180 protein-coding genes, 5 tRNA genes, 3 rRNA genes, 20 pseudogenes and 1 riboswitch (2 of these 209 cut by a window edge) are annotated in these 230686 nt (G+C 72.7%); of the genes and pseudogenes, 147 read left to right on the top strand and 61 right to left on the bottom strand.

Features of this window, described 5'->3' with window-relative positions; all coding sequences use genetic code 11:
- The 7 genes from infB to ABEB13_RS15415 all read left to right on the top strand — a co-directional run.
- Positions 1-617: the 3' end of a translation initiation factor IF-2 gene (gene infB, locus ABEB13_RS15445; RefSeq protein WP_345705985.1), read on the top strand. 2503 nt of this gene lie to the left of the window's left edge; 617 of the gene's 3120 nt are visible here — the last part of the coding sequence; the start codon falls outside the window, past its left edge; its stop codon occupies positions 615-617.
- Between the two features lie 131 nt (positions 618-748).
- Positions 749-1045 carry a DUF503 domain-containing protein gene (locus ABEB13_RS15440; RefSeq protein WP_100890111.1) on the top strand — a complete coding sequence of 99 codons (297 nt, stop codon included), beginning with the start codon at positions 749-751 and terminating at the stop codon, positions 1043-1045.
- Between the two features lie 165 nt (positions 1046-1210).
- The gene (rbfA, locus tag ABEB13_RS15435; protein WP_100890112.1) at positions 1211-1657 is read left to right on the top strand and encodes a 30S ribosome-binding factor RbfA; all 447 of its coding nucleotides are present in this window, start codon (positions 1211-1213) and stop codon (positions 1655-1657) included.
- A 2-nt stretch (positions 1658-1659) separates the two neighbouring features.
- The gene (locus ABEB13_RS15430) at positions 1660-2742 is read left to right on the top strand and encodes a DHH family phosphoesterase (RefSeq protein WP_345705984.1); all 1083 of its coding nucleotides are present in this window, start codon (positions 1660-1662) and stop codon (positions 2740-2742) included.
- 88 nt (positions 2743-2830) lie between these two features.
- On the top strand, positions 2831-3736 hold the full coding sequence (gene truB, locus ABEB13_RS15425) for a tRNA pseudouridine(55) synthase TruB (RefSeq protein WP_345705983.1): 906 nt from the start codon (positions 2831-2833) through the stop codon (positions 3734-3736).
- A 225-nt stretch (positions 3737-3961) separates the two neighbouring features.
- Positions 3962-7330 carry a serine protease gene (locus ABEB13_RS15420; protein ID WP_345705982.1) on the top strand — a complete coding sequence of 1123 codons (3369 nt, stop codon included), beginning with the start codon at positions 3962-3964 and terminating at the stop codon, positions 7328-7330.
- Between the two features lie 127 nt (positions 7331-7457).
- Entirely contained in the window at positions 7458-8405 is a 948-nt protein-coding gene (locus ABEB13_RS15415) for a bifunctional riboflavin kinase/FAD synthetase (protein ID WP_345705981.1), read from the top strand.
- A gap of 88 nt (positions 8406-8493) precedes the next feature.
- Here ABEB13_RS15415 and ABEB13_RS15410 read toward each other — a convergent pair whose 3' ends face one another.
- The 3 genes from ABEB13_RS15410 to eccE all read right to left on the bottom strand — a co-directional run bounded on the left by ABEB13_RS15410 (position 8494) and on the right by eccE (position 12943).
- Positions 8494-10563 (bottom strand): nucleotide-binding protein, encoded by a 2070-nt coding sequence (locus ABEB13_RS15410; RefSeq protein ID WP_345705980.1) that lies wholly within the window; start codon positions 10561-10563, stop codon positions 8494-8496.
- Between the two features lie 236 nt (positions 10564-10799).
- On the bottom strand, positions 10800-11564 hold the full coding sequence (locus ABEB13_RS15405; protein ID WP_345705979.1) for a hypothetical protein: 765 nt from the start codon (positions 11562-11564) through the stop codon (positions 10800-10802).
- Complete coding sequence (gene eccE, locus ABEB13_RS15400) at positions 11564-12943, bottom strand: type VII secretion protein EccE (RefSeq protein ID WP_345705978.1); 1380 nt, start codon at positions 12941-12943, stop codon at positions 11564-11566. Before eccE ends, ABEB13_RS15405 begins: the two co-directional genes overlap by 1 nt.
- A 227-nt stretch (positions 12944-13170) precedes the next feature.
- Between eccE and ABEB13_RS15395 the strand changes: the two genes are divergently transcribed.
- From ABEB13_RS15395 to mycP, 4 genes are all read left to right on the top strand, one after another.
- On the top strand, positions 13171-14763 hold the full coding sequence (locus ABEB13_RS15395; protein ID WP_345705977.1) for a type VII secretion protein EccB: 1593 nt from the start codon (positions 13171-13173) through the stop codon (positions 14761-14763).
- Positions 14764-14942: 179 nt separating this feature from the next.
- The gene (locus ABEB13_RS15390; RefSeq protein WP_100890120.1) at positions 14943-15251 is read left to right on the top strand and encodes a WXG100 family type VII secretion target; all 309 of its coding nucleotides are present in this window, start codon (positions 14943-14945) and stop codon (positions 15249-15251) included.
- Positions 15252-15328: 77 nt separating this feature from the next.
- Complete coding sequence (locus tag ABEB13_RS15385; protein WP_100890121.1) at positions 15329-15625, top strand: WXG100 family type VII secretion target; 297 nt, start codon at positions 15329-15331, stop codon at positions 15623-15625.
- A gap of 113 nt (positions 15626-15738) precedes the next feature.
- On the top strand, positions 15739-17061 hold the full coding sequence (gene mycP / locus ABEB13_RS15380; protein ID WP_345705976.1) for a type VII secretion-associated serine protease mycosin: 1323 nt from the start codon (positions 15739-15741) through the stop codon (positions 17059-17061).
- A 76-nt stretch (positions 17062-17137) separates the two neighbouring features.
- Here the strand turns inward: mycP and ABEB13_RS15375 are convergent, their stop codons facing one another.
- Positions 17138-18541, bottom strand: coding sequence for an APC family permease (locus ABEB13_RS15375; protein ID WP_345705975.1), 1404 nt, complete (start codon positions 18539-18541; stop codon positions 17138-17140).
- Positions 18542-19008: 467 nt separating this feature from the next.
- A complete protein-coding gene (gene eccCa / locus ABEB13_RS15370; protein WP_345705974.1) occupies positions 19009-22956 on the bottom strand; it encodes a type VII secretion protein EccCa in 3948 nt (1315 codons plus the stop codon).
- 426 nt (positions 22957-23382) lie between these two features.
- On the opposite strand from eccCa, the gene eccD reads away from it, so the two are divergent.
- From eccD to ABEB13_RS15275, 20 genes and pseudogenes are all read left to right on the top strand, one after another.
- Positions 23383-24852: a type VII secretion integral membrane protein EccD gene (gene eccD / locus ABEB13_RS15365; protein WP_345705973.1), complete on the top strand. Its 1470-nt coding sequence runs from the start codon at positions 23383-23385 to the stop codon at positions 24850-24852.
- A 141-nt stretch (positions 24853-24993) separates the two neighbouring features.
- Positions 24994-25284: a 30S ribosomal protein S15 gene (gene rpsO / locus ABEB13_RS15360; RefSeq protein WP_030274764.1), complete on the top strand. Its 291-nt coding sequence runs from the start codon at positions 24994-24996 to the stop codon at positions 25282-25284.
- 395 nt (positions 25285-25679) lie between these two features.
- Positions 25680-27890, top strand: a complete 2211-nt coding sequence (locus ABEB13_RS15355; RefSeq protein ID WP_100890125.1) for a polyribonucleotide nucleotidyltransferase — start codon at positions 25680-25682, stop codon at positions 27888-27890.
- A gap of 78 nt (positions 27891-27968) precedes the next feature.
- Positions 27969-29339: a M16 family metallopeptidase gene (locus ABEB13_RS15350; protein ID WP_345709677.1), complete on the top strand. Its 1371-nt coding sequence runs from the start codon at positions 27969-27971 to the stop codon at positions 29337-29339.
- Positions 29336-30081 (top strand): annotated as a pseudogene (dapB, locus tag ABEB13_RS15345) (4-hydroxy-tetrahydrodipicolinate reductase). Before ABEB13_RS15350 ends, dapB begins: the two are co-directional and overlap by 4 nt.
- Positions 30082-30088: 7 nt before the next feature.
- Positions 30089-30550, top strand: coding sequence for a hypothetical protein (locus ABEB13_RS15340; protein WP_345705972.1), 462 nt, complete (start codon positions 30089-30091; stop codon positions 30548-30550).
- Positions 30547-31275 carry an FAD-dependent thymidylate synthase gene (gene thyX / locus ABEB13_RS15335; RefSeq protein ID WP_100890129.1) on the top strand — a complete coding sequence of 243 codons (729 nt, stop codon included), beginning with the start codon at positions 30547-30549 and terminating at the stop codon, positions 31273-31275. Before ABEB13_RS15340 ends, thyX begins: the two co-directional genes overlap by 4 nt.
- A 227-nt stretch (positions 31276-31502) precedes the next feature.
- The gene (dapA, locus tag ABEB13_RS15330) at positions 31503-32402 is read left to right on the top strand and encodes a 4-hydroxy-tetrahydrodipicolinate synthase (protein ID WP_345705970.1); all 900 of its coding nucleotides are present in this window, start codon (positions 31503-31505) and stop codon (positions 32400-32402) included.
- 163 nt (positions 32403-32565) lie between these two features.
- Positions 32566-34251: a ribonuclease J gene (locus tag ABEB13_RS15325; protein ID WP_345705969.1), complete on the top strand. Its 1686-nt coding sequence runs from the start codon at positions 32566-32568 to the stop codon at positions 34249-34251.
- A 463-nt stretch (positions 34252-34714) separates the two neighbouring features.
- Positions 34715-36236, top strand: a 16S ribosomal RNA gene (locus tag ABEB13_RS15320).
- Positions 36237-36515: 279 nt separating this feature from the next.
- Positions 36516-39621 (top strand): 23S ribosomal RNA (locus ABEB13_RS15315).
- Positions 39622-39710: 89 nt separating this feature from the next.
- Positions 39711-39826: ribosomal RNA gene (rrf, locus tag ABEB13_RS15310) — 5S ribosomal RNA — on the top strand.
- Together the 16S, 23S and 5S rRNA genes form the textbook arrangement of a ribosomal RNA operon.
- 122 nt (positions 39827-39948) lie before the next feature.
- Entirely contained in the window at positions 39949-40110 is a 162-nt protein-coding gene (locus tag ABEB13_RS40560; RefSeq protein WP_425559884.1) for a putative leader peptide, read from the top strand.
- Positions 40111-40341: 231 nt separating this feature from the next.
- Positions 40342-41391, top strand: coding sequence for an ABC transporter substrate-binding protein (locus ABEB13_RS15305; protein WP_345705968.1), 1050 nt, complete (start codon positions 40342-40344; stop codon positions 41389-41391).
- A gap of 3 nt (positions 41392-41394) precedes the next feature.
- Entirely contained in the window at positions 41395-42201 is an 807-nt protein-coding gene (locus ABEB13_RS15300) for an ABC transporter ATP-binding protein (RefSeq protein WP_345705967.1), read from the top strand.
- Entirely contained in the window at positions 42198-43139 is a 942-nt protein-coding gene (locus ABEB13_RS15295) for an ABC transporter permease (protein WP_345705966.1), read from the top strand. The genes ABEB13_RS15300 and ABEB13_RS15295 overlap by 4 nt, the downstream gene beginning before the upstream one ends.
- A 12-nt stretch (positions 43140-43151) precedes the next feature.
- Complete coding sequence (locus ABEB13_RS15290; protein ID WP_345705965.1) at positions 43152-43907, top strand: FAD-binding protein; 756 nt, start codon at positions 43152-43154, stop codon at positions 43905-43907.
- On the top strand, positions 43904-44083 hold the full coding sequence (locus tag ABEB13_RS15285; protein WP_465262242.1) for a hypothetical protein: 180 nt from the start codon (positions 43904-43906) through the stop codon (positions 44081-44083). The genes ABEB13_RS15290 and ABEB13_RS15285 overlap by 4 nt, the downstream gene beginning before the upstream one ends.
- Positions 44080-44448, top strand: a complete 369-nt coding sequence (locus ABEB13_RS15280; RefSeq protein WP_345705964.1) for a 4Fe-4S dicluster domain-containing protein — start codon at positions 44080-44082, stop codon at positions 44446-44448. Before ABEB13_RS15285 ends, ABEB13_RS15280 begins: the two co-directional genes overlap by 4 nt.
- Complete coding sequence (locus ABEB13_RS15275) at positions 44445-45332, top strand: TauD/TfdA dioxygenase family protein (RefSeq protein ID WP_345705963.1); 888 nt, start codon at positions 44445-44447, stop codon at positions 45330-45332. Before ABEB13_RS15280 ends, ABEB13_RS15275 begins: the two co-directional genes overlap by 4 nt.
- 67 nt (positions 45333-45399) lie before the next feature.
- On the opposite strand, the gene ABEB13_RS15270 is transcribed toward ABEB13_RS15275, so the two are convergent.
- The 4 genes from ABEB13_RS15270 to ABEB13_RS15255 all read right to left on the bottom strand — a co-directional run bounded on the left by ABEB13_RS15270 (position 45400) and on the right by ABEB13_RS15255 (position 49043).
- On the bottom strand, positions 45400-46236 hold the full coding sequence (locus ABEB13_RS15270; RefSeq protein ID WP_345705962.1) for a patatin-like phospholipase family protein: 837 nt from the start codon (positions 46234-46236) through the stop codon (positions 45400-45402).
- A gap of 213 nt (positions 46237-46449) precedes the next feature.
- On the bottom strand, positions 46450-47778 hold the full coding sequence (locus ABEB13_RS15265; RefSeq protein ID WP_345705961.1) for an LLM class flavin-dependent oxidoreductase: 1329 nt from the start codon (positions 47776-47778) through the stop codon (positions 46450-46452).
- Between the two features lie 135 nt (positions 47779-47913).
- Positions 47914-48264, bottom strand: a complete 351-nt coding sequence (locus ABEB13_RS15260) for a hypothetical protein (RefSeq protein ID WP_345705960.1) — start codon at positions 48262-48264, stop codon at positions 47914-47916.
- Positions 48234-49043 (bottom strand): ROK family protein, encoded by an 810-nt coding sequence (locus tag ABEB13_RS15255; RefSeq protein WP_345705959.1) that lies wholly within the window; start codon positions 49041-49043, stop codon positions 48234-48236. Before ABEB13_RS15255 ends, ABEB13_RS15260 begins: the two co-directional genes overlap by 31 nt.
- A 258-nt stretch (positions 49044-49301) precedes the next feature.
- On the opposite strand from ABEB13_RS15255, the pseudogene ABEB13_RS15250 reads away from it, so the two are divergent.
- The 4 genes and pseudogenes from ABEB13_RS15250 to ABEB13_RS15235 all read left to right on the top strand — a co-directional run.
- Positions 49302-51819: pseudogene (locus ABEB13_RS15250) on the top strand (ATP-binding protein); the annotation flags it as partial.
- 67 nt (positions 51820-51886) lie between these two features.
- Entirely contained in the window at positions 51887-52567 is a 681-nt protein-coding gene (locus tag ABEB13_RS15245; RefSeq protein ID WP_100890143.1) for a response regulator, read from the top strand.
- 105 nt (positions 52568-52672) lie between these two features.
- Positions 52673-53083 (top strand): OB-fold nucleic acid binding domain-containing protein, encoded by a 411-nt coding sequence (locus tag ABEB13_RS15240; RefSeq protein WP_345705958.1) that lies wholly within the window; start codon positions 52673-52675, stop codon positions 53081-53083.
- Entirely contained in the window at positions 53080-53814 is a 735-nt protein-coding gene (locus ABEB13_RS15235; protein WP_345705957.1) for a DUF3159 domain-containing protein, read from the top strand. The genes ABEB13_RS15240 and ABEB13_RS15235 overlap by 4 nt, the downstream gene beginning before the upstream one ends.
- Before the next feature lie 72 nt (positions 53815-53886).
- On the opposite strand, the gene ABEB13_RS15230 is transcribed toward ABEB13_RS15235, so the two are convergent.
- The gene (locus ABEB13_RS15230; RefSeq protein ID WP_100890145.1) at positions 53887-54558 is read right to left on the bottom strand and encodes a potassium channel family protein; all 672 of its coding nucleotides are present in this window, start codon (positions 54556-54558) and stop codon (positions 53887-53889) included.
- On the bottom strand, positions 54558-55226 hold the full coding sequence (locus ABEB13_RS15225; RefSeq protein WP_345705956.1) for a potassium channel family protein: 669 nt from the start codon (positions 55224-55226) through the stop codon (positions 54558-54560). The genes ABEB13_RS15230 and ABEB13_RS15225 overlap by 1 nt, the downstream gene beginning before the upstream one ends.
- A gap of 248 nt (positions 55227-55474) precedes the next feature.
- On the opposite strand from ABEB13_RS15225, the gene ABEB13_RS15220 reads away from it, so the two are divergent.
- The 8 genes from ABEB13_RS15220 (at position 55475) to ABEB13_RS15185 (ending at position 64218) form a co-directional block, all read left to right on the top strand.
- Positions 55475-57529, top strand: coding sequence for an APC family permease (locus ABEB13_RS15220; protein WP_345705955.1), 2055 nt, complete (start codon positions 55475-55477; stop codon positions 57527-57529).
- A 416-nt stretch (positions 57530-57945) separates the two neighbouring features.
- Entirely contained in the window at positions 57946-59265 is a 1320-nt protein-coding gene (locus ABEB13_RS15215; protein ID WP_345709675.1) for a class I SAM-dependent RNA methyltransferase, read from the top strand.
- A gap of 224 nt (positions 59266-59489) precedes the next feature.
- Positions 59490-59723 carry a toxin-antitoxin system HicB family antitoxin gene (locus ABEB13_RS15210; protein WP_100890148.1) on the top strand — a complete coding sequence of 78 codons (234 nt, stop codon included), beginning with the start codon at positions 59490-59492 and terminating at the stop codon, positions 59721-59723.
- 29 nt (positions 59724-59752) lie between these two features.
- On the top strand, positions 59753-60142 hold the full coding sequence (locus tag ABEB13_RS15205; protein WP_345705954.1) for a fic family toxin-antitoxin system, toxin component: 390 nt from the start codon (positions 59753-59755) through the stop codon (positions 60140-60142).
- A gap of 88 nt (positions 60143-60230) precedes the next feature.
- A complete protein-coding gene (locus tag ABEB13_RS15200) occupies positions 60231-61070 on the top strand; it encodes a putative RNA methyltransferase (protein ID WP_345705953.1) in 840 nt (279 codons plus the stop codon).
- 172 nt (positions 61071-61242) lie between these two features.
- Positions 61243-62691, top strand: coding sequence for an AAA family ATPase (locus ABEB13_RS15195; protein WP_345705952.1), 1449 nt, complete (start codon positions 61243-61245; stop codon positions 62689-62691).
- On the top strand, positions 62688-63086 hold the full coding sequence (locus tag ABEB13_RS15190) for a nucleotide pyrophosphohydrolase (protein WP_380231213.1): 399 nt from the start codon (positions 62688-62690) through the stop codon (positions 63084-63086). The genes ABEB13_RS15195 and ABEB13_RS15190 overlap by 4 nt, the downstream gene beginning before the upstream one ends.
- A 196-nt stretch (positions 63087-63282) precedes the next feature.
- Positions 63283-64218: a DUF6099 family protein gene (locus ABEB13_RS15185; RefSeq protein ID WP_345705951.1), complete on the top strand. Its 936-nt coding sequence runs from the start codon at positions 63283-63285 to the stop codon at positions 64216-64218.
- Here ABEB13_RS15185 and ABEB13_RS15180 read toward each other — a convergent pair.
- Both ABEB13_RS15180 and dapD read right to left on the bottom strand, forming a co-directional pair.
- Positions 64209-64427: a hypothetical protein gene (locus ABEB13_RS15180; protein WP_345705950.1), complete on the bottom strand. Its 219-nt coding sequence runs from the start codon at positions 64425-64427 to the stop codon at positions 64209-64211. The two genes, ABEB13_RS15185 and ABEB13_RS15180, sit on opposite strands and share 10 nt — an antisense overlap.
- A gap of 264 nt (positions 64428-64691) precedes the next feature.
- On the bottom strand, positions 64692-65681 hold the full coding sequence (gene dapD / locus ABEB13_RS15175; protein ID WP_345705949.1) for a 2,3,4,5-tetrahydropyridine-2,6-dicarboxylate N-succinyltransferase: 990 nt from the start codon (positions 65679-65681) through the stop codon (positions 64692-64694).
- 142 nt (positions 65682-65823) lie between these two features.
- On the opposite strand from dapD, the gene ABEB13_RS15170 reads away from it, so the two are divergent.
- From ABEB13_RS15170 to argF, 3 genes are all read left to right on the top strand, one after another.
- On the top strand, positions 65824-67461 hold the full coding sequence (locus tag ABEB13_RS15170; RefSeq protein ID WP_345705948.1) for a 3' terminal RNA ribose 2'-O-methyltransferase Hen1: 1638 nt from the start codon (positions 65824-65826) through the stop codon (positions 67459-67461).
- Entirely contained in the window at positions 67458-70091 is a 2634-nt protein-coding gene (locus ABEB13_RS15165) for a polynucleotide kinase-phosphatase (protein ID WP_345705947.1), read from the top strand. Before ABEB13_RS15170 ends, ABEB13_RS15165 begins: the two co-directional genes overlap by 4 nt.
- A gap of 212 nt (positions 70092-70303) precedes the next feature.
- Positions 70304-71305, top strand: a complete 1002-nt coding sequence (gene argF / locus ABEB13_RS15160) for an ornithine carbamoyltransferase (RefSeq protein WP_345705946.1) — start codon at positions 70304-70306, stop codon at positions 71303-71305.
- Between the two features lie 68 nt (positions 71306-71373).
- On the opposite strand, the gene ABEB13_RS15155 is transcribed toward argF, so the two are convergent.
- The 3 genes from ABEB13_RS15155 to ABEB13_RS15145 all read right to left on the bottom strand — a co-directional run bounded on the left by ABEB13_RS15155 (position 71374) and on the right by ABEB13_RS15145 (position 73058).
- Positions 71374-71910, bottom strand: coding sequence for a superoxide dismutase family protein (locus ABEB13_RS15155; RefSeq protein ID WP_345705945.1), 537 nt, complete (start codon positions 71908-71910; stop codon positions 71374-71376).
- Between the two features lie 168 nt (positions 71911-72078).
- Positions 72079-72516 carry a type II toxin-antitoxin system VapC family toxin gene (locus ABEB13_RS15150; RefSeq protein ID WP_345705944.1) on the bottom strand — a complete coding sequence of 146 codons (438 nt, stop codon included), beginning with the start codon at positions 72514-72516 and terminating at the stop codon, positions 72079-72081.
- 224 nt (positions 72517-72740) lie between these two features.
- Positions 72741-73058 carry a hypothetical protein gene (locus tag ABEB13_RS15145; RefSeq protein ID WP_345705943.1) on the bottom strand — a complete coding sequence of 106 codons (318 nt, stop codon included), beginning with the start codon at positions 73056-73058 and terminating at the stop codon, positions 72741-72743.
- A gap of 88 nt (positions 73059-73146) precedes the next feature.
- Here ABEB13_RS15145 and ABEB13_RS15140 point away from each other — a divergent pair, with 88 nt between their 5' ends.
- The 7 genes and pseudogenes from ABEB13_RS15140 to ABEB13_RS15115 all read left to right on the top strand — a co-directional run bounded on the left by ABEB13_RS15140 (position 73147) and on the right by ABEB13_RS15115 (position 83046).
- Complete coding sequence (locus tag ABEB13_RS15140; RefSeq protein ID WP_345705942.1) at positions 73147-74382, top strand: hypothetical protein; 1236 nt, start codon at positions 73147-73149, stop codon at positions 74380-74382.
- Positions 74383-74504: 122 nt separating this feature from the next.
- Positions 74505-77150, top strand: coding sequence for an aconitate hydratase AcnA (acnA, locus tag ABEB13_RS15135; protein WP_345705941.1), 2646 nt, complete (start codon positions 74505-74507; stop codon positions 77148-77150).
- 82 nt (positions 77151-77232) lie between these two features.
- Positions 77233-77757, top strand: a pseudogene (locus tag ABEB13_RS40555) (maleylpyruvate isomerase family mycothiol-dependent enzyme); the annotation flags it as partial.
- Positions 77758-78157: 400 nt separating this feature from the next.
- On the top strand, positions 78158-79303 hold the full coding sequence (locus tag ABEB13_RS15130) for a glycoside hydrolase family 18 protein (RefSeq protein ID WP_345705940.1): 1146 nt from the start codon (positions 78158-78160) through the stop codon (positions 79301-79303).
- 372 nt (positions 79304-79675) lie between these two features.
- Positions 79676-81085 (top strand): N-acetylglucosamine/diacetylchitobiose ABC transporter substrate-binding protein, encoded by a 1410-nt coding sequence (ngcE, locus tag ABEB13_RS15125; RefSeq protein ID WP_345705939.1) that lies wholly within the window; start codon positions 79676-79678, stop codon positions 81083-81085.
- Between the two features lie 75 nt (positions 81086-81160).
- Entirely contained in the window at positions 81161-82093 is a 933-nt protein-coding gene (locus ABEB13_RS15120) for a carbohydrate ABC transporter permease (protein WP_100890165.1), read from the top strand.
- A 14-nt stretch (positions 82094-82107) separates the two neighbouring features.
- Complete coding sequence (locus ABEB13_RS15115) at positions 82108-83046, top strand: carbohydrate ABC transporter permease (protein WP_100890166.1); 939 nt, start codon at positions 82108-82110, stop codon at positions 83044-83046.
- Between the two features lie 65 nt (positions 83047-83111).
- Here ABEB13_RS15115 and pepN read toward each other — a convergent pair whose 3' ends face one another.
- Entirely contained in the window at positions 83112-85673 is a 2562-nt protein-coding gene (pepN, locus tag ABEB13_RS15110; RefSeq protein ID WP_345705938.1) for an aminopeptidase N, read from the bottom strand.
- Positions 85674-85862: 189 nt separating this feature from the next.
- Here pepN and ABEB13_RS15105 point away from each other — a divergent pair, with 189 nt between their 5' ends.
- Positions 85863-86498, top strand: coding sequence for a mycothiol-dependent nitroreductase Rv2466c family protein (locus tag ABEB13_RS15105; RefSeq protein WP_100890168.1), 636 nt, complete (start codon positions 85863-85865; stop codon positions 86496-86498).
- 73 nt (positions 86499-86571) lie between these two features.
- Here ABEB13_RS15105 and ABEB13_RS15100 read toward each other — a convergent pair whose 3' ends face one another.
- Positions 86572-87975: an amino acid permease gene (locus ABEB13_RS15100; RefSeq protein WP_380231223.1), complete on the bottom strand. Its 1404-nt coding sequence runs from the start codon at positions 87973-87975 to the stop codon at positions 86572-86574.
- Positions 87976-88271: 296 nt separating this feature from the next.
- Here ABEB13_RS15100 and ABEB13_RS15095 point away from each other — a divergent pair, with 296 nt between their 5' ends.
- The 4 genes from ABEB13_RS15095 to ABEB13_RS15080 all read left to right on the top strand — a co-directional run bounded on the left by ABEB13_RS15095 (position 88272) and on the right by ABEB13_RS15080 (position 91561).
- Positions 88272-88871, top strand: a complete 600-nt coding sequence (locus tag ABEB13_RS15095) for a biotin transporter BioY (protein ID WP_345705937.1) — start codon at positions 88272-88274, stop codon at positions 88869-88871.
- A 100-nt stretch (positions 88872-88971) separates the two neighbouring features.
- On the top strand, positions 88972-89457 hold the full coding sequence (locus ABEB13_RS15090) for a ribose-5-phosphate isomerase (RefSeq protein WP_345705936.1): 486 nt from the start codon (positions 88972-88974) through the stop codon (positions 89455-89457).
- A gap of 243 nt (positions 89458-89700) precedes the next feature.
- Positions 89701-90918 carry a SpoIIE family protein phosphatase gene (locus ABEB13_RS15085; RefSeq protein WP_345705935.1) on the top strand — a complete coding sequence of 406 codons (1218 nt, stop codon included), beginning with the start codon at positions 89701-89703 and terminating at the stop codon, positions 90916-90918.
- A gap of 448 nt (positions 90919-91366) precedes the next feature.
- The gene (locus tag ABEB13_RS15080) at positions 91367-91561 is read left to right on the top strand and encodes a hypothetical protein (RefSeq protein ID WP_345705934.1); all 195 of its coding nucleotides are present in this window, start codon (positions 91367-91369) and stop codon (positions 91559-91561) included.
- A gap of 95 nt (positions 91562-91656) precedes the next feature.
- Here the strand turns inward: ABEB13_RS15080 and ABEB13_RS15075 are convergent, their stop codons facing one another.
- A complete protein-coding gene (locus ABEB13_RS15075) occupies positions 91657-92478 on the bottom strand; it encodes a DUF6348 family protein (RefSeq protein WP_345705933.1) in 822 nt (273 codons plus the stop codon).
- 473 nt (positions 92479-92951) lie between these two features.
- A riboswitch (cyclic di-AMP (ydaO/yuaA leader) is annotated at positions 92952-93115 on the top strand.
- A gap of 5 nt (positions 93116-93120) precedes the next feature.
- Here ABEB13_RS15075 and ABEB13_RS15070 point away from each other — a divergent pair.
- The 3 genes from ABEB13_RS15070 to ABEB13_RS15060 all read left to right on the top strand — a co-directional run bounded on the left by ABEB13_RS15070 (position 93121) and on the right by ABEB13_RS15060 (position 95158).
- Positions 93121-94041: a M23 family metallopeptidase gene (locus ABEB13_RS15070; RefSeq protein ID WP_345705932.1), complete on the top strand. Its 921-nt coding sequence runs from the start codon at positions 93121-93123 to the stop codon at positions 94039-94041.
- A 332-nt stretch (positions 94042-94373) separates the two neighbouring features.
- Positions 94374-94631 (top strand): hypothetical protein, encoded by a 258-nt coding sequence (locus tag ABEB13_RS15065; RefSeq protein WP_100890176.1) that lies wholly within the window; start codon positions 94374-94376, stop codon positions 94629-94631.
- Positions 94632-94735: 104 nt separating this feature from the next.
- Positions 94736-95158, top strand: coding sequence for a hypothetical protein (locus ABEB13_RS15060; RefSeq protein ID WP_345705931.1), 423 nt, complete (start codon positions 94736-94738; stop codon positions 95156-95158).
- Between the two features lie 46 nt (positions 95159-95204).
- On the opposite strand, the gene ABEB13_RS15055 is transcribed toward ABEB13_RS15060, so the two are convergent.
- A complete protein-coding gene (locus ABEB13_RS15055) occupies positions 95205-95696 on the bottom strand; it encodes a hypothetical protein (RefSeq protein WP_345705930.1) in 492 nt (163 codons plus the stop codon).
- Between the two features lie 219 nt (positions 95697-95915).
- Between ABEB13_RS15055 and ABEB13_RS15050 the strand changes: the two genes are divergently transcribed.
- A complete protein-coding gene (locus ABEB13_RS15050; RefSeq protein ID WP_345705929.1) occupies positions 95916-96323 on the top strand; it encodes a hypothetical protein in 408 nt (135 codons plus the stop codon).
- A 94-nt stretch (positions 96324-96417) separates the two neighbouring features.
- On the opposite strand, the gene ABEB13_RS15045 is transcribed toward ABEB13_RS15050, so the two are convergent.
- Positions 96418-96491, bottom strand: a tRNA-Gly gene (locus ABEB13_RS15045).
- Positions 96492-96667: 176 nt separating this feature from the next.
- On the opposite strand from ABEB13_RS15045, the gene ABEB13_RS15040 reads away from it, so the two are divergent.
- From ABEB13_RS15040 to clpX, 5 genes are all read left to right on the top strand, one after another.
- Positions 96668-96741: transfer RNA gene (locus ABEB13_RS15040), tRNA-Pro, on the top strand.
- Positions 96742-96997: 256 nt separating this feature from the next.
- Complete coding sequence (gene tig / locus ABEB13_RS15035) at positions 96998-98398, top strand: trigger factor (protein WP_157818840.1); 1401 nt, start codon at positions 96998-97000, stop codon at positions 98396-98398.
- Between the two features lie 304 nt (positions 98399-98702).
- A complete protein-coding gene (locus ABEB13_RS15030; protein WP_345709671.1) occupies positions 98703-99335 on the top strand; it encodes an ATP-dependent Clp protease proteolytic subunit in 633 nt (210 codons plus the stop codon).
- A 50-nt stretch (positions 99336-99385) separates the two neighbouring features.
- Positions 99386-100042 carry an ATP-dependent Clp protease proteolytic subunit gene (locus tag ABEB13_RS15025; RefSeq protein WP_345705928.1) on the top strand — a complete coding sequence of 219 codons (657 nt, stop codon included), beginning with the start codon at positions 99386-99388 and terminating at the stop codon, positions 100040-100042.
- 299 nt (positions 100043-100341) lie between these two features.
- Positions 100342-101631, top strand: a complete 1290-nt coding sequence (gene clpX, locus ABEB13_RS15020) for an ATP-dependent Clp protease ATP-binding subunit ClpX (RefSeq protein ID WP_100890181.1) — start codon at positions 100342-100344, stop codon at positions 101629-101631.
- 82 nt (positions 101632-101713) lie between these two features.
- Here the strand turns inward: clpX and ABEB13_RS15015 are convergent, their stop codons facing one another.
- The 4 genes from ABEB13_RS15015 to ABEB13_RS15000 all read right to left on the bottom strand — a co-directional run bounded on the left by ABEB13_RS15015 (position 101714) and on the right by ABEB13_RS15000 (position 103589).
- The gene (locus tag ABEB13_RS15015; protein ID WP_345705927.1) at positions 101714-101875 is read right to left on the bottom strand and encodes a hypothetical protein; all 162 of its coding nucleotides are present in this window, start codon (positions 101873-101875) and stop codon (positions 101714-101716) included.
- An 11-nt stretch (positions 101876-101886) separates the two neighbouring features.
- Entirely contained in the window at positions 101887-102555 is a 669-nt protein-coding gene (locus tag ABEB13_RS15010) for a hypothetical protein (RefSeq protein ID WP_345705926.1), read from the bottom strand.
- Between the two features lie 75 nt (positions 102556-102630).
- Positions 102631-103377 carry a hypothetical protein gene (locus tag ABEB13_RS15005; protein WP_345705925.1) on the bottom strand — a complete coding sequence of 249 codons (747 nt, stop codon included), beginning with the start codon at positions 103375-103377 and terminating at the stop codon, positions 102631-102633.
- Positions 103299-103589, bottom strand: coding sequence for a hypothetical protein (locus ABEB13_RS15000; RefSeq protein ID WP_345705924.1), 291 nt, complete (start codon positions 103587-103589; stop codon positions 103299-103301). Before ABEB13_RS15000 ends, ABEB13_RS15005 begins: the two co-directional genes overlap by 79 nt.
- Before the next feature lie 181 nt (positions 103590-103770).
- Between ABEB13_RS15000 and ABEB13_RS14995 the strand changes: the two genes are divergently transcribed.
- From ABEB13_RS14995 to rodA, 11 genes and pseudogenes are all read left to right on the top strand, one after another.
- The gene (locus tag ABEB13_RS14995) at positions 103771-106428 is read left to right on the top strand and encodes a valine--tRNA ligase (protein ID WP_345705923.1); all 2658 of its coding nucleotides are present in this window, start codon (positions 103771-103773) and stop codon (positions 106426-106428) included.
- 271 nt (positions 106429-106699) lie between these two features.
- Positions 106700-107206, top strand: a complete 507-nt coding sequence (locus tag ABEB13_RS14990; protein ID WP_345705922.1) for a hypothetical protein — start codon at positions 106700-106702, stop codon at positions 107204-107206.
- A gap of 114 nt (positions 107207-107320) precedes the next feature.
- Positions 107321-110101 (top strand): penicillin acylase family protein, encoded by a 2781-nt coding sequence (locus ABEB13_RS14985; RefSeq protein ID WP_345705921.1) that lies wholly within the window; start codon positions 107321-107323, stop codon positions 110099-110101.
- Between the two features lie 75 nt (positions 110102-110176).
- On the top strand, positions 110177-111574 hold the full coding sequence (folC, locus tag ABEB13_RS14980; protein WP_345705920.1) for a bifunctional tetrahydrofolate synthase/dihydrofolate synthase: 1398 nt from the start codon (positions 110177-110179) through the stop codon (positions 111572-111574).
- Positions 111575-111581: 7 nt separating this feature from the next.
- On the top strand, positions 111582-111920 hold the full coding sequence (locus tag ABEB13_RS14975; RefSeq protein WP_345705919.1) for a DUF4233 domain-containing protein: 339 nt from the start codon (positions 111582-111584) through the stop codon (positions 111918-111920).
- Between the two features lie 97 nt (positions 111921-112017).
- Positions 112018-112431 carry a nucleoside-diphosphate kinase gene (gene ndk / locus ABEB13_RS14970; protein WP_345705918.1) on the top strand — a complete coding sequence of 138 codons (414 nt, stop codon included), beginning with the start codon at positions 112018-112020 and terminating at the stop codon, positions 112429-112431.
- 319 nt (positions 112432-112750) lie between these two features.
- Positions 112751-113776 carry a rod shape-determining protein gene (locus ABEB13_RS14965; protein WP_100892858.1) on the top strand — a complete coding sequence of 342 codons (1026 nt, stop codon included), beginning with the start codon at positions 112751-112753 and terminating at the stop codon, positions 113774-113776.
- 59 nt (positions 113777-113835) lie between these two features.
- Positions 113836-114774, top strand: a pseudogene (gene mreC / locus ABEB13_RS14960) (rod shape-determining protein MreC); the annotation flags it as partial.
- Between the two features lies 1 nt (position 114775).
- The gene (gene mreD, locus ABEB13_RS14955; RefSeq protein WP_345705917.1) at positions 114776-115414 is read left to right on the top strand and encodes a rod shape-determining protein MreD; all 639 of its coding nucleotides are present in this window, start codon (positions 114776-114778) and stop codon (positions 115412-115414) included.
- Between the two features lie 55 nt (positions 115415-115469).
- Positions 115470-117710, top strand: coding sequence for a penicillin-binding protein 2 (gene mrdA, locus ABEB13_RS14950; protein WP_345705916.1), 2241 nt, complete (start codon positions 115470-115472; stop codon positions 117708-117710).
- Positions 117707-118906, top strand: coding sequence for a rod shape-determining protein RodA (gene rodA, locus ABEB13_RS14945; RefSeq protein ID WP_345705915.1), 1200 nt, complete (start codon positions 117707-117709; stop codon positions 118904-118906). The genes mrdA and rodA overlap by 4 nt, the downstream gene beginning before the upstream one ends.
- Before the next feature lie 47 nt (positions 118907-118953).
- Here the strand turns inward: rodA and ABEB13_RS14940 are convergent, their stop codons facing one another.
- Positions 118954-120264, bottom strand: a complete 1311-nt coding sequence (locus ABEB13_RS14940; protein ID WP_345705914.1) for a M14 family zinc carboxypeptidase — start codon at positions 120262-120264, stop codon at positions 118954-118956.
- Positions 120265-120551: 287 nt separating this feature from the next.
- Here ABEB13_RS14940 and ABEB13_RS14935 point away from each other — a divergent pair, with 287 nt between their 5' ends.
- From ABEB13_RS14935 to ABEB13_RS14875, 13 genes and pseudogenes are all read left to right on the top strand, one after another.
- On the top strand, positions 120552-122480 hold the full coding sequence (locus ABEB13_RS14935) for a TIGR03960 family B12-binding radical SAM protein (RefSeq protein WP_345705913.1): 1929 nt from the start codon (positions 120552-120554) through the stop codon (positions 122478-122480).
- A gap of 74 nt (positions 122481-122554) precedes the next feature.
- Positions 122555-123118 carry a hypothetical protein gene (locus ABEB13_RS14930; RefSeq protein WP_345705912.1) on the top strand — a complete coding sequence of 188 codons (564 nt, stop codon included), beginning with the start codon at positions 122555-122557 and terminating at the stop codon, positions 123116-123118.
- Entirely contained in the window at positions 123034-123654 is a 621-nt protein-coding gene (locus ABEB13_RS14925; protein WP_345705911.1) for a hypothetical protein, read from the top strand. The genes ABEB13_RS14930 and ABEB13_RS14925 overlap by 85 nt, the downstream gene beginning before the upstream one ends.
- A gap of 139 nt (positions 123655-123793) precedes the next feature.
- Positions 123794-124557: pseudogene (locus ABEB13_RS14920) on the top strand (TIGR03936 family radical SAM-associated protein).
- A 349-nt stretch (positions 124558-124906) separates the two neighbouring features.
- The gene (locus ABEB13_RS14915; protein WP_345705910.1) at positions 124907-128509 is read left to right on the top strand and encodes an Rne/Rng family ribonuclease; all 3603 of its coding nucleotides are present in this window, start codon (positions 124907-124909) and stop codon (positions 128507-128509) included.
- Between the two features lie 176 nt (positions 128510-128685).
- The gene (gene rplU, locus ABEB13_RS14910; protein WP_100890198.1) at positions 128686-129003 is read left to right on the top strand and encodes a 50S ribosomal protein L21; all 318 of its coding nucleotides are present in this window, start codon (positions 128686-128688) and stop codon (positions 129001-129003) included.
- Positions 129004-129015: 12 nt separating this feature from the next.
- Positions 129016-129273, top strand: a complete 258-nt coding sequence (gene rpmA, locus ABEB13_RS14905) for a 50S ribosomal protein L27 (RefSeq protein ID WP_345705909.1) — start codon at positions 129016-129018, stop codon at positions 129271-129273.
- Positions 129274-129382: 109 nt separating this feature from the next.
- A complete protein-coding gene (gene obgE, locus ABEB13_RS14900) occupies positions 129383-130861 on the top strand; it encodes a GTPase ObgE (RefSeq protein WP_345705908.1) in 1479 nt (492 codons plus the stop codon).
- A gap of 154 nt (positions 130862-131015) precedes the next feature.
- Positions 131016-132152, top strand: coding sequence for a glutamate 5-kinase (gene proB / locus ABEB13_RS14895; protein WP_345705907.1), 1137 nt, complete (start codon positions 131016-131018; stop codon positions 132150-132152).
- A gap of 75 nt (positions 132153-132227) precedes the next feature.
- A pseudogene (locus ABEB13_RS14890) lies at positions 132228-132718 on the top strand (hypothetical protein).
- A gap of 99 nt (positions 132719-132817) precedes the next feature.
- Positions 132818-134122 carry a glutamate-5-semialdehyde dehydrogenase gene (locus tag ABEB13_RS14885; protein ID WP_345705906.1) on the top strand — a complete coding sequence of 435 codons (1305 nt, stop codon included), beginning with the start codon at positions 132818-132820 and terminating at the stop codon, positions 134120-134122.
- 83 nt (positions 134123-134205) lie between these two features.
- Positions 134206-134799, top strand: coding sequence for an SCO2584 family spore wall biosynthesis protein (locus ABEB13_RS14880; protein ID WP_345705905.1), 594 nt, complete (start codon positions 134206-134208; stop codon positions 134797-134799).
- 89 nt (positions 134800-134888) lie between these two features.
- Positions 134889-135953, top strand: a complete 1065-nt coding sequence (locus ABEB13_RS14875; RefSeq protein ID WP_345705904.1) for an SCO2583 family membrane protein — start codon at positions 134889-134891, stop codon at positions 135951-135953.
- Between the two features lie 36 nt (positions 135954-135989).
- Here the strand turns inward: ABEB13_RS14875 and ABEB13_RS14870 are convergent, their stop codons facing one another.
- Positions 135990-137093 (bottom strand): M48 family metallopeptidase, encoded by a 1104-nt coding sequence (locus ABEB13_RS14870; RefSeq protein WP_345705903.1) that lies wholly within the window; start codon positions 137091-137093, stop codon positions 135990-135992.
- Between the two features lie 181 nt (positions 137094-137274).
- Between ABEB13_RS14870 and ABEB13_RS14865 the strand changes: the two genes are divergently transcribed.
- The 20 genes from ABEB13_RS14865 (at position 137275) to ABEB13_RS14770 (ending at position 156617) form a co-directional block, all read left to right on the top strand.
- Positions 137275-137421 (top strand): hypothetical protein, encoded by a 147-nt coding sequence (locus ABEB13_RS14865; protein WP_198524105.1) that lies wholly within the window; start codon positions 137275-137277, stop codon positions 137419-137421.
- Between the two features lie 152 nt (positions 137422-137573).
- Positions 137574-137720, top strand: coding sequence for a hypothetical protein (locus ABEB13_RS14860; protein WP_198524106.1), 147 nt, complete (start codon positions 137574-137576; stop codon positions 137718-137720).
- 109 nt (positions 137721-137829) lie between these two features.
- A complete protein-coding gene (gene nadD, locus ABEB13_RS14855; protein WP_100890208.1) occupies positions 137830-138456 on the top strand; it encodes a nicotinate-nucleotide adenylyltransferase in 627 nt (208 codons plus the stop codon).
- Positions 138457-138472: 16 nt separating this feature from the next.
- Entirely contained in the window at positions 138473-139561 is a 1089-nt protein-coding gene (locus ABEB13_RS14850; protein ID WP_345705902.1) for a hypothetical protein, read from the top strand.
- Between the two features lie 50 nt (positions 139562-139611).
- Positions 139612-140307 (top strand): LytR C-terminal domain-containing protein, encoded by a 696-nt coding sequence (locus ABEB13_RS14845; protein ID WP_345705901.1) that lies wholly within the window; start codon positions 139612-139614, stop codon positions 140305-140307.
- Between the two features lie 124 nt (positions 140308-140431).
- A complete protein-coding gene (rsfS, locus tag ABEB13_RS14840) occupies positions 140432-140869 on the top strand; it encodes a ribosome silencing factor (RefSeq protein WP_345705900.1) in 438 nt (145 codons plus the stop codon).
- A complete protein-coding gene (locus tag ABEB13_RS14835; protein WP_345709670.1) occupies positions 140866-141513 on the top strand; it encodes a histidine phosphatase family protein in 648 nt (215 codons plus the stop codon). The genes rsfS and ABEB13_RS14835 overlap by 4 nt, the downstream gene beginning before the upstream one ends.
- Before the next feature lie 111 nt (positions 141514-141624).
- Positions 141625-141697, top strand: a tRNA-Ala gene (locus ABEB13_RS14830).
- Positions 141698-141732: 35 nt separating this feature from the next.
- Positions 141733-141805, top strand: a tRNA-Ala gene (locus ABEB13_RS14825).
- A gap of 232 nt (positions 141806-142037) precedes the next feature.
- Entirely contained in the window at positions 142038-142988 is a 951-nt protein-coding gene (locus ABEB13_RS14820; RefSeq protein WP_345705899.1) for a hypothetical protein, read from the top strand.
- Between the two features lie 3 nt (positions 142989-142991).
- Positions 142992-144713, top strand: coding sequence for a M16 family metallopeptidase (locus tag ABEB13_RS14815; protein WP_345705898.1), 1722 nt, complete (start codon positions 142992-142994; stop codon positions 144711-144713).
- Between the two features lie 69 nt (positions 144714-144782).
- Positions 144783-144855: transfer RNA gene (locus tag ABEB13_RS14810), tRNA-Ala, on the top strand.
- 96 nt (positions 144856-144951) lie between these two features.
- Positions 144952-146298 carry an NsdA family TPR-like regulatory protein gene (locus ABEB13_RS14805; protein ID WP_345705897.1) on the top strand — a complete coding sequence of 449 codons (1347 nt, stop codon included), beginning with the start codon at positions 144952-144954 and terminating at the stop codon, positions 146296-146298.
- A 241-nt stretch (positions 146299-146539) separates the two neighbouring features.
- Positions 146540-149425 (top strand): leucine--tRNA ligase, encoded by a 2886-nt coding sequence (gene leuS / locus ABEB13_RS14800; protein WP_345705896.1) that lies wholly within the window; start codon positions 146540-146542, stop codon positions 149423-149425.
- A 76-nt stretch (positions 149426-149501) separates the two neighbouring features.
- Positions 149502-149840: a hypothetical protein gene (locus ABEB13_RS14795; RefSeq protein WP_345705895.1), complete on the top strand. Its 339-nt coding sequence runs from the start codon at positions 149502-149504 to the stop codon at positions 149838-149840.
- 37 nt (positions 149841-149877) lie between these two features.
- Complete coding sequence (locus ABEB13_RS14790; protein ID WP_345705894.1) at positions 149878-150126, top strand: hypothetical protein; 249 nt, start codon at positions 149878-149880, stop codon at positions 150124-150126.
- A gap of 462 nt (positions 150127-150588) precedes the next feature.
- Complete coding sequence (locus ABEB13_RS14785) at positions 150589-151407, top strand: hypothetical protein (RefSeq protein ID WP_345705893.1); 819 nt, start codon at positions 150589-150591, stop codon at positions 151405-151407.
- Positions 151408-151566: 159 nt separating this feature from the next.
- A complete protein-coding gene (locus ABEB13_RS14780; protein WP_345705892.1) occupies positions 151567-152412 on the top strand; it encodes a DegV family protein in 846 nt (281 codons plus the stop codon).
- Positions 152413-153113: 701 nt separating this feature from the next.
- Entirely contained in the window at positions 153114-153746 is a 633-nt protein-coding gene (locus ABEB13_RS14775; RefSeq protein WP_345705891.1) for a ComEA family DNA-binding protein, read from the top strand.
- 108 nt (positions 153747-153854) lie between these two features.
- Positions 153855-156617 (top strand): ComEC/Rec2 family competence protein, encoded by a 2763-nt coding sequence (locus tag ABEB13_RS14770; protein WP_345705890.1) that lies wholly within the window; start codon positions 153855-153857, stop codon positions 156615-156617.
- Positions 156618-156828: 211 nt separating this feature from the next.
- On the opposite strand, the pseudogene ABEB13_RS14765 reads toward ABEB13_RS14770, so the two are convergent.
- The 3 genes and pseudogenes from ABEB13_RS14765 to ABEB13_RS14755 all read right to left on the bottom strand — a co-directional run.
- Positions 156829-157203, bottom strand: a pseudogene (locus ABEB13_RS14765) (MmyB family transcriptional regulator); the annotation flags it as partial.
- Between the two features lie 144 nt (positions 157204-157347).
- Positions 157348-157404: pseudogene (locus ABEB13_RS14760) on the bottom strand (hypothetical protein); the annotation flags it as partial.
- Between the two features lie 319 nt (positions 157405-157723).
- Positions 157724-157987 (bottom strand): hypothetical protein, encoded by a 264-nt coding sequence (locus ABEB13_RS14755; RefSeq protein ID WP_345705889.1) that lies wholly within the window; start codon positions 157985-157987, stop codon positions 157724-157726.
- A gap of 118 nt (positions 157988-158105) precedes the next feature.
- Between ABEB13_RS14755 and holA the strand changes: the two are divergent.
- Positions 158106-159100 (top strand): annotated as a pseudogene (holA, locus tag ABEB13_RS14750) (DNA polymerase III subunit delta).
- 69 nt (positions 159101-159169) lie between these two features.
- Here the strand turns inward: holA and ABEB13_RS14745 are convergent.
- The 4 genes and pseudogenes from ABEB13_RS14745 to ABEB13_RS14730 all read right to left on the bottom strand — a co-directional run.
- Entirely contained in the window at positions 159170-159994 is an 825-nt protein-coding gene (locus ABEB13_RS14745) for a hypothetical protein (RefSeq protein WP_345705888.1), read from the bottom strand.
- Positions 159995-160405: 411 nt separating this feature from the next.
- Positions 160406-160666, bottom strand: a complete 261-nt coding sequence (gene rpsT / locus ABEB13_RS14740; RefSeq protein WP_100890302.1) for a 30S ribosomal protein S20 — start codon at positions 160664-160666, stop codon at positions 160406-160408.
- 236 nt (positions 160667-160902) lie between these two features.
- A complete protein-coding gene (locus ABEB13_RS14735; RefSeq protein ID WP_345710007.1) occupies positions 160903-161058 on the bottom strand; it encodes a hypothetical protein in 156 nt (51 codons plus the stop codon).
- A 14-nt stretch (positions 161059-161072) separates the two neighbouring features.
- Positions 161073-161228: pseudogene (locus ABEB13_RS14730) on the bottom strand (antibiotic biosynthesis monooxygenase family protein); the annotation flags it as partial.
- A 180-nt stretch (positions 161229-161408) separates the two neighbouring features.
- On the opposite strand from ABEB13_RS14730, the gene lepA reads away from it, so the two are divergent.
- The gene (gene lepA, locus ABEB13_RS14725) at positions 161409-163277 is read left to right on the top strand and encodes a translation elongation factor 4 (RefSeq protein WP_345705887.1); all 1869 of its coding nucleotides are present in this window, start codon (positions 161409-161411) and stop codon (positions 163275-163277) included.
- A 168-nt stretch (positions 163278-163445) separates the two neighbouring features.
- On the opposite strand, the gene ABEB13_RS14720 is transcribed toward lepA, so the two are convergent.
- The 5 genes and pseudogenes from ABEB13_RS14720 to ABEB13_RS14700 all read right to left on the bottom strand — a co-directional run bounded on the left by ABEB13_RS14720 (position 163446) and on the right by ABEB13_RS14700 (position 169887).
- A complete protein-coding gene (locus tag ABEB13_RS14720) occupies positions 163446-164531 on the bottom strand; it encodes an NAD(P)/FAD-dependent oxidoreductase (RefSeq protein ID WP_345705886.1) in 1086 nt (361 codons plus the stop codon).
- Between the two features lie 83 nt (positions 164532-164614).
- On the bottom strand, positions 164615-165508 hold the full coding sequence (sigJ, locus tag ABEB13_RS14715; RefSeq protein WP_345705885.1) for an RNA polymerase sigma factor SigJ: 894 nt from the start codon (positions 165506-165508) through the stop codon (positions 164615-164617).
- A gap of 28 nt (positions 165509-165536) precedes the next feature.
- Positions 165537-166070 (bottom strand): hypothetical protein, encoded by a 534-nt coding sequence (locus ABEB13_RS14710; protein WP_345705884.1) that lies wholly within the window; start codon positions 166068-166070, stop codon positions 165537-165539.
- A gap of 105 nt (positions 166071-166175) precedes the next feature.
- Positions 166176-168073: pseudogene (locus tag ABEB13_RS14705) on the bottom strand (ABC transporter ATP-binding protein).
- An 80-nt stretch (positions 168074-168153) separates the two neighbouring features.
- A complete protein-coding gene (locus tag ABEB13_RS14700; protein WP_345709669.1) occupies positions 168154-169887 on the bottom strand; it encodes an ABC transporter ATP-binding protein in 1734 nt (577 codons plus the stop codon).
- A 277-nt stretch (positions 169888-170164) separates the two neighbouring features.
- Between ABEB13_RS14700 and ABEB13_RS14695 the strand changes: the two genes are divergently transcribed.
- The 3 genes from ABEB13_RS14695 to ABEB13_RS14685 all read left to right on the top strand — a co-directional run bounded on the left by ABEB13_RS14695 (position 170165) and on the right by ABEB13_RS14685 (position 173993).
- On the top strand, positions 170165-172063 hold the full coding sequence (locus tag ABEB13_RS14695; protein WP_345705883.1) for an AMP-dependent synthetase/ligase: 1899 nt from the start codon (positions 170165-170167) through the stop codon (positions 172061-172063).
- Between the two features lie 67 nt (positions 172064-172130).
- On the top strand, positions 172131-173360 hold the full coding sequence (gene hemW, locus ABEB13_RS14690; protein WP_345705882.1) for a radical SAM family heme chaperone HemW: 1230 nt from the start codon (positions 172131-172133) through the stop codon (positions 173358-173360).
- A 132-nt stretch (positions 173361-173492) separates the two neighbouring features.
- Positions 173493-173993, top strand: a complete 501-nt coding sequence (locus ABEB13_RS14685; protein WP_345705881.1) for a Uma2 family endonuclease — start codon at positions 173493-173495, stop codon at positions 173991-173993.
- On the opposite strand, the gene ABEB13_RS14680 is transcribed toward ABEB13_RS14685, so the two are convergent.
- The 4 genes from ABEB13_RS14680 to htpX form a co-directional block, all read right to left on the bottom strand.
- On the bottom strand, positions 173965-174792 hold the full coding sequence (locus ABEB13_RS14680) for a DUF3097 domain-containing protein (RefSeq protein ID WP_345705880.1): 828 nt from the start codon (positions 174790-174792) through the stop codon (positions 173965-173967). The two genes, ABEB13_RS14685 and ABEB13_RS14680, sit on opposite strands and share 29 nt — an antisense overlap.
- Positions 174793-174856: 64 nt before the next feature.
- On the bottom strand, positions 174857-175606 hold the full coding sequence (locus ABEB13_RS14675) for a DUF2785 domain-containing protein (protein ID WP_345705879.1): 750 nt from the start codon (positions 175604-175606) through the stop codon (positions 174857-174859).
- Positions 175607-175636: 30 nt separating this feature from the next.
- On the bottom strand, positions 175637-176221 hold the full coding sequence (gene pspAB / locus ABEB13_RS14670) for a PspA-associated protein PspAB (protein WP_345705878.1): 585 nt from the start codon (positions 176219-176221) through the stop codon (positions 175637-175639).
- 23 nt (positions 176222-176244) lie between these two features.
- Positions 176245-177165, bottom strand: coding sequence for a zinc metalloprotease HtpX (htpX, locus tag ABEB13_RS14665; protein ID WP_345705877.1), 921 nt, complete (start codon positions 177163-177165; stop codon positions 176245-176247).
- A gap of 222 nt (positions 177166-177387) precedes the next feature.
- Here htpX and hrcA point away from each other — a divergent pair, with 222 nt between their 5' ends.
- The 16 genes and pseudogenes from hrcA (at position 177388) to era (ending at position 193015) form a co-directional block, all read left to right on the top strand.
- A complete protein-coding gene (hrcA, locus tag ABEB13_RS14660) occupies positions 177388-178476 on the top strand; it encodes a heat-inducible transcriptional repressor HrcA (RefSeq protein ID WP_345705876.1) in 1089 nt (362 codons plus the stop codon).
- 66 nt (positions 178477-178542) lie between these two features.
- Positions 178543-179682: a molecular chaperone DnaJ gene (gene dnaJ / locus ABEB13_RS14655; RefSeq protein WP_100890314.1), complete on the top strand. Its 1140-nt coding sequence runs from the start codon at positions 178543-178545 to the stop codon at positions 179680-179682.
- Between the two features lie 321 nt (positions 179683-180003).
- Complete coding sequence (locus tag ABEB13_RS14650) at positions 180004-180753, top strand: 16S rRNA (uracil(1498)-N(3))-methyltransferase (protein ID WP_345705875.1); 750 nt, start codon at positions 180004-180006, stop codon at positions 180751-180753.
- 133 nt (positions 180754-180886) lie between these two features.
- Positions 180887-184129, top strand: coding sequence for a S41 family peptidase (locus tag ABEB13_RS14645; RefSeq protein ID WP_345705874.1), 3243 nt, complete (start codon positions 180887-180889; stop codon positions 184127-184129).
- A gap of 370 nt (positions 184130-184499) precedes the next feature.
- Positions 184500-184862 carry an RDD family protein gene (locus ABEB13_RS14640; RefSeq protein WP_345705873.1) on the top strand — a complete coding sequence of 121 codons (363 nt, stop codon included), beginning with the start codon at positions 184500-184502 and terminating at the stop codon, positions 184860-184862.
- 45 nt (positions 184863-184907) lie between these two features.
- Positions 184908-185267, top strand: coding sequence for a histidine triad nucleotide-binding protein (locus ABEB13_RS14635; RefSeq protein ID WP_345705872.1), 360 nt, complete (start codon positions 184908-184910; stop codon positions 185265-185267).
- Entirely contained in the window at positions 185268-186188 is a 921-nt protein-coding gene (locus ABEB13_RS14630; RefSeq protein ID WP_345705871.1) for a ribonuclease Z, read from the top strand.
- A 193-nt stretch (positions 186189-186381) separates the two neighbouring features.
- A pseudogene (locus ABEB13_RS14625) lies at positions 186382-187487 on the top strand (PhoH family protein).
- Between the two features lie 14 nt (positions 187488-187501).
- Entirely contained in the window at positions 187502-187996 is a 495-nt protein-coding gene (gene ybeY, locus ABEB13_RS14620) for an rRNA maturation RNase YbeY (RefSeq protein WP_100890321.1), read from the top strand.
- A 12-nt stretch (positions 187997-188008) separates the two neighbouring features.
- Positions 188009-189334, top strand: a complete 1326-nt coding sequence (locus tag ABEB13_RS14615; protein ID WP_345705870.1) for a hemolysin family protein — start codon at positions 188009-188011, stop codon at positions 189332-189334.
- Between the two features lie 103 nt (positions 189335-189437).
- Positions 189438-189668, top strand: coding sequence for a hypothetical protein (locus ABEB13_RS14610; RefSeq protein ID WP_100890323.1), 231 nt, complete (start codon positions 189438-189440; stop codon positions 189666-189668).
- Positions 189669-189686: 18 nt separating this feature from the next.
- Positions 189687-190223 (top strand): DUF4383 domain-containing protein, encoded by a 537-nt coding sequence (locus ABEB13_RS14605; protein ID WP_345705869.1) that lies wholly within the window; start codon positions 189687-189689, stop codon positions 190221-190223.
- A gap of 122 nt (positions 190224-190345) precedes the next feature.
- Entirely contained in the window at positions 190346-191344 is a 999-nt protein-coding gene (locus ABEB13_RS14600) for an aldo/keto reductase (RefSeq protein WP_345705868.1), read from the top strand.
- Positions 191345-191371: 27 nt separating this feature from the next.
- Positions 191372-191724 (top strand): annotated as a pseudogene (locus ABEB13_RS14595) (cytidine deaminase).
- 159 nt (positions 191725-191883) lie between these two features.
- Positions 191884-192039: a hypothetical protein gene (locus ABEB13_RS14590; RefSeq protein WP_157818857.1), complete on the top strand. Its 156-nt coding sequence runs from the start codon at positions 191884-191886 to the stop codon at positions 192037-192039.
- Positions 192040-192085: 46 nt separating this feature from the next.
- Complete coding sequence (era, locus tag ABEB13_RS14585; RefSeq protein WP_345705867.1) at positions 192086-193015, top strand: GTPase Era; 930 nt, start codon at positions 192086-192088, stop codon at positions 193013-193015.
- 95 nt (positions 193016-193110) lie between these two features.
- On the opposite strand, the gene ABEB13_RS14580 is transcribed toward era, so the two are convergent.
- Positions 193111-193377: a protealysin inhibitor emfourin gene (locus ABEB13_RS14580; RefSeq protein ID WP_100890328.1), complete on the bottom strand. Its 267-nt coding sequence runs from the start codon at positions 193375-193377 to the stop codon at positions 193111-193113.
- A gap of 63 nt (positions 193378-193440) precedes the next feature.
- Positions 193441-194472: a M4 family metallopeptidase gene (locus ABEB13_RS14575; protein WP_345705866.1), complete on the bottom strand. Its 1032-nt coding sequence runs from the start codon at positions 194470-194472 to the stop codon at positions 193441-193443.
- Positions 194473-194781: 309 nt separating this feature from the next.
- On the opposite strand from ABEB13_RS14575, the pseudogene leuA reads away from it, so the two are divergent.
- The 4 genes and pseudogenes from leuA (at position 194782) to ABEB13_RS14555 (ending at position 199443) form a co-directional block, all read left to right on the top strand.
- Positions 194782-196562, top strand: a pseudogene (gene leuA / locus ABEB13_RS14570) (2-isopropylmalate synthase).
- A 270-nt stretch (positions 196563-196832) separates the two neighbouring features.
- Positions 196833-197510, top strand: coding sequence for a TerB family tellurite resistance protein (locus ABEB13_RS14565; protein WP_100890331.1), 678 nt, complete (start codon positions 196833-196835; stop codon positions 197508-197510).
- Between the two features lie 311 nt (positions 197511-197821).
- Positions 197822-198568: a DNA repair protein RecO gene (gene recO / locus ABEB13_RS14560; protein WP_345705865.1), complete on the top strand. Its 747-nt coding sequence runs from the start codon at positions 197822-197824 to the stop codon at positions 198566-198568.
- Between the two features lie 2 nt (positions 198569-198570).
- Entirely contained in the window at positions 198571-199443 is an 873-nt protein-coding gene (locus ABEB13_RS14555) for an isoprenyl transferase (RefSeq protein WP_345705864.1), read from the top strand.
- A gap of 93 nt (positions 199444-199536) precedes the next feature.
- Here ABEB13_RS14555 and ABEB13_RS14550 read toward each other — a convergent pair whose 3' ends face one another.
- The 4 genes from ABEB13_RS14550 to ABEB13_RS14535 form a co-directional block, all read right to left on the bottom strand.
- The gene (locus tag ABEB13_RS14550) at positions 199537-199947 is read right to left on the bottom strand and encodes a Fur family transcriptional regulator (protein WP_345705863.1); all 411 of its coding nucleotides are present in this window, start codon (positions 199945-199947) and stop codon (positions 199537-199539) included.
- A 35-nt stretch (positions 199948-199982) separates the two neighbouring features.
- Complete coding sequence (locus ABEB13_RS14545) at positions 199983-200951, bottom strand: metal ABC transporter permease (RefSeq protein WP_345705862.1); 969 nt, start codon at positions 200949-200951, stop codon at positions 199983-199985.
- On the bottom strand, positions 200948-201670 hold the full coding sequence (locus tag ABEB13_RS14540) for a metal ABC transporter ATP-binding protein (RefSeq protein ID WP_425559883.1): 723 nt from the start codon (positions 201668-201670) through the stop codon (positions 200948-200950). Before ABEB13_RS14540 ends, ABEB13_RS14545 begins: the two co-directional genes overlap by 4 nt.
- A gap of 178 nt (positions 201671-201848) precedes the next feature.
- Positions 201849-202880 carry a metal ABC transporter substrate-binding protein gene (locus ABEB13_RS14535; protein ID WP_345705861.1) on the bottom strand — a complete coding sequence of 344 codons (1032 nt, stop codon included), beginning with the start codon at positions 202878-202880 and terminating at the stop codon, positions 201849-201851.
- Between the two features lie 228 nt (positions 202881-203108).
- Between ABEB13_RS14535 and ABEB13_RS14530 the strand changes: the two genes are divergently transcribed.
- Positions 203109-204491 carry a glycine--tRNA ligase gene (locus ABEB13_RS14530; RefSeq protein ID WP_345705860.1) on the top strand — a complete coding sequence of 461 codons (1383 nt, stop codon included), beginning with the start codon at positions 203109-203111 and terminating at the stop codon, positions 204489-204491.
- Between the two features lie 149 nt (positions 204492-204640).
- On the opposite strand, the gene ABEB13_RS14525 is transcribed toward ABEB13_RS14530, so the two are convergent.
- Positions 204641-204835 carry a hypothetical protein gene (locus ABEB13_RS14525; protein WP_345705859.1) on the bottom strand — a complete coding sequence of 65 codons (195 nt, stop codon included), beginning with the start codon at positions 204833-204835 and terminating at the stop codon, positions 204641-204643.
- Positions 204836-205925: 1090 nt separating this feature from the next.
- Between ABEB13_RS14525 and ABEB13_RS14520 the strand changes: the two genes are divergently transcribed.
- On the top strand, positions 205926-206312 hold the full coding sequence (locus ABEB13_RS14520; RefSeq protein WP_345705858.1) for a hypothetical protein: 387 nt from the start codon (positions 205926-205928) through the stop codon (positions 206310-206312).
- Positions 206313-206490: 178 nt separating this feature from the next.
- Here ABEB13_RS14520 and ybiA read toward each other — a convergent pair whose 3' ends face one another.
- Together ybiA and ABEB13_RS14510 are read right to left on the bottom strand one after the other, a co-directional pair.
- Entirely contained in the window at positions 206491-207072 is a 582-nt protein-coding gene (ybiA, locus tag ABEB13_RS14515) for a riboflavin biosynthesis intermediates N-glycosidase (protein ID WP_345705857.1), read from the bottom strand.
- Positions 207073-207234: 162 nt separating this feature from the next.
- A pseudogene (locus ABEB13_RS14510) lies at positions 207235-208664 on the bottom strand (MFS transporter).
- A 102-nt stretch (positions 208665-208766) separates the two neighbouring features.
- On the opposite strand from ABEB13_RS14510, the gene ABEB13_RS14505 reads away from it, so the two are divergent.
- The 5 genes and pseudogenes from ABEB13_RS14505 to ABEB13_RS14485 all read left to right on the top strand — a co-directional run.
- The gene (locus ABEB13_RS14505) at positions 208767-209669 is read left to right on the top strand and encodes a helix-turn-helix transcriptional regulator (protein ID WP_345705856.1); all 903 of its coding nucleotides are present in this window, start codon (positions 208767-208769) and stop codon (positions 209667-209669) included.
- Positions 209670-209768: 99 nt separating this feature from the next.
- Positions 209769-210949: pseudogene (dusB, locus tag ABEB13_RS14500) on the top strand (tRNA dihydrouridine synthase DusB).
- A 565-nt stretch (positions 210950-211514) separates the two neighbouring features.
- A complete protein-coding gene (ppdK, locus tag ABEB13_RS14495; RefSeq protein WP_345705855.1) occupies positions 211515-214223 on the top strand; it encodes a pyruvate, phosphate dikinase in 2709 nt (902 codons plus the stop codon).
- A gap of 261 nt (positions 214224-214484) precedes the next feature.
- On the top strand, positions 214485-215021 hold the full coding sequence (locus tag ABEB13_RS14490; RefSeq protein WP_345705854.1) for a ribonuclease domain-containing protein: 537 nt from the start codon (positions 214485-214487) through the stop codon (positions 215019-215021).
- A 128-nt stretch (positions 215022-215149) separates the two neighbouring features.
- Positions 215150-216060 (top strand): annotated as a pseudogene (locus ABEB13_RS14485) (ADP-ribosylglycohydrolase family protein); the annotation flags it as partial.
- 408 nt (positions 216061-216468) lie between these two features.
- On the opposite strand, the gene ABEB13_RS14480 reads toward ABEB13_RS14485, so the two are convergent.
- Positions 216469-217083, bottom strand: a complete 615-nt coding sequence (locus ABEB13_RS14480; protein WP_345705853.1) for a TetR/AcrR family transcriptional regulator — start codon at positions 217081-217083, stop codon at positions 216469-216471.
- 37 nt (positions 217084-217120) lie between these two features.
- Between ABEB13_RS14480 and ABEB13_RS14475 the strand changes: the two genes are divergently transcribed.
- Entirely contained in the window at positions 217121-217447 is a 327-nt protein-coding gene (locus tag ABEB13_RS14475; protein ID WP_345705852.1) for a rhodanese-like domain-containing protein, read from the top strand.
- A gap of 122 nt (positions 217448-217569) precedes the next feature.
- Here ABEB13_RS14475 and ABEB13_RS14470 read toward each other — a convergent pair whose 3' ends face one another.
- Positions 217570-218289, bottom strand: a complete 720-nt coding sequence (locus tag ABEB13_RS14470; RefSeq protein ID WP_345705851.1) for a GNAT family N-acetyltransferase — start codon at positions 218287-218289, stop codon at positions 217570-217572.
- 701 nt (positions 218290-218990) lie between these two features.
- On the opposite strand from ABEB13_RS14470, the gene ABEB13_RS14465 reads away from it, so the two are divergent.
- Both ABEB13_RS14465 and ABEB13_RS14460 read left to right on the top strand, forming a co-directional pair.
- A complete protein-coding gene (locus tag ABEB13_RS14465) occupies positions 218991-219935 on the top strand; it encodes a PAC2 family protein (RefSeq protein WP_345705850.1) in 945 nt (314 codons plus the stop codon).
- 88 nt (positions 219936-220023) lie between these two features.
- The gene (locus ABEB13_RS14460; RefSeq protein ID WP_345705849.1) at positions 220024-221028 is read left to right on the top strand and encodes an SGNH/GDSL hydrolase family protein; all 1005 of its coding nucleotides are present in this window, start codon (positions 220024-220026) and stop codon (positions 221026-221028) included.
- Positions 221029-221140: 112 nt separating this feature from the next.
- On the opposite strand, the gene nirD is transcribed toward ABEB13_RS14460, so the two are convergent.
- From nirD to ABEB13_RS14435, 6 genes and pseudogenes are all read right to left on the bottom strand, one after another.
- Positions 221141-221500, bottom strand: a complete 360-nt coding sequence (gene nirD, locus ABEB13_RS14455) for a nitrite reductase small subunit NirD (RefSeq protein WP_345705848.1) — start codon at positions 221498-221500, stop codon at positions 221141-221143.
- Positions 221497-224101 (bottom strand): annotated as a pseudogene (gene nirB / locus ABEB13_RS14450) (nitrite reductase large subunit NirB). The gene nirD and the pseudogene nirB overlap by 4 nt, the downstream one beginning before the upstream one ends.
- 11 nt (positions 224102-224112) lie before the next feature.
- On the bottom strand, positions 224113-224994 hold the full coding sequence (locus ABEB13_RS14445; protein WP_425559882.1) for an NAD(P)/FAD-dependent oxidoreductase: 882 nt from the start codon (positions 224992-224994) through the stop codon (positions 224113-224115).
- Entirely contained in the window at positions 224958-225431 is a 474-nt protein-coding gene (locus ABEB13_RS40550; RefSeq protein ID WP_425559881.1) for an FAD-dependent oxidoreductase, read from the bottom strand. Before ABEB13_RS40550 ends, ABEB13_RS14445 begins: the two co-directional genes overlap by 37 nt.
- 104 nt (positions 225432-225535) lie before the next feature.
- Positions 225536-227302 carry an ABC transporter ATP-binding protein gene (locus ABEB13_RS14440; RefSeq protein WP_345705847.1) on the bottom strand — a complete coding sequence of 589 codons (1767 nt, stop codon included), beginning with the start codon at positions 227300-227302 and terminating at the stop codon, positions 225536-225538.
- A 120-nt stretch (positions 227303-227422) separates the two neighbouring features.
- Positions 227423-229502 (bottom strand): annotated as a pseudogene (locus ABEB13_RS14435) (molybdopterin oxidoreductase family protein).
- Positions 229503-229662: 160 nt separating this feature from the next.
- On the opposite strand from ABEB13_RS14435, the gene ABEB13_RS14430 reads away from it, so the two are divergent.
- Entirely contained in the window at positions 229663-230466 is an 804-nt protein-coding gene (locus ABEB13_RS14430; RefSeq protein WP_345705846.1) for a sirohydrochlorin chelatase, read from the top strand.
- Here ABEB13_RS14430 and ABEB13_RS14425 read toward each other — a convergent pair.
- Positions 230424-230686, bottom strand: a pseudogene (locus tag ABEB13_RS14425) (MFS transporter) (it continues 1122 nt past the right edge of the window). The gene ABEB13_RS14430 and the pseudogene ABEB13_RS14425 sit on opposite strands and share 43 nt — an antisense overlap.

The following is a 230686-nucleotide window of genomic DNA, read 5'->3' as shown; positions in this document are numbered from 1 at the left end:
TCGAGAAGCTCAACCTCATCATCAAGGGTGACGTCTCCGGTTCCGTCGAAGCCCTCGAGGACGCCCTCGTCAAGCTCGACGTGGGCGAGGAGGTCGAGCTCCGGATCCTGCACCGCGGTGTGGGTGCCATCACCGAGTCCGACGTGGACCTGGCGATGGGCTCGGACGCCATCATCATCGGCTTCAACGTGCGCGCCGAGGGGCGTGCCCGTACCGCGGCCGAGCGCGAAGGCGTCGACATCCGGTACTACTCGGTCATCTACCAGGCGATCGAGGAGATCGAGGCGGCGCTCAAGGGCCTGCTCAAGCCCGAGTACGAGGAGGTGCGCCTCGGCTCCGCGGAGATCCGCGAGGTCTTCCGCTCCTCCAAGTTCGGCAACATCGCCGGTGTCATCGTTCGCGAGGGCATCATCCGGCGCAACACCAAGGCTCGCCTGCTGCGCGACGGCCGACTGGTGGCGGAGAACCTCAACATCGAGGGCCTGCGCCGCTTCAAGGACGACGCGACCGAGGTCCGCGAGGGCTTCGAGGCCGGTGTGACCCTGGGCTCGTACAACGACATCAAGGTCGACGATGTCATCGAGACCTACGAGATGCGCGAGAAGCCGCGCGCGTAAGCGCCGGCTGCCGGGGCCGGTCGACGGGTTGCATAACCCGTCGACCGGCCCCGGTCTCGCTGTGTAGGGTCCTCGTACGTCCCTGAGCGGGATCTCTTCGAGGCCTCCAGGTCGGCTCTGACCTGTCACACATGTTCGTAGGAACACTCACCTTCGACCTCCTCCTCGGCGACGTCCACTCGCTGAAGGAGAAGCGTTCGATCGTGCGGCCCATCGTGGCCGAACTGCAGCGCAAGTACAGCGTGTGCGCTGCCGAAGTCGGGAACCAGGACCTCCACCGCAGGGCCGAGATCGGCTGCGCGGTGGTCGCCGGGGACGTCGCGTACGTCACCGAGATCCTGGACAGCTGTGAGCGGTTCGTCGCCGGCCGCCCCGAGGTGATGCTGCTCTCCGCACGGAGACGCCACCACAACGACGACGATGAGTGAGCAAGAGTGCGGCGACCGTGCTCCCGCAGGCCGGGAGTCGCCACCGTCACACCGATCAGGACCGAGAGCGCCCACAAGGCTGGGCGCGGGCAGGTACGTTGGGGCAGAGGCTCCGCCGGGTGCGCGACCGACCCGGGTACCGCGCCCATCGCACGAGGAGGCAACGTGACCGACACCGCAAGGGCGCGCAAGCTCGCCGACCGCATCCAGGTGGTCGTCGCCGAGACCCTGCAGCGCCGGATCAAGGACCCGCGTCTGGGGTACGTGACCATCACGGACGCCCGGGTCACCGGCGATCTGCGCGAGGCCACGGTCTTCTACACCGTCTACGGTGACGAGACCGAGCGGGAGGCCAGCGCTGCGGCGCTGGAGAGCGCCAAGGGCGTGCTCCGCTCCGAGGTCGGCCGGCAGACCGGGGTCCGGTTCACGCCGACCCTGACGTTCGTCGCGGACGCCCTGCCGGACAACGCCAAGAACATCGACGACCTGCTCGACAAGGCGCGGCTGTCCGACGCGGCCGTCCGCACCGCGGCGGCCGGCGCCACGTACGCCGGCGAGGCGGACCCGTACCGCACGCCCGGTTCGCACGACGACGCGGACGAGGACGAGTAGACATGACCGGCGAGCCGATGGCGGCCGGTACCGCGGGGGCGGGTTCCACCAGCACGGTGGCACCTGCCCTCGTGGCGCTTCCGGGCCCGCGCGCGGAGGCGTCCGGCCTGGAGCACGAGTGGCAGCGGGTGGTCCAGGCGATCGGACGGGCCACCAGCCTCGACCTGATCTGCCACATCAATCCCGACGGTGACGCGCTGGGCTCCGCCCTCGCGGCCGGCCTCGCGCTGCGCGGCCTCGGCCACGAGGTACGGGTCTCCTTCGGTGACGACCCGCAGATCATCCCCGAGTCGCTGTCCTTCCTGCCCGGTCAGGAGCTGATCGTGCCCGCCTCGGCCGTCCCCGACGTGCCGGAGATGGTGCTCTGCTTCGACGTGGCCTCGGAGAGCCGGCTCGGCCTGCTGCACGCCAAGGCGTTCGCCGCGCCCGTCCTGGTGGTCCTCGACCACCACGCGTCCAACCCGGGCTTCGGCACCCACCGCCTCATCGACCCGGGCGCGCCGGCCACCGCGGTGCTCGTCGACGAGCTGCTGCGCCGCCTCGGCGTCGGGCTCGACCAGGAGCTGGCCACCTGCCTGTACACCGGCGTCGCCACCGACACCGGCTCCTTCAAGTACGCCGCCACCACCCCGGCCACCCACGAGCTGGCCGGCCGGCTGCTGGCGACCGGCATCCGGCACGACCTGATCTCCCGCCAGCTCTGGGACACCGGCTCCTTCGGCTACCTGAAGGTGCTCGCCGCCGCCCTGGACCGGGCGGTGTACGAGCCCGCCGCGGCCGGCGGCCGGGGCCTGGTCTGGACGTGGGTGCCCTACCAGGACCTCGCCCTGTTCGGCGTCACCGTCGAGGAGATCGAGGGCCTGATCGACGTGCTGCGCCGCCCGGCCGAGGCAGAGGTCGCGCTGGTGCTCAAGCAGGACCCGGACGGCACCCTGCGCGGCTCCAGCCGCTCCAAGGGGGCCGTCGACGTCGCCGCGGCCTGCGGCGAGCTCGGCGGCGGCGGCCACGTGTACGCGGCCGGCTTCGCCGTGCGCGACGAGGTCGACGCCGTGGTGGCGCGCTTCCGCGCCGCACTGCCCTCCTGACACCCCGCACCGACGCCGTCGCTCCGCCACTGCCGGAACGCCACAGCCGCTCCGCCACTGCCAGACCCCACAGCCAGAGAAAGAACCCATGAAGCGCAAGGGAACCGGTCCTGACGGCCTCGTCATCGTCGACAAGCCGGAGGGCATCACCTCGCACGGGGTGGTCGCCAAACTGCGATGGCTGGCCGGCACCCGCAAGGTCGGCCACGCCGGCACGCTGGACCCGATGGCCACCGGCATCCTGGTGATCGGCGTCGAGCGGGCCACCCGGCTGCTCGGCCACCTGATGCTCACCAGCAAGACCTACGAGGCCACCGTCCGGCTCGGCCAGACCACGATCACCGACGACCGGGAGGGCGAGGTCACCGCCTCGGTGCCCGCCGACGCCGTCGCCCGGGAGGCGATCGATGCCGGGATCGCCGCGCTGACCGGCGAGATCATGCAGGTCCCGTCGAAGGTGTCCGCGATCAAGATCGACGGCAAGCGGTCGTACGCCCGGGTCCGCGAGGGCGAGGACTTCGAACTCGCCGCCCGGCCCACCACCGTGCACTCCTTCACCGTCCACGCGCAGCGCTCCGCGGTCGCCGAGGACGGCACCCCGGTGACCGACCTCGACGTCACGGTCGAGTGCTCCTCCGGCACCTACATCCGGGCGCTCGCCCGCGACCTCGGCGCCGCGCTCGGCGTCGGCGGCCACCTCACCGCACTGCGCCGGACCCGCGTCGGCCCCTACGGCCTGGAGCACGCGCGCACCCTGGAGCAGCTGGAGGAGAAGCTGGAGGTGCTGCCCATCGCCGAGGCCGCGGCCGCCGCCTTCCCGCGCTGGGACGTCGACGCCGACCAGGCGCGGCAGCTCTCCACCGGCATGAAGCTCAAGGCGCCGGGGCTCGGCGTCGACGGCCCGATCGCGGTCTTCGACCCGGACGGCCGCTTCCTGGCCCTGGTCGAGGAGAAGGGCGGCAGCGCCAAGCCGGTCGCCGTCTTCGTGGGCTGACCCACCGCCGGCAGTCCCGCTGCCGCCGCAGGCAGACTCCGCCGCCCCCGCCGGGCGACACGCCGACATGGCCGCTCCTTTTCACTCGTGCGGGCGAGCGCGCGAGGTGAACCGGTGTGGTGAACGGCGCGTGCACGGTGCCGCACCGCCCGCCCCGGGCACACTCCCCGGCGGCGTACGGCAGCCGGGCCGACCGCTTCCCGGCCCGGCGGGAGGGCGGGGCGCATGACAGGCAGACACCAGCCGGGCAGCACGGCGGGGCAACGGCGGACCGAGGCCGCCTGGGCCCCGCTCGTCGTCACGGACGGCCAGGGACGCCCGCACGGGCTCGCCCTGCCCGTCGACCGGCAGGGCACGGCGGTCACCGCCTACCAGGCCGTCGCAGGCCTCACCGAGGCCGTCCTGCGCCTGCCCGACGGCACCGCCCGGCCGCTCGGCCCGGGCGCCGTCCGGCTGCTGCCCGGCCACGGCCTCGCCCTGCTGCACACCGGCCACCCGGACGGGCCGCCCACCGCCGTGCCGCCGGTCACCGGCCGCACCGACCGCCGCCTGGTCACCGTCCTCCACCCGGGCGCACCCGGCGCCGGGCCGGTCCTGCTGCCCGGCGTCGTGGTGGGGCACTGCACCGCCGTCCAGCCCACCGACGCGGACGGGTTCCACACCGTCCCCGGCGCCCTGCTGATCCGGCTGCCGCCCTCCGCGCCCGTCCCCGAGGCCGGCGCACCCGTCCTGGACGCCGAGACCGGCGCCGTCCTCGCGCTGCTGGCCCCCGCACTGCGCGGCGACAGGCCCGACACCGTCGCCGCCGCCCCGCTCGCCGCCGGCCTGCCCGCGGACGTCCTGCTGCGCAACGCCGAGAGCGCCCCCGCCTTCGGCCCCGATCTCAACCTCGGCGGCCTGCTGCGGATCGCCGCCGCCCAACTCGACGCCGCCACCGCGGGGCCCGCCCGGATCGCCGACCTCGCCGCCGACCGCGTCGACCGCCCCGACGGCCTCACCGGCGAGGAACCCCAGCACCCGGCCACCGTCCTCACCGGCGCCGCCGGCAGCGGCCGCAGCACCGAACTCGCCGCTCTGGCCGTCCGCCGCGCCACCGGGCCGCGACCGCTGCCCACCCTCTGGGTGCGCGGCGCCGACCTCGACCCCGCCGACCGCTCGCTCGCCGACGCCGCCGCCCGGGTCCTCGGCGCGGCGGCCCGCACCCTCGGCGCACCCGCCCCCGACCCGGCCGAGGCCGCCCGGCTGTGCGCCGCGTCCGGCCGCCCCCTGCTGGTGCTGCTCGACGCACCCGAGGAGGCCCCGGCCGCACCCCGCCCCGACTGGCACGCCGACACCGCCCGCTGGCTCGCCGACCACGGCGCCCGGCTGCTGCTCGCCTGCCGTCCCGAGAGCCGCCCGGCCGGCGTCGGCCCCGTCCTGGTGCTCGGCCCGCTGCCCCCGGACGCCGCCGAGCGGGTGGCCCGCCGGCACGGCGCCGACCCCGCGCTGCTCGCACCCGCCGACGCCGCCCACCCGCAGACCCTGCGGATCGCGGGCGACCTGCGGGCCGCTGGCGTGACCGGCCGGCCCGGCGGCCGCGGCGAGCTGTACGCGGCCCACCTCGACCTCCAGTGCCTGCGGATCGCCCGCCGGATCGCCGCCGCGGACGACCGCCGGCCGGGCGCGCACCGGCGCGGCGCACCGCCGCCCGGCGACGAGGACACCGCCCGGCTGCGCCGCACCGCCACCGTGGTCGCCGGCCGGGTGCACGAGGCCGCCCGGCAGCTGCTCGGCGCGGGCCACGCCGCCCTCACCGCGGACGAGTTCGAGCGGCTGTTCCCCGCCGTCGGCGGCTGGGGTCCGGCCGTCCTGGCCGAGGGGCTGTTCGTCCGGGCCGGGGCGGGCTTCCGGCTCGCCGCCGAGGACCCGGCCGACTGGCTGCAGGGGCGTCACCTCGACCTCGACGGGGCGCTGCGGCTGCTCGTCGACGGGCAGCCGCCGCACCCGGCGCCGGGGGAGCGGGAAGCCGGCCGGCCGGCGCCCGGCGAGGCCGCGCACGGCGTCCCGCGGCACCGGCTCGGCCCGGTCGCCGCCGCACTCCACCGGATCGCCGACACCCGCGGCGCCGAGGCCCTCGACGTCTGGCTGCACCGGCTGCGGCTCGCCCTGGACACCGACGAGCCGGACGCCGACGCCGCCTGGTGGGCCGCCCACCTGCTCACCGCCGTGCTGCCCGCCGCCCCCGACCTGGCCGTCCACCGCACGCTGCTCGAACGCCTCACCCGCCACCCCGCCTTCCCGCCCGGCTGGTGGGCCGCCCTGCCGCTCGCCCCGGCCGACCGGACGGCCCTGCTGCGCCGCCTCGTCCGCACCGAGACCGCGGACGGCCCGTACCGCGCCGCCGTCCGCGCCCTGATCGCCGCCGACCCGGCCACGGTGCTTCCGCTGCTGTGCACCTGGTTCGCCTGCGCCGAGCCGCTGGCGGACGGCTCCGGAGCCACCGTCGCCGACCTCACCCACGACCTGCTGCTCGCCCAGCGTTCGCTCGCCGTCGACGAGTTGACGGAGGCCCTGGTCGACGCCGGGCACCCGCGGGCGGACGCCCTGCTCGCCCGGCTGGCCGTCGAGGAGCCCTCCGCGCTGTGCCGCGCGGTCGATCGGTGGAGCCACGACCCGCGGCCGGAACGCCACGTCGCGGCCGCCGTGCACGCCCTGCGGGTGGCCCCGCAGGCAGACCGGGCCGGACGCGCCCTGCTCCGCTTCACCGCGCTGACCCTGCTCGCCCGTACGGACGAACCCGCGCTGCACGGCGCCGCGCTCGCCCTGCTGCTGCGCGATCCCGCGAGCCGGGCCGAGTACCTGCCGCGGGCCTTGGCCGGCTACGCCGCCGACGACCCCTTCCTCGGCGCGTCCGCGCTCGCCCCGGCCCTGGACGGCCACCCGGACGAGGTCCTGTCGGCCGTCCGCCGCCGGCTGGCCGCCCCCGCGGCGCCGCTCACCGACGCGCTCCGCCTGCTGGCGGGCGCCGAGAGCGCCGCGACCGTCCGGCAGGGCGTCCTGATCGCCGCTCACCAGCTGCGCGAACACCCGGAGCGGGCAGGGCAGTTGGCCGCACACCTGGAGGCGCTGCTGGCCGCCGGGCAGGACGCCCGGCCGCTGGTGGCCGAAGCCGTCGCCGGCGCCACCGCCGTCCGGAAGGTGTTCGCACCCGTGTTGGCCGCCGCCTGCGACCAGGAGGCCGAGGCCGCGCAGCTGGAGGCCCTGCTGGCCGCCGAACGCGACCCGGGCGTGCTGGCGGCCGTCCTCGACCGGTTCGCCGACAGCTGCGAACGCGCCGCGCCCGCCCGGGCCCGCGAACTCGTCCGCCGGATCGCCGCCCACTGGCCGGACGCCGACGCCGAACTCGTCCGCACGGCGGGCCGGGCGGCCCCGCTGGCCCGGTTGCTCGCCGACTGGCCGGACACCGCCGCGCCCCCGCCGGACGGCCCGCTCATCACCCGGCTGCGCGAGCTGGCCGCCGCCGGGCGCGACCCCCAGTACGCCGCCGCCGAGTCCGAGCGGACGGCCCTGCGCGCAGCCGAGGGGGCTCTCGACCTCGGCCGGGCCCGCGCCTGATCCCGGCGAACCGCCCGGACACCCTTCCGGTGCCGAGGCGCAGCCGGGCGCATGGCACGCTATAGGGGTTCGGGTTGAGTGTTCGAGCGCCCCGCGAGGGCGCGGCAGAGGAACGAGGAGCGGTCAGGTGCAGCGCTGGCGTGGCCTGGAGGAGATCCCCGGGGACTGGGGGCGCAGCGTCGTCACCATCGGATCGTTCGACGGTGTGCACCGCGGCCACCAGCTGATCATCGAGCGGGTCGTGGACCGGGCCCGGGCGCTCGGCGCGCGGTCCGTCGTCGTCACCTTCGACCCGCACCCCAGCGAGGTCGTCCGGCCGGGCAGCCACCCGCCGCTGCTCGCCCCGCAGCCGCGGCGCGCCGAGCTGATCGAGGCGCTCGGCGTGGACGCGGTGCTGGTGCTGCCGTTCACCCTGGAGTTCTCCCAGGAGTCCCCGGAGTTCTTCGTGCGGTCGGTGCTGGTCGACGCGCTGCGCGCGAAGGCCGTCGTGGAGGGCCCGAACTTCCGCTTCGGCCACCGCGCGGCCGGCAACGTGGCGCTGCTCGCCGAGCTGGGCCGGGCCGACGACTTCGAGGTCGAGGTGCTCGACCTCCAGGTGACCGGCGCGGCCGGCGACGGTGAGCCGTTCTCGTCCAGCCTGTGCCGACGACTGGTGGCGGCCGGCGACGTGGCGGGCGTGGGCGAGGTGCTCGGCCGGCCGCACCGGGTCGAGGGCGTGGTGGTGCGCGGTGCCCAGCGCGGCCGCGAACTCGGTTACCCGACCGCCAACGTGGAGACCGTGCCGCACAGCGCGATCCCGGCCGACGGCGTGTACGCGGGCTGGCTGACCGCGGCGGGCGAGGTGATGCCGGCCGCGATCTCGGTGGGCACCAACCCCACCTTCGACGGCACCGCGCGCACGGTCGAGGCGTACGCCATCGACCGGGTCGGCCTCGACCTCTACGGGATGCACGTCGCCGTGGACTTCCTGGCGTACCTGCGCGGCATGGAGAAGTTCGACTCGATCGACGCCCTGCTGGAGCGGATGGCCGACGACGTCAAGCAGGCCCGCGTGCTGACCGAACCGGCCGGCTGACCCCTCGGACGAGGACAGGCCCCCGACACACCGTGTCGGGGGCCTGTCGGCCGTTCGGGGGCAGGGCCTGTCGGGCAGGCCCTGCCGGTCACTGCTGCGGCGGCGGGTACCCGTAGCCGGGCGGCGGCTGCTGGCCCTCCTGCGGCGGCGGGTAGCCGTACCCCGGCTGACCGCCCTGCTGCCACTCCTGCGGCAGCGGCTGGGCACCGGGCTGGGCCTGCGGCGGGTGCCCGTACCCGGACGGCGGCGGGGCCTGGCCGGGCGGCGGGGCCCACGGCGCGCCGGCGGCCGGCTGCCCGGGGTAGCCCTGCTGCGGCGGGTACCCCTGCTGGGGCGGGTAGGGCTGCTGCTGCGGGGGCTGCTGCTGCATGTGCTGCGGGTACCCCTGCTGCTGGGCCCAGGCCGCCTGCTGCGCGTGCTGGGCGCGCGCGATGTCCTCGCCGACCAGGGTGGCCAGCTCGAAGTAGGCGTCCCGGACCTTGGGCCGCATCATCGCCAGGTTGACCTCGGCGCCGGCGGCCAGGCTCTCGTCGAACGGCACCACCACGACGCCGCGGCAGCGGGTCTGGAAGTGCGCCACGATGTCCTCGACCTTGATCATCTTGCTGGTCTCGCGCACCCCGGACACCACGGTGATGCTGCGCTGCACCAGATCCGCGTAACCGTGCGCGGACAGCCAGTCCAGCGTGGTCGACGCGCTGGACGCACCGTCCACGCTCGGCGTGGAGACGATGATCAGCTGGTCGGCGAGGTCCAGCACCCCGCGCATCGCGCTGTACAGCAGGCCGGTGCCGGAGTCGGTCAGGATGATCGGGTAGTGCTGCCCGAGCACCTGGATCACCTGACGGTAGTCCGAGTCGTCGAAGGTCGTCGAGACGGCCGGGTCGACGTCGTTCGCCAGGATCTCCAGGCCCGAGTGCAGGTCCTGCGAGGTGAACTGGCGGATGTCCATGTAGCTGCGCAGGTGCGGGATGGCCGTCACCAGGTCGCGGATGGTCGCGCCGGTCTGCCGCTTCACCCGGCGGCCGAGCGTGCCGGCGTCCGGGTTGGCGTCGATCGCGATGACCTTGTCCTGCCGCTCACTGGCCAGCGTGGCACCGAGCGAGGTGGTGGTCGTGGTCTTGCCGACACCGCCCTTGAGACTGATCACCGCGATCCGGTAACAGCTCATCACCGGCGTGCGGATGATCTCCAGCTTGCGGGCCCGGTCGGCCTGCGCCTGCTTGCCGCCGAACTGGAACCGCGGCTGCTGCCGCTGGGCCTTCGGCTGGCCGCGCAGCAGCCGGTCCGAGGAGAGCTCGACCGCCGCGGTGTAGCCCAGCGCCGCACCGTGCGCCATGCCCTGCTGCGGGCCGGGCTGCTGGAAGGCGGCCGGGGCCTGCGGCATCGCACCCTGCTGCGGGTACGCCTGCGGGTACGCGTTCGGCTGCGGCCAGCCGCCGGCCCGCGGGTCGACCGGGGCCGGGCCGGGGCCCGGGGCCGGCGGCGCGGCCTGCTGCTGCGGCGGCCACGGGCCGGGCTGCTGGGGCTGCTGCGGCTGAGGGCCGGGCGGCGGCCCCTGCTGCGGCACACCCGCCTGCGGCGGGTACGGCTGGGGCGCCGGCCCCGGCGGGCCGGGCTGCTGCGGCGGATAGGCCGCGCCCTGCTCCGGATGGGCCGGCCACGGCTGCGGCGGGAGGGGCTGCTCCTGCACCACGGGCTGCGGTGCCGGCGCCGCCGGCGCCTCGGCCACCGGTGCGGCGTGCACCGGAGCGGGCGCGGGAGGCGCCGTCGGCGCGGGAGCGTCCGCCACCGGCGCCGCGGCGACCGGCGGCACCGGCTCCGGCGCCGGCGGGACGGGCACGGCGGGCGGCTGCTCGGCGACCGCGGGCTGCGGCGCGACAGGAGCGGGAGCCGGAGCCTGCGCGACGGGTGCGGGAGCGGGCACCGGGGCCGGCGGCTGCGCCACCGCGGGCTGCGCGGCCACCGGCGGCTGCGGCGCGACGGGTGCGGGCGGCGGCACCTGCTGCGCGGGCGCGGCCGCCGCCGGGGCGTCCTGCGCCGGCGCCGCACTCTGCGTGTACCAGGACGGGGGCGCGTAGTCGGGCTCGTCCGACCAGTCGTCGTCCTCCTCCGTCGCGTTGTCGCCGACGTAGACGCCGTCCCGATCGCTGCTCACTGGGGCTCCCTCGCTGTTCCGCTGTCGGCGGTGCCTTCGGGCAACAAGACTAGGCCGTGATCCGCGGTCACCTGAAGGCGGTGCCGGATCTGACGGCGCGGTGGGCATGGCTGATCAGGGCGGTGACGACCGCCCATCGGGTGAACGCCCACCGGATGCTCACCATTCCTCCCCGGTCGCGCCGGGAGGCCCGGCCGATCTCGCGTCGGCACGGGCCTCCCGGGGCGAGGGGTCGGTCAGTCGATCCGGCGCGGCCCGCCCAGCACCTGGGCCTCGGCCTCACCCGGATTGGTCATCACGTACTGGCGCCGCATCCGGGTCGCCCACAGCGTGATGTTCTCACCGAGCGTCGGCAGCGCCGCGACCTCCTGGTCGCCGAGCGACAGCACCCGGGCGACCACCTCCGCCTCCTGCGGGGAGATCCGCTGCACACCCACCAGGTCCGCGGAGTTGAGCACCCGGGTCGCGTTCGGGCCCAGGTACGGCAGCAGCGTCAGCGTGGTCTGCCACGGCGCGGCCGACAGCCGGCTGCGCGCCGGCCGCGCGCCGAGGTCGCGCACGACCAGCACCGGCGAGGTCACCGAGGCGCCCTGCGGCCCCACCCGGCCCACCTGGTGGATCGTCACGCACGGCTGGCCGCCGCCGGCGGCCTGCGCCATCGGCGCCCAGGCCTGCGGGCGGCCGGTCTCCACCGCCACCCGGGCCCCGGTCGCCGCGGCCCGCAGCGCGATCACCTGCGCCGTCCACATGCCGCCGATCAGCACCACCTCGTACGCCTGCGGACGGAACAGGCCGATCACCGCGGGCTGCTGCTGCGGGTCGATGCCGATCACCACACCGTCGTCGCCGACCGGGAAGGACAGCGCGCCGAGGTCCTCGGCGGTCAGCACGTGCTTCTCCCGGCGGGGGCCGCGCAGGCCGAAGCCCGGACGGATCCGCAGGGTGGAGGCGGGCTCGGCCGCGGGCTGCGGGGTCTGCCCCGCGTAGGTCTGGTAGGCCATCAGGACGTCCCTCCCAGGGGCAGCGTGGCGAGCAGGCCGGGCGCCTGCTCCAGGTCGAGGCGGGTGAGGCCGACCCCGGCGCTCTGCGCACGGGACTCCACCAGCCGCCCGACCTGGGCGACCTCGCTCTCGCTGCGCCCGGTGACCCGGACGTGCCCGGTGACGGCGAACGAGCCGCCGGTGCCCTTGCTCGCGGTCAGGCTGAACGTGCTCGCCAGCGCCGGGGTGCCGGTGACCAGGTTGACCAGGTCCGGGGCGGAGATCCGGCCCGGGGCGCCGCCCGGCCGGCTCAGCTGCGGCCACTTGGAGATCCAGTACGTGGTGTGCCAGCGGTCGTCGATCCGCCAGAACTTGCTGCTCTCCTGGGTGCGGCGGGCGGCCGCGCCGCCACCGCCGCTGCCCTGCCGGCCGGCCACGGCCACCGGGTTGGCGCAGATGGAGATGGCCAGCGCGGCGATCAGCTCGCGCTCGTCCAGCACGGTGGCGGTGAAGCCGGCCGCGTTGAGCCGTCCGGCGAGCTGGTCGGTGACGCGCTGCAGGGTCTTGCGCGCGCCGTCCTCGCCGCCGCCGCGGGCGAGCACCGCGGTGGCCGACGCCTCCGGGTTGAGCTTGAGCGCGACCCAGGTGAGCCGCAGTCCCGGCGTCGCCGGGCCGTCCGGCAGCTGGTGGTAGGCGCGGGCGGCCAGCGACTGGTCGGGCAGGTGCGGGGCCGGCGCCGGCTGGGTGTGCTGCACCAGCTGGACGGACTCCAGGGAGATGTCGTCGACCTGCAGCGCCGAGCAGACGATGTCCAGCGGGAGCGGCAGGGCGGTGCGGGCCGGCCGCAGCGGCTGGTCCTTGGCCTGCACCAGCAGGACGGACGTGAAGAAGGTGCCGTCGCCGACCATGCCGACCTCGCGGCGGATCGGCCGGCCGTCGCCGAGGTCGGCCTCGGTGGCGTGGGTGTAGGTGCGCAGCGCCGGCTCGACCTCCAGCGCGGGAGCCAGCGCCGGGTCGGTGCCGGGCGGCGGCACGTTGTACTGCGCCTCCCTGCGGCGGGACTTGAGCGCCATCCGGATCCGGATCGCCTCGGGAGCGGTGCGCCCGCCGAGCGGCAGCAGGGCCAGCACCACCAGCAGCACGGCCGGGACGGCGAAGGCACCGGCCATCGCCGGGGAGATCGTCCAGCCGACCGCCACCAGTGCGGCGGCGACCTCCAGCAGGACCAACTGCTGGAGCTGGAGCCGGCTGCCGAGCAGTCCCGGGCGGGGGTGGAGTTTCAGCGGGACGGCGGCGGCGGGCGCCGACCTGGCCCGACGGCCGCCCGGGTCGGAGCCCCGGTTGCCCGACCTGCGGCCGGGCGGGGCGCTGCGTCGGGCTGGAGCGGTCTGGCTTGGCATCCCCCGAGTGAACCTCTCTGATCAGATATCAAGGCCCGGTTCTCCGATCGGCGAACCGTACCCGTTACCGTACTCACCGTCTGCTGCCGCATCGTAGAGGGTTGGCAGCATCCGGTGCCCTCGGGGTGCCCCCGGCTCCGGGCCGGGGAAGGGTGGCAGACTCGCGCACTGAGCGGATCACTGACGGTCGGACAGGCGCCGGGGACACAGGGGAGACGGGGACGAGCATGGCATCACGCAGGGACGAGTTGAACGCCTACAACTTCGCGCGCAAGCGCACCGTGGGGGCGTTCCTGCAGCCCGGCGGAGGGGGTAACGACGAGGACGCCCCGCGTCCGGTGCGCGCGGTGCTGCCGAGCTTCGTGGTCGGCGCGGTCATCGTGGCGGGCTTCGGCATGTGGGGCGTCATCAAGCCCAGTGCGCCGGTCAACTGGGACGACGGCAAGAACATCATCCAGGGCAAGGACTCCACCACCCGCTACGTGGTGCTGGAGGACCCGACCAGCCACGAGAAGTTCCTGCACCAGGTCCTCAACATGTCCTCGGCCAAGTTGGTGCTGCCGGCCGGTTCGAAGGTCGTCCAGGTCGCCGACAGCGTGCTCGACGCCTACAAGAACCACGGCGCCACCATCGGCATCCCGTACGCGCCCGACCGGCTGCCCGGTTCGGACGACGCGGGCGACGCCAAGAAGTGGTCGGTCTGCGACCGCCCCGGGTCGGACGCGAGCCAGGCCACCATCAACCAGGCCGTGTTCGTCGCCGCGGACCAGGACGCCAAGAACCTCGCCAAGCCCGACCTGGTGCTCTCCGAGGGCCAGGGGCTGTACGTCCAGGCGCCGCCGATCCGCAAGGACGTGGACGCCAGCAAGTTCCTGGTCGACATGAACGGCGTCAAGCACGCGGTCGGCGAGGTCAGCCTGACCGGAGCGCGGCGCAGCGCGATGGAGTCCGGCCTGTTCGGCGACCAGGTCCAGCCCCAGCAGGTCACCCAGGCATGGCTGGACACCCTGGCCACCGGGGCTCCGATCAAGTTCCCCGAGATCCCCGGCTTCAGCAAGGACTCGAAGATCAAGTCCCAGGTGAAGCTGCCCGCGAACCAGGCGGTGGTGGGCCACCTGCTGCACTTCCAGAACACCTACTACGTGGTGGGGAAGACCAAGCTGGTCGCGATCACCCCGTTCCAGGCCGAGCTGATCCGCAACGACCCCGACCTGTCGGTCGCCTACGGCGCCGGTGTCACCCCGAAGGTCGACGAGCTCTCCCCGGCCAGCAACGCCGAGCTCTCCGGCGACGTCGACCAGTCGATCATGGACAAGAGCGACGTGCCGGACGCCAAGCCGCTGCCGCCGGTCAACGTCGGCCCCAAGGCGACCCGTTCGGTGATCTGCAGCACGTTCGAGGGGTACGTCCAGGGGCAGATCAAGCGCACCGTGTGGGCGTCGAGCGACTATCCCGCGAAGGTTTCGACCGGCTCCGCCAGCGCCCACGTGACACCGGGTCACGGTCTGCTCTACCGCGCGGTGGACGGCGACGGCGGCTCCGGTACGCAGGACACCTCCGGCAGCACCTTCCTGATCACCGAGACCGGTCTGCGCTACTCCCTGCAGGCCAACGGCGACGGCGGCGCCGCCGGCACGCCGGACCCGACGCCCTCGCCGCAGCAGCAGCAGGCCCAGGCGGGCAGCCAGGACGACGACGCCAAGGCCCGGTTGGGCTTCAAGTCGGTCAATCCGGTGCTCGTCCCGCTGCCGTGGTCGGTGCTGGTGCCCGGCGGCGGCGTGCTCAACAGCAAGGCCGCGGAGCAGGCGCAGAGCGCGTGACGTAGCGTCAGAATGCCTCGTCCGGGCGCGTGTCATGGTCTGGTAACTACCGGGCTCCCGGTGTTGGGGGACTTGCGTTCGAGGGCTACAGTGCTGGGGGGCACATACGCTGGTGTCCCCGGGTAGGCCGTGTCACGACTATCCGGACACAATGTCTGTCTCATGGGGGACGGTGGATCATGGCTGGTCAGTTCAGGACGACCGCTGAGGAAATGACGGCATTCGCCAACCGCATCGGCGAGGTGAACGCGCAGGTCCAGGGTGAGATCCAGCGGCTCAACTCGCTGGTCGACTCGGTCTCGTCGGGCTGGCAGGGCCAGGCCGCGACGGCCTACAAGCAGATGCAGTCCCGTTTCAACGAGGACGCGCAGGCGCTGAACAAGGTGCTCGACGAGATCAAGCAGGCGATCGAGGCGACCACCAAGGCTTACGCCCAGACCGAGCAGGACCAGCAGTCCTCGATGACGGGTGTCGGCGGCTCCTTCTGAGCCCCGCCGGTTCGTAAGCCTCAGCCCTCGGCCCGGTGGGGACCGGGCCGACGCGCATCCATCGACTAGGAGAAACCATGTCCGACGGCAGCCACATTCTCGTCAATTTCTCGACCATCCAGAACGCGTCCTCCGAGGTCCGGCAGACCGCCCAGCGCATCCAGTCGCAGCTGGACGAGCTGAAGGCCGGCGTGCAGCGCATCGCCCAGAGCTGGGAGGGCAGCGCGCGCGAGGGCTACCAGGCCCGCCAGGCGACCTGGGACGCCAAGGCCGCCGACCTGCAGCAGGTGCTGCAGCAGATCTCGACCTCGCTCGACAACGCGGCCCAGAGCTACCAGTCGACCGAGTCCAAGAACGCGACGATCTGGAACTGAGCCGCCGCCGCGCGGCACCGCAGGGCTGAGGTGGGGCGGGCGTCCGGTCGGGCGCCCGCCCCACGCGCGTCGCAGCACGCGCACGACATCCGGTGGATCAGAGGGGAAGACAGGTGTCGTTGGGTACGTTCCGCAGGGCCGCTGCCGCGTCCGTGGTACTCGGGGTGGTCGGCGCGTTCGCCGCGGCTCCCGCGTACGCGGCCCCGGCCTCGCCGTCGGCCTCGCCGAGTCCGGGGGCGGCCCAGGGCGGGGGCGGCTCGCACTGGGCCCCGATCGGGATAGCCGCGGCCGGTGAGTGCAAGTTCCCGTCGGACGTCGTCCAGGGCACCCCCTGGGCGCTCCAGCGGGTGGTGCTCAGCGAGCTGTGGAGCCAGGGCCGGTCCGGCACCTTCGCCAAGGACTTCGGGAAGAAGAAGAAGAAGGGCGACCCGGTCAAGGTCGCCGTGATCGACACCGGGGTGGACAACCGGAACCGGCAGCTCGAGAACGCGGTGATCGACGAGGGGTCGTCCCTCAAGGACTCGCAGGGCCAGACCGGCAACGGCGTCACCGACACCGTGGGGCACGGCACCAAGGTCGCGGGCATCATCGCGGCCCGCCCGATGGCCGGCACGGGCTTCGTCGGGCTGGCACCGGGCGCCCAGATCATGAGCTTCAAGCAGAACGACGACCAGGGCAACGGCAAGGTCGGTGACCTGGTCAACGCGATCAACACCGCCGTCGCCAAGGGCGCCGACGTCATCAACATCTCGCAGGACGTCCGCGCGGACGGCGAGACCTCCAACTTCGACGACTCCAAGCAGTTGGAGGAGGCCGTGCAGGCGGCGGAGGCCGAGAACGTGGTCGTGGTGGCCTCCTCCGGCAACGACGGCCGCGAGGGTGCGACCTACCCCGCCGCCTACGAGACGGTGCTGGCCGTCGGCGCCTCGGACCGCAACAACGAGCGCGCGACGTTCTCCGAGTACGGGGACTTCGTGGACATCGCGGCGCCCGGCGTCGACATGCTCTCCACCGTCCCGGCCGGCGGCCACTGCGTGGACAACGGCACCAGCTTCTCCGCTCCCTACGTGGCGGGGGTGGCCGCGCTGCTCAAGGGCGCGCACCCGGACTGGACGGCCGCTCAGGTCCGTGCCCGGATCGAGCAGAGCGCCCAGCGCACCGAGCGCACCCGCAACCGGTTCGTGGGCTGGGGCGTGGTCGACCCGGTGAAGGCCGTCCAGGGCCCCGACGACCAGGACCCGGTCGTGCACGACGACGCCAAGGTCAAGATCGACCGGGTGCCGATCGTCGCCCAGCCGCTGGGCCTGGAGGAGACCCAGGCCGACCGCGACCGCCGCACCGGCACCTACGTGCTGGGCGCGGGCGGCCTCGTGGTGGCCGCGCTGGGCGGTGGCGCGGTGGTGGTGCGCGACTACCGGCGCCGTCGCGAGAGCTGACCGCGGGACCGCAGCACGACGCCGTCGGCCCGGCACCCCCGCGTGGGGTGCCGGGCCGACGGCGTCGTGGCGGGGGTCAGACCTGCTCGTCCTCGGGCAGGGTGATCACCCAGCGGCTGTCCTGCCGGGGGCGCAGGTAGAACAGCCAGTAGAGGCTGGCGACCGCGGTGATGGCACCCGTCCACAGCAGCGCGGTGACGTCGAGCTGGGTCAGCAGGTAGCCGAGCGCGACGATCAGCAGCACCGGCAGCACGGGCCACAGCGGCTGGCGCCAGGCGGAGGCGTGCTTGTGCGCGCCGCGGCGGGAGAACAGGGCGGCGACCGCGACCAGCAGGTAGAGCGCGGCCACGGCCACGCCGGTGATGTTGGTCAGCTGCTCCTGCGGGACGAAGCAGAGCACGGCGCCGGGGACGCCGACGGCCAGCGTGGAGATCCACGGGGCGCTGAAGCCGTTCAGCGTGCCGAAGGCCTTGTTGACCGGCTCGGGCCAGGCCTTGTCGCGGCCGGAGGCGAACAGCACGCGGGAGTTCTGGATGACCATGACGATGCCGGCGTTGATGATCGCCAGGGCGACGCAGAGGCTGATGAAGGTACCGACCGCGGAGTTGCTCCAGCCGGTGACCAGGGAGGAGATGTCGCCGCCGGTCAGCGAGGCCAGGTCGGGGGCGCCCAGGGTGATCGCGACGACCGGGACGATGATGACCACGACGGACAGCGCGAGCGTCCACAGCACGGTGCGGGCGACGTTGCGGCGCGGGTTCTCCAGCTCCTCGGAGAGGTAGATGGCGGTGGAGAAGCCCTGGGTGACGAAGAGTGCGGTGCCCATCGCGGCGAGCACCGCGGCGAAGCCGACCCCGCCGGTCGCGCCGTGCGCGTCGGCGACGGCGCCGTGCACCAGGCTGCCGAGGCCCCGCTCGGAGTGCCCGAAGCCCAGGAAGGCGACCACGCCGGCCGCGATGACCTCCAGGACGAGGAAGACGCCGGTGATCCAGGCGTTGGCGCGCAGGTCCAGCAGGCCGGCCACGGTGGCGGCGATCATGACGGCGGCGCCGGTCCACTTCGGGTCGAGGTGGACGATCGGCGCCAGGTAGTCGGCCGTGCCGATGGCGATCAGCGAGGGCACGATCATGACGACGATCAGCGACTGGATGAACACCAGCCAGCCGGCGAAGCGGCCCGCCAGGGTGCCGACCATCGCGTACTCGCCGCCGGCGCTGGGGACCAGGGTGCCGAGCTCGGAGTAGCAGAACGCCACGGCGATACAGATGACCGCGCCGATCGCGATCGACATCGCGGTGAGGGTGCCGAGCGAGTTGAACAGCTCCGGCACGATGACGAAGAGGGAGGACGCCGGCGTCACGCACGACAGCGTGAGCAGTGTTCCGCCCACGACCCCGAGCGATCGGGTGAGCTTCTTGGGGGAGCCCGTGTCGGCCGTGGATTCGACTACGGCGAGTGGCGGGCGAAGCGTGTCGGTCATGGGGCGTCCGATCGACTGTGTGGGGCTTGGGGGAGGGAGCGCTATCGCCTCCGATGGGCTTGCCTGGCGTGATGTTCTGTCGCTCCCGATTGGCCATGGAACCGCGACGCTTTGCCTGCGTCAACGGACGATCTGCTTCGGAATCCGTTGCGATCCGACGCATAGGCATGCGATCCGGTGGCCGTGTGCCGCAAATTCCACCTTTGTCCGTCTTGTCAACTCGGAAGAATTGGGATTGATTCCAAGGCTATAGCTCCTGAACGGCATGTGAATCGAAGGTTGTGGGCCGGTTCACTCCATAGGGCGCAGGCGATCGATCGCGCCCCCGCGGGCTGCCCGCCGGGGTGCGGGAACCGCAGCCGGGGGCGGCAAAAAAATAGGTAACGTTCTCGCACCGTCCGGACCCCGGACACGACAAGGGCCGGACCCCCGAGGAGTCCGGCCCTTGTGGTCACGCACGGTCACTGCTACAGGGTGGGCAGCCAGCCCGTCTGGACGGTCTGGCCGGCCGTGATCCGGCGCGACACGAAGACGCCCCGGCCCGGCGGCAGCTGCTGCGGCTTCACGGTGCCCAGCAGCGCACCCTCGTTCTTGTCGCCCGAGAGCAGCAGACCCTGGCCGCCAAGCTCGCGCATGCGCTGCATGACCGGCTCGAACAGCGCCCGGCCGGCGCCGCCGGCGCTGCGCGCGACGATGATGCGCAGGCCGATGTCGCGGGCGAACGGCAGGAACTCCGCCAGCGGGGCCATCGGGTTGCCCGAGCCCGTGGCGACCAGCTCGTAGTCGTCCACGATCACGAACATGTCCTTGCCGCTGTACCAGCTGCGGTTGCGCAGCTGCTCCGGCGTGACGTCCGGGCCGGGCAGCCGGCGCGAGCAGGCGCCGCGGAGCATCTCCACGATCGCCGACATCGCCGGCGCCGCGGCCGCGTACTCGACCAGGTACTCCTGCGGCACGACGCCGAGCAGCGAGCGGCGGAAGTCGCCGACCACGATGCCGGCCTGCTCCGGGGTGTACCGCTCGGTGATCTGCTTGATCAGCATCCGCAGCATCGCCGACTTACCGGACTCGCTCTCGCCGAAGACGATGAACAGCGGGTCGGTCTCGAAGTTGACGAAGACCGGTGCCATCTCGACCTCGTCGATGCCGAAGGCGACACCCAGCTCGGGGTGCTCGAAGCCCTTCGGCAGCGAGTTGCCGTCCAGCACGGCCGGCAGCATGCGGACCTGCGGGGCCCGCGGGCCCGTCCAGGCCGCGTCCACCTGGGCCACCAGGTCGGCCACGCCGTCCGTGAGGTCCGCGGTCTCGGACGAGCCGTCCAGGCGCGGCAGGCCCGACAGGAAGTGCAGCTTGCCGGCGGTGAGGCCGCGGCCGGGGGCGCCGGCCGGGACGTTCACCGCGACCTTGCGGTCGATCTCCGACTCCATCGAGTCGCCGAGCTTGAGCTCGGTGCGGTTCTGCAGCAGGTCCTTGAGGGCCGGCCGGACCTCGGCGTACCGCGCCGCCGTGACGATCACGTGCACGCCGTAGGTCAGACCGCGCTGCGCGATGTCGTTGATGACGGGTTCGAGGACCTCGTACTCCTGCTTGAAGGTCAGCCAGCCGTCGATGATCAGGAAGACGTCGCCGAACTGCTCGTCCGGCAGCTGGCCCGCGGCCCGGCGGCTGCGGTACGTGGTCACGGTGTCGATCCCGGCCGAGCGGAACAGCTCCTCGCGGCGGTTCAGGACACCGTGCACCTCGCTGATCATGCGGCGGACCTTCTCGACGTCCAGACGCCCGGCCACGCCGCCGACGTGCGGCAGACCGGCCAGCGCGCCGAACGCGCCACCGCCGAAGTCGAGCAGGTAGAACTGCGTCTCCACCGGCGTGTGGGTGACCGCGAAGCCCGCGACCAGGGCGCGGACCATGTTGGACTTGCCGGACTGCGGACCACCGACGATCAGGCCGTGACCGGCCGCACCCGAGTAGTCCTGGTACAGCACGTCGCGGCGCTGGTCGCGCGGCTTGTCGACGATGCCGACCGGCACCACCAGGCGGCCCAGCGCGCCGTACTCCGGCGACGTCAGGCCGCGCTCGGCGGTGACCTGCAGCGGCGGCACCAGCTGGTCCGTGCTGGGGGCGGCCTCCAGGGGCGGCAGCCACACCTGGTGGGCCGGCGGGCCCTGGCCGATCATGCGGTGCACAAAGGTGTCGAGCATGGTGTCGAGCAGCGAGTCGTCGACCTCCTCGACCTCCTCGACGACCTGCTCGACCACCGGCTCGATGATCGGCACCTCGGCCGCGGTGAACAGCACCGGCTGCGCGGTGATCACCTGGCCGCCGCTGGTCCGCTGCTGGCCCGGCGGCCGGTACGGGCCGGAGACGTACGCGGCCCGGAACCGCTCCATCACGTCGGAGCCGAACTTCAGGTAGCCGACGCCGGGGATGGGCGGCAGGTGGTAGGCGTCCGGGACGCCGATCGCGGCCCGCGACTCGGCGGCCGAGAAGGTGCGCAGACCCAGGCGGTAGGAGAGGAAGGTGTCCAGACCGCGGAGCTTGCCCTCCTCCAGTCGCTGCGAGGCGAGCAGCATGTGCATACCGAGCGAACGGCCGATCCGGCCGATCTGGATGAACAGGTCGATGAAGTCCGGCTTGGCGGTCAGCAGCTCGGAGAACTCGTCGATGATCATCAGCAGTGAGGGCAGCGGGTCCAGTGCCGCGCCCGCCGCACGGGCCCGCTCGTACTCGTTGATGTTGGCGTAGTTGCCGGCCGCGCGCAGCAGCTCCTGGCGGCGGTTCATCTCGCCCTCGATCGCGTCGCGCATGCGGTCGATCAGGGTGGCTTCGCCCTCGAGGTTGGTGATGACGGCCGCGGTGTGCGGCATCTCCGCCATGCCGGCGAAGGTGGCACCGCCCTTGAAGTCGGCGAGGACGAGGTTCAGCACCTCGGAGGAGTGCGTCACCGCGAGCGCCAGCACGATGGTGCGCAGCACCTCGGACTTGCCGGAACCGGTCGCACCGACGCACATGCCGTGCGGGCCCATGCCCTGGAGCGAGGCCTCCTTGATGTCCAGCCACACGTACTCGCCGTTGGTGCCCACGCCCAGCGGCACCCGCAGCTTCTCCGCCATCGGGCGGGGCCGCCAGTGCCGGGCCGGGTCGAAGGACCCCGGGTCGCCGGTGTTCATCATCTCGGTGAAGTCCATCGACACCAGCGACGGGTCGCCGTCGTCCCCGCCGGCCGACACCCGGAACGGCGCCAGCTGGCGGGCCAGCGCCTCGGACTGCCACGCGGAGAGGGTGTCGGGCTTGCCGGAGTACGAGGCGCCGGACGCGGACTCCAGCAGCAGCCGGTCCTTGCCGACGGTGATCACCAGGTGGCCGCTGGGCTCGTCCAGGTCACCCGGGACGACCTCGATGACGGTCACGCCCTCGACGCCCTCCGGGCCCGCCAGGATCGAGTCCTGCGGCACCGCGGCGCCGTCCATGACCACGATCAGGTGCGGCTTGTCGGCGCTGGGCACGTTGTCGCGGGAGAAGCCCTTGCGGCCCTCCAGTTCCTTGCCGAGCAACTCCTCCAACTCGCCCAGCCCGGAGGCGATCAGGCGGCGCGAGCCGGCCCCGTCGTTCTCCTTGCGGTGCTGGGTGTGCGGCAGCCACTTCGCCCACTCCCACTCGTCGATCGCACCCGGTGCCGCGGCGACGCCGACCATCAGGTCGTCCGGCGAGTGAAGGGTCGTCAACTGGGCGATCATCGCCCGGACATTGCCGTACACCGTGTCCGGGTCGCCGCAGACGGTGATGTGGTAGAAGGCGCGCAGCGACACCGCCAGCGGCAGGTCCTGCAGCGTGCCGTGCGACTTGATGAAGGTGCCCATGGCCTCGGCGGCCAGCGGCTCCAGCTCGTCCAGCGGAGCGGTCTGCGGGGCGACCAGCGGGGTGGACAGCTGCTGCGGCCCGCGTCCCAGCCGTACCTGCGCAAAGTCCGGATCGGTGGGACGGCGCTCCCAGAGTCGGCGGCCCTCGGCCACGACCGACCAGAGCTGGTCCGGCTCGGGGTGCGTGAACAGCAGTGCGCCGCGCTGGCGTTCGGCCGTGCGGCGGACCTGGCGGCGCATCTGCTGGAGGTACTTCAGGTAGTCCCGGCGCTCGTCCGCGGTGCCGGCGTTGCCGCCCCGGCGGGCCTTCACGATCTGGGCCACCGACATGCCCGCGGTGGAGGCCACCATCAGGACGCCCATGATCTTCATCGGGCCCTGGCCCGAGAAGAGGAATGCCGAGGATCCGCCCATGCCGAGCAGCGGAAGCAGGGACATCATCCAGTCCTCGCCGCCCGACCTGGGCAGCTCCGGTGGTGCGACCAGCTCCACCGGTTCGTCCGGCACCGGGGGCGGATATGCCCGGGCCGGACGCTTGACGGTCACCACACTCACTACGGCACCAACCCTCACGCAACCGATTACGTACGGGTGAGGGCGCCCCGTTGGATGACGCCGCCCCCGCTCCGTCGACCGCAGACGCCCTTGAGGGTTGCTGCACCAGCCCGCCCCCGTACGCCTTGCGCAGGGGCAGATCCTACTGGGCCGTCCGGACGGTTCGACCACGGGGTCAGCCGAGCGGGTTTCGGGTGCGAAGCATCACAACCCTCCATCAACGGCTCACGTTCCGAAGGCATTTCTCCCCCACCCCGGCCACCGCGGGGAATTCCGGAAGGTCCCGGCGCTCGCCGCCGTCCGGGCGGGCGGTAGGGTAACGCCGCGCCAACTGTCGTCAGGACCGTGTCAGTTCCGACCCGGACGACAGGCGCACCGCAGGACCGAAGCTTGACGAGCAGGCACATCCAACAAGGGGGAGCGCCGGTGAGCGCTAATGCAACGACCGGTTTCTGCCGGGTCACCGTCGTGGCGCCGGACAGCCGGATCGACGTCGCACTGCCGGAGGACGTTCCGCTCGCGGACGTGTACCCCGAGGTACTGCGGCTCTCCGGACAGACCCAGGTGGACGGCGCACCCACCGGCTTCCACCTCGTCCGGCGCGACGGCACCGTCCTCGACAGCGGACTCCCGCTGGCCGCCCAGCAGGTCCGGGACGGCGACCTGCTGAGCCTGCGCCCGTTCTCCGAGTCGCTCCCGCCGGCCGTGTACGACGACGTGGCGGACGCCATCGCCGGCGCCGTCGAGGCCGACCGCCGGTTCTGGAGCCCGGACCTGATGCGCGGCTTCGGCCTGGTCGGCGCGGGCCTGCTGCTCGTCCTGCTCGGCTTCGCGCTCTGGTTCTCCGACCTGCGCCACGACATGCACAGCCTGCCGGGCATCCTGTCCGGCGTGACCGCCGTCGTGCTGGTCACCCTCGCCGGCGTCCGGGCCCGGGTCTACGACGACCACGACGCCGCCCTCGCGCTCGGCCTCGGCGCGCTGCCGCACACCCTGATCGCCGGCTCCGGCATCCTCCCGGTCGACACGACCGGGGGCGGCCCCGGCCGCCTGCAGTTCCTGGTCGGCTGCGTCGCGGTGCTGATCGTCTCGGTGCTGCTGGTCGGCCTCCTGCCGGAGAAGGACTCCGTCTTCGTCGCCTCCTCCTTCCTGGCCGCCGCGGGCACCCTCGCCACCTTCGCCGCCGTCCTGCTGGACGGCACCCCGGCCACCCACATCGCCGCCGTCACCGGCGTCGCCGCGGTCGCCGCGGTCGGCTTCCTGCCGGCCCTCTCCGCCCGCTTCGCCCGGCTGCCCGTCGGCTTCAGCGCCCCCGGCCAGACCCGCACCCGCGGCACCGCCTACGGCGAGGAGACCGACCGCACCGAGGTCGTCCAGTACGAGCGGATCGCGCACCAGGCCCGCCGCGGCCACGAGGTCCTGGTCGGCCTGGTCGGCGGCTGCGCCGCCACCGTGGTCGGCGCCTGCGCGGTGCTGGGCTTCAGCGACACCATGTTCGGCGAGCTGCTCGCCCTGGCGATCGGCATCTCGACGATGCTGCGCGCACGGCTGTTCCGCTACACCGCGCAGGTGTTCAGCCTCACCATCGCCGGCCTGGCCGGCCTGGGCCTGCTGATCCTCGGCCTGTCGCTGCACACCCCGCTGTTCATCGCCAAGCAACTGATGCAGGGCAGCGCCGGCGCCTCGGTCGACCTGCGCACGATTTGGCTGTCGGCGTCGGTCGCGCTGGGCGCCGCGCTGCTGACCGCGATTGCCCTGATCGTTCCCCGACTCGGTGTCTCCCCGTTCTGGGGGCGCATCCTGGACATGGTGGACGGCCTGATGCTGATCTCGCTCGTCCCGCTGGCCCTGGCCGTCCTGAACATCTACGCCCTGGTCCGAGGCGCCACCGCCTGACCTTCGCGGCCGTACTCCGCCGGCGCCCGTCGCCGCCCCGTCCGGGGGCGGGGGCGGGCGCTGGTACGCTTGGGCGGTCCGAGTCATGTTCGATCCTGTGCAGCAGACCAGGATCACTCGGGCCCACCAGAAGGAGATGCCGTGGCTCTCGCCGCCGACGTCAAGAAGCAGATCATCGCCGAGTTCGGCCAGAAGGAGGGCGACACCGGCTCTCCCGAGGTCCAGGTGGCCATGCTCTCCCGCCGTATCTCGGACCTGACCGAGCACCTGAAGGCCCACAAGCACGACCACCACTCGCGCCGTGGCCTGCTCATCCTGGTCGGCCAGCGCCGCCGCCTGCTGCAGTACCTGGCCAAGAAGGACATCGAGCGTTTCCGTACCCTCGTCGACCGCCTCGGCATCCGCCGCGGCGCCGCGGGCGGCGCTCGCTGACACCGCTCCAAGGGGCGGCTCCCCTGCACGGGGGAGCCGCCCCTTGTGCATCCGCGACAGAGACGCGCATCGTAATGCCGCGCTCTGTAGGGTGTGAATTTGTAAGGTGAAGGGCATGCCCGGGTTGGCGCGCGAGACGCGCCGCCTGCGGAGCAGCACCCACACCATGCGCGGGCCGCTGGCTTCAAACGGAAGCCGCCCGCACCAGGGGAGCGTCCACACGCGACCGCCGACCGGCTCAAAGAGGCGCCGGTCCTCGGTAGTGGCCGCCGGGAGTCCCGTGCACGAGGACACCCCGGGGGCTTCGATCGAAGACCGGCCCAGACTGCCCGGGCAGCAGGTAGGCAGTGCGGTTGACGCTCCTCCGGAGACGTACGAAAGAGGAGATCTTCCAGGTGGAAGAGAACGTGTTCTACGCCGAGGCCGTCATCGACAACGGCAGCTTCGGCACCCGTACCATCCGCTTCGAGACCGGCCGCCTGGCCCGTCAGGCCGCCGGCTCCGCCGTGGCCTACCTGGACGACGACACCATGGTGCTGTCGGCCACCAGCGCGTCCAAGCAGCCGAAGGAGCACTTCGACTTCTTCCCGCTGACGGTCGACGTCGAGGAGCGGATGTACGCCGCGGGCCGGATCCCCGGTTCGTTCTTCCGTCGCGAGGGCCGGCCCTCCGAGGACGCCATCCTCACCTGCCGCCTCATCGACCGCCCGCTGCGCCCGTCCTTCGTCAAGGGCCTGCGCAACGAGATCCAGGTCGTCGTGACCGTCATGGCGCTCAACCCCGACCACCTGTACGACGTGGTCGCGATCAACGCCGCCTCCGCCTCCACCCAGCTGGCGGGCCTGCCCTTCTCCGGCCCGATCGGCGGCGTCCGCGTCGCGCTGATCAAGGGCCAGTGGGTCGCGTTCCCGACCCACAGCGAGCTTGAGGACGCCGTCTTCGACATGGTCGTGGCCGGCCGCGCCCTGCCGGACGGCGACGTCGCGATCATGATGGTCGAGGCCGAGGCCACCGACAAGACCATCAAGCTGGTCGAGGGCGGCGCCGACGCGCCGACCGAGGAGATCGTCGCCGCCGGCCTGGAGGCCGCGAAGCCGTTCATCAAGGTCCTGTGCGCCGCGCAGGCCCAGCTCGCCGCCCAGGCCGCCAAGCCGACCGGCGAGTTCCCGGTCTTCCTGGACTACCAGGACGACGTGCTCAACGCCCTGACCGCCGCGGTCAAGGACGAGCTCGCCCAGGCGCTCACCATCGCCGGCAAGGTGGAGCGCAACAACGAGATCGACCGCATCAAGGCGATCGCCGCCGACAAGCTGCTCCCGGAGTTCGAGGGCCGCGAGAAGGAGATCGGCGCCGCCTACAACGCGCTGACCAAGAAGATCGTCCGCGAGCGCGTCATCAAGGACAAGGTCCGCATCGACGGCCGCGGCGTCACCGACATCCGCACCCTGGCCGCCGAGGTCGAGGCCATCCCGCGCGTCCACGGCTCGGCCCTGTTCGAGCGCGGCGAGACCCAGATCCTGGGTGTCACCACGCTGAACATGCTGCGCATGGAGCAGCAGCTCGACACGCTCTCCCCGGAGACCCGTCGCCGCTACATGCACAACTACAACTTCCCGCCGTACTCGGTCGGCGAGACCGGCCGCGTGGGCTCGCCCAAGCGCCGCGAGATCGGCCACGGCGCGCTGGCCGAGCGGGCGATCCTGCCCGTGCTGCCGACCCGCGAGGAGTTCCCCTACGCGATCCGCCAGGTCTCCGAGGCGCTGAGCTCCAACGGCTCCACCTCGATGGGCTCGGTCTGCGCCTCCACCATGTCGCTGCTGAACGCCGGTGTGCCGCTGAAGGCCGCCGTCGCCGGTATCGCCATGGGCCTGATCTCGCAGGAGATCGACGGTGAGACCCACTACGTGACCCTCACCGACATCCTCGGCGCCGAGGACGCGTTCGGCGACATGGACTTCAAGGTCGCCGGTACCCGCAACTTCATCACCGCCCTCCAGCTCGACACGAAGCTGAACGGCATCCCGGCGTCGGTGCTCGCCGCCGCGCTGAAGCAGGCCAAGGACGCCCGCCTGCACATCCTCGACGTGATGAACGAGGCCATCGACACCCCGGACGCGATGTCGCAGTACGCGCCCCGCATCATCACCATCAAGATCCCGGTGGACAAGATCGGTGAGGTCATCGGCCCCAAGGGCAAGATGATCAACCAGATCCAGGAGGACACCGGCGCCGAGATCACGATCGAGGACGACGGCACCATCTACATCGGTGCCTCCGACGGTCCGGCCGCCGAGGCCGCCCGCACCACGATCAACCAGATCGCCAACCCGACCATGCCGGAGGTCGGCGAGCGCTACCTGGGCACCGTGGTGAAGACCACGACGTTCGGCGCGTTCGTGTCGCTCATGCCGGGCAAGGACGGCCTGCTGCACATCTCGCAGATCCGCAAGCTCGCCGGTGGCAAGCGCGTGGAGAACGTCGAGGACGTGCTCGCGGTCGGCACCAAGGTGCAGGTCGAGATCGCCGAGATCGACCCGCGCGGCAAGCTCTCCCTCATCCCCGTGGTCGAGGGCGAGGAGGGCGGCGACACCGCCGCCTCCGAGTGACCCGGTAGTGCTCCGCGGCCCGCACGCCCTACCGGCGTGCGGGCCGCACCCTGTTCTTCCCCGATCTGAGAGGTACACCTGGTGGCTCAGGCCTCCGCGGCTACGCAGCGCCCCGGCACCACGCGGACTCTGCTCAAGGGCGTCGACGGCGCCGGCACGGTACGTCGCACCGTCCTCCCCGGCGGCCTGCGGGTCGTCACCGAGACCCTGCCCACGGTCCGCTCCGCGACCTTCGGCATCTGGGTCGGCGTCGGCTCCCGCGACGAGACGCCCGTCCTGAACGGCGCGACCCACTACCTGGAGCACCTGCTCTTCAAGGGCACCGCGCGGCGCAGCGCCCTGGAGATCTCCGCCGCGCTGGACGCGGTCGGCGGCGAGATGAACGCCTTCACCGCCAAGGAGAACACCTGCTACTACGCGCGGGTGCTCGACACCGACCTGCCGCTGGCCATCGACGTGGTCTGCGACATGCTCACCGGCTCGCTGATCCGCCCCGAGGACGTCGACGCCGAGCGCGGCGTCATCCTCGAGGAGATGGCGATGGCCGAGGACGACCCGGGCGACGTCGTCCACGACCTGTTCGCCCGCGTGATCTACGGCGACAGCCCGCTCGGCCGTCCGATCCTCGGCACCGAGAAGACCGTCACCGAGCTCAGCCGCGACCAGATCGCCGGCTTCTACAAGCGCCGCTACAAGCCCGAGCACCTGGTCGTCGCGGCCGCCGGCAACCTCGACCACCGCAAGGTCGTCAAGCTCGTCGAGGAGGCGTTCGCGCCCGTCCTCGCCAAGTCCGCGGGCCACCCCGCCGACGTCCGCCGCGGTGCCAAGAGCGTGCGCACCGCCGGCCGCGTCCAGGTCCTCAACCGGCCCACCGAGCAGGCCCACCTCGTCCTCGGCGTGCCCGGCGTGCCCCGCCACGACGACCGGCGCTGGGCCCTCGGCGTGCTCAACGCGGCCCTCGGCGGCGGCATGAGCTCGCGGCTCTTCCAGGAGGTCCGGGAGAAGCGCGGCCTGGCCTACTCGGTCTACTCCTACTCGTCCTCGTACGCCGACAGCGGCGTCTTCGGCATCTACGCCGGCTGCCAGCCCAAGCGCATCGAGGAGGTCCTCGGCCTCTGCCGCCAGGAGCTCGCCAAGGTGGTCGCCGACGGCATCACCGAGGAGGAGCTGCAGCGGGCCATCGGCCAGATCTCCGGCTCCACCGTGCTCGGCATGGAGGACACCGGCTCGCTGATGAACCGGATCGGCAAGGCCGAGCTCTGCTACGGCACCCACCTGTCGGTCGACGACATGCTGGCGAAGATAGCGGCCGTGACCCTGGAGGACGTCCACGCGGTCGCCCGTGATGTGCTGGGGGCCAACCGGCCCTCGCTCGCCCTGATCGGCCCGATCAACGACAAGCGGGCGGCCGCCATCACCGGCCTGCTCGCCCAGGAGGAACCCGCATGACGCTGCGTGTCGCCGTGATCGGCGCGACCGGCCGGATCGGCTCGGAGGCCGTCAAGGCCGTCGAGGCCGCCCCCGACCTGGAGCTCGTCGCCGCCCTGAGCAGCAAGTCCGACCTCGCCGAGGTGACCGACGCCGGCGCCCAGGTCGCGGTCGAGCTGACCCACCCCGACGCGGTGATGGCCAACCTCGACCACTGCCTGCGCAACGGCGTGCACGTCGTGACCGGCACCACCGGCTGGACGGACGAGCGCCTCGCCACCGTCCGCGGCCTGCTCGCCGAGAACCCCGCCACCGGCCTGCTGATCGCGCCGAACTTCTCCATCGGCGCCGTGCTCTCCATGCAGTTCGCGCAGAAGGCCGCCCGGTACTTCGACACCGTCGAGGTCGTCGAACTCCACCACGACCGCAAGGCCGACGCGCCCAGCGGCACCGCCACCCGCACCGCCCAGCTCATCGCCGCCGCCCGCACCGCCGCCGGCCTGCCCCGCCAGGGGACCCGACGACCCACGGCCTGCCCGGCGCCCGCGGCGCGGACGTGGACGGCGTCCCGGTGCACTCCGTCCGGCTGCGCGGCCTGCTGGCGCACCAGGAGGTGCTCCTCGGCGACACCGGCGAGACCCTCACCATCCGCCACGACTCGCTGCACCACAGCTGCTTCATGCCCGGCATCCTGCTGGGCGTGCGACGCGTCGTGGACACCCCGGGCCTCACCCTCGGCCTCGAACACTTCCTGGACCTGTGAGCCCCGGATGACCTCCCGCACCGGCTTCTTCCTGCTCGCCGCGGCCCTGCTGCTGGTCTCCCTCCTGTGCATAACGGAGGGCGTCCAGCTCGTCGCCACCGGCAAGCCGCTCGGCATCGGCCTCGGCGTCTGCGCCTTCGTCATCCCGCCGATCGGCGTCTGGTTCCTGCGCCAGACCCACCGTTTCGGCCGGGCCAGCGAGCAACTCGCCCGCGAACTGGAGGCCGAGGGCGGCCTGCCCGTCGACGAGCTCACCCGCACCTCCGGCGGCCGCATCGACCGGGCCTCCGCCGACGCGGTGTTCGCCCGCCGCAAGGCCGAGGCCGAGGCCGCCCCCGGTGACTGGCGGGTCTTCTTCCGCCTCGCCGTCGCCTACGCCGACGCCGGGGACACCCCGCGCGCCCGCAAGGCGATGCAGCACGCCATCACGCTCCACCGCACCACCGATCCAGCAAGGAGTCTCGCGTGAGCGACGAACCGGTCCCCACGTTCCGCAGCGACGTGACCGTCGAGCTGGTCCGCAGCGCGGCCACCGACACCGACGTGCTCTGGGCGGCCCGGGTCTCCACCAAGGGCGAGCAGTCCCTGGAGACCATCGGCCAGGACCCGGCCCGTTCCGCGGGCCTGATCAACTACCTGATGCGCGACCGGCACGGCACCCCGTTCGAGCACAACTCGATGACCTTCTTCATCAGCGCGCCGATCTTCGTCTTCCGCGAGTTCCACCGCCACCGCAGCGGCTGGTCGTACAACGAGGAGTCCGGCCGCTACCGCGAGCTCCAGCCGGTCTTCTACCTGCCCGGTGCCGACCGCAGGCTCGTCCAGCAGGGCAAGCCCGGCCGCTACGAGTTCGTCGAGGGCACGGCCGAGCAGCAGAAGGTCGTCTCCGAGGCCATGGAGGCCTCCTACCGGGCCTCCTACCAGGCCTACCGGGAGATGCTGGAGGCCGGCGTCGCCCGCGAGGTCGCACGGGCCGTGCTGCCCGTCGGCCTGTTCTCGTCGATGTACGCGACCTGCAACGCCCGCTCGCTGATGCACTTCCTGTCGCTGCGGACCAAGCGCGACAACGCGACCGTGCCGTCCTTCCCGCAGCGCGAGATCGAGATGGTCGCCGAGCAGATGGAGGAGCAGTGGGCGCGGCTCATGCCGCTCACCCATGCGGCCTTCGAGGAGCACGGCCGAGTCGCCCCCTGACCTGCGGCGATAAGCATTCGGCGGCCCATCGGGCATGTCCGGATTGCAGGCATTCGGGCTGCTCCCTACGCTCGGAACACGGATTCCGGTGCTGCCTGAACCCCCGAGCGGGCAGCACCGGAGTCCCACGTCCGAGCACCGCGTCCCCGGCCCGTACGGGGGCCGCGGATGTCCGAACCGTGGACCGGCGTGACCGCCCCCGGTCGCCTACGAGTAGTTTTGGACACATGGCTCCGACCTCCACTCCCCAGACGCCCTTCGGCCGGGTCCTGACCGCGATGGTCACCCCCTTCACGGCCGACGGCGGGCTCGACCTCGACGGCGCCCAGCGCCTGGCCGCCCACCTCGTGGACGCCGGCAACGACGGCCTCGTCCTCAACGGCACCACGGGCGAGTCACCGACCACCTCGGACGCCGAGAAGGCCCGGCTGGTGCGCGCGGTGGTCGAGGCCGTGGGGGACCGGGCCCACGTGATCGCCGGCGTCGGCACCAACGACACCCACCACAGCGTCGAGCTGGCCCGCCAGGCCGAGGCGTCCGGCGCCCACGGCCTGCTCGCCGTCACCCCGTACTACAGCAAGCCCCCGCAGGAGGGCCTGTACCGGCACACCGTGGAGATCGCGAACGCCACCGGCCTGCCCGTGATGCTGTACGACATCCCGGGCCGCAGCGGCGTCGCGCTGAGCCACGAGACGCTGGTCCGGCTGGGCGAGCACCCCCGGATCGTCGCCAACAAGGACGCCAAGGGCGACGTCGGCGCCGCCTCCTGGGCGATCGCCCGCTCCGGTCTCGCCTGGTACTCCGGCGACGACATCCTGACCCTGCCGCTGCTCTCCGTCGGAGCCGTCGGCGTGGTCAGCGTGGTCAGCCACCTGGTCACCCCGGAGCTCCGGTCGATGATCGAGGCGTTCACCGCCGGCGACACGGCCAAGGCCACCGCCGTCCACCAGAGCCTGCTGCCCGTCTTCAGCGGTGTGTTCCGCACCCAGGGCGTCATCCTCAGCAAGGCCGCGCTCAACCTCCAGGGGCACCCCGCCGGGCCGCTGAGGCTGCCGCTGGTGGCCGCCACGGCCGAGGAGATTGCGCAACTGAGGCAGGATCTGGCCGCCGGCGGGGTACACCTGTAGCAGACAGAGACGTGCGCGCCCCGGCTCGCCGGGCCCCCAAGGCCTGCCGCTGGACCGGACCGAAGGCGCGGAAGCACCTGGTACGTAGGAAACCGACGATGGACGCACGCCATATGTCACCGGAGGATCCCGGGCATATGGCGTGCGTCGTGAGGAGAGTCTTTTGAGCCACCCGCACCCCGAACTCGGCGCGCCGCCCGCACTCAAGGAGGGCGCCCTCCGCATCACCCCGCTCGGCGGCCTCGGCGAGATCGGCCGCAACATGACGGTCTTCGAGTACGGCGGCCGCATCCTGATCGTCGACTGCGGCGTGCTCTTCCCCGAGGACGAGCAGCCCGGCGTCGACCTGATCCTGCCGGACTTCACGTACATCCGGGACCGCCTCGACAAGATCGACGGCATCGTCCTGACCCACGGCCACGAGGACCACATCGGCGCCGTCCCGTACCTGCTCCGGGAGAACCCGGACATCCCGCTGATCGGCTCGAAGCTGACCCTGGCCCTGATCGAGGCCAAGCTCGCCGAGCACCGGATCCGCCCGTACGTGCTGGAGGTCAAGGAGGGCGAGCGCGAGCGCATCGGCCCCTTCGACTGCGAGTTCATCGCGGTCAACCACTCCATCCCGGACGCGCTCGCGGTGGCCGTCCGCACCCCGGCCGGCATGGTCGTCGCGACCGGCGACTTCAAGATGGACCAGCTGCCGCTCGACGGCCGCCTCACCGACCTGCCGGCCTTCGCCAAGCTGGCGGAGGAGGGCATGGACCTCCTGCTGGTGGACTCCACCAACGCCGAGGTCCCCGGCTTCATCCCGCACGAGCGCGACATCTCCGCGGCGCTGGGCAACGTCTTCGCCACCGCGAAGCGCCGGATCATCGTGGCCTCGTTCGCCAGCCACGTGCACCGCATCCAGCAGGTGCTGGACGCCGCCCACGCGAACGGCCGCAAGGTCGCCTTCGTCGGCCGCTCGATGGTCCGCAACATGGGCATCGCGCGCGACCTCGGCTACCTGAAGGTCCCCGGCAACCTGGTCGTCGACGTCAAGACGCTGGACGACCTGCCCGAGGACAAGGTCGTGCTCGTCTGCACCGGCTCGCAGGGCGAGCCGATGGCCGCCCTCTCGCGGATGGCCAACCGGGAGCACCAGATCCGGATCGTCGAGGGCGACACCGTCGTGCTCGCGTCCTCGCTGATCCCCGGCAACGAGACCGCGATCTACCGCGTGATCAACGGCCTGACCCGCTGGGGCGCCAACGTCGTGCACAAGGGCAACGCCAAGGTGCACGTGTCCGGCCACGCGTCGGCCGGCGAGCTGCTCTACTTCTTCAACATCTGCCGCCCGCGCAACCTCATGCCGGTGCACGGCGAGTGGCGCCACCTGCGGGCCGCCGCGGACCTGGGCATCAAGACCGGCATTCCGAAGGAGCGCACGGTCATCGCCGAGGACGGCGTCTGCGTCGACCTCGAAAACGGCGTGGCCCGGATCGTCGGCAAGGTCCAGGCCGGCTACGTGTACGTCGACGGCTCGTCCGTCGGCGACATCACGGAGGCCTCGCTGAAGGACCGCCGCATCCTGGGCGAGGAGGGCTTCATCTCGGTCTTCGTCGTGGTGGACTCCACCAACGGCAAGATCGTCAGCGGCCCGACCATCCAGGCCCGCGGCTCCGGCATCGATGACGGCGCCTTCGGGCCGGTCGTCGCCAAGCTGGAGGAGGCCCTCACCCGCTCCGCCAACGACGGGGTGCTGGAGGTACGCCAGGTCCAGCAGCTGGTCAGGCGCATCATCGGCAAGTGGGTGGCGGATAACTACCGCCGCCGGCCGATGATCCTGCCGGTGGTCGTCGAGGTCTGACCCTCGCGTCCCGGAGGCCCGGTTTGACGTGGGGCAGCTCGGTGCGTAATGTTCTCCGAGTTGCCCCACCGCCGGTCGGTGCCGCTCGAATTCAGTTCGAGGCGGGAAAGCCGGTGAAAGAACTCTGATAGAGTTCGGGAGTGCCGAAGGGCAAAAGCAAATCCGATGAAACGGACCGCGGAAAACGGGCCGGAAATCATCTGATAAGCTGGAAACACGAAAGAGCGAAACACCCGGAGGGTCCGCTGGAAGGCGGTCCGAAGGAAGTGTCCGTTCCTTGAGAACTCAACAGCGTGCCAAAAGTCAACGCCAGATATGTTGACATCCCCGGCCCCGGATTTTCTGGGGTTGGAGATTCCTTTTGAAGTAACAAACACAGCGAGGACGCAGTGCGCGGGGTTCACCTCATTCCGGTGACCGCCGTGCCGCTCAACGCGGGTGTGAACCCGATTACGGGTAATCATTCACGGAGAGTTTGATCCTGGCTCAGGACGAACGCTGGCGGCGTGCTTAACACATGCAAGTCGAACGGTGAAGCCCTTCGGGGTGGATCAGTGGCGAACGGGTGAGTAACACGTGGGAAATCTGCCCTGCACTCTGGGACAAGCCTTGGAAACGAGGTCTAATACCGGATATGACCTGCTCCTGCATGGGGGTGGGTGGAAAGCTCCGGCGGTGCAGGATGATCCCGCGGCCTATCAGCTTGTTGGTGGGGTAATGGCCTACCAAGGCGACGACGGGTAGCCGGCCTGAGAGGGCGACCGGCCACACTGGGACTGAGACACGGCCCAGACTCCTACGGGAGGCAGCAGTGGGGAATATTGCACAATGGGCGAAAGCCTGATGCAGCGACGCCGCGTGAGGGATGACGGCCTTCGGGTTGTAAACCTCTTTCAGCAGGGAAGAAGCGCAAGTGACGGTACCTGCAGAAGAAGCACCGGCTAACTACGTGCCAGCAGCCGCGGTAATACGTAGGGTGCGAGCGTTGTCCGGAATTATTGGGCGTAAAGAGCTCGTAGGCGGCCTGTCGCGTCGGATGTGAAAGCCCGGGGCTTAACCCCGGGTCTGCATTCGATACGGGCAGGCTAGAGTGTGGTAGGGGAGATCGGAATTCCTGGTGTAGCGGTGAAATGCGCAGATATCAGGAGGAACACCGGTGGCGAAGGCGGATCTCTGGGCCATTACTGACGCTGAGGAGCGAAAGCGTGGGGAGCGAACAGGATTAGATACCCTGGTAGTCCACGCCGTAAACGTTGGGAACTAGGTGTTGGCGACATTCCACGTCGTCGGTGCCGCAGCTAACGCATTAAGTTCCCCGCCTGGGGAGTACGGCCGCAAGGCTAAAACTCAAAGGAATTGACGGGGGCCCGCACAAGCAGCGGAGCATGTGGCTTAATTCGACGCAACGCGAAGAACCTTACCAAGGCTTGACATACACCGGAAACGGCCAGAGATGGTCGCCCCCTTGTGGTCGGTGTACAGGTGGTGCATGGTTGTCGTCAGCTCGTGTCGTGAGATGTTGGGTTAAGTCCCGCAACGAGCGCAACCCTTGTTCTGTGTTGCCAGCATGCCTTTCGGGGTGATGGGGACTCACAGGAGACTGCCGGGGTCAACTCGGAGGAAGGTGGGGACGACGTCAAATCATCATGCCCCTTATGTCTTGGGCTGCACACGTGCTACAATGGCCGGTACAAAGGGCTGCGATGCCGCGAGGCGGAGCGAATCCCAAAAAGCCGGTCTCAGTTCGGATTGGGGTCTGCAACTCGACCCCATGAAGTTGGAGTTGCTAGTAATCGCAGATCAGCATGCTGCGGTGAATACGTTCCCGGGCCTTGTACACACCGCCCGTCACGTCACGAAAGTCGGTAACACCCGAAGCCGGTGGCCTAACCCTTGGGAGGGAGCCGTCGAAGGTGGGACCAGCGATTGGGACGAAGTCGTAACAAGGTAGCCGTACCGGAAGGTGCGGCTGGATCACCTCCTTTCTAAGGAGCACATGGCCGGTTGCGAGCGAATGTCTCGCACGGTTGCTCATGGGTGGAACGTTGACTATTCGGCACATCGAGTATGGGTCTGTCAGTACTGCTCCTCCGGGGGCGTGGAACGCGGGGACCGCTTGGTGGGTCGGGCACGCTGTTGGGTCCTGAGGGAACGATTTTTTCGTTCGCCTCTGGGATGCCGGCCTCACTTGACGCACTGTTTCGGTGTGGAGGGTGGGTGTCTGGTCGTTGGTTGAGAACTGCACAGTGGACGCGAGCATCTGTGGCCAAGTTTTTAAGGGCGCACGGTGGATGCCTTGGCACCAGGAACCGATGAAGGACGTGGGAGGCCGCGATAGGCCCCGGGGAGCTGTCAACCGAGCTTTGATCCGGGGGTGTCCGAATGGGGAAACCCGGCAGTCGTCATGGGCTGTCACCCATACCTGAACACATAGGGTATGTGGAGGGAACGCGGGGAAGTGAAACATCTCAGTACCCGCAGGAAGAGAAAACAACCGTGATTCCGGGAGTAGTGGCGAGCGAAACCGGATGAGGCTAAACCTGATACGTGTGAGACCCGGCAGGGGTTGCGTATGAGGGGTCGTGGGAAAGTTCTTCAGTCGTCTGCCGGCGGCTGGGTGAGTCAGAAACCGTTGGTGTAGTCGAAGGACATGCGAAAGGTCCGGCGTAGAGGGTAAGACCCCCGTAGACGAAACATCAGCGGCTCACTTGAGCTTCTCCCAAGTAGCACGGAGCCCGAGAAATTCCGTGTGAATCTGGCGGGACCACCCGCTAAGCCTAAATATTCCCTGGTGACCGATAGCGGATAGTACCGTGAGGGAATGGTGAAAAGTACCGCGGGAGCGGAGTGAAATAGTACCTGAAACCGTGTGCCTACAAGCCGTGGGGGCAGTCTTCGGACTGTGACTGCGTGCCTTTTGAAGAATGAGCCTGCGAGTTTGCGGTGTGTAGCGAGGTTAACCCGTGTGGGGTAGCCGTAGCGAAAGCGAGTCCGAATAGGGCGTTACAGTTGCATGCCCAAGACCCGAAGCGGAGTGATCTAGCCATGGGCAGGTTGAAGCGCGGGTAAGACCGTGTGGAGGACCGAACCCACCAGGGTTGAAAACCTGGGGGATGACCTGTGGTTAGGGGTGAAAGGCCAATCAAACTCCGTGATAGCTGGTTCTCCCCGAAATGCATTTAGGTGCAGCGTCGTGTGTTTCTTGCCGGAGGTAGAGCACTGGATAGGCGATGGGCCTCACCGGGTTACTGACCTTAGCCAAACTCCGAATGCCGGTAAGTGAGAGCACGGCAGTGAGACTGTGGGGGATAAGCTCCATGGTCGAGAGGGAAACAGCCCAGAACACCGACTAAGGTCCCTAAGCGTGTGCTAAGTGGAAAAGGATGTGGAGTCGCAGAGACAACCAGGAGGTTGGCTTAGAAGCAGCCACCCTTGAAAGAGTGCGTAATAGCTCACTGGTCAAGTGATTCCGCGCCGACAATGTAGCGGGGCTCAAGTACACCACCGAAGTCGTGTCATTCACAGAATACGCCCAACGGCGCTGTGGATGGGTAGGGGAGCGTCGTGTGCCGGGTGAAGCAGCGGAGGAATCCAGTTGTGGACGGTTCACGAGTGAGAATGCAGGCATGAGTAGCGATACAAGAGTGGGAAACTCTTGCGCCGATTGACCAAGGGTTCCTGGGTCAAGCTGATCTGCCCAGGGTAAGTCGGGACCTAAGGCGAGGCCGACAGGCGTAGTCGATGGACAACGGGTTGATATTCCCGTACCCGCTTTGAAGCGCCAACGTCGAACCTCTTGATGCTAAGCCCGTGAAGCCGGCCTGGAGTCTTCGGACGAAGGGACGTGGTGGAGCCGGTGACCCAACAGGGTAGTAGGTGAGCGATGGGGTGACGCAGGAAGGTAGTCCAGCCCGGGCGGTGGTAGTCCCGGGGTAAGGGTGTAGGACGAACGGTAGGCAAATCCGCCGTTCACATAGTCTGAGACCTGATGCCGAGCCGATTGTGGTGAAGTGGATGATCCTATGCTGTCGAGAAAAGCCTCTAGCGAGTTTCATGGCGGCCCGTACCCCAAACCGACTCAGGTGGTCAGGTAGAGAATACCGAGGCGTTCGGGTGAACTGTGGTTAAGGAACTCGGCAAAATGCCCCCGTAACTTCGGGAGAAGGGGGGCCAGTCCTGGTGATGACATTTACTGTCTGAGCTGGGGTTGGCCGCAGAGACCAGCGAGAAGCGACTGTTTACTAAAAACACAGGTCCGTGCGAAGCCGTAAGGCGATGTATACGGACTGACGCCTGCCCGGTGCTGGAACGTTAAGGGGACCGGTTAGTCACGATTCGTCGTGGCGAAGCTGAGAACTTAAGCGCCAGTAAACGGCGGTGGTAACTATAACCATCCTAAGGTAGCGAAATTCCTTGTCGGGTAAGTTCCGACCTGCACGAATGGCGTAACGACTTCTCGACTGTCTCAACCACAGGCCCGGTGAAATTGCATTACGAGTAAAGATGCTCGTTTCGCGCAGCAGGACGGAAAGACCCCGGGACCTTTACTATAGCTTGATATTGGTGTTCGGTTCGGCTTGTGTAGGATAGGTGGGAGGCTTTGAAGCCGTGACGCCAGTCATGGTGGAGCCATCGTTGAAATACCACTCTGGTCGTGCTGGATGTCTAACCTGGGTCCGTGATCCGGATCAGGGACAGTGTCTGGTGGGTAGTTTAACTGGGGCGGTTGCCTCCTAAAGAGTAACGGAGGCGCCCAAAGGTTCCCTCAGCCTGGTTGGCAATCAGGTGTTGAGTGTAAGTGCACAAGGGAGCTTGACTGTGAGACTGACGGGTCGAGCAGGTACGAAAGTAGGGACTAGTGATCCGGCGGTGGCTTGTGGAAGCGCCGTCGCTCAACGGATAAAAGGTACCCCGGGGATAACAGGCTGATCTTCCCCAAGAGTCCATATCGACGGGATGGTTTGGCACCTCGATGTCGGCTCGTCGCATCCTGGGGCTGGAGTAGGTCCCAAGGGTTGGGCTGTTCGCCCATTAAAGCGGTACGCGAGCTGGGTTTAGAACGTCGTGAGACAGTTCGGTCCCTATCCGCTGTGCGCGTAGGAGTGTTGAGAAGGGCTGTCCCTAGTACGAGAGGACCGGGACGGACGAACCTCTGGTGTGCCAGTTGTCCTGCCAAGGGCATGGCTGGTTGGCTACGTTCGGGAGGGATAACCGCTGAAAGCATCTAAGCGGGAAGCCTGCTTCGAGATGAGCACTCCCACCTCCTTGAGAGGGTAAGGCTCCCAGTAGACGACTGGGTTGATAGGCCGGATATGGAAGCCCAGTAATGGGTGGAGTTGACCGGTACTAATAGGCCGAGGGCTTGTCCTCAGTTGCTCGCGTCCACTGTGTTGTTCTGAAACAACGACCCCGACCCCGATTCTTTTCGGGTGTGTCGGTGGCGGACAGTTTCATAGTGTTTCGGTGGTCATAGCACGAGGGAAACGCCCGGTCACATTCCGAACCCGGAAGCTAAGCCTCGTAGCGCCGATGGTACTGCAGGGGGACCCTGTGGGAGAGTAGGACGCCGCCGAACAATCATTCTGAAAGCCCCTCCAGGCCACGCCTGGAGGGGCTTTCTGCATTCCCGGGCACGGTCGGCCACCGACACACCCGTCCGTCCAGCTGTCCACCGGCCCGCTCGCCCGGCCGGCGGACGTGTCGGCGGTACGACAGGTTTCTTGCAGGCGTGGAACATTCGTTGACCCGCACCCCGCCCCCTGGAACTCTGGATACGTGAGCCAGTCCGAGAGCCTTGTGGGCCGCCTGCACGTCGATCTGCGACGTCACGCGAGCGCGATCTGTGCCGTCTGTCGCTGACGGCCGGTCCGCCGTCGCGTCGCTCCGCTCTTCTCACCTTCTCCACCGATCTGCCTCCCGCCTCTGATCCCGCCCGGAGTGCCGCCGCATCGCGGCGCCGGACGGGCCGGCGGAGCCGTCGGTCCTCCGCGTCCCCTTGTTCCGAACCGGCCGTTGCCGGGGCATCGGCGACCCGCCGTACGCCCCGTGCCGCCGCCGGACGGCTCCCCTGCTGCCCGCAAAGGATCCGCCATGCCTGCGACCTCCCGCCGCCACTTCCTCGCCCTCGCCGCCGTCGGCGCGGCCGCCGCCGCGTGCGGGCAGGCAACCGCCTCCGACGGCAAGGGCGAGACCAAGAAGCTCCGGTACCAGGGCTGGGCGGGGCAGGTGATGCTTCCCGAACTCGCCGAGGACCTGGGCTACTTCGGCGACGTGAGACTGGAGTGGGTCGGCAACACGATCAGCGGGCCGCAGGACATCCAGTCCGCGGCGACCGGGCAGATCGACTTCGGCGGTGCCTTCAACGGTGCCGTGGTGAAACTGATCGCGGCAGGCGCCCCGGTGCAGGCCGTGATCAGCTACTACGGCGTCGACGAGGCCTCGTACAACGGCTACTACGTGCTGCAGGACAGCCCGATCCACGCCGCCCACGACCTGCTCGGCAAGAAGATCGGGATGAACACGCTGGGGGCGCACACCGAGGCGATCCTCGACATCTACCTCAAGCGCAACGGGCGGAGCTCCGCGGAGATCGGCAAGGTCGAGCCGATCGTCGTCCCGCCGGTCAACACCGAACAGTCCATCCGGCAGCGGCAGATCGAGGTCGGCGTGCTCGGCGGCGTGCTGCGCGACAAGGCGCTGGCGACGGGCGGCATCCGGCCGTTGTTCACCGACTACGACCTGCTGGGCAAGTTCAGTGCCGGCACGTACGTGGTGACCAAGCGCTTCCTCAAGGAGAACCCCACCACGGCACGGACCTTCGTCACCGGTGTCGCCAAGGCCATCGAGTGGGCCAGGACGACGCCGCGCGAGGAGGTCATCGCGCGGAGCGTCGCCATCGTGAAGAAGCGCGGCCGCAACGAGGACCCGGGCGCTCTCAAGTACTGGAAGTCCACCGGCGTCGCCGAGGCGGGCGGCCTGATCACCGACGCCGAGTTCAAGCTCTGGATCGACTGGCTGGCCGAGCACGGCGACATCAGGACCGGCCAGGTGAAGCCCGCGGACCTCTACACCAACGAGTTCAACGGCTACACCCCGGCGTCGGCCGCGCAGGCGGCCTCCCCTTCCCCCAGCAGGAGTTGAGCCATGAGTGCAGACATCTCCTTCCGATCCGTCAGCAAGGTGTTCCCGATCCGGGGCGGCGGCGAGTTCACCGCCCTGGACGAGGTCGATCTCGACATCGCCGCAGGTGAGTTCGCAGTCATCGTGGGCCCGAGCGGCAGCGGCAAGTCGACCCTGCTGGACCTGCTCGGCGGGCTCGCCGCACCCACGGCCGGCGAGATCCTGCTGGCGGGGCGCCCGGTGACGGGGCCGGGGCCGGACCGTTCCACGGTGTTCCAGCAGTACGCCCTGCTGCCGTGGCGGACCGCACAGGGCAACGTCGAGTTCGGCCTGGAGTCGATCGGCGTGCCGCGGCGCAAGCGGGCGGCCCGGGCCCGTGAGTACCTCGATCTGGTCGGCCTCACCGGGTTCGAGGACCGCCACCCGCACGAACTGTCCGGCGGGATGAAGCAGCGGGTGGCGATCGCCCGCAGTCTTGCCTACGACCCCGAAGTGCTGCTGATGGACGAGCCGTTCGCGGCCCTGGACGCGCAGACGAGGGAGTCGCTCCAGGACGAGCTGCTGCGGATCTGGGAGCGCACCGGCAAGACCGTCGTCTTCATCACGCACGGCATCGAGGAGGCGGTCTACCTCGGCGGACGGGTCGCCGTCCTGACGTCCCGCCCGGGGCGGGTCAAGCAGGTCGTCCCGATCGACCTCGGCGACCGGTCCTCGGCCCAGGACCTGCGGTCCAGCCCGGAGTTCGCCCGGTACCGGCACGAGATCTGGAGCCTGCTGCGCGACGAGGTCAGCCGGGCCCAGCAGTTGGAGAGGGAGGTCAGCACGGTATGAGTACCGACACCGGTTCGCTGAGCACGGAAGTCCTGCCCAGGCCGGCCGCGGTGGGCCCGGTGCCCGCTGCGGACGCCACCGGCGTCACGGATGCCACGGCCACCACCGTCCCCGCTCCGGCCGCCCGGCCGGAACGGCGGCCGTCCGCCCGCAAGCGGCCCCGCTCCCGGGTGCCGGGGCTGCTGCTGGGCGCGCTCACCAAGAGCGCGGCGATCGCCGTCCTGCTGGGGGTCTGGGAGGCGGCTCCCCGCCTGAACCTGGTGGACCCGACCTTCCTGCCGCCGTTCAGCCAGGTGGTCGACGCCTGGTTCGGTCTGCTCGACAGCGGCCAGCTGGCGGCCAACACCCAGGCCAGCCTGACCCGTTCGCTGAGCGGCTTCGGCCTCTCGGTGCTGATCGGTGTCCCGCTGGGGCTGCTGATCGGCTGGTACCGGCCGGTGGCGAACCTGCTCAGCCCGCTGCTGGAGCTGTTCCGCAACACCGCCGCGCTCGCGCTGCTGCCGGTGTTCGTGCTGATCCTGGGGATCGGGGAGACCTCGAAGATCTCCATCGTGCTGTACGCGTGCGTCTGGCCGGTGCTGCTGAACACCATCAGCGCCGTCCGCACGGTCGATCCCACCCTGCTGCGGCTGGCGCGTTCGCTCGACCTCTCGCCGTTCCGGCTGTTCCAGAAGGTGATCCTGCCGGCCTCGGTGCCGGCCGTGTTCACCGGGATCCGGCTGGCCGGGGCGGTCTCCATCCTCGTCCTGGTCGCGGCCGAGATGGTCGGTGCCAAGGCCGGGCTGGGCTATCTGATCAACGCCTCGCAGTTCAACTTCGCGATCCCGCAGATGTACGCCGGCATCGTCACGATCTCGGTGATCGGCGTGCTCTTCAACCAACTGCTGGTCTGGCTGGAGCGCCGGTTCACCGCCTGGCGCGCCCCGGTCAACGGCTGAGGGGCGGCGGCCATGAGCAGCGAACTCACTGCGGACGTCCTGGTGGTGGGCGGTGGACCGGCGGCCGCCGGGACGGGTGTCTGGTACGTGGAGCCCGACGCGGCCGCCCGCGAGGCGGCGATGGCGAGCCGTGAGGCCCTCGGCGGCCACCTCGCCGACCGCGGCTGGATGGCCCGGGTCCTCGAGCGGACGTACGCCAACATCAACGGGCTGGCCGAGAGCGGCGGTTACCCGTTCCCGACCGGGCCGGACGGCCGTCAGCCGCGCAACGGGCTGCAGGGCCCGGAGTACATGCGGCGGATGCGGATCAGGGTCCGCCGGGCCGGGGTCCGCATCCTCGACCACAGCCCGGTGACCGAACTCCTCACCGCCGCCGACGGATCGGTGGCCGGCGCGGCCGGCTACCGGCGGCAGGCCGGGCACTCCTACCGGGTGCGGGCCGGCGCGGTCGTCCTGGCCACCGGGGGCTGCGCATTCCTCGGCAAAGCGCTCGGCACGGACACCGACTCCGGCGACGGCGCGCTGTTCGCGGCCTCCGCCGGATCGGGGGTGCCGGGCTGCGCCCGTCCGGCCGCCCGGCCGGGGGCCACCGCGAGCTGGTCGCCGCGGTGCAGCGCGAGGCGCTGCCGTACGACCGCAACTACCTGCGGCACGGCGACACGCTCACCTCGTCGCTGGCCGTCCTCGACGATGCCTGGCGGCAGGCTCGGGCGGGGCTGTCCGGTGCGGGCCGGGACCTCGTGCGGGCCCGTGAGGCGGCGGCGATGACCGCCAACGCGCGCTGGATGTACCGCTCCGCGCTCGCCCGGACGGAGAGCCGCGGCATGGCCCGCCGCCTGGACTTCCCCGAGCAGGACCCGGGCCAGCACCACCGGATCGTCTCCGGCGGGCTGGACGAGGTCTGGACCCGCGCCGAACCCCTCCGGCAGAAGGAGCCCGTGTGATCGAACTCGTCTCCGCCGACCGCTGCATCACCTGCGACACGTGCATCAAGGTCTGTCCGAACGATGTCTTCGACCGCGGCCCGGACGGCATCCCGGTGATCGCCCGGCAGGGCGACTGCCAGACCTGCTTCCACTGCGAGGCGAACTGTCCGGTCGACGCCCTGTACGTCGCCCCGCACACCACCCCCGGGGCCCAGGCCCCGGACGAGCACCGGCTCGCCGACGCCGGACTGCTCGGCAGCTACCGCGCCCGCATCGGCTGGGGCCACGGCCGCACCCCGGCGCCCTGCTCGCCGTCGGCCCGGCCTTCGGCCGGGCACCGATCACCTCCTGACCCGCTCCCGGAAGGGGAATCACCACCATGACCTCGTTCGCCATTCAGAAGGTCGGCGGCCGTATCGGCGCCGAGATCACCGGGCTCGATCTCGCCGGGCCGCTCGACGAGAAGACCGTCGCAGCCCTGAACGAGGCGCTCGTCGCCCACAAGGCGCTGTTCTTCCGGGAGCAGCACCTCGACGACGAGGGCCAGACGCGGTTCGCCGGCCTCTTCGGGGCGCTGACCAAGGCGCACCCGACCGTCCCGGCGCTGGAGGGCCAGCCCAACGTCCTCGCGGTGGACAGCGAGGACGGCGGCCGGGCCAACCAGTGGCACACCGACGTCACCTTCGTCCGCACCCCGCCGAAGGCCTCCACCCTGCGCAGCCTGGTCGTCCCGCCGTACGGCGGGAACACGCTGATCGCCAACACCCAGACCGCCTACCGGGATCTGCCGGACGCGCTGCGGGACCTGGCGGACCGGCTCTGGGCCGTGCACACCAACGACTACGACTACGCGCAGGGCAAGGAGCTCGACGAGGCGGAGAGCGAGCGCCGCCGGGTCTTCACCGCGCGGACGTACCGCACCGCGCACCCGGTCGTCCGGGTGCACCCGGAGAGCGGCGAGCGCGGCCTGTTCATCGGCGGCTTCGCCGAGCGGATCCTCGGCCTGCCGTCGGGGGCCTCCGCGGACCTGCTGCGCACCCTGCAGTCCTACGTCACCCGGCCGGAGAACGTGGTGCGCTGGCGCTGGTCGGTCGGCGACGTGGTGCTGTTCGACAACCGGTCGACCCAGCACTACGCGCCGGACGACTACGACGACCTGCCGCGCCGGCTGCACCGTGTGACGGTCGCCGGTGACGTGCCGGTGGCGGTCAGCGGCGAGCCCAGCTACGTCGTCGAGGGCGACGACGCCGCCCACTACACGGGCTGAGTCCGCCGCGGCGGCCGCGGCCGCACCCCGGAGCCCCCGTGGCCCGGGGTGCGGCCGCGCCGTCGTGTCAGGGGGTCGTCCACAGGGCCCGGACCTCGTCGGCGATCCGGCGGCCCTGGGCGAGTCCGGCCGCGGCCGACGGGGTTCGGACGGCCGGGTCGAGCGGGTCCGGGCCGAACGCGGCGCCCGAGGCGTCGTCGGGGGTGATCGCGAGGACGGCGGCGCCGCGGCCGGTGTGCGCGGCGAGCTGGGCGGCCAGCGCCTCGTCCGGGAGCGGTGCCAGCACGAGGACCCGGTCGCCGGTGGCGAGGTCGGCGTTGGCCGAGCTGCGGACGCCGCCGTCGACGTAGCGGCGCGTCCCGATGCCGACGGTGGGCCAGATCCCGGGGACGGCGCAGCTGGCGGCGACGGCGTCGACCAGCCCGACGCCTGCGGCCCGGTCGAGCAGGGCGGCCTCGCCGGTGTGCGCGTCCACGGCGACCAGGGTGAGGGGCCAGGCGGGCCAGTCGTGCGCGGGCAGCCGTCCGGCGATGACCTCGCGGCGGGCGGACTCGGGGACGGTGTCGGTGGCGAGGGCCAGCGCGCCGAGGTGCCGGCTGATCTCGGCCGGGTCGGCGGCCTTCTCGATGATCTCGGCCCAGGCCGTCATCAGGGCGATGACGGCGTCCGAAGGCGGCGTCAACTCGGTTGACTGCAAGGCCTCTTCGCTCTGCCGACGGTAGAGCTCGGGCAGGGCCAGGCCGCTGCCCAGCTGTGCGGCGACGGTGGCGCCCGCGGAGGTGCCGACCACGTGGTCGGCCGTCCCGGCGACGGTGACCCCCGCGGCCTCCAGCCCGGCCAGTACTCCGGTCAGCCAGGCGATGCCGGCCAGTCCTCCGCCGCCCAGTACCAGTGACCTCTGCATCGTCGTCCCACCCTCTCGTCGTGCGCGGCGGTGTGCCGTGCCCCCGGGTGGGCGAACGACCACGGCCTGCGGGGCGTTCCGCCGGCCCGCCCGTGGCCGGCCCCGCCCGTGACCGGCCCCGCCCGTGACCGGTGCCGCCGGGGACGGCGACGGGGCGGAGCGGTCGGGGGACCGCTCCGCCCCTCGGGCGGTGCCGGGTGGGGCCGCGCCGGTTCAGGCGGCGGCGGACCGGCGCCCGGCGGGCCGGGGAAGGCCGTAGTGCTCGCGCAGGGTGCGGCCGGTGTAGCCCTCGCGGAACAGCCCGCGCTTGCGGAGGATCGGCAGCACCTGCTCGACGAAGTCGGTGAGGCCGTCGGGGAGGATCGGCGGCATGATGTTGAAGCCGTCGGCCGCGCCCTCGGCGAACCACGTCCCGATGTGGTCGGCGACCTGCTCGGGCGTGCCCACGACGACCTGGTGTCCGCGCCCGCCGCCGAGCCGGCCGACGAGTTGGCGCAGGGTGAGGCGGTCGCGCTCGGCGAGGTCGCGGACGAGTTCGAAGCGGCTCTTGGCGCCGTTGATCTCGGTGACGGGCGGCAGTGGCGGCAGCGGTGCGTCCAGCGGGTGGTCGGTCAGGTCGACGCCGAGCACGCCGGAGAGCACCGAGATCGCCCGGGCGGGGTTGATGAGCTCGTCCAACTCCGTGTCCAGGCGGCGGGCTTCGGCCTCGGTGGAGCCGATCACGGGGACGACGCCGGGCAGCACCTTCAGCAGGCCGGGGTCGCGGCCGTACGCCGCGGCCTGCCGCTTGAGGTCGGCGTAGAACGCCTGGCCCTCGGCCAGGGTCTGCTGGGCGGTGAACACCGCTTCAGCCCAACGGGCCGCGAAAGCACGGCCGTTGTCGGAGGAGCCGGCCTGAACGAGCAGCGGGTGGCCCTGCGGGCTGCGCGGGATGTTCAGCGGGCCCCGGACGCTGAAGTGCTCCCCGGCGTAGTCGATCTCGTGCACCCGGCCGGGGTCGGCGAAGGCGCCGGTGGCCCGGTCCAGGAGCAGGGCGCCGTCCTCCCAGCTGTCCCAGAGCGCGGTGGCGACCTCCAGGAACTCGTCGGCCCGGCGGTAGCGGACGGCGTGCTCCTGGTTGGCCTCGCGGCCGAAGTTCTGGGCGGCCCGGTCGCCGGCCGACGTGACGATGTTCCAGCCGGCCCGCCCGTGGCTGATGTGGTCGAGCGAGGCGAACTGCCGGGCCAGATTGTACGGTTCGGAGAACCCGGTGGAGACGGTGCCGATCAGGCCGATCCGCTCGGTGACCACGGCGAGCGCGGTCAGCAGGGTGAACGGCTCGAAGTGGCTGATCAGGCCCCAGCCGCCGTCGGAGCGCGCCTCCACGCCGTCGGCCAGGAACACCGAGTCGAACGAGGCGGCCTCGGCCTGCCGGGCGAGGTTCTGGAAGTGGCCGATGTCGGCGGCGAGGGCGGGGTCGGTGCGGGGGTGCCGCCAGGCGGCCTCGTGGTGGCCGACGCCCATCAGGAAGAGGTTGAAGTGCAGTTGGCGGTTCTCGGGCATGGCGCACGGCTCCGGGCTCGGAGGGGACAGGGGCTCACCTGCCATCCTGTGGCGGCCCGCCGGGGCGGACAACGATTCGTCGGCAGGTGGAATTAATGCGGCGTTGACCGGGCGGCCACAGTGCTCGGGGCGGCTTCAGGAGGCCCGGGCGGTGCGGAGTTCCATGGGGCGCTGGAACACGCTGTCGAGCACGCCGGCGCAGGCCGCCACGGCCAGGATGTCCAGCCCGAACGAGCCGGCCGCGACCAGCCGGTCGGGGGCCGGCCGGGCGTGCGCCGACACCTGGGCCCGCAGGTGGGCGCCGAGGCCGGGGACGGCCGCCAGCCCGGCCTCGCTGACCACGAGCACCTCCGGGTTGAGGACGTCCAGCAGCAGGGCGGCGGCCGGTGCGATCGACTCCAGCCGCTCCTCGAACAGCCGGACGGCGCCGCGGTCGCCGTCGGCGGCGCGGGCCATCAGCAGGTCGAGGTCGGGCCGGTCGACCACCCCCGGCGCAACGCACGTTGCGCCAGGGCGCGGTCGGAGACGGTGGCCTGCAGGCAGCCCGTGCGGCCGCACGGGCAGCGCTCGGCGGAGCCGGGCACCGGCAGATGGCCGATGTCGCCCGCCCGGGAACGGCGGCCGCGCAGGACGGTGCCGCCGGTGGCGATGGCCGCGTCCACCACGTTCCCGACGAACAGCTGGACGAGCTCGGTGGAGCCCTGGCCCGCACCGAACAGCAGTTCGGCCATGGCCAGCGCGCGGGCGTGCCCGTCGACGTGCACGGGCAGCCGGGTGACCCCGGCGAGGGCGTCCCGGACGGCGACGTCCCGCCAGCCGAGCGGCCCGTGCTCCACCACGACGCCCCGTTCGGAATCGACCCAGCCGCCGGTCACCACACCGACCCCGAGCAGCGACCGCCCCGCGGCGCGTCGTGCGGTGAACCCCGGCAGGTGGCCGCGGACGGTCCGCAGCACGGCCGCGGCATCACCCTGGCGGGGGATCCGCTCGTGGGCGACCACCCGGCCGCGCAGGTCGAGCAGCGCGAAGGTCAGCCAGGGCACCCCGATGTGCACCCCGCAGGCCAGGTGGTGGCGGGTGTCGACGTCCAGCGGCAGTTGCGGGCGGCCGGCCCGCGGCGGGCCGTCGGGCGGCGGCAGCTCGCGGAGCAGGCCCAGGGCGATCAGGTCGGCGGTGTGCCGGGAGACCGCGGCGGCGCTGAGGCCGACGGCACGGCCGACCGCAGTCCGGGCCATCGGCCCGCCCGCCAGGACGGTCCGCAGCACCGCTCCGGCGCCACCGCCCTCGGCGGGCAGCGGTCCGCGGCCGAGTGCGGGGAGGCAACCAGGGAGAGCATGCGCTCGATGGTCCCAGCGCGGTGTTGCACGGGCGTGGCGGCGGCGTGAAGCCGTCCGGAGCCGTCAAGATGCCGCCAAGACCGCAGCTCGGCAGCGGTGATCGGCGGAACGCCGGCCGGATCGGCCGTAGTCTCGGAACCGGCGAACAGATGTCCGGGCAGGCCCGGACCGGACGGAGCGGGACGCATGGCGCGCGGCAGGCTGCGGATCCACCTCGGGGCGGCCCCCGGGGTCGGCAAGACCTACGCCATGCTCGCCGAGGCGCACCGCCGCCGGCTGCGCGGCACCGACCTGGTGGTCGCCTACGTCGAGGACCACGGGCGGGCCGCCACCGCCGCCCTGGCCGAGGGGCTGGAGACCGTCCCGCGCCGTGAGACCGCCCCCGCTACGGCGGCGAGCTCGACCTCGACGCGGTGCTGGCGCGCCGCCCGCAGCTCGCCCTCGTCGACGAGCTCGCCCACACCAACGCGCCCGGTTCGCGCAACGCCAAACGCTGGCAGGACGTCGAGGCGCTGCTGGACGCCGGCATCGACGTCATATCCACCGTCAACATCCAGCACCTGGAGTCGCTCGGCGACGTCGTCGAGGGCATCACCGGCGTCCGCCCCCGGGAGACCGTCCCGGACGAGGTGGTCCGCCGGGCCGACCAGATCGAGCTGGCCGACATGGACCCGGAGGCGCTGCGCCGCCGGCTGGCGCACGGCAACGTCTACCCGCCGGAGCGCGTCGACGCCGCGCTCGCGCACTACTTCCGGCCGGGCAACCTCACGGCCCTGCGCGAGCTCGCGCTGCTGTGGACGGCCGACCGGGTCGACGAGTACCTCCAGCGCTACCGTGCCGAGCAGGGCATCGAGGGCACCTGGCAGGCCCGCGAGCGGATCGTGGTCGGCCTCACCGGCGGCCCGGAGGGCGCCACGCTGATCCGGCGGGCCGCCCGGATCGCCGCCCGCGGCTCCGGCGGCGAGCTGCTGGCCGTCCACATCGCCCGCGCCGACGGTCTGGCCGGCAGCGGCTCGTCCCAGGTCCTGATCGAGCAGCGCACCCTGGTGGAGAGCCTCGGCGGCAGTTTCCACACGGTGCTCGGCGACGACCCGGCGCAGGGCCTGCTGGACTTCGCCCGCGGCGTCAACGCCACCCAGATCGTGCTCGGCAGCAGCCGCCGCAGACCCTGGCAGTACGTGTACGGGCCCGGCGTGGGCGCCACCGTCACCCGCGGCTCGGGCGACATCGACGTCCACATGGTCACCCATGAGCACGCCGCCGCCGGGCGCGGCCGGATCCCGATCCGCCGGATCACTGACCTCGGACGGACCCGCACCGTCGCGGGCTGGCTGATCGGCCTCGGCGGGCCGCTGCTGCTCGCCCTGGTCCTCACCCGCACGCACGGTCTCGGGCTCTCCACCGACATGCTGCTGTTCCTGTCGGTGACGGTCTGCGCGGCCCTGGTGGGCGGCCTGCTCCCGGCGATCGCCGCCGCCCTGGTCGGCTCCAGCGCCCTCAACTACTACTTCGCACCCCCGTGCACACCTTCACCATCGCCGCACCGGAGAACATCCTCGCCGTGGCGATCTTCACCGCGGTCGGGATCGCGGTCGCCACGGTGGTCGACGTGGCCGCCCGGCGCAGCCAGCAGGCCGCCCGCAGCCAGGCCGAGGCCCGCACCCTCAGCGCCCTGGCCGGCACGGTGCTGCGCGGCGCACCGACCGGCGAGGGCGTGCTGACCGCGCTGCTGGACCAGGTCCGGGAGGTCTTCCAGCAGGACGCCGTGGCGCTGCTGGAGCGCCCGGACGACCGCACCGCCTGGCGCGGCACCGCGACCGTCGGCGAACGGCCGCCGGCCGCCCCGGAGGACGGCGACGTCGACGTGCAGGTCGGCGACCACCTGGCCCTGGTGCTGCGCGGCCGGGTGCTGCCCGCGGAGGACCGTCGGCTGCTGGGCGCGTTCGCAGCGCAGGCCGCCGTGGTCCTGGAGCGCCGCCGGCTCGCCGGCGAGGCCGCCGCGGCCCGCCGCGAGGCGGAGGGCAACCGGATCCGCACCGCGCTGCTCGCCGCCGTCTCGCACGACCTGCGCACCCCGCTGGCCGGCATCAAGGCCGCCGTCACCTCGCTGCGTGCCGAGGACGTCGAGTGGGACGAGGCCGACGAGGCCGAACTGCTCGCCGGGATCGAGGACGGCGCCGACCGCCTCGACCACCTGATCAACAACCTGCTCGACATGAGCCGGCTGCAGACCGGCACGGTGACCCCGCTGCTGCGGGACACCGACCTGGACGAGGTCGTTCCGTACGCGCTGGGCGGGGTCCCGCTCGACGCGGTCACGGTGGACGTCGCCGAGTCGCTGCCGATGGTGCGCGCCGACGCCGGCCTGCTGGAGCGCTCGCTCGCCAACCTGGTGGAGAACGCCGTGAAGTACCGGCCGGCCGGCACCCAGGTGCTGGTCAAGGCGGACGCCGTCCGCCCGGCGCGCGGCCCCGGCCGGGTCGAGCTGCGGATCGTGGACCGCGGTCCGGGCGTGCCCGAGCACGCCCGGGAACGGATCTTCGCCCCGTTCCAGCGCTACGGCGACGCCCCGCGCGGTGCCGGCGTCGGCCTCGGCCTCGCGGTGGCCCGCGGGTTCGTCGAGGCGATGGGCGGCACCGTCACCGCCGAGGACACCCCCGGCGGCGGGCTGACCATGGTGGTCGCCCTGCCCCTTGCCGACGGGCAGGGCGACCACCACGGCCGGCCCGCCCCGCACCCGACCGATCCCCCGACCGAAAGGCGGAACCCGTATGACCCGGGTCCTCGTCGTGGACGACGAGCCGCAGATCGTCCGCGCCCTGGTGATCAACCTCAAGGCCCGGGCGTACGAGGTGGACGCCGCCTACGACGGCGCGCAGGCCCTGGAGCTGGCCGCCGCGCGCCACCCCGACGTGGTGGTGCTGGACCTCGGCCTGCCCGACATGGACGGCGTCGACGTGATCCGGGGGCTGCGCGGCTGGACCCGCGTCCCGATCATCGTGCTGTCCGCCCGGCACGCCTCCGACGAGAAGGTCGAGGCCCTCGACGCGGGCGCGGACGACTACGTCACCAAGCCGTTCGGCATGGACGAGCTGCTGGCCCGGATGCGCGCCGCCGTCCGGCGGGCCGAGCCGGTCGCCGAGGACGGCGTCGCCGTGGTGACCACCGACACCTTCACCGTCGACCTGGCCGCCAAGAAGGTCAACCGGGACGGCACCGACGTCCGGCTCACCCCGACCGAGTGGCACCTGCTGGAGGTCCTCGTCCGCAACTCGGGGAAGCTGGTCGGCCAGACCCAGCTGCTCCAGGAGGTCTGGGGCCCCGCCTACCGCAAGGAGACCAACTACCTGCGGGTCTACCTCGCCCAGCTGCGCCGCAAGCTGGAGGCGGACCCGTCCCACCCCCGGCACTTCGTCACCGAGCCCGGCATGGGCTACCGGTTCGAGCCCTGAGCACCCGGCGGGGGCCCGGCCGTCGGTCCCGACCGCCGGGCCGCGACCGACGGCCGCGACCTGCGGCTCTGCCGCGGGCCCCCGCCAACCGGTAGCCTTTCCGCTATGAGTGGTGACATCCGCAGCGAGCAGCCGCAGGGGCGCTTCCGACGCATGCTGAACCGCCTCACGTCCTCCTCCGAGGAGCTGGAGGCCGAGGAGCTGCGCCAGGACACCGCCGAATCGGGCTGCACCCCGATCGCCCGGGCCGGCGACCGCGAGGTGGTCACCGTGGCCGGGACGCTGCGCACCGTGACGCTCCGCCCGCGGGCCGGGGTGCCCGCCCTGGAGGCCGAGCTCTTCGACGGCACCGACGCGCTGGACGTGGTCTGGCTCGGGCGCCGCTCGATCGTGGGCATAGAACCGGGCCGGCGGCTGATCGCCACCGGCCGACTCAGCCATGCGCGCGGCCGTCGCGTGCTGTTCAACCCTCGCTACGAGCTGCGTCCGGTCGGACACGGGAGCGAATCAGCGTGAGCAACCTGCCCGGCGGCGATTCCGCCGCCACCACCGCCCGCCTCGCCGACGCGGACCTGCCCCCGGACATCCCCGGCGAGGACACCGAGGCGCAGCGGGCCGCCGCCTCCAAGGAGGCCGCCGACACGGTCATCCAGGCCTTCGGCGGCGTCCGCGGCATGATCGACATGACCCTGCCCGGCCTGGTGTTCATCGTGGCGTTCAACGTCACGCACCAGGTCGCCACCGCCGCCTGGTCCGCGCTGGGCCTGAGCGCGCTGTTCGTGGTCGTCCGGCTGTTCAAGCGGGAGACCATCCAGCACGCGTTCAGCGGCGTGTTCGGCGTGGCGATCGGCGCCTGGATCTCCATGAAGACCGGCAAGGCGGAGAACTTCTACCTGCCCGGCCTGCTGTACAGCGTCGGCTACTGCCTCGCGCTGGCGATCTCGGCGCTGGCGCGCTGGCCGCTGATCGGCGTGATGCTCGGCCCGATCACCGGCGAGATGTTCACCTGGCGCAAGCAGAACCCGGGCCGGCTGGCGGCCTACACCAAGGCGACCTGGGCCTGGGTGCTGATCATGGGCGTCAAGCCGGTGATCCTCTTCCCGCTGTACTTCACCGGCAACGTCAACCTGCTCGGCTGGATGAAGGTCGCGCTCGGGATCCCGCCGATGCTGCTGGCGATGTACGTCACCTGGCAGATCCTGCTGAAGGCGCCGCCGCCGATCAAGGCGCAGATCGACGAGGAGTGACCGTCCCCGGACGGTGGAACACGGGAGGGGCCGTACCCGGCGGGTACGGCCCCTCCCGTTCCGGTGCGGTGCCTACTGGGCGCCGGAGCCCGCGGAGAGCAGGGTCTCCAGCTCCTCCTCGCGCTCCTGGGCGGCCACGAAGAGCAGCTCGTCGCCGCCCTCCAGGGTGTCGTCCTTGCCCGGGACGAGCACCCGGCCCTCGCGGATGATGGTCACCAGCGCGGTGTCGGCCGGCCAGGCGACGTCGCCCACCCGGGTGCCGACCAGCTCGGTGTCGGCCGCCAGGGTCAGCTCGACCAGGTTGGCGTTGCCCTGGCTGAAACGCATCAGCCGGACGAGGTCGCCGACGCTGACGGCCTCCTCGACCAGGGCGGACATCAGGCGCGGCGTCGACACGGCGACGTCCACGCCCCAGGACTCGTTGAAGAGCCACTCGTTCTTCGGGTTGTTGACGCGGGCGACCACCCGCGGCACCCCGTACTCGGTCTTCGCCAGCAGCGAGACGACCAGGTTGACCTTGTCGTCGCCGGTGGCGGCGATCACCACGTGGCAGCGCTGCAGGGCGGCCTCGTCCAGCGAGGTGATCTCGCAGGCGTCGGCCAGCAGCCACTCGGCCATCGGTACCCGCTCCACGGAGATGGAGTTCGGGTTCTTGTCGATCAGGAGGACCTCGTGGCCGTTCTCCAGCAGCTCGGCCGCGATGGAGCGGCCGACGGCGCCGGCCCCGGCAATGGCGACTCGCATCAGTGACCAGCCTCCTCGGGGCCCTGCGCGAACGCGGCCTCGACCGCGCTCAGGTCGGTGCGGCGCAGCGTGACGTGCACGAGGTCGCCCTCCTGCACCACGGTCTGCGGCGTCGGCAGGATGCCCTCGCCCACCCGGGTGACGAACGCCACGCGGACGCCGGCGGCCTCCTCCAGGGCGCTGAGCTTGTGCCCGATCCAGGACGGCGCGTAGGCCACCTCGGCGAGCTGGATGCTGCCGCTCGGGTCCTGCCACAGCGGCTCGGAGCCGCTCGGCAGCAGCCGGCGCAGCATCTGGTCGGCCGTCCAGCGGACGGTGGCGACGGTGGGGATGCCCAGGCGCTGGTACACCTCGGCGCGGCGCGGGTCGTAGATCCGGGCGGCGACGTGCTCCACGCCGAAGTTCTCCCGGGCGACCCGGGCGGCGATGATGTTGGAGTTGTCGCCGCTGGAGACGGCGGCGAAGGCGCCCGCCTCCTCGATGCCCGCCTCCCGCAGGGTGTCCTGGTCGAAGCCGACGCCGGTCACCCTGCGGCCGTTGAACCCCGAACCGAGCCGGCGGAACGCCGTCGGGTCCTGGTCCACCACGGCCACCGAGTGGCCCTGTTTCTCCAGGGCTCTCGCGAGGGCCGAGCCCACGCGGCCGCAGCCCATGATGACGATGTGCACGGTTCTTTACCTCACCCGGTCCGTTGGGGTCATGACCTGCGCAAACACCGCTCATCATCCTTCCGCACCCCCGGTTTCGGGGGTGAATCGTCGTCTTCGCCTTCAACCCGGCGAACCAGGTCATCCGAGTGCTGCCCGGATTCCCTGTACCCGTAACGCTAGCCGGTCCGCCGAACACAGTCTCGACCAAGGGGGGCACCGGCCGTCGGAGTCCGCGTCGGCAGCCCCTACCATTCCTTGCTGTGCCTATGCCTGCCGATCTCCCGAAACGCATCCTGATCGGGCGAGCGCTCCGCAGCGACAAGCTGGGGGAGACGCTCCTCCCCAAGCGGATCGCGCTGCCCGTGTTCGCCTCGGACGCGCTGTCCTCCGTCGCCTACGCCCCCGAGGAGATCCTCCTCACCCTGTCGCTGGCCGGAGCGTCCGCGATCCACTTCTCCTGGCAGATCGGCGTCGTCGTCGCCATCGTGATGCTCGCGGTGGTGGCGTCCTACCGGCAGAACGTCCACGCCTACCCGAGCGGCGGCGGCGACTACGAGGTCGCCACCGTCAACCACGGGCCGAACTCCGGCCTCGTGGTGGCGAGCGCCCTGCTGGTCGACTACATCCTCACCGTGGCGGTCTCCACCACCTCCGGCGTGGCCAACGTGGTCTCCGCGGTGCCGGCGCTGCGCGGCCACGAGATGGTCCTCTCGGTCTTCCTGGTCATCGTCCTCATGGGCATGAACCTGCGCGGCGTCCGGGAGTCCGGCAGCGCGTTCGCCGTCCCCACCTACGCCTTCATGATCGGCGTGATGGGCATGGTCCTGTACGGACTGGTGCGCCACTTCGTTTTCGGCGCCTCGATGCCGGCCGAGAGCGCCGGGTTCCACCTGGCCGCCACCCCGGGCAACGAGTCGCTGGCCGGGTTCGCGCTGGTCTTCCTGCTGCTCAAGGCGTTCTCCTCGGGCTGTGCGGCGCTCACCGGCGTCGAGGCCATCTCCAACGGCGTGCCGGCCTTCCGCAAGCCGAAGAGCAAGAACGCGGCGACCACGCTGCTGCTGATGGCGAGCATCGCCGTGGTGATGTTCATGGGCATCATCTACCTCGCCCACCTCACCAAGACCCAGATGGCCGAGAACCCGGTCGAGCAGCTCGCCGGCGCGCCGGCGGGCTACCACCAGAAGACGGCGCTCGCGCAGATCAGCGAGGCGGTCTTCTCGAACTTCACGCCGGGCTTCTACTTCATCGCCGCCGTCACCGGCCTGATCCTGGTGCTCGCCGCCAACACCGCCTTCAACGGCTTCCCGGTGCTCGGCTCGATCCTCGCCCAGGACCGCTACCTGCCGCGCCAGCTGCACACCCGCGGCGACCGGCTGGCGTTCTCCAACGGCATCATCCTGCTGGCCGGTGCGGCGATCCTGTTCATCGTCGCGTTCGGCGCCGACCCCAACCGGCTGATCCAGCTGTACATCGTCGGCGTCTTCGTGTCGTTCAACATGAGCCAGTCCGGCATGATCCGGCACTGGACGCGCCTGCTGCGCACCGAGACCGACGCGAAGAAGCGCGCCCACATGCAGCGCAGCCGGGCGATCAACACGTTCGGCCTGATCATGACCTCCGCGGTGCTGATCGTCGTCCTGGTCACCAAGATCGGGCACGCCTGGATCGCCATAGCGCTCATGGTCGTCCTGTTCGTGATGATGAAGGCGATCCGCCGCCACTACGACCGCGTCTCGGCCGAGCTGGTCGCCGCCGAGGAGCCCGAGGACGCCACCCCGCCCACCCGGGTGCACGCCATCGTGCTGGTCTCCAAGCTGCACAAGCCCGCCCTGCGCGCCCTCGCCTACGCCCGGCTGGCCCGGGCGCAGACCCTGGAGGCGGTGACCGTCAACGTCGATCCGGTGGACACCGAGGCCCTGCGCAAGGACTGGGACGAGCGCGCCATCGACGTGCCGCTGAAGGTCCTCGACTCGCCGTTCCGCGAGATCACCGGCCCCGTCCTGGAGTACGTCAAGAGCCTGCGCCGCAACAGCCCGCGCGACGTCGTCGCGGTCTACATCCCGGAGTACGTCGTCGGCCACTGGTACGAGCATCTGCTGCACAACCAGAGCGCGCTGCGCCTCAAGGGCAGACTGCTGTTCAAGCCCGGAGTCATGGTGACGTCCGTACCCTGGCAGCTGGAGTCCTCCGAGCGGCGCAAGCCGCAGAAGGCGTGGTCGGCACCGGGTGCCGTCCGCCGCGGCGAGCCCAGGCACCAGATGCCCCGGGCGTCCGAGAACCGCGACTCCGCCACGCACAGCAGCAAGGACGGATCCCCGTGACCCGCAACAACCCGCCCCGTTCCTCCGGCAAGGGGGCCGGGCAGTCCGGCAAGGGCGCCGGAAAGGGCGCCGGCAAGTCCGGGCGCTCCGGCGCCCGGCCCGGGCAGGTCGCCCACCCCCGGTGGAGCAACCGGACCGAACGGCCGGCCGCCACCGACCGCGAGGGTTACAACGCCTTCACCGCGCCGAAGGCGCCGGCCGAGCAGGCCCCGCCCGTCCAGGCCGCCCCGGCGGCGTCGGAGCGCGCCGCTGCCGCGCCCGCCCGCAGCGCCGGGAAGGGCCGCGACGGCGAGCGCCCGCGTGGTGGCGACAAGGGCCGCCAGGGCCGTCAGGGCGGCCCGCAGGACGCCGCCGCGGCGCGCCCGCGCAAGCAGGCCGTCCGTCCGCCCAGGGCGGCGCGAACGGCCGAGCCCGTCCTGCGGACCCCGTCCGGCGATCCGCTGGTCGGCGAGCGGTACGAGGTCGAGGTCGGTCCGGTCGCGCACGGCGGCGGGCACTGCGTGGCCCGGCACGAGGGCCGGGTGCTGTTCGTCCGGCACGCGCTGCCCGGCGAGCGGGTGGTCGCGGAGGTCACCGAGGGCACCACCACCTCGCGCTTCCTGCGGGCCGACGCGGTCGAGGTGCTGGAGCCGTCCAAGGACCGCATCGCCGCCCCGTGCCCGTTCTCCGGCCCCGGCAAGTGCGGCGGCTGCGACTGGCAGCACGTCACGCCCGGCGGCCAGCGCAAGCTCAAGGGCCAGGTCCTCACCGAGCAGCTCGCCAAGCTGGCCGGGCTCACCCCGGCCGAGGCCGGCTGGGACGGCTCGGTCGAACCGATCGGCGGCAAGCTGCCGGCCGGCGAGGTCCCGGCCTGGCGCACCCGCGTGCAGTACACCGTCGACCCGTCGACGGACCGGGTCGGCCTGCGCAAGCACCGCTCGCACGACGTGCAGCCGATCGACCGCTGCCTGATCGCCGCCGAGGGCATCACCGAGCTGGGCATCGAGTCCCGCCCGTGGCCGGGCGTCGCCGCGGTGGAGGCGGTCGCCGCCACCGGTTCCTCGGACCGGCAGGTCATCCTGCGGCCGGTGCCCGGCGCCCAGCTGCCGCTGGTCGAGCTGGACCAGCCGGTGTCCATCTCGCGCGTGGACGAGCAGGACCTCTTCCACCGGGTGCACGGCCGCACCTTCGTCCGCGAGCGGGCGGCCGGCCGTACCTGGCGGGTGTCCGACGGCGGCTTCTGGCAGATCCACCCGCAGGCCCCGGACATCCTGGTGGACGCCGTGCTCGACGGCCTCGACCCGCAGTGGGGCGAGATGGCGCTCGACCTGTACTGCGGTGTCGGACTGTTCGCCGGCGCGCTCGCCGACCGGGTCGGCGAGGAGGGCGCGGTGCTCGGCATCGAGTCGGGCAAGCAGGCCGTCCTCGACGCCCGGCACAACCTGGCCGCCCTGGAGAACGTCCGGATCGAGTGCGACCGGGTGGAGAGCCTGCTCCCGCGGACGGGGATCACCGCCACCGACCTGATCGTGCTGGACCCGCCGCGCTCCGGCGCCGGCCGCGAGACCGTCGCCCACCTGGTCGGCCTCTCCGCGCGCCGGATCGCCTACGTGGCCTGCGACCCGGCGGCGCTCGCCCGCGACCTGGCCTTCTTCCGCGAGGGCGGCTACCGGCCGGTCTCGCTGCGGGCCTTCGACCTGTTCCCGATGACCCACCACTTCGAGTGCGTGGCGATCCTGGAGCCGATCGCGGGCTGACCGGCCCGGCCCCGGCCGAACCGTCGTCACCGGCGGGCGTGGAAGAACGACTTCCGCGCCCGCCGTTGTCGTTCCCGGGCGACCCCGGGCGACCCCGGGACGGGCGCCGCCCGCGGGTGCTGGTTTCCGGTGAGGCCTGAACGGACATCTGAGGGGAGCGGGCCCGGCGCGGGCGGCCGGAATGCGCCCTTGCTGTGCTAGCACCCCAGCGCTAGCTTGAAGGCATGACCAAGAAGCAACTCAACGTCCGGGTGGACGCCACCACCGCCGAAATGGCCCGGGAGCGGGCCGAGCAGCAGGGGATCAGCATGAACCAGTACATCGAGCGCCTCGTCCAGCAGGACATGGGCGAGGCGGGCCGGCTCTTCGTCGACGCCGCCGCCCAGTTCATGAAGGAGTACGAAACGGCCTTTCTGGCCGAGTTCGGCGAGCCCGGAGCCCAGGATGTGCGCCGTTGAAACTTGAGGTCGACCTGTCATGGCTGCTCATGACCGCTGAGCAGTACACCCCCGGCGACCCCCAGGTCACCGACTACGGGTCCCTGCTCGCCGCGGTCGCCCGGCACCAGGCCGAGATCTTCGACATCGCCGTCTACCCCGAGCCGCACGACCGCGCGGCGGCCCTGATGCACCAGCTGATCCGCATCCCCTCGCTGGAGCGGAACAACGAGCTGTTCGCCACCGCCGTCGCGTACGCGTACCTCGTCGCCAGCGGCTGCACGGTGGCCACCACGGCCCGGGAGGTCCGCAGCCTCGCCCGCGCCATCCGCGAGGGCAAGCTCGGCGTCAGCGGCGTCGCCGAACGCCTCGGCGCCTGGGTCGTCGAGGAACCCGAGGAGGAGGAGGTCAGCGGGGACGACGACGAGGACTCGGACTGACGGGCACCCGCACGGAGGCGGGGCACCGGGCACGGACCGACTCGTTAGGCTTGGGGCCGCCACCACCGACCCCGAGGAACGGCCCACGTTGCTGCAGGACATCGAGCACCACCTGGCCTGCCCGCACTGTGCCCGGCCGCTCGCCCTCGACACGCGCACCCTGCGCTGCCCCGCCGGGCACAGCTTCGACCAGGCCCGGCAGGGCTATGTCAGCCTGCTCGCCGGCGACGCCCATACCGGTACCGGCGACACCGCCGCCATGGTCGCCGCCCGGAGCGACTTCCTCGCCGCCGGCCACTACCGGCCGATCGCCGACGCCCTCGCCGACGCCGCGGCCGCCTGCACCCCGGCCCGCGATGCCGACGGCCTCGTCGCCGACCTCGGCGCCGGCACCGGCTACTACCTGGCGCACGTGCTCGGCCGCCTCGACGGCCCAGCGGGCGCCGCCCTCGACATCTCCAAGTACGCGCTGCGCAGGGCCGCGAAGGCCCACCCGCGGATCGGGGCCCTGGTCTGCGACGCCTGGCGCCCGCTGCCGCTCCTGGACGGCACCGCCGACCTCGTCCTGAACGTCTTCGCCCCGCGCAACGGACCGGAGATCCGCCGGGTGCTGCGCCCCGGCGGCAGACTCCTCGTGGTCGCGCCGACCGGCCGCCACCTGCGCGAACTCGTCGCCGGCCTCGGCCTGCTCTCGGTCGACGACGAGAAGGAGCGCCGGATCGACGACAAGCTCGGCCCCTGGCTGGCGCCGCTGGAGCGGACCGAGGTGGAGTTCACGCTGCGGCTGTCCCACGCGGACGCCTCGGCGGTGGTCGGCATGGGCCCCAATGCCTGGCACACCGACCGGGACCGGCTCGCCGCCGCACTCGGCGCGCTCCCGGAACCGGTCGAGGTCACCGGCTCGGTCCGGCTGTCCGTCTACGGCTGACGCGCCGTTCGCCGTTCGGCGCTCGGGCCGGCGCTGGGTGAGCACTGCGCCGAGGTCGTTCGGTGGGTGCCGGGTGAGGGTTCCGGCCAGGTCCGACGGCCGTTGCGCCGTTCGTGTGAACAGGTGCGAGCAGGGACGTTTCGCCGCACCGGGCGGCCGCTAAGGTCCCCGGGTGACAAGCGAAGTGGCCCCGTCCGCCGTCCCGTCCGCCGCCCCGGCCGTCCGTGCGATCCGCCGCCCGGCGGTCGAGGAGCTCCGGCTCACCTCCTTCAAGTCCTACCGCCGCACCACGCTGCCGCTCTCCGCGCTGACGGTGCTGCACGGGCCGTCCGGGGTCGGGAAGTCGAACGCGCTCGACGCGCTCGCCGTCCTCTCCCGGCTGGCGATCGGCGAGGAGATCCGGCCCTCCCTGGACGGCGTCGGCGGGACGACCGGGCCGCTCGCCGGGCCCGTCCGCGGCGGTCTGCTCGGCTGTGTGCCGCACGGCCGGAACGCGATCATCCTCGGCTGCACGGTGCGCTCCAGCGCCGGGCCGATCCGGCTGGAGCTCGTCGTCCGGACCGACGACCGGGTCCGGGTCGCCCGGGAACGGCTCACGCTGGCCGGCCGCACCCTGGTCGAGACCGGCGAGCAGGACGTCCGCACCGGCCGGGTGAACGTCACCTGGCACAACGACACCCGGCAGGGCGACATCCGTGCCCCGTTCCCCAGCGACTCCCTGATCACGGCCCAGATCCCGCTGCGGGTGGCCGGCTCCTCGAACGGCGAGCGCACCGTGCTCGCCGCCGCCGAGCAACTGCTCACCGCGCTGCGCGAGGTCTTCCCGCTGCACCCCGTTCCGGCCGCCATGCGCAGCTGGACCAGGCCCGAGTCGCAGGCCAGGCTGGTCGGCACCGCCTCCAACATCTCCGCCGTGCTGGCCCGGCTGGAGCAGGAGTGCAGCCGGCGCTGGGGCCGCCTGCTCAAGGCCGTCCAGGCCGCCGCGCCCTACCCGCTGCTGGGTCTCGGGGTGGCCCGCCGCGGCAGCGAGGGCCAGGAGCGGCTGATGGCCGTCTTCGACGAGGGCGTCCTCGGCCGGACGGGCGCCGACCAGGCGTCCGACGGCATGCTGCGGTTGCTCGCCTTCGCCGCGGTGCTGCTCACCGGTGCAGGAGTGCTGGACGTCGACGCCGCGGCCGAGGTGCCGTCCGCGCACCGCCAGCTGACGGTGCTCGCCGAGGACCTCGGGGCCGGGCTCGGCGCCGAGCAGACCGCCTCGCTGCTGCGGCTGGCCAAGGACGTCTGCGCGAAGGAGGACGTCCGCCTGCTCGCCGCCCTGCAGGATCCGGAGCCTGCCCGGGAGACCGGCGGTGTCCACCTCGTCGAGTGCCGGCGCGATCCGGCCAGTGGCCACAGCGTGCTCGTCCTGCCCGAGGGGTCGCCCGGATCGCCCGCGCTGCCCGCATCGTCCGCGGCGGCCGCGGCGGGTGCGACAACCGCGGCGTCGGCGGCGTCGGCGGTGTCGGCGGTGTCGGCGGTGTCGGCGGTGTCGGCGGTGTCGGCGGTGTCGGCGGCCGAGTCGCCGAGGGTGCCGCCCCAGGCGGGTCGGTCCGCCGTCGGTGGGGTAGACCTGGGGGCGTGACCGATCATGTGCCCGGCCGCCCGGCCGACTCCCTGGAACGGCTGCAGCTGCGGCTGACCGAGTTCGCGGCGGCGCGGCGCTGGCAGCCGTACCACACGCCGAAGAACCTGGCGGCGGCCCTCAGCGTCGAGGCGGGCGAACTGCTGGAGATCTTCCAGTGGCTGACGCCGGAGCAGGCCGATGCGGTGATGGCCGACGCCGAGCGCGCCCACCGGGTCAGGGACGAGGTGGCCGACGTGCTCGCGTACCTGCTGCAGTTCTGCACCTCGGTGGGGGTCGATCCGGCGGAGGCGCTGGCGGCCAAGATCGAGCGGAACGAGACGCGCTTCCCGGTGCCGGGGAGTGCCGGGAGTGCCGGGCGGGCGGAGGACACCGAGGGCCCGGAGGATTCGTAGGACCATCGTTTCGACCGGCGGTCGGCGGTCGAAATCGGACACTTCTTCCCCCGTGCGAGTGACCTCGGTTGTCCACAGGGGCGAGTTGTCCACAGCTCCCGTCGGAGTCCGGGGACGGTCGCCGATCAGTCGGCACGCTGTGCGTCGTGACCCGCCGTCGAGGACGACGGCCCGATGCGAGCGAGGGGAGCGCGGCATGGACGCGCTGCGACTGATCAGGACGGCCCGGCATGCCCTGGCCGAGGCCAGGACGGTACCGGACGTGCTGCTGGAGGCCTGGCAGGCGGGCCTGCTCACGGAGGCGGTCGGCAGCCGGATCGCCGACTGCGAGACGGGCGAGCTCGCGGCCCTCGGTCAGCTGCTCTGCGACGCCGGTTCGCACGCCGCCGGGTGCGTCGACCAGCCTCCCGACGATCCCGCCGGCACCGGTGGTTGGTCTGCCGCCGACTGGCCGGGCGGCGGGCGCGCCGAACGCCTCGGCGAGCTCGGAGCGCTGGAGCCGGTGCTCGGCGAGCTCGGCAGCCTGCTGCACGAGGTCGCCGAGACCCTGGTGGTGCTGGCCTGCGGAGCCGACGCGGAGGGCCTCTACTGGCGGTGCATCGACGGCGTGGACTCCGGGGCGGAGTGCCAGGACTTGGTCGCCGAGCTGTTGCGTACGGTCCGCCGGGAGAGCGGCACACCCGAGCCCGCACCGATGGACGACGAAGGTGTCGACGGCGGGCCGTCCTTCGACGACGCGTCGCAGGCGGAGGGGGCTGCGGACGGCGATGCGGGCGGCCCGGCCGACCCGGTCCCCGACGACCCTGCTCCGCCGGATCCGTCCGAGGGTGACGCGCCCGGGGACAACGCACCTGGTGTCGACGCACCTGGTGTCGACGCACCTGGGGACGGCGCTCGGGACGACCTGGCCACGGCCGGGGGCCGTCCGGCCGGCGGGCGGTGCGCAGTGCGCCTGCCGATGCTGGCCGTACGTCTGGCGCCGCCCGCCGGCAGAGCTGACGCGCGGGCCCTGCCGGCCGGGCCCGTCACGCTCGCCCGACCCAAGGTGCCTGCCGCGCCCGTCGCTCCTGCCGTTCCCGTCGCGGCCGCCACCCCCGTGGGCGCTAGGGGCGACCGGTGGTGTCAGCGGTGAGCGCCGGGGTCCCGCTCGTCGTCCGCCGTTCCGGTGACCCTGGTGGAGGACGCCTGGAGGTCGGCGCCGAGCCCGGCCAGGTTGGCAGTGACCGTCGCCAGCAGCTCCTCCATCTGCTGCAGCAGGCTCTTCGACGCCTCGGCCGCGGACAGGTCCTGAGCGGTCGACTCCTGGGGGCCGGCGGACGCCTCCGGCGTCGGCTCGGACATGGGCTGGGACATGAGCGTGCCCTTCCAGCTCGGTGGTGCGTTGTGCAGCGACGGGTGCCGACGCCGTCCGTCCAACGACCCCCTCATGGCCCGGTCACCCCGCACCACCCGTTGTGGTCCAAACGCAGGCCGGCAGTCGCCCCCAGGGGTGATCGCGGTTTGCGCGTCCGACAGGGCGTCGGATACGCCCGGTGGCCGGAACACCGACGGGCCCGGGCGGTGTACCTGCGTACACCGCCCGGGCCCGCCCGGAAGCACAGGAGATCAGTTGTGTGCGTGCAGCTCCGCGTTGAGCCCGCCCCACGAACCGGAGCGGGCGATGACCTCGACGGCGCCGCTCTGCGAGTTCCGGCGGAAGAGCAGGTTGTCCTGGCCGGACAGCTCGACGGCCTTGGCGACCTTGCCGTCCGGCGTGGTCACCCGGGTGCCGGCGGTCACGTAGAGACCGGCCTCGACCACGCAGTCGTTGCCGAGCGGGATGCCGATGCCCGCGTTGGCCCCCAGCAGGCAGCGCTCGCCGACCGAGACGACCTGCTTGCCGCCGCCCGAGAGCGTGCCCATGATCGAGGCGCCGCCACCGATGTCGCTGTGGTCGCCCACCACGACACCCGCGCTGATCCGGCCCTCCACCATGGAGGTGCCGAGGGTGCCCGCGTTGAAGTTCACGAAGCCCTCGTGCATCACGGTGGTGCCCTCGGCGAGGTGCGCACCGAGCCGGACGCGGTCCGCGTGCGCGATCCGCACACCGGACGGCGCGACGTAGTCGGTCATCCGGGGGAACTTGTCGATCCCGTACAGGGCCAGCTGGCCGCCCTGCGCGCGAACCGCCAGCCGGGCCTGCTCCACGCCGGCCACCGGCACCGGACCGATGCTGGTCCAGGCGACATTGGCGAGCAGCCCGAAGATGCCGTCCAGGTTCTGGCCGTGCGGCCGGACGAGGCGGTGGCTCAGCAGGTGCAGACGCAGATAGGCGTCGTGCGCGTCGAGCGGCTTGTCGTCGAGCGAGGAGATGGTGGTACGCACCGCGACGACCTCGACGCCCCGGCGGGCGTCGCTGCGCAGTGCCTCGGCGGCGCCGGCACCCAGCGCGGCCTCGGCCTGCTCGGCGGTCAGCCGCACGGTGCCGGCCGGGCCGGGCTCGGCGGTCAGCTCGGGCGCGGGGAACCAGGTGTCGAGGACGGTGCCGTCGGCGGCGATGGTCGCCAGGCCGGCCGCAACGGCGCCGCCGGCGGAGGAGGAGGTTTCAGCAGTCACACGGTGCACGTTAGCCAATGGCACCCGGCCGCGGCCAACGCGCTCACCGTGCGGACACGTCGCCCGGAGCACCCCGCCCGCCCTCGCGGCCCGGGCAGAAATCCAGTGCCCCGGCGATCATCCGTCCGCGATACTCGGGCAGGTGTTCATCTCGATCTCCACCACGGCCACCGCCGGACGACCCGCCACCGACCTGGGCTTTCTCCTGCACAAGCACCCGGAGAAGGTCCAGCGGTTCTCGACCGCGCACGGTGTGGCACACGTCTTCTACCCGGAGGCGACGGACGAGGTCTGCACGGCTGCGCTGATGCTCGACATCGACCCGGTCGCCCTGGTCCGCCAGGGCCGTGGGCGGGGGCGGTCGGGCTCGCCCGACCTCGCGCTCGCGCAGTACGTCAACGACCGGCCGTACGCCGCTTCCTCGTTGCTCGCTGTCGCGCTCCGGACGGTCTTCCGGACGGCGATGAAGGGCGTCTGCGACAAGCTGCCCGGCCGGGCCGACCAGGCCCTGCCCCTGCGGATCTCGCTGCCGGCGGTGCCCGCCGTCGGGGGCCGGGAGGGCGGTGGTCCCGGGCTGGTGCGCCGGCTCTTCGAACCGCTGGGGTGGCAGGTCGCCGCGGAGGCCGTTCCGCTGGACAGCTCCTTCCCCGAGTGGGGCGAGTCGCGCTACGTCCGGGTCGAGCTGACCGGCGGGATCCGGCTGGCCGACGCCCTGCAGCAGCTCTACGTGCTGCTGCCGGTGCTCGACGGCGCCAAGCACTACTGGGTGGCCCCGGACGAGGTCGACAAGCTCCTCGCCGCCGGCGAGGGCTGGCTTGGGGCCCACCCCGAGCTGGCCCTGATCACCCGGCGCTACCTGGCCCGCCGCTGGTCGCTCACCCGGCTGGCGATGGAGCGGCTGGCACTCGCGCGGCTGGCCGAAGCGGACGACCGCGAGGCGGAAGAGTTCGACAACGCGGTCGACGACACCCCGGAGGACGAGGAGGCCGCGGCCCGGCCGGATGCGTCTCCCACCGCCCCCGACCAGGAACTGCCGGCTCAGGAACTTCCGGCGCCCGCCCCTGCCTCTGCTCCCGATGTCGTTCCCGCCGCCGCCGCCGCCGCTGCCGCTGCCGCTGCCGCACCGGACAAGGAGCGCCCTCCGTCGCTGGCCGTCCAGCGCCGGGAGGCGATCCTCCGGGCGCTCGCCGAGTGCGGCGCGGCGCGGGTGCTCGATCTCGGCTGTGGCCAGGGCGAGCTGGTCGGCGAGCTGCTCAAGGACACCCGGGTCACCGAGGTACTCGGTGTCGACGTGTCGTCCCGCGCCCTGTCCGCCGCAGCCCGCAAGCTCCGGCTGGACAGGATGTCGGAGCGTCAGGCGGCCCGGGTGCGCCTCGTCCAGGGCGCCCTGACCTACACCGACACCCGGTTGAAGGGGTACGACGCGGCGGTGCTGTCCGAGGTGATCGAGCACCTCGACCTGGAGCGGCTGCCCGCCCTGGAGTACGCGGTCTTCGGCGCGGCCCGTCCGCGGACCGTCGTCGTGACCACCCCCAACGTCGAGTACAACGTGCGCTGGGAGAGCCTCCCGGCCGGCCACGTCCGGCACGCCGACCACCGCTTCGAGTGGGACCGCACCGAATTCCGCGCCTGGGCCGACCGGGTCGCGGCCGCCTACGGGTACACCGTGGACGTCCGACCGGTCGGTCCGCCGGACGAGGAGGTCGGCGCGCCGACCCAGCTCGCCCTGTTCCGGGCCGCCACGACCGACAATGCCCCTGAAGGGAGCGTGACCCGATGACCCCCGACGTCCAGCCGACCGGCGGCCGTCCTGCCGACGGACCGTCCGACGGCACCACGGATGCGGCCGCGGCCGCGCCGCCTGCCCGCCGCCTCCCCGTCACCGACCTGTCCCTGGTCGTCCTGATCGGCACCAGCGGATCCGGCAAGTCCACCTTCGCCCGGACGCACTTCCGGCCCACCCAGGTGGTCTCCTCCGACTACTGCCGCGGCCTCGTCTCCGACGACGAGAACGACCAGTCGGCCTCCGCCGACGCGTTCGACGTGCTCCACTACATCGTCGGCAAGCGGCTCGCCGCCGGCCGGCTCACCGTGGTCGACGCCACCAACGTCCAGCCGGAGTCCCGCAAGCAGCTGGTCAAGCTCGCCCGGGACCACGACGTGCTGCCGATCGCGATCGTCCTCGACGTGCCCGCGTCCGTCTGCGCCGAGCGCAACCGCCACCGGCCGGACCGGCAGCTGCCGGACCACGTCGTCCCGCGCCAGCAGCGCGAGCTGCGCCGGTCGCTGCGCGGCCTCGAACGCGAGGGCTTCCGCACCGTGCACGTCCTGCGCGGCGAGGCGGAGATCGAAGCGGCCGAGGTCGTGCCGGAGAAGCGCTTCAACGACCTGCGCCACCTCACCGGCCCCTTCGACATCGTCGGCGACATCCACGGCTGCCGGTCCGAGCTGGAGACCCTGCTCGCCCGCCTCGGGTACGCGATCGTCCGCGACGAGGACGGCCGCCCCGTCGACGCCGCACACCCCGACGGCCGGACGGTGGTCTTCGTCGGCGACCTCGTCGACCGCGGTCCGGACACCCCGGGCGTGCTGCGCCTGGTGATGGGCATGGTGGCCGCCGGTCACGCGATCTGCGTCCCGGGCAACCACGAGAACAAGCTCGGCCGCCACATGGACGGCCGCAAGGTCAGCCTGTCCCACGGCCTCCAGGAGTCGGTCGACCAGCTCGCCGCGGAGACGGCGGAGTTCCGCGCCGAGGTCCGCGCCTTCATGCGCGACCTGGTCAGCCACTACCTGCTGGACGGCGGTGCCCTGGTGGTCTGCCACGCCGGCCTGCCGGAGAAGTACCACGGCCGCACCTCCGGCCGGGTCCGCTCGCACGCGCTGTACGGGGACACCACCGGCGAGACCGACGAGTACGGTCTGCCGGTCCGCTACCCGTGGGCCGAGGAGTACCGCGGCCGGGCCCTGGTGGTCTACGGGCACACGCCGACACCGGTCGCGAACTTCGTCAACAACACCATCTGCCTGGACACCGGCTGCGTCTTCGGCGGCAGCCTCACCGCGCTGCGCTACCCGGAGCGCGAACTGGTCTCCGTCCCGGCGGAGCAGGAGTGGTACGCGCCCGTCCGGCCGATGCACACCGACGCGCCGGGCGGCCGCGAGGGCCGTCCGCTGGATCTCGCCGACGTGACGGGCCGACGGATCGTCGAGACGGCGCACCACGGCCGGATCTCCGTCCGCGAGGAGAACGCCGCCGCCGCGCTGGAGGTGATGAGCCGCTTCGCGCTCGACCCGCGGCTGCTCGCCTACCTGCCACCGACCATGGCCCCGTCCGCGACCTCACGGCGCGACGGCTACCTGGAGCACCCGGAGGAGGCCTTCTTCGCCTACCGCCACGACGGGGTGCAGCAGGTGGTCTGCGAGGAGAAGCACATGGGCTCCCGGGCCGTCGTCCTGGTCGCCCGGGACGAGTCGGCGCTGGAGAAGCGGTTCGGCATCGCCGGGCCCGGTGCGATCTGGACGAGGACCGGGCGGGCCTTCCTCGGTGACGCCGAGCTCACCGGCGCCGTCCTCGACCGGGTGCGGGCGGCTGCGGAGGCCGCCGGTCTCTTCGAGGAGCTGGCGACCGGCTGGCTGCTGCTCGACGCGGAGCTGATGCCCTGGTCGCTCAAGGCCGCCGATCTGCTGCGCCGGCAGTACGCCGCCGTGGGTGCCGCGGCCGGGGCCGCATTGCCCGAGGTGCTGGCCGCGCTGGAGCAGGCGGCCGGGCGCGGCCTGGACGTCGCCCACCTGACGGCCCGGCAGCGCCAGCGCGCCGCCGACGCGGAGGCCTTCACCGCCGCGTACCGCCGCTACTGCTGGCCGACCGAGGGCCTCAGCGGAATCCGGCTGGCCCCGTTCCAGCTGCTCGCCGCCGAGGGCGCCAACCTCGCGGTGCTGCCGCACGACCGTCACCTCGACTGGATCGACCGGCTGACCGCGGCCGACGACGCCGAGGCGCCGATCCTGCGGCGCACCGGCCGCCTGGTCGTCGACACGACCGACGAGGCGTCCGTGGCGGCCGGTGTGGCCTGGTGGGAGGAGCTGACCGGTGCGGGCGGCGAGGGCATGGTGGTCAAGCCGCTGGCCTCGCTGGTCCGGGACTCCGGCGGCCGGCTCGTCCAGCCGGGTGTGAAGGTCCGTGGCCGCGAGTACCTGCGGATCATCTACGGCCCGGACTACACCGAGTACCTGGACCAGCTGCGCCAGCGCTTCCTCGGCCACAAGCGCTCGCTCGCCCTGCGCGAGTACGCCCTCGGCCTGGAGGCGCTCGACCGGCTGGCCGCGGGGGAGCCGCTCTGGCGGGTGCACGAGCCGGTCTTCGCCGTACTCGCCCTGGAGTCGGAGCCGGTGGACCCGAGGCTCTGAACCCCTCGGATCCCGTCGGACCTCGTCCTGCCCGCGGCTCGCGCTGCGGGCGGGACGGCCCACCAGGGCTCCCGCCCGGCCCCGGCCCGCGCTCCCGCCGCGGCGGCCGGGCCCGGGCGGCATTGGCAGGATCACACCGCCCGAAGATGCATACAAATTCCGAGTGTCGTATACACTTCCTCTCTCAGTATTCGATGACCCAGGAGCCCGGCATGGCGTTCAACCTCCGGAACAGGCACTTCCTCAAGGAGCTCGACTTCACTCCCCAGGAGTTCCGCTTCCTGGTGGACCTCGCCGCCCAGCTGAAGGCCGCCAAGTACGCGGGCACCGAGCAGCCCCGGCTGCGCGGCCAGAACATCGCGCTGATCTTCGAGAAGACCTCCACCCGCACGCGCTGCGCCTTCGAGGTGGCCGCCCACGACCAGGGCGCGAGCACGACCTACCTCGACCCGGCGGGCTCGCAGATCGGCCACAAGGAGTCGATCAAGGACTCCGCACGGGTTCTCGGCCGGATGTTCGACGGCATCGAGTACCGCGGGCACGGCCAGGAGATCGTCGAGGAGCTGGCCGCCCACGCCGGGGTCCCGGTCTGGAACGGCCTCACCGACGAGTGGCACCCCACCCAGATGCTCGCGGACGTGCTGACCATCCGCGAGCACAGCACCAAGCCGGTCGAGGAGGTCGCGCTCGCCTACCTCGGTGACGCCCGGAACAACATGGGCAACTCGCTGCTGGTGACCGGCGCCCTCCTCGGGATGGACATCCGGATCGTCGCGCCGCGGGGGCTGTGGCCGGCGGAGGACGTCCAGAAGGCGGCGCACGCCCTGGCCGAGACCACCGGCGCCCGGATCACCCTGACCGAGTCGGTGGCCGACGGCGTGGCCGGCGCGGACTTCCTCTACACCGACGTCTGGGTCTCGATGGGCGAGCCCAAGGAGGTCTGGGCCGAGCGGATCAACCTGCTCAAGCCGTACCAGGTCTCGATGGACACCGTCCGCGCCACCGGCAACCCGGCCACGAAGTTCCTGCACTGCCTGCCCGCCTACCACGACCTGGGCACCGAGATCGGCCGTCAGATGTACGAGGAGACGGGGATGTCCGAGCTGGAGTGCACGGACGAGCTGTTCGAGTCCGAGCACTCCGTCGTCTTCGACCAGGCGGAGAACAGGCTGCACACCATCAAGGCCGTCCTGGTCGCGACCCTCGGTTCCTGACCGGCCGGAGCCGCCAGGTGGGCGCCGGAAACCGACCAGGACGGCGCCGGAAGCCGATCGGGGCGGCGTCAGAAGTCGACGCTCACGCAGGCGATCCTCTCGCCGGCGGCATGCCCTCCGGCCGGTGCGGAGGTGTGCAGGACCAGTGAGCGGGCCTCCCCGGCCCGGAACGCCCAGGCGAGGTCGGTGCGGCCGGCCGCCGTCCCGCGGGCGTCTGTCCGCAGGGCCAGCCGGGCCTCGTTGCGGTCGTTGGCGTAGGCCGGATCGGTGGAGGGCTGCACCGGGTCGGGCCGGTCCTGGTAGTGCGGGCCGGCCACGGCCGGGTCCGCCCCGCACCGACCGGTGTGCACGTGGGCGGCCAGCCGCAGGTCGGGGGCGAGTCCGCGTACGGCCACCGTGACCGCGGTCCGGGCGTCCGTCCGCAGCTCGGTCACCCGGATGTGCGAGCCGTACGGCACCAGGTCGGCGGCGTAGCTGACGGCCGCCGGCAGGACGAAGGCACTGCCCCGGTCGAAGTCGGCCTCGACCACGGTGGCCGGGGGCGGCGCCAGGGCGGGCAGCAGGGCCAGCGGCAGCAGCGCGGCAGCGCTGTGGGGGACGGGCATCGGGCCCCTCGGTTTCTCGGCGGTGGACGACCGCGACGGACGGCCACAAGAGACGGCAGCCACAGGACGGCAGCCACGATGGTCCGCGGCCACAGGACAACGGCGCTGGTGCGCCGCCCACCACGGTGGCGGGCCGCCCGGCCCCGGGCACGCCGCCATGCCGCCGGGTCACCCGGACGAGCGGCCCGCCCGCGCCGGTGCAGTGTCGCCGCCCCGGATGCCGCGGATCTCGCACCGCGGGCCGCTGGCGCGCATCAGCCGCAGGTCCGCCGTCACCAGCGGCGCGCCGAGCTGCTCCGCGACCGCCACGTACGCGGCGTCGTCGGGCGTCAGATTGTCCTTCAGCTCCCAGATCCGCCCGAGCAGCGGCGTGACGTCGAGCCGGTCGATCTCCAGCGCGGGCAGACCGGCCGCGATCTCCGCGACCCGCTCCGCGGACACCTGCCGCGCCAGGTAGAGCCCGCGCAGCGACTGCATCACCTCGATCAGCACGTGTTGGGGCGCCGCCCAGGCCCCGTCACGGGCCAGTTCGGCCCGTGCTTCGGCGCCGCGCTCGCCCTCGTCGGCCAGCGCCAGTACCAGCGCGGACGCATCCACCACGATCATCGGTCGCCCCCGTCCCGTCGGATCCTCGGTCCCGACCACACGCTAGCCCGCCCGCGCCCCCGGCCGGCCCCGCCGTAGGCCGGCACCCGCAGCCCACCGACCCGCAGCCCACCGACCCCCAGCCCACCGGCCCGCAGCCCACCGACTCCCGGTCCACCGTCAGCGGCCGGTCGCCAGGAGCAGCCCGGCGAGCAGCCCGGTGAGCAGTGAGGCGGCGTTGGCGGTCAGCGAGGCGGCCGCCCGCAGCGGCAGTGCGAGCGGGGCGGGGAGCGGAGCAGCCGGGCGAGTGGCCGCCCGAGCAGCAGCGCCTCGCTCGCGCAGACCGCCGTCTCGGCGAGGGCGAAGGCCGTCCAGTAGGCTGCGGCGGGCCCGGCGGCGAAGCGTCCGAGCACCCACCACAGACCAGGGTGCGTCGCACAGTTGACGACGAGGGCGGCCGCGGCGGCCCGCCCGGGCCGGACTCCGCCGCAGCGGGCGAGCACCACCAGGTAGACAGGTGCCTCGACGAGCAGGGTGAGGGCGAAGGCCAGGGGATACGGCACGGCGGGATCGTGCCACGGGGGAGGACCGGCGGTGGCGACAGGGGCGGTACCCACGGTGCGCGCGACGGCGGACGGTGCGGGTGGAGCCGTGCCGCTGGCCGGTTTCGCCGCGGCCGCGCTGCTGGCGCTGGTCGTGGCCCTGCGGGCCCCGGCGGGCCTGGCCGTCGCCGGGCTCGCCGTGTTCGGCGCCCTGCACAACGTCCTGGAGCTCCGCTACGTCGCCGGCCGTTTCCGGCAGGTGCTGGCCGGGCCCTTCCTGCGGCTGCTGCTCGCGCTGATCACCGGCATCGTGGTCTGCCGCCTGCTCCCACCCGGTCCGGCGTCCCGTGCCGCGGAGATCCTGCTCGCGTACGGGCTGCTGGCGGTCGCATCCGCCCGGGCGCTGCGCCGCCGGCCGTGGGCGCCGGCCGCCGCCGCGGTGGTGTGGGCGACGGCCGCCGGTACCTCGCTGGCGTTCCCGGCGTACCACTTCGTGGTCCTGGCCCACCTGCACAACCTGGTGCCGCTGGTTTTCCTGTGGGAGTGGTCGCGGGGCCTGCCGAGGGGCCGGGCCGCGTTCCTGGCGGTCCAGTTCGGCTGGGTGCTGGCGGTGCCGTTGCTGCTGCTCTCGGGCGCCCTGGACGCCTGGCTGGCGCCGGGTACGGGCTTCACCGCCCGGCTGGCCGTTGCCTACAGTCCGCCGGCCTGGCTGCACACGGCAGCGGGCCTGCGCTTCGTCGCGGTGTTCGCCTTCCTGCAGACCATGCACTACGTCGTGTGGGTCTGGTTCCTGCCCCGGTACGCGCCGGACGCCGCGGCGGCGTTCGAGCGGCGGGTCCCCTGGCTGGGCGGGTGGCGGGCCTGGGCGCTCGGCGCCGCGGCGGGGGCGCGCTCGGGGTGCTGTTCGTCTCTGACTACGCCCAGGGCCGGTCGCTGTACGCGGCGCTGGCGAGCTATCACGCGTATCTGGAGTTCCCCGTCCTGCTGCTGCTCGTCCTGGGGCTCGGGCCCGAGGGCCGGGCCGCCCGTCGAGAGGCCGTTCCGTGTTCGTCGCCGACATCGCTCCCGAGCCCGCCGACTCCGCCGGTCCTGTCGTGATCGTCGTGGTCGCGGTCCTGCTGGTGGCGGGCGTGCTGGCCGTGCTGTGGATCGCCCGCTCCCGACGGCGGCGCTGACACCCCGCACCCTCCGGCGCCCGGCACCGCCGGCCGCCGCACCCTCCACCGCGGCCGCCGCACCCTCCACCGCAGCCGCCGGCCCCGGGGCCGCTGCGGTTGCGCCGGGGCATCGCCCGGTGAAGTTTGGACGCAGGCATGCACTATGGTTTATCTCGACATCGAGATAACTCAGCACTATGATTTATCTTGACGTCAAGATATCTGCCGAGAGCCGCACGCCTTCCACATCGGTGAGGTGGGCTTAGCTAAGGCTTACCTTACCATCGGGTGGACCCAGAAGGAGTCAGTCGTGTCCGCGAACAGCTTCGACGCCCGCAGCTCGCTGCAGGTGGGCGACGAGTCGTACGAGATCTTCAAGCTCTCCGCCGTCGAGGGTGCCGAGCGGCTGCCGTACAGCCTCAAGGTCCTGCTGGAGAACCTTCTCCGCACCGAGGACGGCGCGAACATCACCGCCGACCACATCCGCGCCCTCGGCAACTGGGACGCGGCGGCGGAGCCGAGCGAGGAGATCCAGTTCACGCCCGCCCGCGTGATCATGCAGGACTTCACCGGTGTCCCCTGTGTCGTCGACCTCGCCACCATGCGCGAGGCCGTCAAGGATCTCGGCGGCGACCCGGCGAAGATCAACCCGCTGGCCCCGGCCGAGCTGGTCATCGACCACTCCGTCATCGCCGACAAGTTCGGCACCCCGGACGCCTTCGTCCAGAACGTCGAGATCGAGTACGGCCGCAACAAGGAGCGCTACCAGTTCCTGCGCTGGGGCCAGACCGCGTTCGACGAGTTCAAGGTCGTCCCGCCCGGCACCGGCATCGTCCACCAGGTCAACATCGAGCACCTGGCCCGCACGGTCATGGTCCGCAACGGCCAGGCCTACCCCGACACCTGCGTCGGCACCGACTCGCACACCACCATGGTCAACGGCCTGGGCGTGCTGGGCTGGGGCGTCGGCGGCATCGAGGCCGAGGCCGCGATGCTCGGCCAGCCGGTCTCCATGCTGATCCCGCGCGTGGTCGGCTTCAAGCTCAACGGCCAGCTCCCGGCCGGCACCACCGCCACCGACCTGGTGCTCACCATCACCGAGATGCTGCGCAAGCACGGTGTGGTCGGCAAGTTCGTCGAGTTCTACGGCGAGGGCGTCACCTCGATCCCGCTGGCGAACCGCGCCACCATCGGCAACATGTCGCCGGAGTTCGGCTCGACCTGCGCGATCTTCCCGATCGACGCCGAGACCATCAACTACCTGAAGCTCACCGGCCGTGACGAGCAGCAGCTCGCCCTGGTCGAGGCGTACGCCAAGGAGCAGGGCCTCTGGCACGACCCGTCGGTCGAGCCGGTCTACTCCGAGTACCTGGAGCTGGACGTCTCCACCGTCGTCCCGTCGATCTCCGGCCCGAAGCGCCCGCAGGACCGCGTGATCCTCGCCGAGGCCGCCGAGAAGTTCGCCGAGGCGCTGCCGACCTACTCCGCCGAGGCCTCGAAGCCGACCGCCGTCACCGCCCCCGACGGCTCGTCCTACGAGATCGACAACGGCGCGGTCGTGATCGCCTCGATCACCTCCTGCACCAACACCTCCAACCCCTCCGTCATGCTGGGCGCCGCCCTGCTGGCGAAGAAGGCCGTGGAGAAGGGCCTCACGGTCAAGCCGTGGGTCAAGACCACCCTGGCCCCCGGGTCCAAGGTCGTCATGGACTACTACGAGAAGGCCGGCCTCCTCCCGTACATGGAGAAGCTGGGCTTCAACCTGGTCGGCTACGGCTGCGTCACCTGCATCGGCAACTCGGGCCCGCTGCCCGAGGAGGTCTCGGCCGCCGTCAACGAGTCCGACCTCGCGGTCGTCTCGGTGCTCTCCGGCAACCGCAACTTCGAGGGCCGGATCAACCCGGACGTCAAGATGAACTACCTGGCGTCCCCGCCGCTGGTGGTCGCCTACGCCCTCGCCGGCAACATGAACGTCGACATCACCAAGGACGCCCTGGGTCAGGACGCCGACGGCAACGACGTCTTCCTCGCCGACATCTGGCCGTCCGAGCAGGAGGTCGCCGACACCGTCGCCGGCTCCATCGACGAGGCCATGTTCGACAAGGGCTACCAGGACGTCTTCGCGGGCGACCACCGCTGGCAGTCGCTCCCCGTGCCGACCGGCAACACCTTCGAGTGGGACGCCGAGTCGACCTACGTCCGCAAGCCCCCGTACTTCGAGGGCATGGCCAAGACCCCGAGCCCGGTGACCGACATCGCCGGCGCCCGCGTCCTGGCCAAGCTGGGCGACTCGGTCACCACCGACCACATCTCCCCGGCCGGCAACATCAAGCCGGGCACCCCGGCGGCGCAGTACCTCACCGAGCACGGTGTGGAGAAGCGTGACTTCAACTCCTACGGCTCGCGCCGTGGCAACCACGAGGTCATGATCCGCGGCACCTTCGCCAACATCCGCCTGCGCAACCAGATCGCGCCGGGCACCGAGGGCGGCTACACCCGCGACTTCACCCAGGCCGACGGCCCGGTGTCGTTCATCTACGACGCGTCGCAGAACTACCAGGCCGCCGGCACCCCGCTGGTCGTCCTGGCCGGCAAGGAGTACGGCTCCGGCTCGTCCCGCGACTGGGCGGCCAAGGGCACCGCGCTGCTCGGCGTCAAGGCCGTCATCGCCGAGTCCTACGAGCGCATCCACCGCTCGAACCTGATCGGCATGGGCGTCCTGCCGCTGCAGTTCCCGGCCGGCCAGACCGCCGACTCGCTGGGCCTCACCGGCGAGGAGACCTTCTCCTTCTCCGGCGTGACCGAGCTCAACGAGGGCCGCACCCCGAAGACCGTCAAGGTCACCGCGGGTGACGTCACCTTCGACGCCGTCGTGCGCATCGACACCCCCGGCGAGGCGGACTACTACCGCAACGGCGGCATCCTGCAGTACGTGCTGCGCAGCCTGATCGGCTGATCCGGCACCACGGATCCGAGCGGCCGGGCCGCGTCCCCCGTGCGGGGGCGCGGCCCGGCCGTCGTCGTGCTACGACGGAGGCATGGCGACGACACGTGATCCCTGGCCGCTCGTCCATGCCGAGCGGCGCGCGCTGCTCGCGGACGCCGGGCGGTTCACGGCGGAGCAGTGGGCGACGGCCTCGCTCTGTCCCGGCCGGACGGTCCGGGACACCCTGGCGCACATGACGGCCACCGCGCGGACGACCCCGCCGGGCTTCTTCCTGAAGATGGCCGGGGCCGGGTTCCGGTTCGAGGTGATGGCCTCCCGGGACATCGCCGCGCTGACCGCGGGCACGCCCGCCGACACCCTCGCCGCGTTCGCCGCCCGGGCGGACTCGGTCGCGCACCCGCCCGGCCCGGTCGACAGCTGGCTCGGTGAGACGGTGGTGCACGCGGAGGACATCCGGCGGCCGCTCGGGCTCGTCCGCGCCTACCCGCCCGAGGCGCTGACCCGGTGCGCGGACTTCTACCGGCGGTCCAATCTGCTGATTGGCGGCAAGCGCCGGGTGGCCGGGCTGACCCTGAGGGCCACCGACGCCGCCTGGACGGCCGGCAGCGGGCCGGAGGTGGCCGGGCCGATGCTCGGACCTGCTCCTGGTGGTCACCGGGCGTCCTGCGGGCCTCGTGGGGCTCACGGGGGAGGGCCTGCCGACGCTGACTGCACGTCTCTGATCCGCCGTCGGCCCGCACCGCGCGGCCGGTGGCCGCCCGGTCCGCCCCCTTGTGCGAACGGGCCGATGTGGACTAAACCTCTGTCTCAGCTTGGTCCAGACCATTTGATGCTGACTCAGAGAAGGCCACGGGCATGCCCAGACGCACCTCAGCAGTCCTCGCGGTGGCACTGGCCACCGTTCTCGCCGCCCCCGCGGCCGCGCAGGCCCACGACGCCCAGGCCCCCGCCTGAAGGGCCAGCGGGTCGGCTACTTCACCCAGTGGGGTGTCTACAGCGGGGCCACCGCGCGCCGCGTGCAGGAGACCGGCCAGGCCGGCAGGCTCACCGTGCTCAACTACGCCTTCGGCAACGTGTCCGCCGACGGCACCTGCTTCGAGGCCAACGGCGCCGGTGTCGGCGACGCCTGGGCCGACTACCAGCGCCCGGTCGGCGCGGACGAGTCCGTGGACGGCGTCGCCGACACCGCCGACCAGCCGCTGAAGGGCAACTTCAACCAGCTCCGCAAGCTCAAGGCGAAGAACCCGCAGCTCAAGGCGGTCGTGTCGCTGGGCGGGTGGACGTGGTCGAAGTACTTCTCCGACGCCGCGGCAACCGACGCCTCGCGGAAGAAGTTCGTCGCCTCCTGCATCGACCTGTACCTCAAGGGCAACCTGCCGCAGCTCGGCTCGGTCGAGGGCGGCGCCGGGTCGGCCGCCGGGGTCTTCGACGGCATCGACATCGACTGGGAGTACCCGGGCGGCGGCGGTGACGCGGGCAACGTCGTCCGCCCCGAGGACGGCCACAACTACACCCTGCTGATGCAGGAGTTCCGCCGCCAGCTGGACGCCCTGGGCGGCCGGCACACCCACTACCTGCTGACCGCCGCCGTGCCCGCGGGCGAGGACAAGGCGGACCGGCTGGAGGTCGCCAAGGTCGCCAGGTCCGTCGACTGGCTGAACCTCATGACGTACGACCTGCACGGGCCCTGGGAGCCGCTGGGGCCGACGAACCACCAGGCCAACCTCTTCTCCGACAGCGCGGACCCGTCCCCGCAGAACGCCGGGTACAGCGCCGACCGCGTCGTCCGGCACTACCTGGCGAAGGGCCTGCCGCCGGCGAAGGCGGTGCTCGGCGTGCCGTTCTACGGCTACGGCTGGACGGGTGTCCCGGACGGCGGCAAGGCCGGGCTCTACCAGCCGGCGACCGGCCTGGCCCAGGGCGGCAACCTGCCCTACAACCGGATCAAGGACCTGCCCGGCACCGTCCACCGGGACTGGCTGCACGGCGCGACCTGGAAGTACGACGGCACCGAGTTCTGGACGTACGACACGCCCGAGCTGCTGACCCTCAAGGCCCGCTACACCCGCCTGCTGGGCCTCGGCGGCGTGATGGCCTGGTCGCTGGACAACGACGACGCCCAGGGTTCGCTGGTGGCCGCACTGGACAATGGTCTGAGGTAACGGTCCGCCGGCCGGCCGCTCTCCGCGCAGCTTCGCGTATCACGATTTATGAAAGGTGATGCGCGAAGCTGCGCGTTTCTATGTTCAAACGCACATGAACGCGCTACCTTCTCGGTGTCGGGCGGGTCGCAGCAATGGGCAGGCTCCCTGCGCATTGCACATGCTGCACCGCCCGCAACGCTTTGACCCCCACGCAGCCCATCCGGCAGCCGGACTATTGCCGCCGGGTGAACAGTGGACTATACCTTTGCGCATCGCATACACCGCCTCTGACCGGCATCGATGCCGCTAGGCGCGCTTGAAACAGCGGGACTTGACGCTCCGTCATACCCGTCAGAAGCTTCTTGGACACCGAGGGGTAGGAGCACTCACATGGGCTCTGCAACCGAGTACAACCGCCGGGACATCTTCAAGCGGGCTGCCGGCGTCGCCGTGCTCGCGGCCACCGGCGGATCCCTGCTCACCGCGTGTGCCGGCGGTACCGGCGGCAGCAGCGACAAGGGCAGCAAGACGGCCGGCGGGTACAACCTGACCGACGCCAAGAACCCGTTCGGCGTCAAGGACGCCGACGGCCTCGAGGTCTTCATCTTCAACGGCGGCTACGGCAGCGACTACGCCAAGGCCTTCGAGGCGATCTACTCGAAGTCCTACCCCGGCGCCAAGATCAACCACCAGGCCGACCAGGACGTCACCGGCAAGCTCCAGCCGCGCTTCAACGCCGGCTCGCCGCCGGACGTCATCGACGACTCGGGCAACAAGCAGATCAAGCTCGACGTGCTCGCCGACTCCAACCAGCTGACCGACCTGGCCCCGCTGCTGGACGCGCCGTACATCGACGACCCGACGAAGAAGATCCGCGACGTCCTGATGCCCGGCACCATCGAGTCCGGCACGGTCAAGGGCAAGGTCTACAACCTGTCCTACGTCTACACCGTGTGGGGCTTCTGGTACTCCAACAAGCTCTTCAAGGAGAAGGGCTGGACGGCGCCGAAGACCTGGGCCGACTTCATCACCCTGTGCGGCACCATCAAGGCCGCCGGCATCGCGCCGCTCGCCCACCAGGGCAAGTACCCGTACTACATCAACGTCGCCATCCTGGACATGATCGCCAAGCAGGGCGGCCTGGACCTGATGAAGCGCATCGACGCGCTGGACGCCACCGCGTGGGACGACCCGGCCGTGAAGACCGTCGTCGAGTCCTTCTACCAGGTCGTCGACAAGGACTTCCTGCTCCCCGGCACCAACGGCATGACCCACATCGAGTCGCAGACCGCGTGGAACCAGTACAAGGCCGCGTTCATCCCCTGCGGTTCCTGGCTGGAGAACGAGCAGCTCGCCACCACCCCGGCCGACTTCGACATGGTCTTCATGCCGATGCCGTCGCTGCCCGGTGACAAGCTGCCGGCCGACGCGATCCGCGCCGGCGCCGGCGAGCCGTTCATCGTCCCGTCCAAGGCCAAGAACGTGGCCGGCGGCCTGGAGTTCCTCCGGATGATGCTGACCAAGGAGGCCTCCGGCAAGTTCGCCCAGGCCGCCAACAGCCTCACCTGCCTCAAGGACGGCGTCGGCCCCGAGGTCAAGCTCAAGCCGGGCACCGCCTCCACCGTCGTCGCCCTCAAGGCGGCCGCGGCCAACACCTTCAACTTCCAGTACCCGAACACCGCGTCCAAGTTCGACGAGGACCTGCAGAACGCCTCGGGTGAGCTGATGGCCAAGCGCATCACTCCCGCCGAGTGGATCAAGCGCGCCAAGGACTCCGCCACCAAGAACAAGACCGCCTGACCGGCGGACTGACGAACGCGCCGGGGGCCTCGAACGGCCCCCGGCGCGCACGCCTGACGGACAGGAGAAGTGACCATGCGTCACGGCAAGTACCCCTTCATCGTGGGGTTTCTCTTTCTCCCGATCGTGCTGTACGTGGGCCTGGTCCTCTGGCCCTACGCACAGACCTTCGGGTACTCCCTGACCGACTGGTCGGGGCAGAGCCAGGAGATGAACTTCGTCGGCCTGGACAACTACACCAAACTCTTCGGTGACGAGGTCTTCCTCGGCGCACTCGGGCACAACATCCTGCTGCTCGCGGTGCTGCCGGTCGTGACGATCCTGATCGCGCTGTTCTTCGCCTTCATGCTGAACGTCGGCGGCCGCAGCGGCACCGGCGGCGTCCAGGGCGTCCGAGGCGCGGCCTTCTACAAGGTCGTCTTCTTCTTCCCACAGGTGCTGTCGATCGCGATCCTCGCCGTGCTCTGGCAGGCGGTCTACCGCACCGACGCCAGCGGCCTGTTCAACGGCGTGCTGATCAAGCTCGGCCTGGTGGACGCCCAGAACCCGGTGGCCTGGCTCTCCGACCCGAACCTCGTGCTCTGGTGCATCCTCGGAGTGCTGGTCTGGAGCGGCGTCGGCTTCTACCTGGTGCTGTTCTCGGCAGCCATGCAGTCGATCCCGAAGGACATCTACGAGGCGGCGCTGCTGGACGGCGCCAAGCGCGGCCAGACCTTCTTCCGGATCACCCTGCCGCTGCTCTGGGAGACCGTGCAGACCGCGTGGGTCTACCTCGCGATCGTCGCGATGGACGCCTTCGCCCTGGTGGCCAGCATGACGCCCGGCCGTACCTACGGCGGCGGCCCCGACCACCACAGCGAACTGATGTCCACGTATCTGATGCGCAACTTCCTCGCCTTCGGCGAGGCCGGCTACGCCTGCGCGATGGGTGTCGTGATCTTCTTCTTCACCCTCATCCTGTCCGTCGTCTCGCTGCGGGTCACCCGGCGCGAGCGGATCGAGTACTGAGCGGGGCCATGGCTATGAGTACCAGCATCGACGACACCACGGCCGTCCCCGTCCAGCGCGGCGCCCGCCCGGCGGGGAAGCCGGCGCGCTCCTCCGAGGGCGGCGGCGCCCTGAACGTCTTCTCACACGGCTTCCTCGCCGTGTGGGCCGTCATGATCCTCTTCCCGCTGGCCTGGGTCGTGCTCGGCGCGTTCAAGACCGACTCCCAGATCAACGGCTCGGCGTGGAGCTGGCCCAGCCACTTCCACTTCGACGCCTTCACCCGGGCCTGGTCCAAGGGCATCGGCGGCTTCTTCGCCAACACGCTGATCGTGCTGGCCGGTTCGCTGACCCTGACCATGCTGCTCGGCGCGATGGCGGCCTATGTGCTCGCCCGCTACGAGTTCAAGGGCAACCGGCTGATCTACTTCCTGTTCGTGGCCGGCGCGATGTTCCCGGTCTACCTGGCCCTGGTGCCGCTGTTCTTCATGGTCCGCAACCTCGGTGAGATCTCCCCGTACCTCGGCCTGAACAGCTACCTCGGCCTGATCCTGGTGTACGTGGCGTACTCGCTGCCGTTCACCGTGTTCTTCCTGCACTCGTTCTTCCGGACGCTGCCGACCGCGATCCACGAGGCGGCGATGCTGGACGGCTGCTCGCACACCCGCGCGTTCTTCCAGATCATGGTGCCGATGGCCAAGCCCGGCCTGATCAGCGTGGGCATCTTCAACGTGCTCGGCCAGTGGAACCAGTACATCCTCCCGGTGACCCTGATGCAGCCGACCACGGCCGGCGAGTCCGACCACTCGATGCTCGCCCAGGGCCTGGTCAACCTCGCCCTGCAGTCCGGCTACAAGAGCGACGCCCCGGCCCTGTTCGCCGGTATGACGATCGCCATGCTGCCGGTGCTGGTGGTGTACCTGTCCTTCCAGCGCCAGGTGCAGTCCGGCCTCACCTCGGCCACCCTCAAGTAGGCCCTGCGCGCAACGGCGAAGGCCGCCCCACCGGATCCGGTGGGGCGGCCTTCGCGCGTGCCGGGTCAGCCGCGGTCGCAGGCCTGCGCGCGCAGCGCCCGGGCGAGGTCGTCGCGGCACTCCAGGACGAGCCGGCGCAGTGCCGGGGCCGCGTCGGGGTGTCCGTCCAGCCAGGCGTCGGCCCGGTCCAGGGTGGCCTGCTCGGTCTGGAACTTCGGGAAGAAGCCGCCGACGATCCGCATCGCGATCTCGATCGTGCGCTGCTCCCAGACCGACTCCAGCACGGCGAAGTAGCGGTCGGTGTACCCGGCCGTCAGGTCCCGTCGGCCGGCCTGGGCGAAGCCCGCGATCTGGGCCTCGACCAGCGCGTTCGGCAGTTCGTCGGAGTCGACCACGGCGGCCCAGGCGGCGGCCTTGGCCTCCGGGGTGGGCCGGGCGGCCAGGCACTGGACGAGCTGGCGGCGGCCGCTGGCGGTGTTGTCCCGCTGCAGCTCGCCCTCCAGCTCCTCGGCGCCGGCGTCGCCCGAGGCGGCCAGCGGCAGCCACAGGGCCCAGCGCAGCTCCTGGTCGACGTCCAGGCCGTCGATCCGGGCGGTGCCCTCCAGCAGGCCGCGGACGAGCTGCAGCTGCTCGGGGGCGTCCGCGACCAGGGCGGTGAACCGGGCCCAGGCCAGCTGCTGGTCGCTGCCGGGGGCGGCGGCCCGCAGCTCGCGGACGGCGCCCTCGGCGAGCAGCCGGCCGCCCTCGGCGCGCCAGGCCGGGTCCGCGTACAGGTCGAGCGCGCCCTTGGCCTGCTGGTGCAGCGACTGGAGCACGCCGATGTCGGACTCCCGGCCGGCGAAGCGCAGCACCAGGTCGAGGTAGTCCCGGGTCGGCATCAGGCCGTCCCGGGTGAGGTTCCAGACCGCGGACCAGGCCAGTGCCCGGGCGAGGTCGTCGCGGATCAGGCCCAGTCCGCCGCGGAGCGTCTCCAGCGACACCTCGTCGAACCTGATCTTGCAGTACGTCAGGTCGGCGTCGTTGACCAGCACCAGGGCGGGCCGCGGCCGTCCGGCGAGGGCGGGGACGACGGTGCGGGCGCCGGTCACGTCGAGTTCGACCAGCTCGGTGCGGACGAGGTCGCCGGCGGCGTCCCGGTCGTAGAGGCCGACCGCGATCCGGTGCGGGCGCAGCGTGGTGCCGTCCTGGAGCACCGCGAACTCGGTGATCCGGCCGTCCGCGTCGGCGGTCAGCTGCGGGGTGAGCGCGTTGACGCCGGAGGTCTGCAGCCAGGCCGCGGACCACGTCTTGAGGTCGCGGCCGCTGGTCTGCTCCAGCGCGTCCAGCAGGTCGGTGAGCACCGTGTTGCCGTAGGCGTGCCGCTTGAAGTACTGGCGGGCGCCGGCGAAGAAGGCATCCCGGCCGACGTACGCCACCAGCTGCTTGAGCACCGAGGCGCCCTTGGCGTAGGTGATGCCGTCGAAGTTGAGCTTGGCGTCCTCCAGGTCCCGGATGTCCGCGGTGATCGGGTGCGTGGTGGGGAACTGGTCCTGCCGGTACGCCCAGGCCTTGCGGCGGTTGGCGAAGGTCGTCCAGGCGCCCGTCCAGCGGGTCGCCTCGACCTGGGAGATGGAGCCCATGAAGTCGGCGAAGGACTCCTTCAGCCACAGGTCGTCCCACCACTTCGGGGTGACCAGGTCGCCGAACCACATGTGCGCCATCTCGTGCAGCACCACGTTGGCCCGGCCCTCGTAGGCCGCGTCGGTCACCTTCGACCGGAAGACGAACTCCTCGCGGAAGGTGACGCAGCCCGGGTTCTCCATCGCGCCGATGTTGTACTCCGGCACGAAGCACTGGTCGTACTTGCCGAACGGGTACGGGTAGTCGAACTCGTCGTGGAAGAAGTCCAGGCCCTGCTTGGTGACGGTGAAGATGTCGTCCGCGTCGAAGTGCGGGGCGAGCGAGCGGCGGCAGGTGGCGGCGAGCGGGATCTCCAGCCGGGTGCCGTCGGGCAGGTCGCGGCCGTAGTGGTCGCGGGCCACGTGGTAGGGGCCGGCGACGACGGCGGTCAGGTAGGTGGAGATCGGCTTCGTCGGGGCGAAGCGCCAGGTGCGGGCGGCGCCGTCCTCGGTGATCTCCTCGTGCACCGCGTTGGCGTACACGTCCCAGGCCGCGGGCGCGGTCACCGTGAAGGTGAACGGGGCCTTCAGGTCGGGCTGTTCGAAGGTGGCGAAGACCCGGCGGGCGTCCGCGGGCTCGAAGTGCGTGTAGAGGTAGGTCTCGCCGTCGGCGGGGTCGACGAAGCGGTGCATGCCCTCGCCGGTGCGGCTGTACGCGCAGTCGGCCTCGACCACCAGCTCGTTGGTGCCGGCCAGGCCGTCGAGCGCGATCCGGGCGCCGTCGAAGACCTCGGCCGGGTCCAGGTCGCGGCCGTTGAGGCGTACCGCGCGCACGGCCGGGGCGAGCAGGTCCACGAAGGTGGCGCTGCCGAGCGCCGAGGAGCGGAACTCGATCGTCGTCGTGGAGCGGAACGTGGTGGCTGCCGGGTCCGGCGCCGAGGTGAGGTCGAGATGGACGCGGTACCGGTCCAGGTCGATGCTCCGTGCCCGCTGTCGGGCTTCTTCGCGGCTCAGGTTCTTGCCCGGCACGGCGGTACTCCTTTGTCCGGTCGCACGCAGTGAGGTCGACGCAGGCCGAACCGGTGGATTCGGCCGTGCGCATCCTTTCACGGTGCCGGCGCCGGACTCGGTGCGGGCACGGTGGAATCAACGGCACGTCGCCGCTGTTGTCAGCCCGGGACACACCCGACCACACCTCCGTCCGAAGGGCGACGCTCCGTGACGACTGCCGACTCCCGCAAGATCGCCGACTTCTGGTTCGACCCGATCTGCCCCTGGGCCTGGATGACCTCCCGCTGGATGCTGGAGGTCGAGCAGCTGCGTCCGGTGGACACCAAGTGGCACGTGATGAGCCTCTCGGTGCTCAACGAGAACCGCGACGACCTGCCCGACCGCTACAAGGAACTGCTCGCGGCGGGCTGGGGCCCGGTCCGCGTCCTGATCGCCGCCGCCCAGGCGCACGGCGACAAGGTGCTCGGCCCGCTGTACACCGAGCTCGGCACCCGCTTCCACAACCAGGGCCTGCCGAACAGCCGGGAGACCATCGAGGCGGCCCTGGTCGCGGCGAACCTGCCGGCCGAGCTCGCCGACGCGGCCGACAGCGACGCGTACGACGACGCCCTGCGGGCCTCCCACCGCGAGGGCATCTCGCTGGTCGGCGAGGACGTCGGCACCCCGGTGATCGCGGTGGACGGCGCGGACGGCGACCGCGTCGCCTTCTTCGGCCCGGTGGTCACCCCGACCCCGCGCGGCGAGGCCGCGGCCCGGCTCTGGGACGGCACCGTCCTGGTCGCCTCCACCCCCGGCTTCTACGAGATCAAGCGGACCCGCACCGCCGGGCCGTCCTTCGAGTAGCCGGACAGCAGAAAGAGGCGGGGGCGACGGATCATCCGTCGCCCCCGCCCGCATGCGCGGCCCCGTGCCGGGGTCAGCCCCGGACGGCCCGCCGGGTGCCGAACCGGCCGGCGACCGCCAGGGCGACGGCCAGCCCGGCCGTGAAGTACAGCTGCACCCGGTTGCTCTCGTCGAGCAGCATCAGCGCCAGCACGCCGAGGATCCCGGCGAGCGCCACCCAGGTCAGGTACGGGAAGGCCCACATCCGCACGGTGAGCTGCTCCGGCTCCTCCCGCTCCAGCCTTCGCCGCATCCGCAGCTGGGCCACCGCGATGAACGCCCACACCACCAGGACGGCCGCGCCGACCATGTTGAGCAGCCAGGTGAAGACCGTCGCGGGCCACCAGTAGCTCAGCAGCACCGCGAGGAAGCCGAACGCGGAGGAGGCCAGCACGGCCCGCCGCGGCACCCCGCCCGAGGTGCGGGCCAGTGCCTTCGGGCCGAGTCCGCGCTGCACCAGCGAGTACGCCATCCGGGACGAGCCGTAGATGTTGGCGTTCATCGCCGACAGCAGCGCGATCAGCACCACCACGCTCATCACCCGCCCGGCCGCCGGGATCCCCAGCCCGTCCAGCACCGCGACGTAGGGGCCGGGGGTGACCAGCGAGGGCGAGTTCCACGGCACCAGGGTGACGATCACGGCCATCGAGCCGACGTAGAAGAGGGCGATCCGCCACATCGCGGTGCGCACCGCGCGGGCGACGCCGCGTCGCGGGTCGGGCGACTCGGCGGCGGCGATGGTCACGGTCTCCAGGCCGCCGTACGCGAACACCGAGGCGAGCAGGCCGGTGACCAGGCCGGTCGTGCCGTGCGGCAGGAAGCCGCCGTGGCCGGTCAGGTTGGCGGTGCCGGGGGAGTGGCTGCCGGGCAGCAGGCCCGCGACGGCCAGCACGCCGATCACCAGGAAGGCGGCGATCGCGGCGACCTTCACCGCGGCGAACCAGAACTCGAACTCGCCGAAGTTCTTCACCGCGGCCAGGTTGCTGCCGCAGAAGAAGGCCATGAAGACGGCGACCCAGACCCAGAGCGGGACACCGGGGAACCAGCCCTGCATCACGTGCGAGGCGCCGATCGCCTCGGCGGCGACGCCGACGCACAGCAGTGTCCAGAACATCCAGCCGACGGTGACCCCGGCCCACGGCCCGATCTCCCGTTCGGCGTGCACCGAGAACGAGCCGCTGGCCGGGCGGGCCGCCGACATCTCGCCGAGCATCCGCATGACCAGCATGACCAGCAGGCCGGAGGCGGCGAAGGCGAGCATGATGGCCGGCCCGGCGGCGGCGATCCCGGCGCCGGAGCCGACGAACAGGCCCGCCCCGATGACGCCGCCGAGCGCGATCATGGACAGGTGGCGCGGCTTGAGGCCCGGGGTCAGCCGGCCCTCGGCGGCCGGCTGGGCCGGCCGCGCGCGGGTGGGCGTGGGAGAGGGGGTCGTCATCAGGCGTCGTCCATGTTCGTCGGATTTCGGAGCGAGCTGTTCACTATTCGGTATGGGTGATGGACACGCCAAGGCTGTCCGCCGGAAGCTCGCGATCCGGACGCATCGCTCACGCACCGTGCCCGGTCGGTCACATCCGCCCAGCTCGCGGCGGGTGCCGGGCAGGCCGGACCCGACAACGGCACCCCCTGACGGTTTGTCGGGGACCGCGTCCGCCCGGACGGGCCGTCGGCGTAGGTTCACGAGTGTTCACCACGACCCGTCATGTCCGCCGAGCCGAACAGGAGCCCTCCCCGATGGCCACCGCCACGCCGATCACCGGCACCCCCGTCCTCGCCGACCTGCTGCCCCGCGCCACCACCCGGCTCGGCGCCCAGGCCCGCGAACTCGCCCTGGTGGCAGGCGGCGCCGCGCTCACCGGACTGGCCGCCCAGCTGTCGGTGCCCGTCCCCGGCTCCCCCGTCCCGGTCACCGGCCAGACCTTCGCCGCCCTGCTCGTCGGCACCGCCCTCGGCGCCCGCCGCGGCGTCGCCTCGCTCGCCCTGTACCTGCTCGCCGGCATGGCCGGACTGCCCTGGTTCGCCGAGGCCACCTCCGGCTGGACGATGCCCACCCTCGGCTACGTGCTGGGCTTCGTCCTCGCGGCCGGCCTCACCGGCGCCCTCGCCCGGCGCGGCGCGGACCGCAGCCCGGTGCGCACCGCCGTCGCCATGGTCCTCGGCACCCTGGCGATCTACGCCGTCGGCGTCCCCTACCTGGCCGCCGCCCTGCACCTCCCGCTCTCCCGGGCCGCCCAGCTCGGCCTCTACCCCTACCTCCTGGGCGACGCCCTGAAGGCGCTGCTCGCCATGGGCGCCCTCCCGCTCGCGTGGAAGCTGCTCGGCGGCACCCGCTGACCGGCCGCACCCCGCCCTCCGGCCGGCCGGCCGGCCGCGTCCCGACGCGCCCCGGGCCCCCTGCCGCGGCCCGGGTGCACGCGCGTGCCACACTCATGGCATGCGCGTGTACCTGGGCTCGGACCATGCCGGCTACGAACTGAAGAACCACCTCGTCGAGTGGCTGAAGGGCGCCGGCCATGAGCCGGTCGACTGCGGCCCGCACATCTACGACGCCGAGGACGACTACCCGCCGTTCTGCCTGCGCGCCGCCGAGCGCACCGCGGCCGACCCGGAGGCACTGGGCGTCGTGATCGGCGGCTCCGGCAACGGCGAGGCGATCGCCGCCAACAAGGTCAAGGGCGTCCGCGCCGCACTCGCCTGGAGCGAGCAGACCGCCGCCCTCGGCCGCGAGCACAACAACGCCAACGTGATCTCCGTCGGCGGCCGGATGCACAGCGTCGACGAGGCCACCAAGTTCGTCGAGATCTTCCTCAACACCCCCTACAGCGGCGAGGCCCGGCACACCCGCCGGATCGAGATGCTCAGCGAGTACGAGACCACCGGCGAACTGCCGCCCGTCCCGGCCCACCACCCGCAGGGCTGACCCACCGTCGACACCCCGCCGTACGGGCCGTCAGGCCCGTACGGCGGCCACCCGACCCTCCCGCGGCGCCCCGGCCACGGTCGCCCGCCGCCCCGGCGCACGGTCGGCCCCGCACGCCCCGCGCAGGGCCCCCGCCCGCCGGTCGGCCGACAGGCCGAAACCCGCCACGGCCACCCGGCGAACCGTCGCCCGCCACCCCGGGCCGTCGACGCCGACCCGTACCGGTGGATAGGGTCGGACCCCATGGCTGGCCGCACGCCGGGCAGAACGCCCCACACGACTGCGACGGGCCCCACCGCGAGCGCGGCCGGGGAGACCGTCGGCGCCCGGCTGCGCGGCCGCATCCGCCGGCTCAGACGACGGCTCCGCCGCACCGGCGTCGACTACTTCCGCGGCGCCGCCCCGGACTGGTTCGCCTTCGCGCTGATGCTCGTGGCCGTCCCGGTCCTGGTCGCGCTCAACGTCTGGATCCCCGCCTGGATCCCGCCCACCGCCCTGGTGCTGCCCGTCCTTGCCGGCTCCCTGCTGCTCCGCCCGGCCACCCTCGTCCTGCTGTACGCCGCCGCCGCCGTCGGCCTCTCCACCGAGTCCGTGATCCACACCGGCGAGCGGGTCGCCAGCGACAACCCCGCGGCCTACGTCTACGGAGTCACCCCCGGCGCGGCCCTGGTGGTCGGCGCTGTCGGCATCGCCGGCCTGCTGGTGGCCCAGTTCCGCAGCCGGGTCGGCGTGCCCTGGCGCGGCGGCGGCACCATGCTCTTCGACCTGCGCGAGCGGCTGCGCGTCCAGAGCCAGGTGCCGCAGCTGCCCGAGGGCTGGTACGCCGACATGGCGCTGCGCCCGGCCGGCGGACAGTCCTTCTCCGGCGACTTCGTGGTCGCCGCCCGCACCGGCAGCGCCCGCCGCACGCTGGAGGTGGTGCTGGCGGACGTCTCCGGCAAGGGCATGGACGCCGGCTCCCGCGCGCTGCTGCTCTCCGGCGCGTTCGGCGGCCTGCTCGGCTCGCTGCCGGCCCACGACTTCCTGCCCGCCGCCAACGGCTACCTGCTGCGCCAGGACTGGGACGAGGGCTTCGCCACCGCCGTCCACCTGGTGCTCGACCTCGACACCGGCCAGTACGAACTCCTCTCCGCCGGGCACCTGCCGGGCATGCAGCGGCTCGGCGGCAGCGGCCGCTGGGAGTTGCGGGAGTCCGCCGAGGGCCCGCTGCTCGGCATCTACGACGGCGCCAAGTTCGAGGGCGTGCGCGGCACGCTGGACCGCGGCGACGTGCTGATGCTCTGCACCGACGGCATGGTCGAGGTGCCCGGGCGGGACCTCACCGAGGGCATGGACCGGCTGATGGGGGAGGCCGACCGGCTGGTGGCGGGCGGCTTCCGCGGCTCGGCGGGACGGCTGATCGAGCGGGTCGCCAAGGACGTCAACGACGACCGGGCCGTCCTGCTGGTCTGGCGCCGGTGACGGCGCGGACCCCGCTGTCAAGTCCCGTGCACTGATCTTCGGCCAATCCTCGGGCGTCCCACACGAGTCGATCACCGGCCCGCCGGGCGCCGCAGGGCCGCTCCGAAGACCGTGGGCCGGGCCCCGCCGACGCACCGTCAGGCGGCCTCGGCTATCGTCTCGGTCGGCGGGAATTCGTCTCAGATGGCAGGATCTTCGCGCCATGCTCCCGGCAAGTCCTTTACGCAGTCGGCACGAACGACCACACTGAGTCCGGGTGGATCGGTCATGGCCGGGGGATGGGGGGCAGCGCGTGCGGCAGGCGGCATGCGGTACGGCGCGGCGGGGCATCACCATGACGGCGGGACCGACCGGTGAGTTTTCAGGGACGGTCGGCGCAGGCCGCAGGCCGGCTTCGACACGGGGTTCCGCCGCGAACTCCCGCCAGAGCTTGAGGAAGTGAATCCGGGTGGCCTTCTCCGTCTCCGCGCTGTTCCTGTTCGGCGTCATCGTCGTCATCTTCATCCGCAACAAGCAGCTGAAGATGAGCCATGCGATCATCGCGGCGCTCTTCGGCTTCATGGTCAGCCAGTCCACGGCGGCCAAGCCGATCCAGGACTTCCTCAACCAGCTGGCGAAGACCATCTCGTCGGTCGCCAGCTGACCGCCGGCCGCTGACCGACCGGCGGTCGGACGTGCCACCGGCCGTCCGGGCCGCCACCAGGCCCGGGCCGGGTCGGACGTGTCCGGCGCGCCGGGTCAGGACGGGCGGCGCTCCGCGCGCGCCCGGCGCCAGCGGCCGAGCAGCCCGCCGCGTCCCGGCTCCGCCGACCACCGCCCGGCAGGTCCGGCGGAGGGCGCCGCAGTCGCGCGGGGGTCGGCCTGCGCAGGTCCCGGCATGCCCTCGGGCACCAGCAGGACGAACAGCCGGGCCCAGCACAGCCGCTCGCCGCGCGGCCAGGCGAGCGCGCGCAGGGCGGCCGAAGCACGTTCCGCGACCTCGCCGCCGATCCGGACCTCCGCCACGTCCTCGCCCAGCCGCCCGCCGAAGAAGAGCTTCACCCCGGTCACCCCGGCCGGCAGCGGCCCGGCCAGCTCCGGGGCCAGCGCCGCCGCCAGCTGGGGCAGCACCTGGTGGTCCGCCAGCCAGTCGGCCAGCCGCTCGCTGCCGAAGCCGAACACCGCCGCCGGGCCCTGTACGGCCTGCCAGCCGGGCAGCAGTTCCGTCCCGTAGTGGTCGCCGTGCTCCCCGCGCCCCTCCTGGAACTCCACCACGGCCGCCGCCGTCGTGGTCGCCCACATCCGTACGGCGCTGTCCAGCTGCTCCTCCTCGGTGCGGCCGAGCCCCGCCGTGCAGTCCCAGACCACGGGGCCGTCCGCCCGGCCCAGTTCGAGGACGTAGCCGAGGTCGACGTGCCCGGCGCCGCCCTGGCCGCCCTCGCCGGGGTGTTCGCGCACCGCGACCGCGGTCCGCCCCGGTCCGCGGACCACGCTGCCCTCGACGGTGAAGCGCAGGCCGTAGCGCGCCATCTCACGGACCACACTGCGCTGGATCACGTCCAGCCTGTCCTGCGGGCGCACCCCGGTGCTCCTCACTCCACGTCCGACCCCGGGGGCCGGCTCGAAAACGGTCGAACAGTCGGACGGCAGTGAGGCTATCGGCCGGCTCGGACGGGCCGGGCACCGGGCGCGCGGCCGCTCCGCCGGTCATCCGGGGCCGACGCCGCGGGGCGGTCCGCGGTTCCCCGAAAACCCCTCCGCGGAACCCGGGGTGACCAGTGTCACCGGCGTGTGCATGATCCGTGCCCGCCCGCGACCGACCGCGCACGCCGGGTGTACGAAATCGGCGAAACGCCATGATCCGGACACATGCGGTCATTGCGGCGGACGCTCTCCGTCCACCGGGAGCGGGCGGAGAGTCACGCCGGGGGTGATCGCCGAGGGCCCTCCAAGGGCCGGGGCTTGCTTCGAACGTGCTCGATCGGTTTTCCTCGGAGCCTGCCCGGCCAATCGACCGGGCGGGCCACCGGGCGGAACGCCGAGTCCTGCCGCCGTCCGGGGCCACGCACAATCTGTGCACGGCAGGAGCGGGGGACCCAAGGTAAGTGCCGCGCCCGGTAGTTCCGGGACGGCTTGGGGTGAAGTCGCGTCTTTTCGCGACCGGGCGATCTTCCCGCCCGAACCCGACAGCTCACCTCGTAGGCGTAGGAGAGGATCACCCCCATGTCCGTTCTGGGCACCCGTCTGACCCGTCTCGCTGTCGCCACCGGTGTTGCTGCTGCTGCCATCGCCATCCCGGCCACCGCCGCCAGCGCCCACTCCGCTCCCGCCGCCAAGGCCGCCGCCCCCGCCGCTGCCGCTCCGGCCGCCGCGGCCCCGGCCGCCGCGCAGGCCCCCGCCAAGTCCGCCGACTCGACTTACAAGGTCGTCGGCGGCGACACCCTGTCGAAGATCGCCAACGCCCAGCACGTGGACGGCGGTTGGCACAAGCTCTACCAGGACAACCGCCAGGTCATCGGCGGCAACCCGAACCTGATCTTCCCCGGCCAGCAGCTCTCCCTCGCGGGCCAGGCCGCCGCCGCGCAGGCCCCGGCCGCCGCCCCGGCCCCGGCCCAGAAGCCCGCCGCGCCGAAGCCGGCCGCGCCGAAGGCCGCCGCGCCGCAGACCTCCACCCCGAAGGCCGCCGCCACCACCCCGGCCGCGAAGCCGGCCGAGGCCGCCAAGCCCGCCGTCGCCGCCTCCGGCTACGTCGCCCCGGTCTCCGCGCCGCTCGGCACCCCGTACCACAAGGCCGGCTCCAACTGGTCCAGCGGCTACCACACCGGCGTCGACTTCGTCGTCTCCACCGGCACTGCCGTGCACGCCATCGCCGGCGGCACCGTCGTCGAGGCCGGCTGGGGTGGCGCCTACGGCAACAACGTCGTCATCAAGCACGCCGACGGCAAGTACTCGCAGTACGCCCACTTCTCGGCCCTGAAGGTCTCGGTCGGCCAGACCGTCTCCGCCGGCCAGGTCATCGGCCTCTCCGGTGCCACCGGCAACGTGACCGGCCCGCACCTGCACTTCGAGGTCCGCACCGGCCCGGCGTACGGCTCCGACATCGACCCGGTGGCCTACCTCGCCGCCCACGGTGTCCGCGTCTGACGCACCGCCACAGCCCGAAGGCCCGGACCGCTCCCTGCGGTCCGGGCCTCGGCCGTGCCCGGACCCTGCTCCTGCGCCCTTCCCCGCGGCCCTGGTCTCCGCAGCCGGCTGTCGGACGGTCCGTGATCGCGTCCCGGCAGGGCGGGGCCTGACCGGCCGGCAGCCGATCCCGCCCTCCGGCGCCGGCTGTCTCCGGGCGGGGCGGGCGGGCCACCCGCGTTCGAGCTGCGCTCACTCGTTCGACACGCCCCCGACCGGCCCAACGCCGGTGCGGCGGGGTGGTGGCGACCTAGCGTCGCAGACACGACAACCCCGTCGCGGAAGGGATCCACATGTACCGAGGCCTCACGCGCACCGCTGTTCTGCTCGCCCTCGCCGGCGCCGCCTGCCTTCCCGGCATCGCGACCGCCCAGGCCGCCGGCCAGACCCGGACGATCGTCATCGGCGACCAGAACCAGGTCGCCGGCAGCGACATCTTCAACGCGGGCGGCGACAACACGGTCGGCTCGAACGACGGCACCAACGCGGGCACCGGCCGACTCGACGTCTCCGCGATCGCCGCCGCCGTGGCCAAGCACTACCTCGGCTGACCTGCCGTCGCACCCGGCACGCCCCGGCCCCGGCCGGCGGACCCCACCGCCACGTCCGGGGCCGGACGCCGTGAGCGGGCACTCGCGCCGGTAGGGTGCGGCCCGTGTCCTTGCCCGAACCGGTGTCCGAGACCGCGCACCTCGTGATCGAGTCCCCACGCGCCGGAAACGGCACGGCCGGCGTCGCGCTCGCGGTCGCCCTGCTGCCGCTCGCGGCCGTCCTGTTGCTGTTCAGCCTCGCGCTCACCGCCGAGTCGCAGTCGCCGGAGGACTATCCCGGGCTCCGGGACAACCTCGGCCCCCTCGCGCTCGTGTTCCTCGCGCTGAGCGCGGCGGCGACGACGCTCGTCCTCCTCGCCGCCCGCCGGCTGCGCCGCCTGCTGCGGATCGCCGTCGTCCCGCTCTGCGTTTTGCTGCTCGTCGGCGCCGGCTACCGGGGCTGGACCCTGGCCCCTCTCCTGAAGTGCGGCGGCCACGGCGCCGTCGCCCGGCAGCCGGACGGCTCCTTCGCCTGCTACGACCGCTGAGGCGCACACCGCGCCTCTCCCCTGTTTCCGCTGCCTTTTCTTTCCGCTACGGGACCTTGCGGCAGCTGGGCCGGTCAGGGAGCGAGATGTAGGTGGTCCGGAGCCCGGCCGACACGGCGAGGGTGCTGACGCCCTTCCGGCCTCCCGGGCCGTAGCCCATCGCGGTCAGGGTCCCGCAAAGGTGGAGGGCGTCCTCGGCGCTGACGTCCTCCTTCATGTTCACCATCAGCTGGAGACCCAACCGGGCCTTGGTCAGGACGTCACCGGTGGTCGGGCTGCCGGAGCCGGCCCCCGTCGTCCGGATCATCGACCCGTAGGCGATGCCCGGCAGGCACCGGACCTCGGCCGGCAACGGTTCCGAGGTGATCCCGTCGGTGCTCGCCCCGCTGTCGGTCGGTTCCGGTTCGGCGGACGGACAGGCCGAGGCCGACGACATCGCCTGCGGCGCCCCGGCCGTCGTCGCTGCCGATGTGCAGCCCGCCGCCAGCGTGATCACGGCACCGACGGCGATGGTCAGCGTTGTCGTACGGATGTTCATGGTCCGGCTCCCCCGGTCGATTCGTGCAGACTCCAGCGGCAGTGATCATGTGGGGTCGGCCACGGTGGATCTGTGGCGGGGGCGGCGCGGCCATGGCCGCCGGGGCCCGGTCCTGGCAGGATGGCGCCATGACGATCAACCGAAAGGCGCATGCCGCGTAGGCGACCCGGCGCGCTCCGCGCCGCCCGCGACCTCCAACCGCACCGCATCGCCACGTGGGTGCGCGAGATACCGCCGATCGACCGCCTTTCGCGGGAGACCAGCGCCGCTGTCCGCCATGCCGAGGTCACCCATCCCGGCTACCACGTTCGTTCGGGCAGCGCCGAGGCCAACCTGCACCGCTACCGGGCCTTCCTGCGCCTGCCCGGCCGGAAGCTGAGGCCGACGCGGTCCGAGTGCCCGGCCTGCCCGGGCTGCCAGTACGACGACATCGCCCATGTCAGGGATGCCCTGCAGGACGTCCTGATGATCCTGCCGCTGCCTGCACGCGTCGAGTTCCGCCGACTCCTCGATGCCCTCGACTCCCGCTTCCGGAGCAGGACGCTGCCCGACCCATGGCTCCCCGACACCGACTGGCTCGGCGAGCCCCTGCCCTGGTGGCATCGGCGGGTCTACCAAGGGCGCTGAGGACGGGGAACCGTGCCCGGCGGGACGTTCGCGTCGCCGAGAACGACGAAGGCCCCAGCTCCGCGATCATGTCGCTGAGCTGGGGCCTTCGGTGTGGAGCGGGCGACGAGAATCGAACTCGCGTGGCCAGTTTGGAAGACTGGGGCTCTACCATTGAGCTACGCCCGCGTACGTGTGTTGACGGCGAACCGACCGCACGCTGCCCCGCAGGGCCGGTGGGCCATGGGGACGGGGGTCAGCCTACCTGGTCGGGTCATGCGAATGCACACTCCTTTCGCTCGCGGCGGCCGTCCGTATTTCGGTGAGGGGGCAGGGACCGGCGTGTACTCTTCCTCTCGGCACTACGGGGTGTGGCGCAGTTTGGTAGCGCGTCCGCTTTGGGAGCGGAAGGCCGTCGGTTCGAATCCGGCCACCCCGACAGTCTCGGCAGGGTCTCGTCAGACGGGCGGGGCCCTGTTGCTTTCGTGGTACCGGTAGGATGGGCCGCTGGAGGTGGTGCCTGCGGTGAACACCCAGGTGCACCGCCCGAGGGCGAGGAGTCACGCTCACCGTCCACCCCCTACGGGAGATGCAGCTCCAATCGCCCATCGCCCGTCTCGCCCGATCGGCCCGCCTTCCGGCAGGTCACGTCGGGCGGAGACAACCTGACCGCAAGCCCACTAGGAGACCTAACCGTGAAGAGCGCCGTCGAGACTCTGAACCCGACCCGGGTTCGACTCACCGTCGAGGTGCCCTTCGAGGAGCTCAAGCCCAGCCTCGACGCGGCGTACAAGAAGATCAACCAGCAGGTCTCGGTCCCGGGCTTCCGCAAGGGCAAGATCCCGAACCGCGTCATCGACCAGCGCTTCGGCCGTGCCGCCGTGCTGGAGGAGGCGGTGAACGACGCCCTGCCGCGCTTCTACACGCAGGCCGTCGACGAGGGCAAGATCGAGGTCCTCGGGCAGCCCGACATCACCGACATCGAGGGTGTCGAGCGGCTCGCCGACGGCGGTGACCTGAAGTTCACCGCCGAGGTCGACGTGCGCCCGGAGATCAGCCTGCCGGACTTCTCGGAGATCTCCGTCACCGTCGACGCCATCGAGGTGTCGGACGAGGACGTCGCCAAGTCGCTGGAGCAGCTCCGCGAGCGCTTCTCCTCCGTGAAGGACGTCGAGCGCGCCGCGGCCGCCGGCGACGTCGTGGTCGTCGACCTTGAGGCCAAGGTCGACGGTGAGGTGCCGGAGGACGGCACCGCCACCGGCGTGAGCTACGAGATCGGCTCCGGCCGCCTGCTGGACGGCATCGACGACGCCGTGATCGGCCTGTCCGCCGGTGAGTCCAAGACCTTCACCACCGAGCTCAAGGGCGGCACCCAGGCCGGCCAGCAGTCGGAGGTCACCGTCACCGTGACCGCCGTCCAGGAGAAGGAGCTCCCCGAGCTGGACGACGAGTTCGCCCAGCTGGCGAGCGAGTTCGACACCCTGGACGAGCTGAAGGCCGACTCCACCAAGCGCCTGGAGCGCATGAAGGAGTTCGACCAGGCCACCCAGGCCCAGGAGAAGGTCCTCGACGAGCTGCTGACCCGGGTGGAGATGGAGTACCCGGAGAAGCTCCTCCAGGACGAGGTCGGCACCCGCAAGCACAACCTGGAGCACCACCAGCTCGAGCCCATGGGCCTGACTCTGGAGGCCTACCTGGCCACCCAGGACAAGTCCGTCGAGGACTACGAGAAGGAGACCGAGGACCAGGCGAAGAAGGGCATCAAGACCCAGTTCGTCCTGGACGAGATCGTGGCGAAGCAGGAGCTGGGCGTGTCCCAGGAGGAGCTCACCGAGCACCTCATCCGCCGCGCCGCGGGCTCGGGCCTCACCCCCGACCAGTTCGCCCAGCAGATCGTGCAGGGCAACCAGGTTCCGCTGCTCGTCGGCGAGGTCGCCCGCGGCAAGGCCCTGGCGCTGGTCGTCGAGGCCGCCACGGTGACCGACAGCAACGGTGAGACCGTCACCTTCGAGGACGACGAGGACGAGACCGAGGCCTCCGCCGCGGTCGAGACCGTCGAGGTCGCCGACGAGGCTGCCGAGTCGACCGAGGCCTGAGCCTCACCCGCCTGAACGGCCAGTGGCCCGGACACCGCACGGTGTCCGGGCCACTGCCGTGTCCGGGCGATGCCCGGCGGCCCGCCGTGTCCCGGCCCCAGCCCCCGGCCCCGGCCCCAGCCCCCGGCCCCGGCCCCCGGCCCCCGGTGCGCGGGCGTGTTCCCCTGTGCACCCTGCGTCCACCCTGCGCTCACAGCGAACAGTTCTGCGTGGGGGATTCTGCGGCACGGCCTGCGCGTTAGGGTCGGTGGACAGCGCACACACGCAGATCGACTGAGCAGGTGGCTAAGTGACGTTCCCGCAGATGCAGATGGATGGCCTGACGGCGCCGCGCGCCGCCGCCGGTGACGTGCTCGGCGGCTTGGGCGACCAGGTCTACAACCGGCTGCTCAACGAGCGCATCATCTTCCTCGGCCAGCAGGTCGACGACGACATCGCCAACAAGATCACCGCACAGCTCCTCCTCCTGGCCGCGGACCCGGAGAAGGACATCTTCCTGTACATCAACTCCCCGGGCGGCTCGATCACCGCCGGCATGGCGATCTACGACACCATGCAGTACATCAAGAACGACGTCGTGACGATCGCGATGGGCATGGCGGCCTCCATGGGCCAGTTCCTGCTCACCGCCGGCGCCAAGGGCAAGCGCTTCTCGCTGCCCAACGCCAACATCCTGATGCACCAGCCCTCGGCGGGTCTCGGCGGTTCCGCCTCCGACATCCGGATCCAGGCCGAGCAGCTGCTCCGCACCAAGAAGCGGATGTCCGAGCTCATCGCGCACCACAGCGGCCAGAGCTTCGAGCGGGTCACCGCGGACTCCGACCGCGACCGCTGGTTCACCCCGGAGGAGGCCAAGGCGTACGGCCTCATCGACGAGATCATGCACAGCGCCGCGGACGTCCCCGGCGGCGGCGGCACCGGCGGCGGCAACGCCTGATCGTCGGCAGCAGACTTCCAGACCGCACGCTTCGGAGGACCGAACCCCCCATGAACACTCCCTACACGCCGCGTGGCGAGTTCCAGGGCGCCCGTGCCGAGGGCCGCTACATCGTGCCCCGTTTCGTCGAGCGCACCTCCCAGGGCATCCGTGAGTACGACCCGTACGCCAAGCTGTTCGAGGAGCGCATCATCTTCCTCGGCTCGCAGGTGGACGACGTCTCGGCCAACGACATCATGGCCCAGCTGCTGTGCCTGGAGTCGATGGACCCGGACCGCGAGATCCAGATGTACATCAACTCGCCCGGTGGCTCGTTCACGGCCCTGACGGCCATCTACGACACCATGCAGTACGTCAAGCCGGACATCACCACCGTCTGCATGGGCCAGGCGGCCTCCGCGGCGGCCGTGCTGCTGGCGGCGGGCACCCCCGGCAAGCGCATGGCGCTGCCGAACGCCCGCATCCTGATCCACCAGCCGTACACCGAGACCGGCCGCGGCCAGGTGTCGGACCTGGAGATCCAGGCCAAGGAGATCTTCCGGATGCGCGAGCAGCTGGAGGAGATGCTGGCCAAGCACTCCAACAAGCCGGTCGAGACGGTGCGCGACGACATCGAGCGCGACAAGATCCTGACCGCCGAGGAGGCGCTGGAGTACGGTCTGATCGACCAGATCATCTCCACCCGCAAGTCGTCGCTGACGGACTGACCGGGTACTTCGGGGGCGGGTCGTACGCCGGTGCGCGCTGCACCGTGACGTACGCCCCGCCCCGATCCGTTCCGGTCGCCCGATCGGACGGGCACAATGGACACCGGGCCTCATGCCCGTACGACGGCTTCTGTTCGGTATCAATTCGCCCAGGGCGTAGGGCAGAGCTGCGGAAGTCGGCGGAAAGTCCGGCTCGGCAGAGTACCGTCGGATAGCGAGACCGACCGCCGACGGCGCAACCGGTCCACAGCACCAGGCCCCGGACCCCTGCGGGGCCCCTGGCGAAGGGGAAGCACCTCGTGGCACGCATCGGAGACGGTGGCGACCTGCTCAAGTGCTCGTTCTGCGGCAAGTCGCAGAAGCAGGTGAAGAAACTGATCGCCGGGCCAGGCGTGTACATCTGCGACGAGTGCATCGACCTCTGCAACGAGATCATCGAGGAGGAGCTCGCCGAGTCCTCGGAGGTCCGCTTCGAGGAGCTGCCGAAGCCCCGCGAGATCTACGAGTTCCTCGACCAGTACGTGGTCGGCCAGGATCTGGCCAAGAAGGCGCTGTCGGTCGCCGTCTACAACCACTACAAGCGCGTCCAGGCCGGCGAGACCGGCCGGTCCGGCGGCAACGGCCGCGAGGACGCCATCGAGCTGGCGAAGTCGAACATCCTGCTGCTCGGCCCGACCGGCTCCGGCAAGACCCTGCTGGCGCAGACGCTGGCCCGGATGCTGAACGTGCCGTTCGCGATCGCCGACGCCACCGCGCTGACCGAGGCCGGCTACGTGGGCGAGGACGTCGAGAACATCCTGCTCAAGCTGATCCAGGCGGCCGACTACGACGTCAAGAAGGCCGAGACCGGGATCATCTACATCGACGAGATCGACAAGGTCGCCCGCAAGAGCGAGAACCCGTCGATCACGCGCGACGTCTCCGGCGAGGGCGTGCAGCAGGCGCTGCTGAAGATCCTGGAGGGCACCACCGCCTCGGTGCCGCCGCAGGGTGGTCGCAAGCACCCGCACCAGGAGTTCATCCAGATCGACACCACCAACGTGCTGTTCATCGTGGGCGGTGCGTTCGCGGGTCTGGAGCGGATCATCGAGGGCCGGGCCGGCGCCAAGGGCATCGGCTTCGGGGCCAACATCCGCTCGAAGCGCGAGCAGGACGCCTCGGACCACTTCCGCCAGGTCATGCCGGAAGACCTCGTGAAGTTCGGCATGATCCCCGAGTTCATCGGCCGACTGCCCGTGATCACCAGCGTGCACAACCTCGACCGTGAGGCGCTGCTGCAGATCCTCACCGAGCCGAAGAACGCGCTGGTCAAGCAGTACCGCAAGCTCTTCGAGCTGGACGGCGTGGAGTTGGAGTTCACCCGGGACGCGCTGGAGGCCATCGCCGACCAGGCGATCCTGCGCGGCACCGGCGCCCGCGGTCTGCGCGCGATCATGGAGGAGGTGCTGATGTCCGTGATGTACGAGGTGCCGTCCCGTCAGGACGTCGCCCGCGTCGTGGTCACCGGGGACGTCGTCTCCAAGCACGCCATCCCGACCCTGGTCCCGCGCGACATGATCAAGCGTGAGCGCCGGGAGAAGAGCGCCTGACGCGCTCCGGACGCCGAACGGCCCTGCACCCGACGGGTGCAGGGCCGTTGTCGTCGTTGCCGCCGGGGCGGGCTGCTGCGGGCTACTTCGGAACTTCCGCGGCCGTGCGCATCTCCCGGGCCGAGGCGGCGGCCGCGTCCAGGTCGACGTCGCCCTGCTGGGCGGCCTCGCCGGTGAGGACGGCGACCAGGGTGGAGCCGTCCGCCCAGACGCACAGACTGTCGTCCTCGGTCGGGGCGTGCATGATCTCGCAGCTCAGCCGGCCGCCGCGGGGGCCGGGGAGAACTCCCGGCGGTCGCTGAAGGTGGTGCCCTGCGCCTTCGCGCCCTTCTCGAAGCTGGTGAAGAACTCGTCGACCTGCAGGCTGGGCGCCAGGATGGTGCCGTAGCCGCCGAAGACCGCGACGACCTTGTGCCCGTCGGTGTAGACGGTGCTGACCGGGGTCGGCGACAGCCCGCCCTGGCCGAGCGAGGTCGCCAGCCCCTGCTTGAGGTTCTGCGCCAGCGGGTTGTCGTCGTTCCTCGGCAGCCCCTGGAAGCTGGACGGCAGCGCCATCGTGTACGAGCCCGCCTTGCCGCTGCCGCTGCCGCTGCCCGTGCCGGTCGAGGCGGAGGCCGAGGGGCTGCCGCTCGGGTCCTGACCGCTCTTTGAGACCGCGTCATAGACGAAGTAGCCGAGCAGCCCGCCGCCCAGCAGGATCGCGCCGGACACGCAGCCCAGCACCACCCACAGCGTGCGCCGGGACTTCGGCGGGGGAGGGGGCACGGCCCCGCCGCCCCACTGCTGCTGCGGCACGCCGTAGCCGGCGGCCGGGTAGGCGGGGGCTGCTGCGGCGGGATCCCGCCCGCGCCCCAGCCCGGCTGCGGGGGCCGTAGCCGGGCTGCGGCGGCGGGGCGCCGTAGGGCGGACCGGGCTGCGGGGCACCGTAGGGGTTCTGCTCGGACACCGGGCGTCCTTCCGACTGCGCGACGTGGGGGAGCGGGCCGGAGACGGCCCGGACTACTTCTTGACGATCATGGCGTCCCGGATCGCGCGGGCCTTCTCGGCCGCGGCGGCGGGAGTGAGCTTCTCGGTGAGGTTGTTGAAGACGATCTCGGCCGCGGTGGAGTGGTCCGCCCAGAAGCACACGGGGCTGGTGGAGAGGGTCTTGCCGGCGCTGCTGTTGCTGAAGGTCCCGCACTTGAGCTTTGCCCCGGAACCGCCCGCCGAACCCGCCGGGTACTCGGTGAGCGGGGTGACCCAGCGGCCCTGCAGGGTGGTCTTGCCGATCACCGTGGGCTTGGTGGACAGGGCCTCGAAGACGGACAGCGCCGCGGCGGGGCTCGGGATCGCGCCGTAGCAGCCGAGCACCTGGATGACGTCGGTGGGCGTCTTCGAGTAGCTGGTGACGACCCCGATCGGGTCGTTCTGGCAGACGCTCTTCTGGTCCGGGCCGGCACCGGGGGTGGCCGGGACGGAGGTGGCCGACTTCTGGGCGTAGCCGTCGAGCAGGGTCGGCGGGGTGTCGAGCTTGTAGGCGGCAGCGGCCGCGCCGCCGTTCCCGCCCCCGGTCGTCCCCCCGGTGGCGGCGGGGGCGCCGGTGGCGGCGGCGCCGCCGTCGTCCTTGCTCTTGGAGGCGGCCAGGCCCCAGACCGCGGCGCCGCCGCCGATCAGGATCACCGCACCGATCACCAGGCCGACGGCCAGGCCGCCCTTGCCCTTCGGCGGCTGCGGCGGCGGGTAGCCGCCGGGGCCGCCGGCCCCCACGGCTGCTGCTGCGGCAGCGGCGCCTGCGGGTATCCGGGCTGCTGCGGTGCGCCGTAGGGCTGTTGCGGCGCGCCGTAGGGCGGCTGGGGTGCGCCGTACGGCGGCGCGGGCGGCGCCTGCGGGTAGCCGTAGGCGGGCGGCTGCGGCTGCCCGCCGTAGTTCGGCGGCTGCTGCGGTTGGCCCTGCGGATACTGCTGTCCCTGGCCGTACATCGACATCGTCTCCCCCGCCACGGTGTTCCGCGGCCTGCTCTCTGCGTCCTCGTCGTCCCCTGCCCGCGCGGCTCGCCACGCGAGTATCGGGGCACGCTATCGCACAGCTGTCCCCACCCGCCCGGGTGGTCGCGGCGGCGCGGTTCGTAACGGCCCCCCGGTCTTCCGTAAACTGTGCGTCGTGACCGACACGACGAACCAGCACCCCGAGCAGTCCAAGGGATCGAGCACGGCCCCCGGGGACGACGCAGCCACCCTCCCGACGACCTACGCCCCGGCCGAGGTAGAGGGCGAGCTGTACGAGCGCTGGGTGGAGCGTGGCTACTTCGCCGCGGACGCGAAGAGCGACAAGCCCGCGTACACCATCGTCATCCCGCCGCCGAACGTCACCGGTGCGCTGCACCTGGGCCACGCCTTCCAGCACACGCTGATGGACGCGCTCACCCGCCGCAAGCGGATGCAGGGCTTCGAGGCGCTGTGGCTGCCCGGCATGGACCACGCGGGCATCGCCACCCAGAACAAGGTGGAGCAGCAGCTCGCCGAGTCCGGCCTCTCCCGGCACGACCTGGGCCGCGAGGCCTTCGTCGAGAAGGTCTGGGAGTGGAAGGAGAACTACGGCGGCAGGATCCTCGGCCAGATGCGCCGCCTCGGCGACGGCGTCGACTGGTCGCGCGAGCGCTTCACGATGGACGAGGGCCTGTCGCAGGCCGTCCAGACCATCTTCAAGAAGCTCTTCGACGACGGTCTGATCTACCGGGCTGAGCGCATCATCAACTGGTGCCCGCGCTGCCTCACCGCGCTCTCCGACATCGAGGTCGAGCACAAGGACGTGCCGGGCGAGCTGGTCTCGATCCGCTACGGGGACGGCGACGATTCGATCGTGGTCGCCACCACCCGGGCCGAGACGATGCTCGGCGACACCGCCGTCGCCGTCCACCCCGAGGACGAGCGGTACCGGCACCTGGTCGGCCGCACCATCAAGCTGCCGCTGACGGACCGTGAGATCCCGGTCGTCGCCGACGAGCACGTCGACCCGGAGTTCGGCACCGGCGCCGTCAAGGTGACGCCGGCGCACGACCCGAACGACTTCGCCATCGGCCAGCGCCACGGCCTGCCGAACCTGACGGTGATGGACGAGCACGGTGCGATCACCGTGCACGGCCCCTTCCTCGGGCTGGACCGGCTGGAGGCCCGCTCGGCCGTGGTCGGCGCGCTGCGCGAGCAGGGCCGGATCGTCGCCGAGAAGCGCCCGTACGACCACTCCGTGGGCCACTGCTCGCGCTGCCACACCATCGTCGAGCCGCGCCTGTCGCTGCAGTGGTGGGTCAAGGTCGAGCCGCTGGCCAAGGCGGCGGGCGACGCCGTCCGCGACGGCCGGGTGGAGATCCACCCGAAGGAGCTGGAGCGCCGCTACTTCGACTGGGTCGACAACATGTACGACTGGTGCATCTCGCGCCAGCTCTGGTGGGGTCACCGGATCCCGGTCTGGTACGGCCCCGACGGCGAGGTCGTCTGCGTCGGCCCCGACGAGCAGCCGCCGACCGGCGAGGGCTGGCACCAGGACCCGGACGTCCTGGACACCTGGTTCTCCAGCGGCCTGTGGCCGTTCTCCACGCTCGGCTGGCCGGAGCGGACGGCCGACCTGGAGAAGTTCTACCCGACCGACGTCCTGGTGACCGGCCACGACATCATCTTCTTCTGGGTCGCCCGGATGATGATGTTCGGCCTGTACGCGATGGACGGCGAGGCGCCGTTCAAGACCGTGGCCCTGACCGGCCTCGTCCGCGACGAGTTCGGCAAGAAGATGTCCAAGTCCTCCGGTACGGCGGTCGATCCGCTGGACTGGATGGACGCGTACGGTGCCGACGCCGTCCGCTTCACCCTGGCGCGCGGCGCCAACCCCGGTGCGGACGTGCCGATCGGCGAGGACTGGGTCAAGGGCTCCCGGAACTTCTGCAACAAGATCTGGAACGCCACCCGCTTCGCGCTGATGAACGGCGCCACCGTCGACGGCCCGCTGCCCGCGCCGGAGGAGCTCACCGCCGTCGACCGCTGGATCCTGTCGCGCCTCAACGCGACCGTGGCCGAGGTCGACGGGCTGTACGAGGACTACGAGTTCGCCAAGCTGTCGGACGCCCTCTACCACTTCGCGTGGGACGAGGTCTTCGACTGGTACGTCGAGCTCTCCAAGACCACGCTGGCCAAGGGCGGCGCGCAGGCCGATGCCTCGCGCCGGGTCCTCGGCGAGGTCCTGGACGTCACGCTGCGGCTGCTGCACCCGATCGTCCCGTTCGTCACCGATACCCTGTGGACGACGCTGACCGGCGCCGAGTCCCTGGTGGTCACCGACTGGCCGACGGCCGACCCGTCCCGCCGGGACGCCGCCGCCGAGGCGGAGATCGCCACCCTCCAGCAGGTGGTCACCGAGGTCCGGCGGTTCCGGTCCGACCAGGGCCTCCAGCCGGCCCAGCGGGTCCCGGCGATGCTCGACCTGGCCGGTACCGTGCTCGCGCCGCACGAGGACGCCATCCGCTCGCTGCTGCGGCTGACCGTCCCGGCCGGCGACTTCACCGCCACCGCCTCGCTGCCGGTGGCCGGTGCGACCGTGGCGCTCGACCTCTCCGGCACCATCGACGTCGCGGCGGAGCGCAAGCGCCTCGCCAAGGACCTCGCGGCCGCCGAGAAGGAGAAGGCGCAGACCACCGCCAAGCTCGGCAACGAGGCCTTCCTCGCGAAGGCCCCGGACGAGGTGGTGGACAAGATCCGCGGCCGCCAGGCCGCCGCGGAGGCCGACATCGCCCGGATCACCGCTCAGCTGGCGGCGCTGCCGCAGGCCTGACCGGTCCGTCGAGGAGGGCCGCACCCCGCAGTCGGGGTGCGGCCCTCGGCCGTTCCGGGCGGGCGGCGGCGGCCGATGGGCCCATTCGGTCGATCGTGTGCATTTCTTGATAGTCCGTCCGATGGTTTTTCATCGTGTGCGTCCGGCATCGGTTCGTGAATCGCTGTGACCGAAGTCCCGCGAATTTTGTCTCGCTTTCTGTACGGTGTGCAGAAGTCCCCATGCGGGTGGTGAGACTGACGGGAGAGCACGTCATGGTGGCGACCAGGAGTTGGCCGACGAACTGCCGATGCTGGAGGTCGAGGCGGCCAAAGCCCGGGCGGCGGCTCTGCTGCTGGCATTCCGGCACGGCAATCAGCTGTCCTTCGACGCGCAGCTGGAGCGGCTGTTCGCCGAGCACGCGGAACGCGAGGTCGCCACCCTGCTGGTGTGGATCGCCGCCGAGGCCGTCCGCAAGGCGTACGTGCCGGAGGCCGGCGACCGGGTGCTCCGCGCGCTGGCCCGCCGCGCCCCCGCGGACACCACCGGGGTGCTGCTCGACGAGGACGGCGCCTGCCCGGCCACCCTGATCGAGGCCGTCCACGCGGGCGACGTGGCCGGCGTCCGCGCCCTGGTGGCCGCCACTCCCGACACCACCTACCTGGTCGGCGGGCTGCTCCAGGCGGTCGCGATGATGCTGCCGCTGCTGCCGGACGGCGAGTGCGACGAGATCACCGCCGAGCTGCGCCGCCGGCACGGCGGCCGGGGCGTCCAGGTGCCCGAGGCGCGCCGCCGCTGACCTGCCGCGGCCGCACGTGAGTTGTGGCATGCACGCTACTAGGCAGAGTGTCAGCAAGGGTCCTACCGTCGAAAGGTCAGCACCGCTTCCCGCTGCCCCCACGGAGGAGCCTGCATGCCGCGACGCCCCCGCACGCCCCGACTTGCCGCCGCCGCCCTCGCCGCGGCACTCATCGCCGTCTTCGCCCCTGCCACCGCCCCCGCCCGGGCCGCCACCCCCACCGACTACTGCGCCGCCCGCTGCACGGACATCCTGCCGCCCGGCGAGAACGGCAACGCCACCCTCGCCGAGATCCTGCTCAACAAGGCCTTCGGCAGCCGCCCCGCGCACACCGACGACCAGCTCGGCCCGTACGCGGCGCTCGCCGCCGGTTACGGCGGCCTGACCGACGGACAGCTGCGGAGCTTCTTCAACGACGCCTCCTTCGGCGTCCCCGCCGACCAGGTCGCCTCCACCACCCGCCCGCGCGCGGACGTCGCCATCGTCCGCGACAAGGCCACCGGTGTCCCGCACATCACCGGCACCACCCGCTACGGCACCGAGTTCGGCGCCGGCTACGCCGCCGGCCAGGACCGGCTCTGGGTGATGGACCTCTTCCGGCACGTCGGCCGCGGCGAGCTCTCCGGTTTCGCCGGCGGTGCCGCCGCCAACCGCCAGCTGGAGCAGAGCTTCTGGCAGGCGGCGCCCTACACCGAGGACGAACTCCAGCGGCAGATCGACGCCATCGCCGCCCAGGGCGACCGCGCCAAGCAGGCCCTGGCCGACGCCGGCGCCTACCTCGACGGCATCAACCAGTACATCCGGGAGGCCTACAGCGGCCGGTACTTCCCCGGCGAGTACGACCTGACCGGCCACATCGACGCCATCACGAACGCCGGCACCATCGAGCCGTTCAAGCTCACCGACCTGGTCGCGCTCGCCGCCGTGGTCGGCGCGCTGTTCGGTTCCGGCGGCGGCGGCGAACTGGCCTCCGCCCAGGTCAAACTGGCCGCCGAGGCCCGCTACGGCAAGGACGCCGGCGACGCGGTCTGGGCCTCGCTGCGGGAGGCCGACGACCCGGAGGCCGTGCAGACCCTGCACGACGGCCAGAGCTTCCCGTATGCGCAGCCGCCCGCTGACCCGCAGGGCACCGCGATGCCCGACCCCGGCTCGGTCGTCCCCGAGCAGATGGTCCAGGACGCCACCGGCTCGGCGCAGCAGACCGCCACCAAGGCCGCCGGCGTGCTGCCCGGGAACCTGCTCACCGCGAAGCACGGCATGTCCAACGCCCTGCTGGTCTCCGGCGCCCACACCGACGACGGCCACCCCGTCGCCGTCTTCGGCCCGCAGACCGGCTACTTCGCCCCGCAACTGCTCATGCTGGAGGAGCTCCAGGGCCCCGGCATCAGCGCCCGCGGCGCCGCCTTCGCCGGACTCAGCTTCTACGTCCAGCTCGGCCGGGGCCAGGACTACGCGTGGAGCGCCACCTCCGCCGGACAGGACATCACCGACACCTACGCGGTGCCGCTGTGCACCACCGACGGCAGCCCCGCCACCCTCACCGCCGACCACTACCTGCGGGGCGGCCAGTGCGTGCCGCTGGAACGCCTGGAGCGCAAGGACGCCTGGAAGCCCACCACCGCCGACTCCACCGCGGCCGGCTCCTACACCCTGGTGATGTACCGCACCGACTACGGCCTGGTCACCGCCCGCGGCACGGTCGGCGGCAAGCCCGTCGCGTTCACCTCGCTGCGCTCCACCTACCGGCACGAGGCCGACTCGATCATCGGCTTCCAGATGCTCAACGACCCCGGTGCGGTGCACGACCCGGCGAGCTTCCAGCAGGCCGCGCAGAACATCAACTACACCTTCAACTGGTTCTACGCGGACTCCGCGCACATCGCCTACTACAACTCCGGCAGCAACCCCGTGCGCGCCCCCGGGGTCGACCCCGGGCTGCCCGTCCGCGCCGAAGCCGCCTACCTGTGGCGGGACTTCGACCCCGCGGCCAACACCGCCCGGTACACCCCGCCGGCCGAGCACCCGAACTCCGTCGACCAGGACTACTACGTCTCCTGGAACAACAAGCAGGCCGACGACTACGCCTCCGCCGGGTTCGGCAACGGCTCCGTGCACCGCGCCGACCTGCTCGACGACCGGGTGAAGGCGCTGCTCGCCGGCGGCGGCCGGGTGAGCCGGGTCTCGCTCACCCAGGCCATGGAGGGCGCGGCCCTGGCCGACCTGCGCGCCGAGGACGTGCTGCCCGACCTGATCCGGGTGATCCGCAGCGCGCCCGTCACCGACCCGGCGCTCGCCACGGCGGTGCAGAAGCTGGAGAACTGGCGCGCCGCCGGAGCACAGCGCAAGGAGACGAAGGCCGGCAGCCACACCTACGCCGACGCGGACGCGATCCGCACCCTCGACGCCTGGTGGCCGCTGCTCGCCGACGCGGTCTTCCGGCCGGGCCTCGGCGACGGCCTGTACGCCGCGCTCACCGGTGCGCTGCAGATCAACGAGTCGCCCTCGGGCGGGCAGACCGGCGCCACCGGCGGCTCGGCCAGCGCCAACGAGTCCATCCCGCACAAGGGATCGGCCTTCCAGTACGGCTGGTGGAGCTACCTCGACAAGGACCTCCGGGGCGTCCTCGGCGGCCCGGTGGCCGGCCCGCTCGCCCGCCCCTACTGCGGGGGCGGCGACCCGGCGGCCTGCCGGACCGCGCTGCTGGCCTCCCTGAAACAGGCCCTGGCGCAGACCCCGGCCCAGGTCTACCCGGGCGACGCGGACTGCTCGGCCGGCGACCAGTGGTGCGCCGACTCGATCATCCAGCGCCCGCTCGGCGGCGTCACCGACGCCAAGAGCACGTGGCAGAACCGGCCCACCTACCAGCAGGTGGTGCAGTTCCCCGCGCACCGCTGAGCACGGTGCCCGGCGCAGGCACCCCGGCGGGGTGCCTGCGCCGAGGCGCGCCCGGCGGCTCCGTAGACTGTGGGGGTGAGCGACAAGGCCGAGCAGAACCCGTACACCTCCCGCCCCGCCGACGAGGCGGCCACCGGCCCCGAGGCCGAGCTGCGCGCGGTCGAGACCGAGCTCTCCGGCCGCTGGCCCGAGAACAAGCTGGAGCCCTCGCTCGACCGGATCAGCGCCCTGATGGACATCCTCGGCCAGCCGCAGCGCTCCTACCCCTCGATCCACATCACCGGCACCAACGGCAAGACCTCCACGGCCCGGATGGTCGAGCAGCTGCTCGGCACCTTCGAGCTGCGCACCGGCCGGTACACCAGCCCGCACGTGGAGTCCGTCACCGAGCGGATCAGCCTGGACGGCGTGCCGATCAGCCCCGAGCGATTCGTCGAGACCTACCGCGACATCGAGCCGTACGTGCGGATGGTCGACGAGCGCGAGCCCGTCGCGATGTCCTTCTTCGAGGTGCTGACCGGCATGGCGTACGCCGCCTTCGCCGACGCGCCGGTGGACGTCGCCGTCGTCGAGGTCGGCATGGGCGGCTCCTGGGACGCCACCAACGTGATCGACGCGGCCGTCGCGGTGATCACCCCGATCGGCCTGGACCACACCGACAAGCTCGGCAACACGCCCGGTGAGATCGCGGTGGAGAAGTCCGGCATCATCAAGCCCGGCGCGCTCGCCGTCGTCGCGCAGCAGCAGCTCGACGCCGCGCAGACCATCCTGAAGCGCGCCGTCGAGGTCGACGCCACGGTGGCCCGCGAGGGTATGGAGTTCGGCGTGATCCGCCGCGAGGTCGCCATCGGCGGCCAGCTCGTCACCCTGCGCGGCCTGGGCGGCGCCGAGTACGAGGACCTCTTCCTCCCGTTGCACGGCGCCCACCAGGCCCACAACGCCGCGCTGGCGCTGGCCGCCGTCGAGGCGTTCTTCGGCGTGGGCGCCGGCGGCGGCGGGCAGCTCGACGTCGACAAGGTGCGCCAGGCGTTCTCCGGTGTCTCCTCCCCGGGCCGCCTGGAGGTCGTCCGCCGCGGGCCGACCGTCATCCTGGACGCCGCGCACAACCCGCACGGCGCCGACGCGGCCGTCGCCGCGATCGGCGAGGCCTTCGCCTTCACCAAGCTCGTCGGTGTGATCGCCACCAGTGGCGACAAGGATGTCTCCGGGCTGCTGGAGGTCTTCGAGCCGGTCCTCGCCGAGGTCGTCATCACCCAGAACTCGACCCACCGCGCGATGCCGGTGGACGAGCTGGCCACGCTCGCCGTGGAGATCTTCGGTGAGGACCGTGTGCAGGTCGAGCCCCGGCTCGACGACGCCATCGAGGCGGCCATCACCCTCGCCGAGGAGGAGGACCTCGGCGGCGCCGGCGTCCTGGTCACCGGCTCGGTCATCACGGTGGGCGAGGCGCGCCTGCTGTTCGGAAGGAAGTAGTGCCCCGATGCGGATCCTGTGCTCCTCGACCCTGATCGGCGAGGCACTCCTGATCATGTTCGCCGGCTTGGTCGCGATGCAGCTCTCCGACGTGCCGACCGCCACCGTCTGGACGGTCAGCGGCATCGCCATGGTGCTGTGCGTGCTGCTCTGCGGCATGATCAGCCGCCCGGGCGCGGTGGCCGTCGGCTGGGTGCTGCAGATCGGCCTGATCGCCAGCGGCGTGGTGCTGCCGACCATGTACGGCCTCGGCGTGGTCTTCGCCGCGCTGTGGTGGTGCTCGGTGCGCTACGGCCGGCGGATCGACGAGATCAAGGCGGCGCGGGTCGCCGCGGCGGCCGTGTGAGGCCTTCACACTCCGCGCGCATCCGCGCAGCTCACGCAAGGTAGTGTCTGACGTGGTCGCCTACACCACGCAGACCCCGATCCCCAGGAGCCGCACCGTGACCCAGCGCACTCTCGTCCTGCTGAAGCCCGACGCCGTCGCGCGCGGCCTGGCCGGCGAGATCATCAGCCGCATCGAGCGCAAGGCGAACTGGCGGCTCGCCGCCGTCGAGCTGCGCACCTTCGAGCGGGCCACGCTGGAGCTGCACTACGCCGAGCACGTCGGCCGCCCGTTCTACGAGCCGCTGCTCGAGTTCATGACGTCCGGTCCGTCGATCGCGCTGATCGTCGAGGGCGAGAACGTCGTGCCGGGCATCCGCGCGCTGGCCGGCGCCACCGACCCGCTGCAGGCCGGCCCCGGCACCATCCGCGGCGACTTCGCCACGATCACCCGCGAGAACCTGATCCACGCCTCCGACTCGGCGGAGTCCGCCGAGCGCGAGATCAAGATCTTCTTCCCCGCGCACGCCTGACCGTCCGTGGACGCAGGGCCCCCGGCCGCAAGGCCGTGGGCCCGACCAGGTGAATCTCACCTTTTCATCGTCAAATACGGAACCCCGGGTCCCGACACGGCGTCCCAATCCCGGGAACAGCACACCGCGCGCCGGAGAATGGCCAGCATGCCGTACCACGCGGTCCGCCCCGGACAGGCCTGGCTACGATGGACGCAACTCATGGGCCCGGTACGGCTGCTCAGCTGATGTCAGCCCTGTCGTGGGCGCACGCGATCGGCCCACTCCCCGCAATGGACACCGAGCCCGGGAAGGCACTGCACACCCCATGGCCAACAATCTGTCGTTCATCGGCCGTGACATGGCGATCGACCTCGGCACTGCCAACACGCTGGTGTACGTCAGGGGCAAGGGGATCGTCCTCAACGAGCCGTCCGTCGTCGCGGTGAACACCAACACCGGTGGCATCCTCGCGGTCGGCGCCGAGGCCAAGAAGATGATCGGGCGCACGCCCGGCAACATCGTGGCGATCCGCCCGCTCAAGGACGGCGTCATCGCCGACTTCGAGATCACCGAGCGGATGCTCCGCTACTTCATCCTCAAGATCCACCGGCGCCGCTACCTGGCCCGGCCCCGGGTCGTGGTCTGCGTGCCCTCCGGCATCACCGGGGTCGAGCGCCGTGCCGTGATCGAGGCCAGCTCCCAGGCGGGCGCCCGCCAGGTGCACATCATCGAGGAGCCGATGGCCGCCGCGATCGGCGCCGGCCTGCCCGTCCACGAGCCCACCGGCAACATGGTGGTCGACATCGGCGGCGGCACCACCGAGGTCGCGGTCATCTCGCTCGGCGGCATCGTCACCGCGCAGTCCCTGCGCGTCGCCGGCGACGAGCTGGACAACGCCATCGTCCAGCACATCAAGAAGGAGTACAGCCTCCTCCTCGGTGAGCGCAGCGCCGAACAGATCAAGATGTCGATCGGCTCCGCCTTCGCCCTGGAGGGCGACAAGGACGAGCACGCCGAGATCCGCGGCCGCGACCTCGTCAGCGGTCTGCCCAAGACCGTGGTGATCTCCGCCGCCGAGGTCCGCGAGGCCATCGACGAGCCGGTGAACTCCATCATCGACGCGGTCAAGACCACCCTCGACCAGTGCCCGCCCGAGCTCGCCGGCGACGTCATGGACCGCGGCATCGTGCTCACCGGCGGCGGCGCGCTGCTGCGCGGCCTCGACGAGCGCCTGCGCCGCGAGACCGGCATGCCGATCCACATCGCGGAGAACCCGCTGGACTCCGTCGCGCTCGGCGCCGGCAAGTGCGTCGAGGAGTTCGAGGCGCTCCAGCAGGTGCTGGACGCCCAGCCCCGGCGCTGAGCCGGACCGCAGAACCAACTGAACAACCGGTACCAGGAACGAAGGGGCGCTCCAGCACCGTGAGGGACACACGAGAGAGCCGACTACTGCTCATCCTGCTGGTCGCGGTCGCCTTCGCACTGATCACCGTGGACATCAAGGGAGGCGAGGGCTCGCCGCTCGGCGGAGCCCGCCGGGCGGCGGCCGGGCTGCTCGGCCCGGTCGAGAGCGGCACCGCCGGACTGGTCAACCCGGTCGCCGGCACCATCCGCGCCGTCCGGGACGCCTCCACCCACCAGCAGCGGCTCGACGAGATCACCAAGGAGAACACCGAGCTGCGCCAGCGGCTCGCCTCCTCCGACACCGCCGCCGGCCGCACCAAGCAGCTCGACGACCTGCTGCACACCGCCGGCTCCGGCGGATACACCGTCAAGGCCGCCCAGGTCATCGCGATCGGCGCCGCCCAGGGCTTCTCCTGGACGATCACCATCGACGCCGGCAGCGACGACGGCCTGACCCGCGACATGACCGTCATCAACGGCCAGGGCCTCGTCGGCCGGGTCACCACCGTCGCCCCGACCACCGCCACCGTCCTCCTCGCCTCCGACCCCGGCTTCACCGCCGGCATCCGGCTGGAGGGCAGCGACGAGATCGGCTTCGCCGCCGGCCAGGGCACCAGCCCGATGCGGGTCGAACTGCTCAACGGCAAGGCCCAGGTCAAGAACGGCGACCGGGTCGTCAGCTTCGGCTCCCCGAGCGGCCGCCCGTTCGTCCCCGGCGTACCGATCGGACGGGTCGTCCAGGTCCAGGCGACGCCCGGTCAGCTCACCAAGACCGTGCTGGTCGAGCCGTACGTGCAGTTCACCCGCCTGGACCTGATCGGCGTCGTCGTGGTGCCGCCGCGCAGCGACCCGCGCGACTCCGTGCTGCCGCCCAAGCCCACCGCCGGCGCGAACACCCCGGCCGCCCAGCCGCAGCAGCCCGCCGGCCCGTCCGCCACCGCCGCCGGGGGAACTGACCGTGCGCCCGAACCGCATCCTGCTCTCCGCCGTCCTGCTGCTGCTCGGCCTGGTCGTCCAGGTCAGCGTGCTCGGCCGGCTCCAGCTGCCCGGGGCCACCCCGGACCTCATGCTCCTCGTCGTCGTCGGCCTCGCCCTCGTCTACGGGCCGACCGGCGGCTGCCTCGTCGGCTTCGCCGCCGGCCTGCTGGCCGACGTCGCCCCGCCGTCCGACCACGCCATCGGCCGCTACGCCCTGGTGCTCTGCATCATGGGCTACGCCGCCGGACTGCTGCGCCCCGACGCCGGCCGTCAGCGCTCCGCCGTCAGCGCCCTGATGGTCGTCGCCACCGCGGCGGTCGTCTCCACCCTGCTCTACGCCTCGGTCGGCGCCTTGGTCGGCGACACCGCCGCCCGCCACGTCGGGCTCGCCGGACTGGTGTTCAGCGCCCTGCTGTACGACGTCCTGCTCGCACCCTTCGTGGTGCCCGCGGTGATGTTCCTGGCCCGCCGCTTCGACGGCGTCACCGGCGAGGCCGAGACCGACGACCCCGGCGGCGCCGGGCTCGGCAGCCTCGCCCGGTACAAGACCACCCGGGAGTCCTCGCCGGTGCCGGCGTACAAGAAGAAGCGCTCGCTCGGCCTCGCCCGCCGCCCGTGAGCCGGCCGACAGCCCGGACCAACCCGCCCCAGACGATCCCGGAGGGGGACCTTCGTTGAGCAACATCCCGGAGACCGGGCGGACCATGCGGGTGACGATCCGCCTGGTGGTGCTGCAGATCCTGGTGCTCTCCCTGCTCGCCACCCTCGGCGGCAGGCTCTGGTACCTGCAGATCCGCACCGGCAGCCAGTACGCGGCCGAGGCCCAGGGCAACCACATCCGCGAGGTCGTGGAACCCGCCGTCCGCGGCGAGATCCTCGACGCCTCCGGCCGGGTGATGGTCGGCAACCAGACCAAGCTCGTGGTCTCGGTCAGCCGCACCGAACTGCTCCAGCAGAAGGACCGCGGCAAGGCCGTGCTCGCCCGGCTCGCCGACGTCCTCGGGATGCCCGCCAAGGACGTCCAGGACAAGGTGCGGCTCTGCGACGCCAAGACCCCCAAGCCCTGCTGGAACGGCTCGCCCTACCAGCCGATCCCGGTCACCCAGCAGGCCACCACCCAGCAGGCGATGCAGATAATGGAGCGCCGCGAGGACTTCCCCGGCGTCACCGCCCAGCCCACCGCCGTCCGCAGCTACACCGGCGTCGAGGGCGCCAGCGCCGCCCAGGTGCTCGGCTACCTCTCGCCCGTCACGGACGAGGAGGTCACCAAGACCGCCGACAAGACCGGCCGCGAGCGCCGGCTGCCGTCCGACCAGATCGGCCGGGCCGGCCTGGAGTCCGTCTACGACGACGACCTGCGCGGCACCACCGGCGTCGACAAGCTGGAGGTCGACAACCTCGGCAAGGTCATCGGCAGCGCGGGCACCGTGCCCGCCCAGCCCGGCAACAACCTGGTGACCAGCATCGACGCCCGCGTCCAGAAGACCGTCGAGGACCAGCTCCAGCAGGCGATGACCGACGCCCGCAAGGTCTACGACAACGAGACCCACAAGAACTACGAGGCCGACTCCGGCGCCGCCGTCGTGATGGACGTCCACACCGGCCGGATCATCGCCATGGCCAGCGCCCCGACCTTCGACCCCAACCTCTGGGTCGGCGGCATCTCCGCCAAGGACTACGCGGCGCTGAACGACAAGTCGTCCAACTACCCGCTGATCAACCGCGCCATCCAGGGGCTGTCCGCCCCCGGCTCCACCTTCAAGGTGATCTCCACCACCGCGGCCGTCCAGGCCGGCTACTCGCTCGACGGCCACTACCCGTGCCCGCCGAGCCTGACCATCGGCGGCCGCGAGTTCAAGAACTTCGAAGGCGAGAGCTTCGGCGACATCTCGCTGGAGAAGGCCCTGGAGATCTCCTGCGACACCGTCTTCTACGGCCTCGCCTACGACCAGTGGCAGAAGGACGGCGGCATCAAGCCGAAGAACCCCGCCGACTGGTTCACCAAGACCGCCCACGAGTACGGCCTCGGCGCCAAGACCGGCGTCGACCTGCCCGGCGAGGTCCCCGGCCGGGTGCCCGACCGGCAGTGGAAGCAGGCGTTCTTCGACGCCAACCAGAAGGCCTGGTGCGCCCAGGCGGCCAGGGGCGGCCACGAGTACGCCGACGAGATCGCCCGCGAGAACTGCGTCGACGGCAACGTGATGCGCGCCGGTGACGCCGTCAACTTCGCGATCGGCCAGGGCGACACCCTGGTCACCCCGCTCCAGATGGCCCGGATCTACTCCGCCCTCTCCAACGGCGGCACGCTGTACCGGCCGAGCATCGGCAAGGCGATCATGAGCCCGGACGGCAAGCTGGTGCGCGACATCGCTCCGCACGTCGACGGCAAGATCCCCGCCCAGGGCAAGCTGCTCGACTACATCGACCAGGCCACCGCGGGCGTCGTCACCAGCGGCACCGCCGCCTGGAAGTTCGTCGGCGCCGGCTGGCCGCAGGGCAAGATCGAACTGCACGCCAAGACCGGCACCGCCGAGGTCGCCGGCAAGCAGACCACCTCGTGGCTCACGACCTACAGTGCCGACTACGCGGTCGTGATGACGATAAGCCAGGGCGGCACCGGCTCCGGCGGTTCCGGTGACTCGGTGCGACGCATCTACCAGGCGCTGTACGGCGTCGACGACAAGGGCGCGATCGACGGCGGCAAGGCGCTGCTGCCCAAGCCGCAGGCCGAGCTGCCCAAGTTCAACCCGGACGGCACCGCGATCATCAAGCAGGCCGACTACCCCGGCGGCCAGGCCTACCCCTCCGGCGCCGAGTTCCTCGACCCGACCCCGGCCACCGGCTCCAGCACCCCCACGTCCCTGGACCTGGCCGCCGTGGAACCCGCCCGCGTCACCGGAAGGAGCCGGGCATGACCTCCTACGGCTCGTACCGCACCGTCCGGCTCGCCCCCCAGCGCGGCGGGATCTCCCGGGCCCTCGCCAAGGACGCGCCGCTGCGCCGGATGGACTGGATCATGGTCCTGGCGGCGCTCGCCCTCTCCCTGGGCAGCTCGCTGCTGGTCTGGTCCGCCACCCGCGGCCGGGATGCCCTCACCCATGGCGACCCGCAGTACTTCCTGTACCGGCACCTCACCAACACCATGGTCGGCATCGCGCTGTGCGGGATCACCGTCGCCATAGGGACACGCCGGCTGCGCACCGCCGTGCCGTTCTTCTACATCGCCGTGCTGCTCATGCTCGCCGCCACGCTCAGCCCGCTCGGCTCCACCATCAACGGCGCCCACTCCTGGATCCAGTTCGGCGGCGGCTTCTCGCTGCAGCCCGCCGAGTTCGCCAAGCTGGCCATCGTGGTGATGATGGCGGTCGTGCTCTCCGCCCAGGTCGACGCGGGCGAACGGGAGTTCCCCTCGGACCGCAGCGTGGTGCGGGCCCTGCTGCTGGCCGCCCTGCCGATGGGCATCATCATGCTGATGCCCGACCTCGGCTCCGTGATGGTGATGGCCGTCGTCATCATGGGCATCCTGCTGGCCTCCGGCGCCGCCAACCGCTGGGTGTTCGGCCTGATCGCGGCCGGCGGCGCCGGCGCCGTGGTGATCTGGAAGCTCGGCGTGCTCAGCAAGTACCAGATCGACCGCTTCGCGGCCTTCGCCAACCCCGCGCTCGACCCGGCGGGCGTCGGCTACAACACCGCCCAGGCCCGGATCGCGATCGGCTCGGGCGGCCTCACCGGCATGGGCCTGTTCCACGGCTTCCAGACCACCGGCCAGTTCGTCCCCGAGCAGCAGACCGACTTCGTCTTCAGCGTCGTCGGCGAGGAGCTCGGCTTCGTCGGCGGGCTGACCCTGATCGGCCTGCTCGGGGTGATCCTCTGGCGCGGCTGCCGGATCGCCCGCCAGGCCACCGACCTGTACGGCACCGTCCTCGCCGCCGGCGTGGTCACCTGGTTCGCCTTCCAGGCGTTCGAGAACATCGGGATGAACCTCGGCATCATGCCGGTCGCCGGCATCCCGCTGCCGTTCGTCTCCTACGGCGGCTCGTCGATGTTCGCGGTCTGGATCGCCATCGGCCTGCTCCAGTCCGTCCGGGCCCAGCGGCCGATAGGGATCTGACCCCCGCGTCGGCGCCGGCTCCGCAACGGGGCCGGCGCCGACGTCCGCTACGCCAGGCCGTCGAAGACCGCCACCACCGTCCGCGCCTGGTGCGCCACCTGGTCGCGCACCGGCACCCAGCGGGTGCCGAAGCGTCCCCGCAGCCGGGTGCAGCGCTCCGCGACCAGCCGCGCCGCCCGCTGCCGCAGCGCACCCACGGCCGGCCCCTCCGCGTCGGCCAGCAGCCGGGCCAGCATCGCCGTGATCCGCAGCGGCATCCGGTGGGTCTGGATCTCGATGCCCGCCAGATCGGCCCGGGTGAGCTCGGACAGCGGCCCGCGCCCGGCCGCGACCGCGGCCGGCTCCCACTCCCCGGCCTGCCGCGGCGCCACCGCGAGGTGCCACTCCACCGACCGCAGCAGCGGCCCGTGCGGGGTGCGCAGCAGCGGCCGGATCTGGGCCAGCAGTTCGGCCAGCGGCTCGTGCTCCGCCCGCAGGATGCGGGCCGCGGCGGCGAGTTCGCCCTCCGGATCCGCCGAGGGCGCCCGGTCGGCGACCACCGTCGTGGCCCACATCGGCACCTCCACCACGGCCGTCACCGCCCCGTACCGCTGGGCGTGCGTCCAGGTGGAGCAGGCCGGGTCCTCGGTCAGTCCCTCGTCCTCGCCGCGGTCCACCGCCGGCATCAGATAGGTGCCGGGGCCCGGGCTCGGCCAGCGGAACGCGTCGTACGGGCCCCGCTCCAGCGGGACGCCGGCCTCGGCGGCGGACCGGGCGAACGGCTCCGCGAGCCCCGGCACCTCACCGGTCAGCTGGACGAAGCTGCCGCCGACGTCCACGCCGTGCAGGGAGCACTGCAGGAACGGCCGCAGCTCGTCGATGACCCCGGTGAGCGCCGCCGTCTCCGGCAGCACCGCCCACCCGGCGCCGGCCGGCGGCAGCCACTCCGGCTGCCCGTCCACCGCGGGCCGGTAGAAGTACCGGTAGTGCCGCTCCATGGTGAGCGGCCCGCGCAGCCAGCCCTCGGTCAGTGCGGCGCCGTCCGGGTCCAGACAGAGCAGGAAGTTCCAGGTGACCGACGAGCCGCGGCGCAGCCGCGGCTCCCGGACGGCGCGCTCGGCCAGGTGCAGGGCGGTGGCGGTGCCGACCGGCTCGTTCGGATGCGGGCCGCCGACCGCCAGCACGTGCCGGGGCCCGTCGCCGACCGAGAGCAGCAGCAGCGGCCGTCCGCCGCGGGAGGTGCCCACCTGCCGCAGGGCCACCAGCCCCGGATGCAGCCGGGCCAGCCGGGCCGCCCGGGCCGCTGCCTGCGATGCCCCGACGAATCCGCCCAGGCCGCCGTGCCGGGCACCCGCCACCCGGACCCCAGTCTCGTTCATGGGCTCAGTTGCCCCTGTCGACCTCGTGCGAACTCCCTTGGCTCACACTCTGATTGGTCACAGCTGGCTCCGTTGGGTCGGCGGTGCGCGATGACGCGGGGGTGCCCTGCCAGTAGTCCACGGGTGCACAGAGCGTGTCAACACCGGTGGGGTGCAGGGGAAGCGCACGCGCCCCGGGCTCCGGCGCCCGCGCCCCGGCCTCCGCGCCCGGGCGCACCAGAACGGCACCCGTCCGCGTTCGGCTACCCTTGAGGGTCACCTGTTTTCTCCGAAAAAGGTCCTTGCGCATGACTGTCGAATCGGTCTTCCCACGCCTGGAGGCCCTCCTCCCGCACGTCCAGAAGCCGATCCAGTACGTCGGTGGCGAGCTCAACTCGACCGTCAAGGACTGGGACGCCTGCGACGTCCGGTGGGCCCTGATGTACCCGGACGCCTACGAGGTCGGCCTGCCCAACCAGGGCGTCATGATCCTCTACGAGGTGCTCAACGAGCGCGAGGGCGTGCTCGCCGAGCGCACCTACAGCGTGTGGCCCGACCTGGAAGCGCTGATGCGCGAGCACGACGTGCCGCAGTTCACCGTGGACGCGCACCGCCCGGTGAAGGCCTTCGACGTGTTCGGGCTCTCCTTCTCCACCGAGCTCGGCTACACCAACATGCTCACCGCGCTCGACCTCGCCGGTATCCCGATGGAGTCCAAGGACCGCGGCCTCGACGACCCGATCGTGCTGGCCGGCGGACACGCCGCGTTCAACCCGGAGCCGATCGCGGACTTCCTGGACTGCGCGGTCGTCGGCGACGGCGAGCAGGCCGTGCTCGACATGACCGAGATCATCCGCGCTTGGAAGGCCGAGGGCCGGCCCGGCGGCCGCGACGAGGTCCTGCTGCGCCTGGCGAGGACCGGCGGCTTCTACGTGCCGCGCTTCTACGACGTCGAGTACCTGCCGGACGGCCGCATCGGCCGGGTCGTGCCGAACCGTCCGGGCGTGCCGTGGCGGGTCTCCAAGCACACCGTGATGGACCTCGACGAGTGGCCCTACCCGAAGCAGCCGCTGGTGCCGCTCGCGGAGACGGTCCACGAGCGGATGTCGGTGGAGATCTTCCGCGGCTGCACCCGCGGCTGCCGCTTCTGCCAGGCCGGCATGATCACGCGCCCCGTGCGGGAGCGAAGCATCACCGGCATCGGCGAGATGGTCGAACGCGGCCTCAAGGCCACCGGCTTCGAGGAGGTCGGCCTGCTCTCGCTGTCGAGCGCCGACCACTCCGAGATCGCCGACATCACCAAGGGCCTCGCCGACCGGTACTCCGAGGACAAGGTCGGCCTGTCGCTGCCGTCCACCCGCGTGGACGCCTTCAACATCGACCTGGCCAACGAGCTCTCCCGCAACGGGCGCCGCTCCGGCCTGACCTTCGCCCCCGAGGGCGGCAGCGAGCGCATCCGCAAGGTGATCAACAAGATGGTGTCCGAGGAGGACCTCATCAACACCGTCGCCACCGCCTACGGCAACGGCTGGCGCCAGGTGAAGCTGTACTTCATGTGCGGGCTGCCCACCGAGACCGACGAGGACGTGCTCCAGATCGGCGAGATGGCCAAGAACGTCATCGCCAAGGGCCGCGAGGTCACCGGCACCAACGACATCCGCTGCACCGTCTCCATCGGCGGCTTCGTGCCCAAGCCGCACACGCCGTTCCAGTGGGCCCCGCAGCTGTCCGCGGAGGACACCGACGCCCGGCTCACCAAGCTGCGCGACTCGATCCGCAACGACCGCAAGTTCGGCAAGAACATCGGTTTCCGCTACCACGACGGCAAGCCCGGCATCATCGAGGGCCTGCTCTCCCGGGGCGACCGCCGGATCGGCGCGGTCATCCGCGCCGTGTACGACGACGGCGGCCGCTTCGACGGCTGGCGCGAGCACTTCTCCTACGACCGCTGGATCGCCTGCGCCGAGAAGGGCCTGGCCGGCACCGGCGTGGACGTCGACTGGTACACCACCCGCGAGCGCGCCTACGAGGAGGTGCTGCCCTGGGACCACCTGGACAGCGGCCTCGACAAGGACTGGCTGTGGGAGGACTGGCAGGACGCCCTGGAGGAGGTCGAGGTCGAGGACTGCCGCTGGACCCCGTGCTTCGACTGCGGGGTGTGTCCTCAGATGGACACCCACATCCAGGTCGGCCCGACCGGCAAGAAGCTGCTGCCGCTGACCGTGGTCAAGTCGTAACCCGTCCGTGCGCAACCCGACGGCCCTCCTCCGGTGTACTGCCGGGGAGGGCCGTCGGCCCATGAGGAGACGCAATGGAGGACGGCAGACCCGCCGAGGGGTGCCTGGTCGCCTTCGTCCGGGTGCCGGCGCGGGTGTTCGCGCTGCTGGTGGTGGTGCCGCTCCGGTTCGCCTGGGAGGCGGCGCTGGTCGTGCTGCGGCCGGCCGGCCGGGTGCTGGCGGCGGCCGGGCGGTGGGCGGACGGCGCCGTCCGTGGGCTCGCGCTGCTGCTGTACCGCCGGCTGCTGCGCCCGGTGGGGCTGGCCGTGGCCCGGTCGTGCCGGAGGGCGGTGGAGCTGCTGCGCGGCTGTCTCCGGGCCGCCGGACGGGCGCTCGGGTGGGCGTGGCGGACGCTCGTCGTGGCCCCGGCCCGCTGGTTCGGGCGCCGCGTGCTGCGGCCGTTCGGTGTCCTGCTGGTGGCCGCGGCCCGCGGATTCGGCGCGGCCGTCGCGTGGCTGGCGGCGGTGCTGCTCGTCCGGCCCGCCCGCTGCTTGCACCGGGGGTGGTCGTGCCGGTGGGCCGGCTGCTGGCGGAGCTGCTGCGCCGGCTGGCGGCGGGGGCGGGCGCGGTCGGCCGGGTGCTGGTCGTCGTGCCGCTGACCTGGTTCGGCCGGTACGTGCTGGTGCCCTTCGGCCGGCTGCTGCTCGCCGTCCTGCTGGGTGTGGGCACGGCGCTGGAGTGGTCGCTGCAGCACCTGCTGGCGGCCCCGCTGCGCCTGCTGGCGACCCGGGTGCTGCTGCCCGGGGTACGGGCGCTGGCGGCCGCCATCGGCGCCGCTCTCGCCCTGGTGGCCGCGGCGACCGGGCTGCTCGGGCGCGGGATCGTGCTGTTCGTCCGGCGGGTGCTGGTGCCGGGTGCCGGGCTCCTGCTGCGGCTGCTGGCCGCGGCCGTCCGGGCGGTGGCCGAGGTGCTGGAGCTGCTGCTGGTGCCGGTCGCGTGGTGCTGGCGGCGCCTGCTGCGCCCGGTGCTGCGCGAGCTCGGCCGCGCGGTGGTGCGGGCCTGGCGGCTGGGCGGCCGGCTCTGGCGGTACCTGGTGGTGCGGCCCTGCCGGTGGCTGCGGCGGGAGGTGTGGTGGCCCGCCCGGGACGAGATCCGGCGGGTGGTCCGGGAGGTCCGGGCGGCCCTTGTGGGGTGACCGGGCGAAGCGGCGGGTCCGGGGCGCGTAGGCTTGTCATGACAAGAATCCGGCCGTCCCTGGGCCGGACGGGACACTGACGAAGGACTGAGCAGCCCTGGCACGCCGCACGCCCGACGGTCCCCCGCCCGCGCCGACGGTGCAGCGCATCCGTCTCCGCTACACCAAGCGTGGCCGTCTGCGCTTCACCAGCCACCGGGACTTCCAGCGGGCGCTGGAGCGCGCGCTCCGCCGCTCGGCCGTCCCGATGGCCTATTCCGCCGGCTTCACCCCGCACCCCAAGGTGTCGTACGCCAATGCGGCGCCGACCGGTGTCGCCAGCGAGGCCGAGTACGTGGAGATCGGCCTCGCCGAGGCCCGCGACCCCGAGGCGCTGCGCGCGCAGCTGGACGAGTCGTTGCCGCCCGGCCTGGACGTGATCGACGCCGTCGAGGCCCGCACCGCGAACTTCGTGGAGCGGCTGGAGGCCTCCGAGTGGCAGCTGCGGCTGCCCGGCGTGGAGCTCGACGAGGCGGCCCGCGCGGTCGCCGCGTTCCTGGCCAGCGAGCAGGTCGAGGTCCGGCGGATGACCAAGAACGGGGTCCGGGTGTTCGACGCCCGCGGGGCCGTTTCGGTGCTCCAGGTTCTCCCCCGCAGGTCGGCGATGGTCACGACACTGCCACAGAGCGTGCCGACGATGTTCGTGCGGGCACACCCTGTGCGATACTGCGGCTGGTAGTACGACACGCCACACCCGCCGTACGACCCGACGACGTTTTGTCCGGTCTCCGTGCGACGGCCGACCTGGCGCCGCCGGTCCCCGCTGAGGTGACCAGGCTGGCGCAGGGGCCGCTCGACGAGGAGACCGGCACGGTGACCGACCCGCTGGCGCTCGATCGCGCCGCGGCCGTGGCCGCGCAGTAGCGGCTGTACGGCTGCGCGCCTTCGCCGACCGCCGAGCGGGCGGGAGCCAGGACCCGCCACCGGGTCGCTGGCTCCCCAGGTCCCCGCGGCTTCCCAGGGGAGCGAGCGCCGTCGTAGACGGACGGGCCTCGCGGCCCTTCCCGGACACACGAGAAGACTGGTCGGACCAGAAGACTTTCGGCACCCCGCACCCTGCGAGTGCCGAGCCAGACTACGAGCCTCTGTGCGGCCTCGCGCCCGCCCGGCGGCACCGTGGGCGTCGGCACGCGATCACCGCGTGCGACCGTGACCCAGGTGTCGAGCCGTGCCCGGATGCGGAGCCCGGGGGCCTGACGGGAGATCCACCCGCATGCTTGAGAACACCGAACCGCAGTCCGCTGCGGAACCGGCCGAGGGTTCCGCCGACGGCACCTCCGCCGCCCCGCCGCGTCGCCGGCGCCGGGCGGTCTCCCGCCCGGCCGGTGCCCCGCAGGGCGCCGCCGCCGAGAGCGCGGAGACGGTCGTGCCGGCCGAGCCGCAGGCCGTCGAGGCCCCGGCCGCCGTCGAGGCGCCCGCCGAGGCCGCCGAGAAGCCGGTCCGTGCCCGCCGTACCCGTAAGCGCGCCGAGGCCCCGGCCGGTGCGCCGGAGGCCGCCCCGGTCGCCGCCGAGCCGCAGGCCGTCGATGCCCCGGTCGCCGCCGAGCCGCAGGCCGTCGAGGCCCCGGCCGCCGTCGAGGCGCCCGCCGAGGCCGCCGAGAAGCCGGTCCGTGCCCGCCGTACCCGTAAGCGCGCCGAGGCCCCGGCCGGTGCGCCGGAGGCCGCCCCGGTCGCCGCCGAGCCGCAGGCCGTCGATGCCCCGGTCGCCGCCGAGCCGCAGGCCGAGCCCGCCGAGAAGCCCGCCCGCCGCAGCCGTCGCCGTGTGGTCGAGCCGGCGCAGGTCGTCGTCGAGACCCCTGCCGAGCCGGTGGAGGAGGACGAGGAGGCCGAGGCCGTCGAGGAGCCCGCCGCCGAGACCCCCGCCCCCGTCGCCGAGCCCGAGCCGACGCACCGCGTCCGCCGCCGCGCCGTCCGCCCGTCGACCGCGATCTTCCAGGCGCCGGTCTTCCAGGAGCCCGCGCCCTACACCGCGCCGGCCGCCGCCGCCCAGGCCCCGGCCAAGGCCGCGGCCCAGGCTCCGGCCGCCGCCCAGGCTCCGGCCGCCGCGCAGAAGTCGTCCGCGCAGAAGGCGACCGCCACGTCGAAGCCGGCCACTGCCCCGGCCGGCTCCTCCGAGGAGGAGGAGTTCGAGTACAGCGGTGTCGGCCGCCGCCGCCGCGTCCGCACCTCCGTCCGGGTGCAGACCCCGTCCCGCACCCAGGCCCCGGCCCCGGCTCCGGCCGCCGCCCCGGCCCGTCCGGTGCAGGCCGAGGCCCCGGCCGCCCGCGCCCAGGAGGAGGCCGCCGTCGAGGCGCCCGCCGCCGGCCCGGAGCCGGAGGGCGACTGGGAGGAGGACGGCCGTCCGTCCCGCCGTCGCCGCCGGGGCGGCCGTCGCCGCCGCCGCGGTGAGGCCGAGGAGCCGGAGGCCGCCGAGACCGCCGCCGAGCAGCCGCACGCCGAGGACGAGGGTGCCGACGAGGAGCCGGAGGACGACGAGGACGACCTCGCGGCCGGCCTGTCCTCCTCGCGTCGCCGTCGCCGTCGCCGCCGCCGCAGCGGTGAGGGCGGCGGGGAGCAGCCCGAGACCAGTGAGGACGGCGTCCGCACGGTGGTGAAGGTGCGCGAGCCGCGCCGCCGCTCCACCGAGCCGTCCTTCGACCCGGACGAGGTGCAGTCCATCAAGGGCTCCACCCGTCTGGAGGCGAAGAAGCAGCGCCGCCGCGAGGGCCGCGAGCTGGGCCGCCGCCGGGTGCCGATCATCACCGAGGCCGAGTTCCTGGCCCGCCGCGAGTCCGTCGAGCGGGTGATGGTGGTGCGCCAGAACGGCGAGCGCACCCAGATCGGCGTCCTCGAGGACGGCGTGCTGGTCGAGCACTACGTCAACAAGGAGCAGGCCACCTCGTACGTCGGCAACGTGTACCTGGGCAAGGTCCAGAACGTGCTGCCGTCGATGGAGGCCGCCTTCGTCGACATCGGCAAGGGCCGCAACGCCGTGCTGTACGCCGGTGAGGTCAACTTCGGTGCGCTCGGCGGCCACGGCGGCCCGCGCCGGATCGAGTCGGTGCTCAAGTCCGGCCAGTCCGTGCTCGTCCAGGTCTCCAAGGACCCGATCGGTCACAAGGGCGCCCGTCTGACCAGCCAGATCTCGCTGCCCGGCCGCTACCTGGTCTACGTGCCCGAGGGCTCGATGACCGGTATCTCCCGCAAGCTGCCGGAGAACGAGCGGGCCCGTCTCAAGCAGATCCTCAAGAAGATCGTCCCGGACGACGCGGGCGTCATCGTGCGCACCGCCGCCGAGGGCGCCAGCGAGGAGGAGCTGACCGCGGACGTCCAGCGCCTGCAGCAGCAGTGGGAGGACATCCAGAAGAAGGTCGCCGGCGGCAACGCCCCGGTGCTGCTGTACGGCGAGCCGGACATGACCGTCCGGGTCGTCCGCGACATCTTCAACGAGGACTTCACCAAGGTCGTCGTCAGCGGCTCCGAGGCGTGGAACACCATCCACGACTACGTCGCGGGCGTCGCCCCGGACCTCGCCGAGCGGCTCCAGAAGTGGACCTCGGACGTCGACGTGTTCGCCACGTACCGGATCGACGAGCAGCTGATGAAGGCACTGGACCGCAAGGTCTGGCTGCCGAGCGGCGGTTCGCTGGTGATCGACCGCACCGAGGCGATGATCGTCGTCGACGTCAACACCGGCAAGTTCGTCGGACAGGGCGGCAACCTCGAGGAGACCGTCACCCGCAACAACATCGAGGCGGCCGAGGAGATCGTCCGCCAGCTGCGGCTGCGCGACCTCGGCGGCATCATCGTGATCGACTTCATCGACATGGTGCTGGAGTCCAACCGCGACCTGGTGCTGCGCCGGCTGCTGGAGTGCCTGGGCCGGGACCGGACCAAGCACCAGGTGGCCGAGGTCACCTCGCTCGGCCTGGTGCAGATGACCCGCAAGCGGGTCGGCCAGGGCCTGCTGGAGTCCTTCTCGGAGTCCTGCGTGCACTGCAACGGCCGCGGCGTCATCGTCCACATGGACCAGCCGCACAGCCACGGCGGCGGGGGCGGCACCCCGGTGTCCGGCGAGGCGGCCGGCAGCAGCAAGCGCCGCCGCCGCGGCAAGGGCGGCTCGGCGCAGGCCGAGCAGCATGCCGAGGTGCTGACCGAGGACGGCGAGGAGGCCCTGGAGGCCCTGGAGCCGCTGACGGAGGCCGTCGAGGCGGAGGAGCCGCTGGAGGCCGCCGCCGAGGCGCTCACGGAGGCCGTGGAGGCCGCGGAGCCGGTCGAGGCCGTGGCCGTCGAGGCGGCCGTGGTCGAGCAGCCCGCCGCGGTCCAGGCCCCGGCGGCTCCGGCCGGCCGGACCCGCCGCCGCGCGGTGCGCAAGGCGACCGCCCCGGCGGGTGCGCCCGCCGAGGCCGAGATCGTCGTCCTGCAGGCCCGTGCCGAGGCCGCCATGGAGGCCGCGCTGGCCGCCGCCGAGGCCCCGGCCGCCGAGCCCGTCGCGGAGGCCGAGCCGGCCGCTGTCGCCGAGCCCGTCACCGAGCCGGCCGTCGAGGCCGAGCCGGTGGCCGAGGAGGCCGACGCGACCGCGGAGGACGTGACGGCCGAGGAGGACGCCGAGGCGCCCGCGCCGAAGAAGCGCGCCCCCGCAAGGCCGCCGCCAAGAAGACCGCCGTGGCGAAGAAGACCACGGCGGCGAAGAAGACCACCGCCCGCAAGACCGCCACCAAGCGGACGAGCGCGGCGGCCAAGAAGGCCGCGGCCGCCGAAGGTGACGGCGCCGCAGAGTGATGCCCCGGAGCCGGGGCGGCCCACCCGCGAGGGTGGGCCGCCCCGGCCCCGGTAGGGCCCGGTTTGCCCCAGCGGTGGCCGATCCGTATTCTTGACCCTCGGCGTGTTGACGCCACGCTCCCGAGCACTTCACCTCCCGGATCCGGCCTCGCCGGGACCGGGGAGGCCCTGTGTCCGTACCCAGTGGCTGGCATCGGCGAGTTCCGACCGAGTACAGAAAGCAGGTACCGCATGTACGCGATCGTTCGCGCAGGCGGCCGCCAGCACAAGGTCGCCGTCGGCGACGTGCTGGAGATTGACCGCATCGACGCCAAGCCGGGTGACTCGGTCGAGCTGTCGACCATCCTGGTCGTCGACGGTGACGCCGTCACCTCCGACCCGTGGGTCCTCGGCGGCGTGAAGGCGCACGCCGAGGTCGTCGAGGAGACCAAGGGCGACAAGATCGTCATCCTCCGCTACAAGAACAAGACGGGTTACCGCCGTCGTCAGGGTCACCGCCAGAAGTTCACCGCGGTGCGCATCACGAGCATCGACTCCGTCAGCAAGTAAGGGGATAGCGAGATGGCACACAAGAAGGGCGCAAGCTCTACCCGGAACGGCCGTGACTCGAACGCCCAGCGCCTCGGCGTCAAGCGCTTCGGCGGCCAGGTCGTCAGCGCCGGCGAGATCATCGTCCGCCAGCGCGGCACCCACTTCCACCCGGGTGCCAACGTCGGCCGTGGCGGCGACGACACCCTGTTCGCGCTGAGCGCCGGTGCCGTGCAGTTCGGCAACCGCCGCGGCCGCAAGGTCGTCAACATCGTGGCCGTCGAGGCCTGAGTCTGACCCCACGTCAGGACTCGTCGTGAAGGGTGGGCCGGAATGTTCCGGTCCACCCTTCATGCTTTACCGCAGGACACACTTTTTCTTCGCACTGGAGGCACACCCCATGACCACCTTCGTGGACCGCGTCGAGCTGTACGTCGCCGCGGGTAACGGAGGCCACGGCTGCGCCTCCGTCCATCGCGAGAAGTTCAAGCCGCTCGGCGGACCCGACGGCGGCAACGGCGGTGAGGGCGGCAGCGTCACCCTCGTCGTGGACTCCCAGATCACCACCCTGCTCGAGTACCACCACTCGCCCAAGCGCAAGGCCACCAACGGCAAGCCGGGCGCGGGCGGGCACCGGACGGGCGCCGACGGCCAGGGCCTCGTGCTGCCGGTGCCGGACGGCACCGTGGTGCTCGACAAGCAGGGCAACGTGCTGGCCGACCTGGTCGGCCACGGCACCAGCTTCGTCGCCGCCGCCGGCGGCCGCGGCGGCCTCGGCAACTCCGCGCTGGCCTCCGCCCGCCGCAAGGCCCCCGGCTTCGCGCTGCTCGGCGAGCCCGGCGAGGCCCGCGACATCGTGATGGAGCTCAAGTCCGTCGCCGACGTCGCCCTGGTCGGCTACCCGAGCGCCGGCAAGTCCTCGCTGATCTCGGTGCTCTCCGCGGCCAAGCCGAAGATCGCGGACTACCCGTTCACCACCCTGATCCCCAACCTCGGCGTGGTCACCGCCGGCGAGACGGTCTACACCATCGCCGATGTCCCCGGCCTGATCCCGGGTGCCAGCCAGGGCAAGGGCCTGGGCCTGGAGTTCCTGCGCCACGTCGAGCGCTGCGAGGTCCTGGTGCACGTCCTGGACTGCGCCACCCTGGAGCCGGGCCGCGACCCGCTCACCGACCTGGAGACCATCGAGTCCGAGCTCGCCCAGTACGGCGGCCTGGAGGACCGGCCGCGCCTGGTCGCGCTGAACAAGATCGACGTCCCGGACGGCCAGGACATCGCGGACCTCACCCGCGCGTCGCTGGAGGAGCGCGGCTACCGCGTCTTCGAGGTCTCCGCGGTCGCCCACAAGGGCCTGCGCGAACTCAGCTACGCCCTGGCGCAGATCGTCGCCGAGGCCCGGGCCGCCAAGCCCGTCGAGGAGTCGACCCGGATCGTGCTGCGGCCGACCGCCGTGGACGACGCCGGCTTCACCATCACCGAGGAGGACGGCGCCTACCGCATCCGCGGCGGCAAGCCCGAGCGCTGGGTGCGCCAGACCGACTTCGCCAACGACGAGGCCGTCGGCTACCTCGCGGACCGGCTGGCCCGCCTGGGCGTCGAGCAGGAGCTGTGGAAGATCGGCGCCAAGGAGGGCGACACGGTCATCATCGGCCCCGACGAGAACGCCGTCGTCTTCGACTGGGAGCCGACCATGGCCTCCGGCGCGGAGATGCTCGGCCGCCGCGGCGAGGACCACCGCTTCGAGACCCAGCGCCCCGCCGTCGACCGCCGCCGCGAGAAGCAGCGCGGCCGGGACGCCGCCGAGGACGAGTACCGCGCCTTCGAGGCGCTCTCCTCCGGCCGCGCCGCCCTGGAGGGCGACGAGGACGAGGACCACTGAGTCCTGCCACGGCCGGCCCGGGGGCGCATGCAGCGCCCCCGGGCCGGCTTCGTGCTGTCCGGCCGGGCCGTCCACGGGGTGATATCCGGTTCGGCGGCCCCGTCCCGATCGCGTAGATTGCGGGCGTCGGACCACCGTGCGAAGGGCCAGGTTGATGACGGATCAGACACTGCGGCAGGACGTCCTCGACGCCCGGCGGATCGTCGTCAAGGTCGGCTCCTCCTCGCTCACCACCGCGGCCGGCGGCCTCGACGCCGACCGGGTCGACGCGCTCGTCGACGCGATCGCCAAGGTCCGGGCCCGCCCGGACGCCCCGGACGTCGTCCTGGTCTCCTCCGGCGCCATCGCCGCCGGGCTGTCCCCGCTCGGGCTGGACCGCCGCCCGCACGACCTGGCCCGCCAGCAGGCCGCCGCCAGCGTCGGCCAGGGCCTGCTGGTGGCCCGCTACACGGCCTCCTTCGCCCGGTACGGCATCCGGGTCGGCCAGGTCCTGCTGACCGCCGAGGACGCCAGCCGGCGCGCCCACTACCGCAACGCCTACCGCACCCTCGACCAGCTGCTGGCGATGGGCGCGATGCCGGTCGTCAACGAGAACGACACCGTCGCCACCGCCGAAATCAAGTTCGGCGACAACGACCGGCTGGCCGCCCTGGTCGCCCACCTCGTCCGGGCCGACCTGCTGGTGCTGCTCTCCGACGTCGACGGCCTGTACGACGGGGACCCGAGCAGGCCCGGCAGCAGCCGGATCGAGACCGTCTCCGGGGCGCACGACCTCGACGGCATCGAGATCGGCAGCGCGGGCAAGGCGGGCGTCGGCACCGGCGGCATGGTGACCAAGGTGGAGGCCGCCCGGATCGCCACCGGCGCCGGCATCCCGGTGGTGCTCACCGCCGCCAGCCAGGCAGCCGACGCCCTCGCCGGTCGGCCCACCGGCACGCTGTTCCGGCGTACCGGCAGCCGCTCCGCGGACCGGCTCCTGTGGCTCGAACACGCCTCCACCCCGCGCGGTGCGCTCCAGCTCGACGCGGGCGCCGTGGACGCGGTCGTCAACGGCGGGAAGTCGCTGCTCCCGGCCGGTGTGACCAAGGTCGAGGGCGACTTCACCGCGGGTGATCCGGTCGACCTTCTTGGTGAAAACGGCCACATCGTGGCCCGCGGACTGGTCAACTTTGATGCGAGGGAGCTGCCCCGGCTGCTCGGCCGGTCCACGCGGGAGCTGGCCCAGGAGCTCGGTGCCGCGTACGAGCGCGAGGTCGTCCACCGGGACGACCTGGTCGTCCTGCGCGGCTGAGCGGGCGCTGCCGCGAGGGGTGTCGGCGGGGCGGCCGACACCGGCACCACGACCATGCCGAACAGGAGGCCTCCGATGGCAAGCAGGCGCTCGGGGACGCTGCCCCACGAGACGTCCGGGCGGCGGCTCACCGGCATCACCGGCGGACGCCCGGCCGACCGGTCCGCGGCCGGTGCGGTCCGTGAGCTGCGGCCGCAGGCGGACGGTGACGGCGGCGCCGACGACCAGGCCAGACTCTGGCACGTGGTGCTGTCGGTGGCCGGCCGGGAGACCCCGCTCGCCGAGCTGCGGGCCGGTCTGGAGCAGCTCGCGCTCGACCACTCGTTCTTCCTGACCGCCCGCTACGCCGCCGACCACGCGGAGATCCGCTACTGGGAGCAGGCCCGCGACCTGCACGACGCCGCGGCGATCGCGCTGCGGCTGTGGGGGAGCACAAGGCCTCGGCGAACTTACCGCCGTGGGAGATCGTCGGCCTGGAGGTCGTCGACCGGGTGACGTACCAGCAGCGGGTCGCCGAGGGTTTCCACGGCCCGCCCCCGCGGCCCGGCGGCGTCCACCCGTACTGAGGCCGTTCCGGGCGCGCCGGTGCGGGGCCGCGCCGGGCGCCCGTCTCATCCGGCGAAATACCGGCCGGGCCCCTCCGGCCGACTCGCTACCCTTGCCGCATGAGCGACCACGCCACCACCGACAGCCCCGTCCTCGCCGCCGCGCGCCGTGCCCGTGAGGCGGCCGCCGTGCTCGCCCCGCTGCCGCGCAGCGTCAAGGACGCCGCGCTGCTGGCGATCGCGGACGCCCTGGTGGCCCGGACGGCGGAGATCACCGCCGCCAACGCCCAGGACGTGGCGCGGGCCCGCGAGGCCGGTACGGCCGAGTCGGTGGTCGACCGGCTGAGCCTCACCGCGGAGCGGATCGCCGCGATCGCCTCCGACGTCCGCGACGTGGTCGGCCTGCCCGACCCGGTCGGCGAGGTGGTGCGCGGCTACACGCTGCCCAACGGTCTGGACGTCCGCCAGGTCCGGGTGCCGCTCGGCGTGGTCGGCATCATCTACGAGGCCCGCCCCAACGTGACCGTGGACGCCGCCGCGCTCTGCCTGAAGTCCGGCAACGCCGTGCTGCTGCGCGGCTCGGCCTCCGCGTACCGCTCGAACACGGCGCTGGTCGCCGTGCTGCGCGACGCCGTCGAGGCGGCCGGGCTGCCCGCCGACGTCGTCCAGCTGGTGCCGGGCGAGAGCCGCGACTCGGTGCAGGAGCTGATGCGCGCCCGGGGCCTGGTCGACGTGCTGATCCCGCGCGGCGGCGCCTCGCTGATCCGCACCGTGGTCGAGGGCTCCACCGTGCCGGTCATCGAGACCGGCACCGGCAACTGCCACGTGTACGTGGACGCCCGGACGGACCTCGCGATGGCGGTCGGCATCCTGCTGAACTCCAAGGCGCAGCGGGTCAGCGTCTGCAACGCGGCGGAGACCCTGCTGGTGCACCAGGACGTCGCGGACGAGTTCCTGCCGCTCGCGCTGGAGGCGCTGGCCGCGGCGGGGGTGACCGTGCACGGTGACGACGCGGTGCTGAAGGCCGCCGAGGGCACGTCGGCGACGGCGGTGCCGGCGACCGACCAGGACTGGGGCGCGGAGTACCTGTCGTACGACATCGCGGCTGCGGTGGTGCCGTCGCTGGAGGCCGCGGTGGCGCACATCCGCCGCTGGTCCTCCGGTCACACCGAGGCGATCGTGACGACCTCGCAGGCGGCCGCCCGCCGGTTCACCCAGCTGGTGGACTCGACGACGGTGGCGGTCAACGCCTCGACCCGGTTCACCGACGGGGGTGAGTTCGGTTTCGGCGCGGAGATCGGCATCTCCACCCAGAAGCTGCACGCCCGGGGCCCGATGGGCCTGCCGGAGCTGACCTCGACCAAGTACATCGTCACTGGTGACGGCCATGTGCGCGGTGAGGCGACGCAGACCGTCGGGGGCTGAACGGCGCAGGCCGCACGCCCGTGTGACGGAGCAACTGGCGGGAGCCACAGACAAAAGGGCCGCCCGGTAATACGCTGAATCCCGTGGCTGAGGATGTGGGGGGCTCGCCGTACCCCGACGGCGCCGACCACGGTGGTGCGGACGACGAGTTCGCCACCGTGGTGCTCGACGAGGCTTTCGTCCGGTCCGCTGCCGTGCACGAGCCCAGCGCCCTGGAGCGGCAGCTCGCCGCGGCCGAGGCCCGGCTCGAGCCGGACCCTGCGGTCGCGGGCCGGCCGTACGACCTGACGGCCCCGGAGATGACCGGCACCGGCGACGTCCTGCCGCTGGAGCTCCGTCCGCATCCGGGCGGCCTCGACGACGACCGGCACTTCCCCGACCCGTGGTCCGGCACCGACCGGGTGAGGCGGCGGGCGCGCTGGGCGCGGGCCGTGCGCTGGGAGCCCGTGCGCCACGGCGACGGGCGTTCGGTGGCGCAGCAGCGCTGGCACCGGCCGGTGGCCTGGGTGCTGGCGGTGGTGATGGTGGCGGGTGTGGTGGCGGTCGCGGTGTCGGCGATCTACCGCGGCGCCGGTGGCGTCGGCTCGCCGCACCGTCCGGAGGTCGGCACCAGCAGCGGGCCGGGGGCGCAGACGTCCTCGCCGCTGCCCGCTCCGGTGGCCGTGCCGAGCGGCTGAGCGGGCCGGGATGACGCCGCCGCGGGTGCGTGCGCAGAATCTGCCGGCGGCCACTCGAACCGCGGGCCGCTCGGCTCTACCCTGGTTCTATGGGTGACCCGCGCGATCCGCCGGAGGGTGCGCCCGACGGTGGTTCCGGCAGTGATGACGAGTTCCGGTCCGTCGTCTTCGACGAGTCCTTCGTGCGTGCTGCCCGGATCCAGGAGCTGTCGGCGCGCGAGCGGCTGGGCGGGACGTACCGGGCCACCCGTTCGCGGATCGGCCTGGGGCCGTTCGGCAGCCTGCCGCGGCAGGCCGTCGCCCTGCTGCTGGTGGTGGTCCTGGCGTTCGCCGCGGCGGTGTACTTCGGCATCAGCACCCCGCACCGGCAGGCCGCCCCGCCGAGCGGCAACCAGCTGACGTCGAGCACGGTCGCGCTGGCCCCGTCGGGCCCGGTGGCGGCGGTGGCGGACCCGACGCACCCGTTCGCCGGGCTGCCCGCCGGGTACGCGGAGGGCGGTGCGGGGCTCGGGTTCCCGGCGGGCAGTGCCACGGCGCACTTCACCCGGACGGAGGTCGACCGCGCCCTGGCGATCGTCCGGAGCTTCCTGGTCGCGTCCTCGCTGGCGCCGGCCACGGTGGCGGAGGCGGAGAGCGGGCAGGCGCGCACCCTGGTGACCGCGGGTGAGCAGCAGCAGTACGACGACAGCGTGAACAGCCCCCGGGACGACCAGCACCACGCGGCGACCGGCTGGCTCGTCCGGCTGGACCCGGGCCGGGTGGCGCTGGCGTCCGACACCGTGATGGCGGCCGGCGCGGTGCGGGTCGGCGAGGCGGACGGCTCGACGCTGGAGGTCGTCACCGACCACACCTTCGTCTACGCGGTGCGGGCGTCGGGCACCGGCCAGGGGCCGGTCAGCCTGTTCTCCGTCCGCCGCGAGCTGCGGTTCGACCTGGACCGCGGCGACCTGTCCGCCGACCGGCTGCGGCTGGTCGACTCCGTGCTGCAGGCCGGTCCGACGGCGTGCGGTGCGCCGACCGCGGGCTTCCTGCAGCCGCTGCTGGCCGGCCAGGCCGCACCGGCGCCGGACCGGCCGGCGGCGGTGGACCCGGGCGACCACAGCCGGCCCGCCTGGCAGCTGTGCGGGGCGCTCGGGCCGCTCACCGGAGCCTGAGCCCCGGACGTGCGGGCCCGGCGCCCCGCACCGCGCTCACTGCTCCGGCGAGCCGCCGTCGGGGCCGCTCCCGTTGCCGTTGCTGCTGCCGTTGGCACCGGGGGCGCTCGCGCGCCCGGCCCCGACGAAGCTGTCCCGCAGCCGGCCGCCGACCGTGCCGACACCGCCGGCGACGTCCCGCAGCAGGCCCATCAGCGGGTCCTTCGACTCCTTCACCGACTGCGAGTAGGAGTCCGCCGCGGCCTTCCACTGGGCGCCGACCGAGGTCTCCGGGTCGTCCCCGCGCCGCGGGTAGGCGCCGGCGAGGATCGAGCGGTGCTCGTCGCTCTCGGCCCACTTCTTCAGCTGTGCGACCCGCACCACCGCGAACGGGTGGGTCTGCGGCAGCACCTGGAGCAGCTTGAGCACGCCGTCGCGCAGGTCGCCGGCCTTCTCGTACTCCTCGGCCTGCTCCAGGAAGGCGTCGACGTTCATCTCGGCCAGGTTGTGGCCGCCCGCCAGCTTCATCAGGCCGCGCATCGAGGCGTGCACGTCCTGGCCCGCGAGCAGGCCGGCCCGGTCGCAGGAGAGCTCGGCCTTGCGGAACCACTCCTTGAGCGCGGTGATGACGGCGGCGATGGCCAGGCTGCCGAGCGGCAGCCAGGCGATCCGGGCGGCGATGTTGGTGAGGATGAGCAGCATGGTGCGGTACACGGCGTGCCCGGACATCGCGTGCCCGACCTCGTGGCCGATCACCGCGCGCAGCTCCTCCTCGTCGAGGAGCTCGACGAGGCCGCTGGTGACGACGATGATCGGCGTCTCCATGCCGATGCACATCGCGTTCACGGTCGGGTCCTGGGTGACGTACAGGTCCGGGACCTTCTCCAGGTCGAGCACGTAGGCGGCGTCCCGGACCATGTCGTACAGCTCCGGGAACTGGCGCTCCGAGGTCTTCACCGCGGTGGCCAGGAACATCAGCCGGACGCTGCGCTCGGAGACCAGGCCCGCGAGCTTCTTGAGGATGTCGTCGAATCCGCTGAGCTTGCGCAGGGCGACCAGCGCCGAGCGGTCGGCGGGGTGCTCCCAGGCCCGGGTGGAGATCTCCGGGAAGCGCTGCCGGCGGCGGCTCGGGGTGGTGCTGTCCTTGGCAAGGTCGGTCATGTGTGAGTACCTCCTGGTCGTCGCCGGCACCGGCTGGCAGCCGGCCCCCGCTGCTGTTGGCTCAACGTCCTTGTGCGTGTACTCGTCCCCGGCGCTCACCGTACGCCGCCGCGGGGGCGGTGTCCGGTGTCCGGAACGCCCCGGTCTACGCTGGTCGTCCGGAGCGAGAGGAGCACCACCGATGTCCCCTGCCACCCTGGCGAGCCTGGCCGGTCCGATCTCCAGCGAGAACGGACCGGGCCTGTTCCTGAGGATCATCGTGATCGGCTCCATGGTCGGCGTCGGCCTGCTGGCCTGGATCCTGCTCAGGGCCGGGCGCAACAACTGACATATCGGGCGCCGCCGGTCGCCGCCGCCCCCACGCGGGGTCAGACGCGGTGGGCCGCCGAGCGGTTGCACGGAGCCCACCCGTACGATGAGGCCGCGGGCCGCAGTGGCCTGCACGCGTCCGCCCTCCGAGCCGAGAAGGTCCTGCCGACCATGAGCACTGCCGCACTGCCCGCCCTCGCCAAGCTCGCCGAGGGCGGCAACCACGACAGCCTGAACCCGTTCGTGACGGGTGGCTCCGCGCTGTTCATCCTGCTGCTGCTGGCCTTCATCACCACCCGCTTCAACCGGGACCGCTGACCCCCGGAGGGCCGCGGGGAGCGCCTGCACAGAAGCTGCGCGCTCCCTCCGGCATACCTCTCCGGGCGGCGTGCCCGGCCCCGGAGCACGTCGCGTAAGGTGTGGCGGCATGGGACAGCAGGCCGAGTCCGCCGGCACGCGGGCGAAGAGGCGCCTCGGCGTGATGGGCGGCACCTTCGACCCGATCCACCACGGGCACCTGGTCGCCGCCAGTGAGGTGGCGAGCGCGTTCCACCTCGACGAGGTGGTCTTCGTGCCGACCGGGCAGCCCTGGCAGAAGTCCGACCGGCAGGTGACGCCCGCCGAGGACCGCTACCTGATGACGGTGATCGCCACCGCCGAGAACCCGCAGTTCTCGGTGAGCCGGATCGACATCGACCGCGAGGGCCTCACCTACACCGTCGACACCCTGCGCGACCTGCGGGCCCTGCACCCCGACGCCGAGCTGTTCTTCATCACCGGCGCGGACGCGCTGGCCCAGATCATCTCCTGGCGCGACTCCGACGAACTCTTCGAGCTCGCCCACTTCATCGGATGCACCCGGCCGGGGCACACTCTGTCGGACGCCGGTCTTCCGGTCGGCGGGGTCTCCCTGGTCGAGGTCCCGGCGCTGGCGATCTCCTCCACGGACTGCCGCAACCGGGTCGCCAAGGGCGAGCCGGTCTGGTACCTCGTCCCGGACGGCGTGGTCCGTTACATCCACAAGCGGGCGCTCTACGCGCCGGCCCAGCCTTGATCCCGGGAGGGACGGCGTGACCGGAACGGCAGACCGCGGAGTGCCCGACGACGGCTACGAGGGCTACGACGGATACGGACAGCAGGGGTACCCCCAGCAGGGCTACTACCAGCAGCCCGGCCACCCGCAGGACCCGTACGGCCAAGGCGGCCAGGCCTACCCGCAGCAGGCCTACCAGCCCCAGGCCCACCCGCAGGAGGCGTACCCCCGGGAGCCGTACCGGCAGGAGGCCTGGCCGCAGGACCCGTACGGCGGCGGCGGGCAGGGCCATCCGCAGCAGGGGTACGTGCAGCACGGCTACTACCAGCAGCCCGGCCACCCGCAGGACCCGTACGGCCAGGGCGGCCAGGGCGGCCAGGGCGGCCGGCCGCAGGAGTACCAGCCCCAGGAGTACCAGCAGCAGGCCTACGTCCAGGACCCGTACCGGCAGCAGCCGGTGCCCCAGGCCGTGCCGCAGCAGCCGGTGCCGCAGCCCGTGCCGCAGCGGCCGGTGCAGCAGGCCGCGGCCGCGCCGCCGGCCCCGCCGCGCCAGCGCACCGCCCCGACCGCTGCGCCCGCCCGCCCCGCCGGGCCGGCCGGCGGCGCGCACCCGGACACCGACGACTCTTACGCCACCGGCGAGTTCACCTTCGTCGACGAGGCCGCGGAGGAGTCCGAGGACGTCATCGACTGGCTGAAGTTCGCCGAGTCGCGCAGCGAGGTGCGGGCCGAGCGCCGCCGCCGGCTGCGCAACCGGCTGCTCGCGGTCGCTGTCGTCCTCGTCCTCGCGGCCGGCGGCACCGGCGGCTACCTGTGGTGGAGCGGCAGGCTCGGCGGCGGCCCCTCGGCCGCGGCCGCGGCGGGCGGCCGCCAGGTCAACGTCGTCCACCTGCGCGACCTGCAGGGCAAGGTGACCACAGCGCTGCTCGTCGACGACGCCTCCGGGCGGAAGGCCACCGTCCTGCTGCTCCCGGACACCCTCAGGCTGCCCGCCTCCGGGGACGCCGCGTCGCCCACGGTCGGCACCGGCCTGGACAGCCTCGGCCCCTCCGGCACCCGGGACGGCCTGGCCACCGTGCTCGGCGCCCCCGTCGCGGGCACCTGGCGGCTGGACACCCCTACCTGACGCTGCTGGTCGCCCAGCTCGGCGGCATCACGGTCGACACCGACGCCGAGGTGCACAGCACCGACGGCAAGGTCACCGTCACCGCCGGCAAGGGCACGCAGTTGAACGGCCAGGCGGCCGCCCTCTACGCCACCTACCAGGCACCGGGCGAGGGCCGCGACGCGCAGCTCGCCCGGTTCGGCCAGGTGATGGCCGCGGTGATCCACGCGATGCCGGCCAACCTCACCGACGCCACCGACGACGTCCGCCGGATGAACGCGGTGCTCGACCCCTCGCTGCCGGAGAAGGCGCTCGGCGGCGTCCTCGCCGGCCTCGCCCAGCGGGCGAAGGACGGCCACCTGGACGTTCAGACGCTGAAGGCCAAGGCCGACGGCACGCTCGACCAGGCGACCGCGGGCCAGCAGGTCAAGACCGTCCTCGGCGGCACGGTGCACTCGGCGACCTCGGCCGCCACCACGCCCCGGGTCTCGGTGGTGAACGCCTCCGGCAACGAGAAGCTCGCCGCGGCCGTCGAGGTGCAGGTGACCAACGCCGGTCTGGAGGCCGTCCCGAGCTCGACCAAGTCCGGCCCCGTCCAGGCGGCCAGTGAGATCCGCTACACCGACGACGCCCGGGCGGACGCCGCCAAGTCGCTGGCCGTCACCCTCGGTCTGAAGCCCGAGGCGGTCAAGAAGGTCTCCGACCCGCAGAACGTCGACCTCGTGGTCGTCGTCGGCAAGGACTTCCCGGCCCAGCAGACCCCCTAGCGGCTGCCGCGGCACCCTCCCCGGACGACAGAACGCCCCGGGCCCCCGGAAACCCAGCCGGGGGCCCGGGGCGTTCGTGAGATCCTGGGGGAGAAGACCCATGCAATCGAGCCGGAAGTACGACGTGACTGCCACTGACCGTAGCCAGGAACTCCTCGACGTCGCCGCCCAGGCGGCGGCCGACAAGCTGGCCCACGACATCATCGCCTTCGACGTGAGCGAGGTGCTGTCGATCACCGACGCCTTCCTCATCGCGTCGGCGGCCAACGACCGCCAGGTGCGGGCCATCGCCGAAGAGATCGAGGACCAGCTGCGCGAGAAGCTGGACGTCAAGCCGGTGCGCCGGGAGGGCGAGCGGGAGGGCCGCTGGATCCTGCTGGACTACCTCGACATCGTCGTGCACGTCCAGCACTCCGAGGAGCGCTCCTTCTACTCCCTCGACCGGCTCTGGAAGGACTGCCCCGAGCTGCCGCTCCCGGCCGACGCCGTGGCGACCCGCAACCGCCCCGAGGGTGCCGTGACCGACGCTGCGGGCAACGCGACCGCCGGGGGCGAGAGCTGAGCCGCGCCGCGCGGGGGCCGCGCATCGTCTTCTGGCGGCACGGGCAGACGTCCTGGAACCTCGAGTCGAGGTTCCAGGGCACCACCGACATCCCGCTCACCGACCAGGGTGTCTTCCAGGCCCAGCGGGCCGCCCGGCTGCTGGGCGGGCTCCGGCCCGACCTGCTGGTCTCCTCCGACCTCCAGCGGGCCGCCCGGACGGCGGCCGAGCTGGCGATGGTGACCGGCCTGCAGGTGCACCACCACGAGGGCCTGCGCGAGACGTACGCGGGCGAGTGGCAGGGCCTGACCAACGCCGAGATCCGCGCCCGCTACCCCGAGGAGTTCGAGGCCTGGGCGCAGGGGCAGCCCGTCCGCCGCGGCGGCGGCGAGCTCGCCACCGAGGTCGCCGACCGCGCCGTGCCGGTGGTGCTGGACGCGGTGGAGAAGCTGCCGGAGGACGGCACCCTCGTGGTGGTCAGCCACGGCGGCACCATCCGCACCATGATCGGACGCCTGCTGGACCTCGACCCGGCCCTGTGGGAGCGGTTCGGCGGCCTGTCGAACTGCTGCTGGTCGGTGCTCGGTCAGGGCGTCCGCGGCTGGCGGCTGCTGGAGCACAACGCGGGCACGCTGCCGCAGCCGGTCATCGGCGACGAGACGTGACGGCGGCCCGGGAGGCGATTTCGCAGTTCCGGGCCTGACCGGCTAGAGTCTTCCTCGTTCGCAGCGAAGGAGCGCGGGGCCGGAAACGGCAGGCGGGATTCCTGGGACTGCGGGGCTATAGCTCAGTTGGTAGAGCGCTTGCATGGCATGCAAGAGGTCTGGGGTTCGATTCCCCATAGCTCCACTCCGCACCGGAGGCCCTCGGGTCGATCGTGTCGCGGGGCTATAGCTCAGTTGGTAGAGCGCTTGCATGGCATGCAAGAGGTCTGGGGTTCGATTCCCCATAGCTCCACAGCAGTTAGAAGGCCGCCGTCCCGACCGGGACGGCGGCCTTCGTCGTTCCGCGGACCTCCGCGGCCCCGCCGGGCCCGGCCCGCGGAGGGGCAGAGGGGCAGGACCGGCATCCGGAGCGACGTCCTCCGTAAAGCTTTTCCCAAGGGCCCGCCGAGTTGCCCGGATCTGCGCCGTTTCCGCTGATCAAGCGCGCTCCCCGCACTCCCGGACCGCGCCTACCATCAGCCACCATGAGCACCGCCTCCTCCGCCTCGGCCGTGGTCTTCGACCCGGCGGCGGCGATCCCGGAACTCGCCGCCGCCCGGCAGGCCGCCCAGCGCGGCGACTGGCCGGCCGTCGCCGGACTGTTCGCCGCCTGCCCCGAGGAGTACGGGCTGCTCGTCCTCGCCGACGAGGTCGCCAAGACCCACGGCATCGAGGCGCTGCTCGGCCAGGTCCTGGCGCACCGGCCGGGCGATCCGCTCGCCACCTGCCTGCTGGCCGACCACCACATCCACCTCGGCTGGCAGGCCCGCACCTCCCGGTCCGCCAAGGACGTGACCCCGGAGGGCTGGCGGGCCTTCCGCCACCACCTCAACCTGGCCGAGCAGCTGCTCATCGGGGCGGTCGCCCGCGACCGCGGCAACGCGCTGGCCTGGGTCCTGCGGCTGACGGTCTCCCGGGGCCTGTCCCTCGGCACCAGCGAGACCCGCCGCCGCCACCGCGCGCTGACGCGCGTGGCCCCGCACCACTACGCGGGCCGCCGCGGTCTGCTCCAGCAACTGCTGCCCAAGTGGGGCGGCAGCTGGGAGGACGCCCACGCGTTCGCCGTGGAGGGCCTGCACACCGCACCGGCCGGCAGCCTGGCCGGGGCCGTCGTCGCCACCTACCACGTCGAACGGATGCTGGCGATCACCCAGGCCGACCGCGCCGCCTACGCCCAGCGGGCGGACGTCCGCGGCGAACTCGCCGCAGCGGCCGCCGCCTCCGTTCTGCACCCCACCTGCCGGGCCCGCTACGGCCTCATCACGGCCCACAGCACGTTCGCCATGCTGGCCGCCACCGGAGGCCACTGGACGGCCGCCAAGGCCCACTTCGAGGCCATGGGCCCGTACGGCAGCACCGATCCCTGGGACATGCTCCCCGGCGACGCCGAGCGGCACTTCCTGACCACCCGGCGCGACGCCGTCCAGAAGGGCTGAGCCGTGATCCACCACTTCGAGGTCGACGGCGTCCCCGCGCTGTACGCGCCCCGGGCCGGCCGGCTCTCGGCCGGGCTGGTCTTCCGGGTCGGCCGGGCCGACGAGACGCTGCCGGGCGCAGGCATCACGCACCTCGTCGAACACCTCGCCCTGCACCGCAGCGGCGTCCAGGTGCACCGCTTCAACGGCGCCACCGGGCTGCTCCACACCCACTTCCACCTGGAGGGCGGCGAGCAGGACGTCCGGTCCTTCCTGCTGAGCGTCTGCCAGTCCCTGACGGCACTGCCGATGGACCGGCTGGAGACCGAGAAGGCGATCCTGCGCACCGAGGAGTCCGGCCGGGGCGCCGGCGCGGGCGAGGCCATGGGCCTGTGGCGGTACGGCGCGCAGGGCCACGGGCTGGTCAGCTACCCCGAGTGGGGCGTGCCCGGACTCCACCCGCAGACCGTCCAGCAGTGGGCCGACACCTGGTTCACCCGGGAGAACGCCGCCCTGTGGATCGCCGGCGAGCAGGTGCCCGCCGACCTGCGCCTGCCGCTGCGCCCGGGCCGGCGGATGCCGCTGCCCGCCCCGACGTCCGCGCTGCCGCAGACCCCCGCCTACTTCGACGCCGGCCAGGGCCAGGTCCTGTTCGACACCGTGCTCCCGCGCACCGCCGCGGCCGAGCTCTACACCGCCTGCCTGGACCGCGAACTCTTCCAGGACCTCCGCCAGGAGGGCGGCTACTCCTACACGGTCGGCGCCGACCACACCCACCGCGGGGACGGCATGCTCACCGTCACCGCCCTCGCCGACGCCCTCCCCGAACAGCAGGCCGCGGCCCTCGGCGGCTTCGTCGACGTGCTCGCCCGCCTCGCCGAGACCGGCGTCGCCCCGGAGGGCTTCGAGGCGCTCCGCCGGCGCGCCGACGAGGCGTACGCCGCTCCGGCAATCGACGCCGAACGGCTCCCGGGCTGCGCCGCCGACCTGCTGAGCGGGCTGCCGGTGCGCACCGGCGACGAACTGCGCGCCGAACTCCGGTCGGTGGCCCCGGCCGACGTCCACGCCGTCGCCCAACAGGCCCTCGGCGGCGGCCTGTTGCGGGTGCCCGCCGGGCGCCGGGCGGACTGGGCGGGCTACCGGGCCGCGCCCACCACCTCCGCGGCGGCGGTCTACGGCACCAGCCACCGCTCGGTCCAGGCCGGCGGCCCGGAGCTGGTGATCGCCCGCGACGGCGTCAGCCTGGTCGACGGCACCGAGGCGGCGACCGTCCGCTACGACGCCTGCGCCGCGGTGCTCGCCTGGCCCGACGGCGGCCGCAGGCTGATCGGCACCGACGGCATCACCGTCCAGATCGAGCCCGCCTGCCACCTCCTGGACACCTACAGTCTGGCGGTGGTCGACGGCGCCGTGCCCCCGCACCTGTTCGTCGCGATGCCGCCGCGCCAGCCGCCCGCCCCGTACGCCTCGGGCGCGCCGTCCGCGGCCGGCCCGCGGGCCGCGGCCCGGGCGGCCGACGAGGAGGCGAAGCCCGGGATCGGACGGCGGATCCTCGGCGTCCTCCAGACCACGGTCGCGGTCGTCTGGGGCCTGCTCGTCCTGATGGCCGGCCTCGGCGCGATCGGCGACGACAGCTACGGAGCGGACTACTGGATCTTCATCGGCTTCCTGGCCGCCTGCGAAGCAGCCCTGGTGTACGCCATCGTGCGGCGCCGCAAGCGGTGGCGGGCGGCCCGCGGGAACTGATTAGGGAGCACCCCGGCGACCGTGTAAAGTGGTCGATGTCGCCGGGGAGACCACCGGGGGCCGCAGCAAGGGGCTATAGCTCAGTTGGTAGAGCGCTTGCATGGCATGCAAGAGGTCTGGGGTTCGATTCCCCATAGCTCCACAGGAAGTGACAGGCCGTCCCCGTTCCCGGGGGCGGCCTTTCGCGTGGGGCGACCGGCCTACCGCCGTGCGCGCCGGGGCCGCTACCGTCGTTCCCATGGCCGACCTGGTGCGCAAGCGCAACGAGGAGCTCGCCCGGATACTCCACCAGCTCGGGTGGAGCCCCGAGCGGCTGGCCCGCGAGGTGAACACCGCCCTCCCGCCGGGCCTCGCGATCAGCTCCACCGCCCCGTACAAGTGGCGCGACCGCGGCATGGTCCCGCGCGCCCCGCACGACCAGGCCGTCTGCGAGGTGCTCGGCCGCGCCGTCGGCATCGCCGTCACCTACGAGCAGCTCTGGGGACGGATGGGCAGCGGACGCGGCGCCAAGATCCTCTCGCCCCGGCTGCTCACCGACCCGTGGACGGCCGACACCGCGCAGACCGCGCTCCGCGAGGCCGGCGCCGACGTCGCACCCGTCCGGCTCACCGACCTGTTCCGCGGCGACGAACTCGAACAGGCGGCCCGGCACTGGGCCTCCCCGCCACCCGAGGTCACCGGCGGCGCCGGGGCCCTGCGCATCGCCCCCGACCAGCTCGCCGACCTGCGGCTGTCCTACGACAGCAAACAGCGCCTCGAACGGGCCTACGGCGGCGGGCTCATCCTCGACCCGGCCCGGGCCGAACTCGCCCTGGTCGGCAAGCTGCTGGAGCTCGGCGCGTACGACGAGCGGCTCGGCCGCGAACTGTACGGCGCGGCCGGCCGGCTGGCCCGCCTGGTCGGCCGCGCCAACTACGACATGGGCAACGACGCCGCCGCGCAGCGCGCCTTCGTCGCCGCGCTGCGCGCCGCCCACGTCTCCGGCGACCCGCGCCTCGGCGTCAGCGTGGTCGGCTGCCTGGCCGTCCAGGCCACCGACAACTCGGTCGGCCGCGGCCTCGACCCGGTCGCCATGCTCTCCACCGCGCTGCGCGCCGCCGACGAGGTGCTGACCCCGCACGAGCGGGCCCTGCAGCTCGGCCGGATCGCTCGCGCGCACGGCCGCAAGGGCGAGCAGTTCAGCGCCGAGGCCGTCGCCGAGCGGGCGTTCCAGGCGCTCGCCGAGCAGCCGGAGGCCACCGCCGTCCACGCCGACCTGGCCGGGCTGGTGGGGGAGGCCCACCTGTTCCTCGGCGACTACGAGCGGGCCCGCCGGCTGCTCGACGAGGCCGTCACCGCGCTGCCGCCCGAGCGGGCCCGCGGCCGGGTGCTGCTGATGGTCCGACTGGCCGAGGCGTACCGCTGCACCGGCGACCGGGAGGAGGCGGCCCGCACCGCCGACGAGGCGCGGCTGCTCGCCGCAGGCATGCAGTCCGCGCGGGTCGCCCGCGCCCTGCGGGCCTTCGACGCCGCGGCCCGCGGCGGCCCGGGCGGAGCTCCCGCGGGCGACCCGGCCGACGACGGACCGGCCGCCCCCGCCGGCTGACCGGTCGCGTCCGCGCCACCCGGCGGCCCCACCGCCAAAACATCCGCCGGGCGGCGCGGGACCGTGCGGTACCCTGAGCCCATGCGAACCGTGCGCCTGCTCCTTAGCCGGCCGCGCTGACCAGAACCGGCTCGAACGCCGGAGTCGGCGTGGCGTCCCCTCCTGCGAGGGGTTTTTTGCTTTCCGGACGTGTTTGTACGGCGCTGGTTCGCAGCCTGATGACGATGGAGCCCGAAGGACCATGAGCGAGACGACGACCCCTGCTTCCGGCGCGGCCGAGGCCGCTTCCGAGCCCTTCCGCTACGGCGCCGCGCTGGCGGCCGAGATCGAGTCCCGCTGGCAGGACCTGTGGGAGAAGGAGGGGACGTTCGACGCCCCCAACCCGGTCGGCCCGCTGGCCGACGCCTCGGCCGGCGACGTCGCCGCGAAGCCGCACAGCTTCATCATGGACATGTTCCCGTACCCGTCCGGTGCGGGCCTGCACGTCGGCCACCCGCTGGGCTACATCGCCACCGACGTGTACGCCCGCTACCAGCGGATGACCGGCCACAACGTGCTGCACACCCTGGGCTACGACGCCTTCGGCCTGCCCGCCGAGCAGCACGCCGTCGCCACCGGCGAGCACCCCCGGATCACCACCGAGGCGGCCATCGCCAACATGCGCCGCCAGCTGCGCCGGCTGGGCCTGGGCCACGACTCGCGGCGCTCGATCGCCACGATCGACCCCGAGTACTACCGCTGGACCCAGTGGATCTTCCTGCAGATCTTCAACTCCTGGTACGACCAGGAGGCCGGCCGCGCCCGTCCGATCGCCGAGCTGGTCGCGCAGTTCGCCGCCGGTGAGCGCGAGGTGCCCGGCGGCCGCGCCTGGTCCGAGCTGTCCGCCGTCGAGCGCGACGAGGTGCTGGGCGAGTACCGGCTGGCCTACGCCAAGGAGGTGCCGGTCAACTGGTGCCCCGGCCTGGGCACCGTGCTGGCCAACGAGGAGGTCACCGCGGACGGCCGCTCCGAGCGCGGCAACTTCCCGGTGTTCAAGTCCAAGCTGCGCCAGTGGATGATGCGGATCACCGCCTACTCCGACCGCCTGATCGCCGACCTGGACCTGCTGGACTGGCCCGAGGCCATCAAGCTGCAGCAGCGCAACTGGATCGGCCGCAGCGAGGGCGCCCGCGTCGACTTCGCCGTCCCCGGCGGCGAGGCGATCACCGTCTTCACCACCCGCCCGGACACCCTGTTCGGCGCCACCTACATGGTGCTGGCGCCCGAGCACGCCCTGGTCGACACGATCGTTCCGGCCGCCTGGCCCGACGGGGTGCCCGCCGACTGGACGGGTGGCGCCGCCACCCCGGCCGAGGCCGTCGCCGCCTACCGTGCCGAGGCCGCCGCCAAGTCCGACGTCGAGCGCCAGGTCGACGCCAAGATCAAGACCGGTGTGTTCACCGGCGCCCACGCGACCAACCCGGTCAGCGGCGAGCAGGTGCCGGTCTTCATCGCCGACTACGTACTGATGGGCTACGGCACCGGCGCCATCATGGCCGTGCCCGCCCACGACCACCGCGACTTCGCCTTCGCCCGCGCCTTCGGCCTGCCGATCCGCTGTGTCGTCGAGCCGACCGACGGCCGCGGCGAGGACACCTCCGGCTGGGACGATGCGTTCGCCTCCTACGACGCGGCGATCGTCAACTCCGCGCACGGCGACCTGTCCCTGAACGGCCTGGGCGTCGTCGAGGCCAAGGCCCGCGTCACCGACTGGCTGGCCGCCCGCGGCATCGGCGAGGGCACCGTCAACTACCGCCTGCGCGACTGGCTGTTCAGCCGCCAGCGGTACTGGGGCGAGCCCTTCCCGATCGTCTACGACGAGGACGGCGCGATGCACGCGCTGCCCGAGTCGATGCTGCCGGTCGAGGTCCCCGAGGTCGAGGACTACTCGCCGCACACCTACGACCCGAACGACGCCGCCTCCACCCCGAAGACCCCGCTGTCGCGCAACGAGGACTGGGTCACCGTCGAGCTGGACCTGGGCGACGGGCCGAAGAAGTACCGCCGCGAGACCAACACCATGCCCAACTGGGCGGGTTCGTGCTGGTACGAGCTGCGCTACATCGACCCGGCCGACGCCGCGAAGATCGTCGACCCGGCCAACGAGGCCTACTGGATGGGCCCGACGGCCGACAAGCCGGCCGGCGGCGTCGACCTGTACGTCGGCGGCGCCGAGCACGCGGTGCTGCACCTGCTGTACGCGCGCTTCTGGCACAAGGTGCTGTTCGACCTGGGCCACGTCTCCTCGGTCGAGCCGTTCCACAAGCTGTTCAACCAGGGCATGATCACCGCCGACGTGTACCGCGACGAGCGGGGATTCCCGGTGCCCGCCGCCGAGGTCGAAGAGGTCGACGGCGGCTACGTCTGGAACGGCGAGGCGGTCAAGCGCGAGGCCGGCAAGATGGGCAAGTCCCTGAAGAACGCCGTCGCCCCGGACGAGATCGCCGACGAGTACGGCGCCGACACGCTGCGCCTGTACGAGATGTCGATGGGCCCGCTGGACGTCTCCCGCCCGTGGGACACCCGCGCCGTCGTCGGCTCGTACCGCTTCCTGCAGCGCCTGTGGCGCAACGTCGTCTCGGAGACCACCGGCGAACTGGTCGTCACCGACGACGAGCCGGACGAGGCGACCCTGCGCGCGCTGCACAAGGCGATCGACGGCATCCGCGGCGACATGGCCGGCCTGCGCTTCAACACGGCCGTCGCCAAGGCGATCGAACTGAACAACTTCCTGGTCAAGCGCGGCTCCACGCCGCGCTCCGTGGCCGAGCAGATCGTCCTGCTGGTCGCCCCGCTGGCCCCGCACGTCGCCGAGGAGCTGTGGCAGCGCCTGGGCCACCGCGAGTCGCTGGCCTTCGCCGACTACCCGGTCGCCGACCCCGCGTACGTGGTCGACGAGTCGGTCACCTGCGTCGTCCAGATCAAGGGCAAGGTCAAGGCCCGCCTGGAGGTGCCGCCGACCATCACCGACGCCGACCTGGAGGCGCTGGCGCTGGCCGACCCGGCCGTCGTCGCCGCCATCGGTGACGCCGCCGTCCGCAAGGTCATCGCGCGCGCGCCGAAGCTGGTGAACATCGTCACCGGCTGACACTCCGTCACATGCTGCGGCCGGGCGCTCCCTTCGGGGAGGGCCCGGCCGCGGTCGTCGGTCGAGGAGGCCGGTGATGTCCTACGATCTGCACGTCGCGTTGCGCAGCCTGGACGGGGCGCCGTTCGACGGTGCGTACGTGACCGGGATTCTCGGGCTCGGGCAGCCCACCGCGGGCGGCTGGTGGAGACTGGAGCATCCCGGCGGCCGTACGTATCTGGTCGACGTCAGCGCCGATCCCGTGGACTCCCGTCACGTGGGGGCCGAATGGGCGGTTCGCGGGGACGAGTGGGAGGCCGTCGTGGTCGACCGCGACGTGTGGCTCAACGTCTCCCGGGCGTGCAGCCCGACGGGCCGCCGGTGGAACTCTGGATCGGCCTGTGGGAGCCGTCCTGGGCGAGGCACTGGAACGTGAAGCCGGACCCGTCGGGGCCGGAGCGCTGCGACACCCTGTGGGCCGCAGCCGGGCTGTCCGCGAGCGTCCCGCAGGCATCGGTGCCCCCGGGCCCTCGCTCGCCGCCAACCGGTCCGACGACGAGCCGCGGAAGCCCTACCGGCACTACGCCGAAGTTCCGGCAGTCCGGGCGGAGTCCGTCCTGGCCCAGTTGCTCGACGCGCTCGAACGCGAGCCGTTCGGTGTCGAGTTCGTCGCCGTCCAGGACAGCCGGGTGTGCGCCTACTGGCGCGAGATGATCTGCTGACGGCCCCGACCGGCAAGCACGGGCCAACAGGACGAGGCCCCGCCGCCCGCCGTCTGCCGTCTGCCGCCCGCCGTCTGCCGCCGGCCGTCTGCCGCCCGCTGCTCGGGGCAGCGACCTCCGTGACCCGGTACTCCGGCCCGGACGCGTCGCCGAGCCGCCCGCCCGGTGTCGACGCCTCCGGGTGGCCGGGGCTGCACAGTCGGTCGTCGTCCCGCCGTGGAGGGGACACGCATCCCGTACCGGACGGGGCCGCGCCCTGTGGGCCTGCCCGGGGGAGCCGCCCGGGGGTGTCCCTGACCCGGGCCCCGAGGTTTCCCTGATCTCTCCGGGAAGGGCGCCCCGAGCGGTCCGCATCGGGCCGTCCGGCGGCTACGGTGGAACTCCGGGCGGTACCGGGACCGCGGGCGGCGGACAGCTGCGCCGCGGTCGGCCCGGGTGGACACCGTGAAAGGTGGGGTCGGGATGGAAGCGCTCGGAGTGGTGGTCGTTCTGGTGCTGCTCTTCGGGGCCGCCGCGCTGGCCATGGTCGTGGTCGGTGCCGTCAAGGCCGGCCGGGCGGTCGCCGCCAAGGTCGAACGGCACGAGGCCAACGCCCGGCGCGCCGTCGAGAACGCCGGTCTGCGGGCCAGGACGTTCACCAAGCCCGGCTCCCAGGGGCGGCTGGCCGCCGTCCGGCTGTCGCTGCGGACGTCGCTCGACGCCACCCGGCAGGTCCTGGAGGCGGGCCTCGCCCAGGACGGCCAGCTCGCCGAGTCCCTCCAGCTGCTCGGCCGCCTCGACGCCCACGCCGCCGAACTCGACCGCGAACTGCGCATCCTGGAGCGCGAACCCGACGCCGGCCGCCTCACCGCCAAGCTCCCCGAGCTGCGCGAGCGCGCCGAGCGGATCACGCACTCCGCCGAGACCATGCGCTGGGCCGCGCAGGACCGGATGCGGCGCTTCGCCGACGACGAACTGGTGCGGCTCAGCCGGGACTGCGAGAACGAGGCCGGCGCGCTGCGGCACTGGGACCGGGTCGCCGGGACCGCGGCAGGCGGGGTGGGATCGGGCGAGGCGGGATCGGGCGGGGCGGGATCGGGCGGCGCGGGCTCCGGCGGGGCCGGATCCGCGGGGCCGGGTTCCGGGGGTACGGGCACGGGTGCGACGCCGGTCGACGCGCGGCCGGGGCTGACGGGCGGGCGGCGGCTGAGCGCCGAGGACGTCCTCGGGCTGGCCGAGCCGCTGAACCGCCTCGCCGACCGGCTGCGCAAGCCGAACACGGGCGGCTCGTCGGCGGGCTGACCGGCCCACGGCTTCCGGGGCACACCTGCGGGGGCTCCCGCGGGGCTTCTGCGGGGCGGGTGTGCGGGACGGGTGCGCCGGACGGTTCCGCGGAGTGCGGCGCGGACGCGGGCGGGCGTGCGCTGTCATCTGCGCCGGTCCCGGAGTAACCTCCGGCTCATGCCCGGGCACCTCGCACTCGTCACCGATTCCACGGCCTACCTGCCGCAGGACGCCGTCGACCGCCACCGGATCGAGGTCGTACCGCTCAGCGTGGCCGTCGGCGACGACGTCCTGGACGAGGGTGTGGAGATCTCACCGAAGGACGTCGCCGAGGCGCTCCGTGCCAAGCGCCGGGTCACCACCTCCCGGCCCGGCCCGGAGACCTTCGCCGCCGCCTACCGGGCCGCCGCCGAGAACGGGGCCTCCGCCGTGGTGTCGGTCCATCTGTCGGCCGAGCTGTCCGGCACGTTCGAGGCCGCGAGGATGGCCGCCGCGGACGCCGACATCCCGGTCGAGGTGGTGGACAGCAGACTGGTCGGCATGGCCCTCGGCTACTGCGTCCTGACGGCCGCACAGGCCGCAGAGGAGGGCATGGGCGCGGCGGAGACGGCCGAGGCCGTCCGCCGCCGGTCCGCGTCGACCAGCGGTTTCTTCTACGTCGACACGCTGGAGCACCTGCGGCGCGGCGGCCGGATCGGCGCGGCGCGGGCCCTGCTCGGCTCGGCCCTCGCGGTGAAGCCCCTGCTGCATCTCGCGGGCGGCCGCATCGAACCCCTGGAGAAGGTCCGCACGGCCTCGCGGGCGATCGCCCGGCTGGAGGAGATCGCGGTCGAGCAGGCCGGCGGCGCCGAGGTGGACATCGCGGTGCACCACCTCGCCGCCGCGGAGCGTGCCGAGCCGCTGGCGGAGCGCCTGCGCGAGCGCGTCCCCGGCCTGCGCGACCTGTACGTGGGCGAGGTCGGCGCGGTCATCGGCGCGCACGTGGGCCCCGGTCTGCTCGCGGTCGTGGTCTCGCCCTGCTGAACCGGTGCGGACCGGTGCGGACCGGGGCGGATGAGCCGGGCGGATGAGTCCTTGCGGATGAGCCCGTGCGCATGAACCGGGGTGGAGCGGTCGTTGCGCGCGGGCGCGGTAAACCTGGGGCCAGCGCACTTCACTCCTGCGAGTGACTTGAGTTATCCACAGGCCCGGGTTGTCCACAGGAACGCGACGGGGCCTGGGTGCGGCTCCGGAAGCTCCGTACCGTCCTCGGCATGAGGACGATCTTCCTGGGCGCCACGCGGCGCCGAGAGACCACCGAGACCGTGCGGCGTCGGCTGTCGACGCTCTTCTCCACTGCCCTCCGGGGCGGTGCGCCGGGGGACGGCGGCCCCGGCTCGACCGGCCCGCCCACGGGCCCGCACACCGGCCTGCCCATCGACACACCCGGCCACCGGTCGGCCTCCGGACCTCTGGCACCCGACCGGCCGCGGTCGTCGGCCGATCCCGTACCGGAGACGGGCGCCCTGTGGCCGGTCGACCCGACGAGCCGCGGCCGGCCCAGACGCGGCAGACCCGTGCGCGACGGCCCGGTGCGCGACGGTCCCGTACGCGATCGTCCTGTCCGGGACGGACCTGCGCACGACGCCCCCGTACGGGGTGATCCGATCGGCGACGGTGCGCCACCCGCGGGGGCCGACGGCCCGGCTGCGGGCGGGGGCCAGGGTGGGGTCGGGCCGGATCCGGTGACCCAGGCCCGTCGGGCGGCGTTCGCGCTCCCCGCCTCGCTGATACTCGACCGCAGGGCCGCCCTCGGCCTGGCCGCCCTGTTGCTGCTCGCCGTCGGGTACGCGGTTCAGCACTTCTGGCTGAGCCGTCCGGAGGCGGTGGCTGTTCCGGCGGCGACGGCCACCGGCAGCGCGGTCCCGAGCCCGACGCACGGCCCGTCCGGTCTGCCGGGGGCACCTGCGCCCACTGTCGTGGTGGACGTGGCGGGCAAGGTCGGGCACCCGGGCCTGCGCACCCTGCCGACCGGTTCGCGAGTCGCGGACGCGCTCCGGGCGGCCGGCGGGGCGCTTCCGGGCGTCGACACCGACGGCCTCAACCTCGCCCGGGTCCTCAACGACGGCGAGCAGATCCTGGTCGGCGCCCCGCAGGGGCAGGGCGGAGCGGGCAGCGCACCCGCAGGGCTGATCAGCCTCAACCAGGCCACCGTCGAGCAGTTGGACACCCTGCCCGGGGTCGGCCCCACCCTCGCCCAGCGCATCGTCCAGTACCGCACCCAGCACGGCCCGTTCCGGTCCGTCGACCAGCTCCGTGAGGTTTCCGGATTCGGCGAAAGAAAGTTCGCCGACATCAAGGGGCTGCTGACGCTCTGAGGGGTTGCTGACGCTCTGAGCGCTGCGGTGCCACCACCTTCCCCGGTCCGTTCCGGTCCCCATGCCCCCTGCCCTCACCCGGGCTCTGCTCCGAGAGGAGGCACCACCATGACGCGCCCCGGCGCCCGGCTGCCGGGCGCCCAGGCCGACCGTCCCTGCCGCGGCCCCGGGCACCCGCCCGAGGCCGCGGCAGGACCGTCCGCCGGTCCGCCGTCGGCCAGCAGGCCGGCCGCGGACCTGAGACTCCTCCTGCCGGCGCTCGCCGCCTGGGCGGCCACCTCCGCCGTCCTCGGCGTCGAGCCGCGCCACCACCCGTGGCTGCTCGCCGCCGCAGCCGTCCTCGCCGTTCCCGCGCCGGTCGTGCTGCTGCGCCGACGCGTCCGTACGGCACGGATCCACCCGGCCACGCCGCTGCTCGCGGCCGTCCTACTGACCGTTGCCGCCGCGACGGCCACCACCGTCCTGCACACCGCAGACCTCCACCGCGGACCCATCCCCGAGCTGGCCCGCCTCCCGGCGACCCCCGTCACGTCACCCGAGCCCGTCACGTCACCCGAGCCCGTCACCCCGGCGGCCCCACCCACCCCGGACTCCGCGTCGGCAGCCCCCAACACCGAGGCGGCGAGCTCCGGCACCCCGGCGGCCGTGCTCGACGCCACCGCCGCGCGGGCCGAGCTCTCCGTCGACCTCACCGTCACGGGGGATCCGCGGACGACCGCCGGCCGGGCCGGCACCACCACGCCGGGCCAGGACGTACTGACCCTCGACGCCGTGGTGGACCGCGTGCAACTACCCGGCCGACCCGACCACGCCCCATCCGCCCCGGGCGGGTCCGTCATCCGTACCCACACCCCCGTGACCGTGCTCGTGCGGGCCCGGGACATCCCCGCCTGGCAGCAGCTGATCCCGTCCGTCCGCGTCGCGGCCGACGTGCTGGTCGGCCCGCCCGGCGACCACGACCAGGAGAGCGCCGCCCTGCTCACGGCCCATGGCCCGCCCCGGCTGCTGGCCCGGGCCGGAGCCGCGCAGCGCCTGGCGGCCCGGCTGCGCACCGGCCTGCGAAGAGCCTGCGATCATCTGCCGGGCGACACCCGCGGCCTGCTCCCCGGCCTGGTCGTCGGCGACACCTCGCGACTGCCCGCAGACCTGCGCGAAGCGTTCCGCGCCACCGACCTCGGACACCTCACCGCGGTCAGCGGCGCCAATCTGGCCGTGGTCCTCGCTCTGCTGCTGGGCTCGCCCCGCCGCGAATCCGTCCACCGCACCGCGCGCGGCGGACTGGCCGGGCTGCTGGGTCTGCCGCTGCGGACGACCGCGGTCGCCGGTACCTGCCTCACCCTCGCCTTCGTCACCGTCTGCCGCCCCGACCCGAGCGTCCTGCGCGCCGCCGCCACCGGCCTCATCGGGCTGGTGGCACTGGCCACCGGCCGGCCGCGCCAAGGCCTCCCGGTCCTCTCCGCCGCCGTCCTGCTGCTGATCCTGGCCGACCCGTTCCTGGCCCGGTCGTACGGGTTCCTGCTGTCCACCCTGGCCACCGGCGGGCTGTTCGTCCTTGCCCCGCGCTGGTCGGACGTCCTGCGCGGCCGCGGCTGGCCGGGCCACCTGGCGACCGCGGTCGCCGCGACCGCTGCGGCCCAGGCCTGCTGCGCACCCGTCACGATCCTGCTCGCACCCCGGGTGAGCCTGGTGGCCGTTCCCTGCAACCTCCTGGCGGAGGCGGCCGTCGCCCCGGCCACCCTGCTCGGCTTCGCCGCGCTCGTCGTCGAGCCGCTCGCACCCGGCCTCGCCCGGGCGATCGCCGACCTCGCAGCCCTGCCCGCGGGCTGGCTGGTCACCGTGGCCCGGCACGGGGCCGAGCTGCCGGGCGCCCAGTTCGGCTGGCCCGCCGGCCCGGCCGGCGCGGCCCTGCTCGCCGTCACCACGCTGGCGGTCTGCGCAGCCGCGCCCGCGGTCCTCGCCGCGGGCCGTGCCGTCCCGACCCGGGTCAGAGCCGCGCTGATCGTGGTCGTGGCACTGGTGCTCGCCACCGCGCTGCTGCGCCCGCCCGTGCTCGTCAGGCTCGCCACCGGCTGGCCGCCGCCGGGCTGGCGCTTCGTCCTGTGCGACGTCGGCCAGGGCGACATGGCGGTCCTGCCGACCGGTCCCGGGACGGCGGTCGTGGTGGACAGCGGCCCCGACCCGGGTGCGGCGGACACCTGCCTCCGCTCCCTCGGCATCACCCGCATCCCGCTGCTGATCCTCAGCCACTTCCACGCCGACCACGTCGAGGGCCTCCCAGGAGTCCTCCACGACCGGAGCGTGGGAGCCGTGGAGGTGACGACCCTCGGAACCCCGGCGACCGAGCAGGCCCGCGTCCTGCACTGGGCGGTGTCCGCGGGCGTCCCGGTCCTGCCCGCCGTGCCCGGCGAGCACCGGACGGCGGGCCCGACCCTGGCCTGGGACGTGCTGTGGCCGGACGGCCCGCTGGGCCCGGCCACGCCCGGCGCCAACAACGCCAGCATCGCGCTGCTGGTCACCCTCGCCGGCCCGGCCGGGCCGCTGCGCCTCGCCCTCCTCGGGGATCTCGAACCGCCCGCCCAGGCTGCCCTGTTGCACCACGGACGTGCGCCCGGCCGGGTGGACGTGCTCAAGGTCGCGCACCACGGCTCCGCGAACCAGGACTGGGCCCTGACCGAGGAGCTGCACCCGCGCCTCGCCCTGATCTCCTGCGGAGCCGACAACCCGTACGGGCATCCGGCCCCGCGCACCGTGGACCGTCTGCGGGCGCTCGGGGCGTCCGTGCTGAGGACGGACCGGTCCGGCGACCTCGCCGTCCTGGGCGGCGGCCCCGGACTGGCCGTGGCGACCCACCTGTCCGGCAGACGGCCGTGAGGCGGCTCCACCCGGCGTCGCGCTCCCCGTCAGCCGCGGCTTCCGGGCCCGTCTGCGGTTGTGCCCGCAGCCGTGCCCGCGGTCGTGTCCGCGAAGCGTTCGGTGCCGACGACACGGAGCAGCTCCAGGTGTCCGGTGGCGGCCGATCCCGGGGAGGAGTGAAGAGCAGCAGGCGCTGGTCCTCGGTCGGCGTCAGCAGGGTCTCGCAGTCCAGGGTGATCGGGCCGACGACCGGGTGGTCCACGCACATCCGGCTGGTGCGCCGGACGGCCACCTCGTGGAGGTCCCAGAGGCGGGCGAACTCCTCGCTGGCGGCGCGGATCCGGGCGACCAGGGCCGCGGCCGACGGGTCGTCGGCCCGCCGGGCCACGGCCGCACGCAGGTCCGCGACGTGGACGCGGCTCCAGTGGTCGCGCTCCTCCGAAGGGTAGGCCTGACGCACCGTCGGGTCGGCGAACCACCGCCACACGACGTTGCGCTCGTCCACGCGCAGCGAGCAGACGCTGCCGAAGAGCGCGGTCGCCATGGCGTTCTGCGCGAGCAGGTCGCCGAGGTCGCTGAGGATCTGGGCGGGGGTCCCGGTCAGCCGGTCGAGGAGGTGCAGCAGGGCCGGCCGGATGTACTCGCCGGCATGCCGCCCGGCGGGCGGGCGGTGGCCGGCCAGCAGATGGAGGTGGTCACGTTCGTCCTCGGACAGGCGCAGCGCGCGGGCCAGCGAACCGAGCATCTGGAGGGACGGCTGCGGGCCGCGGGCCTGTTCGAGCCGGATGTAGTAGTCGGCGGACATCCCGGCCAGCTGGACCACCTCCTCGCGCCGCAGGCCGGGGTGCGGCGTCGGCTGCCGCCCGCCAACCCGACATCCTGCGGGGTCAGGCGCTCACGGGAGCGACGGAGGAAGTCGGCGAGTTCTCGGCGGTCCATGGCCATGAGCCCCATCATCGGCCCGCGGCCCGCCGCGCAACCAGGGTTTGCCGGTACCACCCAGCTCCGGCCCGCCGCCCCGCCCGTGGCACCTTCTCTGCCAGGGCGGCTGCTCGGGCCTACCCTCGGCCGCTCAGTCCTCTTTGCCCAGTCCTGTTCGCTCGCTCCCCCTCGGTCCTCCTCGCTCAGTCCTCCTCGCGCCAGCCGTCCTGAGCGCTCGCCACCGCGTCGAGTTCGGCCAGCAGCGCGGCCGTCCAGCCGCCGGTCTCGGGTGCCTCCAGCACGATGAGCCACTGGACGTCCTCGGCGTCGTCCTCCCCGGCCAGGGCGTCCCTGACCAGCTCGGGCGCCTCCAGGTCGGGGAAGCGGACGGACAGCTCCTCCAGGGCGTCCTCGGCGGCGTCGCGATCGGGCAGGACGAGCAGTTGGCGGGTGCGGTTCTCGGTCACGGCACCATTCTCCGGACGCCGCCGCCGACGGTCTCCCCGGGGTGTCACCGACCGCGGGCGCGGGGTGTCCCCGGGCGTCGGCCCACGGTGTCACCGGCCCGTGCGATCCTGGTACGCGATGGCCAGGAAGAGTGCACCCGACGACCTGCTCGCCCCGCTGACCCTCGCGGTCGGCCAGGAGGAGCTGCTGCTCGACCGCGCAGTCGCCGAGGTGGTTGCGGCGGCCCGGGCCGCCGACCCCGACACCGATGTCCGCGACCTTCCCCCGGGGGTCTCCAGCCCGGCGGCCTCGCCGAGTTGACCACCCCGTCGCTGTTCGCCGAGCGCAAGGTGATCGTCGTGCGGGCGGCGCAGGACTTGGGTGCGGACTCCGTGAAGGAGGTCAAGGCCTACATCGAGGCGCCGGCCGAGGAGGTCATCCTGATCCTCGTGCATGCGGGCGCCGCCAAGGGCAAGGGCCTGCTGGACGCGGCGAAGAAGGCCGGGGCCCGCGAGGTGCAGTGCGCCAAGCTGACGAAGAGCAGCGACAAACTGGCGTTCGTCCGCAACGAGTTCCGCCGGCTCGGCCGGGCGGCCGCCCCCGAGGCCTGCCAGGCACTGCTGGACTCCCTCGGCAGCGACCTTCGGGAGCTGGCCGCCGCGTGCAGCCAGCTCACCGCCGACATCGAGGGCACCATCGACGAGGCCGCCGTGGCCCGCTACTACAGCGGCCGCGCCGAGGCGACCGGCTTCGAGGTCGCCGACCTCGCCGTCACGGGCCGGGCGGCCGAGGCACTGGAGCGGCTGCGGTGGGCGCTCGCGGTGGGCCAGCCGCCCACCGGCATCACCTACGCGCTGGCCTCCGGCGTCCGCAGCATCGGCCGGCTGGCATCGGCCGGCCGCTCGATGCGGCCGGCCGACCTCGCCCGCGAACTGGGCATGCCGCCGTGGAAGGTCGACCGGGTCCGTCAGCAGATGCGCGGCTGGACGGGCGACGGCGTGGCCGCTGCCCTCACCGCCGTCGCCGCGGCCGACGCCGCCGTCAAGGGCGGCTCCGACGACCCGGCGTACGCCCTGGAACGGGCCGTGGTGGCCGTGGCCCGCGCGTCCCGTTCCGGCGCCCGTCCCTACTGACGGCCCTCGAGGGCCGTTCGGGCGGACCTGCCATGATTCGGGCGGACCCGCCGTGGTCGGGAGCCGCGATCAGGATCCGCCGAGGGCCTTCAGTACGTCCCGGCTGTCGATGAGCAGGGCCTGTCGGATCTGCTCGCGGTCCGGCGGGGAGGTCTTGCCGTCCTGGAAGGAGCCCGACCAGCTCAGGTAGTACGTGAGGCCGCGGTCGCGGACGTAGAGCACCTGGGTGATGTAGTGCCAGCTGGAGTCGGAGGTGCTCGGGTCGTCGAGGTAGCCGACGTAGGCCTCCTGCCCGAGGTCGGGCACGGAGCTGATCTGGTAGCGGCGCTGTTCGAGCCCGGCGCGCTGCGCCTCGAACTCCGGCTTCGGGTTCACCGCCTTGTGCAGCTGTGCCTCCACGTAGAGGGAGACGTAGTCGCTGTCGGCGCCGGTCTTCTTCAGGTACTGGCTGCAGTACATGTCGTCCAGGGCCGGATGCCGGGTCGAGTAGTGGTAGGGCCGGCCGGACTGGGTGGGGTACAGCTGGTTGAAGGTCGCGACCCGCGCCGTGCTGCACAGGTCGTCGACCAGCCGGTAGGGGCCGGTGCCGGGCGCCGGGTCGCCGGTCGCCACCAGCCGCGGGACGGTCAGCACCGCCGCCGCCCACACCGCTGACGCGACCAGGACGCCGCCGACACCCCACAGCACACCGCGGGAGCGCCGCCGCCCGCGCGAGGCGGTTTGCTCACCGCCCTGCCCGGCGTACGGCCCGCCGCCGGGCCCACCACCCTGCCCGGAGAACGGCTCGGGCGATCGGACCTGCGTCGGCGTGTATGCACCGCCCCCGGCACCGGCGTAGTGCGGCGGGACACCCTGCGGCGTCGACGCCTGCGGCGGCAGTGGTGGTGTCGACATGGGGGCTCCCGGTCGGCCGTCCGGCGGTGTGGTCGCACCGAACCATACCGGTGAACAGGCGAATGCAGAGGGTCACCGTTCGTCCACCCCGCGCGTCCGGGTGACCCCGCGCAGCGCCCGCCGCCGCAAGTGCCCACGGCCGCAAACGCCGACTGCCCGCCCGGTGGAGACCGGACGGGCAGCGGGCGAGCCGGCTGTCACCAGACGGTTCGCGATGGTTCAGAGGTACCGCACCCGCGTGGCGAACGCAGGCCGCGTGCGGTACGGAGTCGTGCGCCTCGGGCTCCGGGTAGAGGGCCGGTGCTGGTCCGAGGAGGTGGTCGGTGCGGGCGGGTAGAGGGCCGCGGTCGCGCCGTCCGGTCCGGGCGGGGCCCGGGAGTGTCACTGCGTGCAGTGACCCACAGGAGTGCGTCAGGCGGCGTTGACGAGCTTGGTGATCGCCGACTTCTTGTTCGCAGCCTGGTTCTTGTGGATGACGCCCTTGCTGGCGGCCTTGTCGAGGGCCTTGGCGGCCGTGCGGGCCAGCGCGGTGGCCTTCTCGGTCTCGCCGGCGGCAGCGGCCTCGCGGGCCTTGCGGATGGCGGTCTTCAGCGAGGACTTGACGGCCTTGTTGCGCAGGCGCGCCTTCTCGTTGGTCTTGTTGCGCTTGATCTGGGACTTGATGTTCGCCACGAAGGAGCCTCAGTCTGTGTCATCGGTGCTGATGGATTGCGTCGCACCGCCGGAGGCGGCGCGGTGGTTCCGGGCGTGCTGAGAGGGCATGCCGAAGCCAGTTGCAGCGCCCCACGCTACCAGGGCCGCCATCCCGCACCCAAACCGGCGCACGCGATCCGGAGTACGCGAGGCCGCGCCGCCCACCGGCTCCGCCCACCCGCGCCACCCGCCGGCTCCGCCCACCCGCCCGCTCCTCACCCCTCTGCGGCCGCCGGGGGAGCGGTGAGCACCGGCTCGCCGTAGTGCTCGACGGCCGGGAACGGGTCGTAGAAGTGGTGCAGGAGCTCCCGCCACCGCAGGTACTCGGGGAGCGGCGGAAGCCCTCGGTGTGGTCGGCGAGCGTCTCCCACTCCACCTGCAGCAGGAACCGCGAGCCGAGCCCCTCGTCCAGGCATCGCCGCAGCTCCAGGCCGCGGAACCCGCGCTGGACGGCGATCAGCTCCCGGGCCGTGCCGAAGGCGGCGAGGAAGGCCTCCTCCTGGCCGGGGCGGACGTCCAGCAGTGCGCTCTCAAGGATCATGCGACCGTATCCTGCCCGGCCCCGGGCGCCGGCCGGAAGAGCTGCCCGGCAGGGCGCCCCGCGCTCGTGGGAGGATGGGGTGAGCCATATCGATCGGACGAGACCGTCCGGTCCCCGGGAAGCCGGTCAGCGATGACCCGGACACCCCGGCCCCCGGACCACACGGAGAATCGGACCAAGGTGCCCGCGACCCCCAGCAATGTGCCAGAGCCCAGCCGGACCGACCCGGCGGTGATCCGCAACTTCTGCATCATCGCCCACATCGACCACGGCAAGTCGACGCTCGCCGACCGGATGCTGCAGATCACGGGCGTCGTCGACCCCCGGCAGATGCGCGCCCAGTACCTCGACCGCATGGACATCGAGCGCGAGCGCGGCATCACCATCAAGTCGCAGGCCGTGCGCCTCCCGTGGGCGCCGACGACCGGTGCGGGCGCCGGCACCACCCACATCCTCAACATGATCGACACCCCGGGCCACGTCGACTTCACCTATGAGGTGTCCCGCTCGCTCGCCGCGTGCGAGGGCACGATCCTCGTGGTCGACGCCGCGCAGGGCATCGAGGCGCAGACCCTCGCCAACCTCTACCTGGCGCTGGAGAACGACCTCACGATCATCCCGGTCCTCAACAAGATCGACCTGCCGGCCGCCCAGCCGGAGAAGTACGCCGCCGAGCTCGCGCACATCATCGGCTGCGACCCGGAGGACGTGCTCAAGGTCAGCGCCAAGAGCGGCCTCGGCGTGCCGGAGCTGCTCGACCACGTGGTCGAGCGGATCCCGGCGCCGGTCGGCGTCAAGGACGCCCCCGCCCGCGCGATGATCTTCGACTCGGTGTACGACTCCTACCGCGGCGTCGTCACCTACGTCCGTGTCGTCGACGGCCAGCTCACCAAGCGCGAGCGGATCGCGATGATGTCGACCGGCGCCACCCACGAGCTGCTGGAGATCGGTGTCATCTCGCCGGAGCCGAAGGTCGCCGACGGCCTGGGCGTCGGCGAGGTGGGCTACATCATCACCGGCGTGAAGGACGTCCGGCAGTCCAAGGTCGGTGACACCATCACCTCGATGCACAAGGGTGCGACCGAGGCGCTGGGCGGCTACAAGGACCCGCGTCCGATGGTGTTCTCCGGCCTGTACCCGCTGGACGGCTCGGACTACCCGCTGCTGCGCGACGCCCTGGACAAGCTGCGCCTCAACGACGCCGCCCTGGTGTACGAGCCGGAGACCTCGGTCGCGCTCGGCTTCGGCTACCGCTGCGGCTTCCTCGGGCTGCTCCACCTGGAGATCATCCGGGAGCGGCTGGAGCGCGAGTTCAACCTCGACCTGATCTCCACCGCCCCGAACGTGATCTACCGGGTGGTGATGGAGGACGGTACCGAGCACACCGTCACCAACCCGAGCGAGTTCCCGACCGGCAAGATCGCCGAGGTCCACGAGCCCGTGGTGAAGGGCACCATCCTGGCGCCGAACGAGTTCGTCGGCGCGATCATGGAGCTCTGCCAGGCCCGGCGCGGCAACCTCCAGGGCATGGACTACCTCTCCGAGGACCGCGTGGAGCTGCGCTACACGCTGCCGCTCGCGGAGATCGTCTTCGACTTCTTCGACCACCTGAAGTCCAAGACCCGCGGCTACGGCTCCTTCGACTACGAGCCGATCGGCGAGCAGACGGCCGACCTCGTCAAGGTCGACATCCTGCTGCACGGCGACGCGGTGGACGCGTTCTCCGCGATCGTGCACAAGGACAAGGCCTACAACTACGGCGTGATGATGGCCGGCAAGCTGCAGAAGCTGATCCCGCGCCAGCAGTTCGAGGTGCCGATCCAGGCGGCCATCGGCTCGCGCGTCATCGCCCGTGAGACCGTCCGCGCCATCCGCAAGGACGTCCTCGCCAAGTGCTACGGCGGTGACATCTCCCGCAAGCGGAAGCTGCTGGAGAAGCAGAAGGAAGGCAAGAAGCGGATGAAGATGGTCGGCCGGGTCGAGGTCCCGCAGGAGGCCTTCATCGCCGCGCTCTCCACCGACGCCGAGGCGCCGAAGGAGAAGAAGTAGCCCTAGCCGTACGGGCGCCTCGCCGAGGGCCGCCGCACCGGACACCCGGGGCGGCGGCCCTCCGTCGTCCGCCCCGGCCGCGAACCGGGGCCCACCCCCCGTTGTCCGGGGCCCGCGCCCGCACCCGCCGGCCGGGGCCCGCTGCCGCCGGCCGTGGGCCCGGCGGCGTCAGCGCAGCGACATCACCACGCCGTTGACGATCGCCGCCTTGGCGAGCCGCCCGCCGAACCCGGTCAGCGCCGCCGTCCGCATCGAGTCGTCACCGTGGATCAGTTGCAGCAGCCCGTCCTTGCGGCCCAGGCTCAGGCACTGCGCGACGTACCGGTAGGCGAAGGGCTCCGCCGTCCGCCCGGAGAGCAGCCGGCCCGTGTAGCGGCCCATCGGCAGGGCGGTCGCGCACGCCATCCGCAGCCGGCCGACGCCGGGGACGTCGACGGCGGCCGCGTCGCCGATCACGTGGACCTCGGGATGCGAGGTCGAGCGCAGCCGGTCGTCGACCAGGGCCCGGCCGTCCGGGTCGACCGCCAGTCCTGCTTCGGCGGCCAGCGGGTACGGCTCCATCGACGCGGCCCACACCACCAGGTCCGCCGGGACGCGCCCGTCCGCGGTCAGCAGCCCGTCCGGCTCGACGCCGGTGACGTCCGTGTGCTCCCGCAGGTGCACCCCGAGCCGGTCGAGGGCGGCCAGCACGTGGGCCCGGCCGCGGTCGGAGAACCAGCCGCCGACCCGGCCGGCGGTGACGAGCTCGACCTGCCACGCGGGGTGGGCCTCGGCGAGTTCCGCGGCCATCTCGATGCCGGTGGCCCCGCCGCCGACGACGGCGATCGTGCCCGGCGCGGCCGCTCCGGCGATCCGCTGCCGCAGCTCGGCGGCGCGCTCGGCGGGGTAGCCGTGCTCGGCGGCGCCTGGCACGCCGTGGAAGGCGGTGCGGCTCCCCAGCGCGTACACCAGGGTGTCGTACGCGACGACCTCGCCGCTGTCCAGGACGACCTTGCGCGCGTTCAGGTCCAGTGCGGTGGCCCGGGCCTGGTGGTGGGTCACCCGGCGACCGCGCAGGACGTGGTCGATGGCGGGCCGGCGTCCGGGCCGACCGGCCGCGGTCTCGTGCTGCCGGACGCGGTGCAGGAAGTGCGTCTCGGGGGCGATCAGGGTCACCCGGTGGCGCCGGCCGATCCCGGTGGCGGCGGACAGCCCGGCGTACCCGGCCCCCAGGACGACGATGTGCCTCTGCTCGGTGTGCTGCTGCGCGGTCATCTCCGGTCACTCCTCCGATGCGGTGCTGCACGCTGTTCGGAAGGGGGACGGGACACCCCGCCGGAGTGTGACCGTGACCCCGGTCACAGGGCCGGCGGCGCCACGTGGGTGAGCTTCTGCGGGTTGACCACGATGTACGCCTCGGTGATCAGGCCGTCGGCGACGGTGAACGCCATCACGCCGCCGACCTGCCCGTCGGCGGCGTGGAACACCAGCCCGGGCTCGCCGTTGACCGTCGCCTCGACGGCCGAGGCACCCGGGGTCCACCACTTGGCGACCAGCCCGGCGACCAGCCGGGAGACCCGGTCGGCGCCGAGGATCGGCCGGACACCGGCGCTGACCACGCCCCCGCCGTCCGAGTGCCAGACCACGTCCGGGTCGAGCACCGCCAGCAGGCCCTGGATGTCGCCGTTGGCGCTGGCGGCGGCGAAGGCGCTGACGGCCTGCCGGTGCTCGACCGGGTCGACGGTGCCCCGGCGGGCGGCCCCGCCCCGAACCCGCCGGCGGGCGCGGGAGGCCAGCTGCCGGGCCGCCTCGGGGGTCCGCTCCAGGGTGGTGGCGATCTCCTCGAAGCCGACGGCGAAGACGTCGTGCAGGACGAAGGCGGCGCGTTCGGCGGGGGTGAGGTGCTCCATCAGGGCCAGCACCGCGAGCGAGACCGACTCGCCCTGTTCGGCGCGTTCGGCGGGGGAGTCCTCGGCGGAGACCAGCGGTTCGGGCAGCCACTCGCCGTAGTACGCCTCGCGGCGGACCCGGGCGGAGCCGAGCTGGTCGTAGCAGAGCCGGGTGACGACCGTGGTGAGGTACGCCCGGGGGTCGTCGACCGTGCCGTGGTCGACGGCCTGCCAGCGCAGCCAGGCCTCCTGGAGCACGTCCTGCGCATCGGTGAGCGAGCCGAGCAGCCGGTAGGCCACCGCGCCGAGGTAGCGGCGCTGGGACTCGAAGGCGTCCAGGGCGGCGGTGTCGGTCTCGGTCACCGTTTCACAGTAGCGCGCGGACGTGCGGTCAGGAGCGCCGGGACGCCTGCCCGGTGACGATCGGCAGCACCTCCGGTGCGTGGTGCTGCAGGGCCTCGCGCAGCCGGTCCCCGTCCACGGTGAAGGCGGCGCCGAGGGTCCGCTGCACGGTCGGCGCGGCGCGCCGGCGGATCCGGACGGCCGGTGCGGCCGTGTCCCGGATCTCGACCGCGGCCACCTCGGCCCAGGGCACGTGGACGGGGCGCCCGAGGTACCGGACGGGAGTGCCCAGCAGGATGCCGTCGGGGCCGATCCGCAGGGCGACCCGATGCGCGGTGGCGATGCCCGCAAGCAGGGCGGCGCTCAGCCCGGAGCCGATGGCCGCCACGGCGTAGCAGACCGCCGTCAGCGTGTCGGGGGCATCCAGGAGGAGCTTTCCCAGCGCGGCGGCGCCGAACAGCCCGGCGCCGGCCGCCGTACCCGCCGCGCCGCGGGTCCAGCCGTAGCGGCATTCGTACGAATCGTCGGCGGACGGATCGTCGGTGGACGGTGTGTCGGCGGACGGTGTGTCGGACGGGACCATGAGGGCGAGTCTCGCACCGGCGCCGTCGTCCGGACAGACCGGAGGGGAGGCCCGTTGCTGCGGGACCTCCCCTCGGGGCGGTGGGCCGGTGACGGCCGGCCGGGGTCAGTCGACCTCGGCGACCGCCTGGGCGAACTGCGCCTGGTAGAGGCGGTGGTAGGCGCCCTCGGCGGTGATCAGGTCGTCGTGCGAGCCCTGCTCGACGATCGCGCCGTTCTCCATCACCAGGATCAGGTCGGCGTCCCGGATGGTGGAGAGGCGGTGGGCGATGACGAAGCTGGTCCGGCCGGTCCGCAGCCGGGCCATCGCGCGCTGGATCAGCACCTCGGTGCGGGTGTCGACCGAGCTCGTCGCCTCGTCGAGGACGAGGATCGACGGCTGGGCGAGGAAGGCCCGGGCGATGGTGATCAGCTGCTTCTCGCCGGCGCTGACACCGGTGCCCTCGTCGTCGATGACGGTGTCGTAGCCGTCGGGCAGGGTACGGACGAACCGGTCGACGTGCGCGGCCTTGGCGGCCTCGACCACCTGCTCGCGGGTGGCGCCGTCGGCGCCGTACGCGATGTTGTCGGCGATGGTGCCGCCGAACAGCCAGGTGTCCTGGAGCACCATGCCGATGTTGGCCCGCAGCTCCTCGCGGGACATGGCGGCGATGTCGACCCCGTCGAGGTTGATCCGGCCGCCGCTGACCTCGTAGAACCGCATCAGCAGGTTGACCAGGGTGGTCTTGCCGGCGCCGGTCGGGCCGACGATGGCGACCGTCTGGCCCGGTTCGACCTTGAGCGAGAGGCCCTCGATGAGCGGCTTCTCCAGTTCGTACCGGAAGGCGACGTCCTCGAACGAGACCCGGCCGGCGATCTCCGCGGGGCGCTCCGGCATGGCCGGTTCGGCGCTCTGCTCGGGGGCGTCCAGGAGCTCGAAGACCCGCTCGGCGGAGGCGACGCCGGACTGCACCAGGTTCGCCATCGAGGCGACCTGGGTGAGCGGCTGGCTGAACTGCCGGGAGTACTGGATGAACGCCTGGACGTCACCGATGGACAGCGCACCGCTGGCCACCCGCAGGCCGCCGACGACGGCGACCAGCACGTAGTTCAGGTTGCCGATCAGCATCATCGCGGGCTGGATGATGCCCGAGATGAACTGGGCGCGGAAGCTGGACGCGGCGAGCGCCTCGTTCTCCTTGCGGAAGATCTCCGCGGCCTCCTGCTGGCGGCCGAAGACCTTCACCAGGGCGTGGCCGGTGTACATCTCCTCGATGTGGGCGTTGAGCGCGCCGGTCGTCCGCCACTGGGCGACGAACTGCGGCTGGGCCCGCTTGCCGACCTTGGTCGCGACGACGACCGAGAGCGGCACCGAGATGAGCGCGATGACGGCCAGCAGCGGCGAGATCCAGAACATCATGGCCAGCACGCCGACGATAGTGAGCAGGAGTTCACCACCTGGCCCATGGTCTGCTGCATGGACTGGCCGATGTTGTCGATGTCGTTGGTGACCCGGCTGAGCACCTCGCCGCGCGGCTGCTTGTCGAAGTAGCTGAGCGGCAGCCGGGCGATCTTGGACTCGACGTCCTGGCGCAGCCGGTAGACGGTGCGCTGGATGGCGGTGGTGGCCAGCCGGCCCTGGATGATGCCGAACACCGCGGACGCGACGTAGATCGCCAGCACCCAGAGCAGCACGGTGCCGATGGCGTCGAAGTCCATCCCCTGGCCGGGGGTGAAGTCGGTGGCGGAGACGAGGTCCGCCAGCTTCGAACCGCCGGCCTGCCGTGCCTGCTCGACGGCCTGGGCCTTGGTGGCGGCGTGCGGGAACTGCTTGCCCATCACTCCGGCGACGATCAGGTCGGTCGCGTTGCCGAGGATCTTGGGGCCGGTGACGGCACAGCCGATGCTGAGCGTACCGAGGGCCAGGACGCCGGCCAGCAGCTTGCGCTGCGGCCGCATCAGGGAGAGCAGCCGCTTGCCGGAGCCCTTGAAGTCCATGGACTTCTCGGCGCCCTGGCCGCCCATGAACCGGCCGGGGCCGGCCGGGCCGCGGCGGGCGGCGGCCTCCTGGGAGGCGCTGGCCTTGGCCGGCTTGCCGGGGGTGGTCACGCCGCCTCCTGTTCGGTGAGCTGGGAGAGGACGATCTCCCGGTAGGTCGGGTTGTCGGCCATGAGTTCCTGGTGGGTGCCGCTGCCGACGACGGCGCCTTCGTCGAGCACGATGATCCGGTCGGCGTCGCGGATGGTGGACACCCGCTGGGCGACGATGACCACGGTGGCGTCGGCGGTCTCGGCGGCCAGCGCCCGGCGCAGGGCGGCGTCGGTCGCGTAGTCCAGGGCCGAGAAGGAGTCGTCGAAGAGGTAGATCTCGGGCTTGCGCACCAGGGCGCGGGCGATGGCCAGGCGCTGGCGCTGGCCGCCGGAGACGTTGGAGCCGCCCTGGGCGATGGGGGCGTCGAGGCCCTCGGGGAGCTTCTCGACGAACTCCTTGGCCTGGGCGGTGGCGAGGGCGTGCCAGAGCTCCTCGTCGGTGGCGTTCGGCCGGCCGTAGCGCAGGTTGCTGGCGACGGTGCCGGAGAACAGGTACGGCTTCTGGGGGACGAGCCCGATCACGTCGGAGAGCGCGGCGGCCTCGATGTCGCGGACGTCGACGCCGTTGACCAGGACCTGGCCCGCGGTGCTGTCGATCAGCCGGGGCACCAGACTGAGCAGGGTGGTCTTGCCCGCGCCGGTGGAGCCGATGACGGCGGTGGTCTCGCCGGGCCGGGCGACGATGTCGATGCCGCGCAGCACCGGCACCTCGGCGCCGGGGTAGCGGAACTCGACGTCGCGCAGCTCCAGGCGGCCGTGGCCCTGCAGCTCGGTGACGGGCGCGGTGGGCGGGACGATGCTGGAGTCGGTGTCCAGCACCTCCTGGATGCGCTCGGCGCAGACCTCGGCGCGCGGCACCATCATGAACATGAAGGTGGCCATCATGACGCTCATGAGGATCTGCATGAGGTAGGAGAGGAAGGCCGTCAGCGCGCCGATCTGCATCCCGCCGCTGTCGATGCGGTGGGCGCCGAACCAGAGCACGGCGATGCTGGAGATGTTCACCACCGACATGACGGCGGGGAACATGAACGCCATCAGCCGGCCGACCCGCAGCGAGACGTCGGCGAGCTCGCCGTTGGCCCCGGCGAAGCGGTCCTGCTCGTGGCCGTCCTTGACGAAGGCGCGGATCACCCGGATGCCGGTGATCTGCTCGCGCAGGATCCGGTTGACGCCGTCGATCCGCTGCTGCATGCCGCGGAACTGCGGGCGCAGCCGGCGGATGAGCAGCACCACGACGATGCCGAGCAGCGGGACGACGGCGAGCAGGAGGGCGGAGAGCGGGACGTCCTGGTTGAGCGCCATGATGATGCCGCCGACGCACATGATGGGTGCGGCCACCATGAGCGTGAAGGCCATCAGCACCAGCATCTGGACCTGCTGGACGTCGTTGGTGGTGCGGGTGATCAGGGAGGGCGCGCCGAACTGGCCGAGCTCCCGCGCGGAGAAGCTCTGCACCCGGTCGAAGACGGTGGCGCGGATGTCCCGGCCGACCGCCATGGCGGTTCGGGCGCCGTAGTACACGGCGCCGATCGAGCACACGGCCTGGGCCAGCGAGACGGCGACCATGGCGCCGCCGATCTGCAGGATGTAGCCGGTGTCGCCCTTGATCACGCCGTTGTCGATGATGTCGGCGTTCAGCGTGGGCAGGTAGAGGGCACCGATCGTCGAGATGAGCTGGAGGAGGACCAGCAGGAGGATCGGTTGGCGATAGGGCCCGAGGTGGGCCCGCAACAGTCTGATCAGCACCGTGACACTCTCGTCGTCCACGAGGATGTGCGCATCCTCATTTGGGTCTACTCACGACTGGGTAATTCGTGCTAGGCCTGCCCCAGTCGCCAGGGCGGGTCGAGCTTGCACTGCTGGTCCGTGGAGGTGTCAGCTGGACAGACCCCCTTACGGAACGGCCTGTGACCCCCTAGGCTGCTGCCTGGTTCTTGTTACTCACCGGTTAACAAGGTGCGTCGTCCGGTCGCCCCCACGGCCACATCCCTCTCTCGGCCACCCGCCCCCTCGGAGGTCCTCGTTGAGTTCCGTGCAGTCCATGATCGAGCGGCGTCCGCCCTCCGTGGCCCACCTCTTCCTCAGCAGGGTAAAGGCCACACCCGACGGTGAGGCCTACCGCTACCCGGTTCCGGTCGACGAGCATGCCGCGGACGGTGCTCCCGGCGCGGAGCAGTGGCGCTCGCTGACCTGGGCCCAGACCGCCGAGCGGGTCCGGGCGGTCGCCGCGGGCCTGATGTCGCTCGGTATCGAGGCCGAGGACCGCGTCGCGATCTCCGCCACCACCCGGGTCGAGTGGATCATCGCCGACCTGGGGAACATGTGCGCCGGTGCCGCCACCACCACCGTGTACCCCAGCACCAATGCCGCCGAAACGGCCTTCATCCTCGCCAACTCGGGCAGCCGAGCGCTCTTCGCCGAGAACGCCGCCCAGCTGGCCAAGGCGGTGGCCGAGAAGGCCCAGCTGCCCGCCCTGGAGACCGTCGTCCTGTTCGACGACGCGGACGGCCTGCCGGAGGCCGAGGGCCTGACCGTCCTCACCCTGGCCGAGCTGGAGGAGCGCGGCACCGCCTACCTGGTGGACCACCCGGACGCCGTCGACAAGGCCGTCGACGCCCTGGCGCCCGAGCAGCTCGCCACCCTGATCTACACCTCCGGCACCACCGGCCGCCCCAAGGGCGTGCGGCTGGTGCACGACTGCTGGGCGTACGAGGCGGTGGCCCAGGAGGAGAGCGGGCTGCTGCGCGCCGACGACGTGCAGTTCATGTGGCTGCCGCTGTCGCACGTGTTCGGCAAGACGCTGATCTCCGGCCAGATCGCCACCGGCCACGTGATGGCCGTCGACGGCCGGGTGGACCGCATCATCCACAACCTGCCGGCGATCCGGCCCACCCTGATGGCCTCCGCCCCGCGGATCTTCGAGAAGGTCTACAACGGCATCGCCGGCAAGGCCCGGGCCGAGGGCGGCGCCAAGTACAAGATCTTCCTGTGGGCCGCGCGGGTCGCCCGCGCCTACGCGCACACCACCCAGGCCAGCCAGATCGCCACCGGCACGGCGAGCGCCCCGCTCGGGCTCAGGCTGCAGCACGCGGTCGCCGACAAGCTGGTGTACGCCAAGATCCGCGCCGCGTTCGGCGGCCGGATGCGCGGCTCGGTCTCCGGCAGTGCCGCGCTCGCCCCCGAGATCGGCTTCTTCTTCATGGGGGCCGGCGTCCCGATCCTGGAGGGCTACGGCCTCACCGAGACCTCGGCCGGCTCCACTGTCAACCGCGACGGCCACGTCCGGGTCGGCACCGTCGGCCTGCCGCTGCCCGGCACCGAGGTCCGGATCGCCGAGGACGGCGAGATCCTGCTGCGCGGCCCCGGCGTGATGCGCGGCTACCACGACATGCCCGAGCAGACCGCCGAGGTCCTGGAGAGCGACGGCTGGTTCCACACCGGCGACATCGGCGAGCTCGACAAGGACGGCTACCTGCGGATCACCGACCGCAAGAAGGACATGTTCAAGACCTCCGGCGGCAAGTACGTCGCACCCAGCGAGGTCGAGGGCAAGTTCAAGGCGATCTGCCCGTTCGTGAGCAACATCCTGGTCATCGGCAACCAGCGCAACTTCTGCACCGCGCTGATCGGCCTGGACGAGACGGTGATCATGCCGTGGGCCGCCGAGCACGGCCTGGCGGGCAAGAGCTACGCCGAGGTCGTCGCGGCCCCGGAGACCCACCAGCTGATCGAGGGCTTCGTCAAGCGCCTCAACGGCGAGCTCCAGCGCTGGCAGACGATCAAGAAGTTCACCCTGCTGCCGCGCGACCTCGACATCGAGCACGGCGAGCTGACCCCGAGCCTCAAGATCAAGCGCCCGGTCGTCGAGCGGACGTACGCCGACGCCATCACCGGCATGTACGCCGGCGCCAACGAGGCATAGCGGGGGCCCGGCCCGCCCCTCCCGTACGGCCGGCGTCCCACCGCCGGCCGTACGGGACAATGGGGGCATGCCCTCCGCACTCCCCGACGGCGAACCCGTGCCGTCCGACGGTTCGCTGCCCGCCCACGCCCTGGCCGGGCTCGGCACGCGTCCGTTCGGTTTCTACGTCCACGTGCCGTACTGCGCCAGCCGCTGCGGCTACTGCGACTTCAACACCTACACCGCCACCGAGCTGCGCGCCTCGGGCGCGGTGGCGTCGCAGGAGACGTACGCCGACAACCTGATCGCCGAGATCCGGCACGCCCGGACGGTGCTCGGGGAGGCCGATCTGCCCGTCGAGACGGTCTTCCTCGGCGGCGGCACCCCCACCCTGCTGCCGGCCCGCGACCTCGTCCGGATGCTCGGCGCGATCCGCGACGAGTTCGGTCTGGCCGACGGGGCCGAGGTCACCACCGAGGCCAACCCGGAGTCCGTCGGGCCCGCCTACCTGGCCGAGCTGCGCGATGGCGGCTACAACCGGATCTCGTTCGGCATGCAGTCGGCCCGCCGCCACGTGCTCCAGGTCCTCGACCGCCACCACACGCCCGGCCGCCCCGAGGCCTGCGTCGCCGAGGCCCGCGCCGCCGGCTTCGACCACGTCAACCTCGACCTCATCTACGGCACCCCCGGCGAGTCCGACGACGACTGGCGGGCCTCCCTGGACGCCGCGATCGGTGCCGCGCCCGACCACGTCTCCGCCTACTCGCTGATCGTCGAGGACGGCACCCGGCTCGCCGCCCGGGTCAAGCGCGGCGAACTGCCGATGATCGACGACGACGTGCACGCCGACCGCTACCTGATCGCCGAGCAGGCCCTGAGCGCGGCCGGCTACGCCTGGTACGAGGTCTCCAACTGGGCGACCACCGACGCCGGGCGCTGCCGCCACAACGAGCTGTACTGGACGGGCGCCGACTGGTGGGGCGCCGGCCCCGGCGCGCACAGCCACGTCGGCGGCGTCCGCTGGTGGAACGCCAAGCACCCCGCCGCCTACGCCCAGGCCCTCGCCGAGGGCCGCACCCCGGCGCTCGGCCGCGAGATCCTCGCCGAGGAGGACCGCCGGGTCGAGCGCATCCTGCTGGAGCTCCGCCTGGTCGACGGCTGCCCCCTGGAGCTGCTGACCGACACCGGCCGCAAGGCCGCCGCCCGCGCCCTGGAGGACGGCCTGCTCGACCCCGCCGCCCACGCCGCCGGCCGGGCCGCACTGACCCTGCGCGGCCGCCTCCTCGCCGACGCCGTCGTGCGTGACCTCGTCGACTGACGGCCGTTACCTTGGCAGCAGCCGTCCGAGGGAGTGAGCGATGACTGCGATCGACGACCGGGTCAGCGAGATCTACGAGAATCTCGAGGTCCCGGAAGGGTTCAAGGCCGAGCTCATTCGGGGGAAATCGTGATGACGGCGGGGCCGGACATGGTCCACAACGTGATCGTCGCCTCGATCCAGCACCAAGTCCCGTACGGGCAGTGGCGCGCTCTGACGACCCAGGACCTCACCATCCCGGGGGAGCCCAGCGAGCCCCAGCCCGATCTGGTGGTCTTCGAACGCGGGGCCGTCCAGGAGATGGGGCGGCTCCTGCCGTCGGGTGCCGTCACCCTGGTCGTCGAGGTGGTCTCCAAGACCAGTGCCGACCGCGACCACCGCACCAAGCGCGGGATGTACGCCGCGGGCGGCATCCCCGCCTACCTGATCGTCGACCCGCTCCAGGGCGAGTGCACCCTCCTGACCGAGCCGACCGAGGAGAACGCCAAGGGCCTGCCGGACTACCTGTCCGCCAGGACCAGCCGGTTCGGCGCCCCCGTCCCGCTGGACGTCCTGGGCGTCTCCCTCGACACCTCCGAGTTCCAGGTGTTCGACCGACCGCCGCTCACTCCGGCTGCGTCACGAAGTCGATGAGCTCCTCGACCCGGCCGAGCAGGGCCGGGTCGAGGTCGCGGTAGGAGTTCACCGAGGCGAGGATCCGCCTCCAGGCCGCGGGCGGGTCGGCGGGCCAGCCCAGCCGGCGGCAGACGCCCTCCTTCCAGACCTCCCCGCGCGGCACCTCGGGCCAGCCCGGGATGCCGACGGCGGCGGGCTTCACGGCCTGCCAGACGTCGATGTACGGGTGGCCGACGACCAGCACCGAGTCGCCCGTCACCCGGGCCGCGATCCGGTGCTCCTTGGTGCCGGGCAGCAGGTGGTCGACCAGCACCCCGAGCCGCCGCCCCGGGCCGGGACCGAACTCCGCGACGATCGCCGGCAGGTCGTCCACGCCCTCCAGGTACTCCACGACCACGCCCTCGATCCGCAGGTCGTCGCCCCACACCCGCTCGACCAGCTCGGCGTCGTGCCGGCCCTCGACGTAGATCCGCGACTCCCGGGCCACCCGGGCCCGGGCGCCGGGCACCGCGACGGAGCCGGAGGCGGTCAGCCCGGGCGTGCGGGCAGGTGCCGGGCCGGACGGCCGGACGAGGGTCACCACCCGGCCCTCCAGCAGGAACCCGCGCGGCACCATCGGGAACACCCGGTGCTTGCCGAAGCGGTCCTCCAGGGTGACGGTGAGCCCCTCCGCGGTCTTCTCGCAGCGCACCACCGCCCCGCAGAAGCCGGTGGCCGCCTCCTCCACCACGAGATCCCGCTCGGCGGCCACCTCCGGCGCCGGCTCCTGCCGCTTCCACGGCGGGGTCAGGTCGGGGCCGTACTCCCTGCTGCGCATGGACGAAATCCTAGGGCGTGTCCGCTCCGACGCGGGCTCATCCCTCATCCGGCGTACGGCGAGTTCATCGCCAGGACGGCGGCGACCCGCTCGCGCACGGCCGCCGCGTGCCGCAGCGGCACCGCCTCCCCTGCCACCGCCCGGGCCGCACACCGCGGTCCGCGAGCAGGTAGAGCACCCGCAGCGTCCGCATGGTGTTCGAGGCGTACGGGGGGACGGGCCCGGGCTCCGCCGCCGCGAAGTCGGCGGCGACCGGATCCAGCCACTCCAGCGACTGCTGCTCGGTCAGCTCCGCGCGGGTCAGCACCACGGCCAGCGCGAAGCCGAGCCGGTCGTCCTCCATCGCGTCGAACAGGTGGCCCGTGGGGGTGAGCAGCCGGGCGCAGCCGGTGGCCAGCAGCGGCGCAGGGTCGACCTGCGGGCAGCGGCCGAGCGCGGCCAGCAGGTCGGCGCCGTGCGCGACGGCGTGCAGCCAGCCGAGCTCCTCGTCGTGCCCGCGCAGGTCGCGCTCGCCGAGGTACCAGTCGGTGAAGGCGGCCGTCCAGGCCGGGTCGTGGTCGCCGCAGCCGACGATCCTGGCCAGCACCAGCGGCGCGAACGTCCGCGCCTGGATCTCCGGGTCGGTGAACCGCTCGGCCATCCGGTCGCCGAGCGCCCGCCGCCGCTCCGGGGCCAGCAGCGGCACCCAGCGGGCCAGCTGGGTGTACGCCTGCTCGTCGCGCACCACCGGGTCGGGCGAGCGCAGGGCGGCGACCGCCTCGTCGAGCAGCGCGGGCGAGGGGGCGGTCGCGGCGGTGTCCGTCCGGTCGGTCATCCGACGACCCTAGGGCTCCGCCGCGTCCGGCTACAGCCCCGGGGCTCCCCAGACCGGGAACCAGCGGCTGAGGTCCTGTTCCAGCCGGAGGTCGTCGCCGAGCATCGCCTTGATCTGGAGCTCGACCGGGCTGTTGCGCTTCTCGCCGCCGCCGGGCATCGGGGCGAACGGGTAGAACGTCCCGCGCTTGTAGAGGTACACCAGGCCGAGCGACTGCCCGGCGTCGTTGCGGAAGCCGACGATCGAGCAGAGCAGCTGCGGGCCGAAGCCGTTGGCCTCCAGCTCGCTGTTGACCGCGTGCAGGTCGTTGACCAGGTCGGGCAGCTCCTCGGGGGTGTGCCGGGCGAGCAGCCAGGAGTAGCCGTACCCGTCCTGGGAGCCCTCCACCGGTGCGCCGCCGCGGTCGGTGTCGGCGTCCAGCAGTGCCCTGACCTGCCGCTGGACCTCGTCGAAGGCACCGCCCTCGACGGCGGCGAAGCAGACCGAGCCGAGGCCGGTCGGGCGGTACCCGGCCGCCGCCTCCAGGGTGAGGGCGGCGGACGGGATGCCGAACAGCTGGTCGAGGTCGGGCTTGACCGGCTTGCTGCGGCCCAGCAAGGCGTCCAGGAATCCCACGGAGAGTCCTCTCGGCGGCCGGTTCAGTGGCCGAGTTCGTTGGAGATCTTCGCCAGCTGGGCCAGCCGCTGCTCCAGCGTCGGGTGGGTGGAGAACAGCTGGGCGGCCGTCTCCCGGGCGCTCAGCGCGGGGGCGAAGTAGAAGGCGTTGTAGGGCTGGGAGCGGCGCAGGTCCTCGGAGGGGATGGCCGCGATCTGCCCGGTGACCTTGGTGAGGGCGGAGGCCAGCGCGCTGGGCCGGCCGGTGAGCTGGGCGGCGGCCCGGTCGGCGGCGAGCTCGCGGTAGCGCGAGAGCAGCCGGGTGAGCAGGAAGCTCAGCGCGTAGACGACCATGCTGGCCAGCGGGATGACGATCATCGCGATGGCGGTGTTCGGGTCGTTGCTGTTGCGGTTGTTGCCGTAGAAGCCGCCGTAGAAGGCGATCCGGGTCATCGCGCCGGCCAGGACGCCGAGGAAGCCCGCGATGGTCATCACGGCGACGTCCCGGTGGGCGACGTGGGAGAGCTCGTGGGCGAGGACGCCCTCCAGCTCCTCCGGCTCCAGCCGGCGCAGCAGCCCGGTGGTGACGCAGACCACGGCGTTGTCCGGGTTGCGCCCGGTGGCGAAGGCGTTGGGCATGTCGTTGTCGGCGACCGCCACCCGCGGTTTGGGCATGTCCGCCAGGGCACAGAGCCGGTCGACGGTGCCGTGCAGCTGCGGGTACTGCTCGGGGCTCACCGCGTGGGCGCCCATCGCCCGCTCGGTGATCTTGTCGCTGAACCAGAACTGGGCCACGAACAGCCCGCCGGAGATCAGCACGATGATCGGCCAAGCGCCGCGCAACAGGGCGATCAGCAGCCCGGTGAAGCCGACGTAGACCAGGCCGATGAGGAACATGGTGGTGACCATCCGACCGGTCAGACCCCGGTCGGGTGCGAATCGGGAGTGCTGCCGTGACGCCGACATCGCTGCTCCTTCGGTAGCTCGCTCGCCTTCGATGCTGCCACCCGCCGCCCGATGCGGCACCGTCCGCCACGACGCGATCGGTCGAGGATCACGTGGGCGGCCCGTTCCTGCCGCCGGAGGTGGGCCTTACACTGGCAGGTACGGTTCTGGCACTCTGCCATCCAGAGTGCCAGACACCGGACGGCTACCGACTCAACGGACGACGACGGAGGTGCGTGCCCCATGGCCGGCGAGCGCAAGGCCGACGACGGCAGGGCAGACGCCCGCCTGGTCGACACCCGTTCCACCGTCCGGCCGCTGGACGAGCGGCGGCTCGCCGTGCTGCGGGCCATCGTCCAGGACTACGTGGGCACCGAGGAGCCGGTCGGCTCCAAGGCCCTGGTCGAGCGGCACAACCTCGGCGTCTCCCCGGCCACCGTCCGCAACGACATGGCGGCGCTGGAGGAGGACGGCTTCATCCACCAGCCGCACACCAGCGCCGGCCGGATCCCCACCGACAAGGGCTACCGGCTGTTCGTCGACCGGCTGGCCGAGGTCAAGCCGATGACGCCGCCCGAGCGCCGGGCGATCCGGCACTTCCTGGAGGCGGCGGTCGACCTCGACGACGTGGTGGCCCGCACCGTCCGGCTGCTCGCGCAGCTGACCCGGCAGGTCGCCGTCGTCCAGTACCCGTCGCTGACCCGGTCCACCGTGCGGCACGTCGAGCTGGTCGCGCTCGGCCCGGCGAAGGTGATGCTGGTGCTGATCACCAACACCGGCCGGGTGGAGCAGCGGATGGTCGACTGCCCGGGCACGGTCGGCGAGAACCTCCTGGCGGACCTGCGGGCCCGGCTGAACGCCCGGGCCGGCGGCCGGCGGCTGCCGGACGTCCCGGAGCTGCTGGAGGACCTGCCCGCCACCTTCGAGGCCGGCGACCGCCCGGCCGTTGCCACCGTCCTGGCGACCCTCTTCGAGACGCTCGCCGAGCAGAACGAGGAGCGGATCATGCTGGCCGGCACGGCCAACCTGACCCGCTTCGGCCACGACTTCCCGCTCACCATCCAGCCGGTCCTGGAGGCCCTGGAGGAGCAGGTCGTGCTGCTCCGCCTGCTGGGTGAGACCGCGGAGTCCGCGATGACGGTCAGAATCGGCCGGGAGAACGACTACGAGGGTCTCAATTCCACGTCGGTCGTCTCCGTCGGTTACGGTTCGGGCGACCAGAGCGTGGCAAAGCTGGGAGTGATCGGTCCGACCCGGATGGATTACCCGGGCACAATGGGGGCGGTGCGAGCGGTGGCACGGTACGTGGGTCAGATCCTGGCCGAGTCGTAGAGCAGCCCGCGCCCGGCGCGGACCCAGTCGCAAGCACTTCTAGAGGCGGAACAAGCGGAGCATTTGGTGGCCACGGACTACTACGCGGTACTCGGCGTCCGACGGGATGCGGGGCAGGACGAGATCAAGAAGGCGTTCCGGCGCCTCGCGCGTGAACTGCACCCGGACGTCAACCCGGACCCGAAGACCCAGGAGCGGTTCAAGGAGATCAACGCCGCTTACGAGGTGCTCTCGGACCCGGCCAAGCGCCAGGTCTACGACCTCGGCGGCGACCCGCTCTCCCCGAACGGCGGAGGCGGCGGCGCGGGCGGCTTCGGCGCGGCCGGGTTCGGCTTCTCCGACATCATGGACGCGTTCTTCGGCGCGGCGGGCGGCCAGCGCGGCCCGCGCTCGCGGACCCGGCGCGGCCAGGACGCGATGATCCGCCTGGAGATCACCCTGGAGGAGGCCACCTTCGGCACCACCAAGGAACTCCAGGTCGACACCGCCGTCACCTGCACCACCTGCAGCGGTGAGGGCGCCGCCCCCGGCACCTCCGCGCAGACCTGCGACATGTGCCGCGGCAAGGGCGAGGTCTCCCAGGTCACCCGGTCCTTCCTGGGCCAGGTCATGACCTCCCGCCCCTGCCCGCAGTGCCAGGGCTTCGGCACCGTCGTGCCCACCCCCTGCCCGGAGTGCGCCGGCGACGGCCGGGTCCGCGCCCGCCGCACCTTGACCGTCAAGATCCCCGCCGGTGTCGACAACGGCACCCGGATCCAGCTCGCCGGCGAGGGCGAGGTCGGCCCCGGCGGCGGCCCGGCCGGCGACCTGTACGTCGAGATCGCCGAGATCGCCCACCCGACGTTCCAGCGCCGCGGCGACGACCTGCACTGCACCGTCACCATCCCGATGACCGCGGCCTCGCTCGGCACCCAGGTGCCGCTGCAGACCCTCGACGGGATGGAGGAGGTCGACATCCGGCCCGGCACGCAGTCCGGCCAGTCGATCCCGCTGCACGGCCGCGGCATCACCCACCTGCGCGGCGGCGGCCGGGGCGACCTGATAGTGCATGTCGAGGTGCAGACGCCCACCAAGCTCGACCCCGAGCAGGAGGACCTGCTGCGCCGGCTGGCCGTGCTGCGCGGCGAGGAGCGGCCCTCCGGGCAGTTCGCACCCGGCCAGCAGGGGCTGTTCTCCCGCCTCAAGGACGCCTTCAACGGCCGCTAGGGCTTGTCTGACAATTCCCGCCGCGCGCGCGACGCCGGATCATCCTCCCCCAGCCTTCGGCCGGGAGGAGCCCCCACCTGGACGTCCCGCCGCATCGGCCAAGTACGTCCAGTACGAGGCCGACACGGCGGCACGCCCAGCCGGGCGCGCATTGGGGGTACCTCCCGGCCGGAGGCCGGGGAGCCGCGCGCTGATGCGACGCGAATTGTCGGACAAGCCCTAGGCCACCCAGGCCGTCATCGGCGGACGGGGGCGCCGCGGGGATCCCGCAGCGCCCCCGTCCGCCGTCCCCGTGCCCGCACCCGGAAGGACACCCCCACCATGACCGCGCCCGTCTTCGTCGTCGAGAGCGCCCTGCTGGCCGGCGCCGCGCCGGGTGCCGTGCTGCGGCTGGACGGGCCCGAGGGGCGGCACGCCGCCGCGGTGAAGCGGCTCGCGCCCGGCGAGGCCGTCACCCTCGCCGACGGCCTCGGCCACGGCGTGGACGGCACGGTGAGCGCCGTGCACGGCAAGGACGCGCTCGACATCGCGGTCGTCGCCGTCCGCGAGGAGCCGGCCCCCGCCCCGCGGATCACCGTCGTCCAGGCGCTCCCGAAGGGCGACCGCGGCGAGGTCGCGGTGGAGACCATGACCGAGGTCGGCGTGGACGCGGTGATCCCCTGGGCCGCCTCCCGCTGCATCACCCAGTGGAAGGGCGAGCGCGGCGCCAAGGCGCTCGCCAAGTGGCGGGCGACCGCCCGCGAGGCCGGCAAGCAGTCCCGCCGGCTGCGGTTCCCCGAGATCCACGACCTCGTGACGACCCGTCAGCTCCTCCCGCTGCTCGGGGCCGCCGCGCTGGCCGCGGTGCTGCACGAGGACGGGGCCGCGCCGCTCGCCGCCGCCCCGCTGCCCGACAGCGGCGACATCGTCCTCGTGGTCGGCCCGGAGGGCGGCGTCTCCCCGGAGGAGCTCGCCGCGTTCGCCGGGGCGGGCGCCCTCCCGTACCGGCTCGGCCCGTCGGTGCTCCGCACCTCCACCGCGGGGGTCGCGGCCGGCGCCCTGCTGCTCGGCCGCACCGGCCGCTGGTCCTGACCCGGTCCTGATCCGGTTCCGCGCCTGTCCGGTCCGGCGGCCGGTCCCCGCCCGGTCGTACGGACCCGAACCCGTTGCGGCGGTCGTGCGGAAACCCCCTGCGCGGCGTCCCGCGCCTGCCTAGGGTGGCGCTGTGACCGAACCGCAGAGCACCACCTCGGGCGCCTACCTGCGCCATCCCCACCTGCACGGCGACCTGGTCGCCTTCGTCGCCGAGGACGACGTCTGGCTGGCGCCGCTGGACGGCGGCCGGGCGTGGCGACTGACGGCCGACCAGACCCCCGTCAGCCACCCGCGCTTCTCGCCCGACGGACGCCACGTCGCCTGGACGTCCACCCGCGACGGCGCCCCCGAGATCCACGTCGCCCCCACCGACGGCGGGCCCTCCCGCCGGCTCACCCACTGGGGCAGCCCCCGCACCGCGCTGCGCGGCTGGACGGCCGACGGCCGGCCGATCGCCGTCACCACGGCCGGGCAGGCGACGCTCCGCCGCAGCTGGGCGTTTGCCGTCCCGCTGGACGGCGGCGAGCCGACCCGGCTGCCGTACGGGCCGATCGGCGGGCTGGCACCGGAGCCGGACGGCGACCGGGTGCTGCTGCTGTCGGCGTTCAGCCGCGAGCCCGCGCACTGGAAGCGCTACCGCGGCGGCACGGTCGGCAAGCTCTGGATCGGCGGCCGGGAGGCCGGCGGCGAGGAGTTCCGGCGGCTGCACGCCGACCTCGACGGCAACGTCGAGTCGCCGCTCTGGGTCGGCGGCCGGATCGCCTTCCTGTCGGACCACGAGGGCACCGGGCAGCTCTACTCCAGCCTCCCCGACGGCTCCGACCTGCGCCGCCACAGCGACCACGTGTTCTACGCCCGCAACGCCTCCACCGACGGCCGCCGCGTGGTCTGGCACAGCGGCGGCGACCTGTGGCTGCTGGAGGACCTCGACGGTGCCGAGCCGCGCCTGCTGGACGTCCGCCCGGCCGGCCCGCGGACGCACCGCCAGCCGCACCCCGTCCCCGCCGCCGGGCAGCTGTCCACCGTCGCCCCGGACCGCACCGGCCGGGCCAGCGCGGTCGTCGTGCGCGGCACCGTCCACTGGCTGACGCACCGTGAGGGCCCGGCCCGGGTGCTGGACGCGACCCCCGGGACGCGGGCCCGGCTCGTCCGGGTGGTGCCCGGCGCCGACGGCGCCCAGGGCGCCGTCTGGGTCACCGACGCCGAGGGCGACGACGCGCTGGTGTACGCGCCCGCGGTGCTGGAGGCCGAGCGCCGCACGCTGGCCGCGGGCCGGCTCGGCCGGGTCCTGGACCTGGCACTCTCGCCCGACGGCAAGCAGCTCGCGGTCGCCTCGCACGACGGCCGGGTGCTGCTGGTCGCACTCTCCGACGGCACCGTCCACGAGCTCGACCGCAGTGAGAACGGCGAGGTCAGCGGCCTGGTGTTCAGCCCCGACTCGGGATGGCTGGCCTGGTCCCGGCCGGTGCTCGGCCCCTGGTCGCTGCGTCAGATCATGCTCGCCGACCTGACCAGCCGCACCGTCAGCGAGGCCACCCAGCAGCGCTTCATGGACTACTCGCCGGCGTTCACCACGGACGGCCGGCACCTGGCGTTCCTCTCCGTCCGCAACTTCGACCCGGTGTACGACGCGCACTCCTTCGACCTGTCGTTCCCGACCGGCTGCCGTCCGTACCTGATCACCCTGGCCGCCGACACGCCGTCACCGTTCGGCCCGCAGCGGGCCGGGCGCCCCGCGGCCGGCGAGGACGACGACGCCAGGCCGGCCGGCAAGGACGCGAAGGACGCCGCCGACACCGCCGACGCCGCCCCCGAGCCGACCAGGGTCGACCTGGAGGGCATCGCCGACCGGATCCTGCCCTTCCCGGTGGAGGGCGGCTCCTTCGGCGCGCTGCGGGCCGCCAAGGACGGCGTGCTGTGGACGCGCGTCCCGCTGCTCGGCGAGCTCGGGGACAACGCGGCCTCGCTGGAGGACGACCACCCGCGGCCGGCCCTGGAGCGCTTCGACTTCGCCAAGCGCCGGGCCGAGGAGCTCGTCGCGGCAGTGGACGGCTGGGCGGTCAGCGGCGACGGCGCCCGGCTCGCGGTGCTGGACGGCCCCCGGCTGCGGATCGTCCCGGCCGACCGCAAGGCCGGCGAGGACGACGACCTGGACGTGGACCTCGCCCGGCTGCGGGTGACCGTCGACCCGGCCGCCGAGTGGCGGCAGATGTTCGACGAGAACGGCCGCATCATGCGCGACAACTTCTGGCGCGAGGACATGAACGGCGTCGACTGGGCCGGCGTGCTGGAGCGCTACCGGCCGCTGGTCGACCGGGTCGGCACCCACGACGACCTGGTCGACCTGCTCTGGGAGACGGTCGGCGAGCTCGGCACCTCGCACGCCTACGTGGCCCCGCCCGGCCGCGGCACCGACGCTGCCCGCCGGCAGGGCCTGCTCGGCGCCGACCTCGTCCGCGACGGCGACGTCTGGCGGATCGAGCGGATCCTGCCCGGCGAGTCCTCCGACCCGCGGGCCCGCTCGCCGCTGGCCGCACCCGGCGCGGCCGTCCGGCCCGGGGACGCGGTGCTGGCGGTCGACGGCCGCCAGGTCGACCCGGTCGCCGGCCCGGCCCCGCTGCTGGCCGGCACCGCCGGCCAGCCGGTCGAGCTGACCGTGGCCGGCAAGGACGGCGTGCCGCGGTACCCGGTGGTCGTCCCGCTCGCCGACGAGGAGGCGCTGCGCTACCACGACTGGGTGGCCGGCCGCCGGGCCGAGGTGCGCGAGCTGTCCGGCGGGCGGCTCGGCTACCTGCACGTGCCCGACATGGTCAGCTCCGGCTGGGCCCAGCTCCACCGCGACCTGCGGGTCGAGCTGGCCCGCGAGGGCGTGATCGTCGACCTGCGGGAGAACCGCGGCGGCCACACCTCCCAGCTGATCATCGAGAAGCTCAACCGCCGGATCGTCGGCTGGGACCGCGGCCGCGACCTGGCCAACGCCGAGCCCTACCCGGGCGACGCCCCGCGCGGCCCGGTGGTGGCGCTGGCCAACGAGTTCTCCGGCTCGGACGGCGACATCGTCAACGCGGCCATCCAGGCCCTGGGGATCGGCCCGGTGGTCGGCACCCGCACCTGGGGCGGCGTGGTCGGCATCGACGGCAAGTACGGGCTGGTCGACGGCACCGGCATCACTCAGCCCAAGTACGCCTTCTGGCTGGAGGGTTACGGCTGGGGCGTGGAGAACCACGGCATCGACCCGGACGTCGAGGTGCAGATCGCCCCGCACGACTGGGCGGCGGGCCGCGACCCGCAGCTCGCCGAGGGCGTCCGGCTGGCGCTCGCCGCGCTCGCGGAGCGCCCGGCCCGGACGCCCCCGCCGGTGCCGGGGCTGTAGGGCTTGTCCGACCGCGGGGCGGGCGTGCGGACGCCCGCCCCGCGGTCGGCGCCCGGGCCGTCGGTAGGATGACGAACGGTCGGACGACCGGCCGTCCGGGGGTGGGGGACATGTCGCAGGGCTATCCGCAGCAGGGCCGGGCCGCCGATCCGTACGGCGGGCAGCCGTACCAGCAGCCCCAATACCAGCAGCCCCAGTACCAGCAGCCGCAGTACCAGCAGCCGCAGCCGTACCCGCCGCAGGCCCACCCGCAGGCCCCCTACGGCCAGGACCCGTACGGCCGGGCGCCCCACGCCGGGGCGCCGTACGGTGTGCCGCAGCGGGCCCTGCCGCCGCAGGCCGGGGGTTCCGGCGGGGGCTGGGCGGGCTCTTGGACTTCCTCGTCGTGCTGGGGCCGGGCCTGGCCGCCGCGACCCGGGTACCGAAGCTCTGGCCGGTCATGGTGCTGGCCGTGCCGCTGGTCCTCTCGTTCGCCAACCAGGTGCTGCTGGCCCGGCTGACCGGCTGCAGCGTCGGCAAGTTCCTGGTCGCCACCCGGGTGGTCCGCAAGGGCGACGGCGGCCGGCCCGGCACCTGGCGGCTGGCCCGGCGCTGGTTCGTCGCGGGGCTGCTCGGCTGGGCCGTGGTGGTCGTCAACGCGGTGTTCGACTCCCGGGACGGGTTCGACGCACCGGACGACCTGGAGGGCGTCCTGATCGTCCGCCGCAAGCACCTGCGCGAACGCCTCGGATAGGCTGCGGACCGTCAGGACGAGGGTTCAGCACGAGGAGTGACCGCGATGGCCGGCGAGGCGCAGCCCGACTGCCTGTTCTGCAAGATCGTGGCGGGCGAGATCCCGGCGACGGTCGTCCGGGAGACCGAGCGGACGGTGGCCTTCCGCGACATCAACCCGCAGGCGCCGACCCACGTGCTGGTGATCCCCAAGGTGCACTACCCGAACGCCGCGGCGCTGGCCGCCGCCGACCCGGCGGTCACCGCCGAGCTGCTCACCGAGGCCGGCCGGGTCGCCGAGGACGAGAAGATCGACGGCAACGGCTACCGGATGATCTTCAACACGGGCGCGGGCGCCGGCCAGACGGTCTTCCACGCGCACGTGCACGTGCTCGGCGGCGCCCCGCTGCGCGAGGGCCTGGTCTGAGTGTCGCAGCGCGAGCTCGTCGTCCTCGGCACCGCCAGCCAGGTGCCCACCCGGCACCGCAACCACAACGGCTACCTGCTGCGCTGGGACGGCGAGGGCCTGCTCTTCGACCCGGGCGAGGGCACCCAGCGGCAGATGCTGCACGCCGGGGTCAGCGCCACCCAGATCACCCGGATCGCGGTCACGCACTTCCACGGCGACCACTGCCTCGGCCTGGCCGGCGTGGTGCAGCGGATCAACCTGGACCGGGTGCCGCACCCGGTGGACGCCTACTACCCCGCCTCCGGCCAGGTCTTCTTCGACCGGCTGCGGCACGCCTCCGCCTTCTACGAGACGGCCGAGCTGCGGCCGCGACCGATCGAGGACGCCGGGCCGCTGTCGGCGCCGGGCGCGCCGTTCGAGCTCGCGGCCGTCCGCCTCTCGCACCCGGTGGAGTCCTTCGGCTACCGGCTGACCGAGCCGGACAGCCGCCGGATGGTCCCGGAGCGGCTGGCCGCGCTCGGGGTGCGCGGCCCGGCGGTCGGCCTCCTGCAGCAGCAGGGCCGGATCGAGCTGGACGGCCGGACGGTCACCCTGGACGAGGTCAGCGAGAGCCGCCCCGGCCAGCGCTTCGCCTTCGTGATGGACACCCGGCTGTGCGACGGCGTCGCGGAGCTCGCCGAGGGCGCGGACATGCTGGTCATCGAGGCGACCTTCGTGGACGCCGACGCCCACCTCGCACAGGAGCACGGCCACCTCACCGCCGTGCAGGCCGCGCGGGCCGCCGCCGAGGCGGGCGTCGGGACACTGGTGCTCACCCACTTCTCGCAGCGCTACCCGCACCTCGACCAGCACCTGGCGGAGGCCCGCAAGCACTTCGACGGCGAGGTCGTGGTGGCCGAGGACCTCGCCCGGGTGCCGGTGCCCCGGCGCCGGGGCTGAGGGCCCGGGATGACGCACCGGCGGAAAACCATTCGCATCCCCCGGTCGGGTGGCCCACCATCGAATCCGCCCGCCCTCGGGTGGTGCCGCGCCGCCGCGGCGCACCGGGCCGCGGCGTACCCTGGTGACCTCGGAGAGACCGAGCTGCACCCCGAGTCGAGGATGGGGATGAGGCAGGCCGCAGCGCCGACCCATGACTGACACACCGCAGACCCGTACGAACGGACGGCCGCACCGTGAGGCGGCGGCCAGCACCCGGATCGTGATCCCTGAGAAGCACCCGATGGTGACGCTGCTGGGTGCCACGGACTCGCTGCTGCGAGTGATCGAGCAGGGCTTCCCGCAGACCGACATCCATGTCCGCGGCAACGAGGTCACCGCCACCGGCGACCGCGCGGAGATCCGGCTGGTCGAGCAGCTCTTCAACGAGATGATGCTGGTGCTGCGCACCGGCCAACCCCTGACGGAGGACGCCGTGGAGCGTTCCATCGCGATGCTCAGGAGCGCCGACGAGAACCCGGACCACCCGGCGCCCTCCGAGGTGTTCACGGCGAACATCCTGTCCAACCGGGGCCGCACCATCCGCCCCAAGACCCTCAACCAGCAGCGCTACGTCGACGCGATCGACAAGCACACGATCGTCTTCGGCCTCGGCCCGGCGGGCACCGGCAAGACCTACCTGGCGATGGCCAAGGCCGTCCAGGCGCTGCAGGCCAAGGAGGTCAACCGGATCATCCTGACCCGGCCCGCCGTCGAGGCGGGGAGCGGCTGGGCTTCCTGCCCGGCACCCTCTACGAGAAGATCGACCCGTACCTGCGCCCGCTCTACGACGCGCTGCACGACATGATGGACCCGGACTCCATCCCGCGCCTGATGGCGGCCGGCACGATCGAGGTCGCGCCGCTCGCGTACATGCGCGGCCGGACCCTCAACGACGCCTTCATCATCCTGGACGAGGCCCAGAACACCTCGCCCGAGCAGATGAAGATGTTCCTGACCCGGCTCGGTTTCAACTCCCGGGTGGTGGTCACCGGCGACACCAGCCAGATCGACCTTCCCGGCGGCACCCGCAGCGGCCTGAAGGTCGTGCAGGAGATCCTGGTCGACGTCCCCGACATCCACTTCTCGGTGCTGACCAGCACCGACGTCGTCCGGCACAAGCTGGTCGGCCGGATCGTCGACGCGTACGAGCGCTGGGACGCCCTGCAGGAGGCCGAGGAGTCGGCACCGAACAGCCGCAAACCCGTCCAGCGCCGGGGCGCCCGTGCCCCGCGCCAGTCCCATCGCACCGAAAGCTGAGTCACAAGCCCTCCATGTCGATCGACATCGCCAACGAGTCCGGGTGGGACGCCGACGAGGAAGCCATCCTCGACATCGCCCGCTACGCCCTCGACAAGATGCGGATCCACCCGCAGTCCGAGCTCTCCGTGATCCTCATCGACAGCGACGCGATGGCGGAGCTGCACGTCCAGTGGATGGACCTGCCCGGTCCCACCGACGTGATGTCCTTCCCGATGGACGAGCTGCGGCCCGGCAAGGAGGGCGAGGACCTGCCGCAGGGCCTGCTCGGCGACATCGTCCTCTGCCCGGAGGTCGCCAAGGAGCAGGGCCTCGCGGCGCCCTCGAAGCACTCCATGGACGAGGAGCTCCAGCTGCTCACCGTCCACGGGGTGCTGCACGTCCTCGGCTACGACCACGAGGAGCCGGAGGAGGAGCAGGAGATGTTCGGGCTGCAGAAGCGCATCCTGGACGACTGGCGCTCCGGCCGCGGGCTGTCGGGGATCTCCCCGGCGCCGACCACCCACTGAGGCCGGCCGTCTGTGAGCGGTGAAAGTACGAGCTTCCTCGTCGGGGCTCTGCTGCTGGTGGTGGTCGGCTGGTTCGCGGCGTGCGCCGAGGCCGGCATCTCCCGGGTGTCCCGGTTCCGCGCCGAGGAGGCGGTCCGGGCCGGCCGCCGGGGGTCGGGGCGGCTGCTCACGCTGGCCTCCGACCCCATCCGCTACCTCAACCTGGCCACCCTGATCCGGGTGGCGTGCGAGATGGCGGCGGCCGTCCTGGTCACGGTGGTCTGCGTGCGCAGCCTGGACCGGACGTGGCAGGCGGTGCTGCTGGCGGTCGGCGTGATGGTGCTGGTGTCGTTCGTGGCGGTCGGCGTCTCGCCGCGCACCATCGGCCGCCAGCACCCGCTGACCACGGTGACCTGGGCCTCCTTCGTGCTGCTGCCGCTGGCCCGGATCCTCGGTCCGATCCCGCGGCTGCTGATCCTGCTGGGCAACGCGCTCACCCCGGGCAAGGGCTACCGGGAGGGCCCGTTCGCCTCCGAGGCGGAGCTGCGCGCCCTGGTCGACCTCGCCGAGAAGGACGACCTGATCGAGGACGAGGAGCGCCGCATGGTGCACTCGGTCTTCGAGCTGGGCGACACCATCGTCCGCGAGGTGATGGTGCCCCGGACGGACCTGGTGATGATCGAGCGCCACAAGACCGTCCGGCAGGCGCTCACGCTGGCGCTGCGGTCCGGTTTCTCGCGGATGCCGGTGGTCGGCGACAACGAGGACGACGTGGTCGGCATCGTCTACCTCAAGGACCTGGTGCGGCGCACCCACGTGAACCGGGACGCCGAGGCGGAGCAGGTCGGCCAGGTGATGCGCCCGGCCGTCTTCGTCCCGGACACCAAACCGGCCGGGGACCTGCTGCGCGAGATGCAGCAGATGCGCTCGCACGTGGCGATCGTGATCGACGAGTACGGCGGCACCGCAGGCCTGGTCACCATCGAGGACATCCTGGAGGAGATCGTCGGCGAGATCACCGACGAGTACGACCGGGAGATCGCCCCGGTCGAGGACCTCGGGGACGGCTCCTACCGGATCACCGCCCGGCTGCTGGTCGAGGACCTCGGCGAGCTGTTCGGCCTGGAGCTGGAGGACGAGGACGTCGAGACGGTCGGCGGCCTGCTGGCCAAGTGCCTGGGCCGGGTCCCGATCCCCGGGTCGTCGTGCGACGTGCCGGTGCCGGACGAGGAGGTGACCGACCTGGTGGCGATCCGGCTGAGCGCGGAGAGCTCCGCGGGCCGCCGCAACCGGATCGGGACCATCGTCGCGGCACCCGTCCGCCAGCCCGCCCAGGCAGGGCGCGGCGAGGCCTCGTAGGGCCGTGCGCGTACGGCCGGCCCCTCCGTCGGGGGCCGGCCGTCGTCGTGCCGGGTCGGCCCCCGTTTGCCGTACGGGGCCGAGCGTTTGCACCATGGAAGGCATGACGCATCAACTGCGCGCGGAGTACGGCCCGGCCGGGCGGTCCGGCGAGGTCAGGAGATGGCACATCGTCCGGACCGCCGGTGCCACCGAGGGCATGTGCGGCGCCAAGATCGAATCCGATGCCGAGTCCAGGCCCGAGACGGACTGGGGAACGGGGCTGCGAACCTGCCAGCAGTGCGGTTCGCTGTACCTGCACGAGGTCCCCTTCCACCGGGCCGAGCACGGCTGACGCACGGTGGAGGCCGCGATGAAACTGCAGGACGAACTCCCCGTCGACCACAGGCTGGCCACCATCTACCGGTACACCGCCGGTCTGGGCGGCGTGTTCCTGATGGTCTTCGGCATTCTGGGACTCTTCGACCACGTCGGCTTCCTGGACACCCAGGGCAAGCAGACCCTCGGCCTGTCCAGCAACGGCGCGCTCAGCGTGCTGTCCATCGTGTTCGGCGCGATCCTCATCCTCGGCGCGGTGATCGGAGGCAACTTCGCGTCCACCCTCAACATGATCGTCGGTGTGATCTTCATCCTGGCCGGCTTCGTCGGCCTGATCGTGCTGGACAGCAGCGCCAACCGGCTCGCCTTCGAGATCCCCAACGTCGTGTTCAGCTTCGCCTTCGGCTTCGCGGTGGTGACGTTCGGCATGTACGGCAGAGTGAGCAGCCATCTGCCGCACGACAACCCGTACTGGCGGGAGCGGCAGAGCCACGCCGTGCCGCAGCCGACCGGGCCCAAGACCTTCGTCAAGATCATCAAGCCCGGCCCGCCCAACCCGATCGGCCACTGACGCCCGCCTCCGGCCGGGGCCGCCCGCCGGCCCCGGCCGCCCACACTCCGATACGTCGTTGACGGATCGTCAGTTCCCGTTGAACAGTGGTCCCTTCAGTCACGGTGACCTGGAGGACCACGATGATCGGGCGCACACTCGGCCGGCTGCACGCGGCACCCGTCGGCTTCGGCGCGATGGTGCTGTCGCCGGGCATGTACGGCGAGATCGACGACGAGCGGGGCGCCGCCGCGCTGCACGCCGCGATCGACGCCGGTGCCACCATGATCGACACGGCCGACGGCTACGGCGCCGACGGCCACAACGAACGCCTGGTCGGCCGGGCCGTCGCCGGCCGCCGGGACGAGGTGGTGCTCGCCACCAAGTTCGGCTTCCGGATCCCGGACGGCGCCGAGCCGCACCGCTTCCCCGTCGGCTACGCCTTCGGCGAGCTGGCCGTGAACGCGGACCCCCGGTACGTCCGCGGCTACGCGGAGCAGTCGCTGCGCAACCTCGGCACCGACGTGATCGACCTGTACTACCCGCACTTCCCCGACCCCGAGGTCCCGTTCGAGGACACCGTGGGCGCCGTCGCCGACCTCGTCGGGGACGGACTCGTCCGCCATCTGGGGCTGTCCAACGTCACCGAGGCCCAGCTGCGCGCCGCCCACGCGGTGCACCCGGTCGCGGCCGTCCAGATCCAGTGGTCGATGTGGCAGCCGGTGGACGCCGGGCTGCTGGCCGCCGTCCGCGAGCTCGGCGCCGGCCTGGTGGCCTGGAGCCCGCTCGGCGGGGGCTTCCTCACCGGCACCGTCCAGCAGCTCGCCGACGGTGACTTCCGGCAGCACATCCCGCGCTTCGACGGTGCCAACCTCGCCGCCAACAACGACCGGTACGCGCCGCTGCGGGGCATCGCCGCCGAGCTCGGCCTCACCCCCGGGCAGCTGGCCCTGGCCTGGCTGCTGCACCAGGACGAGCACGTGGTGCCCATCCCCGGCAGCCGGACGCCCGCGCACATCGCGGAGAACCTCGCCGCGGCCGACGTGAAGCTGGAGGCCGCCGTGCTCGACCGCATCGACCGGGCGCTGGCGGAGTTCGCGCCGGCCGGCCGCGTCGACGTGCTGGACGGCGCCGGTGCCTGAGCGGCCGGGCCCCTATGCTCGGGCCTCATGAGCGATCTCACCGAACTGGATCCCGAGGACAAGAAGATCATCACCCTGGCCCGCTCCGTCCGCGCCCGCAACGGCGTGGCGGAGGGGCCGCGGTGCGCGACGAGACCGGCCGCACCTACGTGGCGGGGAGTGTGGAGCTGGAGTCGCTGCGGCTCACCGCGCTGCAGACGGCCGTGGCGATGGCCGTGGCAAGCGGCGCCAAGGGCCTGGAGGCGGCCGCGGTCGTCAGCGAGGCGCCGGAGCCGGCCGGGGCCGATCTGGCAGCCGTCCGCGACCTCGGCGGGGCGGGCACCCCGCTGCTGCTGGCAGGCCCGGACGGTGCCCTCCGGGTCCGCGCAGAGGCCCACTGAGGCCCGCCGGGCGGCGGGCCGCGGGGCGGCCGGATCCTTGCGGTCCGGCCGTCCGCCCCTCCCGGTCGAAGCCGCCCGGCCGATAGTCTGACGATGTGCTGATCACTGGCCCGGACCGCCGGGCCCCTCGCACCGGGTCCGCACACCAGGGGAGGGGAGATGGGCGTACTCGCGTTCTTCGCGGGGCTGCTGCTCACCGTCATGGGCTTCGGCCGCTGGCGCGAGACCGGCTCGCCGTACTGGCTGATCGGCTCGCTGGTGCTGCTCCTCCTGGTGCTCCTGGGGGCCGTCACCGGCAAGAAGAAGACCGGCTGAGCCGCCGCGTCCGTCCGGGCCCGGGTGATCAGGGAGAATGGAGCCCATGAATGCCCCTTCCTCCCCGTACCGCTCCGGGTTCGCGTGCTTCGTCGGCCGTCCCAACGCGGGCAAGTCGACCCTGACCAACGCCCTGGTCGGGACGAAGGTCGCGATCACCTCCGACCGGCCGCAGACCACCCGGCACACCGTGCGCGGCATCGTGCACCGCCCGGACGCGCAGCTCGTCCTGGTGGACACTCCCGGCCTGCACAAGCCCCGCACCCTGCTCGGTGAGCGGCTCAACGACCTCGTCCGCTCCACCTGGGCGGAGGTCGACGTGATCGGCTTCTGCCTGCCTGCCGACCAGAAGCTCGGGCCCGGCGACAAGTTCATCGCCAAGGAACTCGCCGAGATCAAGAAGACCCCCAAGGTCGCCATCGTCACCAAGACCGACCTGGTCGACTCCAAGCGGCTCGCCGAGCAGCTGATCGCGATCCACCAGCTCGGCCTCGAACTCGGCATCGAGTGGGCGGAGATCATCCCGGTCTCCGCGACCGGGGACAGCCAGGTCGGCCTGGTCGCCGACCTCATCACCAAGCTGCTCCCCGAGGGCCAGCCGCTCTACCCGGACGGCGACCTCACCGACGAGCCCGAGCAGATCATGGTGGCCGAGCTGATCCGCGAGGCCGCCCTGGAGGGCGTCCGCGACGAGCTGCCGCACTCGCTGGCGGTCGTCGTCGAGGAGATGCTGCCGCGCGAGGGCCGGCCCGCCGACCGCCCGCTGCTCGACATCCACGCCAACGTCTACATCGAGCGGCAGAGCCAGAAGGCCATCGTGATCGGCGCCAAGGGCTCCCGCCTCAAGCACGTCGGCACCACCGCCCGCAAGCACATCGAGGCGCTGCTCGGCACCCCCGTCTACCTCGACCTGCACGTCAAGGTCGCCAAGGACTGGCAGCGCGACCCGAAGCAGCTGCGCAAGCTCGGCTTCTGACGCCCCGTCGGGAATCCGCGTCGAGGGCCCGCCGGCCGCTGCCGGCGGGCCCTCGCGCCACTCGTGTCGCGTCCCGTCGCCTCGGCCGGGCGAGCTCAGGCGCCCTCGCGCAGGACCAGGCCGACCAGTTCGCGCTGGGAGTCGGACAGCTTCGGGTCGGCGCAGTACACCGTGCGGCCGTCCACGGTGATCTCGTAGTGGAAGCCGTCCGGCACGCCGTACGAGGGCGCGCGCAGCCCGCCGGCCACCGCCTCGCGGGCCAGGGCGTGCACGTGTGGTGCGTCCGGGCGCTCGGCGGTGTCCAGCTCGGCGTGCTTGGCGAGGCCGGCGAGGCCGCCGGTCCGGGTGACCTGGATACGCATGGTTGCCAGTGTGCTACGCAGGGACGCCGTTTGCCGAGGTCTTTCACAGAGTCCCCGCCTCGCTCAGGCGGTACTGATCCCCACCTGTGACCAGGCCGCGACCACGGTGTCCGTGACGGCCTCGTCCGTCCAGCGGGACCGGGCCGCGGCCACCGTCGCGCGGGCGAAGGCGGTGAAGTCGGCCCCGGGGGAGAGGGTGCCGCCGGTGAGGGTGTCGTACCAGATCTGCCCGGCCCGCTCCCAGGCGTGGCCGCCGAGGGCGTCCGCCACGAGGTAGAAGGCGTGGTTGGGGATGCCCGAGTTGATGTGCACCCCGCCGGCGTCGGAGGCGGTGTGCACGTAGTCGTCCATGTGTGCGGGCTGCGGGTCCTTGCCGAGGCGCTCGTCGTCGTACGCCGTGCCGGGGGCCTTCATCGACCGCAGGGCGACGCCCTGGACGCCCGGGGCGAGCAGGCCGGCGCCGATCAGCCAGTCGGCCTCGGCGGCGCTCTGGCCCAGGGCGTACTGCTTCACGAGGGAGCCGAAGACGTCGGAGAGGGACTCGTTGAGCGCACCGGACTGGTCCTGGTAGTCCAGGCCGGCGGTGAACTGGGTGACGCCGTGGGTGAGTTCGTGGCCGATCACGTCGAGGCAGCCGGTGAAGTCGAGGAAGATCTCGCCGTCGCCGTCCCCGAAGACCATCCGACTGCCGTTCCAGAAGGCGTTGTCGTAGTGGTCGCCGTAGTGCACGGTGGCGTCGAGCGGCAGCCAGGCGCCGTCGATCGACTCGCGGCCGTACACCTGCTCGTAGAGGGCGAAGGTGGCGCCGAGTCCGTCGTAGGCCTGGTCGACGGAGACATCGGCGACCGGCCCCGCGCCCTCGCGCCGCACGGTGCGGCCCGGCAGCGTCTCGGTGTGCCGGGCGTCGGTGATCGTCCTGGTCAGCCGGTGCGCGGGCGGCCGGGCCGGGGCGGCTAGCAGCCGCTCCGCGCGGTGGGCCGCGTCCAGGGCCAGCGAGCGCCGGGCGGGTGCGTGGCCCTGTTCGGCGAGGTGGTCGAGGATGTGCGGCGGGACGATGGTGCAGGGGGCCGGGAGGCGTGCGGGGTTCGGGGTCATGTCGCCCAGGGTGACGCATGCATGACCTGTTGTCACGATGGTTGCGGGAACCGAACCGTCTCACTGGGTGGAATCGTCGTGGACTTCACTTCGTGGGGCCCGCGGGCTGGGTTACGCTGGTCAACATCATGCGTTACGGGCTGCTTCTTCTTAGCTGCCGCGGCGAGGGCCTGTAGTCCTAGAAGGCCGGCTCCCTTGCCGCGGGGAGTTGTGTTGCGCCCTTTCACGATGCGGCGCAGTCAGCCGGCAGGTCGGTGTCGTCACCCCGACCGCAGCCCGCATTCGACAGGGAAGCCGAGAGTCACACCCATGACCGAGCAGTCGTCCGTCGCCCGCGTCTTCAACGACCGTCCCACCCCGATCACGGCGAGCACGGTGCAGCAGAAGCCCTCCGGGATGCCGTTCCACCGCTACGTACCCTTCGGCACCATCGACCTGCCGGACCGCACCTGGCCGGGCAAGGTCATCACGCAGGCCCCCGCTGGCTGTCCACCGACCTGCGGGACGGCAACCAGGCGCTGATCGACCCGATGTCCCCCGCCCGCAAGCGCAAGATGTTCGACCTGCTGGTGCGCATGGGCTACAAGGAGATCGAGGTCGGGTTCCCGTCCTCCGGCGCCACCGACTTCAACTTCGTGCGTTCCCTGATCGAGGAGAACGCGATCCCCGAGGACGTCACCATCTCGGTGCTGACCCAGGCCCGCGAGGACCTGATCGAGCGCACCGTGGAGTCCCTGGTCGGCGCCCCGCGTGCCACCGTCCACCTGTACAACGCCACCTCGCCGCTGTTCCGCCGGGTGGTCTTCAAGGGCAGCAAGGACGACATCAAGGCGATCGCCGTGGACGGCACCCGCCTGGTGATGGAGTACGCCGAGAAGATCCTGCGCGACGACACCGTCTTCGGCTACGAGTACTCGCCGGAGATCTTCATCGACACCGAGCTGGACTTCGCCCTGGAGGTCTGCGAGGCGGTGATGGACGTCTGGCAGCCCGGCGAGGGCCGCGAGATCATCCTGAACCTGCCGACCACCGTCGAGCGGTCCACCCCGAACGTCTACGCCGACAAGATCGAGTGGATGTCGCGGAACCTGACCCGCCGCGAGTTCGTCTGCCTGTCCACCCACCCGCACAACGACCGCGGCACCGGCGTGGCCTCCGCCGAGCTGGCCGTGATGGCCGGCGCCGACCGCGTGGAGGGCTGCCTGTTCGGCCAGGGCGAGCGCACCGGCAACCTGGACCTGGTCAACGTCGGCATGAACCTGTTCTCGCAGGGCGTCGACCCGATGATCGACTTCTCCGACATCGACGAGATCCGCCGCACCGCCGAGTACTGCAACCAGATGGGCGTCGCCGAGCGCCACCCCTACGCCGGCGACCTGGTCTACACCTCGTTCTCCGGCTCGCACCAGGACGCGATCAAGAAGGGCTTCGACGCCCTGGAGGCCGACGCCGCCGCCGCCGGCGTCCCGGTCGGAGAGTTCACCTGGGGCGTCCCGTACCTGCCGATCGACCCCAAGGACGTCGGCCGGTCCTACGAGGCCGTGATCCGGGTCAACAGCCAGTCCGGCAAGGGCGGCATCGCCTACGTGCTGAAGAACGACCACAAGCTGGACCTGCCGCGCCGGATGCAGATCGAGTTCTCGCGGACCATCCAGTCCAAGACCGACGCCGAGGGCGGCGAGGTCACCCCGGCCGAGATCTGGGCGGTCTTCCAGGACGAGTACCTGCCCACCCCGGACAACGCCTGGGGCCGGATCGCCCTGGACGGCCCGCGCAGCCTGACCACCGAGGGCGGCCGGGACGTGCTGGCCGCCGAGGCGCTGGTCGACGGCGAGCGGGTGGCGCTGACCGGTTCCGGCAACGGCCCGGTCTCCGCCTTCGTCGACGCGCTGGCCGGTATCGGCCTGGACGTCCGCGTCCTGGACTACGCCGAGCACGCCCTGAGCGAGGGCGGCGACGCCCAGGCCGCCGCGTACGTCGAGTGCGCCGTGGACGGCAAGGTGCTGTGGGGCGTCGGCATCGACGGCAACACCGTGCTGGCCTCGCTGAAGGCGCTGATCAGTGCCGTCAACCGGGCGCAGCGCGGCTGACCCCCGCGGATCCGGCTTGACGAGGGGCCACCCCCGGGGGTGGCCCCTCGTCGCTGTCCGGGCGGCCCCGGGGCTTCCTGCGGGGGTGCCCGCCGGTGTGGCCCAGGCCACATTTTTCCTGCCGGCACCCGTTCGGGGTGCTGACACGTGCCCGTAACCGTGGCAACATCGACGCACCGGAAGCGGGGTCGGTGGGACGACCGCCGCCGTCCGGTCGCGAGACCTGCCCGCTGATGTGCAGGCCGCCTGCCATGTCTGGGGAGTGGCGCCGTGACAGGGTTGTGGGGTGTCCGCCCGCGCTGGCGGACGGACGTTCTCGGTGACTTCTTCTGCCCGGGCTGCGGCGGCGACCGCAACTACCGCCGGCAGCACGGCCGGCGGTGGCTGCGGCTGCTCGGCACCCCGGTCCTGCCGCTCGGCCCGGTCGTCGGCAGCGTCCAGTGCACCAGCTGCCACGGCCGCTACGGCGTCGAGACCCTCGAACAGATCACCTCCGTCCGGCTCGCCGCGATGCTCCGCGACGCCCAGTACACCATCGCCCTCGCCGTGCTCGCGGCCGGCGGTGCCGGCAGCCGGGCCGGCCGGGACGCCGCCTGCACGGTGATCCGCGAGGCCGGCTTCGAGGACTGCGGGGAGGCCCAGGTGCTCGCCGCCCTCGCCGCGCTCACCGGGCACAGCGGCGGTGAGCCGCAGGAGGTCGACGGCACCGCGGACGGCGCCGGCGGCGGGCTCGCGATCGAGCTGCACGCCGCTCTCGAACCGCTCGCCCCGCACCTCGCCCAGCCCGGCCGGGAACGCCTCGTGCTCCAGGGCGCGTGGATCGCCCTCGCCGACGGCCGCTACCTGCCGCAGGAGCGGGCCGCACTGGCCGCGGTGGGCGGCTGCCTGCGCCTCGGCCGCACCCACGTGGACACCCTGCTGGAAGCCGCCACCCGCGCTCCGCGCTGAGCGCCGACGGCCGCGCCGTCCCCCGGAGCCGCCCAGGCTCCCCCGGACGGGCCCGAAACCCCCCTCCCGGGCCCGCCGCGCCCCGCACCGAGCAGCAGTCCGCACGGACCCTGTCCGTTCCGGACCCCGGTGCGGGCGCTCGGCTGTCCGGACCCGTCCGGCCCGCGGCAGCCCTCGCGCCCCCTGCGCCCCCGCGTCCACCGGGGCGGCCGGGATGTCGGTGGGGTGCGGGAGAATGGGGGGATGCCCATCCTGCCCGGCCGCCGCGTCCACTCCGCCAGGTCCGCCCGGTCCGTCCGGGGTGCTGCCGCATGAGCCTGTACCGCGACGACGGCGTCGTCCTGCGCACGCAGAAGCTCGGCGAGGCCGACCGGATCATCACCCTGCTGACCCGCCAGCACGGCAAGGTCCGGGCGGTCGCCCGCGGGGTGCGCCGCACCAAGTCCAAGTTCGGTGCGCGGCTGGAGCCGTTCTCCCACGTCGACGTGCAGTTCTTCAGCCGCGGCAGCGACCTCGTCGGCCGCACCCTGCCGCTCTGCACCCAGGTGGAGACCATCGCCCCCTACGGCGGCTCGATCGTCACCGACTACGCCCGCTACACGGCCGGCACCGCGATGCTGGAGACCGCCGAGCGCTTCGCCGAGAACGAGGGCCAGCCGGCCGTCCAGCAGTACCTCCTGCTGGTCGGCGGCCTGCGCACGCTGGCCACCGGCACCCACGAGTCCCACCTCGTGCTGGACGCCTTCCTGCTGCGCTCGCTCGCGGTCAACGGCTACGGCGCCAGCTTCACCGACTGCGCCAAGTGCGGCCTGCCCGGACCCAACCGGTTCTTCTCGCTCCAGGCCGGCGGCGTCCTGTGCGGCGACTGCCGGGTGCCTGGAAGTGCCGTACCCTCCCCTGAGACACTGGTTCTGCTCGGTGCCCTGCTCTCCGGCGACTGGCGGACGGCGGACGCCTGCGAGCCCCGGTACTGGCGAGAGGGCAGCGGCTTGGTGGCCGCCTATCTGCAGTGGCACCTGGAGCGGGGCATCCGCTCGATGAGATACGTGGAGAAGTGAGCATGGCAGCGCGACGGCTCTTCGGCAGCAAGCAGCGGGTGTACGAGACCCCGGCCCCGCACCCCAGCGGTGCCCGCCCGCCGAAGATCCCCGGTGAGCTCGTGCCCAACCACGTCGCCTGCGTCATGGACGGCAACGGCCGCTGGGCCAAGGAGCGCGGCCTGCCCCGCACCGAGGGCCACAAGGTCGGCGAGGCGGTCGTCCTCGACGTGCTCCGCGGCTGCCTGGAGATCGGCGTCAAGAACCTCTCGCTCTACGCCTTCTCCACCGAGAACTGGAAGCGCTCCCCGGACGAGGTGAAGTTCCTGATGAACTTCAACCGGGACGTGATCCGCCGCCGCCGCGACGAGATGGACGCCCTGGGCATCCGGATCCGCTGGGCCGGCCGGATGCCCCGGATGTGGAAGAGCGTCGTCCAGGAGCTCCAGGTCGCCCAGGAGCAGACCAAGGACAACGACGCCATGACGCTGTACTTCTGCGTCAACTACGGCGGCCGCGCCGAGATCGCCGACGCCGCGCAGGCCATCGCCCGCGACGTCGCCGCCGGCAGGCTCAACCCCGAGAAGGTCAACGAGAAGACCTTCGCCAAGTACCTGTACTACCCGGACATGCCGGACGTCGACCTGTTCCTGCGCCCCAGCGGCGAGCAGCGCACCTCCAACTTCCTCGCCTGGCAGTCGGCGTACGCGGAGATGGTGTTCCAGGACGTGCTCTGGCCGGACTTCGACCGCCGCGACCTGTGGCGCGCCTGCGAGCACTTCGCCCGGCGCGACCGCCGCTTCGGCGGCGCCAAGCCGAACGAGGTCGCGGACGGCGACGAGGGCGAGGGTGCGGGCTTCGGCGACCCGGTGGCCGACGTCCCGTCCCAGCGCTGACCTGCGGGGACACCAACGAGCGGGAACACCAACGAGCAGGGCCCGGGTCGAGGCGACCCGGGCCCTGCTCGTTCGTCGCGTCGGACGTCCGCGTCACACCTTCGCGGCGCAGGCCCCGCAGGTGCCGAAGATCTCCAGGGTGTGCGCGATGTCGCTGAAGCCGTGCTCGGCGGCGACCGTGTTGGCCCAGCGCTCCACCGCGGGGCCCTCCACCTCGACCGTCGCCCCGCAGTGGCGGCACACCAGGTGGTGGTGGTGCCCGCTGCTGCACCGGCGGTAGACCGCCTCGCCCTCGGCCGTCCGCAGCACGTCGACCTCGCCGGCCTCGGCCAGCGACTGGAGCGTCCGGTAGACGGTCGTCAGCCCGACCGAGTCACCCCGGTGCTTGAGCATGTCGTGCAGTTCCTGGGCGCTGCGGAAGTCCTCGATCTCGTCCAGGGCCGCCGAGACGGCGGCTCGCTGCCGAGTGGATCGGGCGCGCGGCGTCGGGCCTGCGGTCGTCACCGTGGGTCCTCCTGGGATGGGGATGCTGTCGCACCTCATTGTGCCAGCCCGGTGCCCGCCGCCGATGCGCTCTCGGGCGCCTTCCCCTGGCTCGGGACCGAAGCCGTCGCGGCGCCCTCCGGCGCTCCCGCCCGCGGCAGGGCGACGTCGCAGACGGCCGGTCCGGCGTCCGGTGCGCTCCGGTGCCGCCGGCGCGCCAGCGGCGCGGCCGCGGCGCTGAAGACCGCGAAGGCCGCGATCGCCAGCAGCACGATCGCCGGCCCCGACGGCACGTCCGCCTGGTAGGAGCCCATGACCCCCAGCACGGCGACGGTGATGCCGAGCACCACCGCCGCGGTCTGGGTGGCCGCGAACGACCGGGTCAGCTGCTGCGCCGCCGCGACCGGGACGACCATCAGCGCGCTGACCAGCAGCAGGCCGACCACCCGCATCGCGACCGTGACGGTGACCGCCGCCATGACGGCGAGCAGCAGGTTCAGCACCCGCACCGGGATGCCGGTCACCCGGGCGAACTCCTCGTCCTGGCAGATCGCGAACAGCTGGCGGCGCAGCCCGAAGGTCACCGCCACGACCACGGCGGCCAGCCCGCCGATGGTGACCAGGTCGGTGGGGGAGACGGTGAGGATGGAGCCCCAGAGGTAGCTCTCCAGGTTCCCGCCGCCGGCCTGGGAGGCGGCGCTGACGCTGACCAGCAGCTTGCCGCAGGCCATGCCGCCGTAGAACAGCATCGCCAGCGCGATGTCCCCGCGCTGGTTGCCGCGGGAGCGGACGAGCTCCATCACCACCGCGCCGAGGATGCAGACCACCACGGCCATCCAGACCGGGCTGGTCTGGAAGAGGAAGCCGAGGCCGACACCGGTCAGCGCGACGTGGCCGATGCCGTCGCCCATCAGGGCCTGGCGGCGCTGCACCAGGTAGACGCCGACCGCGGGTGCGGTGATCCCGACCAGGACGGCGGCGACCAGGGCGCGCTGCATGAAGTCGAACTGGAACATCTCGGTCATGCCAGCAGTCCAGGGGGAGTCGGGTCGGCGTGCGGGTGGACGTGGTCGTGGCCGGGCAGGGCGTGCTGTCCGACGCTCTCGGGCGGCGGCCCGTCGTGCGCCACGCAGCCGTCGCGCAGCACCACGGCGCGGTCGATCAGCGACTCCAGCGGCCCCAGTTCGTGCAGGACGAGCAGGACGGCGCAGCCGCGCCCGACCTCGCGGCGCAGGATGTCGGCGAGCACCTGCTGGCTGGTGACGTCCACACCGGCCATCGGCTCGTCCATGATCAGCAGGTCGGGCTCGCCGACCAGCGCACGGGCGATCAGCACCCGCTGGTGCTGCCCGCCGGAGAGCCCCGCCACGCCGTCCTCGGCCCGGTCCAGCATGCCCACGGCGGCGAGCGCCCGGTCGACCGCGGAGCGGTCGCGACGGCGGAACGGGCCCAGCCGGTGCTGCGGCAGCCGTCCGGTGGAGACCACCTCGCGGACGGTGGCGGGCACCCCGCCGGCGGCGGTGGTGCGCTGCGGCACGTAGCCGATCCGGCGCCAGGACCGGAACCGGCCGTACGGGGTGCCGAAGAGCTCCAGCGCGCCGGCGTCCAGCGGGACGGCGCCGATCACGGCCTTGACGGTGGTCGACTTGCCGGAGCCGTTGGCGCCGAGCAGGGCCACCACCTCGCCCGGGCCGACGGTGAGGTCGACCCCGCGCAGCACGGGCCGCCCGCCGACCGAGGCCACCGCGTCCGTCAGGCGGACCGCCGGAGCGGCGGGCGGTGTGCCGGGTGCGGTCGCGCCCGGCGGCGTCCGGGGGAGGTGGCCCGGGCCGGGAGGGGTTCCGCGGAGGGGGTCGTCGATGCCGTCCCGACGGGGGCCGGCGCGGGTGGGGGGATGACAGAGCTCATGGCGTGGTGTCCCGTCAGCTGGTGGCGCCGAGCGCGGCCCGCAGGTTGGTCAGGTTCTGATGCATGATCGAGAAGTAGTCGCCGCGGCCGTTCTTGACACCCTCCAGCGGGTCCAGGACGGCGGTCCTCAGGCCGAGGTCCCGGGCCACGCTCTCGGCGAGGGCCGGGCTCACCAGGCTCTCGAAGAAGATCGTGGTGACGCCGTTCCCCTTGGCCGCCTTCTGGATGGAGGCGAGCCGGGCCGGAGTGGGCTCGGCCTCGGGGTCGACGCCGCTGATCGCGATCTGGTCGATGCCGTAGTGGTCGGCGAGGTAGCCGAAGGCGGCGTGGCTGGTGACGAAGGACTTGCCCCGGACACCCTTGAGCCCGTCGCGGAACTCCGCGTCGAGCGTGCCGAGCCGGCCCACGAGGTCGGTGGTGTTCTTCGCGTAGTCCGCGGCGTGCGCCGGGTCCGCCTTGGCGAACTCCGCACCGACGGCCCGGGCGACGGCCGCGTACCGGGCCGGGTCGAGCCAGATGTGCGGGTCGCCGGTCGGCCCGGCGTGCTCGTGGCCGGCCTCGTCGGTGGTGCCCTCGTCGAGGTGGTGGTCGACCAGCGGGGAGGCCGCGGTGGCGTCGATCACGTGCCGGGAGTGGGACTGGGCGACCGCCCGGTCGACGGTCGGCTGCAGGCCCTTGAGGTAGAGGACGGCGCCGGCCTGCTGGACGGCTCCGACCTGCTTGGCGGTGAGTTCGAGGTCGTGGGGCTCGACGCCGGCGGCCGTGAGGTCGGTCACCTTCACGTGGTCGCCGCCGATCTGCGAGGCGAGGAACTCCATCGGGTAGAACGACGCGACCACCCGGAGCCGGCCCTGTGCGTCCTCGGCGCTGCTCGTCCCGCCGCAGGCGGTGAGGGTGAGCGCCGCCGCCAGGGCGGCGGCCGTCAGGGACACCGCGGCGCCGGCGGATATCCGGCCGGTGCTGCGGTCGCGGGTGTCCGCGGCCGTCCGGTCGGCGGGCATCCGGTCGGTGGGCCGGCGCGGGCCGCGGCGTCGCAGGATCGTCATGACAACCATTCTCATGTTATGTGGAAATGATTGTCAACTCACCCGATTGGGTGACGGCCGACCGTGGGCCGGCCCCCAACCCTCCCCCGGCGTCCGCAGGCCGTGCCGCCGCCCGGCGGACGGTCGATATCGATTTGAACGCCCTCCCCGGGCTCCCGGTAACCTGAGGTATTCGGGTGCGTGCAACCAGCCGTGCCCTGACCGTGCCGTCGTTATGAAGAGAGCACTGTGGCCGCCGACAAGATCGACACGATCGTCAGCCTGAGCAAGCGCCGTGGCTTCGTCTACCCCTGCAGCGAGATCTACGGCGGTACCCGCGCCGCCTGGGACTACGGTCCGCTCGGCGTCGAGCTCAAGGAGAACATCAAGCGCCTGTGGTGGCGCTCGATGGTGCACGCTCGGGAGGACGTCGTCGGACTGGACTCCTCGGTGATCCTCGCCCGCGAGGTCTGGGAGGCCTCCGGCCACGTCGCCACCTTCAACGACCCGCTCACCGAGTGCCTCTCCTGTCACAAGCGGTTCCGGGCGGACCACCTGGAGGAGGCGTACGAGGCCAAGCACGGCAGGCTGCCCGCCAACGGCCTCGCCGACATCAACTGCCCGAACTGCGGCAACAAGGGCGCCTTCACGGAGCCCAAGGAGTTCTCGGGCATGCTGAAGACGCACCTCGGCGTGACCGAGGACGCGTCCGGCCTGGCCTACCTCAGGCCGGAGACCGCGCAGGGCATCTTCACCAACTTCAGCGCCGTGCAGACCACCTCGCGCAAGAAGCCGCCGTTCGGCATCGCCCAGGTCGGCAAGAGCTTCCGCAACGAGATCACGCCCGGCAACTTCATCTTCCGCACCCGCGAGTTCGAGCAGATGGAGATGGAGTTCTTCGTCAAGCCCGGCGACGACGAGCAGTGGCACGAGTACTGGCTCGAGCAGCGCTGGAACTGGTACCGCGACCTCGGCCTGCGCGAGGAGAACATGCGCTTCTTCGAGCACCCGAAGGAGAAGCTCTCCCACTACGCCAAGCGCACCGTCGACATCGAGTACCGCTTCAACTTCGGCGGCACCGAGTTCTCCGAGCTGGAGGGCATCGCCAACCGCACGGACTACGACCTCGCCGTGCACAGCGAGCACTCCGGCAAGGACCTCCGGTACTTCGACCAGGAGTCCGGCGAGCGGTACTTCCCGTACGTCATCGAGCCGGCGGCCGGCCTCAACCGCGCGATGCTGGCCTTCCTGCTCGACGCGTACTTCGAGGACGAGGCGCCCAACGCCAAGGGCGTCATGGAGAAGCGTGCCGGCATGCGCCTCGACCCGCGGCTCGCCCCGGTCAAGGTCGCCGTCCTGCCGCTGTCGCGCAACGCCGACCTCTCGCCGAAGGCCCGCGGTCTCGCCGCCGACCTGCGCACCGCCTGGAACGTCGAGTTCGACGACGCCGGTGCCATCGGCAAGCGCTACCGCCGCCAGGACGAGATCGGCACGCCGTTCTGCGTCACCGTGGACTTCGACACCCTCGACGACAACGCCGTGACCGTCCGCGAGCGGGACACCATGGCGCAGGAGCGCGTGTCGCTCGACCAGGTGAAGGCCTACCTGGGCGCCCGCCTGATCGGCTGCTGATGCCGAACGGCTGACGCCCGATCCGTCGGCGCCCCCTCCGGCCCCTTCGCCGCGTCCCGCACCTCGCCGTGCGGGACGCGGCGAAGGGGCCGAGGTGTGCCGGGGCACGGGGCGGGCCCGCATCCGTGGCCGGTGGTTGTCGTCCGGAGTCAGCGACGGCCGCGTGAACGGGCGGTGCGGGCCGGGGGAGGCGAGGTCGGGAGGCCGGCCGACCGGAGTGCCGCGAGAGCGTTGCGCGACCGCCCGTCGTCCAGCGTCGCCACGGCGTCGAGCAGCACGCGGTAGAGCGCCGGCCGGTCGGCGACGGCGGCCGCGAACCCGCCGACATCGGACGCCGAACGCATCCTCACCACCTCCCGCACCAGTACGGACGCCAGGGACGCGGACACCCCCGACCCGCCGACCGGGTCGGCCCCCGTCCGCGGCGGGGGCGGCCACCGGGCCCGGACCGGGGCGACCGCCCTCGCCGCCGGCGGACCGGTCGTCCAGCACGTGCACGGTGGCCGCCACCTCGGCGATCGAGCGGCCGGCGGTCTGGCGCAGCAGACTGCGGACATCGCCGTCCCGTCCGGCCGCCGCGAGCCGGAAGGAGAGGTCGGCCAACTCCGCCGGGGGAGCGGACGCCCACTCCCACAGCAGCGTCTGCCCGTCGGCGGCCTGCCCGGCCCGCTCCAGTGCGGCCAGCAGACCCGGCAGCCCCGCCGCCGGCAGCCCCCACAGCGCGTGGAACAGCTCCGCGGCCTCGTCGACCAGCCCCACGCGACGGAGCTCCGCCAGCGTGTCCGCCGCCTGCCGGGCCGGCCCGTGCGCGGCGGCCCGCACCAGGTAGCCGGACGCGCCGTACGGGCCGCCCGTGCGCAACAGCCCGGCCAGGCCCACGACATCGGACGGGGCCAGGGTGACGGACGCCTGGGCGGTCACCGCCGCGGACTCCTGCGCCGCGCCCCGCCGGTGCAGGTCGGCGATCCGGGCGGCCAGGGCCGAGATGTCCCGGGGATCGCGCGGCGCAGGCGTGGCGTCGTCGGCCCCACGCGCGGCGGTCGCCGCGCGTGATCCGGACGGCGTGCCGGGCCGGGAGTCCCGGGTCTGCCGGGCAGCGTCGTCGAGGCCGTCCGCGGCGGGACGGATTCCGCCGAAGCGGGCGCCACGCATCGGCGCGGCCGCCGGGGGCACCTCCCCCACGGCCGACGGCGGGCCGACCGGATCGGTGGTGACCGGCCCGGCGAGACCGGGCGGGGCCGCGGCCGATGCCCGGGCCGGAGCGTGTCCCTGGAAGGCGCCGCCGAACCGGGCGCCCGTCGGCCGCTGCCGGCCGGATGCGGGCGACGTGACGGTGGGGGCGCCGGGTGCGGCCTCGGGCCGCAGCACCGCTCCCTGGCCGCCCTGCCCGCCCTGCGCGGGCGGAGGAGCCGCGGTCTGACGCCGGGTCTGCAGGTGGGGGTCCAGCTGGTCCTGGCCCCCCGGGCCGGACTGCCGCAGCAGGTCCTCCAGGGCGAGCAGCCGCTCGCTCAGCTCCAGGCACCGAGTGCCGAGGCCTTCGCGCAGGGTCTGTGCCTGCCGGAGTTGGCGCACCAGATCCGGGTCCGGGCTCCGGTGCGGCTGCGCGTACCCGTGCGCCAGGTCCGGCTCGCTCGCGGTCCGGACGGCCTCGGCCAGTCGCCGCTCGCGGTGGGTCGCGTACTGCCGGGCCCGCAGCAGTTCGTCCAACTCGCCGCGCATCGCCCGGATGTCCGCCGTGGTCGCTCCCAGCTCCTGCACCGTCATCGCCGCCCGACCAGCCCTCTCCGCCGCGGGAGCCTCCCGACAGGCCCCCGGCTCTGACTCCGAGCCATCCTGGCGGGCCGATACGGCAGGCGTGTTACGGGCATGAGTCCGCTGTCTTTCGGCCAACGGTGCTGCCAGGAAACCGGGTTGGTGCCGCCGGGCCACAGCGGGCGGCTCGGGCGGGCGGCTCGGGCGGGCCGCTGGACGCCGCCGCGCGTCGCGTCGGCGGCCGGGCTCAGGCGGCCGCGATCCGGGCCCGCGCCTCCATCAGCGCGAAGCCCAGCAGGTTGAGGCCGCGCCAGTGGTGGGGCGCCGTCGCGTGGTCGTGGTCCGCAGCGAGACCGATGCCCCACAGTCGGTCGAGCGGGCTGGCCTCCACCAGCACCCGCCGCGCCGTCCCCAGGAGGTAGGCCCGCAGGGCGTCGTCCTGACCGAACTTCGCGACGTTGCCCCGGACGACCAGATCGAAGCGTTCGGACACCCAGAGCGCGTCGTCGAATCCGCGCACCAGCCGGCCGAGGTTCTTCGCCTCGGCCGGGGTCCGGGCGGCGAGGATCCGCTCGCAGGCCTCCTCGTCACCGAAGAGCCGTGCCTTGCCGGCCATCATCCAGTGCTCGGCCGACCGGTACACCACGCCGTCGACCGTGAACGTCGCCGGCCACCACTGGCTGAGCGAACCTGCGCCGATCCGCCCGTCCGGCTCGGCACGGTGGCCCCAGAACAGGAGGTACTTGGGCCGGGCGCCGGCCTGCACCACGGCCGCCAGTTCGTCGCGGGTCCGGGTGTCGGTCGGATCGCCGGGCGGAATTGTCGTCATGTCGGCATGCTTTCACCCTCGCCGACGGCAGGCTGCCGGTTTTCCGGCCGCCCCTCGTCCGGGTCGGCCGACCGGCCGACCGACCGGCCGACCGGCCGACCGGCCGACCGGCCGACCGGCCGACCGGCCGACCGGACTGCCGACCCGCCGACCCGCCGCCCGTCATCCGACCGAGCGGGGCAGCCGCGAACTCAGCAGGGCGATCACCAGCGACCCGCCCACCTGGATCGTCAGGACGAGCGCCAGCGCACGGGTCATCCCGAGCCCCGGCGCCAGCGCGAGGAACAGTGTGCCGAGTGTCGCCACCCCCAGGGCCAGGCTGGACTGCTGCGCGGTCGCCAGGACACCGCTGCCGACCCCGGCCCGCTCGGCCGGGACTTTCGACAGCACCACCCGGAACAGCGGCGTGCCGATCAGGCCCTGGCCGATGCCGGCCAGTGCCACGCCCGGCAGCATCCGCAGCGGGGTGAGGCCGGCCCCGTCGGCGAGGACCGTGGTGATGAGGACGATCAGGCCGGTGCCCTGGACGACCGCCCCGGCGGTGATCACCCGACTGCCGAACCGGCCGATCAGCCGCGGGCCCGACAGCGAGGCCGCGAAGTAGCCGGTGGCCATCGGCACCAGGGCCCACCCCGCCGCCACCGGACCGAGCCGCAGGCCCTGCTGCAGCATGATCGCGACGACGAACATGAAGCCGCCGAAGCCGGTGAAGAACGGAAGGGCGATGCCGAGACCCCGGCGCATCTCGGGGATCCGCAGCAGGGACAGCGGGACCAGCGGGACACGGCCCGCCCGCTCCGCGCGCCGCTCCGTCCGGACGAAGCCCGCGGCGAGGAACGGGAACGCGCCCAGCGAGACCCACGTCCACAGCGGCCACCCGATCGCCCGCCCCTCCATCAGCGGAACGAACAGCGAGAGCAGCGCGGCGGTCAGCAGGCCGGTGCCGGGCAGGTCCACCCCCGCGGCCCGGGGGCCCGGCTCTCCGGGACGTACCGGACGGCCAGGGCGGCCGTGATCAGCGCGAACGGGACGTTGAGCAGGAACACCGCCCGCCAGCCGGTGCCGAACAGGTCGGCGGAGATCATCATCCCGCCCAGCACCTGGCCGATGACGACGGAGACGCCGCCGACCGCACCGTAGATGCCGAGGGCCCGGGCGCGCTGCGGACCGGAGAGGGTGGCGGTGATGCCGGCCAGGACCTGGGGCAGCAGGAGAGCGGCGGAGGCGCCCTGGGCCACCCGGGCCGCCACCAGGGCCCAGGCCGTCGGCGCGATGCCGCAGGCCAGCGAGGTCAGCGCGAACGCGGCGGCGCCGACGACGAACAGCCGCCGCCGTCCGAACGCGTCGCCGAGCCTGCCGCCCAGGACCAGCAGGACGGCGAAGGCGATGCCGTAGCCCGCCGCGACGAGCTCCAGCACGGCCGGCCCGGCGGCCAGATCGTGGTCGATGGTGGGGAGCGCGACGTTCACGATGAAGAAGTCGAGCATCGGGAGGAAGGCGCCGAGGAGAACGGTGACGAGGCCCGCCACCCCGAGCGACGGCTTGGCCGGGCCGGGGGCGGCGATCCGCGGAAGAGTCAGTTGCTGGGTCACGACCACGACGATCCGCCATCGGAGAACCTGGTACCAGAGAGTGTTTATCCGGGTATCACGAACACCTGGCAACCGGCTCGGACACGGCGCATGCTGGGCACCATGGCTACCACGACCGCCCCTGTGCCCGCACCGACGACCGCCGCCCGGCCTGCCGCGGATCGGCCTGCCGCGGATCGGCCCGCGGCGGTGCGGCGGCAGGAGCTGGCGGCGTTCCTGCGCAGCAGGCGGGAGCGGATCTCGCCCGAACAGGTGGGCCTCCCCGTGACGGGACGCCGCCGCACACCCGGGCTGCGCCGCGAGGAGGTCGCCCAGCTCGCCGCCGTGGGGGTCACCTGGTACACCTGGCTCGAACAGGGTCGGGACATCCAGGTCTCGGCCCAGGTGCTGCAGTCGGTGGCCCGGGCCCTGCTGCTCGACCCGACGGAGCGGGCCCACCTCTTCGTCCTGGCCGGCTCGGACGACCCGGCCCCGGTGGTCGAGTGCGCCACCGTGACACCCGCCGTCCGGCTGCTGCTCACGCAGCTGGAGCCGATGCCCGCGGCGGTCCTGAACAACCGGTACGACGTGCTGGCCTACAACCGCGCGTACACGTGGATCGTCGGCGACCTCGACCGGCTGCCGTTCGAGGACCGGAACCTGATGTGGCTGGCGTTCACGGAGTCGACCTTCCAGCGCTCGCTGGTCGACATCGACGAGGCGCAGCCCAGCCTGGTGGCGCGGTTCAGGGCCGCGATGGCGGACCACGGCGCGGAGCCCGCCTGGAAGACGCTCGTGGTCAGGCTGCGCAAGGCCTCCCCCGCGTTCGAGGCCGCCTGGCAGCAGCACGAGGTCGCGGGCCTGGGCAACGGGCTGAAGCGGTTCCTGCTCCCCGAGGTCGGCCTGCTGCGCTTCGAGTACACCAATCTGTGGCTGGGGCCCCGGCCCAGCCACCGGCTGGTCGCCTACACCCCGCAGGACGACGCGACCCGGCGGGCCCTCGACGGGCTCGCCGGGTCCTCCTGAGCCGGGCCGCGCCCGTGCCGGGCGGCCGAGTTCCGGAGCCGCCGTCGGGGTGAGGGAGAATGGAGAGTCCCGATTCCCCCTTGCTGAGGACTGCCGCGCATGACCAGCACGCCTGACACCGCCGACGCCGCCCCGACCACGGCTCCCGAGTTCGCACCGTTGAACATCGGTCCGATGCAGGTGTGGCCGCCCGTCGTGCTGGCGCCCATGGCAGGGATCACCAACGCGCCGTTCCGGACGCTCTGCCGGGAGCAGAGCGGGGGCAAGGGGCTCTACGTCTCCGAGATGATCACCACCCGGGCGCTGGTCGAGCGCAATGCCAAGACGATGCAGCTGATCAGGTTCGACCCGAGCGAGAAGCCCCGGTCGATCCAGCTCTACGGCGTGGATCCGGTGACGGTCGGCAAGGCCGCCCGGATGATCGCCGACGAGGGCCTGGCCGACCACATCGACCTCAACTTCGGCTGCCCCGTGCCCAAGGTCACCCGCAAGGGCGGCGGGTCGGCGCTTCCGTACAAGCGGAACCTGCTGCGCGACATCCTGCGCGAGGCGGTCGCCAACGCGGGGGACCTCCCGGTGACGATGAAGATGCGCAAGGGCATCGACGACGACCACCTGACGTTCCTGGACGCCGGGCGGATCGGTGCGGAGGAGGGCGTCTCGGCGATTGCCCTGCACGGCCGCACCGCGGCGCAGCACTACGGGGGCACGGCCGACTGGTCGGCCATCGCCCGGCTGAGGAGTCCGTTCCGGCAGAGATCCCGGTGCTCGGCAACGGCGACATCTGGTCGGCCGACGACGCGCTCCGGATGATGCGCGAGACCGGCTGCGACGGTGTCGTCGTCGGCCGCGGCTGCCTCGGCCGCCCGTGGCTCTTCAAGGATCTGGTCGCGGTCTTCGAGGGCGAGGTCGACCACGCGCGCCCGACCTTCGGGGAGGTGGCCCGGGCCATGGTCCGGCACGCCCAGCTGCTGGGGGAGTGGATCGGCGACGAGGCCCGCGGTGTGATCGACTTCCGCAAGCACGTGGCCTGGTACACCAAGGGCTTCTCGGTGGGCTCGGAGCTGCGGGTGCGGCTGGCCAACTCCGGCTCGCTGGCCGAGCTGGCGGAGACGCTGGCGCTGGTCGAGTCCGATCAGGTCTGGCCGGCCGGGGCCGACGGTCCGCGCGGGCGGACGAGCGGGAACAACCGGGTCGTGCTCCCCGAGGGGTGGTTGGACGATCCGTACGACTGCGCGCGCCCGGGCGATGACGCCGAATCGGACACATCCGGCGGGTGATCTGTACGTCAGGTACAGATCGGCGCCGATGCGGGGCCTGCCGATACGGCCCGGCTCTCTTGGACGATCTGGCCAAGAGGGCTCCTTTGTGGCGGATTTCCGTCACGCAGAAGCGACCATCCGTCGACGCCGGGTAGTCGAGGGCGTAGGTGAGGTACGCCCGGGTGTTGAGATGTGTCCGTGACGCTTGCCACATAAGCTGGCCTCCGGACGGATCGTCAGGGTTGCGTGGAGGCGTCGGCGGGGTGAATCGCTTCCCGAAGGGGGTTCGCGCCGATCCGCGTGCGTGGGTGCAGGAAATCAAACCGGGGCAACAGGGCGGACGATCGGGCGCTACTCTCCGTGGCCCGGATGTGATCTTCAGGTTTCGCTGTGTTCACTACTTGAACGATCGCTAGCGTCAGCCGGACGATTTCAGCAACAGAGGTGAACGCCTCGCCGGGCATTCGATCTGTCGGGTGCGGGCTGGTCCCTGAGCTCATACGGCCTATTGGGGCCGCGACAACGCCTTTGAAATGGGTATGTTCTCCGGCGTTAGGTCAACCGTGTGCGAGGAGACCGAGCCGTGGCGGCGCAGCAGAAGTTTGTTTACTCCTTCACCGAAGGAAACAAGGACCTCAAGGACCTTCTCGGCGGCAAGGGTGCCAACCTCTCCGAGATGACCAACCTGGGTCTCCCCGTCCCTCCGGGGTTCACCATCACGACCGAGGCCTGCAAGGTCTTCCTGGAGACGGGCAGCGAGCCCACCTCGCTGCACGAGGAGATCAGCAGCCATCTGGCCTCGCTCGAGGCCGAGATGGGCAAGCAGCTCGGCCAGGCGGACAATCCGCTGCTGGTCTCGGTGCGTTCGGGCGCCAAGTTCTCGATGCCCGGCATGATGGACACGGTCCTGAACATCGGCCTCTCCGACGCCTCGGTCGTCGGCCTCGCCGCCCAGGCCGGCAACGAGCGCTTCGCTTGGGACTCCTACCGCCGCCTGGTGCAGATGTTCGGCAAGACGGTGCTGGGTGTGGACGGCGAGCTGTTCGAGGAGGCGCTCGACGAGGCCAAGCACGCCAAGGGCACCGCCAGCGACCTCGACCTCACCGCCGAGGACCTGCGCGGACTGGTCGACACCTTCAAGGCGATCGTCCGGCGCGAGACCGGCCGGGACTTCCCGCAGGACCCGCGCGAGCAGATGGACCTCGCCATCCACGCGGTCTTCCACTCCTGGAACGGCGACCGCGCCCGGCTCTACCGCCGCCAGGAGCGCATCCCGAACGACCTGGGGACGGCGGTCAACGTCTGCAGCATGGTCTTCGGCAACCTCGGCGAGGACTCCGGCACCGGCGTCGCCTTCACCCGTGACCCCTCCACGGGCACCCAGGGCGTCTACGGCGACTACCTGCAGAACGCCCAGGGCGAGGACGTCGTCGCCGGCATCCGCAACACCCTGCCGCTGGCCGACCTCGAACAGCTCGACAAGAAGTCGTACGACGAGCTGATGGCCATCATGCAGACCCTGGAGACGCACTACCGCGACCTGTGCGACATCGAGTTCACCATCGAGCGCGGCAAGCTCTGGATGCTGCAGACCCGGGTCGGCAAGCGCACCGCCGCGGCCGCCTTCCGGATCGCCGTCCAGCTCGTCGACCAGGGCCTGATCGACCTGGACGAGGCGCTGCACCGGGTGACCGGCGGCCAGCTCGCCCAGCTGATGTTCCCGCGCTTCGCGCCCACCTCCGAAACCAGGCCGGTCGCCTGGGGCATCGCCGCCTCGCCCGGCGCCGCGGTCGGCCGGGTGGTCTTCGACTCGTACACCGCCGTCAAGTGGTCCCGCTCGGGCGAGAAGGTCATCCTCGTCCGCCGCGAGACCAACCCGGACGACCTGGAAGGCATGATCGCCGCCGAGGGCATCCTGACCTCCCGCGGCGGCAAGACCTCGCACGCGGCGGTCGTCGCCCGCGGCATGGGCAAGACCTGTGTCTGCGGCGCCGAGGAGCTGGAGGTGGACACCAAGAACCGCAAGTTCACCACCTCCGACGGCCAGGTCGTCCACGAGGGCGACATCGTCTCCGTCGACGGCGCCAACGGCAAGGTCTACCTGGGTGAAGTCCCGGTGCTGCCCTCCCCGGTCGTCGAGTACTTCGAGGGCACCCTGCACGCCGGCGCCGACGTCCAGGGCGGGCTCGTCCAGGCCGTCCACCGCCTGATGTCGCACGCCGACGTCCGCCGCCGGCTCGCCGTGCGCGCCAACGCCGACAACGCCGAGGACGCGAACCGCGCCCGCCGCTACGGCGCCCAGGGCATCGGCCTGTGCCGCACCGAGCACATGTTCCTCGGGGAGGAGCGCCGCAAGGAGGTCGAGCACCTGATCCTCGCGGACAACGACAAGGACCGCGAGACCGCCCTCTCCAGCCTCCTGCCGCTGCAGAAGGGCGACTTCGTCGAGCTTTTCCAGTCCATGGACGGCCTCCCGGTGACCGTCCGCCTGCTGGACCCGCCGCTGCACGAGTTCCTGCCCGACATCACCGAGCTTTCGGTGCGCGTCGCCCTCGCCGAGGCCCGCAAGGACCCGAACGAGAACGACCTGCGCCTGCTCCAGGCCGTGCACAAGCTGCACGAGCAGAACCCGATGCTGGGTCTGCGCGGCGTCCGTCTGGGCCTGGTCATCCCGGGCCTGTTCGGGATGCAGGTCCGGGCGATCGCCGAGGCCGCCGCCGAGCGCCGGCTGGCCGGCGGCGACCCGCGCCCCGAGGTGATGATCCCGCTGGTCGGCACGGTCCAGGAGCTGGAGCTGGTACGCGACGAGTGCGAGCGCGTACTCGCCGAGGTGGCCCAGTCCACCGGCGTCCGGCTGGACATCAAGCTCGGCACCATGATCGAGTTGCCGCGGGCCGCGGTGACCGCCGGTCAGATCGCCGAGGCCGCCGAGTTCTTCTCGTTCGGCACCAACGACCTGACCCAGACCGTCTGGGGCTTCTCCCGGGACGACGTGGAGGCGAGTTTCTTCACCGCGTACCTGGAAAAGGGAATCTTCGGCGTCAGCCCGTTCGAGACGATCGACCGGGACGGTGTGGGCTCGCTCGTCCGGCAGGCCTGTGAGGCCGGCCGGGCGACCAGGCCCGACCTGAAGCTGGGTGTCTGCGGGGAGCACGGCGGCGACCCGGAGTCGGTCCACTTCTTCCACCAGGTGGGGCTGGACTACGTGTCCTGCTCCCCCTTCCGGATCCCGGTGGCGCGCCTGGAGGCAGGCCGCGCCGCCCTTGAGACGGCGGGCAGCGACTCGCGCTGAGGAGGGCAACGACCTCTACCGCAGCGCGGTCCCATCGCTGACCGCACCCCCTCCGCAGGGGAGGGGCGTACGACGGAGCTCGGCGCAGGAGAGCCGTCGTACGGAGGTGGCCGGGGCGGGAACGGACAATGGCGTCCGTTCCCGCCCCGGTCCCGTTTCCCCCGGCGTGCCGGTGCGCCGCATGATGATCTGCACCCGAACGGGTGAGGGGTTTCCCGAGCACCGCCCGGGCCGCGCCGCCCAACGGGCAAGCTGGACGCCATGACCAGCCGAAACCGCTCGATCGCCGTCGCCGTGCTGGTGCTGTGCGCGATCGTCGCGGCCGCCGTCTACGCCCTCGACGACCGCGGCGGCCCGAAGCGCGGCGCCACCGCCGCGCCGACCACGCCACGCGGGTCCGACGCGGCCTCCGGGCCGGCGTCCCGGCTGCCGTCGGGCCGGGCGTCCGCGCCGGCATCGGGGCCGACCGTCCCGGCCTCCGCCGCCCGCACCGGCTGGGTGCCGAACAACCCGTCGCTGGCGGACGTCTGCCGCAGCAGGCTCCCGTCCCAGGCCAGGGACACCCTCGTCCTGATCGCCGACGGAGGCCCGTACCCCTACCGCTCGGACGGCATCGTGTTCGAGAACCGCGAAGGCCGCCTGCCGCGCCACCCGGGCGGCTACTACCACGAGTACACGGTGGTCACGCCGGGCTCCGCCGACCGCGGCACCCGGCGGGTCGTCACCGGTCAGGCGGGCGAACAGTTCTGGACGGCCGACCACTACGGCAGCTTCCAGGAGATCGACGCCCGCTGCTGACCACGGCCGAAACCGGTCGTCCCCGGGCCCGGGGCCTGTCAGGATCACCTCCGATGACCTCTCCCGAACCCTTCCGGCCCCGGCCGACCGCCGCCTCCGCCCCGACCACCCCGACCCTCCCGACCGCCGTGTCCGTTCCGGCCGTCCCGACCGGCGCGTCCGTACCGGCCTTCGACGCACTGCAGGGCCTGTCCGTCGGCGACGCCCTCGGCGCCCAGTTCTTCGTCCCGGCCAACCGCCACCGCCTCTCCCGGCGCGAGGCGCCGCCCGGAAGGTGGCCGTGGACGGACGACACCGAGATGGCCTGCTCGGTGTACGCGGCCCAGACCGAGCGCGGCCGCATCGACACCTTCGACCTCACGCACGCCTTCGCCGACCGCCACGACTTCGACCGCGGCTACGGCCCGGCGGCCAACCGCCTGCTGCGCCTCGTCCGGGAGGGCGGTGACGCCCGCCGGCTGGCGGCCGAACTCTTCGACGGCCAGGGCTCGTACGGCAACGGCGCGGCGATGCGGGTGGCCCCCTCGGCGCGGCGTTCGCGGACGACCCGGAGGCCGTCGTGGGGCCGGCCGCCGCCACGGCCGTGATCACCCACACCCATCCGCAGGCGGTGGACGGCGCCATCGCGGTGGCGGTGGCCGCCGCTCTCGCGGCCCGGGGCCGCGCGGACGGCGGTCGCCACCGGGATCCCCGGGAGCGACGGGAGTTCCTGGCCGAGGTACGGCGGCTGACGCCCGAGGGCGCCGTCCGGCGCGGGATCGGCGAGGCGGGCGCACTGCTGGACGTCGCCGACCCGCACACCGCCGCGCGGGTGCTCGGCAACGGGAGCCGGGTCAGCGCGGCGGACACCGTCCCGTTCGCGCTCTGGGCCGCGGCCCGCAACCTCGGCGACTTCCCGCGGGCGATCTGGGACACCGTCACCGCAGGCGGCGACGTGGACACCACCGCGGCGATCGTGGGCGGCATCGTCGCCGCCCGCACCGGGACGGCCGGCGTCCCGGGTTCCTGGCTCGCCGCCCGGGAACCGCTGCCGGACTGGGCGGTCCCGGAGCCGGGCGGCGTTGCCGATCCGGCCCGGCAGCCGTTCCTCGGGTCGGATCCGATCCGACTGCCCCGCCCCACCGACGTCCCGGACCTGGTGTGGTCGGCGGAGGACTGGCAGCGGATCCGCTCCGGCCGGGGAGTCGGCCGGGGGCGGCCGACGGCCGGGCCGCCGTCGACCACTGGCTGTGCTGCACCGCCGAGGGAGTCCTCTACGTGCACCACCGGGCCACCGGGCACAGGCTGCTGGAGGTAACGGTCGAGGCCCGTCGGCACGGTGCCAGACGGCCGGTCTCGGCCGTGCGCGAGGCCCACCCGGGACGCTGCGGCGGCACGCCGGACCTCCCGACCGGGGACCTCCTCCGCGCCCTCTGATCCCGCCGGGCCCGGCCCGCCGGCGAGGCCGTCACCGGGCCGCGCGGGCCAGGCGGAGCAGGCCGGCGCGCATCCGCTGCTCGCCGAGTTCCGGCAGGAGTGCGGCGACGTGGTCGGCGGCCAGCGCCGCGAGCAGGGCGTGGGCGGCCTGGTCGGGGTCGGGCGCGGTGTCCAGCAGGATCGCCGTGTGGCGGTGCCAGAACCGGTAGGCGCCGATCCGGTACCGGGCGCCCGTGGTGGCGGTCTCCGACATCCGCACCAGCGTCAGATGTTCGAGCAGGTAGTCGAAGTAGGCGTCGAGGAACGCGGCGAGCCGCTCCTCGGCGGGTGCCCCGGGGCCGAGCGGGGGCGGCCCGTGCAGGATCGCCTCCTGGAGCACCCGCTCGCGGGCGTCCAGCAGGGCGGCCGCGAGCCCTGCCTTGTCGCCGAACCGGCGGAACAGCGTCCCCTTGCCGACACCGGCGGCCGCGGCCACCTGGTCCATGGACACCGCCTCGACGCCCTGTTCGGCGAACAGCCCGGCGGCCGCCTCCAGGACGGCGATCCGGTTGCGGGCCGCGTCCGCGCGCTCCTTGGGCGGCGGCGTCCGCAGCAGCTCCAGGGGCACTGGATAAACGGACTGCGGTCCGCTATTGTCCTGAGTCATAAGAGGACTGTAGTCCGATTCTTTGGGAGGCACTGGCATGACCGCACTCATCACCCGCGACGAGCTGGCGGCGGCGATCGGGGCGGGCACGGTGACCGTCGTCGACACCCTCGGCGGCGCGTACTACGCCCAGCAGCATCTGCCCGGCGCGCTGGCCCTGACCCCGGCCGAGGTCGATGCCCTGGCCGCCGCCCTGCTCCCCGACCGCGGGGCCGCCGTCGTCACCTACTGCTCCAACCCGGCGTGCCCCAACAGCGGGCAGGTCGCCGACCGGCTCACCGCCCTCGGGTACACCGACGTCCGCAAGTACCGCGAGGGCATCCAGGACTGGGTGGAGGCAGGTCTTCCCACCGAGACCGCCTGACCGCGGCGGGGAGGGAACGGGCAGGGGAGGACCGCGAGCGCGGCCTCCCCTGCCCGGTCGCGCGCCGTGCGCGTCGGCACCCGCCGCCTGTGCGGCCGGCGGCTACCGCGCGCGCCCCGGCGTCACGCGTGGATCAGCGGTGCGCCGTGTCTGAGGCACTCCTGGGTGTGGGCCGGGTCCGGGGCGCTGGGCGAGGTGGCGGCCGCGATCCGCAGTTCGACGATGTCGCGGACGGCCGGCCACTCCTCGTCGAGGATCGAGTAGAAGGCGGTCGACCGGACGACCCCGTCGAGGCCGCGGGAGTGGGCCCGGCGCACGCCCTCGCAGGTCGCGCCGAGCCGCTCGATCGCGGCGCGCGAGCGCAGGTTCCGGGCGTCGGCGCGCAGCGAGATCCGCTGCACGCGCCACTCCTCGAAGGCGTGGCGCAGCATGAGCAGCTTGGCCTCGGTGTTGATGCCGGTGCCCTGGGCGTGCGGGGACAGCCAGGTGTTCCCGATCTCGGCGGCGTCCGGGACGGCTTCACGCGGATCGCCGAACGGCACGCCGGGCACCGGCGGCCAGACCAGCGGCCCCTGCCAGTAGTCGAGTTCCAGGAAGCGGGTGGAGCCCACCACCCGGTCGTCCCTGGTGCTCACCGTGGCGAACGGCAGGGACCGCCCGGCGGCCTGGTCGGCGAGCGCGCGCGCGATGTAGTCGCGGGCCGCTTCCAGTCCGTGCGGGACGGGGGTGAAGGCGTAGGTCGTACGGTCCTCGGCGCCTGCCGCGGCCAGTGCCGCGGCGTGGTGCTCGGCGAGAGGCTCCAGCCGCACGGTGCGGCCGATGAGGGTGACGGGTACGGGCACGGATCCTTCGGTCCTTCGGCGATCGGAGGGGCCCCTGCGCCGGGGTTGCGGCGTGGGGGCTGGGTCTTTCGCCCCGCTCCGGTGTCCCCGCCGCCCGGTCCGTCGCACGCCGGTGGGACCGGTGGCGCGGGGGAGGCGGCGGCCCGGAGGCGGGCAGCGCGGTGCCGGAGCGGGAACGGGTCGACGGCCCGGACCGGCGGGATGGGCGAGGGGACAGTGTGCGTCCGCGAGATGGCCGAGTGAGAGACGAGAGCACGAAGGGAAGCAGGCGGCCAGATGAAGGCAAGGTGCGCAGTGTGTGACTGGCCGCGCACTCGTCCGGGACGTGGCCCGCGCCGTCACGGACGGCGTGGCGACGACGCGACGATGCGAGGCAGCGAGAGGACGATACCCGCCAGAAGGCGGTGCGTCACTTCGCGGCGCGCGATAAGGGGCGCGCGCGTGTCCCGGGTACGCCGTGGCGGCCGTCGGGACGCCGCGCCGGGGCCCCGAATGCCCGCCCCACCAGCGGATTCGCGGAGGGTGAGAATATTCTGGGTGAGCGGTGGAGAGATCGCGCCAGGTCCGGGGGCGGGTGCGGGAATGTCGTGGCCGTCCGGCACGCTGGAGTGATCAGGAAGGCGCCCGGGAGGCGCCTGCCGGGGCACTGCCGACCGAGGCCGGCCCGACGACGGACGAGACGGAACGGGGTTGGGTGCACCGTGCGTGATCCCCACGAGTTGTATGAGCTGGAACCGGCGGGCGTCGCCGCGGTCGCCGTGGCTCAGGAGGCCGCGGCCGACGCCGACAGCGGGCTGGTGCTGCTGTACCACTTCGAGGGCTTCATGGACGCGGGCGAGGCGGGCACCCAGGTGGTCGCCCACCTGCTGGAGCACGGCTCCCCGCAGGTGGTGGCCCGGTTCGACCACGACCGCCTGGTGGACTACCGCGCCCGGCGGCCCGCGATGGTGTTCGACCGCGAGCGCTGGACGGACTACGACCCGCCGGAGATCCTCCTCCAGCTGGTGAAGGACTCCGTCGGCGCGCCGTTCCTGGTGCTGTCCGGGCCGGAGCCGGACACCGAGTGGGAGCTGTTCTCGGCCGCCGTGCGCGGCCTGATCGAGCGCTTCGACGTCCGGCTGGCGGTCGACTTCCACGGCATCCCGATGGGCGTGCCGCACACCCGTCCGGTGGGGCTCACCCCGCACGGCACCCGGATGGACCTCGCGTCCGGGTACCCGAAGTGGTTCGACCAGGCGCAGGTGCCCGGCAGCGCGCAGGCACTGCTGGAGTACCGCCTCGCCGAATCCGGGCACGACGTGCTGGGCTTCGCCGTCCACGTGCCGCACTACATCGCCCGCTCGGCCTACCCGTCCGCCGCGGTGGTGATCCTGGAGGCGGTCCAGTCCGCGACGGGCCTCGTGCTGCCGGGCACCGAGCTCCGGCTGCGGGTGGACGAGGTGCACGCGGAGATCGAGGAGCAGCTCTCCCAGGGCGACGGCGAACTCCGCTCCGCGATCCGCGGCATGGAGGGCCAGTACGACGCGGTGGCCGGCGCGGACGACCGGGACAGCCTCCTCGCCGAGACGGCCGACCTCCCGTCGGCGGACGAGCTGGGCCGCCGCTTCGAGGAGTTCCTCGCCGAGCACGAACGCGACTCCGAGTAGCGGCCCGCCCCGCCCGGCGGGGGATCTTCGGGCGGTCCCGTACGTTGGGAGCGCCGAGGCCCCGCCCGGGTGGGCCGGAGGGGGACACATGGCAGTCAGGCACGGTGCGGTCGCCACGGCGGCGGTGCTGCTCGCCCTGGTACCGGTCGCCGGCTGCAGCAGTGACGGCGCCGGGCCGCGGGATGCCGCGCCGGCCCCGTCGCAGCCCGCCGGCGGGTCCGCCGCGTCCCCGTCGGCCGCGGTGAAGGCCGTGCCCGGCCCGTACGTCGCGCTCGGCGACTCCTACACCTCCGGGCCGCGGGTGCCGCCGCAGACCGGCACGCCCGCCGGCTGCGAGCGCTCCGGGGCGGACTACCCGGCGCTGGTGGCCGCCGCTCTGGGGCTGGGCGGCGCCGACTTCCGGGACGTGAGCTGCAGCGGGGCCACGACCACCGATCTCGGCCGACCCCAGCGGACGTCCGGCGGCACCAACCCGGCGCAGCTCGACGCCCTGACGTCGGCGACCCGGCTGGTCACCGTCGGCATCGGCGGCAACGACGCGGGCTTCATGGACGTGCTCACCCACTGCGCGCGCGAGTCCCTCCGCGCCTCGCTGCGCCCCGGCAGCGGCGGCACCGGTGACGGGGCGTCGGCCACCGCCCCCTGCCGGGCCTCGTACGCCGCCGCCGGCGGCGGGCCGGACGACGTCCAGCGCCGGGTCGACGCGGCGGGCGCGAAGGTCGCCGACGTCCTCGGCGAGATCCGCCGGCGCGCACCGCGCGCGGCCGTGTACGTGGTCGGCTACCCGACGCTCTTTCCGGCGGACGCCGCCGCCTGCACGGACACCGTGGGCGATGCCGTGGCCCCCGGCGACCTGGCCTTCCTCGCCGAGAAGCAGCAGCAGCTCAACGCGATGCTCCGGGAGCGCGCGGCCGCCGCCGGTGCCCGGTTCGTCGACACCGCGGCGGCCTCCGCGGGGCACGACCTGTGCGCCGGGCCGGAGCAGCGCTGGATCGAGCCGGTCCTCCCGGCGGCCGGCGCGGCGCCCCTGCACCCGAACGCCCTCGGGGAGCGCGGCATGGCCGCGGCCGTGCTCGCCGCCGTCCGGAGCTGAGCCCCTGCCCGGAGCCCGGCGGGCATGCCACCGGCCGTCCGCGGGTCAGGGCAGGGACTGCGGACGGCCGGGGCCGATCGGTGGCCGGTGGACCGGTGGCGCGGGGCGCCGGTCAGGCGGCGCCGAGACGGGCCGCGTGGACGGGGATCCGGACGGTCTCGTCGTCCAGGCACTCGCCGGTGGCCAGGTCGAACCGCTGCTTCAGCAGGGGCGACGCCACGTACACCCGGCCGTCGGCGGTGGAGCCGACCAGACCGCGGGAGAGCACGTAGGCACCGGTGAACGGGTCCCGGTTGGCGACCGAGTAGAGCCGGCCGGTGTGGTCGCGGAAGACGGCGGCCTGGGTGCCGTCCGGCAGCAGGACGGCGACGCCGCGGCCGGGGACGAGCTGGTCCCAGTCGCAGACGGACGTCCAGGAGCGGCCGGCGAGGAGCTCGACGCGGGTGTTGGTGGCAACGGCGGTCGTGGTCATCGGGTCTCCTGCAGCGCATTGTCGGGGTCGAGGGCGGCGAGCAGCTCCTCCTCGGTGGCGAGGAGCACCAGGTCGGGCTTGATCTGGTCGCGCTCCGGGGTGAACCGGATGCTGGGGTCGGGGACGCCGGGGGCGTTGACGAAGGAGACGAAGCGGCGCATCCGGTCCGGGTCGGCCAGCGTCGCGGCCCACTCGTCCTGGTAGTCGTCGACGTGGTGCGCCATCAGCGCCTCCAGGTCGGCGGCGATGCCCAGCGAGTCCTCCACCACCACCTCGCGGACGTGGTCGAGGCCGCCCTCGATCCGGTCCAGCCAGGTGGAGGTGCGCTCCAGCCGGTCGGCGGTGCGGATGTAGAACATCAGGAACCGGTCGATCAGCCGGATCAGCTGCTCGTCGTCGAGGTCCTGCGCGAGCAGGTCGGCGTGGCGCGGGGTCGCACCGCCGTTGCCGCCGACGTAGAGGTTCCAGCCTTTGGAGGTGGCGATGATGCCGAAGTCCTTGCCGCGGGCCTCGGCGCACTCGCGGGCGCAGCCGGAGACCGCCGACTTGAGCTTGTGCGGGCTGCGCAGGCCGCGGTACCGCAGCTCCAGCTGGATCGCCATGGCGACGGAGTCCTGCACGCCGTAGCGGCACCAGGTCGAGCCGACGCAGGACTTCACCGTCCGCAGCGACTTGCCGTAGGCGTGGCCGGACTCGAAGCCGGCGTCGACCAGCCGGGACCAGATCTGCGGGAGCTGGTCGACCCGGGCGCCGAAGAGGTCGATCCGCTGACCGCCGGTGATCTTGGTGTAGAGGCCGAAGTCGCGGGCGACCTCGCCGATCACGATCAGCTTCTCCGGGGTGATCTCGCCGCCCGGGATGCGGGGGACGACCGAGTAGGAGCCGTTCTTCTGGAGGTTCGCCAGGAAGTGGTCGTTGGTGTCCTGCAGCGCGGCCTGCTCGCCGTCCAGGATGTGGCCGGAGGCCTCCAGCTCGGGGGCGAGCGAGGCGATGATCGAGCCGACCGTCGGCTTGCAGACCTCGCAGCCCTCCGCGCCCTCGGGGCCCGGCCGTGCTCGGCGAGCAGCTGCCGGTGGGTGGCGATCCGCTTCACCCGGACGATCTCGTACAGCTCGGCGCGGGTGTGCGCGAAGCAGGGGCACAGGCCCTTGTCGACCTCGACGCCGGAGGCCTCCAGCTCGTCGCTGACGAGGGTGGAGAGCAGCTTGATGCAGGAGCCGCAGCCGGTGCCGGCCTTGGTGCACTTCTTGACCTCGGGCACCGTGCCGCAGGAGTGCTCGGTGACGGCGGCGCGGACCTGGCCCTTGGTGACGTTGTGGCAGTTGCAGACCACCGCGTCGTCCGGCAGCGCGGAGCTGCCCAGGGAGACCGGCGCGCCCAGGCCGGCCGGCAGCACCAGCGACTCGGCGGGCACCGGCAGCGGGTTGCCGGTGCCGGCCAGCGGCCGCAGCGAGGAGTACGCCTCGGCGTCGCCGACCAGGATGCCGCCCAGCAGCGCGCCCTCGGGGGTGACGACGAGCTTCTTGTACACACCGGAGCGGGAGTCGGAGTAGACGACGTCCAGCGCACCGGGGTGGTGCCGAAGGCGTCGCCGAAGCTGGCGACGTCGACGCCGAGGAGCTTGAGCTTGGTGGAGAGGTCGGCGCCGGTGAACGGCTTGCCGGTCTCGTCGGCGAGCTGCCGGGCGACGCTCTGCGCCATCTCGTAGCCGGGGGCGACCAGGCCGTACACCCGGCCGTCGACGGCCAGGGCGCACTCGCCGATGGCGAAGACGTGCTCGTCGGAGGTGCGGCACAGCTCGTCGATCGCGATGCCGCCGCGCTCGCCGACCGTCAGGCCGCAGTCGCGGGCGAGCTGGTCGCGGGGGCGGACACCGGCCGAGAAGATCACCAGGTCGGTCTCCAGGTCGGAGCCGTCGGTGAAGGTCATCCCGGTGGCGCGGCCGTCGGTGACGACGACGGTCTTGGTGCCGACGCCGGTGTGCACGACCACGCCCATCTCCTCGATGGTGCGGCGCAGCGCCTCGCCGCCGCCGTCGTCGACCTGCACCGGCATCAGCCGCGGCGCGAACTCGACCACGTGGGTCTCCAGGCCGAGTCCCCGCAGGGCGCCGGCGGCCTCCAGGCCGAGCAGGCCGCCGCCGACCACCGCGCCGACGTTCGCCGTCGCCGCGTAGGCCTCGATCGCCTCCAGGTCCTCGATGGTGCGGTAGACGAAACAGCCCTCGGCGTCCTTGCCCTCGACCGGCGGCACGAACGGGTAGGAGCCGGTGGCCAGCACCAGGGTGTCGTAGCCGATCGTGTGGCCGGCCGCGGTGGTGACGCTCTTCGCCGCCCGGTCGATCGAGGCGACGGGGGAGGAGAGGTGCACCTCGAAGCCGTGCCGGTCGGTGAAGCCGGCCTCGGCGAGCAGCAGGTCGTCGGCGGACTTGCCGGAGAAGTACGAGGTGAGGGCGACGCGGTCGTAGGCGTGCCGGGGCTCCTCGGCGAGGACGACGACCCGGTAGCGGTCGGCGGCACCGGTGTCGGCGAGGGCTTCCAGGAAGCGGTGGCCGACCATGCCGTACCCGACCAGGACGACGGTCGGCTTGCTGGTGGTCATCGGGCTGGTGGTCATCGGGAGGGCCCTCCGGTGGTCGTGCTCTGGGTGGTGAGCAGGTGCAGCGGGTGTGCTGACAGGGCCTCGTCGCCCTCCCAGGTGCCGGCGAGGTCGCCGACGGTGTCGAGGTCGCCGAGCAGGACGCCGCCGACCAGGCGGTCGCCGCCCTGCTCGTCGCGGCGGACGATGACCTTGCGGTAGGTCCCGCGGCTGGCGTCGGCCAGCCGGACGACCCGGTCCCCGGGGCCGGCGGGCACGGTCTCGCCGAACGCGGCGAGGTCCAGCGGCGCGGAGTCCGGGCCGGTCAGCGTGAGGCGGGTCAGCAGCCGGCTGCCCTCGTACGGGGCGTCCTGACCGGTCAGGATCCGGGCGAGGCGGTCCGCCTGGGCGAGCGCGGGGCCGGCCAGGCCGTAGACCGTGCCGCGGTGCTCGGCGCAGTCGCCCAGGGCGTGGACGGCCGGGTCCGAGGTGCGCAGCCGGTCGTCGACCACGATCCCGCGGCGCACCTCCAGTCCGGCGGCGAGCGCGAGCCCGGTGCGGGGCCGGACCCCGGCGGCCATGATCAGCAGCTCGGCGTCGAGCCGGAAGCCGTCGGCGAGTTCGACGCCGGTGATCCGGCGGTCCTCGGTGAGGGCCGAGCGGACCCGGCACTCGGTGTGCACCTCGACGCCGAGCTCGGTGAGGTGGGTGCGGAGCAGTTCGGCGGCCTCCTCGTCGAGGTGGCGCTCCATCAGGTGCTCGCCCTGGTGGGCCAGCACCACCTGCACGCCGCGGACGGCCAGCGCACGGGCCGCGCTGACCCCCAGGAGGCCGCCGCCGACCACCACGGCCTGCCGGACGTTCGGCAGGTGGGCGTCGATCAGGGCGCAGTCCGCCATGGTGCGGAAGGCGAACACACCGGCGGGGAGCTCTCCCCGGCCTTGGCGGCCGGGCGGTGCCCCCATCGCTCCCGGCCGGTGAGGGCGTCGTCGAACAGCCCGCGCAGCGGCGGCAGGACGGGGTTGGAGCCGGTGGCCAGCACCAGCCGGTCGTACCCGACGGCCTCGCCGTCGTCGCACCACACCCGGCGCTGCGCGCGGTCGATCCGCACGACCCGGGCCTGCCGGTGCTCGATCTGCCCGGGCAGCGGCGCCAGGGCCGCGACCTCGGGGGAGTAGCGTCCGGCGAGGACCTCGGCGAGGAGCACCCGGTTGTAGGGCGGGTGCTCCTCCTCGGAGAGCAGGAGCACCCGCGGTCCGCCGCGGGCGGCGAGCTGCTGGGCGAGCCGATGGCCTGCCATGCCGCCGCCGACGACCACGATCCGGGGACCGGTCCGGCTGTCGGTTGCTGTCATGCCCTTGAGCATGCTTCCCCGGTGTTACCCGACCGGTGCCCGGACTGTTTCGCGGCCGGAACTTCGACCTCAGCGTCGGCCGGGGCCCGGTGTGAGCCGCCGGCTCACGCCAGCTGGGCCGCCTGGAGGCCCGCGTACGCGCCGCCGCTGCGCAGCAGTTCGGTGTGCGAGCCGATCTCGGCGATCCGGCCCTCGTGCATCACCACGATCCGGTCGGCGCCCCGGATGGTGGAGAGCCGGTGCGCCACCACGAAGACGGTGCGGCCGCGCACCAGGCGGGCCAGCGCCTCCTGCACCAGCGCCTCCGAGCGGGAGTCCAGCGCGGAGGTCGCCTCGTCGAGGACGAGCACCCGCGGGTCGCGGATCAGCGCCCGCGCGATGGCGAGGCGCTGCTTCTGGCCGCCGGACAGCCGGGCGCCGCGCTCGCCGACCACGGTGTCCAGGCCGAGCGGCATCCGGTCGATGAACTCCAGCGCGTTGGCGTCCCGCAGTGCCGCGCGGACGGTCTCCTCGGGCACGTCCTTCATTCCGTAGGTGACGTTCTCCCGGATGCTGCCCTCGAACAGGATCGACTCCTGCGGCACCACCGACAGGAACTTGCGGTAGCTGCGCAGGTCGAGCTGCTCCATGTCGGTGCCGTCCAGCAGGATCCGGCCCCCGGTCGGCCGCAGGAAGCCGATCACCAGGTTGAGCACCGTCGACTTGCCCGCGCCCGAGCCGCCGACCAGCGCGATCGTCTCGCCGGACCGGACGTCCAGGTCGAAGCCGGTGACCGACGGCTCGTCGCTGCCCGGGTAGGTGTGGCCCACCCCGCGGAATTCGATCCGGCCGGTGACACCGGCCACCTCGGCCTTGCCCGCGTTCTCCTCCAGGTCGGGGGCCTGCAGCACCTCGCCCGCCGAGCGGACGGACGCCAGGCCCTTGCCGAGCTGCGGGGTGAGGGTGAGCAGGGTGGTGACCGATCCGGTCAGGCTGGAGAAGTAGGCACTGAGCATCACCACGGAGCCGGGGGTGACGTTCAGCCAGCCGTAGTAGGCGACCATCGCGGAGCCGGCCAGGCAGCCCACGCCGATCGCGTTGAGCAGGATCCAGGCCAGCGAGCCGAACCGGCCGTTGAGCAGGTCGAGCCGTAGACCGGCGTCCAGCACCCGGCCGAGGGTGCGGTCGACCCGGCGCAGCGCGGTGCGCTCCAGGCCGTGCGCCCGGGTGATCGGGATGAGCGTGGTCATCTCGCTGACCCGGGAGGACAGCTGCTCGACCTCCTGCCGGAAGGACTCGTTCTGGCTGCGCAGGCGCTCGCGGAGCCGGACGACGAGCACGGCGGCGGCCGGCACGATCACCACGAACACCGGCAGGAAGGCCGGGGTCTGCACGCCGATGACGACGAGTCCGCCGGTGAGGGTGGCGATCGCGGCGAGGCCGTTGTCGGCGGTCTGCTGCGCGGCGTTCTCGATGCCCTCGACGTCGCGGATCACCTTGGCCTGCAGGACGCCGGCGCTGACCCGGGAGTGGTAGCCGATGGAGAGCTGCTGCATCCGGTGGCAGAGCGCGGAGCGCAGCCGGGTGCCCATCCGCCGGATCGACCCGTGCATCCAGTGCACGTACAGCAGGTGGAGCGGCAGGTTGAGCAGCAGGATGACCAGCAGGACGGCGGAGTTCCACCACAGCACGGAGATCGGGCGGTGCCGGACGACCACGTCCACGATGTTGGCCGTGATCAGCGGCAGCAGCCACACCGGCGCGTGCTTGGCGAGGAACACCGCCACGGCGAGGCCGACCCGTCCGCGGTCGGGGCGGAAGAGGTAGAGGAGGGTACGGACGGGATGCTCGCCGCGGTAGCGGTGGCTGAGCGGTCCCTGGGGCAACGCCATGAAGGGCTCCGGTCGGGGAGTTCGGTGCGGGGGTTGCACCATCCTTTCAGCGCGGACCCGGCCGCGGGGTGGCCGGTACCGGACACCGGCGGGGCCGGCCGACGGCGTCCTCACCCGCCGTCAGCCGGCCTCCGGCGCCCGCTCCAGCCGGACGGCGCACGCCTTGAACTCCGGCATCCGGGAGGTCGGGTCGAGCTCCGGGTTGGTGTGCAGGTTGGCGTTGGCCTCGCCCGGCCAGTGGAACGGCATGAAGACCGTGTCGGCGCGGATCGCGGTGGTGAGCCGGGCGGGGGTGACGGTCCGCCCGCGCCGGCTCACCACGGCGACCGGCTCGCCGTCCGCCACCCCGAGCCGCTCCGCCAGCCGCGGGTGGAGTTCGACGAACGCCCCCGGGGCGGCCGCGTTCAGTTCGGCGACCCGGCGGGTCTGCGCACCGGACTGGTACTGGGCCAGCACCCGTCCGGTGGTCAGGCGGACGGGGAATGCGTCGTCCGGCTCCTCGGCCGCCGGCCGGTGCTGGACGGGCGTGAAGCGGGCCCGGCCGTCCGGGGTCGCGAAGCGGTCCAGGAACAGCCGCGGCGTGCCGGGGTGCCCGGCCGACGGACAGGGCCAGAACACCCCGTCCTCCGCGGCGATCCGCTCGTAGCTGATGCCCGCGTAGTCGGCGACGCCGCCGGCCGAGGCGCGCCGCAGCTCGTCGAAGACCTTCTCCGGGTCGGTCGGGAAGCCCTCGCCGTGGCCGAGCCGCGCGGCCAGGTGGTGCATCACGTCCAGGTCGCTGCGCACCCCGGCGGGCGGTTCGACGGCCTTGCGGCGGAGCACGACCCGGCCCTCCAGGTTGGTCATCGTCCCGGTCTCCTCGGCCCACTGGGTGGCCGGCAGGACGACGTCGGCCAGCGCGGCCGTCTCCGACAGCACCACGTCGCTGACGGCCAGGAAGTCGAGCGCCCGCAGCCGCCCGGTGACGTGCGCGGAGTTCGGCGCCGACACCACCGGGTTGGAGCCCATGACCAGCAGCGCGCGGACGTCCGTGCCCAGCGAGTCCAGCAGCTCGTAGGCGCTGCGCCCGGGGCCCGGCAGGGTGTCCGGGTCGACGCCCCAGACGGCGGCGACGTGGGCCCGGGCCGCGGGGTCGTCCAGCTTGCGGTAGCCGGGCAGCTGGTCGGCCTTCTGGCCGTGCTCGCGGCCGCCCTGGCCGTTGCCCTGCCCGGTGAGGCAGCCGTAGCCGGCGTGCGGCCGGCCGGCGTTGCCGGTGGCCAGGCACAGGTTGATCCAGGCGCTGACCGTGTCGGTGCCCTTGGCCTGCTGTTCGGGGCCGCGGGCGGTGAGCACCATGCCGGTGGGGGCGTCGCAGAACATCGTGACGGCGGTGCGCAGCTGGGGGAGCGGCACGCCGGTGACCGACTCCACCAGTTCGGGCCAGTGGGCCATCGCCGCCGCCCTGGTCCCGCTCCAGCCGGTGGTCCGCCCGGCGATGAACTCCTCGTCCGTCCGGCCGTCGGCGACCACCAGGTGCAGCATGCCGAGGGCCAGGGCCAGGTCGGTGCCGGGCCGGGGGCCAGGTGCAGGTCGGCGAGGTCGGCGGTGCGGGTGCGCCGCGGGTCGACGACGATCAGCCGGCCGCCGTTCTCCTGCAGCTCCCGCAGGTAGCGGACGAAGGGCGGCATGGTCTCGGCGGGGTTCGCGCCGACCAGGATCACGCAGCCGGCCCGCGGGATGTCCTCGACCGGGAACGGCAGCCCGCGGTCCAGGCCGAAGGCCCGGATCCCGGCCGCGGCGGCGGAGGACATGCAGAACCGGCCGTTGTAGTCGATGGCCGAGGTGCCCAGCGCCACCCGGGCGAACTTGCCCAGCTGGTAGGCCTTCTCGTTGGTGAGGCCGCCGCCGCCGAACACCCCGACCGCGTCCCGGCCGTGCGCGGCGGCGGTGCGGGCCAGCGCGTCGGCGACGAGGTCCAGGGCCTGCGGCCAGCCGGCCGGACGCAGCTCGCCGTCGACGCGCACCAGCGGGGTGGTCAGCCGGGCGCCGGGGGCCAGGACGGCCGCGGCGCTCGCGCCCTTGCCGCACAGCGCCCCCGGTTGACCGGGAAGTCCGGCCGCTCCTCCACCGCGACCGGGACGGGCCCGTCGGTGCGGCGCAGCCCCATCCCGCACTGCAGGGCGCAGTACGGGCAGTGCGTGGCGGTGGCGGCTTCGTTCATGCCGCCACCCTGCTACGGCGCTGTTTCGCGGCGGGGGCCCGTACGTTACGGGCCCCGCACACCGCGCTCACCTCGGCGGGGTCGGCGGTTGTGAGGCCCGGGAAACCGGTCGTGACCGTCGGGCAACGGGGGAGAAACAGCTGCGGGGGATCCTGGAGTCATGACGCCAGCCACTCCTCCCGCCACCCCCGCAGGGCAGGCCCCGTCGCAGCCGGCCGGGCCGCCGCGCACCGCCGCGGTGCGGATCCTGCACGCTGCGCGCCGTCCCGCCCTGGTGCTCGTCGCCCACGGGTCCCGCGACCCGGCGGCGGGCGCCGAGATCGACCGGCTGCTGGCCCGGCTCCGGGCCGCGCGGCCGGAACTGGACGTGCGGACGGCGCATCTGGGCCTGAACGCGCCACTGCTGCCCGAGGTGCTGGACGGCCTGAGCGGGCCGGCGGTGCTCGTCCCGCTGCTGCTGAGCCGCGGCTACCACGTGAAGGTGGACATCCCCGCGGTGCTGGCCGCCGCCTCGCAGGTGAACGGGGTGATCACCGTCCCGCTCGGGCCGCATCCGCTGCTGGCCCTGGCCCTGCACGCCCGGCTGGCCGAGGCGGGCTGGCGGCGGCGTCCGGGGGACGCGGTGGTGCTGGCGGCCGCCGGTTCGCGCGACCCGGACGCCGCGGCCGACACCGGGGAGCAGGCCCGGCTGCTGGCCGAGCGGCTCGGGGTGCCCGTCCGGCCGGGCTGTGTGGCGGCGGGCGGGCCGAGTGTGGCCGAGGCGGTCGCGGAGTTCAGGGCGCAGGGGTACCGCCGGGTGGCGGTGGCCGGGTACTTCACCGCTCCGGGGGACTTCGCCCGGCTGGCCGCGGCGGCCGGGGGCGGCCCGGCGGCGGCCCCGCTGGGGGCCCACGACGCGGTGGTGGCCCTGGTGCTGGAGCGCTACCGCACCGCGGTGCCGGCGCTGCTGCCCGCGGCGGCCTGAACCCCGGACGGGCGGGGCCCGTCGGGCAGGTCCCGGCAGCGCCGCACGGGCGAGAACCAGAGGATCAGCGCGGCCAGCGGCACCCCGGCCGTCATCAGCCACATCGCGGGGCGCAGCCCGAGCTCGGTGCCGAGCAGGCCGCCGAGCACGGCGCCGACCGGGATGGCACCGTAGTTCAGCACCGCGCTGCTGGCGCTGAGGCGCCCGAGCAGGTCGGACG

It is taken from the genome of Kitasatospora paranensis (genome assembly GCF_039544005.1).
Classification (GTDB): domain Bacteria; phylum Actinomycetota; class Actinomycetes; order Streptomycetales; family Streptomycetaceae; genus Kitasatospora; species Kitasatospora paranensis.
Note: the sequence above shows the minus strand (reverse complement) of the source record. Positions and strands in the feature narration are given on the sequence as shown.

Excerpts from the sequence above, each read along its gene's own strand:
- htpX (WP_345705877.1), bottom strand. The coding sequence starts at position 177,165 with ATGTCGGCGTCACGGCAGCACTCCCGATTCGCACCCGACCGGGGTCTG.
- ABEB13_RS14780 (WP_345705892.1), top strand. The coding sequence starts at position 151,567 with ATGCCCGGGCACCTCGCACTCGTCACCGATTCCACGGCCTACCTGCCG.
- ABEB13_RS14745 (WP_345705888.1), bottom strand. The coding sequence starts at position 159,994 with ATGTCGACACCACCACTGCCGCCGCAGGCGTCGACGCCGCAGGGTGTC.
- ABEB13_RS14865 (WP_198524105.1), top strand. The coding sequence starts at position 137,275 with ATGTCCCCTGCCACCCTGGCGAGCCTGGCCGGTCCGATCTCCAGCGAG.
- ABEB13_RS14935 (WP_345705913.1), top strand. The coding sequence starts at position 120,552 with ATGACTGTCGAATCGGTCTTCCCACGCCTGGAGGCCCTCCTCCCGCAC.
- ABEB13_RS14870 (WP_345705903.1), bottom strand. The coding sequence starts at position 137,093 with ATGACCGACCTTGCCAAGGACAGCACCACCCCGAGCCGCCGCCGGCAG.
- ABEB13_RS14525 (WP_345705859.1), bottom strand. The coding sequence starts at position 204,835 with ATGCGTTCGGCGTCCGATGTCGGCGGGTTCGCGGCCGCCGTCGCCGAC.
- ABEB13_RS15375 (WP_345705975.1), bottom strand. The coding sequence starts at position 18,541 with ATGACCGACACGCTTCGCCCGCCACTCGCCGTAGTCGAATCCACGGCC.
- ABEB13_RS14610 (WP_100890323.1), top strand. The coding sequence starts at position 189,438 with ATGACGCATCAACTGCGCGCGGAGTACGGCCCGGCCGGGCGGTCCGGC.
- hrcA (WP_345705876.1), top strand. The coding sequence starts at position 177,388 with ATGGCCGGCGAGCGCAAGGCCGACGACGGCAGGGCAGACGCCCGCCTG.
- ABEB13_RS15265 (WP_345705961.1), bottom strand. The coding sequence starts at position 47,778 with ATGCCCGAGAACCGCCAACTGCACTTCAACCTCTTCCTGATGGGCGTC.
- ABEB13_RS15240 (WP_345705958.1), top strand. The coding sequence starts at position 52,673 with ATGAGTGGTGACATCCGCAGCGAGCAGCCGCAGGGGCGCTTCCGACGC.
- eccE (WP_345705978.1), bottom strand. The coding sequence starts at position 12,943 with ATGCCAAGCCAGACCGCTCCAGCCCGACGCAGCGCCCCGCCCGGCCGC.
- recO (WP_345705865.1), top strand. The coding sequence starts at position 197,822 with ATGAGCCTGTACCGCGACGACGGCGTCGTCCTGCGCACGCAGAAGCTC.
- ABEB13_RS15285 (WP_465262242.1), top strand. The coding sequence starts at position 43,904 with ATGACCGCCAACGCGCGCTGGATGTACCGCTCCGCGCTCGCCCGGACG.
- ABEB13_RS14675 (WP_345705879.1), bottom strand. The coding sequence starts at position 175,606 with ATGACCGACCGGACGGACACCGCCGCGACCGCCCCCTCGCCCGCGCTG.
- ABEB13_RS14885 (WP_345705906.1), top strand. The coding sequence starts at position 132,818 with ATGAGCGACCACGCCACCACCGACAGCCCCGTCCTCGCCGCCGCGCGC.
- ABEB13_RS14680 (WP_345705880.1), bottom strand. The coding sequence starts at position 174,792 with ATGCGCAGCAGGGAGTACGGCCCCGACCTGACCCCGCCGTGGAAGCGG.
- ngcE (WP_345705939.1), top strand. The coding sequence starts at position 79,676 with ATGGGCTCTGCAACCGAGTACAACCGCCGGGACATCTTCAAGCGGGCT.
- ABEB13_RS14805 (WP_345705897.1), top strand. The coding sequence starts at position 144,952 with ATGGCCGACCTGGTGCGCAAGCGCAACGAGGAGCTCGCCCGGATACTC.
- ABEB13_RS15395 (WP_345705977.1), top strand. The coding sequence starts at position 13,171 with ATGGCATCACGCAGGGACGAGTTGAACGCCTACAACTTCGCGCGCAAG.
- ABEB13_RS15300 (WP_345705967.1), top strand. The coding sequence starts at position 41,395 with ATGAGTGCAGACATCTCCTTCCGATCCGTCAGCAAGGTGTTCCCGATC.
- ABEB13_RS15390 (WP_100890120.1), top strand. The coding sequence starts at position 14,943 with ATGGCTGGTCAGTTCAGGACGACCGCTGAGGAAATGACGGCATTCGCC.
- ABEB13_RS14430 (WP_345705846.1), top strand. The coding sequence starts at position 229,663 with ATGACGCCAGCCACTCCTCCCGCCACCCCCGCAGGGCAGGCCCCGTCG.
- ABEB13_RS15305 (WP_345705968.1), top strand. The coding sequence starts at position 40,342 with ATGCCTGCGACCTCCCGCCGCCACTTCCTCGCCCTCGCCGCCGTCGGC.
- ABEB13_RS15430 (WP_345705984.1), top strand. The coding sequence starts at position 1,660 with ATGACCGGCGAGCCGATGGCGGCCGGTACCGCGGGGGCGGGTTCCACC.
- ABEB13_RS15270 (WP_345705962.1), bottom strand. The coding sequence starts at position 46,236 with ATGCAGAGGTCACTGGTACTGGGCGGCGGAGGACTGGCCGGCATCGCC.
- rplU (WP_100890198.1), top strand. The coding sequence starts at position 128,686 with ATGTACGCGATCGTTCGCGCAGGCGGCCGCCAGCACAAGGTCGCCGTC.
- ABEB13_RS15290 (WP_345705965.1), top strand. The coding sequence starts at position 43,152 with ATGAGCAGCGAACTCACTGCGGACGTCCTGGTGGTGGGCGGTGGACCG.
- ABEB13_RS14710 (WP_345705884.1), bottom strand. The coding sequence starts at position 166,070 with ATGGTCCCGTCCGACACACCGTCCGCCGACACACCGTCCACCGACGAT.
- ABEB13_RS14600 (WP_345705868.1), top strand. The coding sequence starts at position 190,346 with ATGATCGGGCGCACACTCGGCCGGCTGCACGCGGCACCCGTCGGCTTC.
- ABEB13_RS14460 (WP_345705849.1), top strand. The coding sequence starts at position 220,024 with ATGGCAGTCAGGCACGGTGCGGTCGCCACGGCGGCGGTGCTGCTCGCC.
- rpmA (WP_345705909.1), top strand. The coding sequence starts at position 129,016 with ATGGCACACAAGAAGGGCGCAAGCTCTACCCGGAACGGCCGTGACTCG.
- ABEB13_RS15000 (WP_345705924.1), bottom strand. The coding sequence starts at position 103,589 with ATGTACGGCCAGGGACAGCAGTATCCGCAGGGCCAACCGCAGCAGCCG.
- nadD (WP_100890208.1), top strand. The coding sequence starts at position 137,830 with ATGGGACAGCAGGCCGAGTCCGCCGGCACGCGGGCGAAGAGGCGCCTC.
- ABEB13_RS14605 (WP_345705869.1), top strand. The coding sequence starts at position 189,687 with ATGAAACTGCAGGACGAACTCCCCGTCGACCACAGGCTGGCCACCATC.
- ABEB13_RS15420 (WP_345705982.1), top strand. The coding sequence starts at position 3,962 with ATGACAGGCAGACACCAGCCGGGCAGCACGGCGGGGCAACGGCGGACC.
- ABEB13_RS15230 (WP_100890145.1), bottom strand. The coding sequence starts at position 54,558 with ATGCGAGTCGCCATTGCCGGGGCCGGCGCCGTCGGCCGCTCCATCGCG.
- ABEB13_RS14490 (WP_345705854.1), top strand. The coding sequence starts at position 214,485 with ATGACCAGCCGAAACCGCTCGATCGCCGTCGCCGTGCTGGTGCTGTGC.
- ABEB13_RS15180 (WP_345705950.1), bottom strand. The coding sequence starts at position 64,427 with ATGTCCGAGCCGACGCCGGAGGCGTCCGCCGGCCCCCAGGAGTCGACC.
- ABEB13_RS14985 (WP_345705921.1), top strand. The coding sequence starts at position 107,321 with ATGCCGCGACGCCCCCGCACGCCCCGACTTGCCGCCGCCGCCCTCGCC.
- ABEB13_RS15405 (WP_345705979.1), bottom strand. The coding sequence starts at position 11,564 with ATGGCCTACCAGACCTACGCGGGGCAGACCCCGCAGCCCGCGGCCGAG.
- ABEB13_RS15245 (WP_100890143.1), top strand. The coding sequence starts at position 51,887 with ATGACCCGGGTCCTCGTCGTGGACGACGAGCCGCAGATCGTCCGCGCC.
- ABEB13_RS15210 (WP_100890148.1), top strand. The coding sequence starts at position 59,490 with ATGACCAAGAAGCAACTCAACGTCCGGGTGGACGCCACCACCGCCGAA.
- ABEB13_RS14770 (WP_345705890.1), top strand. The coding sequence starts at position 153,855 with ATGACGCGCCCCGGCGCCCGGCTGCCGGGCGCCCAGGCCGACCGTCCC.
- proB (WP_345705907.1), top strand. The coding sequence starts at position 131,016 with ATGACGGATCAGACACTGCGGCAGGACGTCCTCGACGCCCGGCGGATC.
- ABEB13_RS14480 (WP_345705853.1), bottom strand. The coding sequence starts at position 217,083 with ATGACTCAGGACAATAGCGGACCGCAGTCCGTTTATCCAGTGCCCCTG.
- ABEB13_RS14795 (WP_345705895.1), top strand. The coding sequence starts at position 149,502 with ATGTCCTACGATCTGCACGTCGCGTTGCGCAGCCTGGACGGGGCGCCG.
- ybiA (WP_345705857.1), bottom strand. The coding sequence starts at position 207,072 with ATGACGACAATTCCGCCCGGCGATCCGACCGACACCCGGACCCGCGAC.
- hemW (WP_345705882.1), top strand. The coding sequence starts at position 172,131 with ATGCCCTCCGCACTCCCCGACGGCGAACCCGTGCCGTCCGACGGTTCG.
- ABEB13_RS15120 (WP_100890165.1), top strand. The coding sequence starts at position 81,161 with ATGCGTCACGGCAAGTACCCCTTCATCGTGGGGTTTCTCTTTCTCCCG.
- ABEB13_RS14545 (WP_345705862.1), bottom strand. The coding sequence starts at position 200,951 with ATGACCGAGATGTTCCAGTTCGACTTCATGCAGCGCGCCCTGGTCGCC.
- ABEB13_RS14635 (WP_345705872.1), top strand. The coding sequence starts at position 184,908 with ATGGCCGGCGAGGCGCAGCCCGACTGCCTGTTCTGCAAGATCGTGGCG.
- ABEB13_RS14505 (WP_345705856.1), top strand. The coding sequence starts at position 208,767 with ATGGCTACCACGACCGCCCCTGTGCCCGCACCGACGACCGCCGCCCGG.
- ABEB13_RS14930 (WP_345705912.1), top strand. The coding sequence starts at position 122,555 with ATGGAGGACGGCAGACCCGCCGAGGGGTGCCTGGTCGCCTTCGTCCGG.
- ABEB13_RS15085 (WP_345705935.1), top strand. The coding sequence starts at position 89,701 with ATGGCTGGCCGCACGCCGGGCAGAACGCCCCACACGACTGCGACGGGC.
- ABEB13_RS15295 (WP_345705966.1), top strand. The coding sequence starts at position 42,198 with ATGAGTACCGACACCGGTTCGCTGAGCACGGAAGTCCTGCCCAGGCCG.
- ABEB13_RS14650 (WP_345705875.1), top strand. The coding sequence starts at position 180,004 with ATGACCGCGCCCGTCTTCGTCGTCGAGAGCGCCCTGCTGGCCGGCGCC.
- ABEB13_RS15220 (WP_345705955.1), top strand. The coding sequence starts at position 55,475 with ATGCCTGCCGATCTCCCGAAACGCATCCTGATCGGGCGAGCGCTCCGC.
- ABEB13_RS15090 (WP_345705936.1), top strand. The coding sequence starts at position 88,972 with ATGCGCGTGTACCTGGGCTCGGACCATGCCGGCTACGAACTGAAGAAC.
- nirD (WP_345705848.1), bottom strand. The coding sequence starts at position 221,500 with ATGACCACGACCGCCGTTGCCACCAACACCCGCGTCGAGCTCCTCGCC.
- ABEB13_RS15155 (WP_345705945.1), bottom strand. The coding sequence starts at position 71,910 with ATGCCCGTCCCCCACAGCGCTGCCGCGCTGCTGCCGCTGGCCCTGCTG.
- ABEB13_RS14475 (WP_345705852.1), top strand. The coding sequence starts at position 217,121 with ATGACCGCACTCATCACCCGCGACGAGCTGGCGGCGGCGATCGGGGCG.
- truB (WP_345705983.1), top strand. The coding sequence starts at position 2,831 with ATGAAGCGCAAGGGAACCGGTCCTGACGGCCTCGTCATCGTCGACAAG.
- ABEB13_RS15030 (WP_345709671.1), top strand. The coding sequence starts at position 98,703 with ATGCAGATGGATGGCCTGACGGCGCCGCGCGCCGCCGCCGGTGACGTG.
- ABEB13_RS15065 (WP_100890176.1), top strand. The coding sequence starts at position 94,374 with ATGTACCGAGGCCTCACGCGCACCGCTGTTCTGCTCGCCCTCGCCGGC.
- ABEB13_RS14535 (WP_345705861.1), bottom strand. The coding sequence starts at position 202,880 with ATGACGATCCTGCGACGCCGCGGCCCGCGCCGGCCCACCGACCGGATG.
- ABEB13_RS15095 (WP_345705937.1), top strand. The coding sequence starts at position 88,272 with ATGGCCACCGCCACGCCGATCACCGGCACCCCCGTCCTCGCCGACCTG.
- ybeY (WP_100890321.1), top strand. The coding sequence starts at position 187,502 with ATGTCGATCGACATCGCCAACGAGTCCGGGTGGGACGCCGACGAGGAA.
- ABEB13_RS15025 (WP_345705928.1), top strand. The coding sequence starts at position 99,386 with ATGAACACTCCCTACACGCCGCGTGGCGAGTTCCAGGGCGCCCGTGCC.
- ABEB13_RS14820 (WP_345705899.1), top strand. The coding sequence starts at position 142,038 with ATGAGCACCGCCTCCTCCGCCTCGGCCGTGGTCTTCGACCCGGCGGCG.
- ABEB13_RS14785 (WP_345705893.1), top strand. The coding sequence starts at position 150,589 with ATGGAAGCGCTCGGAGTGGTGGTCGTTCTGGTGCTGCTCTTCGGGGCC.
- ABEB13_RS40550 (WP_425559881.1), bottom strand. The coding sequence starts at position 225,431 with ATGACAGCAACCGACAGCCGGACCGGTCCCCGGATCGTGGTCGTCGGC.
- ABEB13_RS15150 (WP_345705944.1), bottom strand. The coding sequence starts at position 72,516 with ATGATCGTGGTGGATGCGTCCGCGCTGGTACTGGCGCTGGCCGACGAG.
- rodA (WP_345705915.1), top strand. The coding sequence starts at position 117,707 with ATGACCTCCTACGGCTCGTACCGCACCGTCCGGCTCGCCCCCCAGCGC.
- ABEB13_RS15015 (WP_345705927.1), bottom strand. The coding sequence starts at position 101,875 with ATGCACGCCCCGACCGAGGACGACAGTCTGTGCGTCTGGGCGGACGGC.
- ABEB13_RS15185 (WP_345705951.1), top strand. The coding sequence starts at position 63,283 with ATGGACGCGCTGCGACTGATCAGGACGGCCCGGCATGCCCTGGCCGAG.
- ABEB13_RS15440 (WP_100890111.1), top strand. The coding sequence starts at position 749 with ATGTTCGTAGGAACACTCACCTTCGACCTCCTCCTCGGCGACGTCCAC.
- ABEB13_RS15275 (WP_345705963.1), top strand. The coding sequence starts at position 44,445 with ATGACCTCGTTCGCCATTCAGAAGGTCGGCGGCCGTATCGGCGCCGAG.
- ABEB13_RS15340 (WP_345705972.1), top strand. The coding sequence starts at position 30,089 with ATGACCTCCCGCACCGGCTTCTTCCTGCTCGCCGCGGCCCTGCTGCTG.
- ABEB13_RS15165 (WP_345705947.1), top strand. The coding sequence starts at position 67,458 with ATGACCCCCGACGTCCAGCCGACCGGCGGCCGTCCTGCCGACGGACCG.
- era (WP_345705867.1), top strand. The coding sequence starts at position 192,086 with ATGAATGCCCCTTCCTCCCCGTACCGCTCCGGGTTCGCGTGCTTCGTC.
- ABEB13_RS14915 (WP_345705910.1), top strand. The coding sequence starts at position 124,907 with ATGCTTGAGAACACCGAACCGCAGTCCGCTGCGGAACCGGCCGAGGGT.
- ABEB13_RS14940 (WP_345705914.1), bottom strand. The coding sequence starts at position 120,264 with ATGAACGAGACTGGGGTCCGGGTGGCGGGTGCCCGGCACGGCGGCCTG.
- leuS (WP_345705896.1), top strand. The coding sequence starts at position 146,540 with ATGAGCGAGACGACGACCCCTGCTTCCGGCGCGGCCGAGGCCGCTTCC.
- ABEB13_RS14440 (WP_345705847.1), bottom strand. The coding sequence starts at position 227,302 with ATGGCGTTGCCCCAGGGACCGCTCAGCCACCGCTACCGCGGCGAGCAT.
- ABEB13_RS15100 (WP_380231223.1), bottom strand. The coding sequence starts at position 87,975 with ATGACGACCCCCTCTCCCACGCCCACCCGCGCGCGGCCGGCCCAGCCG.
- ABEB13_RS14555 (WP_345705864.1), top strand. The coding sequence starts at position 198,571 with ATGGCAGCGCGACGGCTCTTCGGCAGCAAGCAGCGGGTGTACGAGACC.
- ABEB13_RS14590 (WP_157818857.1), top strand. The coding sequence starts at position 191,884 with ATGGGCGTACTCGCGTTCTTCGCGGGGCTGCTGCTCACCGTCATGGGC.
- ABEB13_RS14860 (WP_198524106.1), top strand. The coding sequence starts at position 137,574 with ATGAGCACTGCCGCACTGCCCGCCCTCGCCAAGCTCGCCGAGGGCGGC.
- obgE (WP_345705908.1), top strand. The coding sequence starts at position 129,383 with ATGACCACCTTCGTGGACCGCGTCGAGCTGTACGTCGCCGCGGGTAAC.
- ABEB13_RS14685 (WP_345705881.1), top strand. The coding sequence starts at position 173,493 with ATGACGGCGGGGCCGGACATGGTCCACAACGTGATCGTCGCCTCGATC.
- ABEB13_RS15070 (WP_345705932.1), top strand. The coding sequence starts at position 93,121 with ATGTCCGTTCTGGGCACCCGTCTGACCCGTCTCGCTGTCGCCACCGGT.
- ABEB13_RS15205 (WP_345705954.1), top strand. The coding sequence starts at position 59,753 with ATGACCGCTGAGCAGTACACCCCCGGCGACCCCCAGGTCACCGACTAC.
- ABEB13_RS15055 (WP_345705930.1), bottom strand. The coding sequence starts at position 95,696 with ATGAACATCCGTACGACAACGCTGACCATCGCCGTCGGTGCCGTGATC.
- ABEB13_RS14875 (WP_345705904.1), top strand. The coding sequence starts at position 134,889 with ATGGGTGACCCGCGCGATCCGCCGGAGGGTGCGCCCGACGGTGGTTCC.
- ABEB13_RS15115 (WP_100890166.1), top strand. The coding sequence starts at position 82,108 with ATGAGTACCAGCATCGACGACACCACGGCCGTCCCCGTCCAGCGCGGC.
- ABEB13_RS14575 (WP_345705866.1), bottom strand. The coding sequence starts at position 194,472 with ATGACCCCGAACCCCGCACGCCTCCCGGCCCCCTGCACCATCGTCCCG.
- ABEB13_RS14720 (WP_345705886.1), bottom strand. The coding sequence starts at position 164,531 with ATGACCGCGCAGCAGCACACCGAGCAGAGGCACATCGTCGTCCTGGGG.
- ABEB13_RS15385 (WP_100890121.1), top strand. The coding sequence starts at position 15,329 with ATGTCCGACGGCAGCCACATTCTCGTCAATTTCTCGACCATCCAGAAC.
- ABEB13_RS14580 (WP_100890328.1), bottom strand. The coding sequence starts at position 193,377 with ATGCGTATCCAGGTCACCCGGACCGGCGGCCTCGCCGGCCTCGCCAAG.
- argF (WP_345705946.1), top strand. The coding sequence starts at position 70,304 with ATGGCGTTCAACCTCCGGAACAGGCACTTCCTCAAGGAGCTCGACTTC.
- ABEB13_RS14975 (WP_345705919.1), top strand. The coding sequence starts at position 111,582 with ATGCGGATCCTGTGCTCCTCGACCCTGATCGGCGAGGCACTCCTGATC.
- dapA (WP_345705970.1), top strand. The coding sequence starts at position 31,503 with ATGGCTCCGACCTCCACTCCCCAGACGCCCTTCGGCCGGGTCCTGACC.